Source organism: Psychrobacter sp. AOP7-B1-25 (assembly GCF_052376195.1).
Classification (GTDB): Bacteria; Pseudomonadota; Gammaproteobacteria; order Pseudomonadales; family Moraxellaceae; genus Psychrobacter.
Genome location: NZ_JBQSVK010000004.1, coordinates 1 through 198683, shown reverse-complemented (window position 1 = coordinate 198683; position 198683 = coordinate 1). Strand labels below are relative to the sequence as shown.

Genomic DNA, 198683 nt, shown 5'->3' with positions numbered 1-198683 from the left:
TGGTGTCACCCGCCAGATGGTATTAGAAAGGTCGTCAGCAACTATGAGCGCTCCTTCTGAATCCACTGTCACGCCTACTGGTCGACCAAAGGTTTTGCCATTTTCACCCTGAAATCCAGTGACAAAGTTAATTGGGTCTCCGGATGGTTTGCCATTGCTAAATGGGACGAACACTACGTCGTAACCTGCTGGGTCTGAACGATTCCAGCTGCCATGCTCACCGATGAATGCGCCTTCACTGAACTTATCGCCCATAGTTGACGTTGAGAATGCTATACCTAAAGGCGCTTTGTGTGACCCAAGGCTATAGTCTGGAGTGACTGCGGCGGCTACCATATCGGGTTTTTGCGGTTTGACCCGTGGGTCGACATTTTGCCCCCAGTAACTGTAAGGCCAACCATAAAACTTACCTTCTTGAACTGAAGTCAAATAATCAGGTACCAATCGTGGACCGAGCTCATCACGTTCATTGATCACTGCCCACAACTGGTCAGTATCAGGCTGAATGGCTAACGCCGTTGGATTACGTAGACCAGTTGCATAGGGTCGGTGAGCACCGCTTTTGGCATCTATCTCCCAGATTCTAGCGCGATCCGCCTCCACATCCAGTCCGTTTTCAGTAATGTTACTGTTGGAGCCAATACCCACGTATAAGAATTGCCCATCCGGACTAGCCGTCATCGCCTTAGTCCAGTGATGATTGACCATACTAGGCAGATCGGTGAGTTTACGTGGCGGTCCGCTAGCGGTAGTCTGGCCGGGCGTATAGTCGAACTGCACTACTGCATCCTGATTGGCGACGTACAGTTGGTCTTCGATTAGCGCAAGGCCATAAGGTGCGTTGAGATTCTCAGCAAATACAGTACGTGTCTCATAAGTGCCATCGCCATTACTGTCACGCAAAAGAGTCAGACGGTTACCCCCTTTGACAGATGTAGTGCCTTTGGCCTTGAAATAAGTAGCAATAATATCCTTAGGACGCAATTTAGGTGCTCCACCGCCCTTGCCCTCAGCAATCAATATGTCGCCATTGGGTAATACCAGCGTCTGCCGTGGAATTTTAAGGTCAGTGGCAATGGCTGTGATTTCATAGCCTGATGGCACTATGGGTCGGTGATCACCCCAACCTGCTGGCTCAGCGATTTTCAAAGTGGGTAATAAGCCGCGCTGAGCTTCGGGCAAGGTCGGGTTGGCACCTAACTGTTCTGCATCGTCTATATTGTTTTCGCCACAAGCACTTAATAGAGCAACGGCTAAAACAGATACTGATAAAATATTAAGTGGTTTCATCTTGCATCTCCAATACGACAGCTTGTGAGTCCAATCCATGTTGCAATACAGGCCAAAATAACAGTGGCAACAGATAGAATAAGACCGGCTGGCATACTGGCCCAGACGTCTTTTGCATGAACGAACGAATTGATTAGACCCAGTACAAAGGCGGCCAGTAGCAATAAAAAATACGCTACTGGTGTACCCATGCGCTTCTCAGCGCGGACGACAGATAAAATCGAGCCTAGCAATGCTAGACCATTGAACACTAGTGCACCTACAAGCATCCAGGAAGCGAAATTCTTCCATTGCAGCTCGTAGCTAGACCAATAGGCGTAATCGTTAAGTAAGACTCCGATAAACAGAGGTACTATTCCGGCCAAAAAAAACGCATGTAGCGGGTGCAGCGCGGTGCCGGAGTGTCGAACAGCAGCACTAGTCATGGCGGTTTCCTTATTAATAGTAAACAAGTATTCGATCGACCGTACTGATTGTATTGGATCGAATTATGTGTGATGGAATTTAAATTCTACGAAATAAAAGCACGGCTTGAAACATACCAAAGCCAAGATAGTTCTTCAATCTTTTTTTGGTTATTTAATGAACATAAGCTGGTTATTACTTCTTAAATGAGTATTGCCATAGTATTTTCTAAATCATAGAATTTGAAGTCTAATAATCAACGTACTTCATTAATAATATCCAAATAATAACTTCAAAATAAACAGTTGTATGTATCAACATAAGTATGCTCTACTATTACCGTCGGATTTCGTAATTAAAATGTTTTAAGTTAACATCTAATAAATTGACAGTAAGAGGTAAACTGTAATAACATCAGTTATTATCTTTACCATCAAACAATAATAACGTTCAGGAGTAATTCCATGCAGTGGACTAAACCAGCATTTCAAGACATCCGTATCGGTTTCGAAGTTACTATGTATTTCGAAGCTCGTTAGTATTTAACAGACTTATGTCTAACAAAAACCCTAGCTAATTAGGGTTTTTGTTTTTTGAAAGTATTTATTTTTCCACATTAATTTTTTAGACACTACTGCTAAAGTTGTTCTTTCGCTCTAGAGTTGGAATTGTCATAGTATCCGGCTCGAAACCATGTAATATGAGACCTACGATCAATTTTTAATAGCTAGATTAGAAGATCTTATAAATTAGGTTTTATTTGTTCTATAGTTTAATATTAGTCAACAAATATTCGAACTTAAATCGATGTAGTTAGCACGATAACTAAGAAGTTCAGCCATCACCAACGAAGGGTGTTTTTTAAGTCTGAGAGCGGCTCTGGACTTATTATGACATATGGACTTAATAATACTGACGGTCCAACGCTTAAAAAGCCTAATGGTATAGAACCTTATTTTGAAGGTAATCTGATTTATATTCCTGTTGTATGACAGCTCTTTTATTTAGAAATAAGTCCTTTTGGTGCCAATACTCATACCTATCAACCTAATTCTCCTAAAGGATATATTCTCTCTAAGCAATAAAGATGTACTATTCACATGTAATAATAAGGTACGCCTTAGCGGAACCAGCTATTTTAGCCCTTGAACTTATCAATAGACCACTTAAAACAGACTGATATAATGGAACTACTTATAACAAACTGCTGAACTAACCTACCTATTGCGTTACACATCATAGAACTATGTGATCTTTATCACAAAGCTAACTTATAGCTTTTACTAAAAATCATAAAAAACCACGGCGAATATTTATAAGCAATTGATTTAATTTAAATTAATACATATAACATATAAAAACACCGGACTCATTTGATCTAATATGTAAAGTATATGGATACTTTACATATTGTAGAATCTAAGACTTGAGAAGCTTAGGAACTCCACGATGAGTCATGTATGGAGTCTAAACCTTTTCACTAATGGTTCAGTTCGTTATATATTTGGCTCAACATAGCTTGAATAAAAGAAAACAGGATATCGACAATCTAGACAACGAGCGCTTTCATGTAGTTTTAACTATGTTGTCTGCTGTAGCATTTCTAGCTATTCAATGATCAAAGCTATTTAAACGCAATCTTCATTAAAAATAGCCTCTATTAAAAATGACCTTCATTGAAAAACGGTTTTATTGTATTAAGAAAACAATATTCTCAATACAATAAAACCGTCAGTGTTTCTAGTTATTGAGTGTACAATTTATCAATACTTAAGATCTTAAGAAAAGCTACCGCTCTTAACTTAAGTTTGATTTAAGCATAGGTAGGTTATACTTTGTGAGAGCTGCAATCTATTGAGCACTTTCTACAGGGTCTTGATTGAAACTCGTATTTTCTTCGTCTACCATCGTGGTGTCACTAGTTACTGCGCCATCAGTCATTTCGTCGGTTGTAGTACTATCCGTCATTGTATCGTTAGTGGCTGTACCAGCTGGCTCCATAGGACTGTCTGTCTCTGCCATATCCGTAGTTGTTTCACTCATAGCAGTGTCCGTACCTACTTCAGTATCCATCGGCTCTGTTCCAACAGCGGTAGCTTCAGTCGTATCCATCGTGTTATCCGGCGTCTCTTCCACTTCATTACTGCAAGCACTAAGTCCCACAACGCTAACCAGTAACGCAATCCATAGTTTACTTTGAAGTGAATGGCTAGAGGTTGTTGTCTTCATTTTAGTATCCTTAATAAAGTTAGAATAAATAGTAGCATTACGATGAGCCATTGATAATGGCGTTAAACATTGCAACTTAATTATTACTTTAAATGAATTCTAATATTAATACATATAACGACTAAGATGTTTTTGTTAAATTTTAATAGCTTTTGATAAACTTTTAATAATAATGTCAGTAATGTAAACCGTTCTATAATTAATTTTTCATAGATGAACGATGTTTTTATGTTTAAAAAATAAATCAGGCCATTTATTTTTTAATAATCTTACTGTCTATTTTTATAAATTCTATAACCTCAGTCTAATTACTCAGCTTTACCAGACAGTTTGAATTGATGTCAGCAATCGTTTTAGCGCCTGTCAAGGTCATCGCAACGCGCATCTCTTTATCTATCAGATCTAGCAAATTGCTTACCCCTGCACCGCCGTCCGCTGCTAAAGCATATATAAAAGCGCGTCCTAGCATGCAGACATCGGCACCTAAAGCCAACATGCGCACAATATCTAAGCCACTGCGTATGCCAGAGTCTGCCAAAATTTTAATCTCTCCTTTCACCGCATCAGCAATAGAAGGCAATGCGCGCGCACTTGATAAAACGCCGTCTAACTGTCGCCCACCGTGATTAGAAACAACGATACCATCTGCCCCAAAACGCACCGCGTCTTTGGCATCTTCTGGATCCAAAATACCTTTAATGACCATCGGCCCATCCCAGTATTCACGTATCCAATCCAAATCTTTCCAAGAAATAGAAGGATCAAAATTATTACCCAGCCAGCCTATATAGTCTTCTAGCCCTGTAGGCTTACCTAAATAAGTAGAAATATTGCCCAAATCATGCGGACGGCCATTCAGTCCTACGTCCCATGCCCATTGGGGATGCGTCACAGACTGCAAGTAACGGCGCATCGCTGCATTTTTACCACTCATACCCGAGTGCGCATCGCGGTAGCGTGCCCCTGGTACGGGCATATCTACGGTAAAGACCAGTGTTGAACACCCCGCAGCTTTGGCACGCTCTAGGGCATTTTGCATAAAGCCTCGGTCTTGCAATACATAAAGCTGAAACCACATCGGACGGTTGATTTTAGGCGTCACTTCCTCAATCGGACACACCGACACCGTCGACATGGTAAACGGAATGCCTTTTTGGTCAGCTGCCATCGCGGCTTGCACTTCACCGCGGCGCGCGTACATGCCTGTTAGACCCACGGGTGATAACGCTACCGGCATAGACAACGTTTCATCAAATAACTTCGTCTCTAAGCTCAGTTGTGACATGTCATTTAATACACGTTGCCTCAGAGCAATTTGTGATAAGTCTTCCACATTACGTTTTAAGGTGTATTCATCATAAGCACCGCCATCTATATAATGAAATAGAAATGGTGGTAGTCGGCGCTTGGCTGCGGCCCTATAGTCGTTTGCAGATGAGATAATCATACGCTTTCCCTTTTTTATATCTATTAGATAACTGTTAGATGTTTATGCCATATTTTTGTGTGTCATATCTTTGACTGTCTAATGGTCTATAGCCTAGCATTAGCATAGCTCAGTACTCGCATAATTACACACAGCATGAACAGTTACGTTTGGTTTTTGACATTTTTCCAATCCCTGGATTAAACGTATTCGTTGGGTCTAAGCTCTTATAAAAGTTCTGTAAGTCAGGTTCTGCTTCGTATAGGTGTCCGACATTGTGCTCAGCAGGATACTTTGCTCCGCGCTCATTCAATAGTGCTAGCATCATCTTTTTGACATGCTGGGCATCACTACCCTTTTTCAATATATAGTCTTGATGAAACACATAGCAGAAAAAGTGTCCGTAATAGAGCTTCATCTCTAAATGCTGTTCTATTGCTTCAGGTAGTACTTCAAGCCAGTCTAACTCATTACGTGGTATCGCAATATCGAGCGCTAATATTTCACCCACTTCTTTTTCATGAATGACTTCATACCTTATTGCAGCCCCTGCTGCGGCGAAACGATTCAAAAAGGCACTTTTTGACTCTTCTTGATTACATTCAAAGTATGCACCTGTTTTTGAAGCATCAAAAAACGATTTCAAAAAATCTTGTGCCTCTTCTATACCATCATCACTCATTTTCACTATGAGATGATGCTCGTATTTATCACGGTAATCTAGCATTCTAGTAGGCAAATGCTTTGGAAACATGTTGCCAATAAACTGCATAACTTTATCGGTAAAATGCTTGGGCATCCATGACCACTTATTGAGCCTTGCATCAATGGCCCCTTTGATAGAGAACAGTCGCGGCAATGCATCTGTGCCTAGATGCTTGATGCTTAAAAAGGTGTCTTTACCATATTTAGCGGACACATTAAATATGTCACGGTGCATATACTCCCCGACTTCAGGAGTGTTTTTGAAGCTGGATAATATCTGTCGTCGCAGCTGTGCAAGCTCACTTACACTGTTACTGCCTATATAAAAGGTTTTTTCTCTTGTCGCGACAGGTTAAGTATCAAGGCGTACGGCAAATACCGCCAGCTTGCCAGCGCAGCCACTGGCTTCATACAGTCTACGCTTGTCCGCATTAAAGCGACTAGGTGTATTTGCATCAACATCTTTTACTCTTGCGATGTACTCTTTATCCGATGCCAGCTTACCACTGTCAGGCAATGCTCTTTTATCAAAATCACCATTCTGCAAGTTAGTTAGTATTGCTTCTGGCGTATCACCCAGCTCTATATCTAGATGATTGACCAGTACCAGCTGACCGTGCTCATTAATTTGGGCAAACAAGGCAAGTTCAGTATAAGCAGGGCCTCTTTTAACCAAAGCCCCACCTGAGTTATTAGAGACGCCCCCGATAATAGACGCGCCTAGAGTCGATGAACCAATGATCGAATGAGGCGCTCGATTGACCGCGCTCAGCTGACTTTGCAATTGGTGCAGCGTCGCTCCTGGCAAACTAATCACCTGCTCGTTATCATTCACTAAGTACAGCTGGTCTATAGCAAGGGTGTTAATAACAATTACAGGTCTAACGTAGTCATTGCCGCTTGGTGTTGACCCTTCCGTCAACCCTGTTTTTGCCGCTTGCATGATAACAATGCAATTACCTTCAACGCACACCTCTAGGCTACGCCAAATATCTAGCAGTGTTTGGGGAAACAAAACCGCTAACGCGCTCCCGCCACCAGAGCGTCAGCCCATTCTATAGTGCTCGTTTTTCTCTGGGTCTGCCTGTATGTTACTGGCTCCTAACAAGGCGGTTAGTTTGTCTAACACCTGCTCAGAACTTAGGATATCTTGAGAAACTCGATTTGATGAGAAAAGGTTTGATGAGGCCATATGACGCTCCTTATCTTGTAATGGTGTATCACTCATGATGCTAAAGGCCCTTGAAACCCGAAAATATAAATGGCGGCCATGACGATGATTCCGCAGAACAGCACATAATATAGAGTGGGCAAAATAGTACGCCTCAACGTAGCGCCTTCCATACCAAGTAAACCTACGGTTGCTGATGCAGCCACTACATTATGTATGGCAATCATATTACCAGCTGCTGTACCCACTGCTTGAGCTGCAATGATTAAAGAAGGTGAGACCCGTAAGCTCATGGCGGCTTCGTACTGGAATTGACTGAACATCATGTTAGATACGGTATTAGAGCCCGCGATAAAAGCACCTAAGGCGCCAATGGTTGCACTGATTAAGGGAAAGGTATTGCCAAAAGTACCTGCAAATAGCTCTGCACTTGCAACTGGCATACTCGCCACATCTGATAAGTTTACGCCTGAATTGATAAAAATTCTAACCATTGGAATTGTAAAGATTAGTACAAAACCTGCTCCCAGTACGGTCTTACTTGATTCTTTAAAAGCATCGTTTAGTGCGTTGACGGGTTTTTTGGTTTGGATAGCTGCGGCAACCAAGGCGCTGATTAGCAACAAGCCGCCTGGTAAGTAAAGAGGACTAAAACTGGCGCTGATATCAGCCTCACTCAAAATCGAGGTTAGGTCTACCGTCATACTGTTAAGTAAAGACTGAAAGCCTGCAAACACTCTTGAAAACACCAATAATAAGGCTACTAGTAAATAAGGGAACCACGCCATAACAGTCGACATGTTTTTGTCACTCAAGGTTGGCGTAATATCTTCTTTACTGACTACCAATTTACCAAGCCATTCACTTGGCCAACTTTTTTGTGGTACAAAATCCCATGTGGTTTTTGGTACCAAAAACCCTCTTTTAGCAGCATTGACAACGATAGTAATACTAACCAAACCACCGACCAGTGATGGAAACTCTGGTCCTAAAAAAACACCAGTTAGAGTGTAAGGGACCGTGAATGCCAAGCCTGCAAAAATAGCAAATGGCCAAATAGCGAATCCTTCTCGCCAGCTTTTGTTTTTTCCAAAAAAGCGCGTGAGCATCATTACCATGAAAAGTGGCATAAACGTACCAATAGCGCCATGAATCATGGCAACTTGGCTAGTAATCAGTTGTAAGAAGCTGTCCCAGTCCAAGCCTTGCTGTACAAGTTGCGCGCTAATAGCGGTTGTATCTAGCCCTTTGTTTACCCCTATAACAATAGGCGTACCAACTGCACCAAACGATACATGCGCCAGTATGTTTTAATGTATTCAATAAAAAGATTGCCCCAAAGACTATCCACAATACCGAAACCGTGATGATCAAGCCCTGAATGATGGATTGCGGTCACAGCTAAAATGATTGGCATTGTTTTTTTTGGCTGACCATTGCAGCCCTATCAAAAAAACACCACAGAGAATAATGGGCAGTAATGCCAGTAGGCCATATATTGTTTGACTCAAAATCATATCCTTTTTTGTCGCTTAATCTTCCTTGAATCAAGTCATCAAAACCTTTGTTAAGACTTTGTCTTGACGGCTTAATAATGACTAAGTTGTATTAAGCATTTACGCATATAGACTGCTAACTTAGCTAAACTGTCTCTTATACAGAGCCAAACATCGCTGCAGCTGATCCATAATCTAATGCTCAAAACATCCTAAAACAGTCTACGCCTTGTCAATGGATTGATATATTGCATCAAAGGACAATGTTATTTTCTTTTTTTGCTATAATCCAAGCCGCATTACACCAATTGGAGCACAAATATGATCAAGGCTGACGATATGGTTTTATTTGTCCAAGTTGTGGATGAAGGGTCGTTTTCTAAGGTCGCTGAAAAGCTGTCACTAACAAACTCAGTCGTGAGCAAGCGCATTGCCAGATTAGAAGAAAGCTTAAACGCTCAGCTGCTGTATAGAACGACCAGAAAGTTGAGCTTAACGGATGCAGGCAAGACCCTTTATGACAAGGCTAAAATTGCTCAATCTGCCTTTCAAGAAGCCGAAAATGCGGTAACAGGTTATGGTAAGGATATGAAAGGCAACATACGTATAACCATGCCAGCGGTCTCTGCAAATCTGATATTGAGCGAATCTGTTGCTGAATTCTGTAAGCAACACCCTGAAGTATCAGTGGATTTATACATTACCAATCGATTGGTAGACTTGATAGAAGAAGGGTTTGATTTAGCGGTGAGAACGGCCGATCTTGAAGACTCTTCACTCATTGCCAAGCGTCTGATAGATAGCCATTGGGTGATATGTGCGACTCCAGATTATTTAGAACGATATGGTCTACCTCAAACCCCTGAAGAATTGGGAAATCATGAGTGCTTAATTTATAAGTTTGATACTGCTTCTAATGCTACTTCTAACAACGTGTGGCCATTACATATAGATGGCACAAAGCAGTTAATGCCTGTATCTGGTCGATTTCATAGCAACCATCTTAGTGCGATCAAACAAGCCACACTTAACGATTTAGGTATCGCTTTTTTACCACAAGCGCTGGTATATGAAGAGATACAGCAAAATACCCTCACGCAAATTTTGCAAAGCTTCACACGAAAAAAACTGGGCATGTATGCGGTTTATCCAAAGGCGCGGCAACCAGATCAGAAGCTAAAATTGCTCGTTGCACATTTGCGAGAATCATTACATAAAAAACAGGCTTACTACTGTTAAGTAATAAGCCTGTTTTTTAAAATTAATTAAATCAGAAAGATAACATGAAGCTAAAAGCGGTGAAGTAGTGGTGCGAAAAAGCAGTTCTCTATAGACGTAGTTTGTCTTTATTATAGTAAATTCTTGCTCACTTCTTTATAGTGGCATACATCATTCAGTTAACAGTTTGGCTAAGGTCAATATACCTAATACTAGGGGACTGTCTTTACGGTAAACAATGGATAGTTGAACGTGTTTTAGTCCGTCAATGAGTGGTGTCATGACCAGTGATTTTTCATATCGACTACCGATCACCATATTTTTACCTATGATAGTGTAGCCCAAACCTGCTGCGATACACCCCAAGACACCATCAGCGCTACTCATTAGCATCAGATCATCACTACCTCTACCCGCTTTTTGTTGCCACATAATTGCCTGTGTTCTGTAGCCGCATCCTTCATCACGTACCAATAAAACAGGATCATGCTCACTGTCCAATGGTGTCACCATCATCAGCTCTTCTTTGACAACAGGAATCACCACTAGATCTTTATGTTTAGGTGCATTGCCGATGGCCGCGCAGTCTACCTTATTATTCAAAACAGCCAGTACTAACCTATCGCTAGTATCTGTATAAATTTTAGCTCGAATATCAGAGTGATTTAATTTAAGTTGTTTGAGTGCCAGAGGCATATGAACGGCAGCAAATGTTTCAGGCATACCGATTATTAACTCATAACTGTCTTTGTTACGTGAAAGAGCCGATACTGCCTGATACTCTAGCTGTAAGATTTGGTCAGCATAGTCACATAGCTGTCGTCCACTCGGAGTCAATTGCAGCTTTCGTCCAATAATATTGAACAATTTTGTGTCTAACTCTCTTTCCAGTTTTTTAATGCGGTTAGTGACATTCGACTGAACGGTGTGCAGTTTTTCAGCAGCGCCTTTAATACCCTTTTCATCAACCACCGCTTTAAACGTTTTCAGCGCTAAAATCTCCATGTGAAAATCCTTATCCACTTATTACACAGTTCTTATAATGAGAAGCTTTTGTTTTATATAATTCAATTTTTAAGATTAACAGAGTCACGTATTCTTTGTGAATAACTTTCCTATATTAAGTCATAAAAATGTCTATAGAACTCACGAAAGTCCGTGTATACATTGCTGGAATTTGCAGTTTAATAGTGACCGTAGGCGTTGCTCGGTTTTCCTATAGTCTCTTATTACCAGTTATGCAAGAAGGAGCGGGGTTAACAGAGTTGGGTGGCGGGTGGTTGGCTAGCACCAACTTTATGGGATATATGTTTGGTGTTTTACTTGCTGCGAGTATGCATAATCTAAATTATCAATATAACTTACATCGTGTTTATCTTGTTTTGAGTGTGGTTACTTCTGCCGCTATGGTTATGACCACAGATATAACCACTTGGGCGATATTAAGGTTTCTCGCTGGAATTTGTGCTTCAGGTGGGTTTATCATTGCTTCGGGATTGGTATTAAAGTGGCTGGTAAAAAATAACCACCGTGCAGAATTGGGTATTCATTTTGCAGGTGCGGGTTTGAGCATTGTCATTACCTCGTTATTGTTCGAGGCAATGCAAGCCATATCAGCAGATTGGCAGCAGCAGTGGTTGGCCTTGTCTGTTTTAGCAATAGTATTTGCAGTGCCTGCGTGGTTATGGATGCCACACCCGTCCACTGAAAGTAAAAATCAAGAAGTGATTGAAGACAATCCACCAAGCAAGCTGTTTAAGTCACTCATGATGCTCGCCTATTTTTGTGCAGGTTATGGCTACGCAGTAAGCTCTACTTTCATTGTCGATATTGTAGAGAGTACAAAGGGCTTGCAAGGACAAGGAGGTATTGTTTTTCTATTAATTGGTTTAGCGGCTACACCTGCTGCACTCATATGGGATCGTATTGCTCGAAGACTTGGTTATCTTAGAACGCTAATTGCCGCTTATCTTTTACAAATAATAGGCATCATACTTCCTGCCATTAATGACAGCTTACCTATGGTCATAATCAGTGCATTGTTATTTGGCGGTACCTTCATTGCTTGTGTCAGTTTGGTATTGACGATGGCGGGTAAATTTTTCCCAAGCGATCCTGCTAAGTTTATGGGTACCATGACATTATCTTATGGTGCGGCTCAAATCATTGCGCCAGTCTTTACGGGGTATATTGTCGAAAATTATGGCAGCTATGACCTAGGCTTATATCTATCAGCAGCCGTCGTCATAATTGGTACGGTTTTCTTATATGGCTTATTAAATTTAAAGCATCCTTAATCATTTATTGAACAGCGAATAATTAATTTTTACTCACTAAACAATATATTAGGTAGAAATAACATGAGACCTCAATTAGGTTCTGTTGGACACTAGGATAAATTGATAAGCCTTAAAAATAAAATATTATCTATTTTGATCAATTGCTGCTGATTTTAGCCAAGTCGCCGCTTTACCTAAAGCGCGCTCTTTATGCCAAATAAGGACTAAAGCTACAGGCCAGTCGCGATCATCATAGCCCAATGTTGGTGCAACTATAAGACCACTGTCTAAGGCGCTAGCAACCACATGCTCAGGTACAAAAGCCCAACCTAGGTTGCGCTGTACTAGCTCCACGATGACCCATTGACTCTCAACCCACCACACATCCGATGCTATCCGTAATCGTGCTTGATCTTCACTATGGTTACGAGTAGCTACCAGTAGTTGTCGATAGCGCTTTAGCTCATCCCATCCTATTTTTGGGCTATTCAACTCATGCTCTGGGGCGCAAACCACCTTAAGCATCTCCCAACCCAAAATATGAAAATTTAGCGTAGAAGGCAGCATGTCTTGATGCCATATAATGCCCAAATCAGCACGTTTCTCTATGACCAGCTGACTCACGTCTTCCATTAAAGGAAACAGTAGCTCTAACTCCACACTAGGGAATCGACATGAAAACTCATCTAACAAAGCACCCAAGCGTTCTAAAGGGTATAGCTCATCAACCGCTAGCACCAACCTACTCTCTACGCCCTCGCCCAAACTTTTGGCAACCCCGCGAAAGTGTTCACAGCGCCCGAGTATCACTCGTGCTTCTACCAATAGACGCTCTCCAGCTGGCGTCAAAATTGGATATCGACCGTCACGCACAAATAATAAGTTATCCAAATCGATCTCTAAATTAGAAACAGCCGTGCTGATGACAGACTGCGCCTTACCCAGTTGCCGCGCCGCCGCTGAGAAAGAGCCTGTTTCTACGGTCGCCACAAAGGCTTTTAGTTGCTCTAGTGAAAAGCTCATCTATCTGTATATCCTATAGGTCCTAACTTGGTTATCCGATTTTAACAGATACAATAGCCCGATAAATCACGAATTTAATTGGAAATTTCGATGCGTACTACTAAAGATCGTATTCGCCATACATTAGGTTTTGAGGTCATCGGCCTAATGATATTTGTGCCTTTGGCAAGCTTGATATCTGGCTTTGACGGTCAATTGGTAGGTAGCATGGCTGTTGTTGGCTCAATCATTGCGATGCTATGGAACTATTTTTACAACTGGATGTTTGATCAGGTCTTGTTGAAACTGCGTGGAAAGGTAGATAAGACTGTTTTATTGAGGATATTGCATGCGTTTTTATTTGAAGCTGGTTTGCTGTCACTGTACCTACCTATGATTGCGTGGTATTTACAAATCAGCCTGTGGAGTGCGTTTGTGATGGGCGTGTCTATGGCTACTTTCTATTTAGTTTATGCCTTTTTCTACAATTGGATTTATGACAAGGTGTTTCCTGTTTTAAAAGTAGATTTTTCATCCCACTATAAAAGCAAGGCATAACAATATGATTCGAGTCTTTAGTCACATACCAGTTGAAAAAAAATCAAAATACTCACTAATACTCACTAATGCTCACTGTGGTCTGACTTTTTAAGAATACGCCCACAGGAATTAAACAGCACCATTACTGGAGTCAATCACGACACTATTTTAATGAATTGTGATGAAGGAGAACTTACCTAGCTATTAACAACTGAAGGCTGTCTTCTTCTTGTGCGAAGCAGCTAGGTAATACCGAGTATTCATAGAATCGTACCTCTGTTGCTGTACACTCTCTAGCCTATACTCCCCCAGCCCCTCTATTAGACGCTTCACTATTTTCAACCAATATAGCCGCTGCTGTTTTTTTGAGTATCGCCCACTGTTCGTCATCGACATAGATACCTTCTTTCCATGCGCGCTGATGGGTTTCAAAGAGCTCGTCTGTTGATATTTTACGATCGAAATGCTGGATATCATGTTCGATATCGAAGTTTTGAATTGCAATCTCAATAACCATATCATTGGTATTATAATTTGACTGTGCCTTATCAAAAAAGTAAAGGTCAGGATAGACAAACCCTTGATTCAATGTAAATAGCGTATGCTTAGGCACAGAGCCGTTATCCCATTTGGCCAAACAAGCATAGCCTTTGGCCGCCAACCCTACCAGCTCGCTATAAGCCAACCAGCGATTATGACAGTTCTGCAAATGAATACGAAAGTGTGCTGAATCACCCATTTTTTCAAGAGCGTAATCAATGATCGTCGGCAAATGACACGCCAAGCTACTACCGTGCAAATCTAAACGCATCGCCTTAGCATCTTGATGAACGATATCAATTGGTGTATCGCTCTCGGTTAAAATATACGGACTGGCATTGTTAAAGTGTCTGACACCATCCAAGCCTGCCATCTGTAATTCAGCAACCATCGTAGCGATTACATCAGCCTCCCCAACTTCTCGATGCATCCCAGTAAAGGCTTTATACACCATTGCTACAATTTCATTATGCGATACGATCATGAGTCAAACCTCCCTGCTCTGTCGATAAATCAGGTAATAGAGGAAACAACCATTCATCACTATGCACTTCTTCAAATAAAGGCGCACCTTGGAACAAAGTGATTCGTACCCAGCGGTCTGATCTCGGATCAAACTTGGTCGCACCAAACATCGACAACTTACACCTTAGCAGATGTATAGGTAACGCGTCTTTGTGTAAGACATTCATCTGAATATCACCCAACTGTTTATGCCCCATTGTCCAAACACGGCGCGCAATTGAGCGATACTTTGGTTGGTTTAGAATAAACTCAGATATCAGTTGTTGAGCGTTGACTTGTTTAAGCGCGAAGTACAGTTTGTTTGCTTGCCTTGCGATGTCTAGTGCAAGCTCACGATCTGCGCCTACCTCTTGCCCACGTACCCCTAAGCGCGGCTCTTCTTTATTCACCGAACGATACCAAAACCAATGACTATTATCAGGCTGACTAAAATCAATATTGATCGCCCACTGATAGTGTCGCTCCAGTACATCAATCAAATCCTGAATCACCTTGCCCTTAGGTAGCGTCAAGGTTTCATCGGCATTTACCTTCTCTTGAAACGCATCAACACGCTCAGGATAAAGCTCCATCAAGCAAGAAATGATGACCTCTTGGCTCTCAAGACTCAACTCATGGTGCGCTTGCAAGAACTCTGCCCATGTCACATAGCTATTGATAGTAGTCATCAGATTGTTTCGTAATACTATTAATTCTGTGACGACCGTTTCATTGAGTTTTATTTGCTGCTCATTGATGGTAACAATCTCGCCAAAATGTTGAATAGCACGTTTGATTAAACTGGCAAAATGCGCCGTTTCTTTAGGTTCAATCTGACAGGTTAATGTCGCTTGCAGTGCTTCCTCACGGGTGGTCAGCCATTGATCAACCACGCAAGGATGATTAATCAAATATGGCGCCATACCTAAACCAGTGGCATTACCAACCCCCAAATAACGCTTAATCTCTGGATGCAGTGCAACCGCTTTACTACCGCCCTTTTTCTGCGCCAAATAATCGACCCAGTCTAGGCTGAACTCACGCAATAAATACACGGCACACATCTGCGCGCGAAACGATTGATCAAAGTCTGCGCTATGATCTAACGGTTTAAAATCATAAATGCCGAACTTACCGTTGCCATAGACCGCCGTGGTACGCAAGATATAACCCACTTGCGCTAACACATCTAAATCTGGTTGCTGACCAGCAGCGAGTGAGCTCACAATATGGTCAAAGACTCGTACGCTCTTGTTTGCGCGTGCCAGCACCATCAGCATATTAGAGTTGCGACCTGCTTCTTGCAACGGCACATTGGCTTGTAAATTATCTAGTAACTCTCCACTTATCTCGCCAAACACAAGACCAAATGTCACATCCCATTTTTGGGCAATGACTCTATCGTTACGCTCTTCATCAGCCAGCTCGTTGCAGAACACCACCAAATGATATAAATACTCTGGCGTATGTAGACGATAGATAACTTTGCCATAGCCACTCTCATCTAAATCCCACAAGTGAGTACTGAGCGTCCATTTTTCTTTATCAATCTTGCGTAGTAATGTACGCACAAAGCTAATACGGGTTTGATGCATCGCACCCAATCTTTGGGCATCCATAATCACATCACGAGTACGAAGACCTGTACCCAGTGAAAGCGGGGTGATATCGATACTTTTATTATTCGCATTATTTGTATAAACCATATTCATAATTTCACTACCTTACCTAATATATCGAGCCAGCAGCTTCGTTAGTACTCTTAATGTTAATCTCTATCGGTAAATAAGAAATCAGCAGTATAGATAGTAGCCAATTTAGTATTTACCGTTTAATAACCTAGAACATCACACAGTTTTTTATGTCATGCTTTTTTTATAAGCTTTTTTCTGCAGAGATTTTGTTTTCTGTAGATGCTTTAACGAGCTTTTCTTCGCTGATTTTATGCCTTACCTCTACTTTATTAGGACGATACAAGTCCTGTTCTCGTGCCATTTTCTGAGCAATCTGTGGCCCATTCCATAACGAAGGTAACAATACAAAAGAGACTGGCACTGCGGTGATAACGATGAAGGACTGCAATGCTGTCACGCCACCTGAGCCAAGCGAGATTAAAACAATCGCCGTCACACCCATCATGATGCCCCAAAAGGTACGAATCATGGCGTTTGGTTCACGCTCGCCACTGATGACCACGCTGATGGTATAAGTCATCGAATCGCCCGTGGTAACGATAAACACTGTGGTCAAAATTAAGAACAATATCGAGGTAATCAAAGGAAATGGTAGTTGCTGCGTGACGGCTAATAGCGCACCTGGCAAGTTAAAACCCTCAAAGGCACTACTGACACTACCTGGATTGGCAATCTCAAAAGCCAGACCAGAGCCACCAACGACGGTGAACCAAAAGCAAGTCACGAGCGGCGCAATAATACAGACGGTGGTAATCAATTGGCGAATAGTACGGCCACGTGAAATACGAGCGATAAAGATGGCCATCATCGGACCGTAGCCCAAGAACCAACCCCAAAAGAATACCGTCCACCAGCTCAGCCATCCTTCATCACCGCGAAAAGTCGCCATTGGAACGAAGTTGTCAATCATCGTACCCACACCTTGGATATAACCATTGACAATAAAATTGGTCGGTCCGAAGAGTAAGATAAAGACCATCAATGCAAACGCCAACATAACATTAAAGCGGCTAAGTAGCTGCATACCGCGCGTCAGTCCACTGATCGCAGACAACGTATAGAGCGCGATAGCAAAGACAATGATAATGAGTTGGGTAGTGAAAGTATCAGGGATACCAAACAGGGTGTTCAGCGCATAACTGGTCTGCAAGCCTAAAAAACCAATAGGGCCGATAGTACCAGCGGCAACGGCAACGATACAGCAAGCATCGATGATTGCACCTGTTTGACCCGTCAGTACACGCTCACCAAATACTGGATACAGCAACGTACGTGGCTTCAACGGCAAGCCCTTGTCATAATGCAGATGCATAATCACAATTGCAGTCAAACTACCAACGATGGCCCACGCCAAAAACCCCCAATGCATAAATGATTGAGATAAGGCGTTAAAAGCGCGTTGTTGTAGATCGGCTGACTCACCGTATAAAGGCGGTGCTGACACGAAATGCGCAATGGGCTCGGCGGCAGCCCAAAAAACCCCACCCCCAGCCAATAGTGTGCAGAAAAGAATGGCCATCCATTTAAAACTTTCTATCTCAGGTACGGGTAAATTGCCTAAAATCACACGTCCTGTACGACCAGCACCGACGGCCAAAGCAATGATAAAGGTAGCTAATAACAATATCTGCCAAAAAGGCCCAAATATTTTGACGGACCACGAGAAGCCTACTTCGACTATTTTTGCCAAGCGCGCTTCTGCAAAAATAGCCATCAAGACAAAAGCTACAATGAAACCACCACTGTACCAAAACGCGGGGTTTTTAAGGCCTAACGTGTCGGTAGAAATAGCGGGGGCTTCGGACTCACTTATTCCTTGATTAATAGGAGCTGAGCGTCCTTGCTCACCTTGATTAAATCCCTTTAAATCGGCCATGATGTGGCTCCATATACTATGCTAACGTTGCGTTTTAGAGCAACCATTGACTGAAATGACTCTTTATAAATAGCTAGTTAAGCTAAAGGCTTTATGCCCTGCTCTAAGAAGTTAAACCAGTTTTTACCGATGACTTTTCCAGCATCACTTTCGTTAAAACCATGCTTTAGCAGCCCGTTATATATATTTTCCATACCATTTTTGCCAGCGAACCATGGCAAGGTATCTGGCCAACCTGAATTATTGGCGTTGCCTTCACCATAATCCATCGCTTTTGACCAGCGTCCATTACGCATCCACTCAAGTACAGCTTGTGGTTGATTAAGACACAGGTCACTACCAATCGCTAAATGCTCCACGCCATATTTATCAGCGCAATTGGCAATCATGGTGCAGAAGTCATTAAGCGTACAGTCACTACCATTTGGTAAATGAAACGGGTATAAACTAAACCCTAATAACCCGCCTGCTTGAGTCAAGGCACTGATGACCGTGTCTGATTTATTACGCAGCGCATCATGAGCTGTCGTTGGATTGGCATGGCTGATACATATCGGACGCGATGATAGTTCTATCGCTTCTAATGTTGAACGTTCAGCGCTGTGTGACATATCGATAATCATACCGACACGATTCATCTCAGCGATGGCCTGCTGACCGAAACGAGTAATACCGCTATCGTTTTGCTCGTAACATCCCGTCGCCAGTAAGCTCTGGTTGTTGTAAGTCAGCTGCATAATCAATAGACCCAGACGACGCATCACGCTAATCAAACCAATTTCATCGTCGATTGATGAGCAGTTTTGTGCACCAAAGAAGATGCCGACTTTGCCCTGCTCTTTTGCCATCTTGATATCAGCAACTGAGTATACTGGCAAGATAAGATCTGAGTTTTGCTCAAAGCGTGTGTGCCACTCACTAAAGCGGGTCATAGTCTGACGAGCGTCTTCATGGTAGACCAAGGTGGCGTGTACCGCATTGATACCACTGGCTTGTAGCATCTTAAAGTAGTCACGATCCCAACGGCTATACTGTAATCCGTCAATGACGACATGGTCTTGGTACATATCAATTCCTTTTAGTACTTTTATCGATAGTCGCTATCTTTAGCAGGTAAGCACTTTTTGGTACAGCATCGTTCAGATAGCGACGAGTATTCTTGTTAAGACATCCCTAGTACGCTTTTTGATAAGCGGTCTTGACGATGGTATAGAACTCTTTAGCATATTGACCTTGCTCACGCGGGCCAAAGCTTGACTGTTTACGACCACCAAATGGCACGTGATAGTCTGTACCTGCAGTTGCTAAATTGACCATGACGCAGCCTGCTTGTACTTGCTCTTTGAACATCGCACTGCTACGCAAGCTCTGGGTGATGATGCCGCCCGTCAGACCAAAGCGCGTATCATTGGTCATGGCAATCGCTTCGTCCAAATCCTTGACACGCAAGACACACGCCAGCGGAGCAAACACCTCTTCTTGGTTGATATCCCAACTGTTATCCGTCTCAGTAAATAACGTGGGCGACATATAGTAGCCGTCATGCGACATCTCTAAACGCTCACCACCAAACGCTAAATGAGCACCAGACTGCTTGGCTTTTTCGATCCAGTCCATGTTTGATGCCAGCTGCTTGTCATCGACAACAGGGCCCATAAATATGCCGTCTTCAAGCGCATGACCGACCTTCAAGGTTTTCATTTTGGCAATCACACCGTCTACAAACGCATCATGAATACCGTCCATCACGATAAGACGTGAAGAAGCCGTGCATTTCTGACCCGAACCGCCAAACGCACCAGCCACTGCTGCATCGATAGCGACTTGCAAATCGGCATCGTCAGCGATAACCAGGGCATTCTTGCTGCCCATCTCAAGCTGACAACGGATAAAGTTTGGTGCCGTCGCAGCAGCGACTTTGCGACCTGTTGGTACAGAACCGGTAAAGCTTACGGCATCGATATCTGTAGAGTTGATGAGCGCATCACCGACTGACGAGCCGCCGCCCAATAGCAAGTTAAACGTACCTTCTGGCAAGCCTTGACGATGAATGATTTCAGCCAATGCGACCGCGCTGGCAGGTGTTAAATTGGCAGGTTTCCAAATGACGCTATTACCAAATGCTAGTGCTGGGGCAATTTTCCATACAGCAGTGGCAGTTGGAAAGTTCCAAGGTGAGATAATGGCAACCACACCGACTGCTTCGCGGGTGACTTCGACCTTGACACCAGGACGCACTGAATCAGCGTTATCACCAATTTGACGCAGCACCTCAGCGGCATAGTAATGAAAGAATTGACCTGCGCGGTAAATCTCGCCGCGACCTTCGGCAAACGGCTTACCTTCTTCAAGAGACAACAGCGTACCTAGCTCATCACAGCGAGCAATCATTTCATCGCCAATGGCTTGTAGGATAGACTGCTTCTTTTCTAAAGGAGTCGCTTCCCATTTTGGTTGAGCGTGACGGGCCGCTGCGATGGCATCTTTGACTTGATCGCTACTCGCTTGTGCGAACTCACCAATAGTTTCAGTGGTATCGGACGGATTAATATTAGCAAGCGTATCCACGCCTGCTTGCCATTCACCATTGATGTAAAGTGATTTGGTTGGGTCTTGTTGCAATATCTGTTGGGCGGTGTGAGCTGACATAAGAGCTTCCTTGATAAAGTATTAAATATTTTATTTATTGACTAGAGTACATTTAAAGTTTAGGGCACAGCGGCATATACGACCAGCTCAACCAGCATCTCTTCACGAGCCAGTCCAGCTATGACTAGTGCTGCCCGATTTGGATAAGGTGCTTCAAAATATTCGGCATAAACTTGATTGACAGTTTTTAGATAGTCGCGGTCGGTTACGTAGATCATTACTTGTAGAACTGCATCCATGCCAACATTGGCACATTCTAGCGTGTGCTTAAGATTGTCTAGCGTTTGGCGAGTTTGCGCTTCAATACCGCCTGCAACCACATCACCATTTTCATCGATAGGAATTTGGGCAGTGTATAAGGTTCCATTATTAGTGATGGCCCACTCCAAAGGTGCTTTAGACGCATAAAGCGAGGTTTTAACGGCCTGTTTGTTTGAGTGAGTCATCATATTGTCATGTCCTTTGATAAGTGGTTTCAGCAGTAAGTGATTTGAAATTTATTTAATCACTGCCAATTGCTACATGACTTATCCTACTCAATTAGCAACGATAAATCTAACTAATTAAATTTGAATTTTGATAGATTTAATCTATCATTTAGGATAGATTATTAAAGAATAGTTTTGGATGGTCTGAATATGAAGTTACAGCAATTGCGTCATTTCTTATTTGTCGTGGAAGAAGGAGGATTTCGTGCGGCGGCTGATCGTGCCAATCGCTCGCAAGCTGCTTTATCAGCCTCAATAAAGGAATTAGAAAAAACCTTAGGACAGCGATTATTTGAAGTAGGAAACAAAGCTCTACTCACGCCTTTCGGTGAAACCTGCTTACCAAAGATTGAGCAGTTTCTTAGCGTTTATCAAGCGCTAGAAGACGACTTAAAAGCTTCTGCGTCTGGCGAAAAAGGTAAGATTAGGATTGCAAGCGTACCGTCGCTAGTGACTAAATTGTTACCTAGCGTATTGGTTGAATACTCAAAAAAATATCCTGATATTGAGATTGTACTGATAGATGATAACTCTGTCGGTGTGGCCAATCGATTGTTAGCCGGAGAAATTGATTTAGCACTAGGCAATTGCACCAGTATTGATCAAACGAACATCGATTTTACTTTACTCATATCAGACCCAGTTGGAGTGGTCTGTCTGAAAAGTAATGAGCTGAACAACCAGTTAAATCAAACGCAAGGGCTGACATGGCAGCAACTCATGGCGCAGCCTTTTATTTATAATGGCACTTGCAGATTGCTCGAAAACACGCCAGCCGAAGCGCTCAATCGCAGGGCCAGATATACAGTAGAAAACATCACCTCGCTATTTTCTTTATTACGTAATGATCTGGGTATCACTACCTTGCCTAAGCTTGCCTTCCCTACGAATGAGCCGGAACTAGTTTGGATAGATTTAATTGAGCCCACTTTAAACAGGCAGATTGGTATCTTTAAACTCGCTGATAAATCTATTTCTCCGCCTGCTCAGGCTTTCTATGAGCTGTGCGTTAATTATGTGCGGGAGTACTATCTGCTATAGTTATTAACAATAAAACCACTGATTACTTTATCAGTTATTGACAATCTCAATAGACACTCAAAGAAGAGGATTTGTGATGAAAACACTCTCTAAAGATAGAATAAGCTCATTAATATCATCGGTGCATTTTAATATGGGTTGTAACTGCTCAAAGTGTGACTGTAACGCGTCAGCAACTTGCAATAAATGTGATAGATGTTCGAAATGCTGTGAATGTAGTGAGATGTAAGCAGTATCATCAATCTTGGATTTTTTGTTCTATGGTTATCTCCGATATCTATAGAATATGGAGCATTTTTTAGGATTGGTTCCAATAGCAAAAAACCACCTTGAAAGGTGGTTTAAGGTGGTTTTTTGCTTATGATTATTACATTGCAACTAGGCTCAAAATATCATATGAGCACACAAGGCAATGATTGGTAATGAAATAAGTGTTCTTAATAGAAAAATGGCCAATAACTGAAAAAAGCTCACGGGGATCTTTGTCCCTAAGATTAATCCGCCGACTTCTGACATATAGATCAATTGAGAGACTGACAAGCAAGCGATGACAAAGCGAGTCAACTCTGATTCTATTGAAGAGCCTATGATGGCAGGCAAGAACATGTCTGCAAAACCTACCATGATCGTTTTTGACATTTCTGCGGCAAACGGTATGTTCAAGAGCTCTAGTAATGGAATAAACGGCATACCCAAATAATCAAATACAGGCGTCTCTTCTGCAACGATTAAGCCCATGGTCCCTATTGCCATGACGACAGGTAATATCCCAATCCACATGTCTAAGATGTTTTTTAGCCCCTCTTTTAAGAAAGTAGTAAAGCTTGGGCTCTTATCTGCTTTTTGAACGGCTTTATGTAGACTGTGGCTGAATAACGTCTTCCCTTCGGGAATGGTTTCATGATCTCTATCACTATTTTCTATCGCGTAAGTATCTTCAATTCTAGATAACGGTAATAGTCTCGGTACTATCAAGGCACAAACAATCCCGCATAAAGCAACGACCCCAATCATATTGAGAAAGTAGCTTTCTAGTTTTACCTGAGAGATGACGACCAAACAGAATGTAATCGAAACGGCTGAAAAACTTGTGGCAATAACGGCTGCTTCTTTTTTAGTATAGAATCCGCCTTCCAATTGCTTATCAGTCAATAATACGCCGATCGTGCCATCACCCAACCACGACGTTAGACAGTCTACGGATGACCTACCTGGTAAGCCGAATAAAGGACGCATCACTTTACTTAATAGAACCCCAAAAAATTCTAATAAGCCAAAATCGAGCAATAGTGGTAGTAACAACCCAGCTAAGAAAAATACAATAAACAGTATTGGCATTAGTTCATATAATATTAAGCCGCCAATATTGTCTGAATATATTGTCTCAAACCCAAATTTAAAATAAGTAACGACAACAAAGAACGCACCAAGCATTCTAATCACAAGCCAAGGCGTCGTAACGTTCAACAAATTATTTAGAAACGCATTATTCAAAATCAATGAAGGTTTCATAACTTTGGTATATAACGTAGCACACAAGGTAATCATGATTGAGGTGACAACGAACAATGGCAAGAGGTCACCGATATACCCTTGGATATAATCCTTCAACACAGATATAGGAATGGTAAATCCTTCTGCATAGGTAACAAACTTACCATCTACATAGGGAATGGGAAATACGAACAGCATCAAACCTATGATAGATGGTATAAAGAACCTTAAGAACTGTCTGATGGCGATGCTACTGGCACCTTTGCTTGAGGCATTAGTCTTAATAATGTCCATATTATTTTTTGACTCCCTGTCAATTTCAACTAATATAAATAATGTCGTTCAGATTGGTTTTTGTGAGTTATTTCAAACTCTCTATGCTAGTAATTGTTTAAAAGGGAGTGCGTTACTTCTTCTAAAATTTTAAATATTCTGGTTGAGTCATCTTTTGAGTTGTTGTACAAAGGATTTATCTCTGCCATCTCCCAACAGCATACTTTTTCGTTCTTAATCAACTCTATGTTGAGCTGCATGGCTTGTTCGTATGACAGACCATTCATTGCGGGCGTCCCTGTCCCTGGTACATATAATGGATCAACACTATCAACATCAAATGAGACATAGATATGATCGCAGTACTCTAGTTTTTTGAAGATTTCAGCTACTGTAGCACTGATGCCTTTTTTGGTTATTTCAGCTACGCTATATAAAGGGATTTTATGTCTCTTGATTAATTCTACCTCCTCTTCTTGATAATCTCTAACGGCACAAAACACGACGTTTTCTGGCTTAATAGATGGCTCATTAGAGGCCATAAATTTCAAACGCTCCCAGTATTCCTTTTCTTTTTCAGAAAGCTCATTACGCTTGCATTCTAGATTATCAATCGCGCAAGCCATTGCCAAAGGCATGCCATGCATGTTGCCTGATCCACTGGTATACGGCGAGTGAAAATCAGCATGGGCATCTATATAGACCACACCAATTTCAGCATCAGGATGCGCCATTTTGAGACCATGCATCGTACCTGCACAACTAGAATGATCGCCCGCGATAACGATAGGAAATTGATTACCCTCTCTTATCTCTTTTATTTTGTGTGCCAATTTAGAAATGACAGGCTCAATCACATCAGCGTATTTTGCATGTTTAAATGGCGATTCTTCTTCATGGATATATTCGTTTTTTATACTGTCGAGTTGCAGTTTTTCATAGTAGTCTGCATTCATCTCTTTTGATGACGCGCGCAATGCATCGATTCCTAGTGATGCGCCTTTTTTGTGCCCTGCGACATCTGAATACACTTCTACTATTCGCACGTTTTTCATTAAATCATTCATTATTTTGTCTCTATTAAATAAAGCAATTTTTCATCATTCAAATTTATAGTTGAGTTTATTTTTTTCCCTAACCACTTACGCCATAGACGCAGCTTCATTCGTCGCTATGCTACGATCTTTGACTACCGAATAGAGGTTTTTAGGATCTTGTTGATGAGGGATCAAATCAAGCAGTTCATAGGCATCTTGTTTTTTGATCAAATCACGCAAAAACACTAGAGCCGTAAAGTCTTCTGAGGCAAAACCAACACCATCAAATATCACTAAATTATTGTCATTAGTGCGCACTTCTTTTTCACCATTTACGATGCGGTGAAACTCTGTCACAGGAAAATCTTGAGAGAGCTGCTGAATGTCGCCTTCGATACGGGTTTGTGGCTCAAACTCCACAATCACATGATCGGCTCTTAGTAAAATATTGGCATCCAGCTCCGTTTTACCAGGGCAATCACCACCGATAGCATTGATATAGACGCCTTTTTTGATCATATCATCCCGCAAAATCGTGGCGTTTTTCTTATCTGCGGTACAGGTGGTGATAATATCTGCGCCTTCAACGGCTTCTTCTGCGGTGTTGCAGATAGTAATATCTAAATCTGAATCGGCAAGGTTGTGCGCTACTTTTTCAGATGCAACTGGATCAACGTCATAAAGACGTACTTTTGAGATACCCACGACTGCCTTCATACCCATCGCCTGAAACTCTCCTTGAGCACCGTTACCGATAAGCGCCAACGTCTCAGCATCTTTAGGCGCACAGTGTTTGGCAACCAGTGCCGAGGTCGCCGCCGTACGTAGTGCGGTCAAGATACACATCTCTGTCAGCAAAATTGGATAGCCTGTATCTACATCAGACAACACGCCAAAAGCGGCTACCGTTTGTAAGTCCCGTTTGGTATTGATGGGATGACCATTGACATACTTACACGCAAACATGTCACCATCGCTGACAGGCATCAACTCTATGACACCGTCTTTGGAATGAGAGGCAAAACGACTGGATTTTTCAAATTGCTCCCAGCGAGAAAAATCCTGCTCTAAAGCATCTACCAGTTCTTTCATGGTCTGCTCTATACCGTGATTACTAATTATTTCTGCCATCGCCTGTACGCTAACAAATGGCACACCCTGCTTTTGAGATACGATAAATTTAGACATTCGTTTTGCTTCCTTTCATGAATATTGTTTGTTGAATCGACAATTAATATGCTACCAACTATAAATGTCAGTTAAAATGTCAATAAGTTATTAAATATGGATATATTTTTGACATATTGATAGGTGCCACTTAGCACAATGTCAAAAAACCAATGAAGAAGGCATGTTTATGGCGTATTACACTTATGACTCTTTAGACAGCGAGCTAATATCTGAACTGCGACAAGATGGACGTGCAACCATCTCAGATCTGGCTAAAAAACTTAAAGTCTCGCGTGCCACTGTCCAAAACAGATTGGATAGACTGATTCATAATGGGGCTATTTTAGGATTTACGATTCGAGTGCATGAGGCGCTAGATAATGAAACGATCAAAGCGATGATGATGATCGAGGTAACAGGAAAATCTACATCACAAGTGATTAGGAAGCTGCGTGGTATCCCGCAATTGATTAAGCTTCATACGACCAATGGGGCGTGGGACTTGGTCGCAGAAATACATACGACAAGCTTGAGGGAGTTTGATGAAGTGCTGCGTCAAGTAAGAGAAATTGATGGTATTCTTAATAGCGAAACCAGTGTTTTGCTATCGAGTTTATGATGTGACAGCATTCAAAAATGTGTTTGGCACTGTCTAAGAATATAACTTCCTAGTGAGTATTTTGGCAGATCTCCGCCTCTAGGCTAGCTAATGTTTGCTCTATATACTTATTGATGCTACCAATCATCTTGTTAGCATCTTCTTGCCATTCAAAGCTGTGATCTGCATCAAGAGAACTCCTAAGGCTATTAGGATATTTTAAGTGGTTCCATTATAGCGGTCTATTTTAAGTGGTCTGTTAATAGGCTTGAGAAGTGAAATAGCTGGTTCCCTTGGGATATACCTCAAAGGAGCTATCTAAAAATCAATACTTCTATCAAATTCATTTTTTATAACGTCTGTTACAAAAAATACAAAAAGGACAGGTTGCTTTATAAGCTATCTGTCCTTCAAACTAAAACATAATTACTATCTGAGTACGATGCTATCTATTAAGTGATTTATTGCTTGTCATTTAATTCTTTTGGCCTTGATGCCAGAAGCACATACTTCAGCAATTTTATCAGAGGGTACATTACCAAAGTCTTTAACCATCCATTTTAACCACCCTATTATGATAATAATCATAATAAACAGAATGGGAATACCGGTGATGATTGCACTGGTTTTGATTGTATCTAAGCTGGCACCAATAAATATCATCGTCAATGGAACCAAAGCTAACATCACACACCAAAATAGACGATGTACTGGATGCGGCTCTTCGTCTCCTTGCAACTTTGGCGTTGCTGTAGAAGCCATGGTAAATGCAGCACCATCTAATGTAGTAGCCAGGAACAGAACAGATATTGCACAGAATAACACCATAAAGATGCTACTTAATGGCAGTGTTTGTAAGACAGCAATAATAGCACTATTATCCTGACCTGCTCCTAACATACCTACGACGTCAACCAGTCCTGATAGATGACGATCAATCGTTAGACTACCAAGAATACCAAAGAATAAGAAACACCCCGCACTACCACTGATTAGTGTATTGATAACTACAGAACGAAGCGTTCGTCCTTTTGAAACCTTGGCAATAAAAATTCCTGTGAATGGAGCATAAGTAATCCAGTACAACCAATAAAAGATTGTCCATGACTGAGGAAAACCAGATTTACCAATAGGGTCGGTAAATAGGCTCATTTGTACAAAATTCTGCAGCATTAAACCTAAAGAGTTCGTTGTATTTGCAATGATAAAAGACGTTGGTCCTACTACCAAAATACCAACACACAGAGCTAATGCGAGCTTTGTCGTAAAATCTGCCAAGTTCGACATGCCTTTTTGTAGGCCGATATAAGAGCTTAGCGAATATACGACAGAAATGATGAGGATCAACACTATATTCATCGTAAATGAAGGCTCAATCCCTAATACTGTGCTTAAGACATTATTAACCAATGGTACAGAAACGCCTAAAGTAATACTTAAAGCACCAAAACAGATAAAGATAAAAATAACATCAATAATACGTCCGATAATACTGTTTTGCTTAATACCTGTGATAGAGCTAACAATAGCACTGAGACTCAATCCTGAATTTTTGCGCACATATAGGTGATAGCAGATAGGAATTGCGACTAGGGCGTAGAGTGTCCATGCGCTAAAGCCCCAATGAAACATATTATAAGGCAGGGACATTTCATAAGCTCTTTGAGAGTTTGCCTCAAGACCAAGTCCTGGGGTTTCAATATAATAAGCCCATTCAATAAATGCCCAATAGACAGTCGCCGAGCCAAGTCCACAGGCAATCATCATAGAGATCCATTTGAAATTAGAGTATTCCGGCTCCTCTTCCCCAAAACGAATTCTGCCATATTTACTGGTTGCTACGAAGGTAAGCAATAAAATGCCTATGAATGTAAATAGTAGCACTCCTGAACCAAACCACACTGTCATTTTTCCAAAAATAAGGCTAGCAACCACTTGTGATTGCTCTGGCTGAAGATATAAAGCGCCAACCACTATAACTACCAGTGCAATACTGACAGAAATTAACAGTTTATCTACTTGTCTACTCATGATTATTCCCAATTCCTTTTAGGTGTTAAAGTATCTAGCTACTTTAGATTTTGTACAGATCCATTACTGTTTCATCGAGCTTTACGCCAAGACCAATAGTATCTGGCACCCTGACATGACCATCTTTTAATGGCAGTAAGTTTTTTACTAATTTGGTAAATAAAGGACTCTCGCTTTGTGAATATTCAATCAAGTCGCCATATTTTGTTGCTGCTAAAAACTGCACAGTAGCGGCTAAGAGAATCCCAGTACTAAAACCATGAGGAACCATCTTGACCCCGTTCATTTCGGCGATATTATTGATAATACGCATTTCACTGATGCCACCACAGCGAGTAATATCGGGCTGGATGATATCGGGCTGAGCTTGTTCTATAAAATCTTCGAACTCATAACGCGTCGTTAATGACTCGCCACCTGCAATTTTGGTCACTGCAAGTTTTGCAAGTTTGAGATAGCCTTTCATATCGTCAGCCAATACTGGCTCTTCGATCCAATTAAGATGTAATGGCTCAAGTTTTTTGAACATATCTGCTGAATGACTATAGGTTTGCCATTTAGAAGCTAGATCAATTTGTAGCTCGAAGTCATCGCCCAATTCTTCACGAACAGCTTTTACCAGCTCATAATCGGTAATGGGGTTATCACCCATAATGCCACCGCCGAATTTCAGGCTAGTAAAGCCTTTTTCTTTGAGTTTTCTAGCAATTGCTTTATTATCGTTAGGGATACCTGCTGGTATAAAGGTGCCATAGGCGCGAATTCTATCTCGATATTTGCCACCTAATAACGTATGAATAGGAACTTGATGATATTGTGAAGCGATGTCCCATAATGCAATATCAATAGCACTCATCGCATGAATACCTGCGCCTCGTCTGCCCAAATAGTTAGAACCCCAATACATCTTGTCCCAAAGCTTTTGAATCTCTAAAGGATTTTCACCTAGCAGTAAAGCTTTTAGACCAGAACAATAGAGGTTTGAATTTGGGGCTTCGATGATAGCCTTAGCGACCAGTGGTGAAGTATCACTTTCACCAATACCGACTAAACCTGTATCGGTAATAACGCGCACGATAAATGCATCTTCACCCCATTCGCAGGCCTGATCGAGTGCTGGCACTCTGAGAATAATAACTTCTATATCTGCTATTTTCATCTTCAAACATCCTTTTAATAAAGTTTCTTGAGTTAATGCAGTATCCTGAGATTTTGGCGGGTATCTGTATCAATAAAGAAGACCGTTTTATTCTGTCCAACTTGTTGTATCTAGAGTGAATTTATAACTACTGGACTGTTCAATGAGTGCCCAGTCCATATCAATACCTAAGCCGTTGCTGTCTGGTGCATGTACGTAGCCTTCTTTATCCGTTCTAATGGTTGTTAGTGCGCCAAACTCTAAAGGTTCTACGGGAACGGCTTGTTCAAAGTAAGTGCTGTTGTTATAAGCTAGCATCAAATGTAAGTTGGCAGCTTGCGACAAGGTATAGCCCCAAGACTGCAGCTCAACGGTCATCGAATTAGCCTCTGCAATCCCCATTATCTTTTGAGTCTGACTGACGCCTCCAGCTAGCGTGGCATCGACACGGACACTTGACCAACCCTTACTTTGGATACCTTGCTCAATTTGATTGACATGAAGTAAGGTATTGCCAGCCGCTAAGATTGGGATATCAACACGAGACTTTAGATCTCTATAGCCATCTAAGTCAGTGTCAGGTAACGGTGCTTCAAACCAAAGGTAATTATGTTTTTCTAGTATCTTTGCCGCTTTTAAGGCCTCTTCTCTGCTATAAGCACTCTCTACGTCCATCATAAACTTTAGACCAGAATCCTTAAATGCATCATCAATCGCTGCTACCAAAGCCATATCTTTTTCAAATATGCACCACGTGTGGAATTTAATAATTTTATAACCCTGATTTTTTAAGTCTTGAACTTGTTCAATATAATCTTGAATACTGGGTAAAAACGGAGTACTGGCATAAGATAGAATTTTACTCTTAGCACCACCAAGCATTTGATATAAGGGCATGTTTGCGTACTTAGCCACCAAGTCCCATAACGCAATATCTACCGGTGACAGTGCTTGAAGTTTCATTTGTACACAGCGACTGGCCATCAAAGCGTAAATCTCTTCTCGTTGTAGCGCTGACTTGCCGATCAGAAATGGCAGTAAATGACGGATTGACTCTGCCAGACTTTTATCAATGCCGCCCTCTGTCCAAGAGATTGCAGCACCAAAGCCTTCGTAGCCATCAGCTGTGCGTATTTTGACAATGGTATTAGTGATTACCAAATCAGAATAATGAGAGGAAGTTTTGTATTTGGCATCCGGTCCTGCGACGACAAACACATCTATTTTGTCAATTTTAAGTGTCATAAACATCCTTGTTTGCTTTACGGTATGAATGGTTTTCTGTACATATTTATCAAATAAACTTACTGTCAATCTAATAAATAAACGTCAGGAAGGTTTGTGTCCACAATATGACTTTTTAATGCTTCTAACGCTACTTCAAGAGAGCTATTACTAACTAAAATAGTGACCAGCTCTTCATGTTCCTGAAGCCATTTTTCCATAGTTCCTGAACGACTGTTTTGATGTAAAAAATGCAGACGAATTCTATTCACGATACTTTCCCAAATACGAATGACATTTTCTAATCCAGAAGCTTGCACTATCAGCCCATGTAGCTGAATATCTAACTCAATAAACATCGATAAATCTTTATAGGCAGTCGCTTTACGCATGCCCTCTAAAATCGTTTCAAACTGAGTTTTTGTATCCTCTCTCCAAGTTGACAGCCCTTTTTTTAGAGCAAATGTTTCAATTTGAAGTCGCATTGGAATCAAAATTTCTAATACCTCTTCTTGAGAAATAGTCGTCACTTTAGTATCTTTATAGGCTTCAGAAATAAGTAAACCTTCTTGTTCTAGGAGTAGCACCGCTTCTCTTACAGAAGTCCTGCTCACGCCCAAGCTTTGCGACACCTGTTGTTCAGTGATTTTCTCACCTTGTTTCAACTTTCCCTCAAATATCATTTTTTTTATTTCTTCTGCAATTTGCTGCTTTAAGGAACTTTTGGAAAATTTACCAGACATAAAAACTCACCTATTTTTAAAAATTGTCTAATTGTCGACAATGTATTTTTGTAAATTATACTAAATGGTCTTACTTGTAAAGACTTTCTTGAAATATTGGCTTTACCTAGTTCTAGATTGTGAAAAAGTTCTGGAAATATTTTTAGATGCTATATGTTAAACACCCAGTAATACGCATGAATATAACAGCAAGAATTTTTGATAAAATTTTAGCTATCCCTAGAGTCGCAAACATATAAAAAGCAATCATATCGATGTAATAAATTATATTGAACATTGTTATCAGTTCGATGCCTGTATAGCGCATCGATCACGATTTAATATTATTTTCAGGCTCACAAAGTTTATTAGTCAATATAAGGTTAAATAAATGGCTCATTTGGATATACATGCTAAAGCAGAGATTGGCAAATCCTTAGCAGGGTTCACACTAGGTGAAAAATTGCAAAGCTTTTTGCATTATGTCGATGAGAGTGTAGATGGAAATAAAGTTCATTGGAATGTTGATTTAGTAAACAATAATGAAGGTGTCTTACTATATAAATGGGGTTCGTCATACGGTAACGGATACGCAATATTCTTTAAAAATCCTACACTAGAGCTTAGTTTTTCTGAACAAGGTACGCTTATCTTCATTGAAGTTGGTGAAGGTTATCAAGGCGAAATCTTTGATGGTGGTATCAAAATTGGCAGTCGTATCGGAGATATAGACCATGCGTTAGTTTTGGATGATACAGAAGATGCGCACTATTTAGCGGATGATAAAGGACAATTCATTGATGGAATATTCTTTTTAGCTGGTGGCGAAGAGGTAATAGATAATCCTGATGCTACTATTGGGGTAGTACGTGTCTATAATTATAACTTCAAGTGATAAATATTTGAGTATAGATACCATCATACTTAAATAATCTTGAATAGCTCAAACAGTACACCATGAAGTACACTGCTGTTATTCCAACAACTCGAACAATCGCTACCACTAGCCTACAGCCTAATTTTCAAGTCCTCACTAGGATACCGAATCCTTAGAGCTTTCTAAATTTTTTTGGGTATGCTATTCATTCGATAAAATAACATAGCGCGTTTACCGAATTCTCTATAATCATATCTGTAAACTTTGTTATTACTTTGAACTACTAACAAACTCGCTCATTAAATCCTTATCTCCTTATCTGGTCACAGATACCGATTGGTTAACCAATTCTATGGATCCGAACGCAGTTAGGAATGCAACGCTGGATGCGTCAGAGCCAACACCGATTCGGGCCATTGTGTCAGCATCTGCCATACCAGTCGTATCAATGAGATGCCAGCCTCCATCAAGATAGACCTCGGCCACGGCATGAAAGTCTTGTGGCGTCACCTCAGGTGCATAAACACTTGCGAACCTAGCCGGTATCGAAGACGCGCGCGCTAGTGTCACGAGAACATGAGCGAAATCGCGACATACGCCCTGACGTTGAATAAAAGTGTCGAGCGCAGTGGTTTCTGCATGACTTGATCCGGGAACATAGCTAAACGCCGACTCGATCCAATCGCGCATCGCAGCAATCCGTGCGCCGCCATCGAGATCGCCGAACTCGGCTTCCACGAAGGCTTGGAACTGGTCTGACGGGCAATAGCGAGACGGCATCAAATGTTTGATCGTCTCTCCGGGCAACAGATGAAGAGGCACTTGAGGAAGTGTCGATATGTCTAATGCAGGACGGTCAACAGCAATTTCTGCAATATAAGTGCAGCTAAAACCCCCTTCTGCATTAATCCAAATCCGCTCTCCTATGCCATCATCGGCGGCGACCCGTGAAAAATGCGCAACGTCTGATGTCCAAATTTCGGTCGAATTCACCCGCTGATCCGCAAGATTGGCGACTTCGATTTGAAGTAAAAGGTCCATCGGCGTGGAGAGCCGATAATGGAGTTTGACGTTGAGTTTCAGAATCATGTTCGAACTCCTAAGGGTGTTAGTCTGGCGGCCGATGAGCGTGTGAGGACTTCTAATTGGACGAGGCGAAACCGGGATCTTTTGTAATGATCTGCTCTGACTATCTTAGAGACTGGTTGACTAGAGTTAGGTAGATGACTGACAGAGTCAGATTATCATAATACCGCTTTTCAAGCTCGAAAGGTAAGATATAATCAATTGCACTATGCAGTCGGTCTTCATGCAACCTGAGAAGATTTGAAAATCAATTAATTATCGATTTAGCTTCGTAAGGTAAGAGCTATGCTCGAAGTACTACCTATTCAAGAGTTGTCACCTCAACATCATTTAACCTATGCTACTGCTCTCCTGCTCTCCTATGTTTAGCTCAAACAGCGTCAAATTAGATTACGAGCTTTTTCTCTTAAGCCACTTTGACGGTTGTGAATTAGGTACACCTGACAGTCCGTTTAGAATTCAATTAACAACCATATTAGAAAATCAGTTAGCACTAACCAAAAAATGTTTTGCACTTCTAAGAAACGTAGCCATAACCGCTTTTGTCTTTCATCATTCAATAACTTCTAAGGCTGATAAGCGACCTAGCAATAATGTTAAATATGACTGATTATTTGATATGTATTACTTGTTAAATTGATGCCTCTCAAATTTGCACAGAACAATACCATAGCCCTGATTTTTATATTCTGTGCGAATACAGGAGCATGTATTTTGTATCATATTCTCTCAATTGCTTACCAAATAAGCGATTGAAAGCGTAATTGTGTTTTATTATCTATTAAAACAACTGGCAAAAATGACGTGTAACCCGCCCAGCGCATGGCCTACCTCCTATTTGGCCACTGTGTTATAATTATCCCCAAGTGAACCTTGGGGATAATTAAGTATTAAAACCATTTCTATATAAGGTTTTGCTAATAATATTATCTAATACCAGTGTCCATGACAGTGTCCAATCTGCTATATTTTTCTACAGAAGAGTATTTTTATAATTCATCAATCATAAACCTATCATTTACCTTACTTATCATATTACGGATATACATTATGGCTATCGACACTGCAAATGATATCAACAAGCTTGAATGCCGAGACAAAGATTATTCAGTCAGTGTCTCAGGTGTGGCTGGTTTAAGTCTTCGTATTTATCCGAATGGCAAAAAGGAATATTACTTGCGGTATTCCCATCCACATATCGAGGGCAAACGCCCTAGGATGATGTTGGGTAAGATTGAGGATATTAGTCTACATGAGGTTAAGTATAAAGCAGACACCATTCTCGATATGGTCGCAAAAGGCTCTGATCCTAAAGCTATCCAGCAAAAAGAGCAAACCAATAAATATACTCATCTAAAAAACGCACCATTTTCTGACATTGCTCAAGCATGGCGAGAACACAAAACAGCAGGTCGCAATCAAAGTAAATCTAAGAAACCATCATACAGTGAGTCAACCCTCAAGTTCTGGGACTTATGCCTAGGATATATGTGCCAAGAAATTGGTGGTTTAAGAATGGACGATATCACCAGCGAGATGATACTGAGTGTGTGTGAGTCGATTCAGAATAATGATAATCAAGCGACTTTCGTTGGTGCGAGCACTCGTTTATATACTGAAAAAGTGTTTTCATTCGCTGTTGCTCGAGGGTTATGCGATAGAAATGTGGCAATTGATACCCGTGGTGAGCTTGCACCTGCCAATTCAGGCAATCACTTGCCAGCCATTACCAAACCAGATCAATTTGCGACGCTTCTAAAAGATATGTCTGATTTTAGAGGTGCAAGTAAGATCACATTAGAGGCGATGACCTTATTACCTTATGTGTTTGTACGTAGTATCGATCTGCGCTCGATGCGCTGGGATGATATCGATTGGGATAACAATGTATGGGCGTTCTCCCCGACCAAAGGCGAAGGTCGCGATGACATGGTCTCACACTTAGTCGTACCGCTAGCCACGCAAGTGATTTCTCTATTGCGAAATATTCAGTCAATTACAGGGCATAAAGAGCATGTATTTGCGTCGATGCGCGGTTCAGGCAATGCTTATATTAGTAAAGCGACGTTGGTGCAGATATTCCATCGGCTTGGATACAAAGACGTGCAATGTGCACATGGATTTCGAGCATCGGCGAAAACTTTGCTCATGGAACAGCCTGAACTACGCTATTCTGACATCGTCACAGAGTTACAGCTGGGTCATCGTATAAAAGACACACATGGCGGGGCTTACAACAGACTTGATGAAATCGATACTAGGGTACAGATGATGCAAGATTGGGCAGATTATATAGACAATCTTCGGAGTCGTTAGAGAGTTATTTTAGAGTCAAAAACCATATTTTTTTGCTTTTATTTATGGTTCTTTAAAATGTATTTTACGAAAGTTCACAGGAGACATACCAGTAAACTGCTTAAACTGTCGACTAAAGGCACTATGATCACCGTATCCACAGTTTAAGGAGACTTGAGTTACTGTTAGCTTATGATTCGCTAATAGTCGAATGGCATGCTCTAGACGCATTTTTTGTACAAACTGAATGGGTGACATATTCAGTACAGCCTTAAATGTACGCTCCAATTGCGATTGACTAAGGTTTGCCAATTTCGCTAATTGACCAATATTAATTTTTTGATCAAGATTGTCTCGTACGTATTGATCTACGCTTGCCAACCGAGCGTGCTTGCGTAATATCCGCTCGTTATCTTCATCAATATCTACTGATATACCTACCATCGCTACAATACGATTTTCTACATCATAGACGGGGATTTTTTGCGTGATACACCATCCTAACTGTCCTGATGCATAACTATGAAGCTCTAGTTTATCAACAATCTCCCTACCTTCCCTCAATACTCTCAGATCCTGATTGAGATAATCCTTGCCTTGAGACTTCAAAAATACTTGCTCTGTAGTCAGTCCTATTAGCGATTTTTTATTTTTAAGCCCGCTACGTCTAACGAGCGTTTTACTGACTAGTCGATAGCATGCTTGGCTATCTTTAACAAAAAATACCACGTTTTTCATAGTATCAAACAGAGGCATCAATAAAGATATATTACCAACAAACTCACCAAAATTGGTTGGTTGATAAGTCTGTAGGTGTTTTGATAGTTGTTTGGTAGGTGCTTCTAATACTAACGGCCGCATTGGTATATTCTCATATAGCATCTCAAGTTCATCGTTGAGATTTTCAATTATTTTAGGGTGCTACACAATATTTATACTCCTAAATATCTATATAACCTGTGCAGAAATGCGCATTTATTCATATAAAAACATCAAGACTGCGTTTCTGAAAAACGTCATTCTATATTTACGCCTTGTTCATTTATGAATAACGCTAACAGCATATTAACTCACGGATGAATCAGGTAGGCAGTCATGTTTGATACGCTTTTCACTCTTAAGATTATTGACTCGCATACTGGCGGTGAACCTACTCGTATGGTGTATGAAGGATTTCCTGATCTTCGAGGGCAATCTATTCAAGAAAAACTTCAAGATTTCAAACAGAATTTTGATCATCTGCGTCAAAGTATTATTCTAGAACCTCGTGGTAATGATGTGCTTGTCGGAGCGCTTTTGTGTCCGCCTTCTAATCCTCGTGCCACGGCTGGCGTGATCTTCTTTAATAATCATGGCTATTTAGGTATGTGTGGCCATGGCACGATCGGCGTTATTGCATCTCTAGCTTATCAACAAAAAATATCCGCTGGTGATCACTATCTAGAAACAAGCGTAGGCCTAGTTAAAGCAACCTTGCATGATGATGGTAGTTGTAGCGTCCAGAACATCCCCTCTTATCGCTACCAAAAACAAGTAGAAGTTCAAGTACCCAATATCGGTCCTATCTATGGAGATATCGCTTGGGGTGGTAATTGGTTTTTCTTAGTCAATGATCATAAGCAGGCTATTGAAGCCAATAATGTTAAGGCACTTACTCAATTTAGCATACAGATTAAAAAAGCACTTCATAAGTCTGGAATCACGGGGGCTGACAATGGCGAAATTGATCATATAGAACTGTTTGGCAAGAGCGACCTCGCCGGCACTAACAGCAAAAACTTCGTGTTATGCCCCGGATCTGCCTACGATCGCTCTCCTTGTGGTACTGGCACCAGTGCCAAATTGGCTTGCTTAGCCGCAGACAATGCACTCGCACCTGGTGAGACTTGGTATCAGCAAAGCATCATTGGCAGTGTCTTTAGTGCCAGCTATCAGCCTATTGATGTACTTAGTAATCATCGCTCTCTTCATAACCACCCTGTCAATACTATTATCCCCATGATCCGAGGGTACGCCTACATATGTGCAGAGACCTCTCTCATCGTTCAAGACAGCGATCCGTTCAAATGGGGTATCTCCTTATAAATACCAGTTTGTACGGCTTCTAGGAAGTAACCAATCACTGCTCAGCAAGGTCAGAAAAGCGAGGCTCTCATGGACACACAAGTGTTTGATATACATATCATCGGTGGTGGCATTATCGGGCTATGTGCTGCGGTTACCCTACAATCTCGTGGGGTAAAAGTTGCGATTTTGGAAGCGGATAAAATCGCTCGCGGTGCAACTTATGGCAACGCAGGTCACATTGCCACTGAACAGGTTTTCCCTATTGCTGATGCCAGTATCTTACGGCATATTCCTGCCATGCTACTCAACCCTGAAGGGCCTCTGCGGATAGATTGGCGCTACCTTCCACGCTTAGCACCATGGGCGTTTCAGCTATTACTTAATATGCGTACCGAACCATTTGCTCGTAGTCACCAAGCGCTTTTGGCACTAAATGCACAGAGCCTTCAAACTTGGCAAAATTTTGCCCAAGAATGGCAGTTAAATTCTTGGATACAAGTACAGGGGTCTGTATTAACCGCAGAGACACCTAACAGTCTAAAGGTGCTGACTGAACATGGTCAACGCTTAAATAGTTTAGGTGTCTCTAACAGCCTATTCTCACAATCAGCACTGACAGATCTTGAGCCTGCTTTAAGAGACAATCAACTAGGCGCTTTATTTTTTCCAGAGACAGGTCATTTTACCAATATAGAAGCTATTACCCATAAATTGAGCACTAGCTTTAGATCGCTTGGTGGTCAAATTTATGAAAATTTCCGTGTTTTGAACGCGGAAGTAACAACCGATGGCGTACGTCTGATGACAACACAAAAGCAGATTCATGCTAGCAAAGTTATGCTAGCAGCAGGAGCGCACTCTAAAGATTTAGCCAAACAGCTCACAGGCATCTCAATACCAATGGATACAGAGCGAGGCTATCACCTGATGCTTCCTAACGAAAGTCAGCGTCTCAACATCCCTATCTCTAGCATGGATCGCCGCTTTATTATGACACCAATGGAAAAAGGACTGCGCTTGGCTGGCACTGTTGAGTATGCCGGACTTGAGGCGCCATCAAATATGAACCGTGCGAACATGCTGTTGAAACAAGCTCAAGCAATGCTAAAGACCCCACTAGATAGTGACAGCAATACGCAGTGGATGGGGTTTAGACCTTCTACAGCAGACTCACTACCCATCATAGATAGACGTAATTCAGTCTTTTTAAACTTTGGTCATCAGCATCTAGGTCTGACCCAAGCTGTGGTAAGCGCACAGATGATTGCGGCTTTATATTTTGGCGATACTGCAATGGTAGATCCTACTGCCTATCGTCTAAACCGCTTCAAACGTAAATCTTTTAAATAATAATCGAACATTTTATCTCTATGACAACTTATAGAGCCAACAACGTCGCTAACAGCTCATGGCTTACTAACGGCTTTTACTTCCAAATAAGGATATTTATATGAACATTCATGGCGTTTTAGTCCCTATCGTTACTCCTTTCGATGTTAATGGAGGTATCGATACTCAAAAGTTAACCGAACTGGTCAATGTATTCATAGAAAAAGGCGTCACTGGTATCGTAGCGTGCGGTACAACGGGTGAATACTACACGTTCTCGCCTGCAGAGCGTGAGCTGGTTTTGACCACTATCGCTGACGCTGCCAAAGACAAAGTCACTCTGATTGCAGGTATCAACAGTTTATCAACCAATCATTCTATCGAACTTGCTCACCAAGCCAAAAACTTGGGCTACGACGGCTTAATGTTATCAGCCAATCCGTATAGCCTACCAGACCAAGACGGTATTATTGCGCATTTTGAAACCGTCGCTAATGCCACTGACCTACCTATCATTATGTACAATTTTCCTGCACGCGTCGGTGTAAGCATTGAGTTTGAAACCGTCGCGCATTTATCCAAGCACCCCAATATTATAGGTGTCAAAGAAAGCAGCGGCGATTTTAGCCATGCATTACATATGCTACAGGCTAATTTTGAAAACTTTGAAGTGGTTTGTGGTTGTGACGACCAACCAGTAGATTTCTTCTTTTGGGGTGCTAAGAGCTGGATCGCTGGTGCGGCTAACGTATTTCCAGCAGAACAAGTCGCACTGTTTGAAGCCACACAAAAAGGTGATTGGAACCGTGCTAAGGCGCTGATGACAGCCATGTATCCTGCTATCCACTCTATGGAGTCTGGGAACTATAACCAAAAAGCCAAAGCAGGCTGCATTAACGGGAGCATCAATGTTGGGTCAGTACGACTACCTTTGACTGATATGTCAAAAGAAGAGACTCAGTCATTTTTAGCACTTCTGTCTTGATACATCACACCATTCTTATCGTTCCTACCACTGTATAGAAAAGGACAATCTAATGAGTATGACCACAGCGCAAGTCTTCGAACTCGCCAGCACCCAACAGCTTTGGGCAGGCCATTTAATAGATACCACAGCACCAGTATCTGAGGCAACACTCCCTAACTACAGCCCTATTGATAATACCTGTATAGGTAGTATTGCTAATGGGAGTCGGCAAGATATTAATACGGCGGTAACGGCAGCCCGACACGCTTTTGAGTATGGTGAGTGGCGACGGATGTCTCCTGCAGAACGCAAAGCTATCATGCAGCGCTGGTGTCAATTGATGCATGAGCATATGGATGAGTTAGCTGCCTTAGATTGCGTCGATGCAGGCAAGCCTATTACAGAATGTCTCAACACTGACCTGCCCGCTACGATTGAAACCTTTGAATGGTACGCCGAAACGGCTGATAAAGTTTTTGGCAAGGTTGCTCCTACTGGTGCTGATGCGCTAGGCCTTGTGGTACAAGAGCCTATCGGTGTAGTGGGTGCAGTACTACCATGGAACTTCCCAGCACAAATGTATGCATGGAAAGTTGCACCCGCATTAATAACTGGCAACTCAGTCATTGTTAAACCTGCTGAATTAACCTCGCTCTCAGCATATCGATTAACACAATTGGCGTACGAGGCTGGCGTGCCAAAAGCGGCGTTACAGTTAGTTTGCGGACTTGGTGAAGAAGTGGGTGCAGCACTTGGTCAACATATGGATGTTGATATGGTTTCTTTTACAGGATCAACCGAAGTCGGTCGACTGTTTCTACAGTACTCTGCACAAAGTAACCTCAAGGAAGTGGTCTTAGAGTGTGGTGGCAAAAGCCCTCAAATCATCTTTGCGGATGCCATTATTAATGAACAAACCATCGAGCACATTTTGTCCGCTGCTTTTTGGAATATGAGCGAAAACTGTAGCTGTGGCTCACGTCTACTTGTCCACTCTAGCCAAAAAGAAGCGTTGTTAACGCTATTAAAAAAAGGTCTTCAGTCTTGGAAGGTTGGTCACCCTTACGATCCCGAGGTCGCTATTGGCCCAATGATCGAAAAAGCGCATTTTGAGAAAGTAATATCACATCTCAATACTGCCAAAACGGAAGGTGCTCGTTTAATCGCAGGTGGACGTATCCACGATGAACTCGGTAGTGGCTGGTATATCGAGCCTACCATCTTTGATAATGTCAGCCCAGACATGACGCTGTTTAAAGAAGAGGTTTTTGGTCCACTTTTAGCTGTCACAAGTTTTGAAACCGAAGATGAAGCTATTCAGCTCGCCAATCAGAGTGATTATGGGCTCGCTGCCTCCTTCTATACACAGAACATCCATCGCGCCTTTCGTGTGGCATCTACTATTAAAGCTGGTACCGTCTCGATTAATGGTTTTTCTGAAGGCGATATTACGACACCTTTTGGTGGTTATAAACAATCTGGCTTCGGTGGTCGTGACAATGGCTTAGAGGCGTTGTCCCAGTATACCCAAACCAAAACTATCTGGTTGGTGAACTAAAAACTGACATTGTCCACTATCAACGCCCAATTCAGCATAACCGAAAACATTACAAGGACGTAAAGTTATGGAAAACATCATCAATACTATCGTCGGGTATATTTGGAGTGATGCCCTAGTTTATCTTGCGTTAGGGGTCGGCATCTACTTTACGATTATGACTCGTGCCGTACAAATCCGCTATTTCAAAGAAATGATCAGGTTGTTGTTCGATAAACAAAGCTCATCAGCAGGGATTAGCTCCTTCCAAGCTTTCTGTATGGCGCTATCAGGACGTATTGGTGTGGGTAATATCGCTGGGGTTGCAACAGCCATTGCAGCAGGTGGCCCTGGGGCGGTGTTTTGGATGATTTTCATGGGTGTGTTAGGCGGTGCTAGCGCTTTTATTGAGTCTACCTTAGCGCAGGTATACAAACATAAGGTCGGTGATCAATATCGTGGTGGCTCGCCGTTTTATATTGAAAGAGGATTGAAACTCAAGCCGTTTGCTATCATCGTCGCTATCGTGACCTGTCTATCTTACGGCGTATTAGTGCCTGGTGTTCAGGCCAATACCATTGCGGACTCTTTTAATACCGCATTTAATATACCGCCCGTTGTAACAGGTGTTGTCCTTGTCGTACTCTTAGGCATCATTATATTTGGCGGTGTGAAGCGTATTGCTAATTTCGCAGGAAAAGTCGTCCCTGTCATGGCAATTGGTTATATCCTCATGATGGTAATTGTATTGGCATTTAACGCTCAAAATATCCCTGCAATGTTTGCACTTATCTTTAAGAGCGCTTTTGGCATGGATGCAGTGTTTGGCGGTATGGTTGGAACCGCAATCTCTTGGGGCGTCCGCCGTGCTGTTTTCTCAAATGTTGCAGGTGCTGGTGAGGCGACCTTTAGCTCAGCGGCAGCAGAAGTATCACATCCTGCTAAACAAGGCTTAGTGCAAAGCTTTTCTATATACATCGATACGGTGCTTGTATGTACTGCAACGGCGCTGATGATCCTATCAACTGGCATGTATAACGTGGTGACCCCTGAAGGTGTAATCCTAGTTGGTAATATGCCTGGTGTTGAAGCTGGCACGGCGTTTACCCAAGCGGCTGTATCTACAGTCTTTAACCAGTATGGAAGTGGGTTTGTTGCGATTGCTATCTTCTTATTCGCCTTTACCTGTTTGGTTGCTTATTACTATATTGCCGAAACTACGTTGGTCTATTTGGATAATAAACTGCGCTACCCCATTCTCAAACATGTACTCAAACTGGTATTTTTAATCGTTTGTTTTACTGGTAGTGTCCAGTCGATCGGTATGATGTGGGCGTTAGGTGATATAGGGTTTGGAAGTATGTGCTACTTAAATTTCATTGCTATTTTACTTCTAAGTAAAGTTGCTCTAAAAGTTTTAAAAGACTACGACGAGCAGATGAAATTAGGCATCAATCCTGTCTTTGACCCTAGAAAGGCTGGAGTAGATAATGCGAACTTTTGGATAGACTATAGCAATGAGCATGGTCAGAATAAATCACTCTAATAGTAGTGCATCAGAGGTCTGCCAGTATCTACTAGCAAAAAAAATTGCTATCAACATCAAGCAGACCTCACCTATTTATGTTAAATTGCAAAAAACTATAAGGATATTACGTATAAGATAGCCATAGTATTGTATTCATTCATTTGATAGGAAGGTTGAAGATGACACTAGATAACAACGTACTACGTAAACGCACCAGCTTGTTAGGTTCATTGCTAGGCGACGCCATTTCTCGCCAGTCTGGTGAGCAAACGCTAGATACGATTGAGGCGCTGCGCAAAGGCTTTATTCAGCAGCGCCGTGAGCCTAATGAAGCAAACAAGCAGCAGCTGATTGATTTTATTGCTTCTTTAGACAATCAAACCTTAAAGAACGTTATACGCGGCTTTTCTATCTATTTTTTTCTTGCTAATTTAAGCGAAGAGAACTATTTGCGTGAACAACGCCAAGCCCAACGTCTCCAATCAGAACACAGCTGGGAAGGCTCGTTTCGCCGTACGCTACTCGAATGTCGTGAGCGTAATATTGAACCTGCACAAATGCAAGAACTGATCGATCAGCTGAAATTCATGCCTGTGTTCACCGCGCACCCTACCGAAGCGCGTCGCCGTACAACGATGAATATATTACAAAGCCTATTCACACACAGTGATGCGTTAAACAATCTAACTGAAAACAGTTTTGCCTACGAGCAAGCCAAAGAGCAAACCGCGCAAACCATTGACTTACTGTGGTCATCTGATGAAGTGCGCACTCGTAAACCTCTGGTCTATGACGAGATAAATAACGGTCTACACTATTTTAATGCCAGTTTATTTAGTGCCATTCCTAAGGTTTATCGTAATATCAAAAAAGCCATTATCGATATTTATCCAGAACTGACCGACTATCCACTGCCTGCATTTATCAGCTTTGGCTCTTGGATCGGTGGTGACCGAGATGGCAACCCATTTGTGACTTTTGAAACCACAGAACGTGCCGTATTGATGCATGCGGATACGGTACTGCGTCATTATCAAGTATTGCTCAAAAAACTGCGCCGTCAGCTTATTCATAGCGATACGATTGTGACCATCCAACCTGAGGTCTATGCCAAAATTGAGAGCTATGGCGAACTTGATAAGCGAGTATTTGATTACAACCCCGACGATTACAGCAATGAGCCTTATCGTCGATTGATCTCTATCATCCTGACCAAAGTTAAAGCGACCAATCGCCGCATCCAAAGCCAAGGCACAGATGTCGAGGCTGAAAAGGACGCTTACCGTAACCCAGAAGAGCTATTAGAAGACCTGCGTATTATTCGTCAAAGCGCAAATACGCACGATACCGCACATGCAGAAGGATTACTGCTAGATGTGATTCGTTTGGTTAAGACCTGTGGTTTTCATTTGGCAGCGCTCGATATCCGTCAAGAATCGTCTTATCATAGCGAAGTGATTACCGATATCTTTGCCAGTGCTTCCAACCTGCCTGACTATCAAACGCTCAGTGAAACAGAACGCCAAGAGTGGCTCACACGCTTGCTCGAAAAGCCCGGCACGCCGCTTATCTATACCGACAATCTGGGTGACAAAACACGCGAACAGTTAGCGCTGATGAACTCTGTGGCGACATTACGTAAATTGGTCGGACCAGACACCTTTGGTAGTTATGTCATCTCGATGACCAATAATGCCAGTCAACTGCTAGAAGTCTTACTACTAATGCGCTTTGCAGGCTTGTGTACCGTTGACGCTGATGGTCAACTGTCTGCTGACCTACCCGTCGCACCCTTGTTTGAAACTATCGAAGATCTTAAAAACATCGACCAAATATTACCTGCCGTGCTAGACAATCCTCTATATCGTGGATTACTACAGAACACCGATAACACGCAAGAGATCATGCTGGGTTATTCAGACTCATCTAAAGATGGCGGTATCATCACATCAGCATGGCAGCTTTATAGTGCGCAGCAAACGATTAATAAAATTGCTGAGCAATATGGCATCAAAACACGACTGTTCCATGGTCGCGGTGGTTCTGTAAGCCGTGGTGGTGGTTCAACACATAAGGCGATTGCTGCCCAGCCTGCCGGCACGCTGCATGGTCAGGTTAAAGTGACCGAACAAGGCGAAGTGCTCTATGCCAAGTATGCCAATACAGATACTGCTGTATTTGAGCTCACCATGGGTATCACAGGGACACTTAAAGCCTGCTCGTCAAGGTTTGTGGTACAACCGACTGAGTTACCAGATTATGAGGCACTATTTGCACGCTTAGCAGATGATGGTGAGCAGCGTTATCGCGAGCTGACTGATCGTACTGAAGGGTTTTATAAATTCTACTCACAAGTGACGCCAGTACAAGAAATTTCATTGTTAAATATTGGCTCACGCCCTGCCCACCGCAAAAAAGGCCTACCAAGTAAAACCACATTACGCGCGATCCCTTGGGTATTTGGCTGGTCATTGGCACGCTTTACCCTGCCTGCTTGGTATGGCGTCGGTAGTGCGCTGCATAGTGTCAAAAAAGATGAAGCCTTGATGAAAGAGATGAATGCTAAATGGCCGTTCTTTAGCGTGTTTATGAGTAATATCGAGATGGCCTTTACCAAAGCCAATATGAATATTGCTGAGGCCTACAGCCAGTTGTGTGATGATGAGCCGCTGCGTAAACAAATTATGACAGCGGTCACGGATGAATACGCACTGACCAATTCAGGTCTAAACTCGCTGCTGGAGCAAGACTCATTATTGTCTAGCCAAGAGAACTTGGCTGCATCTCTTCAGTGGCGTGACGCTTATCTAGACCCGATTAACTATATACAGATTGAGCTGTTAAAGCGTGCTAGACAAGCAGAGGGCTCAGATGACAGTGAAAACCTACAAGTTGAAGATCCATTAATCCGTAGTATTAATGCGCTGGCAGCGGGTCTGCGTAATACAGGTTAATGACTTACTACTAAGTATAATTATTCTATAAATGAGGCGGGCAAAATAATATTGCCCGCCTCATTTGATTTTTGATTGTGCTCAATGTAGTTATTCATAGCATCTAAGACAGTGCTTTAAAGAATACTAACCATTATTTTCACACATGCGATAGTGAATCACACGGCAATCAGTAGTTGTTTATTGAAAAGTTTTCGTAGGTTGGCGTAAGTATTTTATAAGAGCAAATACCGTTAATAAAAGTACGATAAAAAACAATAATGCAAATAGCATACACGCCATCATTCCGCCCATACCTTGCATCATTGTTCCATCCATAATACTACTGTTCATCATAATAAGTCTCCGTAAGTCAAAATGAGTGCTATTGCTATCTTATTCGATATCCGAATGCATCATCTTAAGGATATTTTTGTGTTGCTATCGGCTTTCAGCTCACTTCAAACGCATATATTTATATGCTGCTTTTACTCTAAAATATATATTCAGGCTACAGTTGCTGCTGAGGTGACTCGATGTTGGCATACACTTCTGTCGTACCATCTTTGTTCATTTGCATCACTTGATATGGTTCAAACTGATTGCCCTGCTCCATACCAGGACTACCTACTGGCATTCCAGGTACAGCAAGACCCATTGCCTGTTTAGGCGGATTCGCTAAAAACTGTGCCATATGTTTTGCTGGTACGTGGCCTTCAAACACATAACCATCTGTAGTGACTGCAGTATGACAAGTACGCATCTGCTGTGGAACATCATAACGGTCTTTAAACAAAGACAAATCATCAGGATGCTGCACGGTTGCCCGCAGACCATGCTCTTTTGTGTTTGCCACCCATTGCTCGCAGCACCCACAATTTTTTGTTGTGTACACAGTCGCTGAGACATTTTTGAGTAGTGTGGATGACTCTGTTTGAGAAAGCATCACTGGCTTTGTTTCATTTATTTGTGCAGCTTTCGAATCAATAGTTGCTGATTTTTCAGTCTGTACTGTTTGATCGACATTTGATTCTGGCTGGCTACAGGCAAAAAGCAGTGAGGTCAGCGATAGCAAACAAACATTGTTAAACATTTTACGGCCTTTGTGCCCATACATAGTACTGCTTCGCGTCATAAATTCACCTATAGATACTGTCATTGTCATACTGATATTCACTAAGTAGCACTTGCTTGGTGCTAAGTTCTATTGTTATTGGGGCAATCAAGTAACACTCGATAGCTAATACGTTTTATTGTTCGCTATCATTCTTCTCACAACACTTATCATCCATGGCTTTCATCTTATCCATCATTTTTACCATAGCAGGATCTTTCATATTCATGTCTTTATCCATTTTTGCACAGCATGTTTTGTCTTTTTCGGTATGCATATTTGGCTCGTTTGCCAGTGCTACAGTTGATATGGTCAAAGCAATGCCGGTAGCGATGATTGATTTTAGTGACAACATAATTCATTCCTATTTTTTTGATAGTCAAAGACAAGTGATTTGACTGATGTTTAATCTTATTAAATCAGCATGAATCATACGTTGTTGATTCTGACTAGTAGATGACACCAACATGACAATTTTGTCATGTTGGTGTCATCTGGTCTTAATGCGTTACACTGACCTCATAGAGAAGCATAGTGTCATACAAACGTAATGTGTTAAAAACACAACCCATTCGAAATAGAGAATATATGAAAGTATTATTGGTTGAAGATGAAGCAAAGCTTGGGGAATACATCAAAAAAGGATTGACCGAAGCGGGTTTTATTGTGGATCACTATATGACTGGTTTGGACGGTCATCATGCATTAATGACCGGCGATTTTAGCGTTATCCTGATGGATGTGATGTTGCCGGACGTTAGTGGTTTTGAATTGATCCGAAATTATAGAGCAGCTGGGAGGCACACGCCTGTACTATTTTTGACCGCAAAAGATGATTTGAGCGATAAAATAAAAGGAATTGAAATTGGTGGCGACGATTATTTGACTAAGCCTTTTGCTTTCGCTGAGTTGATTGTAAGAATGAAAAGCTTGCTGCGCCGTGCTGCTCAATCAGATTATAAAAACACCCTGATACAAATAGCAGATCTAAAAATGGATCTCTCAAAGCGAACAGTTCATCGAGGCCAGACCATGATTAAGCTTACTGCTAAAGAATTTGCTTTGCTACAGCTTTTTTTAGAGCACCGTGGCGAGGTATTGCCTCGATCTGTTATTGCCTCTCGCGTATGGGATATGAATTTTGACAGCGATACCAATGTCATTGATGTTGCCGTTCGTCGTTTACGCTTAAAAATTGATGATGAATTTGACACCAAATTAATTCATACCATACGAGGCATGGGGTATAAATTAGAGATGCTAGACACAATTTCTGAGCACACGTAGCATGAAAAGCATACTCAAAAGCAAACGCCTACCCTTGCTTTGGCGTACTATTTTTTTACTCACGATATTTGTTGTGATCTCTCAAGCGGTCATCTACATATGGGTTCAGCGTTCTGTTAGTGATCATTTTGATCAAATGGACACAGAGATGTTGACTCATGCAGCATTTAACCTGCGCAAGCGTGTGAACATCTTTGATGAACAAGCAACGTTATCCAATGCGTTGACGTTATCTTCACCAGCAGATACAGATTACCTCAACGCTTCTTGGCTCGATTACGATCTAAAAACTCTTGTATTTGATAAAAATGGCGTACTACTCTCAAGTGCTCCTAGTAGCTTTGTAAATTTTTTACCCAAAGACTTCGATATATTGCCATTATGGACAACTCACGGTGAGCAGCAATTCTCACTGACGCTGAAAGCTAGAAATTACCGTGTCTCAATTATTGAGAACAATCAAACTTTGGCACTTATCGCTTTGCCCACCGATGTTCATCGGCAGTACCTGCTCCATTTCAATCGTCAATTAAGTGTTATTTTAGCGGTCATCACACTACTACTCGTATCAATTGCTGCCATGAGCGTATATTGGGGTTTTGCGCCTATATCTACCATTATGCGAAAAATGAAAGACATTAATCCTGAACACTTGGATGAGAGAGTGGTTGTTAAGAATATGCCAAGCGAGCTGCGACCATTGGCGGAGTCTTATAATCTAATGATGGAGACACTTGAGAGCAATTTTGAATCATTGTCCCGTTTTTCAGATAACATCGCCCATGAATTACGCACCCCGATTGCCACGCTTAGCACTCATACTCAAGTCATGTTAAGTAAAGACAGAGAGCGTCGTGAGTATATCGAACAACTGCACTGTCAGCATGACACCCTCAAACAGATGTCTACGCTCATCAATAATATGCTACTACTGGCAAAAACCAAAAAAGGTCTATCCAACTCACAACTTCACCATATTGATACTGATTCTATGCTAAACAAACTGCTCTCATACTATGAGCTAATAGCTGAAGACCGTGGTGTTTTTTTGGAAAAAGTAGGACATTTTCCTGCCGTACTGGGAGATGACAGTTTGTTGCAAAGGCTGTTTTCTAACCTGATATCAAATGCTATTTATTATGCAGCGAGTGACAGCAACATATCAATTGAGGCTTTAGTCACTGAAACAGCCATATCGACTCATACTACTAGGGGTACTAATCTACAGAATTCATCGCTTTCTGTATTAAACTATCCTGTTTTTACCGTCATGATAACCAACCTCTTAGATGAACCAATGACTCAAGCAGAAGCAGACAAACTGTTTGAGCGTTTTTATCGACATCATAAGGTAGATAGTATGCAGTCAGGATCAGGTTTGGGGTTGTCGATTGCGCAAACTATCGCACATGCTCATAAAGGTAGCATCAGTATTAAAATCAAAGAGAACTACTACTTTCAGGTCAGTATTGAGCTATTAATAGATCAAGGCGTATGAACACTATATTGCCAAAATACAGTTGTTAGTTGAACGCTTTATAATGAAATAAGCCGCATCTTACTTAGTCTTTCTTACCTGGTGTTTCTTATTGGGTGATTGATAATTCATTGTTTGAATAAGTAATTTGGGCAGGATGCCGTAAAATATACGTTTACTTCATGTATATGTAGGGCCTACTTCAATGGAAATGTCCCAATCAAAACCCTCTCTAGACGTATTAGTAGCAGATAACTATCAAATAGAATCAGTGACGCTCATTGATCGGGCTATTCAAATACGCTGGAGTGATGGTATCGACAGCACTTACCACTATATCTGGCTGCGCGACAACTGTCCTTCGGCTTTTCACTCTCAAACTGGCGAGCGTAGCTTTGATTTACTGAGCGTCTCAAAAGATATCCATCCACTAGCTGTCTCTTTTGATGAGACCACGCTGACAATTGAGTGGTCAGAACAAAAACATATCAGCCACTTTGAGCAAAGCTGGTTACGTGAGTTTGGGTATTCTAGTACATTGGCCAAGGATCATAGCAGTTCTTATGAAAGCTGGGATGGCACGTTTGTTGATCATATTCCGAGGTACGATCAACCAGACATCATGACCAGCGACAGCGCTTTATACGACTGGATGAATGCGCTGGATAAATATGGGCTTACTATCATTGATAATATGCCAGATGACTCTGATGCTGGCGTACGGACAGCCATGCGAGTTGATTATCTGCGTCAGACTAACTTTGGTATGACATTCGATGTGATATCAGAAAAATCGCCGATCAATTTGGCTTATACTTCGCTCTCATTGCCTCTACATACTGACTTGCCAAATCAAGAGCTACCGCCAGGCTATCAATTCTTGCATTTTTTAAGCAATGAAAGCATAGGCGGTGAGTCTACTTTCGTAGATGGGCTAAAGGTACTAGAAGAGTTACGACAAGATCAGCCTGAGTATTTTCGCTTACTTGCCGAATATGCTATTCCCTTTCGCTTTCATGATGCTGCCCATGATATTCGTGAGCACCACTCCGTCATCAATCTAGATAACTTTGGCAATATTGTCGAAATCAAATACAACGCACATCTTGCAGATATTTTTGATTTGCCAAGCGAGATTATGTACGACTACTATCTTGCTTATCGAGAGTTGATGGCCCGTCTAAAAGACAGCCGCTATAAGATTGAATTAAAACTGTCAGCAGGTCAAATGGTCGTCTTTGATAACCGACGAGTCCTACATGGGCGTAACGCATTTGATGAAAACATCGGAGAACGTCGTCTAAAAGGCTGTTATGTTGATAGATCGGAATTTAAAAGCCGCTTACGCACGCTCAAAAAGCAACTGGCTTAAAATAATCCGCAAGCCAACTGATGCTATGATACAAAGAACAGTAGCATCAGTGCTTGGCTCAGTGTCTATCAACGATGCTGAGCTATTTCTCTTTTACAACTATAAGCGCTAACTCAGGCAGATTTGCCCCCTCTCATAAACAACACCCCACTAATAATGACGCTGCATACACTACATAGAATGAATACGTTGTGCGCGCCGCCCGGCATATATTCCATAAATGATGTGAAGAACTGACCCGAAAACACTGCCATCGTAAAATACGACAGATTACGACCACGTACTTTGGCAGCGCTTAACTCTACCGTCATGTGGTTCAATAGCGGAATACTAAAGCCAAAGCCAATGCCGATTAACAGCGCGCCTATTATTAATATCAAGGTGCTGGCTTGCGTAAAGCAAACATAGGACAAGGAAAATGCTAAAAAGGCCAGCGCCAGTACTTTGGGCTCATTCAACCATTTGATTATTTTGGGCATAAAACCTGCGGTAACCACCGCCACCAAAGAGATAAAGGCCAGCAGTTGACCGATTTGCGATTCGTTATAGCTAAGCTCATTCATAGTGATGGGCAATAATACGGTTGACGTAAAAAATATAGTCATCGCCAAGGTTGAGATAAGATACACATTTTTTAGAGTCAGACCGCTAATAATGGTTTTGCTATCGTCTTTTACTATCTGTGCATTCTCTGCTGTAGCTGCATGATTACGCGGTACAAACAGTAACAGCATGGCTAAAAACACCCACGCCACCAAATAAATCGATAGCGGTAAGGCCCAAAACTGTGACGCAAGCAAGCCACCCAAAAACAAGAAAATGACCCCGCCAAGCTCGATGGACATGCCTTGCTTAGCAATCATTTTTAGCCTCGCCTCTCCTTGATACCACGTGGAGATGAGTACCGTGCAGCTCGCCATGACGACCGCCGTGATACCACCCAATAAAAACCGATTGCTAAACACCTGCGCCGGTCCATGTAAAAGATAAGCACTGGCACCTACAAGCCCATACAGAGATAACCCGATGATCAAGAGTTTGTACGCGCCATATTTATCGATGAGCTTTCCTGCTAGTGGCGCAAACACTACCGCACCTAATGACGGTAAGGTGATTAGCAGCACGCTATTATCAGTAATACCCAAACCTGCCGAAATGCTAACCAAGCCGGGTGCCAGTAACGTGCCGACCATAATGGTCAAACTGGCAATACACAATAAGGTAAAACTACCTGCGGTTTTTAACTGGTTCATATATGTCCTTAGTCGATAAGAAGTAACATCGATTTATCAGTAATCTCGTACTAATCGATATCTATGCACTGATATAACTGTACTGATATCACTTATTTTTTTGCGAATGCATTGAATATGGCGCTAATGATGATAAAGACGATACTGACCACCACTACCCCTGGCCATTGGTACAAAGCAAATGCTTTGACACCTGCCATAGACCCCAGTGCCCCACCTGTGTAGTAGCCCAACATATAGATACCGTTGATACGGCTCTGAGCGGCGGGATCGATACTAAAGACCCGAACCTGATTGGCCACTTGCGCACTGAATACAGCAAAGTCGATTAAAATAATCCCGACAATCAGCGACACCAAATTACCTGAAAACAACCCTGTAATAGCAAAGCCTGTCGCTGCTAGTGTCAGCGCCATCATCACTAGCGCTTTAGAGCCCAATTTATTGACCCATTTGCCAGAAGACTTAGCCCCTATCACCCCTGCCAGCGCAATCACACCAAATAGCCCTGCCTGCTGCGCATTGTAATTAAAAGGTGCTTCGCTGACATAAATCGCTAGCGTCGCCCACAGCACATTGAATGAGGCAAACCAAAATGCGCCTGCCAAGGTAAATTTTTGCAGGGATTTATGTTTTACAAATAGTGATAAGCTACTTTTGATAAGTGGAAAGTAACGCAGCGTCGTATGCGGAGTATTGGTTGGCAAAAACACCCGCAACAGTACCCCAAAGACAGCAGCAAACGCCGCAGACATCACAAACACACTGCGCCAGCCAAGTTGCTCACCTACAAACCCACTTAAGGTCCTAGATAACAATATCCCAATGGTTAGTCCCATCATCAGCGTGCCGAGCGTTGCGCCCTTGTTTTCAGGTGACACCATGGACGCAGCAAATGGAATGAGCTGCTGGGTAATATTGGCACTGACACCGATCAAAAATACGGATAGTAAGAGTACAGGCAAACTTGGTGACACGGCAGCAAAGCCGCATGCGGCCACCAATAAACAGGATAAGATACCAATCAAGCGTCTACGCGCAATAGAATCGCCCAATGGTGAGATAAATAGCAAAGCAAACGCATAGCCAAACTGCGTTAATGCCGGAATACTGCCCAGTTGTGAGTCGGTCAAATCAAACTCAGCACCAATGAGCGGTAAAATGGGTTGGTTGTAATATAAGTTTGCCGCCGTTGCCGCAATGGCAGCGGTCATTAACAGCAGGATAAACCGGCTTAATGATTGGCTCGACGACTGGCTTGATGGTTGGTTTAGTACAGGCTTATCCATTATTTTCTCAGCTTAATAAATCATGCCACCAGTATAGAGCTTAGCAATCAATAACAAAAATGATAGTATATGATTGAATCCATACAAATATTGTATAGATATAAAAGTTAAGACTGAGCGATGAGCTGACAAGACAAATTGATAAAAGGTATGGCTAATATGGATATAAAAACACTCAAAAGCTTTATGGCAGTAGCCAAGCACCAGAGCTTTTCAGAAGCAGCGCGTGAGCTATATACGGTACAACCTGCCATCAGTCGTCAGATTTCATCCTTAGAGACAGAATTGGGGGTTGTCCTGTTTAACCGTACTTCTCGTGAAGTGACTATCACGCCCGCTGGCGAGCAACTACTGAAAGACGGTGCTATTATTTTAGCCTTAGCAGAACAAGCAAAGATACAAGTGAAGCGAGCACATGATGGACAAATAGGCACACTCAATATCGCGCATTTGAGCTCAGCTTGTTTGACCTTTATGACCACACTGGTACGCAGTTATAAAGAAAAATTTCCGCACGTACACGTCTCGTTGTTTGAGATGACGGTGACCGAACAGATAGAAGCATTTAATAATGACCGTATCGACATTGGGTTTTCACGGCCATTACCGAGCGCCATTACTGATGACTTTATCAGCCACAACATCTATATCGATAAATTGGTAGCGATTGTGAACCAAAGCCATGCATTAGCCGACCGACAAACCATTGATTTGGTGCAATTAAAAGACGAAAAGTTTGTTATTTTTAACCGCGATGAAGCGCTTGGTTTATTTGATGAAACCATCACGCTATGTAAACAAGCTGGGTTTTCACCCAATATCATCAGCCAACCCAAGCACATGCAGACATTGGTGACCGAAGTGGCAGCAGGATTGGGTGTGGCGATTGCACCCTATTGCGTGCGCAAACTATATAGTGATGGCTGTCATTTTATGGCGTTAAACCATGTCAGCACACAGATTCCTGTGCATATTCAATATAAAAAAAATAACAACAGCGCGACAGTTGCTGATTTTGTGGCAGTAGCATTGAGTGCGACAGATGATATACAGCAAAGCATGGCATGTTGAGAGCATAAAAAAAACCCACTCCTCTAAAGTGAGAGGAATGGGGCTTAATTCGATTCATTTACTAACTCATACCTATCAATATAGCTTTGATGGCAACACTAATAACTAGATTCACGATATAAGGTTTTATGTGCTTCTACTCTAAAATCTTCGGTACTGATAGTCGTTGTCATATAATGTTTGTTGTATTTGGCTTGTATGATCTTTTCTTCCTCACGGAATAACACATTTTGTGCTTCTTGCTTAAAGTCATGATAGCTAATGGCAGCATCATTCTCATGATTGTCAGCAACTATAGTTTTTCTAGGTTGATTTTGGCTATCCGAATGCGGCTGTACAACCTGATGAGGACTAGCCTCTTTGGTGATGTTACTCACTGTTAAACCATTATGGGTAGTCGAGGCTTGAGATAGCGTGGAAGAGATACGGTTGGACATATAAAAAGCAGATATCAGAACAATACAGATCACACTGATAATAGCAAAAACAAGACTGCGTGGTCTGATGCCTTTTGGTTCAATGTCGTTATTCACTTTTTCTGATTCATTCATAGTTACGTACCATCTAATTCAGATCATCAACGGTACACGACCGTATCCTTTACATAATGATACGTACTATCTATTGTATTACAACATTTTTCAGTATGAACGTCTCTAATAGTTTGATAAACGGTTGTCTTACTGTCTAAAACAAATCAAAACGTCAATACTTTAATCTTTGATTTCGCGGTATAAGGTCGTCTGTGATTCTTGTCTGAAGTCTTCATAAGTGATAGTCGCCTCCTCAGTAGCTATAGTAGTGTCGTCATCTTCTGGTGTAGAGCTCTGAAGGTTTAACTCTGACTCACTAGCGGCTGGCATGTCTTGCTTATTGTCATCTGAAACACTTTGTTGGGTAGTGGCTGATTGTTCACTTGCAGACCCAGCATCATTCATAGTGGTTTGACTGTCAGTAGATAGTATTGGCTCAGCGTGGACGGTCGATGCACTCTCTATTGCTACGTTGCCATTAGCACTACTCTCTGTGTGATCAACATTGGAGGTTGATAGTACCAGCACTAATACAATAGCCACAAATATTATTAAACCAACCGCCATAATAATAATGGCTGGTTTAATAATTAGTTTCTTTTTTATCGCTTCATTTTTGATGACTGGCGCTTCGACAATTGATTCAGACGTACCTTCAATATCTGAGGAGTCATCATCTGACACAGTATTTGTAGATTTACCATAATCAACCGCAGAAGCTAACTCTGCGTCGTTGTTGCTAGTTATATGTTCTGAGTATTTGGTATTTGCACTGACAGCATCTACACTACTATTGTCGCTATCATTATCTATGCTCACCACATCATTTTCAGATAATACATCTATACCTGAGGCTTCAAAGGGAATATCTGTTATTGTGGTTTCTTCTGTTTCTAGCAGCAATTCTTGCTCACTGCTTTGATCTTCAAACAGTTGCAACTCTTCTGTACTCAACGGTTCAAAAGCTGCAAGATTTTTTGAACTTTCTAATGTTTCAAAGTCAGATTGATCGTTTTCTTCAGAGCCATGGACTCGATTGATAAAACGTTCATAGATATCATTGTTGTTACGCTTACGCGACTTTTGGTTAATGATCTTGGCCAGCTGACCCTCAAAATCAATGCCATCGCCTTCTTTTTCGTCGCTCATAGAACAATACCAAACCAGTTTTTTCTACTGGTGTTAAATGACTGCTAAAATGAAAGTTATTACTATAGTGTAACCGTATTATTGGCCATCAATATAATTGCTCAATCCTTTATCTTCAAGCACAATTTATGGGATAGCGCTAATATGAATAAGAACCATTCTAAATAATACGATAAATCAACTTTAAGAACTGAACTATTTTAAGAACTAATCTATGTATAACATAGACTATGACAGGCTCAATAGTATGGATTTAAAACAGCTCAATGCATTTATTGCGGTCGCAGAATTGCGCAGCTTTAGCACTGCCGCCACTAAGACAGGATTGTCACAGCCAAGCTTGAGTCGTCTGTTGAAACAACTTGAGACTGACATGGGCGTGGTGCTGATTGATCGCTATAACAGACCGCTGAACCTAACTGAAGCAGGTAGTTTTTTTTACGATAAAATAAGCACCATACTGACCGAGATTGACACTGTAACTAGTATGACCCAGCGTCTATCAGCACCAAGTAATGTTTTAAATATAGGTTTTGTGCCATCAGTACTATACGGACTACTGCCTGAAATTATTGCCACGCTTAAGCAGTTCAGCCCTGATATCGACGTTAATTTAAAAGACATCAGCTCATATCAACAAATGGACGCACTCAAATCTGGTGAAATTGATATTGGCTTTGGACGTTTTGCGCATCGAGACCCATGGATTCAGCAAATCCTACTACGTCATGAGCGTTATGTAGTGGCATTACCAAAGTCACATCCTCTGGCTCATATACGTAAGCAACGCCTGATAGACCTAGCAAACAATCGCCTAATTTTATACCATCAGACGCATCTACCGGTATCGTCAACGGTGGCGACAGCAAACGATAAGCTGTCCTCGAGTACAGAAAACCCTAATGCCACCCGTGAATCATCATCTAGCGAGCCTATTACTGAACCGTTACTACATCTGTTTGCGCAGTATGGCATCTCACCTTTTATGACTACGACAGTTAGTGATTTGCAAGTAGCATTAGGACTGGTCGCTGCGGGCGAAGGTATTACATTGGTGCCTGCCAGCTTGCAAACCGTACGTACAGAACAGATCAGCTACCAACGTTTGATTCATGAAAACGTTACCTCCCCTATCTACTTACATACCCTCAAAGACTTTGTCCATCCAAAAATACCTGACTTGCTAACGGCTATTTATCACGTCTACGAGCAGCGAGGTATCACTTATCGACAGCAAAATTTTGTGTCGCAAGCTTAAATGAGCAGATATCTGATGAATATTGTGTTATAAAGAACCGCCAAAAATAATTGATTTTAAATATTGATATTATTTTGTAAGTATGCTAACCAATAAGAATGGTAATACAAACAAATAGTAATAATAACTAGAATAATCATTCTCCTTATTAGTACTGATATGCTAAAGTCGATTCAAGATGAATCGTTTTATTTTTATCGCTGTCTAAAGCGGTTCTCTACTGATCATTGGCAAGCTGACACAGGTAAGTGATAATTTGCCGTTTTAACCATTTCGAGGTATTCATGACCACACAACAACTCAACAACCCAGCTGCCCCTGACGATACCGTTGGCTCGCAACAAGAGGGCTTTAGCTGGCGAATCTTTGGCCCAGGTATTTTGATGGCAACTGCTGCCATCGGTGGTTCGCATCTGATTTCATCAACACAGGCGGGTGCTATCTATGGCTGGCAATTAGCCATTATGATCATCTTAGCCAATGTTTTTAAGTACCCTTTCTTTCGCTTTGGCACTGATTATGTCTATGATACTGGCGAAAGTTTGATTGCAGGCTATGCCAAACGCTCAAAAGCATACCTGTGGGTTTACTTTGTTTTGTCTATCCTATCTGCAGTGATTAGTACAGGGGCAGTGACATTACTTGCCGCAGTGATACTAGGCTTTATGCTCCCAGACTCTATGGGGGTGTCGACGATGGCACTGTCCTTAATCATCGTCGCGGTCTCATGGTTCTTTTTGATCGCTGGTCACTATAAGTTGCTAGACGGTGTAACTAAGTGGATTATGATTGCCCTTGTCTCTGCCACCGTATTAGCGGTACTGATTGCTGCTGGCAAGCCAACGGTGATGACTCCTGATTTTATTCCTACTTCTCCTTGGAATTTAGCGACGTTAGGATTTATTGTGGCACTGATGGGCTGGATGCCTGCGCCACTTGAGTTTGCAGCCATTACTTCGATGTGGACATCTGCGAAGCGAAAAACTGACCATACTACTCATAAGCAAGGCTTACTTGATTTCAATGTGGGTTTTTTGGTGTCTGCTATTTTAGCGCTATTCTTTTTATCTTTAGGTGTTTTCGTTCAGTATGGCTCTGGACAAGAAATCCAAACTGCTGGTGTTGCTTATATTGATCAGCTTATCAATATGTATACTGCCACTATCGGTGAATGGTCCAGACTACTGGTCGCTTTCGTCGCCTTTATGTGCATGTTTGGTACTACTATTACCTGTGCTGATGGTTATGGCCGTACCAATGCTGAATGTTGGCGTTTGCTCAAAGGCGGAAGCGAGATTAATAAAAAACAAATCGCTTTTTGGACAACTTACGCCATTGGTGGTGGTCTAGTGATTATTACTTTCTTCACGGGACAGTTAGGCGCTATGCTTAAATTCGCTATGATATCAGCGTTTGTTTCTGCTCCTATTTTTGGTTGGTTGAATTATTCATTGGTCAAGAATCATCAAAAATTATCATTAGGTATGAATGTATATTCGATTGTAAGCTTATTATTCTTAGGTGGTGTTGCGTTATTATTTTTAGCCAATCTTGCTGGTCTATTTGCTTAATTTAAAACTGAGCACTTAACAATCTTATTTGTGTAGAACATAAGCCCTAATAGCTCAGCTATTAGGGCTTTTTAGTGGGCATCATTGAAAATCCCTAAGGTAACAACCTTGGTAATTGTAACTAAATGTAAGTAATGCAAGTTTTTAAAAATCGAAATTTTGAGCAATATGAATACTTGCTATAAGAAATTACTGATAATTGTATAGCGCTATTTGAATTATGAATACTATTAAAAATAGTACATTTATTTGTTATTTATTTTAATCAACAGTCAGTCACCCAAGCTTTTCAGGGACAAATAATTGAGTATAATCAATGACAACAATTAGAATATCCTCCCTCTAAGTAAGGACAATCACATGACTTCATCTTCAGCAGGTGCACGCTTTCGCAGTGCCCTCACTCAAAAAAATGACAACAACCAACCACTACAGATTGCAGGCGCTATCAATGCCTACACAGCGATGATGGCGACTCAAGTTGGTCACCAAGCTATTTACCTTTCTGGTGCTGGCGTGGCCAACGCCTCGTTTGGTTTGCCTGATCTAGGCATGACTAGTCTTGATAACGTACTAGAAGATGCGCGCCGTATTACTGATGCAGTCGACACCCCTCTACTTGTCGATATCGATACTGGTTTTGGTGGCGCGTTTAACATCGCTCAAACTATCAGAAAAATGGAAAAAGCAGGCGTCGCTGCAGTACATATCGAAGATCAAGTCGCGCAAAAGCGCTGTGGTCATCGCCCTAATAAAGAAATCGTTAGTATCTCAGAGATGGTGGATCGTCTAAAAGCGGCATTGGACGCAAAAACTGATCCTGACTTTGTGGTCATGGCTCGTACAGACGCCCTATCAGTAGAAGGGCTGGATGCTGCTGTTGAACGTGCCGTCGCGTTTCAAGAAGCTGGCGCAGACATGATCTTTGCAGAAGCACTAACTGATATCGAGATGTATCGTAAATTCACTGATGTATTGGATATTCCAGTATTGGCAAACATGACAGAGTTTGGTCAGACAGATCTATATACCACTGACCAGTTGTATAGTGTGGGTGTCGAGATGGTGCTTTATCCATTATCAGCCTTCCGCGCTATGAATAAAGCCGCATTGAACGTCTATCAACATTTATTAGATGATGGCACGCAAGACAAAGTCGTCGATACCATGCAGACCCGCATGGAGCTCTATGATTTCTTGAACTATCATGAGTTTGAGCAGACACTAGACAAGCTATTTGCTGATAATAAGTAGTTAATAACTAATAATTGCTAATTAGCAACGAGAAGCGATAAATACCTGCAAGTGCTTTATCGCTTCAAAATCCGTCTTCATTTACTTTTAGGCTATTTATGTCACTTTTTACTGCCAATACAGTTTTTAAGTCTTCACTACTTAGTAGCACGCTTGCGGCGCTGTTATTGATGACAGGCTGTGATAAAACACCCGAAACCGTTGATGACACTACCAGCAATACAAGCGAAACGGTTGTTAGCGAAGCTGCACCGTCAGAGACTGATGCTCAAGATGAATTGATCATGACCACAATTACGCTGGATACTGTAGACAGCTTATTGTTTGCACCCATCATCAATAGTGGTGCGTTTAGTGAAGAGCAAGTCAGCTGCCTCAGGTCGCGTGACAAAAATCTGGGTAAAGCTGAGGTGGATCGCTTCTATAAGAGTCAGTTTACCGATGCAGAACTGAAAGAGTTGAATGACTTTTATACATCAGACGTGGGCAAAAAGATGCTTGCTTTTGGCAATGAGCAACTGCGTGTCATGAATGGTGAAGAAATGGCAACGCCAATGGCGGAGCCTACCCCAGAAGAAATGGCTGAAATTCAGACGTTTATGGAATCTCCGCTTGGTGTCAAATATATGGAGATCAACAATGCAGAAGGTGAAGGTAGCGCAATGGAAGTTTTAAATGGCCCTATTGAAGCTGAATTTGAGCGTTGTAACGTTGATTTAGGTGGTCCAAATTCTACTCAGCAATGATTAATCAGTGCTATATCAGTAATTCATCAATGCATGGATTACTGAACAAATAAATTATAAGAACTCTCTTTATAAGTAATCATTTTCTCAACTCAAAAAGCTACCAACAAAAGGAATGTAAACATGGCAGCACAGAAAGAACTTTCAGGCGCAGGTCTACGTGGACAAGTCGCTGGTAAAACCTCTCTATCTACCGTCGGTAAATCAGGCTCTGGTCTGACCTATCGCGGTTATGATGTATCAGAACTGGCGGACAAGTGTGTTTTTGAAGAAGTGGCTTATTTGCTGCTGTATGGTAACTTGCCTACTCAAAGTGAGCTTGATGCCTATCAGGCCAAGCTCAAAAAACTACGTGGTCTACCACAAGCATTAAAAGATGTGCTTGAACGTATCCCAGCCGATGCGCATCCAATGGATGTGCTACGTACGGGTTGCTCTATGCTTGGCAATCTTGAAACCGAGACTGACTTTGCCCAGCAAAACGATCAAACTGACCGTATGTTGGCAGCATTCCCATCAATCATTAACTACTGGTATCGTTTCAGTCATGACAATGTGCGTATCGAAACCGATACGGATGACGCTACCATTGGTGGGCATTTCTTACATCTGCTCAAAGGCGAAAAGCCAAACGAGCTACATGAAAAAGTCATGAACGTCTCGCTTATCCTTTATGCAGAGCATGAGTTCAACGCCTCGACCTTTACCGCTCGTGTGTGTGCCTCTACGCTATCTGACATCCACTCTTGTATCACGGGCGCAATCGGTTCACTACGCGGTCCATTGCATGGTGGCGCGAATGAAGCGGCGATGGATATGATTGAAGGCTTTAGCTCACCTGATGAAGCTGAAGAAGAGATGATGGGTATGCTAGCTCGTAAAGATAAAATCATGGGCTTTGGTCATGCGATCTATAGTGAGTCAGATCCGCGTAATGTCGTGATTAAAGGTTGGGCTGAGAAGCTAGCTGCTGACGTTGGTGACGAGGTACTATATCCTGTATCGGTACGCTGTGAAGAAGTCATGTGGCGTGAGAAAAAGCTGTTCTGTAATGCTGATTTCTTCCACGCATCTGCCTATCACTTTATGGGTATTCCAACCAAACTGTTCACACCAATTTTTGTCTGTTCGCGCCTGACTGGCTGGGCAGCCCATGTGTTTGAACAACGTGCTAACAATCGTATCATTCGCCCAAGTGCCGAATATACGGGTGAAGAGCTACGTCCAGTACCAGATATGAGTGCTCGTTAAACTTTTGATTAGCATCTAACGATATTGCTAGATGCTAGTGTTACGATAATTAAGCCTTGATCGTGTTTAGGTTTGGGCTTAATGATCATACGCTCTTTTTTATACCCATCATATAAATCTGCGCTTCTCTTTTATGGCACTTCTTTAGCAAAGCCTACAACAGCCGATGATTTTGCTAAAGGAATGAATTTTTACCTGATATCGACGATTAACAATTTATTAAAATTAGCTAACAGCCAAAGGTGACTTATGGACAACGCCCTCGTACAACCGATGAATGATGAATTTAAAAAACCACTTCCCGATACTGACCTTTATTACTTTGACACACGCGAAGCTGTCGAGAGTATTGAAGAAGGTGCTTATGACAAACTACCGTTCTGCTCAAAAGTATTGTGTGAAAACCTAGTACGCCGTTGCCCACCAGAAGAGTTGACCGATGCGTTAAAACAGCATATCGACCGCAAGCAAGACCTTGATTTTCCTTGGTACCCTGCCCGTGTGGTTTGTCATGATATTTTAGGTCAGACGGCCTTTGTTGATTTGGCAGGCTTACGTGATGCTATCGCTGAGCAAGGTGGTGATCCATCTAAAGTAAACCCTATTGTGCCAACTCAGCTTATCGTTGACCATTCACTAGCTGTTGAGCATGCAGGCTTCGAAGATGGCGCATTTGAGAAAAACCGTGCCATTGAAGAGCGCCGCAACGATGACCGTTTTCACTTTATCAACTGGTGTCAGTATGCTTTTGACAATGTAAACGTCGTGCCACCGGGTAACGGCATCATGCATCAGATTAACCTAGAAAAAATGTCGCCTGTCGTACAGGTCGTCCACAATAAATCAGGTGAGGAAGTCGCGTTTGCCGATACCTTGGTTGGTACTGACAGTCACACGCCGATGGTCGATGCGCTAGGTGTGATCTCAATCGGTGTTGGCGGTCTAGAGGCAGAAAGCGTGATGCTTGGCAATCCATCATATATGCGCCTACCAGATTACGTAGGTGTAAAACTAACAGGTAAATTGCAAAAAGGTATTACTGGTACGGATTTAGTACTGGCGATGACTGAGTTCTTGCGTGATGCAGGTGTGGTCTCTACCTATATAGAGTTCTTTGGTGATGGTGCGCGCCAGCTGACTGTCGGTGACCGCGCATCTATCTCCAATATGACACCTGAATATGGCGCAACTGCTGCGATGTTCTATATTGATGAGCAAACCACTGACTATTTACGTCTGACTGGTCGTAGTGAAGAGCAGATTAAACTGGTTGAGCAGTATGCCAAGCAAACTGGCTTATGGGCTGACGGTATGGAAAAAGCCGAGTACGCACGCGTGCTTGAGTTTGATCTGTCATCAGTAGGCCGCAACATGGCAGGCCCGTCACGCCCACATGCCCGCGTATCGACCGATGATTTGGTTGCCAAAGGTATCGCTCATGCTCCTGATGAAAAATTGCCTGAACCAAAAGACGGTTTGATGCCAGATGGTGCCGTGATTATCGCTGCTATCACCAGCTGTACGAACACCTCAAATCCACGCAACATGGTTGCCGCAGGTCTGGTGGCTCGTAACGCTAATGCCAAAGGATTATTACGTAAGCCTTGGGTGAAATCATCCTTAGCACCTGGCTCAAAAACGGTAAAAATGTACCTAGAAGAAGCAGGTCTGATGCCTGAGCTACAAGAGATCGGCTTTGACGTGGTTGGCTTTGCCTGTACGACCTGTAACGGTATGAGCGGTGCGCTAGACCCTGATATCGAAAAAGAAATCATCGACAATGATTTATTTACCACGGCAGTACTCTCAGGTAACCGTAACTTTGATGGACGTATCCATCCTTATGCCAAGCAAGCATTCTTAGCATCACCGCCACTAGTTATTGCATATGCCATCGCTGGAAACATCCGTTTTGATATCGAAAAAGACTCACTGGGCAAAGATCAAGATGGTAACGACGTCTATCTAAAAGACATCTGGTTTGATGATGATGAAGTTGATGCTATCGTCGCTGCGGCTGTTAAGCCTGAGCAGTTTGATGCGGTCTATATCCCAATGTTTGATGAAGCCAAAAAAGACACAGGCAATGCATTAAGCCCATTATATGACTGGCGTGAAATGACCACTTATATCCGCCGTCCACCTTATTGGGAAGGCAAAATGGCCAAGAAAAATAAACTATCAGGCCTGCGTCCACTTGCTGTACTTGGTGATAACATCACAACTGACCATATGTCACCATCAAACGCCATTCTGGGCTCGTCAGCAGCTGGCGAGTACCTAGATACCATGGGCTTGCCTGCTGAAGATTACAACTCATACGCCACCCATCGCGGCGACCATTTAACCGCGCAACGTGCCACCTTTGCCAATCCTAAGCTATTGAACGAAATGGTACGCGACGAAGATGGTGAAGTTGTCCAAGGCTCATTGGCCCGCGTCGAGCCAGAAGGTCAAGTTATGCGCATGTGGGAAGCAATTGAAACCTACATGAACCGTGAACAGCCGCTTATCATCATCGCAGGTGATGGTTATGGTCAAGGCTCAAGCCGTGACTGGGCTGCCAAAGGGGTGCGTCTCGCTGGCGTAGAAGCCGTCGTTGCTGAGGACTTTGAGCGTATTCATCGTCAAAACCTGGTCGGTATGGGCGCGCTGCCTTTACAGTTTGAGGAAGGCACGACTCGCCATACGTTAGATATCGATGGCACGGAAACCTTTGATGTCACAGGCGAAGTCTCGGCTGGCGGGTTGATGACTCTAGTGATTCATCGTGCCGATGGTAGTACCACTGAGACGCCTATTATCTGCCGCTTAGATACGGCTGATGAAGTGAAAATGTACAATGCTGGCGGTATGCTACAACGCTTTGCTAAAGAGTTTATCGAAGGTACGCTTGATATCGTCTAAGGCTATCCTGTAGGTTTTAGCGCGATAAACAGAAAAGCGTCAAAGTTGCCGATGTTGTATAACCTTATATGACATCGGCTTTTATTTGCTTTTGCGTTCTATACACTGAGTTTTGTCACTTACTCCTAAGTATTAGATAGTAGCTAAATATTGAGTTTACTTAATCAATGGCGTAATATGTACCATATATTGTACAAGTTATGCAAAATATCATGAAAGGAGTAAGCCATGCGAGTCGTTAGTTTTTCAGAAGCCAGAAAGCACCTAAAGTCCGTCCTAGATACGGTAAACGATGATGCCAACGCTACTATCGTAACCCGCCGTGACGCTGATGATGCGGTTGTGATGTCGCTTGATTATTACAATAGCCTGATGGAAACCGTCTATCTATTAAAATCTCCTGCCAATGCAGCGCACTTAGCGGACTCTATTGCTCAATATAAAGCTGGCAAGACCGTTACGCGTGAGCTAATTGATATGGCAGAAGACAGTGATGATAATGAGCATACGGATAGCGATATTGAAAGTGCTTGAACTCAAAGACTTTAATCAACCCAAAGGGTCTAATAATGAGTGAGCAACTAGCTTGGACAGATGCTGCGTGGAAGGACTATCTTTACTGGCAAACCCAAGACAAAAAAACACTCAAACGTATTAACAAACTCATCACCGAATGTAAGCGTAATCCGTTTGAAGGTATTGGCAAACCTGAACCTCTAAAAGAGAACCTCTCCGGATTCTGGTCAAGACGCATCGATGATGCCAATCGGTTGGTATATGCCGTCGATGATAATTATCTGACGATTATCTCTTGTCGCTATCATTATTGACGAGCGTTCTTAGTCATGTAGGTTTACTTGCTAATGGCACCATACCCAATCTTATAACGATATAAAAAGGACTTAATACAGTGGCTCAAACTAATTCTAAAATCAATTCTAAATCTAAACCCTCTTTCGCCCCGCAACTATCAGTCCCCGCTACTTATATGCGCGGTGGCACTTCAAAAGGCACTTTCTTTAAGTTATCCGACTTACCTGAGCGTTGCCAAGTCGCTGGCGAGTCACGTGATAAGTTTTTACTACGTGTGATTGGTAGCCCAGATCCTTATGGTAAGCAAATCGATGGCTTGGGTAATGGCAGCTCTAGCACCTCAAAAACGGTTATTTTATCTCCAGCAAATGATGACAGCCACGATGTCAACTATCTATTTGGACAAGTTAATATCGCCAAACCTATGATTGACTGGGCGGGTAACTGTGGCAACTTAACCGCAGCTGTTGGTGCTTGCGCCATTAATATGGGGCTAGTTGCTGCCGACAAGATTGCTAATAGCATCGATGACAATACTAAAATCGGCATTTGCGAAGTCCGTATTTGGCAAGAGAATATCGGTAAAACGATTATTGCCCATGTCCCCGTTTACAAAGATGCGAATGATAAAGTACAAGTTCAAGAGACGGGCGACTTTGAATTAGATGGTGTGACCTTCCCTGCTGCTGAAGTCAAAATTGAGTTCATCGATCCAGTCGATGCCACCAGCGACATGTTCCCTACTGGTAACTTGGTCGATGACTTCGATGTGACGGGCTGCGGTCTAAATACTGATAGCGTCAAAGCTACCTTTATTAGCGCAGGTATCCCAACCATCTTTATGAAAGCAGAAGATTTAGATTTTACTGGTACTGAGTTGCAAGGCGACATCAATAGCGACAGTGAGCTACTTGCTAAGCTTGAAAATATCCGCGCCACAGGCGGCGTTGCGATGGGGCTATTTAAAGACGTAAGCGAGGCACAGACCAGCCAACACATTCCTAAAGTCGCTTGGGTGGGCGCAGCACAGAGCTATACGGCCTCTAGTGGTAAGTCGGTTGATGCAGGCGATATTGATCTAGTGGTACGTGCCATGAGTATGGGCCAATTGCATCACGCTATGATGGGTACCGCAGCCGTCGCTATTGCCGCCGCGGCAACCACGCAGGGTACACTGGTCAATCAAGCGGCAGGTGGTGGTGAGCTGTCAGAGGTGCGCTTTGGCCACCCATCAGGTACATTGCTCGTCGGTGGAAAGACTGAACTGGTTGATGGACGCTGGCAAGCCAAAAAAGTCTCTATGAGCCGATCAGCAAGGCGTATTATGGTTGGTGAAGTTTTTGTGCCAGCAGATGATTTTTAATTAGGGGTTAATAAATGGAAAGAGATTTGTACAAAAACGGCTTCACAGAAGAATATGTACCTGACTATTTGTGCCCCCGCTGTAATAAAGGTTTGTTACAACTAAATAAGGATACCTTAAAATCGGTTGAAACAGTTGATTCAAAAATATATCAACGTAATGAATATTCTGAATTTCAGGATATGCAAATAACTTTTAATTGTATGTTTAAATGCATCAATGATAAATGTGGTGAGGTTGTTGCTTGTACTGGGCATGCAGGCGTAGATATTGATTACGATGATTTTAGTCAGTCTAATGAGTATTATACTTATTATAAACCTTTATTTTTCTATCCAAACCTCAAGTTAATCGCTATTCCAGAAGACGCTCCTGATAATATTAAAAAATTGTTAAACAAATCATTTGAATTATTTTTTACCTCTCCTTCCGCAGCAGCCAACCTAGTAAGAATATCTATTGAAAAAATACTTACAGATCAAAAAGTTAAGAAGATGAAAAATTTGTATCGGAGGATTGAAAATCTGCCAGAAAAGCATAGTGGTTTGAAAGAGAAATTTTTTGCATTAAAATGGTTAGGTAACGCTGGGAGTCATTCAGGTGAAGAATTAAGTTTAGATGACACTATGGATGCTTACGAACTGATTGAACACATTCTTTCTCAGGTGTATGCGCCTCCTACTAATAATCTAAATACATTGGCACAAAATATAAATAAATCTAGAGGTCCAATAAAAAGTAGAGGCCTTAGTAACTAATGTAATTTTAGAATAAACTTTTATGCCAACATCTCCCCAGCCACGCCGTGTACCCTTAGACAAAAAACCGCCAGTCGAAAAGAAAGAACGGCGTGCGCTGCTGTGGGATATTCTAAAGAAACTGGCAATATTTGCTAAACCTTATCGCTTGCTTATCATAGCCACCTTAGCGCTGACTGCATTAGGCTCGTTTACTGCGCAGGTCAATGCATTTGTACTGCGTTATACCGTTGATACGCTGACCGAAATTGCTACGCTTGCTGAGCCATGGCAGGCGGGTCTGCGTATGCTCGGTATTATCAGTGCTGTACTTTTGACCAAAGAGATACTCTCGATATTTATCTCTTTCGGTCAGCGTTTTTTTGGTGAAAAAATCCGTATCAACTTGTCTCGCGATTTGTCTCAAAAAATCATTGAGCGCATTCTCACCTATCGCATGGCATTTTATACCAGCAGTGAGAACGACAGTGGTAAGCTGCAAACCCGTATTGACTACGGTGTCAACAGTCTTACCAGCCTTGTGCAAAACTTCTTTATCGATATGCTACCGCTATTTGCCAATGCAATTGTGGCACTTATCATCATGTTTTCGACCAATTTTTGGGTCGGCATGGTTGGTCTTATTGTCATACCTATTTACTTTTTTATCAGTCAAAAACAAGCACGGCGTCTACAAGGTTTTCGTCGGCAGATGCGTGGGTTTCGTGAGGCCAAAAGCGGTTTGGTGATCTCTTTGATTAACTCGATCAGCGTGGTGAAATCCTTCGTCCGCGAGTCTATCGAGGCTGAAAAGCACTTAAGCATCCAAAAAGAGATGACCGACAATCAGTTGCGTATTCGCAGTATTGGTTTTGTTTATGATGCTATCAAAACCTTTATCGAGCAGATTGGTGTGGTGGTTATCATTCTTCTCACTGCTTATTTTGTGCTACAAGGTGAGATGACCATTGGTATGATTTTATTTCATGTCATGCTGTTTCAAAACGTCGCGGCCCCTATCCGTCAATTACACCGTATCTACGACCAGATCAATAATGCATTAACTTATGCCGAAGGGTTTTTTGATATTTTAGAAGATGATAAGCAAGTAGAAAATATTGACGGTATCAGTAGCGAAAACTTAAAAGGTCATATCGAGCTTAAAAACGTCGACTTGACCTATCCTAATGGCACGCAAGCGCTAAAAAACGTTAGTTTTACCATCAAGCCCAATCGTATCACCGCGCTGGTTGGTCTCTCTGGAGCTGGCAAAAGCACGATTATTAATTTATTGGTTAAGTTCTACGCGCCAGACGCTGGCACGATCTATCTAGATGAACATGATTTGGCTGACTGTGATACCCACGAGTTGCGTCAGCGCATTGGTCTGGTACTGCAGAGTAATCATATTTTTTCGGGTACGATCAGTGAAAATATCCGCTATGGCAATATGAATGCCAGCATTGACGACATCATCATTGCTGCAAAAAAAGCCTCTATACACGATCAGATCATAGGGTTAGCTGATGGTTACGAGAGTACTGCCAAATCCCTATCTGGCGGTCAGCAGCAGCGTATTGCGCTGGCACGTATGTTCTTAAAAGACCCTCCTATTGTGTTTTTGGATGAACCAACAGCCAGTCTTGATGCCATTGCCACTCAGCAGATTAAACAAAGTCTAGATCTGATTAAAAAAGACCGTACTGTCATTATCGTTTCACACAATATTTCACAAATTATCGATGCTGACGACTTGGTGGTGATTGAAAATGGCCGCGTGATGGAGACAGGAACACACGAAGCTCTGTATGCCAATCATGGTAAGTACTATGAAATATTCAATGCCATGTCCGATAGTTTGAATTTAAACAAAATCAGTCAAACCCTAAACGGTTAGGAATGGTTAATGCCAGCCTAAATCGTTATAATGCCCCTATTTTACCGCCTATTGCCAGAAGCTAGCCCATTATGACTTGTGAATTTTCTCTAAAAACCTTTGACGAGCTGACCTCAGTTGATCTTTATCATATTTTAAAGGCGCGCTCGCAAGTGTTTGTCGTCGAACAAAACTGTGCCTATCAAGATATGGATGAAGTGGATTTTGATTGTTTGCACCTAATTGCTCATCAAAACGCAGCATTGGTAGGCTATTGCCGTATCATTCCACCTGAGTTTAATAAGCTGAAATCCAACTTGTCAGTAGCTGATCCTGCCATTAAGACCAACCATACTGAGATGCCTGCCATAGGTAGAGTCCTTGTGCTATCAGAGCACAGAGGTGATGGCCTAGCACGGCAAATGATGAATCAGGCTATTGCACAGTGCCGCAAAAAGTACGGTAAAAAGCGCCCGATTATCATCTCGGCACAGGCTTACTTACTCAACTTTTACGAGTCGCTAGGTTTTGTAGCTGAAGGCGAGCATTATCTCGAGGACAATATCGAGCATGTAAAAATGGTGTTGTACGTTGCTAAGAAGAATAAAATCAAAAAAGAAAGTACAGATACCGCGTCAACCACGACCAAAGTTTTAAGTTTCCTGTTGTTTATTATGGCAGCGCTATTTATTTTAGGTCTGCTGTACTTAATGATTTAAACGGTCATTAACGTCTTAATTCTTAACACAATTCAAATTGGTTGTTCCATATTGAGTATGCTACTTTTAAATGATAATTCCTTTAAAAGGATGGCTGAGATAATCAGTCAAGGAAGTAGCACACTCAGGATGAGGAACCAACCATGTCAAATACCGATTCAGATACAGTCAATTCAAATACAAACGGTGCGACGGTAGAGAGCAACATCCGTCCACAATATGACGATGAAATTCAAAAAATCGCTGATTACGTTCTTAATTACTCAATAGATGACCAATCACCAAACCCTACTGATGCATGGAATACCGCACGCCACTGTCTAATGGACACGCTTGGCTGTGGTTTGCTGGCATTGCGCTTCCCTGAATGTACCAAACACTTAGGGCCTGATTGCCACGATCAAATCACGCCACACGGTGCTCACGTCCCTGGCACCTCCTATAGACTAGACCCTATCAAGGCCGCTTTTAATATTGGTTGCATGGTGCGCTGGCTTGATTATAACGATACGTGGCTTGCTGCCGAATGGGGTCATCCTTCCGATAACCTGGGTGGTATCTTGGCGGTCGCTGACTACATCAGTCAGAAAAATATCAGCCAAGGACAAACGCCATTGACCATGAAAGCAGTGCTTGAAGCCATGATCATGGCGCATGAAATTCAAGGTGTACTGGCACTCGAAAACTCATTCAACCGTGTGGGGCTTGATCATGTGTTTTTGGTTAAGTTGGCATCCACAGCGGTCGTCGCCAAACTATATCAACTGCCACGTGAGCGTATCATGGCAGCGATCTCACAAGCCATCGTCGATGGTCAGGCACTGCGTACCTATCGTCACGCACCCAATGCTGGTAGCCGAAAATCATGGGCAGCAGGTGATGCAACCAGTCGTGCAGTACGCCTAGTAGATATAACAGCGCGTGGTGAAATGGGTATTCCTGGCGCATTAACCGCACCGCAATGGGGTTTCTATGATGTGCTGTTCAGCCATACCAACAAGGATCTAGCCACAAAGCCTGAAGACGATCGTCGCTTTAAATTCCAGCGAGATTTTGGTAGTTATGTGATGGAAAATATCTTATTTAAAATAAGTTTTCCCGCTGAGTTTCATGCACAGACTGCTTGTGAGGCCGCGGTCATTTTACATCCGCATGTGAAAGGAAGAATTGATGATATCGAAAAAATCGTCCTGACTACCCATGACTCAGCCATTCGCATCATCTCAAAAGAAGGTGCACTTGCCAATCCAGCGGATCGAGATCATTGCTTACAGTACATGGTAGCTGTGCCACTATTGACAGGCGATCTGATGGCAGAGAACTATGAAGACGACTATCACGAACAGCATTTGTCAATCGATGAGCTACGCGGAAAAATGGTCGTAGAAGAAAACGTGCAGTATTCAAAAGACTACCATGACCCAAGCAAACGCTCTATTGCCAACGCCATTCAAGTGTTTTTTACAGATGGCAGCAGTACAGAAAAAGTGGCTGTTGAATATCCCATCGGGCATAAACGCCGACGTGCAGAGGGCATTCCTGTTCTAGAAGCAAAATTCCATGCCAGTCTGGCTACTCGCTTTATCGAAAATCGTTGTCAACAGATTATTGAGCTATGCGACGATCAGGAAAAACTGGAGCAAACACCTGTTAATGAGTTTATGTCACTGTTTGAAGCGTATTAGATTGATGGCTCACTATGCTGTCAAAATAACGACTACCAAGGTATCGACTCTCCTGCCCAATCGACAAAACTGCCTGATTGGGAAGCAGTCATACCAGACAATACTTCTAATAAGCATTCTGCGCTATACGCTGGCGAGAACAGATGTCCTTCAGCGACATTGCCTTGAAACGGCGCGGACAGCTGAGTGTCAACAGTGCCCGGTTGCATAACGACCACGCACACATCTTTAAGTGATCTACCCCATTCGATACTTAGATTTTTCATACCCATATTGAGCGCCGCCTTGCTCATTCTGTAGCTATACCAGCCGCCTAGCTGGTTGTCAGTGATACTACCGACACGAGCTGATACGGTCGCAAAAATAGCAGGTTGATTGGTGCTGCGATTAGCTTTGGCGAGCAACGGTTTGATGTGCTTAGCTATCAGCAAACTGGCTAATGCATTGATTTGCATATTTTGCAAAAAGAACTCTGTTTCCATCTGACGCAAGGCCTTTTCTGGCTGTGCCATCTCTGTATGCAATAACCCCACGCAGTTGATTACCCAATCCACATGACCGACCGTCTGTTTGATGCTCTCGGCAGCTTTTTTGATGCTCTCCTCATCACTGACGTCCATCGGTAACCAATGCAGGTTTTCCGCTTCAATATTCGGCTCATTGCGATGATAAGTAGCAAATATTTGTGTGCGATGGCTTTGATCAGATTGATTATCCGTTTGATTCACAAGCGTTGCTTGTATTAATTGCTGCACCATGGCCTGACCAATACCACCTGTTCCGCCGATGATAAGATAAGTTTTATTACTCATATAACACTTCCTTTTTTGATATGCTTTTGACATGATTTGGTTTTATGTATTCATTTTGGCTGATTTTATGAGCGTTTACTATGATAAAAATAATACAGGTCATCTTTATTCTATATACGCTACAATAATCTATAAAAATTAAAATACCTGTTTTTTCTTATATTGACGCTTTCATATGGATATTATCGCATTATGCTACCACCACAAGATCAACTGACCGAGCTGGTACGATCCTTAGAGACCGATCAGCACGTCTTTGCCACTGACCCGCTATTAATCACGGAAAAACTTCAGGGCGAGGACGGTACACCTATTCAAAAGCTGCATAGACGGGCGTCACGTATAGACAGCAATGGGGCGCTTGCGCGTGTGCTGGGAAAAATTGATGGCCGTATAAAGGGCATCATGATTGTTATGAGTGTGGTGTGGTGTATCTCGGGATTTTTGGGATTGTTTACTCTATTGCAGTCTAATGTTGTGAACTTCTTTTACGTATTGGTTTGTTTACTTGGTTTTCATACCATTATGCTTGGTGGCTGGCTTGTCATGACCTTTGTCAGTCGAGATCAGCAATCGCCCAGTTGGTTTGCAAGCTTTGTCAGTCCGAGTTATCTCATACGCGGTAAGGATGATGTGACCAAGGCTGCCGTCGATCTGTATGAGCGCCAGTTGCAGCACAGCGGTATGCGTTGGTATTTGGGGCGGTTTAGCCATCAGTTATGGCTTGCGACATTGACCGGTATGTTGCTGGCGATTATATTTTTACTGGTGGTACGTCAGTACAGCTTTAGCTGGGAATCAACCCTACTCTCTGATCAAGCCCTAGTGAGCTTGACTCAGATACTAGGATGGCTACCGAGTATGGTGGGATTTGGAGTACCAGACAGTGAGGCTATCGCGCAAAGTCGATTGGTGACAAATGCCATGCCACTGTCTGTTGCACGGCAATGGGCAGGATTGCTAGTAGGTAGCTTACTGATGTACGGCATTGTACCGCGAGCGATAGCATGGGCATTCTGTGCATTGATGTTCCGCCGCAAAAAAATGCGTTTGGATATTAAACAGCCGTATTATCAAAAAATCCTAAACTTTTGGCAGCGGCATGTGGTGGATGCTGATGACTTTACTGAGGCGCCAGCCCCTATCGCTCCAAAGGCGACGGTCAGTGCTGGCAAGAAGTTAGTTGCTCTACTTGAATACCCTGCAGATCAGGACAAATGGTGGCAGTCAGGCTTAGATAACAGCAATCATGATTTTGAAAATTCAAGCGAAATTGAGAATTTTGGTATCGTCGACGACCGTGATGATATGGCACGGCTTAAAAATTACTTAGATGCGCATCCTGTGCAAGTCTTGCTCGGCATTCATAGCAACGCCCTGCCTGACCGCGGTACGCTACGCAAACTCGATCAAATTTCTACTCATGCAAAAGATGGTCTTATCGTACAACTGCTTGGTGACAACAGTGCTTCAGGATTGTCTGACGGACGTACCAATGAAGAGCCACTGAACAAACAAGCAGTTCGATATCAGCAGTGGCAAACAGCACTCTCTGCACGAAAAATTGGATTGATTGACTCAAGCGCTCAATAAATTCTAATGCTTAATATAGTAACACCCTCTAAGCTTATTATGACAAGGATGTTTTATAGTGGCTAGGAGCCCAAGATGGCAGCAGACAATTCCCTTATGACCCTAGGTCAGTATGGTCAATTATTGGATGGTTACCGAGAGGCGTTAAACCAAAGTATATTAATGGCTGCGCCAGAGTCGTGGCAGCCAAAGCTGGCGAGTATTCTACCCACGTATTGGCAAGAGTGGCTACTACCGCTGGCGGGTGGTCCATTTTTCTTATTATTTTTAGCAGAATGGTTCTATCAGTCCAAGCGCGGCAACGGTAATCGCTTTAGCTGGCGCCGTGCGATGACCAATTTTAGCTTGGGTGGCTCTTATTTAGGGTTTGAGTTGATTGTTCAAGCGCTTATCGTCATACCTATCTGCTTATGGTTATATCAATATCGCTTATTTACTATTGAGGTAACATGGCTCACCGCTATCCCTATATTTGTCGCGGTTGAGTTCAGCTACTATTGGTTCCATCGCGCGTCACACCGTATGAATTGGTTTTGGTCAGCGCATGTCGTGCATCATTCAGATGACCATATGAATCTATCCACTGCGATGCGGCAAAGCCTGTTGTATTCAGTGACGGGTTGGTGGTTATTCTTTGTCCCGCTGATGATGTTGGGCGTACATCCTGTCTGGGTATTCTTCTTTTATGCACTAGATTTGATTTATCAATTCTTTATCCATACTGAAACCGTAGGAAAATTTCCAAAATGGGTGGAGTATGTCTTTGACACGCCATCCAATCACCGTGCCCATCATGGAACCAACGACGAATACATTGATCAAAATTACGGTGGCGTTCTCATTATTTTCGACCGCTGGTTTGGGACTTATGTAGAAGAAGATACCGTTAACAACCCTGTCAAATATGGTGCTGTTGGTGAAACCAGTCATGATAATATTGTTAGTCTGATATTTGGTGTCTTTTACCGGCTGTGGCAGCGGTTTTTTCGGGCTAAAGGGTTAAAGAAAAAGCTAAAGGTACTGCTGCGGCCACCTAGTGCAGTCTAATATAATGTGAATGTGTAGATGACAGTCTATGATATGGACAATACGCATTCATAACCGATACTCAATCAGATTTGTTTTACAATAAATAGCTACTATGTGTTTTGGCTATCAAAAAATATAAGACGTTACTATGAATAATAACAATAAAAATAATCATGAGAATAACAAGCCTGCAGGTCTCTTTGCGGACAAGGCCCATGAGCCAACCAATAATGTCTCAAATCATCCTTCAGACACCACTTTAAAGCCTACTCAAGACAATCAACCTGTATCAACAGAAGAGTTATCAACAACAAAAGAAGCAGCAGCAAGAACAACAAAGAAAACCATAGCTAGTGGCGAACCGCTCAAATTGGCCGTCGTCGGTCATACCAATACGGGTAAAACCTCTATATTGCGCACATTGTTGCGTGACGTATATTTTGGTGAAGTCAAAAACGAAGCGGCGACCACACGTCACGTCGAACAAGCACAACTGACAGACAGTCGTACTGGCGAGGTGCTAGTGGCATTATATGACACACCTGGTTTGGAAGACGCTTCAGGACTTATGGATTGGCTAGAGGACAACACTGCCAGTCGCCGTGATGGTATTGAACGTCTGCAACAGTTTTTGGCAGCGGATGTCGCTCAAGGTTCGGATAGCTATGACTTGCCCTATGATTATAGTCAAGAAGCCAAAGTCATCCGTCAGCTACTGACCAGTGATATGGCCATCTACGTGGTAGATGCTCGTGAGCCGGTATTGGGTAAATATAAAGATGAGCTGGCTATTTTATCTTGGGCTGCGATTCCTGTGATGCCTGTTTTTAATTTTACCGACAGTCAGGATGCCAATATCGACGACTGGCAGATGATGCTGGCAAGACGCAATCTGCATATTTCAACGCGTTTTGATTCGGTCGCGTTTGAGTTTGAAGATGAGATGCGGCTATGGAAAAACCTAGCAACCATGCTCACCCACTCTGAAATGCTTGAGCAGCTGATGCAACGGCGGACTGAGGATTGGGCCCAGATTTATGATGAGGCCAATATCATCATCGCTGATTTTCTATTGAATGTCGCCGCCTTTGTACACGAGATCAATGACGATGATGACCCACTGCCTGTGTTACAGCAAATGCAAGAAGTGGTTAGGCAAAGCGAGCGTGCGATGCAGCACAACCTACTCAATCTTTATAAGTTTTATGATAACGCGGTCGCTGCAACACCGCTTGAACTACAAGCCTATCAACAAGACCCATTTGATCCTGAACTTCTCAAGAGCTACGGTATTCGTACCACTTCTGGTGCAGCTGCTGGTGCGCTTTTAGGACTAGGTATCGATGCAGCAGCATTAGGTACGACACTGGGATTGGGTGCCGCAATAGGTGGTATTGCAGGCGGGTTGCTATCAAACACTAGCAGTATTGCCGATAGGCTTACTGGGGTGAAACGCCTGTATATCGATCCTGCTACGTTGACGCTATTAGCAACGCGAGCATTAGACTTACTTACAGCCTTACGTCATCGTGGCCATGCTGCTACAGATGCCACTCAGTTATTATACAAAGGCGAAAATAGCAGTCTTGGAACGTCAACAACTGACGACAGTGACAATACAGATGAAGATAATAATCCAATGACTATATGGCCAGCTCATAAATTACCAAGTGAGCTAAAAAAAGCCCGTGGTAAACCGCAATGGTCATCGCTCAGCAGTGGTAAGTCCGAACAAGCTCAGTTATTACGCACAGACATGGCGTGGTCGCTATCAGGTAAGTTACAGTCATATAAGCATGAATCATAGATTGCTATTAACTATGCATGTAACAATGCGCTTAATGCATCTGTGCCACGTATATCTGTCTGCTGTAGATAGATCGGATACAGCGGGTACTTGGTAAAGCTTTGTTTGATATCCTGCAGCAAATGCTGCTGACGCTCAGCACGGCGTCGCCAAAACTCATCCGACTGTGTGGTTGATATCAACTGATTGATAACGATTGCTGCTGGCATGAGCTTACTATCCTCTAATTGCTCGATAGCGCGCTTGGTCTCAGCCAATGGTAAAACATCAGCGGTCATCACCAACACAATCGCTGTTTGTGTACGGTCATGTAATAGTAGCCCTGCTTGACGAAATAGCTGCTTTCGCTTCTCTAATACAGATACGGCTTGTTCCCAGCGATCTGATTTTTTGGCTGCGAACGGATTGGCTACGTCGTTCTTTTGAGTGCTAGTTATTTGACTATTTTTTTGATTGTGACTGTCCAAATGGGTCGCCACTGAGCGCAGTTTGGCCTGTCGTCGCTGCTGTGCAAGTAGCCCATCTGTCCACGCACCCATCATTTCTGGTAATACCAACAATCTTAAGGTGTGACCTGTTGGTGCGGTATCAAAAATTATATGCTCATACCCAGCATCTGCCGCTTCGACTAAATGGTGACACATAGATTCGAGCATCGCAGCTTCCTGGGCACCTGGAGCTGACTTAGATAGCCTCAGATGCTCTCGAATCTTGGGCATCATATCTGGATTGGCGTAAGCTTTAATCGTACGTTCAACTTGGGTAAAATGCTCATCGACGATTACATCAGGGTTTAACTCAATGGCATCCAAATAAGGGGATACTACTGTTTTGTCGTTATTGAGCCGCACATTCAGTACATCGCCCAAACTATGTGCCGGATCGGTTGAGACTATTAAGGTCTTTTGCTGCTGACTTGCATAGTAGCTGGCTAGTGCAGCAGCAGTAGTGGTCTTCCCTACGCCGCCTTTGCCACCGATAAATATAATCGGTTGTTTCTCTAACTGCTCTAGCAATCCATGTAAAGGGTGTAATGCCATAGCTTTATCTCGTCTCTTGTCTTCTTATGCAATCAATGCTTAAATTACTTTTATAGCTACTGTTCTATCACTGCGATTTTAGCAACAGCCTACGTGGTCGAACGGACATCTATCCATCCCCATACGTGTGTGCCATTCGTGAAAGTTCTCTAAAAATAGCGGCTGTAACTCTAGTGTATAAAAGCTGGCAGGATTATCAATCCCTAAGCTCTCGGCAAACATGAGTAACATAAAAAAATCTTCTTCATCACGCGCTGCGCGTGCCATCGTCTGACGATAAGGTGCATGATAAAACTCATTTAACCCATGCTTAAATCGTTGCCACCATGGCTGGGTACTTTCTAACGGTTGAACGTTTTCTATCTCATTCGATTTGTTTTCATTTTCCATAATGTACTCGTATTCTACTTAACTTTTATTATCTATCATGCCTATATGATACAAAAAACGCCAGCAATTGCTGCTAGCGTTTTTTATTAAACAGGCATTTAATATAATTTAATATAATTTAATGTTTAAACGTCACTGCTTTTACCTTTATGCAATGACCATTCTTTACGTAGCACAGACAGACTCTCAAAAGTCACTAAAATAGTAGCGATCAAGATGATAATGTCCATAATGATAAGCAGCCAATTTCCATCCGTGAAAAAAGTTTTAAGCTGAATCAATAGTGCAAATACGGTCATTACTAATAGGAACGACAACGGTGCTAAGGTAAACCAGACAGGCTTGCCTTTACGTAACAAGATAACCGTTACAATCATCAAGGTTAATGCAGCCATTAGCTGATTGGTCGTACCAAATAGTGGCCAAATAATCATACCACCAGCCCCATCAATACCACCAGCCCCAAATGCTAGTAGTAAACAAGTACCAACGGCTAGTAATGTTGCGACAACACTCTTACTTAATATTGGTAAGTTATAAAACTCGCCAAATTCTTGGAAAATATAACGTTGTAAACGTACACCTGTATCCATCGTAGTACCAGCAAATAGCGCTGCCATTACCGTAAGCATGGTCTGTGATAGCACCATGTCGATACCAACACCTGCATTCAAGATGGTCGCACCGCCGTCGATGAATGCACCGATAGAGCCATCACCGAATTTTTGATAGACCGCCTGCCAATCACCAAGAGTTGCAAAACCTGCGGTAGCCGCAAGGATTGCTCCAAGCGCCAGCATACCCTCGCCCAATGCGCCGAAGTAACCAACGAAACGAACGTCTTCTTCTTTATCAATCTGCTTAGAAGTTGTTCCCGTTGCGACCAAACCATGGAAACCAGATATGGCACCACAAGCAATCGTCACAAACAACAATGGCAGCAATGAAGGTGTATCCATTGGCAGTGACGTGTTAACAGCCGGTGCTACAATATCAGGGGTACCAATAAAAATAGCCGTATATAACAAAATCAAACCGACAAATAACTGTAAGCCATTAATGTAATCGCGAGGTTGAAGCAGCATCCATACGGGCAACAACGACGCAATAGCCGCATAGCTAAATAAAATCAAGATCCATACCGCATTATCAGGTAAACCCATAATGGTTTCAGGTAACACAATAGGGAACATAGGGCCAAGATAGATCAACCCATACAAAGCACTGACCCCGATAATTGATACCCAGATCAAATTCATATTGTAGCGATAGATACACTGACCAATGATAAAGGCAACCACTAAGGCACCCCAAACTGGCAACACAGCAGATGGCGTCTTAATCATCATGTTAGCGATAGCCACGCCGAATACAGCATTGACCATCAGTAGTAATAAGAAGATAACAACCATCATCAAGCTGCGGACACGGGTGCCCATGACATTACCCGCAATAGAACCAATCGACTGGCCTCTATTGCGCATACTTGCCCAAATAGCTGACATATCATGTACACCAGCCATAAAAATAGTACCGAAAACCACCCAAAGGACGGCAGGTACCCAGCCCCAAATTACTGCAATTGCGGGGCCGATAATTGGCGCAGCCCCTGCCACCGATGTAAAATGATGCCCCCATAGTACATATTTATTAGTAGGAACATAGTCGATCCCATCTTTCATCGTATGTGCTGGGGTAGGACGACTGCTGTCCAATGCTAAGATTTTGGTGGCAATAAATTTTGAATAAAACACGTAACCGCAGAGCATGGCGGCAACGCCGAATAGTAGTACAATAGCACTATTCATCTTATCTCTCCCTAGACAAGTAGTCGGTAGCCTTATAAGTTCAAGCTTTTTGGATTAAAATATGGAAAATATGCTAAATTAGTGTGCGATGAGTGACTCAGCTCACCTGTCATTTGGGTAAATTTCAGCAATTCGCTAAATGTTACCAATCAACAAAGTCATATATTTTATAACTAAGGCATGTCACTAACTAGCGTCTGATGTGATGAGTCTTTGATTGTCATTTAGTATAAGATTGTCACTTTGTGCAAATAATAACCGATTTAACGATAAATGTAACGTCAGTAAAACATAAAAAACAACAAATAAAGGAAGTACAATGGCACATTATTTTGGATTCGTACCCTCGGACAAACTAAAAGATTTAATTAGCGAGGCCGAACAAGTCGTTGCTTCAAATGAAAATATAGAGTACTACCCTTATCGCGATGCCCTTACTCATCAGACAGCACGTGACCTTACCGACAACCTATTGATTGGTTTGGTAGAAATTATTCCAAATCCTGAGCGTCAAGCTTCTATGCGTAAAATCGTTGGTACGATTGAACGTGCAACGGACACTCTGCTGAATATCTTACTAGGTAAAGAAAATAATAAAGACGTATTGCCAAGTTTTAACTTTTTAAGAGATCATGCAACTTTTACAGACAATAAAGGTGTTAAACGTGTTGGCTTCAAGCTGTCAGAAACAGATGCTAAAACTATCGTTGAAGGCTTTGCTGCTATCACACCTGAACATGTAGATAGAACCAAGTTTAAAACAGCACTCGAAACCATGAACGAAGAAACATTGACCCATTTTGTTAGTCGCTATGCTGAGACTTTAAAACTCGGTATGATCAAGCGTAAATCAGTGCCAGTTGCCAAATCGGCAATTGATAAAGGCATGAGCATGGCACTGAATAAGCTATTACCAGACTTGCCTGACAGCTCATTAAATCGTTTGGCTAATTATTACCGTCCATTTATTATAGAAAAACCAGAATAACCCTAAAATTTGGAATAATTTTGTCTCAACAGTCATATGCTATTGGGAAATTTTTTTAAAATTTGCTAAAATAAGCGGCACTTTTTACCAAAGGCGCACCCGATGACCCAAATCAGTAACCAAGAAATTGAAAAAACATTACGCAACTCAGAGTGCCTTATCAGCAGTATCGAAGTAGCTGCTGCTTATGAGCGTTTGGCCGCTCAGCTAAATCTACACTATGCTGGTCTAAACCCAATCGTTATGGTCGTTATGAACGGCGGATTGATCCCAGCTGGTCAACTATTGACACACCTTACGTTCTATCATCGCATGCACTATATCCATGCAACCCGTTATCGTGATAACGAAGGTACTAACGATCTTGATTGGAAATTTAAGCCTGATGTTAGTATCGAAGGTGAACACGTATTGCTAATCGATGACATCTTTGACGAAGGTGTTACCTTGAAAGCAGTTGTTGAAGAGCTAAGTAAAGAAAAGCCTCTGTCACTTGAGTCTTGCGTTTTGCTTAATAAACAGCATGATCGCAAAGTTACTGATTTCAATGTAGACTTTGTGGGTATTGACGTTGCAGATCGCTATGTTTATGGTTGTGGTATGGATTTTCATGGTTACTTGCGTCATCTTCCAGGTATCTATGCCATCAAAGAAGATAAAGTTTAAGTATTAGATTTGATTTAACGAATCGTTAAGTCCTAAAAAAGCATCCAAATTGGATGCTTTTTTATTGGGTTGAATTATTATGCTAATAATAACCTGAGCGAATTATTAGAATTGTAATGCCAAACCAGTATGGCGTTCAGTCGGTGTTTGAACTGCTTTTTCTAGGGCATGTTTTGTACTATATATTGTTACCTGCTTCTTAGCACGAGTCACTGCCGTATAGATGAGCTCTTTACTCAGCAATCTTGCATGACTATTATCAAAAGTGATGGCAACATGATCAAATTCAGATCCTTGCGACTTATGAATCGTCATTGCATAAGCTGTGGCTATTACCTCTTCATTTAACAAATTGACAGCTATCCCTTGTGTCTTATTTTCAAAGAAAACTTCTAATTGGTTTTTTTCATCTGATGTTTGTAAACAGAAACCAATATCACCATTGAATAATCCAAGCTCATAATTATTTTGTAGCACCATAACAGGTCGACCATGAAACCATGTATTTTGACCTAATGGTAACTTTAACTCTGTAAGATGCCATTGAGTGAGATAGTTATTAATATAATGATCGCCCCACTCATCATTATGACCAGCAGTTAAGATTCTAAATTGATTAAATACGTCCATTAGCGAAGAAATAGTATTTTTAACTGACTCTGGCACGGATTTTTCTATTATATCTTCTAGTAAATTTTTAATTTTATTTACGTATGGCTGGTAACCATTCGAGATTTTTGAGATATTTTTTTCTTTGCTTAGGCTATTTTTTAGCTGGTTATTTAATATAGGTTCCGCTCGTAACGTATTAACGTATTGGAAATTTAAGGCATCGTCTTGTCTTAATAACTGCCAAATAGCTTGAAGATTTGTCTCTACTTTATTGATTTGAGTAGCAAGTTTACCGATACCTGACTCGGAGCTAAATCGGCGGCTCTCGGTTAGTTCTGCATGAATGGGTTGCAGTAGCGGAATGCGACAGAGATCAGCCAATACTGCTCCTGCATCGACGGCTGCTAACTGATTCGCATCTCCTAATAATATCAGTCTAGCACCTGGCTTTACTGCACTCACAAGATAGTTGGCCAACTCAACTCCGAGCATAGATGCTTCATCAACGATGATAATACTCTCACCCAGTGGGTTTTTAGCATCGTAACGTGGTCTACCTGTTCGACCAATACCTAGTAGACGATGGATGGTTTTTGCTTCTTGTAATTGCAGATCTACATTTGCGTCGTCTAAAGCCGCCTGCAGAGACTCTTGCATACGCTGGGCCGCCTTACCCGTTGGCGCTGCTAATGCTAGGCTAGCACTGTCCGTACTAAACTTAATATGTTCAGACTCATCTCCCCTATCCTCTGTCGCTTGCTGCAACGCGATGACTAACTGAGCAACGGTATAGGTTTTACCTGTCCCTGGGCCACCAGTAATGATACTAAATGCATTATTATTTGCCACATTGATAGCGGCTATCTGCTGGTCATTTAAGTTCTCAGGCATAACGATATCTAAAGGCACTATCTGCTGACTCAAAATATGATTGATATGCTTCGCTAAATTAAACTCTGCTTGCCATGTGCGGTGTAGCCAAAATGTGATTGTCGATTTTTTAGTTTTTTCACTTTCAGTTATCTGGAAAATAATTGGCTGTTTTTTTTTTCTTAGGCTATTTTGATAGTTATCAACATTAGTATTTGTATCAACATTAGCAAATAAAGCGTGCTCATAAATTGAATGAACGAAAGTACTTAAGTCGCTATTTTTTAAGCGCTGATATAATATAGTGATCGCGTCAAAACGTTTGATCAACGTCTCTTTTTCATGGTTACTAAGTACTAGCTGCGCCCACAGGTACTCTCGCTGACAAAATAGAGTATCTAATAATACAAATAGCGATGTCTCCGTTATCGTATCTATTTGCGTTTTTATCTGGGTATCAATCAGTGCAAAAACTGGTGTTGCTAATATCTCTAATAATTGCTGCTGCCATACATATAATGTGACGTCTTCTCCATTAATTTGACCTTGCATAGGAGCTTCATAATCGGCTGCATCAATGGTTAATACAGTATGCCCTTCTTCTAAATGAGCCGCTAAAATAACAAATAGAGCAGTAAATAAATCACTGTCTTCTGACTTACCGACTTTTTTGCTTTCATCATTTGTGTTTGCATCTGCTGCGTCATACGCTACATGTGTCTGTTGACGGCGTAGCAAAATATAATCACTCAGATTACTTGCCCAGCTCTCTTGTAGGCTAATGGCTGACTTACTTTTTTTATTATTACTCATCTTATACTGATCTCTTGGTTAATCTAATTAACTACTGTAATAACTTCTGGTTACATGATTGTTATATGAGATTTATTGATTAGGTAGGCCAAACAATGCATCTAAACCTTTGATAAAAGCGATGGGAATATCCCAAGTAACCAGTCCATAACAGCTACTATTACTCAAGTTGTCGTGATTAGACTGAACCTCATCTTGTGATATAGACGTAGTAGCTGCCTGAGCACTTGGGTCATACACACCGCGCAAAAACACATACTCTACGGCGCCTAAATACTTATCTTCGTTACCTACATAATCACTGATTCTCATCGCAAGGAACCGATGTAATGCTACTTGATAGATTGCTGCTTGTAACCAGTACCCTGCTTTGGACATTGCTTGCTTGAGTGTATTCTCATTATAATCGCTTAGGCTATTTCCTAAGAAGTTACTTTTATAATCGACCACATAATACTTGCCAGCATGCTCATACACTAAGTCAACCTCACCTCTTAGATAGCGATATAGATGTGCTTTGTTTTGTGGCACTAGAGTGACGTGCTTATCTATCTCATCAGGTAAATACTGTTGAAAAAGATTACTGATATCCTGTGCTTTAAAACTCTCTGACAGCCCCATATTGAACTCTAACTCGGCAAATCGTTTACCTTTATCAAGAGCAATCAAGGGTTGATTAGAAGCTAATAGTGGTACATGAAGCACTTCTTCGATCCAATTAATCAATGCCTCATGTTTTGTTGTGTCTATTGACTCAAGTTTGAATCCATCGCGATTTTTTGGTGTCTTACTTTGTGATCTACGATCCTGTTGTTCCGCACTACTATATATGAGCGGCAACTGATAACTATTAATCGCTCTATCAATTACCTGAGACCACTGTGCTTTGTTGGCGAAATCTATTTGTTCAAATATCTCATGCAAAAATGTACCAGCATTGGCACCTTTTACAAAAGTAAAGCGGATATCATCTTCTGGCTTGAGACTGAGTTCATCATCTTGTTCGAGAGATTCGTCGTTATCAAGTGAAGATATATTCGAAACTGAAGACGCTGTCATATCAATATTTATCGCATCATCAATACGCTCATCTACTATCGCCATTGCTTGTGTAGATTCATCTAGCTGACGCGCCAAAGCGGTAAAGCTGGTCTTGGCCCAACCATAAAAATAATTGGTTTTCATCACCTCTGCAAATGGCGCGTATTCAATAGCCTCTGTCGTGGGCTTATAAGTACCTGACTTGGCTTCGGTTAGCTGAACATTGTCATTTATACCTGCTGAGTTAGCACCATTGTTTACGTAATTATTGTCATAAAACTCATTAACTTTATGACCTCTGAGCATACCTACGATACCTTTGAGCCTATCAGGTAGTTCAAACTTTGCCTCTGCAGATTCAAACCAATAAAATACTGGCTTTAGCTCAAATCCTGTCTTGTTACTCGGATCTCGCAGCACAACATAAAGCTGCTCACTGGCCCGAGTAAATGCTACATAACCAAGCCGCCTTATCTCATCAAAACCTTCCTGTGTCTCGATATCAGTATAATAGCCCTCATCCGTAGCAGAGCCTTGCAGTGGTGAGAAGCGGCGCTGATTTCCCATTGATTGACTGTCTATCGACTGCTGTACTAGCGCTGAAGGCGCTTGTTGCGCGTTATATAAATACAGGCCATAGTCTTCTTTATTGCCAGACTTCCTACTGGCATCGCCCATCCCCAATACATAGACAATAGGAAACTCAAGCCCTTTTGACTTATGAATGGTCATTAGTTGCACGCCAGACTCTGTCGGCAGTGGATATTGCTTAGCCCAATCACTGTTGGGCGCTGTATCTATCTGCTGCCTGAACCAAGCCAGCAACTCATACTCGCCCATACCTAAACCGTATTGCGCCAAGATGTCCATCACATGACGCAAGTCCATAATATGACGGTCACCTTCTGGATGCGCAGCTAAGGCTTGCCAAACGCCTTGCGGCTGTACGGGGCTTTTATCTAGTAAATAATGCAGCGCCGACAATATGCCAAAGTGTTGCCAACGCTGTGCACCTTCTTTTAGATAGGTAATAAAGTCTTGATAGCTCTTTTTATTGTCAGTAGCGTCGTTAGCTGAGAGGCCTTTCGAGTTAGAACTGTTTGAATGGGCGCTTGGTGCACTGCTACCTTCGGTAATGCCTGACTCATGGTCTGTCATCATGGCTTTGATGTTTTTGATACTCAGTCCATATAGGTGGCTGGTCAATACCCGATTAATCATGTCATGACGATACGGGTATAACATAGCACTCAGCAATGCTGCCACATCTTCTGCCATAATAGTCTCAAAGATGCTGACATCACTGGTGGTCAAGGTCGGCACATTAAGTTTTACTAGCTCATCTTCAACTCGTTTCAAATCCTTTTTGGCACGTGCCAGTACCCCAATATCACTGGGCTGAATAGGCTTGCCTTTAAGCGTCTGGCTACTAGCAAGCAAAGTGGCTATATGGCGAGCTGTGATTTCATGCTCATCGTAATCAAACTCTTTTTCCTTGTCATAAGGCAAGTGCAATAAGCTCACTGGCTGAGCAGAGAGCACCTCTGTCACCAGTACATCATCCAAACTATTTGACGCATTAAACCAAGACAGCTCATATTCCGGTTTTGCTGCTGTGATATGTTGATAATGAATCCCAGTACCTAGCTGAGACAGCTTATTCTCAGCAGTTGTTGCATTAGCCATACCAAACCAACAGTTCAATGCGTTAATCACACCCGCATTTGAACGGCGGTTGATATCAAGCGTCCAAAGCGCGCTTTTATCAAACTGGGCTTTCATGTAGTTATAATTGGCCACATCGCCACCGCGAAACCCATAAATAGCCTGCTTAGGATCACCAACCAATAGTAGAAACTCATGATTGGTTTTCTTAGTAGTGGCCTGCTTATCACCATCCGACTGTTTGCGTTTGTTCTTTGGCAAATAAATGCTTTCAATCATAATGGCTTGCTCACCATTGATATCTTGCGACTCATCAATCAATGCCACAGGGTAATGATGGCGAATATAACGAGCCAGCTTATCTCCTTGACGACCAGTTAATGCTTGGTTTAAACGTACCATTTGCAAACTAAATGTTGTCTCGCCACGCTCTTCTAAAATAACTGGCAGCCTGTTACGCACAGCCAGCACAATATGACGGTTCAAATTGGCTAATACCAACAAAATATGCTGATTCAAACTGTCAAGCATGTCTAAGATAGCCATTAATTTACTAATGGTCTCTAGCTCAAAAAGTGTCTGATGTTCCTTTTCTTTATTCTTATTAAAGTTCTTAATTTTGCCATCTTCATTGGGGTATCTGGCATCCTGCAATGATGTCAAAATCTTATTTTCGCTCTCATTTAAATAGCTGTTAAAGGTCAGCTGATACTGCGATATCTTTCGATGTACATCGATAATGGCATTAAACTGTTTGATTAGATTAGAGCCACCACGGAATCCTTGAGACTTTCTATAATCAGGATTCAAATAAGGCTGGATATCTGCTAAATCTAACTGAGAAAACTCATTGATTAGCTTTTCGTATGCCTCAAAATCAAAGCTTTTCTCATGCCTTATCTCATCAATCGGCGCAGAAATAAAGTTAAGCGAGCGCGTCACATATTTCTTATGATCGTCCACTGCAGACAGCTTGCCTTGCTGATCCATTAGGGCGTAGAGTTTAGGCTGCTCATAATACAGACGACTCTGAAACTGACGCAGCTCATCATGGATAATGCTATCGGTGACCTGCTCAATACTGCTGTCTTCAATAATGCCCATGCCTTGCTGGTGACCAGTCTCGCTACTGTATTCTGTCAACCATTTTTGTGCCAAGCTATCGAGTGTACCTACAAATAGCTTATCTAGGGTAGTTAGTACCAGTGCCGTACGTCTGATAGCTTCTGCCATAGGGTAACTGTATACGTGATCTAGCAAATAACCGACGAGATGCAAGTTAATAGGATCTTGCATCATGCTATCTAAGCGTACATATTTGGCCTGATTAACCAGCCAGACCTCACGGTCTTTTTTTGCTTGTTTACGTTTCTCAGCCGCCACTTGCTTATCAGTAGCAAGGTCTTGATTTAACTCGTCAATGCCCGTTTCAACATTTGCGTCTGAATCACCGTCTGTTTGTATATACTCAGCATCATTTTCAGGCATGACTTGCAGTACGTTAGGGTACAGGCTCTCTTTATTGTTAGTATCAGCACTTAAGCTATTGACCCATTGTAGTAACTGATAAAAATCTACCAAACGGTCGTGGATACGCTGACGCATCTCGGCAGCGGCCGCTCGAGTAAAGGTTGTGGCGATTATTTGCTCTGGTGCACGTCGCGCTTCAATCAGTAGGCGCAGTACAATACCCGTCAGCGTCCAAGTCTTACCAGTGCCAGCTGAAGCTTCAATTAAGTGCTTGCCAGTTAGATCGACGTCAACTGCCGGTATGACATCAGCTTTATGTTTAGGCTCAGCAGACACAGGCAGCTCATCTGAATATTCATCAAATAAGTTCGGTTGTGTAGATGAGTCAATAATATTGGTAGGGTCTGTCATATGGGCGCATACTTTTAATTATTATCTATTAGAGCAAGAGAGCAAAAATACTATTCTGAACTATTGGCCATCTAAGTTAGCTAACGCATCAAACATCGGCGCGTATAGTGGCTGGGCTAATGTAGTCAACGCCGCTGATAACGCCTTAAACGCATCTTGGTCACGTAGCACATATTGCCAAATGGCATGCTGCGAGCAAGTATCGTATACCGTGTCTGAGTTATAGTTAGGTCTTAACCAGTCTGAGAAGTCGGCACGTTTTGGCCAGTAGCGATTGCCGTCACCTGCTTCAGCTGCTAGGTACTTATCAAGGTAATTCAGTGCATATTCTGGCAGTAACGTGATAGGAACTTGACTCGTTAACTTGCCAAAAACAGCCCATTTTATCAGTTCAATTACTGCGTCTTCATAGACAATTGGGCTTAGTTTAAATGCGATTATATCTTTATAGTTACCAACTTGTGAGCTGACCTTATTAAAGCGCCAAATACTCATACCGTCATTTAATGCCATTTGTTCGGCAGTTGTATGTCTGGCCACTTGCCAATACAAATGTGACAACCAAAACTTAAGTAAATGCCTAGGACTGGCAGAATTGGGCAAGATATTTAACCACTGCTTAGGTGATTGCTTAGCATAAGGCACGTCTGGCTTAATATGAGAGTGGCTGCTGTACGTATCTATCGGTATGGATGTCGGTACTGAGCCCTTTATTTTAATGACTTTTGGCAATAGCTTGAGCAGCACTTCTATATCTGTTTGGTCTTTTGAATCGCTATTAGTACTATTTAGTATATTTTTTAGCTCTATTTGAACAGGGTGCTCGGCAGTTGGCATCAATAGCTGCAATACTCTAGCGCTATCTGCTTCACTCTCGTCAAGAATATTACTTTCATCAAAGCCATTAGCAATTAATTGTTCTTTGAACTCTACGCATTGCTGTTGCAATTTTTGTTGTTGATTGGGTAATGTGGTTTGGCGAGCGACACCAGCTGGCATAATTTTTTGATACATCAAAATTGGAGTCGCAGTTCCAGCCACTGTATTAGAATCATTACTCTTACCTTCATCAGTAACCAATTGTTTAATCAAATGATCTTTGATTTGATAGCTGGTTAGGTTATCTAAAAATAGCGGCTCTTGGTGTGACAATGCTTCTTCACCTTGCACTACATGCACCTTTTGAGACCGTAAGAACGCTTTGGCAGGATGGCGCACTTGGTAAACCAATGCCCCTTCAATATCTATTTCCCCAATATCAAATACGCTATCAGATAATGCTTGGATGAGCGATTCTGTCATGCTATTGACATCGCTAGCATCAGCAGCCGTATCTAGTGCCAACAGATCAACCAATGTAGACAAAGTATGACTATCTACTTGGCCTAACTGTCCCAAGCCTTGACCAAGCACCTGCGCGATTGATTCATACTGTGCTTTTGTGGGCAGGCCAACCAGCTCCTTGTACTCACTAGACACTCTACCTTTTAATGTATCAAAAACTGCTTGCCAAATCGGTGCAGGCGGAAACTGCTTTTTCTGAGCCAGCTTAGTTTTACGCATGGCCATATTTAACAAAGCGTCTAACTCATCAATCATATCAACTGGGTTGGTATCCTGAGCACTAATATCAACGTTATCATTGTTAATAAGAGACGCTTGCTCAGAAACATCATCACTTTCAATTTCTGCCTCAAACAGACTCTCATGAAAAGGTAATGCAGGATGCTCAGTCACTAGCCACTGCTTAATTAATTTAGGCAGATAGCGCTTGAGACTCTCGGTGGTTGGATCAATACTCTCGGGCAATGCTGCTAACTCTTCAAGCGAGTTCACCTGCCATTGCACCTCTCCTTGCAGGAACTGCAACAGCTCACTCACAGGATTGGCTGGCAGATGCTCATGAGTGTCCGTCAAGCTTTGGCCGTTATAAAACATCCAGCAAGCACTACGCGCACACAGCAGCGCATCTAAAAATGCGCCATTATCATCATCTTCACTCACTCTATCACCGCGTCGGGCATTGGTCGCTTTCATCAAATCATAGCGGTTATCACGATCACGCGCAGGGAACTCTGATAGATCCATATTAAGCATCACTACCAACTCAAACGGCACATTTCTTAATGCACCGAATCGACCAAAGGTGATTACCCCAGTGGGCTCGGCACTGACCTGCTGACTCTCAAGCTCCGCTTCAATACTGTCTAGCATAAAGCTCAATTTGAGCGGTAGTTGCTCTACACCTGCCAGCCTCTGCTCTACTTCTCTATTGTCGATAGCACCACTAGAATACTGTCTATAATGACGATTGGCTCGTAGGCTTGATTTAAAACCATTCATCGCGTTATAGATGGCGCGCATGGTACGCGTTTGATCTACATCGCCAAAATAGCGATGGATAACTTGTGTCTCAATTTGATCGAGCCAATCTTCCGCCTTCATTTTTTGTGTATGGTCATCACGACGTGCCACCAAACCGGTATAAATGCGGCAAAGTGCTTCCACAATTAGCGCATCATTTAGGCTAACTTGTGGCAATGGCAAGGTCATTTCTGGTAATGCCGTACTTGGCCATTCATCGGCATTTAGAGCATATAAGCAGTTGCTTAGTTCAGCCTCTGGCATGATCAAACCTAGGGTTAGTCTGTCTAGTGCCTGTGCAAAACTAAAGCGATAGTCGTAATCATTATTGTCCAACGTTTGCTTAAGATGCAGCTCGTCAAAACCACGGATAAAACCTGCCTCCACCAACAAATCACAACCACGGCTCATTTGCTCATGAGTTAGTCCAAAGCTTTCAAATAAAGGCGGTAGCATCAACCAGTCTAATACTTCAGCCGCTTCAAAACGAGCGCTATGACTACCCAATAGTTTGTAAAAACCAATAATCGCTTCCCATAACTGGCGAATGTCCGCATCGACAACACCCGTCACCTTGGCAGGCAAAGTCAAACCATCCTGACCTTTACCATTGACAAAGATAGAGCCAATCAGAGCATGATGACGCTCAACATCCGGTAGCAAGACCACAATATCAGAGATATGACGCTTTTTTTCACCTGCTTTGATAGGCTCATTTAGCCAACGGCCAATCATGATACGCAGCACTTCAAGCTGGCGCTGCAAGCTATGACATGAATGAATGCTTAGGCTATTATCTTGTGAGGAGATTGCCCAAAAACGGTCTTTCTCAAAGCGCTTATTCTCTAACGCTTCATCTTCATACCAAGCCGTTTCTTGCTTCTCTTCATCAAAGCTTAGCTCTACTTGTTGACTTACCGCTTGTGAGACTGTAGCAGCCGTTGCTTGCTGGGTAGATTGCTCATCAAGCATCAACACATCATTTTGCAAACGCCTTAATAAGCTTGGACTATTTTGAGTGTTGCTATCATCAATATATTCAGCAGAAAATTCATCATCAAAACCAACGCTCAGCGTATCATCAAAATTATCTTGCCATTCAACCAGCGAATCATCGTACTGCTCATTACCTGATAAGTTGGCAAGCATCGCAAACGCATCACGCGACTGCTTACCCAGACGTGACAACAAACTGTGACCATAATCACGTAAAAACACACTCTCAGGATTGATAATCTGCTGGCGCTGTAGCCAAGATTTATCAACGATATCGGCCCAAAACAGCTTTGATGGGTTGTAATGCAATAACGTGATATCCATGTATTTTGACAAACTCTGCAAAAAATCAAGCTCAGTCTGTGGCAGCTGTTGAATGGTAAATATACGCAGTACTTTAGGTAACTGGTCACGCTCATTGGCCTTGTTGTCTTTTAAGGCTGACCAAAACGCACGCTCCAGTGCTACACGATGTAAGTGAACATCGGCAAATAAATGCGACCACAAAAATCGTTGGGCACCTTCTAACTCAACATAATGCTCAACCAACCACTCAGGCGTGCCGCGCGCGTATTTATCAAAGCGTAGGGATAAGGCATCTTTATCCGCTATCAACTCATCTACATTCAGCGGCTTGTTGTGCGACCATAATGCTAGCCAATCCTCACGGTGGGTCAAGTAACGGTTAAATACTCTCGCCAAATCACTTGCCAGCTGCCAAATACGCGCATCTTGTTGCGCCTTATCCTGTCGCATACTGTCTTGTTGTAAGCTGTCTTGCTGAGCAATTGCCTGCGGATCATCAATCAAAGACGCAAGTAGTGGATGAACTGGATGCTTTTCATCTGCAACGATCGACTCCTGATAATAAGTCAAATACCCAAACAATCGCCACTGCATCACTGTCGGTGATAACACCGCCACTTCGGGTACATTTAGCGTTGTCGCTTCAGAATTTTGCGCCAGTAAGTACGCATTATGGCGGGTCAATACATCTTGCATCAGCGTCCATTGATACTGACCCCAAAATTTAGTACGCACCAAGGTACTAATACCAGCACGGCTAGCAATGGTTTTATCCAACCAGTCGCCCAATACCATGGACGGTACAATGACAATAAAAGGCTCAAAAACAGGCTGATCCTTGGACTGGTATTGTACAAGCAATTGATCAACGAGGTTTTCGGTACGGTGCGACTGAATAATAGTGAACATAGACAATAATCTGATTGGAATAAAGGTTAGATACTAGGACTGATAAAAAAGGCTTCACTTATAGATGGGATGTCTGTATCCAATGTCAAAAACGCTATAAAACGTCCAGACAAAACAAAAATCGATACTCATGAATCCATGTTTGGTGGTCGTTACGATGATGCATTTCTGCTAGCATGAACGCCATAAATAAAAACAACTATAGTAGCAAATTCTACGTATTTACTGATAACGTTGACATGCCAAATTTGCTATCAGTGTGCCATCGATGGTTATCGTTTACTAGTGTAGATACCGATATTACAATAAGCTTGCGACATTTAGTGTCGTTTTATACTATCACTCATATATACTATGAAATAATTTTCATTACGGTTTTTGAATTGACCTTTACAACCTGTATCTAAATAACACTTTCTATTGACGGAATTACTTAATACTATGCCATTGCGTCCCATTGATGCTGTTTTTGTCCATTCAAAACAACGTTTATACGTCGTGTATTATCGCGGTGAGTTGTGGCAACTGCCACGTATGAAGATAGATGACAGGTCATGGCAGAATAGACGACCTTATAAGGATGACAGCAGCTCACTTTATTTGAGCATCCATCAAGCTATTAGCGACCCTGTACTTGCGCAGAAGTTGAGAACGCTAGATCTACCTGTAGCGATACGTGGTAGCACGCTGCCACGTTTTGAAGCATGGTGGGAGGCACATGGTTTTAAATGGTTAAAAGACAGACTATTAGCAGGTGAATCGCCGTTAGCAGCGCAACAAACTACTGCGTCTGCTAAGGTATTAAATGCCCAACCTAACTCTGTAATAAATCATCAAACCAATAGCTATGCTGAGAAAGATAATGAAGAACGAGTATCGATCCCTTCTGCAGACACAGATATCTTCGCCCATATGCTGGCAGAATTAACCGATGAAGTACTAGAACAAAAGTTTTGAAAACTAGATAACACTCTGTATGTAAACTTTGCCATAAATCAACTAATAAAAGAGCAGTAATATATGAAAGATTACAAACTACTGCTGGCTGGGCTAGTCTTGCTGCTGCTCACAATTTTTATCACGGTCTGCATTTGGCTATGGACCAATAATCGCAAAAACACAGACCCATTGCCCATTATGGCAAATGGAAGTGAACCAAATTCTAGTACGAAGGGTAATGAACCAAGAGAGATTGCTGACAGTGTGCTATATATTCGAGCAGAGGAGAAATTACAGATACCTCTGGATGATGTCATTGTGAGCTTTGAGGCTCGTTATCCGCATGTGCAGGTTTTAGCGAGCTATGTACCTTCTAACGACATTCTCACAGTATCAATCGGTAACCATAACGAAGACAAAAACTCTAATTTTGTTTTTAATACAGATTTGATTATTACCAATGACGATAGCCTGTCTACAGAGCGAATATCACTCCTACAGTCAGAATTGCAACATGCTCAAGATAGAAGACGTCAGAGTCAGACAAACATTGAAGGTGCTGGCATAAACGATACCTCTAACAAGAGTAATGACACCAATACACACAATGAAGATAAAAAGATACAAACTCTAAATCCCTTCAAATATGCTCTAAAAGATGGACAAGCTCTTGAAGGTGTTATTTTGACAGACGATACGACTGCTATTAGCTTCCGTAGCTTTTTGCTGTCGAGCACAGGTCAAGATATATTAAAAAAGTATGATTATGAAAATATCAGTGGTTATAGGAACAGTGTAAATGACTTATTTAAACCAACCTCACAGGCAAAAAATGCGTCAGGTGATCATGCTGTAGATGTCACTGACGCGCTTAGCAATGGTGAATAAGGATAAATTGTCTTTATTTATCTTTTGTTGATTGCTTTTATGACTGCTTTTTCCTACAATGTCACTCCATAATGCGCCTATAGCTCAACAGGATAGAGCAGTTGCCTCCTAAGCGATCGATCCGAGTTCGAGTCTTGGTGGGCGCACCAATCATGGTATTTAGACATAACCTCGCGTTACCTCAAGCCCTTCAAACACCTATCATATCTAGTAGTTAGTCTTTATTAAACACTTGTCATTACCTACTAGCACCTATATAAAGTTGTTAAATGATCTGTGAAGATTATTGGGCCTATAATCATAAAATCAGCTATGTAGATTATGTGCGTATGCTCTGTCAAAAATGCCATATTAGATCGCAAACATTATTTGAAACTGTAAGCCAATGCTATGCTTGCTTAGATGATGTTTGCTGTGAATATTCTGGGAGCGCCTGTCCAATTGAAGTACCTGCTGATATTGACTATATGCGGGCAAAAGAGAGTTGGTTTTGTGCAGTATGTGAGTATGCTATGTGGAGAAGTGACTTTATGAAAAAATAAATAATCAAAGCTACTTTCAGCTAAAAATTGATGTTTTTATCTGACCTAATCAACCCCCTCTCACTTAAAACACTAACTCTACTCGTATTCATGACGATTTAGTTTTCGTTAACTTTATTCCAGATAGTATGCGAGTAAGTCACTAGGTATCTATCGGTCAGATTTTCATTATCGAATAGCTCATTCAATCTTGCGGCTATTTTTAATAGTCAGTCCTCTTGTTTATCCTTAGCATTATCAGCTCCACCGTTATCAGTATTTAGCGGATAGAAACTACCCTCCTACAGCTTTAAATCCTGTTGACGTAGCTTAGAAAAGCGGTATCGAGCCTCTCACGTAGCATAGGGTGTAAGTGGAGAGCATAAAGACTCAGCTCCTCTATATCCTTACTATCGTAATCGATAATCTACGACATAAATTCATACTAACGGGTTTAATCATAGTGATCTTGCACTAATTCGCTTCGGCGCATTAGCCGCCCTTTTAGTATTTATCATTGTGTTTATTAGTCTTTGAACAGCTAGCTAGTTCTAAAGCTTACTGACGATTACGCTTTTGGTAAAATTATTTTATGGATTAAGTAGTAATTTTTTAGATGCTTATAGTCTTGTTAACGAGGGTTTAAGGTTATTAGCGTAATAAATAAACATCGATAATGATTAGATATAGGTAGTAGAAAAAAGATGCTAACGATATATACGGCATATTGTTAGTACCCTTTTTGGGTTCGGAAATTTACTCAGGCGAGTTTGTAAAAATTGAGGTTTGATACCTGTTTTGCTTAAAAGGCTGTATGCTAAATCCAGTAAAACCAAAAGATAATAATGAAGCATTTATATCCTGAACCGCCGTTACAGTATTAGTTGGTATCTGCGAAAGATCGTCTATCTCTTGCTCTATACCTTCGATTATTGATTTTGCAGTTTTAATCTGCTGTGTAATACCCGTTATAGCTTTAACTAGATTACTTTTTTTGGAGTGATCCCTGCCGTCAAATCCGTATAATTAAACTTGGGAGGTTTTAGTCACGTAATCTGATGATAATAATCATTCAAAACATGCATATTAGTATCCGATGTTTTCGATCTAAATTGATGCAAAATATTAAAAGCCTTTCAAGCATGATTATGGATAACTAGAATGTTCTTACTTGACACTAGAAGCTTTTGATTTTATTTTAATATTATTCACTATATTACGTACAACAGTTAATAATATTCATGTTATTAAAAAATATATTGTAAGCCAAAGATTTTTATTTCAAAGTACTTAGAATCTCGATACCTCCTCAAGATATAAAAATAATCCACCATCCTAAAAATACAAAAAAGCCTTTCAAGCTTTATAATTGATATCTTGAAAGGTTTTGAAAACCGTGAATTTTACCTAGGTGAGAGCTTTCAAATCAAAGCTTATAATGGTTTCTAAGTAAAAAATACGACATTAAGGAACAACTACAGCAGGACTAAGTTCGGAAGTTGCACCTAGGTGATTAGTTAATGTAGCTGTCACTGTTGCTACGCCAGTTATAGGCTTCCAAGACACCTTTGCTTTTCCTCTAGCATTAGTTGCTACCATTTTTGATCCAAGATACTGTTCGGCCTCTTGAAAACCTACTCGACTATTAGCAAAAAATTCTAGCTGATAACGCTGGTTTGGTTGTGCCTTAATCTCTGCCACAATTTCCCCTTTACTTACACTTAAGTTCGGTGTTTGAATTGCTTGATTGGGAATACTGTTACAATTATCCTTATCTGACTTAGCACAAGTTTTTTGAAGATTCGCATCTTCAATTACTACACCCCCACCACGAGACCCAATAAAATCAGCATGCTCCAGTCCAGGAACCTCAAAAATAATTGCGCCTAAATGTTGGTTCAGTACACAAGAACCACCCGCTTCGCAACGTTTAATATCCTTACTATTGTTCCAAATTAAATTTTTAGTTAAGGTAGTACGTGCGCTACTATCTTTCTCTGAGCGTATTGCTATACCTATACGGTTACCATGCACTTTATTACTATCAATAATATTACCATTACCCGATAAATTGAAACCAATTGAATTGTTGGTTAGTTCATTATATGCGATGTAATTACGTTTTCCCCAGTTAACTTGTAACCCATCAGAATAATTTTCAAACTTATTACCAACTACAGTGTTATCGTTGCCCCACAAAATCTCAACACCTTGCGAAGGCTCTGGATTAGATTTAGTGGAAGTAAAAATATTGTTTGCCACAAGATTAAACGCCGCACCACGTGTAAGCTCCAAACCGTCACCGTTATCGATAAACAAGTTATCCAACACTTTATTGTTATTAGTTGTCGTTGAAGTTGGATTACCTTGACCATCATCACCAGTAAGCATAACACCAGAACCACCATAATTATTACTTATGCGATTGTGTTGAATTAGATTGTTACTTGAACGATTAATTAGCACACCAATACAGAAACGATGGATATCTAAACCTTTTAACGTCACCTCATCAACATCTTGTATAACCAATCCTGGTAATGTTGTAGTACGTACATTTGTTCCATATTGTTTAGGATTAGCTCCCGGACACGCTTTCGCGCCTTCGCCCTTGATATATTGCGAACCATCAATTGCAATATACTCTCCTGTTTTAGCCCACTCCGTTCCAACAATTTTCACTGAGGATGTTATTGGTGGCAATGGTTTACTAGCTTTAATTATATAAGGTGCTCTACCAACAGCTTGGATTAAGATCTCATTTCCTTGTGTGTTGTTAGTATTAGACTGTTCAATTGCCCAGCGTAGTGTTCCTTGTGAATTATCATCAGCATAATTATTAACTATATATGTATCAGCGTGCACAAGACTGCTACAACTTAAAGCAATCATACCTAATACTGGAATAACATTCTTCATTTCTATTTCCTTATCAATAAATTATTACTTCTTAATGGCTTTAAGTTTATCCACCTAACTCAAGTAATCCAAAAAACTTTTCACACTCATATTTATATAGGTATAAGTCTAAAATTATATTTTTTTATTAAATGGAACTCACAACATTACAAATAGCCGCTAAATATTGCCAGTATCCGCATCAACAATAATTTCTAACAGATAACAGCCCGATGCATTGACCGCTTTATGGATTGCTTCGGGCAGATTTTCATGCTCTTTGATACGGGCACCTTCACACCCCATACTATTGGCCAATTGCACAAAATCGATATTGGGCAAATCAAGCCCTGGTACAGCCTGACTCCTCATAATTTTGCCAAAAGAATGCATGGCACCATACCCAAAATTGTTTAGCACAATAAATGTCACCGGCAAATTCAACTGCGCGGCCGTCCAAACAGCTTGAATGGAATACATAGAAGAACCATCACCAATTAAACATACAACCCGTTTATTGGTGGATAATGCGACTCCTACTGATGCTGGTAGTGCATAGCCAAGACCGCCACTGGACATCGTAAAAAAGCCTTGCGCTTGTGTAATGGGCAAAAAACGTTGAATGACAGACCGGTGAGAAGGCGCTTCTTCGACGATGATAGAGTCAGATGGTCGTGCATGCGATAGCAGATCAATGGCATATTCCACTGGAATAGGGGTCGCTCCAGTTACCTTAGGCGCAGCAGGACGCAAGGGCATGACAAATTTGTCACTCTGAGAGTTGGATAGAGGAAGGATTTTATCCAACATGGCACTAATACTGTGATTGATTGAACCAAATAAAGTGGTGGTTGCCGATGCAAATGCCGCATATTTTGGGTCGTCGGTAATTTGATATATTTTGACTGCTGAATCAAATATCGTCACATCTCCTGCAATGTGTAGCGTAAACACAGGGGCGCCAATCACTAGAACTACATCATACCCAGACAATTTTTCTGACAGCTGCTCAGGAAGCGCAGGCAAAAACCCTGCAAACTGAGGATGATCTTCTGGAAAACTGGCTCGACTCGAATACGGTGCTGCCCAAACGTGTGCTTGTAGCCGCTCAACCAGTTTAACAGCATTATCAAATGCGCCCTGCCTATCGACATCTGCACCAACAACTATAGCTAAATTTTGACTGTTTTTGAGTACCTCCAAGAGCTGATTAATAGCTTCGGGCGTTGGTATTGTACCCTCAATCACTTTTGAGTAGTGAGGCATACAGGTCGTTTTATCCCAATCATCAGAAGGTATCGATACAAAGGTTGGACCACGTGGATGCTGCATCGCAATATGGTACGCTTGAGCGATTGCCAATGGCACATCCTCAGGACGCGCAGGCTCGATGCTCCATTTAACATACGGTTTTGGAAAGTCGGCAGCGTGATCTGCGCCAAGATAAGGTGCAAATGGTAAAATGCTACGAGATTGCTGGCCTGCCGTTATGACCAAAGGTGTGTGATTTCGATATGCTGTGAATATATTTCCTAAGGCATGGCCAACCCCTACTGCTGAGTGCAGATTGATAAAAGCAGCATTACCAGATGCTTGAGCATAGCCATCCGCCATCGCCACAACAGATGATTCTTGTAAAGCCAATATATATTCAAAATCTTCAGGAAAGTTATTCAAGAAATTAAGCTCAGTAGAGCCGGGATTACCAAATACTGTCGTCATATTAAGTTCACGCATCAAACGAAACGTCACTTGTTGTACAGTATCTGTATGCTGGATAGAAGACATAAAAGACATCCTTGTCACTAATTACTTATTGCTTATTGCTAAGCGTTGATTGTCAAAATTGTTAATACTAAGGCCTGTTGAATATTTGACTGCTTTACAGACCTTACTATCGGAGCAAGTGACCTAGCTATTAAGACTGACAAGCGGCACTGGCTTTTATAGTTTTTTGATAAGCTGTTTGAGCGTCCAAACCCTGCTTGGCAAGATCTGTTAAATATTTTTGTGTGCCTGCTTCTAAGGGCTTTTTCCATTCAGGATTTTCTAGTGGATTGGGGATATCTATGATTGAGTCACCCTTAGCTTTGGCTTCAGCCATATATCTTGCGTCATCTTCATCGAACACCTTGCCCGCTATTTTGGCCATCGCCGCACCCGAATTATTATCGATAATTTTTTTAAGATCATCTGGCAAGCTTTCATATTTATCTTTATTCATGGTCACAACAATCGGTGAGCTATAAAATGGGATATTCGTATGAGTGTTGGTTATCTCTGTCAACTTAAAGGAACCCATAGCATCCCAAGGTAAGCTTATGCCGTCCAATACACCGCGCTGCAAAGAGGTATAAAGATCGGTCACTGGCAACCCCACTGGCGTGCCACCTGCTGCGTCAATGATATTGCCCGTTATTGCTGAAGGACCTCGAATACGCATTCCGGCTAAGTCATCTGGTGTGCGAATCGGCTTGTCTACCGTGTGAAAACCGCCAGGGCCCGTTCCCATCATGAACAACACATGAGTGTCTTCGTACTCACTTGCAATCACACCATCGTCATATAGATTATGGAGCATACAGTTTAGTTGTGTTGCCGAGTTTGAAAGCCCTGGTAGCTCAGTAATTTGAGTCAATGGAAAGCGGCCATTGGTATAGCCTTGAAGCGTAGACCCAATATCGACCACACCACTGGCAACTGCATCATAGGTTGCGTTTGGTTTGCTGAGTGTTGCAGAAGGGAATATCTCGATCTGAATCCTACCTTGTGAGTCTTCCTCTACTTTTTTTGCCCAGTATTCAAATATTCCTGTATTTGTGGTCGATGTAGCAGGCCAAAAATGTGAGAAACGCAGAGTGGTGACTTCTTGAGCATTTTGAGTGGTGCTGTCATCTGATGATGAACAAGCCGTCATACCCACTAGAGCCGCCAACATTAAGCTAACTGAAAAGGTTTTACTCATCATGAATTCCTTTTTTTGATGGTAGACAATTATTGTGATAGATAAATGGGCATAGCTTCCAATCTATGCCGCTTTCATATACCTGAGTAATTAGTAATAAGAACCTTAATACCTACATTCTTAAGTTCAAAATCACTTATTGATAAACAATTATTAAAAATCACTAAACAGGATATGGACGCTGTTCAGTTTGTACCGATACCCATTGATAAGTCGTGAACTCATCGAAGGTAATGTGACGACCAAAGCGACCCACCCCGGATGCTTTTTCACCCCCAAAGGCAACGCGCGGCTCATCGTTGACACTTTGATCATTAATGTGAACCATACCTGTGCGCCACCCAGCTGCAAACTTTTGTGCTCGGGAGATATCTGCAGAATGCACAGCACCGCTCAATCCAGCATTGGTGTCGTTTGCTAAGCGTAAGGCATCAGCATCGCCTTTATGTGAAATCAACGTAACCACAGGACCAAACATTTCTGTACGTGCAGAATAGACGTCGTTACTGCCCTTTAGGACATATGGATAAACGAGCGCACCGTCACGCTTACCTTCAAGAATTATCTCAGCACCTTCTTGCACTGCTTGTTGTACAGCCTGCTCCACCCGCACAGCTTCGCGCTCATCAATCAAAGGCCCCACCAACACATCAGGTCTTGATGGATCACCAACGTTCAGTCCTTTTGTATATTCGACAAACTTTTCTGCAAACGCATCAAAGATAGACTCATGAACAATGACACGGTTCACTGACATACAAATCTGGCCACTGTGTAAAAACCGACCAAAGACCGCTGAACGTGCCGCATAATCAATATCGGCGTCGTCTAACACTACAAACGCATTATTGCCGCCAAGCTCTAAAATAGAACGCTTAATTTCGCGGCCTATCATCTCTCCTATGCGCTGACCAACCTCAGTAGAGCCGGTGAATGAAATGACATGAGGAATAGGATGTGTATATAGCGAATCACCAATCTCAGAGGTTTTGGGTACAACAACTGATAACATACCTGGCGGTAGACCTGCCTCCTCAAAGATTTTGGCGAGTAAAATACCGCCAGTAATAGGAGTTGTGGACGCAGGTTTTAATAACACAGTATTACCACTCGCTAATGCGGTGACGACCGAGCGCATGGCCAAAAACATTGGGAAGTTGAAAGGACCAATTACTGTCACTACACCGACTGGCTTACGAATGATGTGATTTATTTTATTAGGAATGGCTGAGCGCGCAACCGTCGTTTCTAATAAAAACGGGTACTCGGCAGCCACTTTAATAACCCCAATACAGGCATCAACCTCGATATTGGCTTTCATCACGGTAGAACCAGACTCACGCACTAGCAAGTCAACCAACTCGTCTCGACGGTTACTCATTACTTTTGCCGCTTGCTCAACAATCTGGTTCACAGCATAAGGGTTAGTCTGACACCAGTCTTGTTGTGCGTGCTCTAGTGCCTCATAAGACTTGTTAATATCATCTAGGCTGGCAGCTTTAAACGTGGCGATATCTTCACCAGTGAACGGATTACTTGTTACGATGTTATGACTCGATGTACCATCACGCCATTCGCCTGCTATGTAATTATGATGTAGATTTGTGTAGTTAGACATATTAATTCCTTGTTAAAAACTATTTATCTAAGGAGTACTACTATTTTCTTACAAAACTTCTTCTGCATGATATTGCGTACATCAATACGCAATATCATGAATAATACGGTGCACTTTAACTGTAAGCCTTGTAATAATTGTGTTGTTGACTGTCTGATAGACCTACCCCAACAGCACCAGCGATATCGCAGGGAACATCACCAGGACAACCAAACGAATCACATCAGAGACAATGAATGGAGCCACCCCGCGGAACATATCACTCAGCTTAATGTGCGGTGCCATCGCCTTAATCACAAAGATATTCATCCCCATCGGCGGCGTAATAAGTCCAAGCTCCACCGTCAATACCGCAATAATGCCAAACCATACCGGATCAAACCCTAACGCTAGAATGATTGGATATACCACAGGGATTGTAATGACTAGCATTGCTAGCGCATCCATGAACAATCCCAGTAGGAAGTACATGAATAAGATACAGATAAGGACAATCATTGGACTGACTGCCAACCCACCGATCCAAGACGCCAATGAATAAGACAGGCGTGAGACTGAGATAAAATATCCCAATGCCTCAGCGCCTAATAGCATAAAGAAAACCACTGCAGAAAGTGCTAACGTCTCAATCAATGACTGCTTGAGGCCGTCTAAACGCATACCTTTAGCAAAGGCATAAGCCCAAGAGACAAATGCTCCTACTGCTGCTCCTTCTGTTGGGGTAAATAACCCAAAGAAGATACCAGCGATGATGATGATAAAGATAAAACTAAATGGTATAAGGCCCGTCAGCGACAGTAGCTTGGCTTTCCAAGTGGTTTTCTCACCGCGCTGTGCCAAGTGCGGCTTCCAGCGCACCATAATCATTACCGTGATGGAATACATCACCATACCGAGCATGCCTGGCAAGAAACCAGCGATGAACATATCACCTACCGACTGCTGGGTTAAGATGGCATAGACCAGTAAGGCAATACTGGGCGGAATCATAATACCAAGCGTACCACCAGCAGCTAAGATGCCACAGGCAAACCCTGGCTGATAACCGTACTTCTCCATTTGCGGTAGTGCAACTTTGGTCATGGTAGAGGCAGTGGCAAGTGATGAGCCTGAGATAGAGGCAAAAATACCGGACGAGCCGATACCTGCAATACCAAGACTACCCCTTACCCCACCAAATATGGTTCGAGTGGCTTCAAAGAGTTTACCTGCCATACCTGAGTGGGTGGCAAATACACCCATAAGAATAAATAAAGGAATGGCACTAAAGTCATATTTTGCTAAGACATCAACAGGAATGTCTTTAAGCATTTGTAGTGCACCGCTAGGCGCGGTAACCGCACCAAAACCTACTAAACCGACACCTAACATGGCAAGTGCAACGGGTACTCGTAAGATGACAAGCAGAATCATGACAACTAGGCCAATCGCACCGATAATTTCTGGGCTCATGCGCCTGTCTCCTCGGCGTCAAAGAATTCGCCTGTTTTAAAGATGTTGATGGATTCGATCAATGAGCGAATGGCTAGTAAGGTACTTAAAAAAGCGCTGATGGCATAGATAGGCATCATAGAGAGTCTTAAGTCTTGGGTGACTTTGCCATATTCAACAGCGTCAATAGCACTCTCATAGAGTCCCCATGAGAATACGATACCGATGACAAAGAAGCCCATCATAAAGATCCCCATGAGGTAGCCTTTGATAGACTGGGGCATTTTCTGAGTGAAGACATCGACAATGATTTGTGAGCGTTCAACGAAGGCGGCAAAGGCGGCTAATAATGCAAATAGCATAAAGTAGGAGACGATCTCTACACTACCTTTGACGGTAAAGCCAAACTCACCACCGGTGAGTTTGAATATGTAGCGTGCGCTGACATCGAGCATAGTGGTAAGCACAATGATAATGAGACTAACACCGCCGATAAATTGACATAGCCGCGAGATAGTCGCGCTGGTTTTTGTTAGGATCATCATAACGCACCTACCAAAGCAAGAACGGCCAATGCAGCAGTATCAAAGTTACTAGGTATATTAGATAGATCGGGCCAGACAGCCTCTATGGCTGACGCAGATAAATTAATACTCATCATGGAGTCCTTTCTTGATGGTTAAACATATTGCTAATAGTAAAGTGTATTAAATAATAGCTGATTATGATCTTATCAATTTAGCACCTGTTTTTTCTTGCAGTGCATCAAAACTTAGCCCCACGACCATGTCACGAACTACTAGCCCTTGATCTGTGACATCAAGCACTGCCAAATCAGTGTAAATTCTATTAACACACTGTTCTCCTGTGATCGGTAGTTTGAGATTTTTGACAATTTTGGGCTCGCCATTTTTGCTAACGTGATCCATAATGACATAGACTTTTTTAGCCCCCACTGCCAAATCCATCGCACCACCTACTGCTGGAATGTCCTTAGGACGACCCAAAAACCAGTTGGCGATGTCACCATTTTCAGCCACTTCAAATGCACCAAGAACACATAGATCAATATGTCCACCACGGATCATGGCAAAAGAGTCACCATGGTGAAAGTAACTACCGCCTTTGAGTAGCGTGATATATTGTTTGCCAGCATTGATCAGATCGCCATCTCTATCAGCTTCTTCAGGGGCTGGCCCCATGCCTAAAACACCATTCTCACTATGCAAAAAAATGTCTTTATCTTTTGGTAGGAAATCAGCGACTTTAGTAGGCTGTCCGATACCCAAATTGACATACATGCCTTCTTCAATGTCTTGAGCGACACGCTTGGCAATCTCATCAACTGAACGCGGAGTATAATTACTCATTATTTGTCTCCTTCAATACAGACAACTTCATGCACAAAAATACCTGGCGTAATGATGTGCTCAGGATCCAACGCACCCAATTCAACAACTTCACTCACTTGAGCGATAGTATGTTTCGATGCTGCCGCCATAATTGGACCAAAGTTACGAGCAGCTTTACGATAAGTTAGGTTCCCCCAACGATCGCCCTGAAAAGCTTTGATAAGAGCAAAATCTGCTTTAATTGGGTATTCTAATACGTAGTTTACGCCATCGATAGTTCGTGTCTCCTTGCCTTCAGCAAGCAGCGTACCATAAGCGGTCGGCGTATAAATCGCGCCAAGACCACTACCGCCAGCTTGCATACGAGCAGCCAACGTACCTTGTGGTACCACTTCGAGTTCAATTTTGCCTGAACGATAAAGATCATCGAAAATATATGAATCGTGCTGACGCGGAAACGAACAAATAATTTTGCGTACGCAGCCTGATTTTAGCAATAACGCCAAGCCTGTCTCGCCGTTGCCTGCATTGTTACTGACAATGGTTAAATCCTTGGCATTGCGTTCAATCAATGCGTCGATCAACTCGGCGGGCTGACCTGCCAAGCCGAACCCACCTATCAAGATGGTTGCCCCATCATTGATATGATTCATGGCGTCGATGGCAGATTCTGTCACTTTGTTTAACATGGAATCATCCTATATAAAAAGTTGAGTCGCTAGATCTAAATAATTGAAACTCAGCTATTTACTCTAATGCTTCAAATGGTAGGCCAACATAATTTTCAGCGATGGTTGCTTTACCCGCTTCAGAATGAATAAAGTAATCAAACTCAGCTTGTTGTACACGGAAATCAAAACGTCCAGCGCTTTGAAAGCGATGTAATAGCATTGTCATCCACCATGAAAAACGGACGGCTTTCCAAGTGCGCGCTAGACAAATTTCTTGATAACGAGGAATGAGATCAGTGCGATTGTCTTCATATATTTTTACGAACAAACGATAAGCCGTATCGACATCGCTAGCCGCAAGATTTAATCCTTTAGCACCCGTCGGTGGTACGATGTGCGCGGCGTCTCCCAACAAAAATACTTTGCCATACTGCATTGTCTCGCAGACATACGAGCGCAGCGGTGCAATACTCATCTCTATTGCAGGACCAGTTACCAGACGCTCTGCCATCTCTGGTGGAATACGGCGTTTGAGCTCTGCCCAAAACTTTTCTTCATTCCAGTTTTCAATCTTGTCTGTGTCAGGTACTTGAATATAGTAGCGACTGCGAGTTTCAGAACGCATTGAACATAGCGCAAAGCCGCGCTCATGAGCACAGTACACCAACTCGTCGTTGACAGGCGGTGTGTCACTCATCAGCCCAAGCCAACCAAACGGATAGATTTTTTCGTACTCTTCTAATTGATCAGATGGGATCGATTTGCGCGACACACCATGAAACCCGTCACATCCAGCAATATAGTCACAATCTAAATGAAACGACTCACCATGATGCTGATACGTCACATAAGGGCTATCTGACTCAATATCATGTAACTCAACATTATCTGCTTCATAGATAGTAGTACTACCAACTTTCTCACGCGCCTCCATCAGGTCACGAGTTACCTCAGTCTGACCATAAACAATGACATGCTTGCCACCACTATATTTTTCTATATCAATATGGTAGTGCTCACCCTGAAAACTAAAATCTGTACCTGTATGGATTAGACCTTCTTTGTCCATACGTTCGCCCGCACCTGACTCGCGAATGAGGTCTACCGTACCTTGCTCTAGTACGCCTGCGCGAATACGGCTTAAAACATACTCACCCGTTTGTCTCTCCAAAATAACATTGTCGATACCAGCTTTAGTCAGCAACTGACCAAGCAATAGTCCTGACGGACCTGCACCAATAATGGCTACTTTCGTTTTGTGTTTCATGAAATCCCTCTCATTTGTTATTTGGCAAATCCTAGTTTGCCTAAAAATATTAAATAGGAAATACTAACTATCAAACAACGCTCTTAAACTGCACAACAGTCTTTTAAAAATCAAAGAAAACTGTCTCGTTGTCACCTTGTAAATAAATATCAAAACGGTAGCGAGGCTTGTCTCCACCCTGCTCTTTTTTAGCAATTAATGTTTTACGGCGCTCCACTGAAGGCACACTGTTCAATATTGGACACTGCTCATTGGCTTCCTGCTCATCATCGAAATATGCTCTGGTTTGCAGGTGTAGGTTGATACCTCGTGCAAAAATGGCGATATTGACGTGCGGTGCCATGGGCTTACCATAAAAATCTACTTGTCCAGGTTTGACGGTATGGAAATGAAAATCCCCATCCAAGGCACAAGCACTACGACCAAACCCGCTAAACGGTTCTTTGTTATCAAAGTTGCTAATATAATTACCGTGGCTGTCTGCTTGCCATATCTCGATCAATGCATCATGGACCGCATCACCATTGCCATCGTATACATGACCCACCAATTCAATATGCTCTCCCTCAGCACCTTCTTTGGCCAAATCTTGCCAAATTTCATCTGAACGCGATTCAAAGCCTGCAATTTCTAACGCCAAACCGATATGAACAAATGGACCCGTTGTTTGAGATGCTGTTTCACGTAGCAGACCGCTATCATCTTGTAGTTTGTATTGGCTATACATGATCTACTCCTCAAAATAAGTTTGTAATGCGCCGCGCACCACAATATCAAAACGATATGCCAAACAATCCATTGGCTTGCTCTGAGACATGTCTAGACGTGCAATCATCGTTTCAACCGCCTCTGGATCCTTTAATACCTGTACGATTGGACATATCGGAATAAGGGGATCCCCTTCAAAATACATCTGAGTCACCAAACGTGTAGAAATTGACGGACCCATTACAGATACGTGAATGTGTGCAGGGCGCCATGTATTGACTCCATTTGGCCATGGGTAAGGACCGGGACGCACGGTACGAAAACGGTATCGCCCTTCAGCATCAGTAATACATCGACCCACACCACCAAAGTTAGGATCTAATGGTGCCAGATAGCCATCTCTTTTGTGACGGTATTTACCACCAGCATTTGCTTGCCACATCTCAACCAACGTATTGGGGACAGGCTTACCAAACTGATCGATTACTTGACCATGCATGATGATACGTTCACCAATAGGCAAACCTGCTTGCGTGCCTTCTGTCCGAAAGTTCATTAGTAAGTCGTTGTCATACTGACCAATCTCTAAGCCATCAAAAACAGGGCCACTACGCTCTGAATCGCTAGCTCTTTGGAGACTGACTAGGGCTTGGCGCGGTGACCTTGCTACTGTTGTTTTGTAGCCTGGCGTAAATGGCTCAGGCTGCCAAGACCGTTCACGCGGTAGAAAAGAAGGGTACTTATGGCTCATTACAGCTCTCCATTTTATTAAGCAGATTTATCTTTTAAAAGCATTTGATATCAGAGGGTAGGATTGCCCCAGCCATTGTCCTTGGCCAAAGAAAAAGCATGATTAGCTGCTGGTACGCCAGCGTAGATCGATACATGCATCAGCACCTGACGTAACTGATCTTCATTAATACCTAGACGATGCGCAGTACGTAAATGCAAGCCCAGCTCACCATCACGCCCGAGTGCGGCCAATATAGCAGTGGTAATCATGCTTCGTTGCTGTACCGTGAGACTGTGATCGCCCCACAGCTCTCCCCAAGCGTTACGCGTGATAAATTGTTGAAATGGACTGTCCAATGTGGTGGCATTTTGGGATGCTTTCTCAACATGGGCTTCTCCTAAAATGCGCTTGCGCTGGACTAGCCCCTGCTCATAGCCAATACCCGTCTGTCCGACTGTATTGCGAGCCGCATCTGACTGTATTAATTTGACCAATTGGCTCGTTGCTTCTATTGACGGTACATGGCCTACACCTTCAAAAATTTCTAATTTTGCATCAGTAAACTCAGTTTTTAGCTCCTCTAGTTTAGCAGGTGGTGTCGAGACATCTTCTCCCCCTGCCACCAAAACCACTTTATCTCTATAAGTTGTTAGCTTTTTGCGGTTGTCTACTTTAGCTATAGCTTCACAAAGTTTGGCGTAGCTCTCATCGCCATTGCGTGATAACTGTACTTGCCAGCCAAGCAGTGCACCCGGGTTTTGCTTAATATACGCAGGGGCAAACCAACGCGGGACAATCCCTTCAGCCATTTGAGCCAGGCCCAAACTACGAACGTTGGCAGCGCGTTCAGACCACGCCTCAGCTGTACCAATCACAGCACCTGTATTGGTGAGCCAAACCTGCTCTAAAGATTCTGGCGAAATTTGGCAGAGGCTTTGCCCGATCATGCCGCCAATCGAAGTACCAATGAAACTAAATCTTTCAATATCTAAAGCGTTCGCTAAGCTGAGCACATCATAAGCCAGCTGCTCTAGCGTCAAATCTGCACAAGCAGCGCCACTGCTGCCATGGCCTGGTAGGTCCCAACGTATGCAGCGATAATGACCATGTAGCTCATCACATACTTTGTCCCATACATTACGGCTCATACCTAACGGGTGCGCCATAAATAATGCTGGCAAGTAGGTTTCACCACTATCTTGGTAAGCAACGAGATGCGTGTCTGTTGTCAAAAATGCCATTATTGTTCTCCTACTCTTGAAACCACTAAAGCAATACCTTGTCCAACACCAATACACATTGTACAAAGTGCACGATCTTTGTTGGTACGTTGTAACTCATGAATAGCTGAAATCAAAATACGAGCGCCTGAAGCCCCTAGTGGATGACCCAGTGCAATAGAGCCACCTCTAGGATTAAGACGCGGATCACGGTCTTCTAGACCCATCTCTCTTGAGCAAGCCAGTGCTTGAGCAGAAAAAGCCTCATTAAGCTCAATGATATCGATATCATCCAAACTAAGATTAAGACGCTTCAAGAGCTTTTGGGTGGCAGGCACAGGGCCAATACCCATAATGGTCGGAGGCACACCCGCCGTTGCCATGCCTTCTATTTTGGCAACAGGTGTTAGACCGTATTTTTTGACAGCTGCGGCGCTAGCGATCAACATCGCAGCAGCACCATCATTGATACCAGAAGCATTACCAGCAGTAATTGTCCCTCCTTCGTAGATAGGACGCAGCTTTTCTAGAGCAGTCATATCAGTATTCGGACGTGGATGCTCATCTGTATCGACGATTAGCGCTTCTTTTTTACGTCTCTCAATCGTAATAGGAGTGATTTCGATCGCTAAAAGTCCATCATTTTGTGCCTGAGCGGCCTTTTGTTGTGACCACACTGCAAAAGAATCTTGGTCTTCACGAGAGATATTATATTTTTCCGCTAAATTTTCTGCGGTACGTGGCATCGCTTCTGTACCATACATAGCGTCCATTTTTTTATTAATAAAACGCCAGCCCATGGTCGTGTCTTGCAGCGTTTGACGACGATCATAGGCACCCTCAGGCTTACCCATTACAAATGGCGCTCGGGTCATAGACTCAACTCCACCTGCTAATGCTAGCTCCATCTCACCACTGACTATGGCACGAAAGGCCGTTCCTACTGCGTCGAGGCCTGAGCCACATAGTCGATTGATGGTTGTCGCTGGTACTTTTTCTGATAGCCCTGATAACAAGCCACTCATGCGCGCAACGTTACGATTGTCTTCACCGCTTTGGTTAGCACAGCCTATAAAGCTGTCTTCAATCGCACTATGGTCAAAATCAGGAGCGTCTTCAAGCACTGCTTTGATCACTTGTGCCAGCAAATCATCAGGACGTATATCGGCCAATGCGCCGCCATACCGACCTACTGCTGAACGTTTGGGGTGACAAATATATACTGGGGTCATGCTGCTTTCTCCCTAAAGGCAATATGGGCACATTGTCATTACGCTATACCCTCAAGATTCAATACTGATTGTTACCAATATTGTTCTATATAAGAATTATTGTTCGTATAATGAATTAAATTATACTTTTTATTGGCTTTTGTCAACAGAGTTTACTTGTTTTTCCAAAATAAAAAACCCACGCTAATTCGTGGGTTTTCATTACTAAAAATTCTACTAATCTATGTAAATAAACTGACAAAATATCAGTAAGAACAAGTAGTTCATCTTATCCAGTTAGGATCAATCCGGCTCATCAACCGATAGTATGCTGGCCATTCAGGTAGCCTAACTTGGGCACCAGCTTGCGCCTCACCACCCTCAAACTGCTCTCTGGTTTTAATCATTGCTTCATCACTAGCTTGGAGTAATTTACCACCAGAAGCCATCGCCTTTAGCTGAACCTCACAGCCTTGTATAATTTGGTACATTCGCATGAACGCCCATGACACATCAGGGCCAGTGGTAATAACACCGTGGTTGTTAAGCATGAGCGTGTGATTGTCAGTACCAATTGACTCAACAAGTCGCTCTTGTTCTGTTGCATCCAATACAATGCCTTCAAAAGGGTGATAACCAATACGATCATGAAACATATACGCTTCCTGGAATAAAGGTATAAAACCACATTCCAAAGCACTAACTGCCTGTAAATCTGTATTGTGAGTGTGCATCACACAGTGAATATCAGGACGACCCTTATGGATGGCGGTATGAATGACATTGCCCGCTTTATTGATTGGAAACGGTGAATCATCAAGCTTATTACCATCAAAATCTATTTTTACCAGATTTGAAGGGGTAATTTCACCATATAAAAGCCCGAATGCATTAATTAGTAAATGATCTGTACCCGGAATTCGATACGAGATATGGTTATAAACTTGTGTAGTCCAACCATAGTAGTCAACCATTCTATAGCATAATGCCAGCTCAATTCTCGCCTGCCACTCATCATCACTGTAGCCAGGCGGCGTTACTATTGATTCAAAAATATCTTTCATTAAGCCATCCTCTTATTCTGGTTTTTCGCCCATAACGACTGCCCGATACATCTCTCTTCTATAGCCATCATAGTCATTAAACGCCTGATGCAAGCAGATTCGGTTATCCCACATGATAACCGTATTGTTATACCACTTAAGCCTGCAAACAAAAGACTCTTGGGTCGCAAAACTTGCTAAGAAATCCAGTAGAGGACGCGACTCTTCTTCTGTCATACCTTCGATACCGCAGGCATAGGTTTTGTCTACATACAGTGATTTTTCGCCTGATACAGGATGTGTTCTAACCAGCGGGTGATAAGATCCTTCAATCATTTTTTGTGTATCGACATCAAGCTCTAAACTGCCTAATTCACCAGACTTTCTTTGCTGTGACTGTTTTTCAGCTTGCATAGAACTCACAACGTGTTTAGCACTCATCCATACTTTAAGAGGGGCTATCATCTCTTTCATTGCTGGACTTAAGCTGTTGTATGCGAGTACAGAGTTTGCAAATAAGGTATCACCACCATATGGAGGCATATCTTTGCCATAGTTGATCGCGATTGCAGGCGGGCAGTCTAAAAAGGCGGAATCTGTGTGCCAGCCACTACCAAACACCATCTTTGTTTCAACAGTTGCTTCTTTGATGACCGGTTGGATGTTCTCATGCCCTTCTACACCTTTGGTGTAGGCGTCTGTTCCAAAATCACCAAATCTGAGCGTTATATTTTCGTGGTCCGTAAAAGTGATGTCTTGATCTCTAAAAAATATAAGCTTATGCCTATACAAGGCCGCTTCTATCTCAGCAAAAGCGTCGTCGCTCACATTGCTGAGATCTACGCCTTGTATTTCTGCTCCCATAGCCGCCGCTAAAGGAATAGCGGTAATATGCTTATAGTCTTTTGCACCATTGTCAAACAGTCCGGTTGGATGTGTAATACTCTTCATAATTTTAATCCTTTAAAATTTTTGTTGATTTTTATCAACTATCAAACATAAGACAAAAAGATATTTTTTAGAGATAATCCTTTGTCGATATTGACAGTCACACTTAGGCGCAACGCTTACAGCCAATAAAAGGCTACATATTGAACAATCATTGTGACTGTCTACATGAGGCCTACCTGCCATTGACTAAGATTTACAGCCTGCACTAACCGTTTTTACCTTTTCGTAGATACCATCAGCATCTAAACCTAATGCTTTAACATCGCTCAGATATTTCTGCGTGCCTTGCAATAGAGGCCCTTTCCAATCAGGATCATTGAGCGGATCGGGGATATCAATCATGGTATGTCCAGCAGCACGCGCTTCTGCCATATACTGAGCATCTTCTCTATCTGTTACTTCGCCTACCAAATCAGACATTACTCTACCTGAGTTGTCATCTAGGACTTTTTTGAGGTTGTCAGGCAAATTCTCATACTTACTTTTGTTCATAGTCACGAGCAATGCTGAGTTATAGAAAGGTATGTTAGTGTGCGCTTTAGTTAACTCAACCAGTCTAAAGTCACCCGTTGGCTGCCAAGGAAAGCTAAGGCCATCAATCACGCCACGCTGTAATGAGGTGTAGATATCATTAGCTGGAAGACCCACTGGTGTGCCGCCAGTGGCTTCAATGATATCGCCTGCAATGGCTGATGGTCGACGAATACGCAGACCCTTCATATCAGAAGGAACACGAATGGGTTCACCAACCGTATGAATCGCAGCCGGTCCTGCGCCCATGAGAAATAACAAATGCGTGTCTTCATATTCACTGGCGATAGTGCCATCGTCGTAAAGTGTTTGTAGAATGCAGCCCATTTGGGTGGCAGAGTTTGAAAGGCCGGGAAGCTCAGCAATCTGCGTGAGTGGGAAACGACCAGCACTGTAGCCGTGTGCCTGAGAGCCAATATCAATGACGCCTTTAGCAGCAGAATCATACATCACGTCTGGCTTGCTCAGCGTTGCTGATGGATAAATCTCAACCTTTAACTGGCCATTAGATTCCGTCTCAATTTTTTTTGCCCATGGCTCAAAGATTTCAATATGCATCGCAGAGGTTGCAGGCCAAAAGTGTGAGAACCTCAAAACGGTGGTTTCAATTTCAGAGCTTTGCTCATTTGATTGACCAGAACACCCTAGCATGCCTAATGCCAAGGCTATCAGCACAGATATACCTCTCATTTTGACGTTGTCTTTGATTTTCATTTGCATACTTCCTTGTATATAAATAGCAGCTGAGTCAGCTTAAATACGGTCAATGCCAGCTGCTCCACCATCCTTGGCACTGCAGTAATGTTTTATGAGTCTATTAAAGACAACCTCTTCCTTTACAGTAGAAAGGTAGATGGCAGCAAATAATTACCTCAATTTTTTTGATAAATATGATACCATTTGTTCTTTATTAGAACTAATGTTCATATTGTGAACTTGACTATACTTTCCTTTTACCATGCTGTCAATAATTTATCTTTTAGAAAATACAATTATTTTAATCCCAATTCTTGGCTGCCTAGTTTTGGTAAAAGACAAAAAAAAGCTTCCAATGCAATTTTTTATAAAGCATTGGAAGCCTTTTTTATGATGACCATTCAATCGTGATTTTTACCTGCTCATAACGTTGTATAAACTTCAACAGGTAATAACATTTGGTTTGACTGACTAGATATAATACGTTTGGATTTTTTCAGCGCAATCACGCAATATGGGCAAAAACTCTTTGATAAGCATCTTTTTTGACACGCGCATGGCATTAGTACTGATATTGATAGCGCCGATAAGTTCATTATTTGACTTATAAACAGGCAGTGCAAGGGATCGCAGACCAGTATCAAGCTCTTGATCGACAACCACATATTGCTCGTCATGAGCGGCACTTAACATGTCTTTGAATTGTTCACGATCAGTGATACTAAAAGGTGTATGTGCGTTTAGCTCGATTTTTTCGATGTAATCTTCACGCTCATCTCCAGGCAGGTTGGCCAATATAGCACGGCCCATAGAAGTGTAAGCGACAGGCAGCCGAGTACCAATAGAGAGCGAAATGGATAGCAGACGATGCTTGGCAGCAGACCGTGCAATATAAACTACTTCGTCATCATCCAATACGGCAAAGGAACAAGATTCACCCGTTTTTTCAGTCACACGTTCGAGATAGAACTGCACGATGTCGTGATGATGCGCACTGCTTAGATAGCTAGACCCAATACTGAGCGTTTTGGGAGAGAGTTTAAATTGACGCTTGTCCTTATGAACATAGCCTAACGCATGCAACGTCAGTAGATAGCGCCGCGCCTTTGCTCTGTCCATATTGGTACATTCGGCGACTTCACTCAGCGTCATCGTTGAATGATTGTCATCAAACGCTCGCAGAACGCTTAAACCACCAGCAAGAGACGTCACGAAATCTGGACTATCAAAGGATATTTTCTTATCTTGTTTCATAGATATATTATTCATACTTACCAAAGTTAGGGATTCTAAATGAAAATCAATCGACTAATCAATCAGCCTTTTGTACATTCTGATATTGCCAATGCATTTTCTGACCAGGCTTTCACTCAAGCCATGTTAGATTTTGAGTTAGCCGTTCTAAAAGTACGAGAGAAAAATCAGCTTATCCCAAAAAACATCTTTCAACAATCCCAGCAAGCGTTAGCCTTAGAATTATTTGATATTGACGCCATTGGAAAACAAACTTATTTGGGCGGTAATGCTGCTATTCCTTTTGTAACACAAGCAAAGTCTTTACTTCCAACCGATATAAAACCGTTTTTTCATCAAACATTGACCAGTCAGGATGTGATTGATACCGCGATGATGATGATGCTCAAACCTTCATTTAGACGCATTCATCAAGATTTGATTGAAGTATTAAAAGCTTGTGAGGTACTGATTCAAACACATCGTAAAACGCCGATGGCAGGCAGAACGCTGCTACAACAGGCGCTACCTATCACTTTTGGTACCAAAGTATCCCAATGGGCATCTTCATTGATAGCTATCATGCCTAAGTTAGCACAATTAGAGCAGTCAGGGTTTTACTTACAATGGGGTGGTCCTGTTGGCGTAAGTAATGAAGAAAACGAGCATCATAATCTACCGCAACAGTTAGCGGAGTCACTGGGCTTATCAGCTCCTCTACTCCCTTGGCACACCAATAGACAACCTATTCATGCTATTGCTTCTACATTAGATGCCTGTGCTGGGGCAATGGAAAATATCGTCGAGGACATCGCTTTGATGACTCAATCTGAGCTAGGTGAAGTTGCTGAACCGTCTATTGAGGGTATGGGTGGCTCCTCATCAATGCCACATAAGCGCAACCCTGTACTATGCGCTTTGATCAGAACCGCCACGTTACGGATGCATGGACATATGAGTGTAATTAGTAATAGCACTGCCCAGCCTTTTGAGCGCGCATTAGGACAGTGGCATGCTAGCTGGGTACCTTTAACTGAAGGCACAGCTTTGATAGCAGGTGCTGTATCGTATTTAAAAGTATTATTGCATGGACTGCAGGTCTACCCTGAGCGTATGGCGACCAACCTTGATTTAAATAGCGATGCTTATTTAATCAAAGGCCTAGAAAAATATTTTGAAGCAGACAAAGACAAAATCTACCCGTTAATTAATCAAGCGAGCCAACAAGCCCACGGTCAACATCAAGGATTTACAACTACCTTTTTGGCTTTGCTATCAGAGCAGTCTGTAGGTTTAAGCAATCATGATGAGCTTAAAACAGTTTTATCACCTTTGACCTACTGCGGTGCAGCGCAAAGACAATGTCAAACCGTATTACTAGCTATTGAAGATATCACTTCATAAATTTGGTTCTACAAGCAGTAAAGCAGATTGACAGAAAAGTAAAAACAAGGTATTTTTAATTCACTATACGAACAAGAGTTCTTATTTAGAACAGAATGTCGAAAAAGGATTTTATGATGAGAAAAACGCTTCCCCTTAGTTTAACGTTAGCCGTTATGATTGGATTGACTGGTTGCTCGAAATCAAACGAAGCCGCAACGGCGAGTACCGAAGAAGTCACAACATTACGTTTTTCACATTTTTGGCCAGCAACAGCGGCCACTCATTCAGAAATTTTTGAGCCTTGGGCCAAAAAAGTCGAAGAAGAGTCTGAAGGCCGTATCAAAGTTGAAATATATCCTTCAGCAACTCTTAGCAAACCTGATGCCACTTACGATGCGACTGCCAAAGGTATCGTTGATATAGGCTCTCAGCTACAAGGCTATACCAATGGCCGCTTTCCATTGACCCAAGTGACAGAACTACCAGGGCTTTCTAACTCAGCGACTCAGATGAACTGTATGCTACAGACTCTATATGACGATGGGGTGATATCGAGTGAATACGAAGACACTCATTTATTGTTTATGATGGGTACAGGTCCAGGCGGCATGCACACCGTTGACAAAGCCATTCGCACGCCGGATGACTTAAAAGGCTTACGTATGCGTCGCCCCTCTGCTATTGCAGGCGATATTATTGAAGCGGCAGGTGGCACGCCAGTTGGCTTACCTGCGACTGATATTTATACGTCACTGCAACGCGGTGTATTAGATGGATTAAGTCTGCCGTGGGATGCGACAGGATCCTTTAGATTGATAGAGCTAACCAACACCCACACTAATATTCCTTTTTATAGTTCCGCTATTATGGTAACTATGAATAAAGACAAATATAACAGCCTACCAGATGACCTCAAAAAAGTCATTGATAACAACTCAGGCATGCAGATGGCAACAGCGGCAGGCAAAGTATTTGATGCAGAAGATGCAAAGTATATGGCAGAAGCCAAAGCCAAGGGTGACACGATGATAGATATTCCAGACCCATTAAACGATCCAAAATGGAAAGGTCCGTTAGAAGCTGGTACTCAAAAGTACCTAAAAGATGTCACAGCGCTGAATTTAGACGCACAAACAGTGTATCAAAAAGCCAAAGAAGCCAGTGCTGCTTGTCAATCTTAATCGCTTAACATTATTTTCGTCGACATTGCTATTGTTAATAAAAACTGAAAACCACATGACTCTAGCATCTTTAACCAGTCACTCAGAGGAATCGTCATGATACAGACAACTCCTACTAGCTACACGGCAGCAGTGATTCGCCAAAAAGGTGGGCCATTCCAAATTGAGCAAGTCAAAACCGCTACTATACAAGATGACGAAGTGCTGGTACGTGTCGTAGCAACCGGAATGTGCCATACCGACATGATCGCTCGTGATCAGGTGTTCCCTGTTCCGCACCCAATAGTACTGGGGCATGAAGGCTCTGGTATTATTGAGTCTATCGGCAGTAAAGTAATAGACATCGCTATTGGCGACCATGTTGTTATGACTTTTTTAAACTGCAATAAATGTGATTCTTGCCATGAAGGTCACCCTGCTTATTGCGAAAACTTTAATCAGTATAATTTTTCTGGTCAAAGAGTTGATGGTTCTCATGCCTTAATCGCAAGCAACGATACCGAACTGAACGATCGTTTCTTCGGTCAATCATCGTTTGGTCAATATGCTGTGGCAAATACGCGCAATGTTATCAAAGTTCGTAAGGATGCACCACTTGAACTACTGGGACCTTTAGGCTGTGGTATTCAAACAGGTGCGGGTACCGTCATGAATGCACTCAAAGTAACAGCTGGTTCTAGCTTCGTTGCGTGGGGCGGCGGTGCCGTTGGGCTATCAGCAGTAATGGCAGCCGCAGCGATTGGTGCTACGACGATTATTGCAGTTGATATTGTGCCTTCACGATTGGAGCTAGCGCTGAAGATTGGAGCAACACATGTAATCAACAGCAAAGAAGAAGATGCTGTTGCACGTATTCAGGAGATTACGGGCAGCGGTGCACAATTTGCTATGGATACAACTGGCATAGGGTCGCTTATCTCAAGCATGGTCACCGCATTATGCCCTCGCGGCATTGGCGCTATTGTTGGTGCCTCAAAGCCAGGTTCAACGGCAGATATTGATCTGACCGATTTTATGCAAAACTGCAAAAAATTAGTCGGTGTGGTTGAAGGTGATAGTGTGCCTATTGCATTGATTCCAACGCTAGTAGATCTCTATATGGCAGGAAAATTCCCCTTCAATAAACTCGTTAAATTCTACGATCTAAAAGATATTAATCAGGCCGCAGAGGATAGTGAAAAAGGCGTCACTCTTAAGCCTATCGTTAGAATGCAGTCAGATGATATTCTTATTACAAGTTGATGCAACAGATTAGATAATCTTTTTCTATGATTTAAACGCTTTTGCTTTGTAAAAATGTTATTCATTATGGTGAGACATATGTATTTGATATAGGACAAGGTACGGTAAAACGCGCTATTTAGGATTGGAAAACTATAACTGCACCAGAAATAGCTGCATCTAACATAGTTTATTCATTATCGGATTGGTTAGATACTTGATTAAAAACCTATTCCCACACTAAATACTTATATTTTTGATTTGTTTCTCAGCGGCTGCATGTACAATCCAGAATGTCATTGCTTAGGTAATGGTGACTTTGCTATCGAGGAACTGAAAATCTAATTATGATGAATATATACACTTATCTGTAAATATTAAAGAAATAAAAAGCTTACCAACGATTCAGCATAGTCCAAAAAACCCATAAGCTATCAGCTTATGGGTAATCTTGATTTATTTTCAAAGGCTGCAAATATTGACATGGAGTCCGACTTGGATATCTAATCCCAGATATAACTTATGCATTGTCCTCTTTAATCATATCAGCTGCCTTTTCTGCTACCATAATCGTGGGTGCATTGGTATTACCAGCCATAACAAATGGGAAAATGGAGGCGTCTACCACACGCAACCTGTTAACACCTCGGACTTTCAATCGCGGTGTCACCACTGCCAAACCATCACTTCCCATTTTACAGGTGCCATTCTGGTGATGGTAACTTACAACTGACGAACGTACATACTCTGCAATTTGTTCATCTGTTTTAACGTCTTCACCTGGATATATTTCTCGACCACGCCATTCTTTCAAAGCTGGTTGGTTTGCGATATGACGCATTTGCTTAATCGAAGTCACTAATGTATCGACATCATATTGTGTATCAAGTACATTTGGATCGATATTCATCTTATCATCAGGATTAGAACTGTTTAATGTAATTCTACCGCGTGAGGTCGGTCTAACTCCTGCAGCTACTAGAGAGAATGCATTTTCAATAGAACTATCTTGATCAGGTGCATAATAAGGAACATGAAAAAAAAGTGGCTGCATATCGGCCCCGAGTAGAGCTGTCTGGGTTTTTGCAAACATATGAGCATGCAATACTTGAATTGACATATCACTTGGTGGTGGAACTTCCTTCTTTCCTTCATATATTACAGGGCTTAAATTATGATCGTGGAGGTTTTCACCTACACCGGGTCTATCGACAATCACATTAATACCAAGCTTTTCTAACTCTGATTTTGAACCAATGCCTGATAGCATCAAAATACGAGGAGATTCAATAGCACCGCCACATACAATCACTTCTTTTTTGGCTTTAACTGTTTTGATAGCACCTTCTTGACGATATGTAACACCCGTTGCTATACCCTTTGTTGTATTTACTTTATGGACACGTGAGTTAGTTATTAATGATAAATTAGGACGATTGAGCGCTGGACGTAAGAAAGCGACCGCGGTGGAATGCCTCTTCCCATGTTTCGTATTTAAATCAGTATAACTGACCCCTTCTTGTGTTTCCCCATTGCTGTCATCATTGAAGGGGATACCAGACTCTATAGCAGCATCAACTATTGCTTTCGTGACTGGATGAGGCGTGAAGTCTGCAGTAACATGAAGCAGCCCGTCACCGCCATGATAGACACTTGGACCACGTGAGTAATTTTCTGACTTTTTGAAATATGGTAGTACATCGTTATAAGACCACCCAGCACAACCCAAGTCATTTGCCCAATGATCATAATCAGATGCATTACCTCGCACATAAATCATGGCATTTAATGAAGATGACCCACCCACTGTTTTACCACGTGGCCAATTTAAGATACGATTGTGTGCATTTTTTTGCGGTATTGTTTTATAGTCCCAATCATATTCGGTACCCCATAGCTCAATTAAACGCATGGGTGTTGATATCATTTCACTGTTATCAGGACCTCCTGCTTCAATGATAAGTACCTGACTACCGTCTTCAGTTAGACGATTTGCAAGTACACAGCCTGCCGAACCTGCGCCAATAATCACATAATCGAATTCTTTACTATGGCTATCTATAGGATTAATACTTGCACCTATAGCACCCTTAGACAACATAAGTACACCTGAGGCAACTGCGGTGTATCCTAAAAAATTGCGACGTGAAATACCTTTTGACTTATTTTTAGTAGACATTAAAACTCCTTTTTATTGTCAGCTATATTCCTTTATTTTAGATGAGCCTATTTCAATTAAAATAACTAACCATCTTCAGATAACTGATTTTTCCTACTAACAATCATATAATCTGAGGCCTTTAGCATCTCTAAAGATAAGTACTCACTACCTGTTCTACTTCGGCCATATTTTTTGCATTTAACTAGCAGTCACTAGGGTGTATCATCAATTAGATTGTGAGGCTTAAAACTTAGCCATTTTTAGGCCACTAAACGTATTAATGTGCTAATTAATGACGCGCCCTAGATACTTATTAGGTAATAAACAGCTATGTAATAAATATCTATTAAGATTTAAAAACTTGCATGGTCTGTATAGAAGTAAACTCTTTAAGACCAGCTTCTCCAAACTCAACACCAAACCCCGAGTCTTTGACACCACCAAACGGGGCATCAGGTTGCACCATGGCATGATTATTGATCCACACAGTGCCACAGTCTAAACGTGAGCCGATACTCTGTGCTTTTTCGATGTCTGTTGACCAGACTGAACCGCCAAGTCCAACAGATAAGCGGTTGGCACTAACAATCGCCTCTTCGACATCGGTAAACTTAATAATGGGAAGAATCGGTCCAAACTGTTCTTCATCAACCAATCTTGCGCCATCATTGATATCATTCACCAACGTTATGGGATAAAAATAGCCAGTCTCGTCTACCACTTCCCCGCCACATAAGAAGTTTGCACCGCGTTCTTTGGCATCTTGAGCAAGGGCTTTGACGATATTTAATTGTGCCTCATTTTGCAGAGGTCCAAAGTCAGTATCTTCATCTAGCCCATTACCTGTCTTCATGCTTTTGGCAATCGCGGTCAAGGCTGCACACAACTCATCGTGTACGGATTCATGCACATATAGTCGTTTTAGGGCAGCACACGTTTGGCCATTATTGATAAAAGAGGTCGCAAAAATCTTACCTGCGATGGCTTCAATATCAGCATCCGCCAGTACAATACCAGCGTCATTGCCACCTAGCTCAAGTGTCAAACGTTTTAAAGTCACGGCAGCGCTTTTCATAATGGCCTTGCCCGTTGGGGTTGAGCCTGTAAATACAATCTTTTGTATGTCCACGTGTGCAGACATCGCCGCACCAATATCACCTTTGCCAGTTACCACGTTCAACACACCTGCTGGCAAAATATCTTTAGCAATCTCACCAAAGCATAGTACGGTCAATGGAGTCATTTCAGATGGTTTCATGACGACGGTATTGCCAGTAAGCAAAGCAGGAATTATGTGCCAAATACCGATGAGTAATGGATAATTCCATGGGGTGATTGAGCCTACAACGCCCAGAGGCTTACGATGTAACTCTATCCGAGCCAAGTCATTATCTTGAATGGTTTCTGGCTCTAACTCCATGCTAGCAGTGGCACGTATCCAAGCCAATACACCACCCAACTCAAAGCCTGCACCCAAATCGGCAAAACCTTTAGTAGGTTTGCCTTGCTCTTTGGTCAGCATTGTCATAAGAACATCAACACGAGCTTCAACCGCATCAGCAAGCTGCATTAAGTAGTCACGGCGCTCTGCATAGGTGAGTGCTGACCAACTAGTAAACGCGGATCTAGCAGCTGCGACTGCTTCATCTAGTTGAGTCACACTGGCCTTTGGGCAGCAGGCAATAACAGATTTATCAGCAGGGTTGATGACATCGAAATAATCGGTAGTGGTAACGCTTTTACCGCCGATAATTAAATTAAATTCTTTCATTGTTTTCACTCTTATTCTCGTAAATATTATTTATAGGGCTAACTAAAAACACTTAAACTAGGCTATAGAGTCAAATTATTTACTGAGGATGTCTGTGCTTATAAATAATTAGCATGAGTGCAGCAATGGTATTGCTGCACTCATGGACTACTATTCCAAAATATTTATTTGCTCTCATCTTTACTTTGATTAAGATTTAACGAAGGGGTTTCATCAAAGAAATTCCACGGTTTAAGCAGAATATTCACCCATTCTGTCGGCATAATAGGCCATTCTTCAGCGCGGGCTATATGAGTAGTACCCGTGGTTAGCCACACCACCAAATCTTTATTATGAATATTTTCGTCATCTGCAACAAATGCGCCTAGTCCTGTATCTTTGTCCGAACGATTAGGATACGTACCTTCTGGATATAACTCATTCGTATTATATTTCGTTACCCAAATTTGCTTATCCATAAAGTTAAGACGTTTAAATAACCACTCATCATCTGCAAAGTTAGCACCTTTCGCAATGGGGTGCGTGGCACCTGCAAATGGGATCATCTGATAAGACACCGGATTACCCATACGATTCTCTTTACTGGCATTGCCAATTAAACGTACAGTAGTAGGGTCAAAATTTTCTTTCGCCTTAGTTTCTGTCAATACTGTCGTCTCACGAGTCTCCATTGCACTAGTACGTGGCCCACCTCGCACATTAGGTACAACTACTGGCTCTATACGTTTGATGTTATTGGTCTCGCCATCAACATCCATATCCAAGCGGAAATTGTAGATATGCTGATGCGTGGTGCCAACGATGTTATGGTCTATCAGTGTGCCATAACGTGTGTCTTCTTTAGCACTTGGATCATGCATGGTTTTTGCAATAACACCTTTGACCGCTTCGATACCAGTAGCGCCAGCATTGATACCAATGGTACCGTTTGGCTGAAATACCCAGTCAAAAATATAATCATAGTTACCGATTGTGCTAATCCAGCGCACGACCAACTCACGACGCTCAGTACTGACATTTTTTTGCCCCATTTCCTGGTGTTTAAACTCAGGGCCTGCGTAACGTTCAAACACGGCGATGGCATTCGGAATGGTATAAGGATTGCCTTCGTAATCTGCAAGCTCAGCATCTAGGAGTACCGCATTTTCTGGTGCGTCAACGTTTCTCTCTAGCGGAGAGGTTAAGGTGCCCATACCATATTCGCCAGAATCCAAATAAGATTTAAAGTACCACCCCATATCAGGGTCACCATAAGGGACAACCATGCCGCCTAAGTTGCCTTGATACATGATTTTACGGTCTACGCCTTTGTCATTAAAGGTAACAGTGCTGAGCTGCAAACCTGTACGACTGTCTAGACCAATATGGAATTTCCAATTGTTCCATTCAATGTTTCGACCAGTGATGGTATAGTTTTTCCCTTCTGGTTCAATAATATTCAATGGTTTATTGGTCACAACCTTTTTATCGCGACCATCGATTGGGCGCGGAGTCATAGGCACCGGAATAACACCGCCTTCTTCGATTTTAACAATTTTGTTCTTATCTAAATCAACTACTGCTACCAAATTTTCGATAGGATGTGCCCAATAGTTGCCATCCCCAACATCTAGATAAGAAACAATTTTTAGAATTCTTTGTTGCTTGTCTAAAAGACCATCTTCTCCCCCAAAATAGCCGACCGTCAACGGTGTTCCAACCACTTTTGTCACATCATCAACGCCCCGTTTTTTCAAAGCGTTTTTGTACTCTGGGCTAGTTTGAATAATGTCTTGGATTGCCATAAAATCATCGACTAATACCATGCCGAACGTATTTTCGAGCGTTTTCCAGCCGGTAAGTGATTTTGTGTTTAAATCCACCTCACCTTCAATGACCGTATTCCCCTTTAGAATTGTAAAGGTGACTACACGATCGCCAACATAAGGGTTTTTATCAATTACGTTACGCCACACGGCATCTTTGTCAGGTTGCTTTAGACGAATATCAGCAAACCTTAGGTTGGTTTCTTTTGGTTTTGCTTTACGAATAATAGCGGTCGCTTGGTTGATTTCTTTACTGCTCAAAGTATTGAGTGGATGCGGTGTGCTCTCTACTTTAAAGGTTTGATCTAAATTTGATTGCAGTATTTCATTGGCCAATGTGTCGGGTACTAAAGCTTGACCATTTTTCATGACCAACGGGTTGGTGATTTTTAGGGATTTCCCATTAACCATAGCAGTGGAGCTACTGGGTTTTATTTGTACTCGTGTAGAGTTCTTGATGATGGTATACACATCAGCATAACTGTCATAGGTGACCTCTGCACCCGCTGTGGACATTGCGTCCTCAATCGGAACCATGTGCACTTCTCCACCATGTGCCAGTGCCTGACCACTATAAATAAAAGCTAAGCTGGCGACTAGCGCCGTTAAAGTAGACTTGAATGTGATGTTGTGATGAGATTTGATGCGACTGTTGGCAGTAACATCTTCCTGGTGCTTGCGTCTGAGTTTATAACGTATCATAAATAACGTCCTTGTCATTGATGGTAGAAAGAGATTGTGTTTTCGGTGTTCATTGTTACTTTAAACTTAAGGAGCTAACAACCTAAAAATTAAGTCAAAAGTTCATAAAAATGACAACATGCAAATTAGATATAGCAGTCTTGAATGTTATCGGCAAACTCATGTAATATTGGTAGAAAATTTTCGATCAAAACATCATAAGAAATACGCATAGCATTAATGGCCTCAATCCGTTCATTATTAGACTTATAAACTAGGATTATTGATGGCCTTTGTTATTAAAGTTCTGATTTGATATGATGTTGAGCATTAAATTGCTTATGTGTTAGCCGCTCGTCTGTATCCATGGTCAAAGGCTTAACTTCCTTTAAAGAGTGCAAACAACGTTTGGTAAGCTCTATATATTGCTGAGTACCATGCGCTTTCCAAGCCAACTCTTTTTCTTCAAGTTCTCTTATCACTTTTGTAGGGCTGCCTAATGCCATGACATTTGGCGGAATGACCATCTTCGCTTTGACGGTACTATTAGCACCAATAATGCTATTTTCACCTACTTCTGCTAAATCTAAAATGACACTATTCATTCCGACTAGTGCATTCTTTCTCACAATACAGCCGTGCAGAATGGCTGCATGTCCAATATGTCCATATTCTTCAACCACTACTACGTGGTTGGGAAAGCCATGTATAATGCAATTATCTTGGATATTGGCATTTTTTTTGATACGAATGCCGCCGAAATCAGCACGTAATGAAGCGAACGGGCCGATATACACACCTGCTTCAATCATAACATCGCCAATGATCACGGCAGTTGGATGAACATAAGCAGCTGGGCTAATAACCGGTATTACCCCGTCAATGGCATAGCAAGGCATAGTCGTTTCCTTATCAATAAATGTCAAACAAGGTTTAAAGTCATCATTCGCCTAAGCGTCTTCAGCAAACTTTAACCCGCCGAAGCGTTTATAAAACTGTGGCCGTGCTGGTGGCATGGTACCCTCAGCTGTGCGGGCAATGTTAAGAAAAAAATCTTCAGATGAGCTAACAAGCACTTGGTATATATTGCTGGTTAAATTACGCGCGGTCATTGCTAGCCAATCCGATGGCAGTAGTTCTAGAGGTAAATTCGGATCTTTTAATAAGATACGTCGGTACTGGTGAATCAGTAGAATACGAATTTGAAACGCTTGTAGTTCATTGAACTCACCATCTTCGATGAGGCTCAAAACATTACGAAAGTCGTTAATAAATTTATCATAGCGTTGATGCAGCTGCTCGATAGGCCAGTTCACCTCAACCATACGCTTGAGTGTTGGATATGACTCTTGCCATAAGTGCAAGGCTTCGGCACGAAACACCACCACTTGTTCAGTCATATTGAGATTAAATAGTAAGTTTTGCAGCTGCAACTCATCACAGCTAGGATAGGCCATGAGATTGGTGGTAACATTGGCAAACCCTAACCACTCCAATTCTTTTTTGAGGAGGGTTTTGTTTCCAAGGTCAACCGAGCTTAATAACACCAAATCCCATTTTTGATCCCACTCACCCTGATGTAAACCATAAATTTTTTCATGGGCGGCAGCAAAGCGCTCACGGCTGACTTCAGTAATGCGGTAGTAACTGGTACGTCCGATTTTTTCTGAGCTTAACCAGTCATTTTGCACCAAGCGAAATACCGCTGTACGCACCGAGCGTTCGTTGAAACCGAACACATCCATGAGTTGAATCAGACTGGCTAAACTAATGACCCCTCCTCGTTGAAAGATACAATCACCAAAGATTGACATAATTAACGAGGTGCCACTTAATACGTCTTCACTGGTAAGCTCATCAATACATTGTTTTAATTTAGCATTCATATCATTTATTCATCGTCTAAAAGACCCGCGATAATACCCAAGGGACTATCGCGCGGGGTTAAATTACATTAGGCAGGTACAGCAGTATTGCGTAGGTCAATAACACGTTGAGCTTTACCCTCAGAACGAGGTAACATACCTTGTGGTGAGACTTCTACATGAACGCTGATACCCACCATGGTTTTTATCTTTTGTTTAAGTGTATTTGCAAACTGCATCACTTCGATATCATTGGCATCACTACGTGACTCAACATGGATACATAGGGTGTCTAAGTGACCGTGCTTGAGGATATGGATCTGATAGTTTGGCAGTAATTTTGGTATTTGTAAAATCTGTTCTTCGATCTGCGACGGAAAGACATTAACGCCACGAATGATCATCATATCATCACTACGGCCAACAATTTTTTCCATACGACGCATAGTACGTACAGAACCTGGTAATAAGCGGGTCAGATCTCGGGTACGGTAACGAATGATGGGCATACCCTCCTTAGTAATAGTGGTAAACACCAATTCGCCAAGCTCGCCGTCTGGTAGTACTTCTCCGGTCTGAGGGTTAATAATTTCTGGGTAAAAATGGTCTTCCCAAATGGTTGCGCCATCTTTAGATTCTAAGCACTCCATGGCGACACCTGGGCCCATGACTTCTGACAGGCCGTATATATCTAACGCATCGATACCTAAACGCGTTTCGATTTCTTGGCGCATGGCGTTAGTCCACGGTTCAGCCCCGAAGATACCGGTTTTGATAGAACAATCTTTGGCAGTACCAAATTTTTGCTCCAATGCTTCAATAATATTCAAGCAGTAAGAAGGGGTGACCATCAATGCGGTTGGTTTAAAGTCTTGGATTAGCTGGGCTTGACGGTCAGTTTGGCCACCTGACATTGGGATAACCGTTGCACCTAATCGTTCAACACCATAGTGCGCACCCAAGCCACCAGTGAATAGGCCATAACCGTAGGATACTTGAATGGTATCTTTGCTAGTCAGGCCAGCCGCACGCAGTGAGCGTGCTACGACATCCGACCAAGTCACGATATCTTGTTTGGTATAACCGACAACGGTAGGTTGGCCAGTAGTACCTGATGATGCATGAACACGGACGATTTGTTCACGTGGGACGCTAAACATACCGAACGGGTAATTGTCGCGCAAGTCTGATTTGGTGGTGAATGGAAATTTAGCTAAATCTTCTAATGATTGGCAGTCTTCTGGGTGAACACCGACTTTGTCAAATTTCTTCTTATAAACAGGGTTATTTTCGTATGCGTTTTTGAGTGTTTCTTTCAAACGTTTCAACTGTACGCTACGTAATTCGTCTACTGACGCGGTTTCGATGTGTTCCATAACATTATGATTCATGTAAAACTCCTTTTCGTAGTCATCCTGACTACATTTCCAATTAAAAAACTCTGTTAAAGACGTGATTAGACGTTTTCTACCACCATTGCCACGCCTTGACCCACACCCACACACATGGTGCATAACGCATACTTACCGTTACGACGTTTTAATTCTTTCATTGCGGTGATGACCAAACGTGTACCACTCATTCCTAGAGGATGACCTAGTGCAATAGCCCCACCATTTGGATTGATACGTGTGTCATTATCGGTAAGACCCAGTTCACGAATTACGGCAAGGGATTGCGCGGCGAATGCTTCGTTAAGCTCGATAACATCCATCTGGCTTAATGTTAATCCGGTTTGCTCAAGCACTTTTAGTACTGCAGGCACAGGGCCAATACCCATATAGCGCGGCTCGACACCAGCACTCGCCATACCAATAATACGCGCTTGCGGCGTTAGATTGTGTGCTTGACCAAAGCGTTCGCTACCCATTAGTACACAAGCAGCACCATCATTGACACCTGATGCGTTACCCGCAGTCACTGAACCGCCCTCCTTACGAAATGGGGTTTTGAGGCTAGTAAGGGCTTCTAAGCCAGAATCCGCACGTGGGTGTTCGTCTTGGTCAACAATCACGCTGCCTTTTTTCGTTTTAACTTCAACTGGTAAGATCTCTTCGTTAAAGAGACCTGCCTGTTGGGCAGCGGCAGTTTTCTGTTGGCTACGTAGCGCGAATAGGTCTTGGTCTTCGCGGCTGATTTGATATTTCTCAGCCACGTTTTCGGCAGTTTCTGGCATACTATCAACACCATACGCGGCTTTCATTAATGGGTTAATGAAGCGCCAACCGATGGAGGTGTCAAAAATTTCTGGTGCGCGGTGAAAGGCACTGGTCGGTTTCGATTGGACATAGGGTGCGCGGCTCATGCTCTCGACACCACCAGCCAATACAAACTCGGCCTCACCCGTTTTTACCAAACGTGAGGCGATGCCAATCGAGTCCATACCAGAAGCACAGAGACGATTAACAGTGATAGCAGGTACCTTATCAGGCAAGCCTGCAAGTAAAGTTGCCATACGCGCTACATTACGGTTGTCTTCGCCGGCTTGGTTAGCACAGCCAATGATTACTTCATCAACTTTATCCCATGGCAAGTTTGGGTTTTGATCTTTTAGATGTTGAATAGGCAAAGCTGCCAAATCATCCGTACGAACACTACTTAAGCCACCGGCATAGCGCCCGATTGGGGTGCGAATAGCGTCATAAATATACACTTGTTGCATTATAGTTTCCCTTACAATAAATCAATGAGTTTAAGCGCTTGCCGTGTGACAGGTGACGGCTTTTTTTACCAAATACAGGCTGGCACGATAACGTTCTTCACCATAAATACGTTGTAAGTTATTTAGCGTCTTAAGCACGGTGTCGTAGCCAAGCATTTGTGCCCATTCAAACGGACCTTTGGGGTAATTTACGCCATACTTCATGGCCGCATCGATGTCTGCTTCAGAAGCGATGTTATGTAACACTGCTTCACAGCCTTCATTGATGAGCATAGCAATGGTGCGTAAAACATATAAACCAGGATGGTCGGCAGTCCAAATAACATGCACGTCAAGTCGGGCAAAGGCTTGCGTTACCAGCTCACGCTCATCATTATTACAGGCCATCGAGGCAGCCAATACAACAGCGCGGGCTTGTGACCAGTCCGCGTGCCAGTCCATCAGCATGACTTTGGCATCACCATGGTCAATCTCCACGGATTCACCCAGTGATAAACGGATGCTAACATCACCAATTCCGATACTGTTCTGGTCTGCATCTTCAAGAGTCACTGTGAGGCTATCAGCAACTTGTAAGCGTTCAACCAACCCTTTGGCATAAAGCCAATCACCGCGTACGATAATGTTAGGCAGCGCGGCATCGGTTGCTTCAACGGTGGGTAACGTATAGGCAGGGATTGCTGGCGTTTGGCTATAGTCATAAAACCCTTGGCCAGATTTACGGCCAAAGCACCCGGCATCGACCAATTCTTTTTGTACCAACGATGGGCGGTAACATGGCTCATAGAAGAAAGCCTGGTAGACGCTTTGGGTCACCGAGAAGTTAATATCTTGGCCAATTAAGTCTGTTAGCTCGCATGGCCCCATGGCAAAACGACCTGATTCACGCATGATAAAGTCAAGCTGCGCAGGTGTGGTCGCGTTTTCTTGCAGTGCGCGAAAGCCTTCAGCGTAGTATGGACGCGCCACACGGTTGACGATAAAGCCTGGGGTAGACTTGACGATTACCGGTACCTTTTTCCAAGCACTCATCAAGTCAAACAGGCCATCTGTAATCTCAGTCGCTGTTTGTAAACCGCGAACAATCTCAACAAGTTTCATCACTGGGGCTGGATTAAAGAAGTGTAAGCCTACTACACGCTCAGGGTTTGATACTGCTGAGGCAATCGCTGTAATCGATATTGACGACGTGTTTGATGCAAAAATTGTATCATTAGCACAAATATCAGCCAATTGGACAAAAAGCTGCTGTTTAATGTCTTGACGCTCAACAATCGCCTCAACAATTAACTGCACCGCTGCCATCTCATTAATATCTGTAACAATAGATAAGTTCTCTAGGGTGCTATCAAGTAGCACTTGAGACATCTTGCCTTTTTGGACTCGTTTGGCAAGTTGGCTTTCTAGTCCCGCTAAGGCGGCTTGACTTTTGGCAACATCTAGGTCAAAGAGATAGGTCGTGTGACCGTGCATAGCGGCCAACTGTGCAATGCCAATCCCCATCGTGCCTGCCCCAATAACGGCAATGGCTGCTTTTGATAAATCCATCGTTTCCATGATTAACGTCCTTGATAAATTGGGGTGCGTTTTTGCATAAAAGCTTGGACACCTTCTTTATAGTCAGCTGAGCGACCAGCAAGTCGCTGCAAGTCTCGCTCTAAGATTAGCTGATCTTCTAGGCTATTGTCCGCGGAGACATTGATGGCTTTTTTAATGAGACTTAGGCCGTAGGTCGGTTGGCTGGCCAAGTTTTCGGCCAATTTACTGGCTTCGCTACGTAGCGCTCCATCTTCGACCACTTGCCAAATCATGCCCCACGCCATCGCTTGTTCAGCAGATAGCTTATCGCCTAGCATGGCTAAGCCCATCGCACGAGCGCGTCCGACAACGCGTGGTAAGAACCATGTACCGCCTGAATCTGGTACAAGCCCAAGACGGCAAAACACTTGGATAAATGAGGCTGATTTGTCTGCCAATACCAAGTCACACGCCAAAGCGATATTCGCACCGGCACCAGCAGCCACGCCATTTACCGCACAGATCACAGGCTTTGGCATATCAGTAATCAGCTTAATCAGTGGATTGTAATAAGTCTCGATAGATAGGCCTAAATCTGGCGCATCAGCATTCGGGGCAACTGCGCGATCGCCTAAATCTTGACCTGCGCAAAAACCACGACCTTCAGCAGAGAACACTACAGCGCGAATGGTGCTGTCTTTTGACCATGCTTTTAGCACGCTGGACACTTCTTTGTGCATGACTTCATTAAAGCTATTAAGCTGTTTTGGGCGGTTTAAGGTAAGATAGCCGACAGCATTTTTTTCTTCGACGATAATCGTTTGATAGTCCATTACATACCTCTAAAAATTGGTTGACGTTTTTCTAAAAATGCACGGATGCCTTCTTGGCGATCTTGGGTGGCAGCAAGCCAAACAAATAGCTGACGTTCTTGCTTGAGGCCTTGGCTTAAGTTCACGTCGTGGATGGTTTTAAGTGACTGTTTGATAGCGCGAATGGCCAAAGGGGCTTGTTTGGCGATTTTGGCAGCCAAATCAATGGTGTATTGTACGGTCAACTCGGTTGGGCAGATTTGGGTGGTAATTCCATGTTGTTGCGCGCTTAATGCATTAATCCTCTCACCTGTCATCGCCCAACGCATAGCAAGCTGCTGACCAACTAAGCGTGCGAGGCGCTGTGTCCCCCCTGCCCCTGGTAGCATACCCAAGCCAATTTCAGGTAGCGCAAATTGGGCATTTTCGCCCGTAACCACGATGTCACCATGCAATACCAGCTCAAAGCCGGCACCGAGTGCATAACCATTGACCGCGATTAATAGCGGCTTGCTAAATTCATCGATTCGCTTCCATAAGGTTGGACGAATATCGGTTTGTAAGCTAACGGTATCGAGTTGAATAAGTTCATTAAGATCTGCACCCGCAGCGAAGCATTGGGTGTTGCCAGTAATAACGACCGCTTTTACATCGGTGTCAGCGTCATAGGCTTGAAGCTGTTCAACGACTTCTTGCAAAGTAGCGTTATTTAAGGCGTTGCGTTTTTCTGGGCGATTAAGCTCAATCAATGCAACGCCTTCTTTTGGGCTGGAGGTTTCAATGTAATTCATCCCTGAATCCTAATAAAAACAATGAAATAAGGAGTTTTTGCTAAACCCTACTTTGAATATAAAAACGATAAATAGCTAGGTTACTAACGTCTAACTATTACGCGTCAAAGCTCAATCTTATGTTGGCTGATACAGGTAATGCTTGGCAGCTGAGTACGTAGCCTTTATCTAACTCTTCTTGCTCAAGGCTATAGTTAACGGCCATTTCGACCTCACCTTCGATCACCTTACATTTGCAAGTGGCACACACACCGCCTTTACAGGCATAGGGTAAGTCAGCACCCGCACGTAATGCCGCATCTAAGATGCTGTCATCTTGTTTTGACACTTCAACGATCAGTTCACGTCCGTCCAAAATGATATTGACGCGTTCTTCGCTACGTTTTTCGATTTGCTGAGCAGTTGGTTTATTGACAGTCCCCGTATGGAAACGTTCGGTATGGATGTTGTTGCGATCGATACCAAGGTTTGGCAATACGGTCTCAATGGCTTCCATCATCTCTTCTGGGCCACAGGCAAAACAGTGGTCGACATCAGCACTGATAAGTTGGGCGTCAAACAACTGTTGTAATTTGTTCGCATCGATACGGCCATTAAAAATCTCGCTGTCACTCATCTCACGTGAGAAAATATTGACCAGCTGTAGGCGCGTTTTAAAACGGTCTTTAAGATCCATGATTTGCTCAGAAAACATGGTTTGTTTCCATGACCGATTGCCGTATACCAAGGTAAAATTGGCATCTGGTTGGGTGCTTAACACCGTTTTGACGATAGATAAAATTGGGGTAATACCACTACCAGCAGCAAAGCTTAGATAGTTTTGACCACCAGCTTTAGCGGCTTTTTGAAAGAAAACTCCTTGGGGTGGCATAACTTCTAGAGTATGGCCTACTTCTAGGTGTTCGTTTGCCCAAGTAGAAAATTGTCCTTGATCAATCTTCTTGATGGCAATGCTCATGTCTTCTTGCACATCACTACAGATTGAGTAGCAACGACGGATTTCGCCATTGTCTGTCATGTGACGGATGGTCAAATGTTGACCTGGTTGGTACTTAAAGGTTGCCGCGTCTTCCGAAGCAAGGTCAAATGCAATGCAAATCGCTTGCTCAGTTTGTGGCTGGATAGACTTGATAGTTAGTGGCAAAAATTGACTCATGCGAAAATCCTTCTTTCATTTTGCTTAGTTAGTGAGCTGACTGTCACGTGCGATCTCGCGACTACCCCTATCTTAGATACATTTAAAATAATCAAACGGTTCAAGGCAGTCGAGGCACTTATACAGCGCCTTGCACGCAGTTGAACCAAATTCGCTAATCAGTTGGGTTTTTTGACTGCGACAATGGGGACAGGTCACACCATCGGTTAGCGCCACGTGAGTACCACAGCTGTGTGAATCGCCTTGCGGCGGTGCAATGCCATATTCTTGCAGCTTTTGCTTACCTGCCTCGCTCATCCAGTCGGTCGTCCAAGCTTCAGACAAGTCAACCACCACCTTTACAGGGGTCAGCCCACGTTCGGTAAACGTGTTGGTAATCTCATCTTTTAGCATATCGGTTGCTGGACAGCCGCTATAGGTTGGTGTTAAACGCACCACGATTTCGTTATCTGCGTTGAGATCAACACCCCGAATCATGCCTAAGTCAAGCACGGTCAAAACAGGCACTTCTGGGTCATGAACTTCATTAAGAGCTTTCCAGCAGGCATCTGTGACTTGTGGAATTAACTGCATACTGTGACTCCCTGTCGTGTATGTTTACCAATTCATATTTGGGTAAGTACGTTGAATGTACTGTAATTCTGCCAAAATATAACCCAAGTGTTCGGTATGAGCGCCTTGCTTCGCACCACGGCGGTATGCGCCAATCTCAGGCAACGTTAAGTTCAAATGTGCCAATCCACTTTCAACCTCCGCTAACCATTCAGCTTTTAGAAGATCAAGTTTCGGTAAGACGCCATTATCAACCAAGGCTTGTTCGTCAGCGGTGAGTTCAAACAATTCAGCAGTAAAGCGCCATAGGTTGTTCAGCGCTTGTTGCGTTTTGTGGTGTGCCTCATCGGTGCCTAGGCTTAAGCGTTCCATCCAGGCATGTGAGAAACGTAGGTGATATTTTGCTTCTTTTAACGACTTTACACCAAAGGCTGCAATATCTACGTGGCTGCTTTGGCTTAACGCGTCAAGTAACAATACATGGTAATGATCCATCAACCATTGCCGCACCATCGTTTGGGCAAAATCTACATTGGGCTGTTCACATAGCAATAGGTTGCGATATTCACGTTCGGTACGTAAAAAAGCCAAGTTGTCTTCATCACGACCCAAGCCTTCGATTTGTCCAGCCAGACTAAGCACCGTACGTGACTGGCCCAATAAGTCTAAACCGATATTTGACAAAGCAATATCAAGCTCAAGCTCAGGGGCATGTCCACACCATTCAGACAAGCGGTGCGATAGGATCAATTGGCTATCACCAACATGAAGTAGAAATTGTGTTAACGCTTGGTTATTCATCGATTGTCTCCTACCTTAAATATGCTCAATACCATCTGGAATTTGATAGAAGGTAGGATGACGATATACCTTGTCGAGTGATGGCTCAAAAAACTCTGGTTTTTCCTCAGGTTGCGATGAGGTGATCAGCTCTGATTGCACTACCCAAATGCTCACACCTTCATTACGACGGGTGTAGACATCACGTGCGTTTTGCAGAGCAATTTCATCATCTGGCGCGCGCAAGCTACCAACATGACGATGACTTAAACCTTGTTTACTACGGATAAAAACTTCGTAAAGTGACCAGTTGTTTTTGCTTTCCATGGCTAATTTTCCTTTAAAAAATATTAAGCGGCTTTTTGAGTATTGGCGTGTTGTTTCTGTGCATAGACAGCAGCAGAGTCACGAACCCATTTGCCCTCTTCCCAAGCTTTACGTCGGGCTTCGATACGCTCATGGTTACACGGGCCTTTACCAGCAATCACGGCAAAGAGTTCGTCCCAATTGATTTCACCGAATTCATAGTTGCCGGTTTCTTCGTTAAACGTTAAATCTTTGTCAGGAATGGTTAAACCAAGTTGTAACACCTGTGAGACGGTGTTATTCACGAATTTTTGGCGCAACTCATCGTTACTGAATAGTTTGATTTTCCAATCCATGCTAAGAGCACTGTTGGGTGAATTATCATCATTTGGACCGAACATCATCAGCACAGGCCACCAGAAGCGATCGACTGCATCTTGTGCCATGGCTTTTTGTTCAGGTGTACCATTCGCCAATACCATCATGGCTTCGAAGCCTTGACGTTGGTGGAAGCTTTCTTCTTTACAGATACGAACCATGGCGCGAGCATATGGACCATATGACGTCCGGCAAAGCGCCACTTGGTTAACGATAGCGGCGCCGTCAACTAACCAGCCGATAGCAGCGATGTCAGCCCACGTTAGAGTTGGGTAGTTAAATATTGATGAGTATTTCATGCGGCCAGCAACGAGTTTGTCCATCATATCGTCACGATCTGCGCCTAAGGTTTCAGCGGCGCTGTATAGATACAATCCATGACCTGCTTCATCTTGGACTTTAGCCAACAATACGGCTTTACGCTTGAGTGTTGGTGCACGTGTAATCCAATTACCCTCAGGTAACATACCAACTACTTCTGAATGTGCATGCTGACCAATCTGGCGAATGAGCGTTTTACGATAAGCATCTGGCATCCAATCTTTTGGCTCAATTGAAATGTCCTTTTCAATCTTGTTGTCAAATAATTCTACTTGCATGTTCATGTGATACCTCGTCCTTAACAAGTGTTTGTGTTATCTAATTTAAAGCGATACTGTTTTAAAATCAACATCTATTTTTATGTATCGTTTTATTTTTTAGCTATTTTATTCATAAGTTATTGTTTTAAAACAATATTTATAGCAGTAAATTCTTAAAAAAATATTAATAATATTAAATATGCTTGACTTTTTGGTGATTTGAATACAGATTATGACACGTTAAGTTTATATTTTTATCTATAATGTATCGTAAAAGGAGTTATTATATGTCAGACATTAAAACGTTAAGCTCACTCGTCCTCGGTGAAGCCTACGTTGCACAAAGCGATTTTCGCACCGTGCATCATGCGGTCACCGGCGAACCAATTTATCAAGTCAGTAGCGCTGGTATCGATACCAAAAAAGTGGTTGAATACGCCAAAGAATATGGCTCAGCGCTTGCTAACTGGACATTCCACCAACGCGCTAATGCACTGAAACTGGTCGCACAATATCTACTTCAACGTAAAGAAGACTTTTATGCGTTGGCCACGGCAACGGGTGCGACACGCAAAGATGCCTGGGTCGATGTTGAAGGGGGCATCGGTACTTTATTTGCATATTCGAGCCTCGTGCGCCGTGAGCTAAGCGATGAGACCGCCTTAGTTGAAGATGTTTGGATTCCTCTATCAAAAAATGGTACGTTTGGCGCTCAGCATATCTTGAGCCCGAAAACGGGCGTGGCCATTCATATTGATGCGTTTAACTTCCCTATCTGGGGCATGTTAGAAAAAGTCGCACCGACTCTATTAGCCGGTGTCCCTTGTATCGTCAAGCCTGCAACCGAAGGCGCTGAGCTGACTCATGCAGTGGTAGCCGCGATTCATGAAAGTGGTCTATTGCCAGAGGGTTCATTGCAGCTGATATGTGGACAAACCTATGACTTGTTTGACCATCTAAATCCCCAAGACACCATTACCTTTACAGGTTCTGCAGTAACGGGTCAAAAACTACGAGCCCATCCACACTTGAACGCCCATTCAATTCCTTTCACCATGGAAGCCGATTCGGTGAACAGTGCCATTTTAAGCCCAGCTGCCAACGATGAAACTATCGATTTGTTTGTACGCGAAGTTTTCCGCGAAATTACTATCAAAGCTGGTCAAAAATGTACTGCGATTCGTCGCGCGTTTGTTCCTGCAGCCTTGCTAGAAACAGCGCAAAATCGCCTAGTTGAAAAACTACAAAAAGTCGTGGTCGGTGACCCAAGCCGTGAAGACGTGACCATGGGTACATTAGCTAGCGTGAAGCAAAAACTTGACGTCACAGAAAAAGTCGAGCAACTAAGCCAAGAAGCCGAAGTAGTATTCGGTAGTCACTTACGTGAAGACTTCACTTTACAAGTAGACGACGCAGAAAAATCAGCCTGTTACCCACCAACCGTGTTGGTCTGTAATAACCCAGTCCAAGCCGAAAACATTCATCGCATCGAAGCATTTGGTCCAGTTGTCACCCTAATGCCATACGGCGACCTAGAAGAACTCGGTGCACTGGTGGCACGTGGTGAAGGTAGCTTAGTTGCCTCTATCGTGCGTAATGCAGACGAAAACATCGAAGCCTTATTGAAAAAAATTGCCCCTTGGCATGGCCGTGTACATATCTTAGATAGCGAAAGTGCTCGTGAAAGTACGGGTCATGGTTCACCTCTCCCATTACTTGTACACGGCGGCCCAGGCCGTGCCGGTGGCGGCGAAGAACTTGGTGGTCTGCGAGCCGTTAAACACTACATGCAACGTACTGCCATCCAAGGCTCACCCAATGCTTTGACACAAGTCGGTCACAGCTGGACAGCTGGGGCGCAAGTGTTTGAAGATCGTGTCCATCCGTTCAAAAAATCATTCGATGAACTTCGTATTGGAGAGCGTCTATTGACCGCACGTCGTACAGTGACTGAGGCAGATATCGTTAACTTTGGCTGCTTGAGTGGTGACCACTTTTACGCTCATATGGACAAAATTGCGGCGGCAGATTCGTTCTTTGGCGAGCGTGTCGCCCATGGTTACTTTATCGTATCAGCGGCCGCCGGCTTGTTTGTTGACGCACCAGCTGGTCCAGTTATCGCTAACTACGGTATGGAAAACCTACGCTTCGTTGAGCCTGTCAAGATTGGTGACACCATTCAAGTTGAATTAACTTGTAAACAAAAGACGCCAAAGGCACAACGCGACCCAGCGGAAAAAGCTCATGGCGTTGTAGTATGGGATATCAAAGTTAAGAACCAACGCAACGAATTGGTCGCAACTTATGACATCTTGACCTTAGTTGAGCGTAAGGCTTGATACCTATATGGATCTGCAAAAAAGGAGTCGTCATGACTCCTTTTTTTTCAACTAAAGCAAACTTTATTAATAAAACATATTGACGTCAGGTTGTAGAATGGCTAAATTATAAAACATATGATACATAATTTTATTTTTAATAAATAAAAAGTATCATTAATTTATATTAGGTAATGCTTTGCTAGGATAGCTAAGCTGTCGAGTCGTTTCTAGGACAATACATAGACAAGGAGTCACTAATGACCACTACCACCGCAATGGCTGAAAACGCCTCGCTTGCTATACATCAGGATAAAAAAGTACTCACTGCCACCCTAGTTGGTACTGCGATTGAATGGTATGATTTTTTCATCTATGCACAAGCCGCAAGTCTCATATTTGCTCCCCTGTTTTTCGCTGAAGTCAGCAAATCAAACCCTATGCTCGCCCAAATCATCGCTTTTGCGACCGTTGGTATCTCATTTCTATTTCGCCCATTAGGCGCAATCGTATGTGGTCGCTTGGGTGACAAGTACGGTCGCAAGATGGTATTGGTAACGACCCTGATTTTGATGGGTGCGTCAACGACGTTAATAGGCTTCTTGCCGACTTATGCGCAAATTGGTGTATTAGCACCTTTGGCTTTGGTATTTTTACGTATTATCCAAGGCTTTTCTGCAGGTGGTGAATGGGGCGGTGCAGCATTGTTATCTGTCGAGCATGCACCCCTTAACAAACGCTCACTATTTGGGGCTTACCCACAGATTGGCGTACCCATCGGTATGATTTTAGCGACTGGTGTCCTGCTACTCTTAAATTTGATTTTGGGTAAAGAAGCCTACCTCGAGTGGGGTTGGCGCATTCCATTTATATTATCAATTGCATTGATCATCGTGGGCACCTTTATCCGTCGTTCGGTTAAAGAATCACCAGTGTTTGAAGCCATGCATCGACGTAAAGCAGAAGCCTCTGCACCATTATCATTGTTATTCAAAAATCACACGCCAACAGTTCTTAAAGCGGCTTTAATCTTTATGGGAGTCAATGCAGGTGGTTATATCCTTATCGCTTTTATGGTGGGTTATGGTCAAAAAGCCTTAGGGCTTAGCCCTACTTTGACCATGCTAATCGTAGTTGCGGCTGCTTTTTCTTGGTTAGTATCAACCCTTTGGGGCGGCATATTAGGTGATAAAATTGGTCGTCTAAGGATTTTTAAATTAGGCTATATCTTATTGTCGTTATGGTCGATTCCAATGTGGTTTTTGATTGATACCAAATCTCCGTTTTTATTTATGCTAGCATTGGTGATTTGGGCTATTCCCCTAGGTTTTACTTATGGTCCATTGTCAGCTTTATTTGCTGAAATGTTCCCTGCTAAAGTACGTTTTTCAGGGGTATCCATCAGCTATGCATTAGGTTCTATTATTGGTGGTGCGTTCGCTCCGATGATTGCCCAATGGATTATGGCAACTTATCAACAGTCATGGATGATTGGTTTGTATATTACTATCGTCTCATTAATTTCACTATTCACGCTTTACACGATTAAAAAAGACCCACAAGGCGTTGATCTATCTCTCTAAATAAATTTAGAGAGATGCTGAAAAATATCACCATGTAAATGTTATAAATATTTTCTCAGCACATGACAGAAAACTTGCCCTACCTCACCTTTAACGGTTAAACAGCTGATTAACTGTCGAAATAACGAAGTATCGTGATTGAAAAATACCAAACACAAGGCCTCAACCAGCAGGTCTAGGCCTAAAATGAACAAACTGGCTTGAGGGCTTGTGTTTGACTTTAGCTTGCGCTTTAGGGGTTTATTTTTAGTAGCTTAAAGACCTGTTACCAATAAATTATTGGCAACAGTCTTTACACTGATAGTTCTGCTTGCCATAGCTTTTGAGCTATTTTTCCTTAAACTACAACTTTGACATTTGGTACAATTAATATCTATTAGTGTTTTTATAACCTCAAATATATTATCTTACTTTGTCTATTACCCTCCTTTATTTCCTCAACATACTCTCTGACACACTACCTTAAATCAAGCTATAACTTATTAGATAGCACAAACCGACGCTATGGCATTCAAAATATCAGGCCACATTCCCATATGCTATGGATTTATTTTGCTGTGATGAGTTAAAAAATCCATACATGCTATTATTCGTATAGCATAGAAGGTTAAAGCATGAAATCCAGTTTTCTCAGTTGTTATTAGGGTTTGTGCTATGGTGTCATTGATATGAACAATTAAGTTTAGCGCTGCAGCATTATCAATAGTATTACCATTTTTTTGAGCATAGATCAGCGCACGCAATGTACGAGCCAGAATATAATTGCTCAGGTGATGAAGACTCCGCCATCGAGGGACTGTAAATCTTATTATAATAAACACACATACTTATCTGTAAATATTAAAAGCTTAGAAAGAGGTTTCCAACGATATACTAAATATAGCCTCGGTAACCTTTTTTAATTTGGCATTTTATTTAGGTGATATTGTTAACATTGGGTTTTGATCAGGTAGCATCAGTTGCCAAGGATTTTTTGACTGCTATTGACTACTAAACATTGGAAAAAATTTATCCAATCAGATCATTCGTGATATAAAAGCCAATATTAATCGGATAGCAAGTCAATAAACCTTAAGAAGTTGTTAAAAATAAATACCTAACAACCTTAACCCTAATAATAAAGGATTTCGCTAATTTAGTCGTTGCGTGGTGGACGCACCATCAAATAAACCCATAACTATTAAAGCACAAACAACCCCACATAAAACAGCTATTCTAATCATATTAATAAAGCAGCTGTCAAGTTTATAATACGGCCACATCCCGTGAGATATATTCAACACCGTCTAAGAGTACGATTTTCCGGTGAAGACTTGAATGTTTAATGGGGTGCTATTAGCGTCGGTACTTCGCCAAGGCTTATATCGACGATTAGGATAATATTGGAAGTTGATAAATTTTTGCGTAAATCAATGTGCTGACAAGTACTCCAAACCCACTTAACCAAACCATATATATATGAAAATTTGACCACTCGATATTCCATGTAATTTTATTTTTTGAGCTCAACCCTTCTGTAATACTGATGCCAAGCGTCAACCAAAATCCACCTACTAGATAACCGCCTAGTACATCGCTTAAATAATGTTGGTTCAATACAACCCTGCTTAAACCAATCAACATGATAAAAAGAATAGCCATTGTAAATATACGAATTTTTTGAGTAAAATTTTGGCTAAATCGAATCAGCAGGTAAGCTATAAATCCATATAACGCCATAGCAGTAGTCGCATGGCCACTTGGAAACGAATAAGTTTGCACAGACAATATGTTATTAGCAGGTCTTTCACGCTGAAATAAATATTTCATCAAAGAAGTAAATGTCGTACTGCCTAAAGTAGCAATCAACAACCCTACAATTACATAGCGTTGTCGCTTTACCCAGCAATTCACAGCAGCGAAAAAGACCATCAAAACGTAGATAGGCGTAGACGCCAAGCTGGTTATCAGAACAAAAAATCTAACGACATTGGAGTCCTGTAGAGAATTCATCTGCATCGACACAAAATGGTCTATAGTTATAATATGATTCGGTATAGCCATAGTTTTGGTTAGTCCTACGAACAACACTAATATGCAACCCATTACTACGCATAAAAGCATCAAGGGTAAACCGTAAAAACTCCGTATGCTGAACCGTTGGGAAATTGTCGCATACAACTTAGGATGCTTATCTTTAAAATTAATGACACATTTATTTTGTCCAAAATTTCGTTGAATCTTCAAAATATAGTAAAAAAATTGAGTAAAGAACCTATGACCATAATGAATGACTATATGATGTAAAATCAACAAGACTGTGACAACCAAAAAAACTAGAAAGCCTAACGCAAATAATGGCTGATTTTCTGGTGCAAATGATATCATCATCAAACCTCTTGTTTGTTGGCAACAGTAGATTATATCTATAGAGAACCAATCAGGTAATTCCACTGGTTCAATTTCTCAGTGAGGACTTCTACTTTTAGCCATCTGCTATTTACTTTAGGAGATCTGGTTATTAAGATTACGACAATTTATGTCGTGGTATATACTGTAATAACTAATCCTCTCATCACTGTAGAAAATAGGCTAGACCCTAGCCTATTTTTTGGTCTTCAAAATATGTATTTAATACTATCACTGACTGAATAGTCTGTCGGTTCAAATCCGGTTACGCTTACCAGATTCAAAAAGCCCCAATCTTAGATTGGGGCTTTTTTGGCTGTGGAATATAGGATGTAGCAAAAAACCTCTATTTTCATCGATTTATAATTATGATTATTCGCTCAACTCGAAGTTACTTGAAAAAGCAACGGTGACCAAATGGTAAGTAGTTTTTCAAAGCGCTTAACCTAAACAACAGTTAAACATAATATGAGATCTTTCTCCAAATTAAAAAAGCCATAAAAATAATTACTCTTATGGCTTTACTATTTTTTATATATTGAAGCTTTGAGTTAAATAAGCTCCTTTAAATCAGTCAGCTTGTCTAAAACCGCATCAGGTGAATATTTCACTAGCTGCTGCTCATTTTGCGCACCAGATAGCACACCTAAAACTAGCCCGCACCCTGCATTCTTACCTTCTTCAATATCGATACCACTATCCCCCGCTTTTAACACTTGCTGGAAGCTATCAATACCAAATTGCTTCATTGCAAGAGTAATCATATCGGGGCTTGGACGGCCATTAACGACATCATCGGCTGTTATTAATGCATCTACTTGATCCCCCACAGACCAACCTAAGATAGTCAAAATTTTATTAGCAGTTTTAGCATCATATCCTGTATTTAACACCACTTTACGACCGCTCGCCTTCAACTGCTCGAACAACTCTGACATGCCTTCAAACTCAGACAAGGTGTCTTTGCTATAAGCAGTTGCAAGATTGACTTTAAATGCTGCAAACGCCTTATCTGTTAATGATTCAATATCAGCATCAGATAAATCTAACCTGTTTAAAATATCGCGGATGGCGTTGCGTTTTTCTTTACCTGCACCATATTCTAAACATAACTCAAGACTCACTTGCTTGTCTGACTTGCCAGCGCTATTCAGTGCTTCATTGATGGCATTACATACGGTTTTATAGACTAGGTTACCTTCCTCTACTGTTGTGCCAGCCATATCAAATACACAGAGCTTAATATCAAAAAATTTGTTTTTAATACTGTTTAAACTATCACCATGTGAGCTGCTACTTATTATATTATTATTTGCTGTATTCATTACTTTGATTCCAATACCAGTTCAATTAACTCTTCGCCAAATGCGAAACCTGTTGATGCCCCTGTACCACTGGTGACTGAACCGACCACCACGCCCTTTTCAGGTGATGTCTTAAATACCACGTCATCTGCACTTGGATATACACCCAACCAGTGCTGAGTAATATCTATCTCACCAATATCCATCACCTGCTTAAATTCATTAATGATTAGGTCATCAATTTGAGTGTCTCTAAACGGCAGCTCTCTATCACTATAGTCATGACTATCGCCAATGATTAGTGAGCCATCTTCAGACTGAACCACAATTAGGTGGACACCTGCTTGACGCTCTACACTTTGAATATCATCAAGTAAGGTTTTTAGTACCGTAGCTTCAGGTAATTGAGCAAATCCATCATAACGGGCAAAGCTTAAATCTGACATAACGGCGGCATTTAATTTAAATGCTCTTTTAGGCATGACTCGCATCATATTTAACGTACACATTTTAGCTTTGGTCTTAGCGAGTACTTCTGGATATAAGCCAGTAAAGTCAGCTCCTGGGCAGACCACACAGTGCTCAGCGTTAAGGACACCACGGCTGGTATACACTTTTGGTAATTCCACCGAAGTCACCGTGGTATGATTATAAAAGTCCACACTTTGTGTTTCTTGTAACCAATGAGCCAGCTTAGCGATTGCGGTATTGGACTCTACTCTAAGCTCATGTGGACTATATAACACACCCTCACCCTTGTTCAGATAAGGCGCGGCTTCATTAATTTCAGACGGTGTCAGCAGTCGGCACCCCTCACCCATTTCCGTCTTTAAAAAAGCGTGTGCAACATCTACCGCTTCAGGTCTCTGCATTAACATATGCAGACCGACATGCTCTACCTGAATACCTGCTTTTGGGGCAATCTCGGCCCAAACATTACGCGAGTGCATGGCGCGTTGCCAATGCTCACCTCGACGCTGACCACTAACCGTCACAAATCCAAAATTACGAACAGAGGCATCTTTGTTCTGAGATTGGCGTTCTACAACTGCGACACTCAGCCCTTTTTTAACGGCGGCATAGGCGCTTGCCAGTCCAACGATACCCCCACCTACGACGACGACATCATATGTTTTATCAGAAAGTATTTTGCTCATTGTCATATCTTCTCTTCCCATACACCTTTATTGATTAGCCCTCTACTTGCTTAACCTATGAACTAATATAGCTAAGCATGAATGGGCATTATTTTGTTTGAACTAAAATTACTCACCATGGAAAAAAGCACGATGCTTATCTAACAGCTCAGCAGTTAATGGCTCTGGATAGGTCTTAGAATTATCAATCTGATTCTCAGCGGCTACTGTCTCGCCGTCATACACAATATTTGGATAAATCTCTAATAAACCTGGGCGAGCTTTAGTGACAATTAACTCAGCCATTTTCATTGCTTTAGGATTGGTCTTCTCTCCCTTATCAATAACAGCAACCGATTCAGTCAATGTGTAATTACCTTCACTGGGATCTACAAAATCAATTGGTAAACCTTTTGCTTTATTAGCGACTGCCTGATGACGTAGTCCGAAACCGATAGGCACCTCACCTGCCATTACCTTTTTAAGAGGACCAGAGCCAGATAGCTCTAAATTAGGTCCTGCATTTTCACGAATAGCATTCATGATTTGTTGACCTTCAGCATCGGTACCATATTCAGCAGCAATATCCTGTACAAACAACCAACCAGTTGATGAACCATTTGGATCAACCATAGAAATTTGATTTTTATAAATAGGATTTGCTAAGTCTTTGGCACTGATAGGTATGGGAATATTATTGGCTTCCATCTCTTTGGTGTTGAGTAAGATGGCACCCGTAAAGCTGAGAATCGGTGCATAGTAATTAGGCGTCGTAATCTGCGGGTTTGCCGTAAATGCTAACGCTTTAAACATTGGGTTCTTTGCTTGAGCACTTTCGATATAAAACGAGCTCATTGTCACCATATCAGCTTCAATATTTTTTCCTTCTGCTAATAGCCGTCCACCAAGCTCACCTGTTCCGAATGATTGAAATATGTATTGACCTTCAAAGCCTGCCTCATCAAGCACCTCTTGAATAATCTCGACTGCCTCTTCATCAGCATTACTATAAATAATCACCTCCTCACCAGCCGTATCTCCTGAGCTTTTCGCTCCACAGCCTGCCACTAAAACTCCACAAGTTAATCCCGTTATTATCGTTTTAAATAAATTCATTGTTTTTCCTGATTATTTGAGTGATTAAAGGTTAAATTAGTTCTCGTAACATCAACACCTAAACTGTGTTGAAATACTTAAGCGACCGTCGTCACTGTGATTTTTTTCACTTTTATTTTTATTGTGCCGTTGATGCTTCTGGTATAAAGGTATCGAACTACTGCGAAGAATATTAATACCGTGATATTTGTGAGTAGCGCCATCAGCGACAAGATAAAAATCTCATCAAAGCGGGCGAAGTGCTGTAATTCAACAATTTTTGTAGTCAGCACCATCGTCTTCGCACCTGAAATGAATATCACTGCACTGATGCTGACCATCGCACTAATAAAGAAGTACGAGGCCACTTCGATAAGCGTAAGTATTGAGTTGGGTACAACGATTCGGCGTAAAGACTGCAGCCATGAGTCTCCAAGCAAAGAAGCTGTGGTCTCCCAGCCTAAGTTCATTTTTGACAGCGCATTTTTGCTCAAGAGATAAGGTGTCGAGAAGTAATGAATGATATTACTAATCACAATAATGAAGATGGTGTTCGATATCGATGACCCTGAAAAAACCATCAGATAAGCAATACCAATAACCATACCTGGCACTGTATTGGTTACTAAAGCTGAGCTTTCTATCGTCAGCTTTCCTATCTTGAATAACCCTGAGCGCTCGTATATCAACGCGGCAACATAGGTAATAATAGTTCCAAAAACAGCTGTTAGTGTGGCGACAATAAGTGAGTTCTTATACACTCGCATCAGGTTCGAGGACTCGATCACCTTAGTAAACGTGTCTGTACTAAACGCCATCTCGTAAGGCCATGTCTTAATCCATGGAATGATGAATATCACAGCAAATACGAATAACAGCGAAATCAAAATACCACTGGACAAAACACCCAGAATTCTGTCTTTGACTTTAGAGGTAGGCAAGTCAAAATGCTCTACTGAATCATACCTGACATTAAATCGAGCCACATACCAAAGCAGTAGAATGCTCAAAACAGAGGGGATTAGCATAAACAAGGCAACCACAGAGCCCTTTTCAAACGAGGGAGATGCACCCAGTATTTGGGTATAAAGCTCAGTGGCGATAACCTTGTACTGACCACCAATAGAGGCTGGAATACCAAAGTCAGTAAAGGCCAAAAAGAAGCATTGAATGATAGCGGCTGCAAACGTACCAATTAAGGGACGAATGACCGTCATATCTATCTGGCGTAAGCGTGAATCGCCCATCAGTTCTGATACGATTACGAACTTCTTATCCAAATATTGAAAAGTATTGTTAAGCAGTAAAAAGGCTATTGGCAAGGTATAGATGGTGTAGCCAAGCCACATACCATAGAAACCATATATATCTTCAAACAGCTGAAAGCCAATCATCTTAGTGAGTAGACCTTGCTTACCAAAGGTGTAAATAATGGCGAATCCATAAGTCACTGTTGGCAATAGCATTGGGAACAGTGATGCAAGTTTAATTGTTTGTTTAAAACCCTTTGGCAAGTTAGTCCAGTGCACAGTATAAGCAAGAATAAATGCCAAAAAGGTGGCACTCATCGCACTAACAATGGCGACAAAAAAACTATTTAACATCACTTGTCTGAAGTCATTACTGCTGATGATATCGACGTAATGGCTTAGACCTAATCCATCAGCCACATTAAATGACAGCATCAACATTTTGCCCAAAGGCACAAACATAAAGACAAGAAATAGCGCACCAATGAAAAGCCACGAAGCTTTCATTAGCGGTGAGTTATTAAGTTTCATAATGACCTACGCGCGAAATAAGTAAATTTTAAGAGACCAGGGTTAGCCTAGTGCGATTAACCTGTGGAAGTGTCTTTAATGGATTTAGTAGCTGTACGCTGGATTATGGCGTTGATATCTTCAGTGACTGAGCTACCGTTTAGTGTAGGTCTCATTTGAGTGTATTTTTCTAATGGATCAGCTGGCGCACTGTCTGCCTCAAATAGGCTCAAGATATTACGACGTTTGATGTTTAGCTGATTTAAGATAAAGCTCTTAACAAAATCATTGGCAGGGTTTTTGATGATTTCTGATGGTTTAGCATATTGAGCCACTTTGCCGTCTGATAACAACAAAATGCGATCAGAGAGTGTCATCGCTTCTTCAGGATCATGTGTCACAATCAAAGTGGTTAGCTCGTAACGCTCTGCAATCTCACGAATACGTGCCTTAATGGTCTCTTTAATGACCCCGTCTAAGGCAGACAATGGTTCATCTAGTAGTAAAATTTTAGGTTTCATCACTAAAGTACGCGCTAATGCAACACGCTGCTTTTGTCCACCAGAGAGTTGGCTGATTCGCTTGTTCAAATGCGGCTTAATTTCCAAAAGGTCAACCAGATCATCAACCTCCGCTTGTGTGCTGACATTAGGTCTATTACGTAGCCCATACTCAATATTCTGTTTTACATTCAAGTTAGGAAACAAAGCATAGTCTTGAAATACAATATTAAAACCTCTGTGCTTCATAGGCACACGTGTGATGTCTTCCTTATCATAAGCAAGCCGACCAGAACTAATATCAGTTAGACCTAAAATAATATGCAGCAACGTGGTTTTCCCGCAGCCAGATGGGCCCAATATTGAAACAATCTCGCCCTTATTCACTTTTAGGGAGATATCCTCAAAAATAACTTTGCCATCATACTTCTTAGTCACATTTCTTAGTTCTAACATAATTCAAGCCCAAACTTATATTTTGGTATTAGCAGTGAGTGATAGCTCAAGCAAATACACTTAGGTAAATTTCTCAATGCTTTAATCGTTTACACGTAACTAATATAGAAGATAAATATGACAGTTTGGCGTCAAATATAAGGTTAACTTATACATTTAATCATTCAGTCTTATTTATCGTGTATAACTTCCCGTACTTCTCAGAGATAAGCCTGACAATCTCTGCAACTGAAACCTATATGAAAGACGGGGGTCATATGATGAAAAAACCTTATACCTATAATCAGCTAAATATCTTGAATTCTGTGCTTGAAGAAGGCAATTACACGCAGGCAGCTAAACGTTTGGGCGTTTCTCAATCCGCCATTAGCCAAGCATTATCTACGCTTGAAAACAACCTTGGGTTTAAGCTATTTATACAGCGTGGCAGGCACTTTGTGCCAACAGATTACTGTTTAGAGCTTGGATCGATAACGAGTAAAGTGCAAGCAGTTGAAGATGAACTAGATCAGCTGATTCAAAGAAGTAAAGTTTTTGAATCAGCTATATTGAAGGTAGGTCTATGCAGCCCGCTGCCGGGCACTGAAATTATTAAGCAGTTTAGTCAGCGCTATCCCAAGCTACAGACTGAAATCTATTTTGGTAATTTCCATGAAACGTTTAGTAGAGTGGTTAACGGTCAGGTAGATGTTGGTATTCTTGCAAATGTCCCGAAAAGTGACAAGTTACAGTTTAAGAAATGTGCTACCCAAAGGCTTGTTGCTTTGTGCTCACCGAACCATGCTTTTGCATCAAGAGAATCTATAAGCTTAACTGAATTAGCGACTGAAACTGTTATATTCCGCACACACGGCTCCACCACTCAAAAGCTTATAAATGAGGCACTAGCAAAAATTAATTTAGAGATAACCCCTACGTATATCGTAAACACCCAAGAGAGTGTTTACGATGCGGTTTACCAGAACTTAGGTGTGGGATTTGCATGGAGCGAAAGCGCGATCAGAAAAGGTGGTTTTGTGAAGGTACCCATTGCGGAGCTACTTTCAGACTATGATGAGGTGGTCTTTTCACTTAAAAATGTCAATAACTTAGTGGTGACTGCTTTGATGAACTCTTTGGATAACGATGGCTAGACCATATCAAAAAAATATTTTAGTGTTTTCAATATATACGCATCTTACGAATTAAGTGTTTTTGCCTCGAACCCTTCTACCATAAGACTCGTTGTAGGAATATGTTCTGTTTGCCATACAGGTAGCAAAGTATTGGCTATATAATTAGCATTCTTTCGTCTATCATCCTAAATTATACGAAATTAACTGACCACAGACCTTGATCATAGGAAAGAAAATGTCGTTCTTTTATCCTAAAGATGTAGATTTTATGGAGATGTTTGGGTGCGAGAGCCATGTAGATAAGGATGGTTTGCTAGAATCCACATTCATTGATACACAAAATAAAAAAATGGTTTTTTCTATCAGTGATATGCAGAACTCAATATCTGCTTATGTATATCAAGATGAAGCAGTAATATTTAAGATATATGAAGAAGGAGCGATGAGGGTCATGATATATGAAAATCAGATCATTATAGAATATCTGAATTATCAGGATTTATACGCTAAAAGACTGACTATTATTGATGTTTATCCAATATTTAAAATTGACCACTCTACTCTGGTAGACAAGGATATGAACCAGCTAAACTAAATATTTTAAAGGTATTATCATATTAAGATGTACCTACACCGAACCAATCAGGTACTTTTACCAGTTCGGTACCCTAGTGAGGACTTGAACACTAAGCTGTGGGCTAATGATAGTAATGATTCGAGTTACCGAAATAATTGCAGTGTACTTCACAGTGTACATATTGAGATATTTAATATGATTTGATTGTCTCACTCTTTTAACTAAAATAAACGCCTAATCACTAATGAATCATTTGATTTATCAAAATCCCTGAAAAATAATTTCCTTTTTTCTATCTAAACAAGCAGTCACAAGCGTTCTAGGGCAACCGGTGTATGACCCTACCTTGATAATAGGCAAATTATAAAATGCATCATCCACGTCATCTAATTCAATTTTCCAAATATTTGGATGTCTATCGGTCTTATCTTTTAACACCTTTCTAAACGTTTCTCCGACATAGATACTATAGCCGTTAAGTATGTCAGCTGACTCCCGTATAATTTCATTATTGTGCGAATACTGACTTAATAAATAGTTTTCTATAATATCTAGAGATATCAATAGAGTAGTCAAGCTAATCCCTTATATACAAAGGTTTTGAATCTATAAATCTATTCAAAGCATTTGATAAATCTATTAGCCAATATTGGAATAGATCGAAGCGTTCTTCTCTTGTTTTTTCAGTCATCATTTTTAACCTATTTTTGACAGTTTTAAAAGGTATACCTATTTTCAATCATTTTTCTTACAATTTTTTTACTCACCTGAATAATATTCAAGCATTTGTATTAATTCTTGAAAATCAGGATGATCACCTCGAAAGCCTTTAATTGCTTCAAGTAAGTAATCTTTTCCATTATAGTAGTTAACATCCCCACCATTTTTTAACATCAATTCTAGTACATCTAACCTATCAGGCATCAGCAAAGTCATTCTCAGAGGTATAAGGTTATCTCTATTAGTAATGTTTGGATCTGCCCCTGCTTCTAATAAGGCAATAGCGGCTTCTGCATTTTCTCCTCGCATTGCATAGTGCAATGGTGTCATGCCATAACTGTCTTGAGCATTGATTGGGACACCTTTTTCTATAAAAAACTCAATAGTTTTTTTCGGTGGTTCTTTTGGGTTAAATCCCATTGAGAGCTGATGTAGCCAGTTCCATTTATCAGTTGGAGATGTTTCAAAGTAATCCATATTGTTACTTTCGAATAATTCAGAAGCTTCTTTTATCAGGCCTTCTTTAAAAAGCCTAAAAACTTTCATTCGTAGTTTTTTGTATTCATTCATAATTATTTTTCTTTGCTTCTATTGCTATTAAGAAATTCTTGCATTTCATCTGTTAGTTCTTGTGGAATATCTTTGCCTTCCATCTCATCAGTATGACTAATATTAAGCTATGCTATCAATTCCTTAGTCATTGAAGTCATTTTTAGCACTAGAAGTTAGATTCCTGTATAGCGCATCGAACTATCGGCTATCTCTTTATCAGCCCATTATTATCATCGGTTTTTAATGCTGGTACACGTTCTTGTATTGCATGATAGAACCTATCTTTGTCTTTTGGTGATATCACTATGCTACCACCTTCATATCTTATCTCAATCCTATCTAAAGACAGTGCTGGAGCAGATAAAGTATTGCTGGTAGGAGTGATATGGGTAATGTCTTCTAACGAGATACTCTGAGTAGAAAAACCATTTTTCACTAACAATGTGTCAGCTGTCAAAGTGTACTTTTAAGCTGCTAGCATTAGAACCTGAAAATGAAAAAGCTTTAGTTATCATCAATTCGTGATCGGTGCGCTATACAGGTATCGAACTCTAAGCTGCTTTCTCATTACTGTAGTAGGTCACTTGGCATCTAATTTAAATAACATTTACGCAGAGTTTGGATGCTCTTTGGAGATAATATTACTTAAAAGTCTAAACGTCATTTGTTCATAGATATCCTCTGAAAAACTATCAGAAGATATGAACTCAATTTCTGTTATGTAAAACTCTAATTTATGCTTATGTTGGATTCTAACCAACGCTTTTTCTACTTGATTGAGGATCATGTCTGAATTGACATTGCAATTAATAACCTTACTTTCTAAGTCTCTAAATATAGTTTTACTTTTTCTATCGCTAAGCTTTATTGATAGATAATTATTTTCATTCCCTGTCATATTAACTAAAATATACCTATCATTTTTTCTGAAAATCCTCATCAATGTACTCAGTTTTGAAATTTATATATTTATTTGAAGGTGTTTAACTGTTTCAGTTAAGGTATATCCCAAGGGAACCAGCAAAACAGACCTCTTAATCAATTAATAGGCCACTTAAAACAGACTGATATAATGGAACCACTCATATTAGGTCACTGAATGGGTTATCTCTATTACGGCTTATTTGAATACTTTATTGCTGTCATAGCGGAATTAAAAAAATATGACTTTCATCATAAAACCAACTCATAACTCGTACTGCGCCCTGATTCTACAGATTTTTGCATCATACCCTTCTCTATTAAATCATTAATCCCTCGTAGTGCCGTGTCTATAGAGCATTTAGTCATGATCGCCCATTTGTTAGTAGTGAGCTTTCCATAAAAATTAGTCAGCAAAGTATTTAGCATTTTCACTTGCCTATCATTCAAAGCGTGCTGTCGATGCATTTGCCAAAAGCCTGATTTACTGATGATTTTTCCGTGGTTTTGTGAGCTGCAACAAGTGATTACTCCAGCGTTTGTAAAAAATACAAACCAAAATATGAACACACGTTATTAGTAATTCATATAAGCTTTATACTACAAAGTTATAATAGTAAAATTTGTCAGGTGTCTTTACAAAAATCAGGGCTTGAACCTACACTCAGCTATTTTGTTAGATCATATTATATTTATAAGTTTCTACTAAAAAGACATATCAAATTCTGTAATTTCTTCAATAAATTTGGCTTCGATAGCGGACAAAGCACGGTGCTTATGCCAAAAAATGTATACAGGTATATCAGCAATCCCATCTCTCGGGGGCAATCGTCTAAGTTTAGATGCTAGGTGAGTCGCAGCAACAAACTGATCTGGCAAGGCACCTATGCCATACCCCGTGTAAATCAGTCGAACCAGCTCATCTAAATTATTTGTGTAGGCACTAACATGACCCGTAAAATCATGGGCTTCTTTAAATAACGTTATTGGTGAAAGAACATTACCGATAGCCTCACTATTAAAAGTAATAAAACTTTCTTCTAATATATTACTAATACTCAAATTTTTTGCTGAGAACAAAGGATGGTGATATCCACAATATAGGTAATAACGTTGGTTGAAAAGTATCTCTTGGTTGAGAGTATCGGATGTATGCTTTGCTAAACAAATACCAATAGCAGGATTTTTTTGCTTTAAATCATTTAAAATATCCATGCTTGATTTGACCGTCAAATCTAACGTAATATTTGGATATTTTTTTTTGAAATATACTAAAAAATCATTGTATTTAGGATTATGGATTCGGCTAACAACTAATAGTTTAATATTGCCTTCTAGAAGGTGTAGGTTACTGCCTTGCATCGCTTCAATAGAAGTAATTTCTGTAAATATCGTTTGAGCAACTTGAAGACAATAACGACCGATCGGTGTGAGTTCTAGTGGCTTGGTATTACGAATAACAAGCTGGTTTTCGAGTTGTTCCTCAAGCTTCTTTAGATTTTGGCTAACTGCAGATTGGGTGATATTTAGACGATCAGCCGCCGCACTAATACTCCCCTCTTCATATATAGCAATTAGTACGTGAAGTAATGTCCAATTTAAACTGTCTGCTAACTTCCGTTGTATCATGGTAATTTCAGTACTCACATTCTAAAGGTATTGATAATCAACTGATATAAAAGGCTAAATCTTCGTGATGCATATGCAGCCTCTGATTTCTCGGCTCACCTTTCATTATTGTCCTTAGTCTATAATACAATATAGCTAAAGATTGTGGGAGAATATAAAAGCTCATTTGTTGTATGATTTGTTATGTCCCTCTTTTTATCATTGGTATTGGTAAATGATGCCAAACTGTTGATTATCCACATAAATAATTAAAGTCAACTCAGCTTTATTCATCATCAATTCTCTATTGTCATTAACCGTAATAGATAACCGCTCAACAGTAAGGGGTGTCCTTAGGAACACTTAAAACTACTAAGCTTTTAACCTGTGAACTGATTTATGATAGACCTTAGATGGATTTATAAGACGATTTTTTAGTAAAGAAAGGCCTAACGCGTGATGTTAAGCCTTTTTTTGACAAAATTGCACAGTATTACTAACCTACCTTTATAGATTTAACAACCTGCAATGAACATGGTTCTGAAATAGTTGCCCGATAAATAAATATATCAAGGGTTTAACTCAGCAGGATCAGTAATCACGTGCATTACCACAGTTTTTCGATCTTTACTAACGATTTGCATGGCCTCTGCCACTTGCTCTTCGACTCGCTCATCACTATTTACTGTAAGACCATGAGCACCAAAAGACTGCGCCATCAAAGCAAAATCAGGGTTTTGAAGCTGTGTACCTGACACACGATCAGGATAGTGAGCCTCTTGATGCTGACGAATAGTACCAAATTGACCATTATCCATAACAACAATTAGCATAGGCGCTTTATAGCGTACCGAAGTCGCTAATTCTGCTTCGTTCATCATAAACTCACCATCGCCAGTAACAACAATGGATAAACGCTCAGGAGACTCTAAAGCAGCAGCGATACCCGCTGGCACACTATAGCCCATTGCCCCGTTCCTACTGCTCAACTGACTTGGAAACCTCTTCGTTGGTAGGAATTTCTGCGCCCACAAACAATGGTTACCTGCACCGAAACTATATACAGCATCTTCTGGAATAATTTTGACCAACTCTTTCATCACCAAGGTCATACTGGCATACTTTTCATGACCATTAGAAGAAATCGTAACTTCTGGAAAGGCACTGTCTTGACGCTGTTGTTTATGACAGTGATGGAACCATGAAAGACGTGACTTAGCCTCAATTTTTTCGAATTTATATTCAGCAATTGCCTTTATAAAACTGATAGGACTTGCGGCGATATGAGAAGTGGTAGCACCACTATGACCGCGTAAGCTGGTATCTAGATTAACAATATAATTGATTTGATCGAATGATTGACGCAAGGTGTAACCATCACTAGCCACATCACCAAGTACCGTACCTATAGTTAACAACACATCCGCTGAATCTAGTAAGTCTGCACACCCATCTGATCGACCATACCCTAGGTAACCTGCATGAGCGGGCGAATCAAATGGGATCCTGTCAGAGGCTCGCCAATCATGTATGATGGGAATATGGTTATCTTCGGCAAACTTAGTGAGTTTTTGACATGTTTGAGCGTCCCAGTTTTGACCACCAACAAATATCAAAGGTTTTTTAGCCATAGATAGTGCATCAATTATTGACTGTAACTCTGTTTGTGTAACTGCGCCTTTAGCAACAGGAATAACAGGATGTCTCTTATTTTCGAATGGCTGCTTAATAATATCTTCAGGCAACCCAACTACAACAGGTCCTGGTCGACCTTCTAAAGCAGCATGAAATGCTTTGGCAACAATTTCTGATGCCCTAGAGACTTCGTCAAGAATGAAGACACGTTTACATTGACTAGCGAACCACTGTGTCGGATCAAACTCTTGAAAGGATTCACGCTGCCTATCAGCAATTGGGATAAGTCCGACAAATAGTATCGAGGGTACGCCGTCTTGCCAAGCCGTATGGATACCAGTATAAGCTTGCGCAGCGCCTGGACCTCGGGTCACCATTGCAATACCTGGCTTACCCGTAAATTTACCATGTGCATCAGCCATATAAGTACATGCAGCTTCATGACGACACACGACAGTTTGAATATCAGAGTTATAAAGACCATCAAGTACTGCTAAATAACTTTCACCCGGCACTATAAAAGCTCGATCTACTCCGTGTTGTTTAAGGCTATCCACGATTGCTTGACCGCCATGTTTCAAATCACTCATTTTTTGCCCCCAATTTACTTCAAATAGTGTTAGCCATAACGTCATTATTTAAATTATGAATTGTCCTACAATCTCCCTTGGTAGGACAACTCATAGGATGGTCACTTTAAATAACAGTTATTGTTTTTGAGTATAAAACTCTACTTGAGCCAATAATTTGTCAGTTATTAAATATTACTACTGTTATCACTAGTCATTAGTGACACAAAAATAACCAATAAAACTGAAATTGGAAAACCTATAAATATTGGATGTAAACCAAATGGATGTCCAAGTATTTGCCAAGTTACTGCTACGATTAAACCAACCCACATGGCCACTATTCCACCTAATCGAGTCGCTTTTTTCCAAAATAATCCAGCAATGACTGGTGCTAATAAACTTGACACTAACATAGCCGCCCCTGTCACCCATAAACCAACCAATTTCGGGATAGATAGCGCTAGTAGTAAAGAAAAGATGGAAACGAGCAGAACTGACAGGCGGCTATACTTTAACAAGCGACTATCGAGATCAGTACTCTCCTTTAGTCTTGGTTTAATGATATCGTTTATAATTGAAGAGGCACCAGCCATACAGAAAGAGTCAGCTGTTGATATAACAGTTGCAAGCAGGGCAATAATCATCACTACAATCATTGGAAAACTAAATACGTTTCCAATTACTATATAATAAGTGAGACTAGAATCTATCTCTCCTAAGTTCAACCCAAAGCGGGCCATAACACCGATAGTAATAATCATAAAAGCGGTTAAAGCACCTAATACAACAGCTATCCAATATCCGTTTCTAGCTATTTTAGCGCTGCCAGCAGCCCAAAATCTTTGCCATAAATCCTGTCTAAGGAATTGATAAGCCCCAATAGTTAATAGATAAACGAACACTTCTGAAGGTGAAATGCCGAGAATACTTAAAAACTCACTTTGGTTAGCAAGTGCGGCCTGTTTAGATACTTCTTGCAAACCACCAGAAGCCAAGATTACGGTTACAAATAAAATAAAAATACCGATTGTCTGTATCGTTCCATGAAAAGCGTCTTGCCAAATTACGGACTTCATTCCACCGTAATAGGTCTTTAACGTCAGTAGAACCCAACTAATCAAAATACCAGTTGTTATATTTAATCCCATTGTCAGATTAAGTATCGTAGCAATGGCTGCAAATTGCATTCCTGTCAACGCACAGTTTGCAACCAAAACACTTACAACTGTAGGGATTCTAGCGCCCTCACCAAACCTCAAAACAGTGTAATCTGCAATCGTCACCATTTGATACTTTTCGCCAATTGCCCGAATTTTTTTCAAGAAAAATGCCAACATCAGCACACCTGAAATGAAAATTGCGAAATTTAGCCATTGTTGTCCCATTCCATATAAAAAGCCATTTTGCATAAAACCTAATAACGTCGCACCACCAACCGCAGTGCCTACAAATGTTAGAATAAGTGGAAAGATCGATACAGATCTTCCTGCGACGTTATAATCGTCATATGTTTTAATACTTTTTTTATTAATATAAAACGATACACCGAATAAAAATAAGAAATATATAACTACCAAAGAACCTAAAATCAAACTTTCATTTGAACTATACATAATCAGCTTCCCTATAGATTGTTGCATACCCTGCAATAACAATTACTCCAATATAAATACTGAAACAACTGGCCACTTTTAGAATGGAAGTTCTTATATTGAACATCCTAGTTATATTATTAAATCGAGCAACCCTCCTAATAAATCTGTTATATAAGTGATACCTAAGCATTCATTAACAGTTGATTGCTGCTACGTTTTTTCTGAGGTAAACTCTGACAAAAGGCTCGAAAACTGTCATTCTTTCTCTATGATGGCTGTCTCTAAAACAGCGTGTAACAACACATTAGTGCCTGCAATAGCCCATTCAGAGGAAATCTCTTCATTTTCGTTATGCGATATACCATCTACGCAAGGGCACATAATCATCGCAGAAGGCGCTACATCTGCTATCCAAAAAGCATCATGTCCAGCACCAGAGCAGATATCAATATTCGAGTAACCTAACTTACTGGTTGCATCACGAATTATGTTCACTAGTTTTGGATCAAAAGCGACAGGATCTTTATGCCCTACTATCTCTATTGAACAGCCCACATCAAATTCTGATGATATCTGGTGCACCCTAGCTTTTATCTGATTGCATAACTCATCGAACTTATCTGACGAAGCTGCCCTGATATCTATAGTAAATACCACTTTACTCGGAAGGACATTGCGGGAGTTTGGAGAAACGTCAATCTTACCTACTGAAACTGCAGTATTAGGTTGATTATCCATGACCAAATCATGAGTAGTGTGAATTATTTTAGCCATTGCTAAAGAAGCGTTTGACCTCATTGTCATAGGTGTCGATCCAGTATGTGCAGCCTTACCTGTCAATGTCACTTCGAGGGCTGCCAGACCTTGACCATGCGTCACGACTCCTATTAATTTATCTTTTGCCTCTAAGATGGGACCTTGTTCAATATGATATTCATAATAAGCATGTATTTTAGGTTCCCCTACTGGCATATCGCCTAGCCAACTTGTACGTGTTAACTCATCTTTTATACTAATACCGTCTGGATCTGTGCAACTGTATGCGTATTCGAGATCGTATTTACCAGCATAAACACCTGATGCAATCATGGATGGGGCAAAGCGTGAACCTTCTTCATTCGTCCAGTTTGCGACAACGATTGGATGTTTAGTTTTGATGTTATGTTCATTAAGTGAACGCACAACCTCCAAACCGGCTAAAACGCCTAAAATACCATCATATTTGCCGCCCGTAGGTTGCGTATCGAGATGAGAACCTATCATGATAGGTAGTGCATTTGGATCAGTACCTTCTCTAAAGGCAAACATAGAACCAAGTTCATCAATCTTTACGACCATATTTTCAGTTTCACACCAGTTTTTGAAAAGAGTGCGGCCTTCATCATCTTCATCTGTTAGTGCCTGTCTATTACTACCACCAGCAATACCTGGACCAACCTTCGCTATATCCATCAAAGATGTCCATAAACGGCTCTCGTTAGCCGTAATCTCAGTGCTTTTAATCATTTTAGTTTGGCCTTTAATTAGTTTCTAATTTCACTAAGTAGCTTAATGCACAATCAGTCATTAACCACAGCTATTCATTTATTTACTATTGATGGTTTTTTCTGCGGCAAACCCAGAGATGAAAGCTTGTAAGTTTTCGTTGAGCTTTTCTATGCAGTACCCTCCTTCAACCAGTACAATAGTGGGTTTATTTAACGCTTTAAGCTTCTGTGCTAAGGTTTTAAAGCCTTGAGTACTGACTTCGCACTTCGCTTGTGGATCGTCCTTATAAACATCAAAACCTAAAACATGGACAACAACATCTGGATTAAATAGTTTTACAGTTTCGATGGATTGATCCACATGATTAAAAAACCCTACTTCATCGGTACCATGAGGCATGGGGAAATTGAGATTATAGCCATAACCTTCTCCTTCACCTCTTTCATGCTCATGACCCGCGACTACTGGATAAAAATTAATAGGGCTGCCGTGTACAGAGGTGTATAGCACATCTTTACGGTCGTAAAATATTTCCTGAATACCTTGACCATGGTGCATATCAGTATCTATGACGACAATTTTTTTAAATTTTTGACGAAGGTGCTCAGCGATGATTGCAGCATTATTTAGATAGCAAAAACCACCTGCTGCATTTTTACGTGCATGATGACCTGCAGGTCTGGTTAGACATATTTGAATGTCATTTTGATTAAGGTTTTGACTGTCTTCATCATTTAACAAAGCGTCAGCTGCGTTTAGTGCTGTTTGAGCCGACCAATAAATAGAGGTCCATGAGTGCTTGCCAATTGGTGCACTACCATCGGCTTGATATTTAGCCGCTTTGGCCAAAATACCAAGACCTTCATTGTTATTTGGTATATAGATAGTAGTTTGAACTTCCTCGCCCATTTCTTCATCGACCGCCATCCATTCACTATAGGCGTTCTTCAAAAAATCCACGTATCCTAAATCATGCACCGCTAAAATCGGATCAATGCCTATATCTTTAGCGGTCGTTACTTTCAAGTCTAAGGCTTTTGGTGCTTTTAAAAGCTCAGTCAAACGCTCAGGCTTTTCCTGAGGCTCACGCATTTTCCCTCGAGAAAAGTAGCTTTGTGGATGATGAAGCATTTGGTTTTCATGGCTATAAATTTTCATTTTGAACACTCTTTTGTTTCTAAAAAGCTTACTTTTCTAGTCAATAAGCATGCTAATTAGATATAGAAGAAATAAAAATTCTAAATTTTATATTAAAAAATCTAATATAAGATTCAAGAACTATCTGGCTACATTAATAAGAACGGTTGTTTATTAACATTAACTTAATATATGTTGCCGAAAAATTACAGTCAAACGTTATAAATTAATACAACCTATAAGTATAGCTAATACCTATAGCGTTAATTTCGTAAAAAATCGTTTAACTAAAACTACAGAGGGAGTTACAATTAAAGGTCAAGGAAGGAATATATAAGGAAGTGCTCAAACATCATTATTGTGTTGTATGAAAAGATACTGTTTGAGCTATGCAGAAGAAACTGCACAATTAAAATTGTGCAAACTAAACGTATTGACTGGAGTTTGCCATGACAGAAAAAATCAGAACGTAAAGTGACAAATTTAAAGGCAAGGCTGTCAAATAGATAGCCATATTAAGGAATGAACGTTGGTTTAGAATGTTCGAAAAGGAACAAGAAATATTAGAGGATAGAGCGAAGCACTTTTTCCCTCCGATGCGGGATAAAAGCTATGCTCGTAGGTAGAACTGGGATTAAAAAAGTTTGGACTATAGGAAAATTAACGTACTAATTTTAATTCTGGTAGCCGCATCATCAATTAATATCAGAAGTAACTAAGTAGCCCCCTGGTCTATAAGCTATGGGGGCTTTTATTCTCTTCCAAAAGCTATATTTTAGTTAATATCTAAACAAATATACTTAGTCTCAACATACTCTTCGAGACCATATTTTGAGCCTTCACGTCCCAAGCCAGATTCTTTGATACCACCAAACGGTGCCAACTCTGTCGTCAGCATGCCAGTATTGACTCCGACCATACCAACTTCGAGTGCTTCAGCAATACGCCATACACGACCAATATCTCGGCTATAGAAATAACCTGCCAAACCATATTCAGTGCGATTTGCGAGAGCAACGCCCTCTTCGTCTGTCTCAAATTTGAAGATTGGCGCAATAGGACTAAAAATTTCTTCATCTGCGACGCGCATATCGTTATTAACGTCGGTCAAGATAGTTGGCTCAAAAAAGTTACTATTAGCCTCAACTCTTTGACCGCCACATAATACCGTTGCGCCTTTACTTTTTGCATCAGCAACCAGCGCCTCTGCATTATCTACCGCAGCCTGAGAAATCAAAGGTCCTTGTGTTATACCAGCTTCTAAACCGTTACCAATTTTTATAGCTCTTACTTGCTCTGCTAATTTTTTGGTAAACTCATCATAAACACCTGCCTGTACGAAAAGACGATTGGCACATACACAGGTTTGACCGCTATTGCGGTACTTACTCATCATTGCGCCTATCACAGCGGCATCTATATCTGCATCATCAAAAACGATGAAAGGTGCATTACCTCCCAATTCTAATGACATTTTTTTGACAGTGTCAGCACACTGCTTCATTAGGATTTTCCCCACCCGAGTGGACCCAGTAAAGCTTATTTTCTTGACTAAAGCGTTTGTCGTCATCTCCTCTCCGATCGCTATCGGATCACCTGTGACTACGCTATATATACCGTCAGGAATACCCGCTTTCTGAGCCAGATAAGCCATTGCTAACGCAGAATAAGGCGTTTCCATTGCAGGCTTGACAATCATCGGGCATCCCGCTGCTAGCGCAGGACCTGCTTTTCGGCTAATCATAGAGTGCGGAAAATTCCATGGAGTAATGGCTGCAGTGACGCCAATAGGCTGTTTAATCACGACTAAACGCTTATCTGGCATGTGCCCAGGGATAAAATCACCATAGATACGTTTCGCTTCTTCAGCAAACCATTCTAAGTAATTCAGCCCACTTTGTATTTCGCCCTTCGCTTCAGCGATGGGCTTGCCTTGTTCATGGGTCATTAAGACAGCCAAGTCTTCCATATTTTCAACAATCAGCGTATGCCAACGACGCAAGATGCTACTACGTTCCTTACCTGTTTTTTTCGACCAAGTTGATTGAGCGATATCTGCAGCTTCAATGGCGCGTCGAGTCTCGGTACTTCCCATCATTGGCACAGTACCAATCAATTCTCCCGTTGCAGGGTTTAGTACTTCATGGGTTGCTTTGTTATCAGCATCACACCACACGCCATTAATAAAGGCTTGTTGTCTAAACAACGCATTATTTTTTAATTGCATTTCTCACTCCAACTGGTTTTTTAAAACTACAATAATCCGCGTGTGGTCAGCACTTCACGTGCAATTCGAAAGCACTCTACACCTTGTGGTACACCACAATAAATCGCAATAGCATGTATAGCAGCGCGTATCTCTTCAACAGAACAACCGTTGTTAATTGCTCCATTTAGATGCAACTCCCATTCATGCATTTTCCCTAAGGCAGCAATCATAGTTAAATTCATTAACGAACGGGTTTTGGCATCAATCGTCTTATCGCCCCACCCAAATCCCCAGCACCATTCGGTCATGGCTTCTTGAAATGGACGATTAAAATCATCAGCAGCTTGTAGGTTTTTTTCGACGTACTCAGCTCCCAAAGTGGCTTTGCGTTGAGTAAGCCCCAATTCAAATCGTTGTTTGTCCATTATTACTTCCTTTTACTGTTTATTAAGATACAACCCCATATGGCAGGCTTCATCAATGTGTTTTCGACAAGCTTCAATTGCCGACTTACTGTCACCTTTAGCAATACTATTAACAATATCTTGCAAGTTATTAGGGCCTTTAGTGGCACGCTCTTGCGTAGATAAAGTCATAAAACGCAAACGTCCAATACGTCCATTCAATCTCTCTGTCAACTCCCATGCGACCGTCATACCGGCCGTCAAAAATAAATGCTCGTAAAATGAATAAGAATACCCAAGCGCCTCCACCACATCTCCTGCATGCAAGTTTTCTCGGATCTGGACTAAGTGGCTTTGTAATTTATCTACTAGTTCAGGTGTCGCTTGTTCAGCGCAGTAGCGAACTGCTTCGCTCTCTAGCATCGTACGTAAATGATAAATTTGACGAATCTCATCACTTTCTAAAACAGCAACTGAAGACCCTCCTGCAGAAAACGTCACCAAGTGCTCGCTTTCTAAATGTCTTATACATTCACGTACAACAGTGCGGCTGACACCCAGCTGCTCACAGATAGTGCGTTCAACCAAACGCTTACCTGGTTCAAGTTGTCCGATCATGATCGCTAAGCGTAGCTGTTCTAGTGTTGTCTCTTTCAACGTTTTTGGTTTTTCCACTTTCTCTAACATACGACCTCTATTTTGTAAGATGTAAATGCAGAGTATAACGACTGTGAATCAAAGAAGACAGTACTCTTTAATATAGTATTACGGTATACCATAATATTTTTTTTCAAAAAAAGCTAGCAATTAATTAAATACCGTATTATGGTATACCAACATTGTTAGAGATTACTCACCACTGTAGGGAACAGATAATGCTAAAACCAGAAATTAGAAAAATCGTAACTTTTGAAGAAGAAACATTCATTGAAGGATTCAAAGCTGCTGATACACCGCTTCGAATGTTTGCTGTTGCGGCGGTGATTACTAACCCATGGGCAGGACGTTATGTCGAAGACCTAAAACCTGAGATTCAAGCATTTGGTCCTGTGTTGGGTAAGCTTATGACCGATAAAATCATTGCTTTAGCTGGCGGTGCAGACAAAATACAAGCGTATGGCAAAGCGGCTGTCGTTGGACTTGATGGTGAAATCGAACACGCCTCAGGCCTGATTCACACACTACGTTTTGGCAACTTCTATCGTGAAGCTTTATCTGCCAGTAGTTATTTATCGTTTACGAACATGCGCGGCGGCGCAAACTCCCCCATTATGGTGCCGTTGATGGATAAAGATGATGTCGGTCGACGCTCACATTATCTGACCATTCAATTCGCTATTCCAGATGCCCCTCGTGATGATGAAGTAGTCATCGTCTTAGGAGGTGCTACTGGTGGCCGTCCGCATCATCGCATTGGTGATCGTTATCAAGACTTAAAAGATTTGGGCCGCAATCTAGATAATCCAGCAGCCGTATAAGGAGCAGATATTAATGAAGTGGTCACGTAAAACCTCCGATGGAATCGCTTATCACTATGGTGATAACAATGGCGGAAACATTGATAAAAAAGCCACTCCTATCGTCTTTATTCACGGTGTGGGCTTACGAGCAGAGAGCTGGAACCAGCAGTTGTCTGCATTTACTGAACACTATCGCTGTTATGCGATTGATATGCCAGGACATGGAGAGAGCGACTTATTATCGAGCCCAGTAGTCACGCTACAGGACTTTTCTGACGTACTAACAAACTTCATTAATAACGTTGTGGGCCAACCAGCCATCATTGTCGGTCACTCATTAGGTGCGATGACGGCTTTACAGACTGCAGTATCCTCTCCCAAAGTAGTACTTGGTATCGCTGCATTAAATGCAATTTACAATCGTCCAGATGAAGCGGCTCAAGATGTACAAGCTAGAGCTGAATCACTGATAAATGACCTCAATCAAAATGTTACTGATCAACCAATAGCCAGATGGTTTGATGGCAATCCTGAATACCGCTCAGAAGCCAAGCTGTGTCAAAAATGGTTAGATAATGGCAGTCGTTTGGGATATGCACGAGCTTATCAAATGTTTGCATATTTACGTGGTATTGCAGAAGCTGACTTACGAGCTATCACAGTGCCTGCGTTATTTCTAACAGGCGAATTGGATGTTAACTCCAAGCCCGAAATGTCATTGGCGATGGCAAGCATATTACCCAAGGCTGATGCCGTTATCGTACCTGAAGCACGTCATATGACTCAAATGACTCATTCGGATACGGTTAACGCTGCATTGGCAACATTTTTTACTCAGTGTGACTCACACAATATGACGCTTGCTTAATCTAAAAGCATGCCTATTTTTAAAAAGAGGTTCTCATGAAACAACTTGATCCTAAAACTCTACGTAATGCCTTTGGCAGCTATATGACTGGCGTTACTGTCATAACTGCCATGTCTAATGACGGTAAACCTGTCGGTTTTACTGCTAATTCCTTTACATCGGTATCACTTGATCCACCGCTCCTACTGGTATGCCCAGCAAAATCGTTGTCCAGTTTTGATGTGTTTGCTAACTGTGAGTATTTTGCTGTCAATATTCTCAGCGAAGATCAACAAGCTATATCCAATATATTCGCAGGTTCTAAAGAAGACCGTTTTAGTCAAATAGAGTGGCATAAAGATGAATACGGCAATCCAATTATAGAAGGTGCCTTGACGCATTTTTCTTGTAAAACAGACCGCAATCTCGATGCTGGTGATCATCACCTCTTGGTTGGTGAAGTGCTTGATTTTTCCTCTCGTGAAGGATATGGCTTAGGCTACGCATCTGGAGGTTATTTCAGCTTAGCACTAGAGCGTGAAGCTGCAGAAATCAGCACCCAAGAAAAGCATGTCAATGTAGGTGTAATCATAGAGCACAATGGAAAAGTCCTACTCAGTCAAAAAGATGGTAAAACCACCTTGCCTAGTACGACTACCGATGACAATACCAATGCCGTTAGCACGATCCAACAGTTTTTAGCAGACAATAATATTGACGCTCAGTTGGGCGCTGTCTTCTCTATTTATGAGAATACTAAAACAAATACCAATTACATTTTTTATAGAGCTACCGCTCAATCGGCTAATCCTAAAGGGCTAGGTGAATATATCTCAATCGATAGTATTTCCGAACAGCATTTTATTACACCAGCCATGAGTTCGATGATGACACGCTACGCAACTGAAAGTAAAAATGGCCTTTATGGCGTCTATGTTGGTCAAGAAGAACACGGTAACGTCCACTAAAATTCACATTTAATTAAAAATACACAGCAAAGGATTTGCCTCATGAAATTTTCACTATTTTTACACATGGAACGCCTCGACGAGTCACAAACCTATCAACAGCTACATGATGATTTCATTGAGTTGGCAAAAATAGCCGACCAAGGCGGCATGCATGCTATTTGGACTGGCGAACACCATGGTATGGATTTTACCATCGCCCCAAACCCATTTTTAAATCTGATCGACCTATCCCATCACACCAAAAATGTACGTCTAGGTACTGGTACGGTGATTGCGCCGTTTTGGCATCCGATTAAATTGGCTGGAGAAGCGGCCATGACTGACATTATCACCAACGGCAGATTGGATTTGGGAATTGCTCGCGGTGCGTATAATTTTGAGTATGAGCGCTTGATGCCTGGTATGGATGCAATGGAAGCAGGAGGTCGCATGCGTGAGCTGGTTCCTGCAGTACAACAACTATGGAAAGGTGACTACGCTCATGATGGCAAGTATACCCAATTCCCATCGACCACTTCAGCGCCAAAACCTTTACAAAAAAATGGCGTACCCATGTGGATTGCGGCACGTGACCCTCACAGCCACAACTTTGCGGTAGAGCATGGCTGCAACGTACAAGTCACTCCGCTATGGCAAGGCATGGCAGAAATTCAAAATTTAATGACAGCCTTCAAAAACGCCAAAGCTGAGCATGGCGAAGGTAAAAATCCGAAAATCATGCTTTTGCAACATGCTTACGTTGGTAGTGATGCGAATGACGTTGCTGAAGCGGCTAAATGTATCAGCCGTTTCTACTGCTATTTTGGTGCATGGTTCAAAAATGAACGTCCTATTCGTCAAGGACTGCTTGAGCCATTGAGCGAAGAAGAAATGGCAAAAATCGACATGTATGCTCCTGAAAAAATGTTAGAAAACATGCCTATTGGTACATCTGATCAGGTCATTGAAAAACTCAAAGTATATGAAGAATTAGGTTACAACGAGTTTGCATTTTGGATTGACTCTAGTATGACTTTTGAGCAGAAACGGGCATCTTTGCGCCGTTTTATTGATGACGTCATGCCAGCATTTGCATAACCATACTTAGTTTCTAGTAAATGATAAACAGATAACCCAATAAGAAATTTGGAGAACCACTATGGCTAAACCTCATTACAAGCTTTATATCAATGGCGAGTGGTGCGAAGGGAGCACTAACCAAGTCCTAGACAGCTATAACCCCGCAACGAATGAAGCATGGGCAACATTTGCTTGTGCTAGCCCTGCTGATGTCGAACGCGCTGTCGATAGTGCTAAGACTGCACTGAATAATCCTGAGTGGGCAAAAATGACTGCCACCCAACGCGGTAAGTTATTGTACCGCTTAGCAGATCTGATTGAGCAAAATGCCGAAACACTAGGGAAAATTGAAACAACGGATAGTGGCAAACTGGCTCATGAAACTGTGGCTCAAACACGTTATGTCAGCGACTATTATCGTTACTTTGCAGGACTTGCTGACAAAGTAGAAGGAGCTACACTGCCAATTGATAAATCAGACATGCACGTTTTTACTACACGTGAACCTATTGGCGTAGTCGCTGCTGTTGTGCCATGGAATGCGCAAATGTTTTTAACAGCGACTAAGCTAGGTCCAGCATTAGCAGCAGGCTGTACTATTATTTTAAAAGCTTCCGAGATAGCACCCTGCCCTATGTTTGCTTTTGCTGAATTAGTAGAACAAGCAGGCTTCCCTAAAGGTGTTGTATCTATCATTACAGGGGACGCTGAAAACTGCGCTATTCCATTGACCAGTCACCCTGATGTAGACAAAATTGCATTTACTGGTGGGCCTGATGCAGCGAGGCACGTAGTCAGAAACTCTGCCAATAGCTTTGCGGTAACGAGCCTAGAGTTGGGCGGTAAGTCACCCATCATCGTCTTTGAAGATGCGGACTTAGAAAGTGCAGCCAATGGTCTAATTGCTGGTAATTTTGGCGCTTCTGGTCAATCCTGTGTGGCAGGATCTCGTGGTTTTATTCACCGTTCTATCTTGCCTGAAATTATCAAACGTGTAGAAGAAAAAGCAAAAAATATTGTTATCGGCAATCCTCTTGATACCAGTACACACGTAGGCCCTTTATGCACTAAGGCTCAAGTCGATCGTATAAAAGATACGCTTGAGAAGGCAGTTTCACAAGGCGCGACTATTCGTTTCGGTGGCCAGCCGCCTACTGATTCTGCTTTAGCTAGCGGCAATTACTTTACGCCTACCTTAGTAGAATGTCCTAATACTGATATTGAAACACAAAGTGTGGAGATGTTTGGCCCTGTCATGTCTTTAGCTGCTTTCGACACTGAAGACGAAGCTATTGCTATGGCAAATGATAGTGTCTATGGCTTAGGGTCTGGTGTCTTCACTCAAAATTTGGCCAGAGCGCACCGTGTCTCACAACAAATTCGCTCAGGTATTTGCTGGGTAAATACCTATCGAGCTATCTCTCCTACCGCACCCTTCGGTGGCTACAATCAATCAGGTTATGGCCGTGAAGCAGGTAGTGAATCTGTACTTCAATATACACGTACAAAAACGACATGGATCAATATCTCAGCGGAGCCGATGGCTAATCCTTTTGTCATGAGGTAACCACTCGATGTAACTTACTACATTAGTTTTAAGGAAGAAACTATGCCTATTCGCCCCCCATTGACAGAGCTCAATATAAAAACCCATGACAAGGGTTTTTATAAGGGTTTCAATCGTATTGTCACTATAACTTCGAAGATTTTGGTGACAATAGTGGTTATCTGGATCTTAAGTGACATCGATCGTTCTGGTGCGATCTTAGATAATATGAAAAACTGGTCTTATACTAATCTGAATAGCTACTATACCTATTCTGTCGCATTTTATATATTGGTTTGTCTTACTGCTATCTTATGGCCATCTTTTGGACGCACCAAACTTGGCTCCGATCCTAGTGGAAAACCTGAATTTTCAAACTTTTCATGGTTTTCTATGATTTTTGGGGCAGGTATTGGGATTGGTGTACTGACTTATAGTGCTGCCGAACCTATCTGGCATTTGGCAAACAACCCTGACACTATTATGTCAAAAGAAATCATAATGTCAGCGTTGAATGCTAACGGCCTGAAACTGCCTCAAGGTGCTGATGTATTCAGTTTTTATCAAGACCAAGTGGCAGCCAGTACTTTAACTGCTATCGATGGTGTGGTATTACCCAAAACTGAAACAGCGCTAGACGCGGCCTTTCGCTACTCCTTTCTCCACTGGGGTATCAGTGCTTGGGCAACTTATTGCCTAGTCGGTATTTGTTTGGCGTACTTTAGTTATTCTCGTGGATTACCATTAACTATGCGCTCAGCACTATCACCTTTGTTTGGTAGACACTTAGAAGGGTTATTGGGTCATATCATTGATATATCTGCCGTAATCGCTACGATATTTGGTATTGCACAAACGATTGGTATTGGCTTAAGCTCATTTGCTTCTGGGCTATACAGTATTACTGGTATTACTTGGTTGGTGACCAATACTAATAACCCTGAGCCCACCACCGGAGCATTATTACTATCGTTGTTTGTGGTCATGTGCCTAGCGATGATTTCTGCTTTGTCAGGTGTTGGACGGGGCGTCAAGTGGCTAAGTAATATTAATATGGTATTGTCGTTTTCCCTTTTAGGTTTTTTCTTGATTTTTGGGGCCTCTATGTTTGCCCTAGAAATGCTGGGCAAAGGGATCTTTACCTACGTCGTACACTTACCTGCAATGGTCTTCACGGTCTGGGATCCCAATACCGAACTGGGCAGCTGGCAAACCAGTTGGTCTATTTTTTACTGGGCGTGGTGGATTGCTTTTGCACCATTCGTTGGTATGTTTTTAGCACGTATTTCCAAAAACCGTACCATTCGTGAATTTGGATTGATTGGTATCGTAGCGCCTAGTCTGACACTGTTTGTCTGGTTCTCTTTCATTGGTGGTACTGGCATCGATTTAGAGTTAAGTGGTATTGCTGGTGGTAAAATATTTGAGTCAGGGTTAACCGCTCAGCTATTCGAAATTATTGGTTTCATGTTAGAGCCAATGATGGCAAAAATATTATCAGCTATGGTGGTTTTATTGCTATTAACCTATTTGGTTACTTCTGCCGACTCTGCGCTGCTAGTTGTCAATATGCTCAACGCTGGTGGTGAGGTCACAGTTGAAAATGGTCAAAAACACATTGTCGTATGGGGACTTGCTCTGGCTTCCGTTATTGCAGCACTGTTATTAGCTGGTGGATTGAGTGCTATTACCTCGGCTATGATTATTGCTGCAATACCCTTTTCACTCATCATTATTTTGATGGCAGTCAGTTTGCTGAAGGCTCTTATTTTAGATGGCGTACGAAAAAGAGAAAAGTGATTGATGTGTATGTATAAGTATCACTTGTGTCAGAACCTTTGTAATTGGGCTAGTGTTTCATAGGATATTTCTCTATAATAAATAAAATTAACTTATATCACTACATAGACAAAAAATCACCCTAGCTATTCAAGTTAGGGTGATTTTTTTATGCAAGCTACGCCTGATTAAGAATCATATCGGCTGCTCTATCTGCAATCATAATCGTCGGCGCATTCGTATTACCATTCATCAAAGAAGGCATTACGGAAGCATCAACAACACGCAGTCCCTCAACGCCTTTTACTCTCAATTGAGGGTCAACGACCGCCTCATCATCGCTACCCATTCTACAAGTGCCGATTGGGTGATATGCAATGACGGTTTCGTTTGTTGGGGCTATAGAAATTTCGTGTATTAGCATGTGTTGTGTCACTAACCGCACTCGTGATACTTTTTCTTGATAGCAATACGTCTAGCATCATGCTCCCCCCCCAAATAAAGGCCGATCCCTGCCCTGATAAGAAAGGTAGGCCAACGAAATAAATACCAGTTGCTGACGTGACACCTCGGTATGCAGTGGGCGACCGACATCGTCCAGTACATCAACTTCTAACCAGCTGTAGTCATACTTAAAACCAGTGGCCAACGCTAGTGATGTTATTTTCACTAAAGTCTATTGATAAAGTTGGGTCGCTAATAGGTTCAGGTAACTCTAAAAACGCTCGTACTTCTGGATATTCAGGTAAATCTAGACCATTGTCTTCAACGTATTTATCTGCCCCATCCAAAGGCGCCAAATAGTTTTGTTCTGCTTCATTGACGTTGTCGAATAGATCATCCTTGAATGTTAAGGTGCCATTAGAAAATGACTTTGTTAGGCCTAATGAGTGAAACAATATGCCAAGCCAGTCAGCAGAAATTGTCTATCCCGCTGCATGTATGTTTGTCTTCCGATGAAGAGATTGGCTGCTTGGGCGTTAGAAATATCTTACCTAAGTTACCAGATTTGATTAAGACACTAAGTTTTGCGTGATTGGTGAACCGACTTCTATGCAAATAGCATTAGGACATAAAGGCAAGGCAGTTTATCAAGCGCGTTGTAGTGGAGAGAATGGTCATTCTTCTATGGCACCCAATTACCGCAATGCGATTCATGTTGGCAAACATCCAAGATGGCACAGCGTTAAATGTGGTTTCAGACAGCTGTACCATAAATTATGAGATACGCCACAGAGAATTTACTCAAACAGTTAAAATAATGTACAACCCTGCCAGTGAGAGTAGTAGGTGTGGCTGTTAAGGCATATTGATCAGTGCATATATCATTGTCTTACTTTGACCTTAAGACCTGACTAATTCTCAAAAGTTAGCCGAAGAAATCAAAAGCGTTGTTTTACTAGCAACCAACATAAGTGCTGAACAATAGAACTGCTCAACATACTTTTTATCGATATAAGCAACTTCAAATCCCAACCTCTACCAAACAGAGAAAGCAGATTTAATCTACCAATGTAAAAAAACCTTTCAACGCGACAAAGTAAAAACCTTTAACCTTATAGGTCTCGTAAACCCTTCAACAAACGACCAACGGCTGAGATACAAACCTATAACGGCCAAGACCATAATCTTTTTCCTATTGGTGTATGATTAATATCACTTTCGTCAAGTTAGCTTATCTAACTCTAAGGATGTTGCCTGACGAACTTCTCACAACACAATATTATTATAACGTTAGGGTCAATTGTTGGCTTATCTTAGCCAAAAAACTGTCTCCCTTTTTCATAGAATGATTTCATAATTATTAATATTGTCTCTTAGGAGGATACTATGAGTACTCAAATAACAGAAAATTATACATACATTGATGGCCATAAAATTGCATTTTTGGAACAAGGTTCAGGTAGTCCAGTAATCCTGCTGCATGGGATTCCGACTAATAGTCTCATGTGGCGAAATATTATTCCACAACTTGCAAAAACACATCGGGTCATCGCTCCCGACCTTCTCAATTATGGAAAATCTGAAAAACCAGAGAGCGCAGATGTGTCTATTAATGCCCAAAGTAATATGATTGTAAAGTTAATGGACGCCCTAGGTGCGCGGCAAGCAGATATTGTTGGACATGATATTGGTGGCGGTGTTGCCCAGCTAATAGCAGTTAATTATCCAGAGAAAGTTAGTAAATTGACTTTGATAGATAGCATTTGCTTTGATTCATGGCCTATCCCAGATTTTGAGCCGCTACAGGAACCTGGTGCTGAGTCGGAGATGAGTCTAGAGGACTTTTTAAGTATGATGCGAGGCTTCTTACCAAAAGGTGTATATGATAAGAGTGTCATGACGGATGAGCTTATTGAAATGTATCTTGAGCCTTGGTCAACTGAAAATGGTAAACATGCTTTTTTTCGCAACCTTAGACGGTTGAATAAGGAATATACTCAAGCCATTACTGACGAACTTAATAACCTTCCACATCAGACATTGATTATGTGGGGTGATCAAGACCCTTTCCAGAAACCGGAATATGCACCAAAGCTAGAAGAAGCTATTCCAAACGCAAAGCTTGTCTGGATCAAAGATGTCGCTCATTGGTTAATTGACGAGAAACCTGATGAAATTAGTGAGCATATCAATCAGTTTCTAAGCTAAAGTAAAAATAGTATTGAGACGCATAGCATGCCATTATTCTGAATAGCAAGCTTGAGCTACGCTGAAGTAATACTAGAAGTAATCTTGATAAACTAATTGGTTTTGTTAGAAACAACAAAGGTTGCCAGCACTATACAATATAGTGTCGGCAACCTTTTTTTATTTAGTACGTTACTTGGTTAATATACTTGATACTCAGAATTTTTATATCTAATGTACGACCTAGAACGAAGTGCGACGATAGTTACGATATTCAGGTAACCAAAAATTTGCTTTTAATCGGCGTTGTAAGTTTTCCGCTGTGATAGGTAGCGCCAGCTTATCTTGAGCCGCTTGCAATGCCACAGCATACGCTATTTTTTCACTAATCTCTCTGATAAAGTTGATAGAAGGTAGAATGGCACCAGGCACTTTTTCATATTCCATTGATATATCTGCAAGTGCTTGGCTTGCTGCCATTAGCATATTATCGCTGATACCAGTCGCTCGTGCTGCTAAAACACCTAGACCAATACCAGGGAAAATATAGCTGTTATTACACTGAGAAACCTCAAAGGATTGACCGTTAAAAGTAGTGTTAGGAAACGGGCTACCCGTCGCAATGATTGCTTTACCCTTGCTCCAATTAGTCACTTCTTGCGGCGTTGCTTCTACACGAGAGGTTGGATTTGAAAGTGGTAATACAATTGGGTGTTCAGTGTTCACGCACAACGATTCGATTACTTCTTGGGTAAACAGCCCTTTTTGTCCACTAACACCAAACAATACGGTGATTTTTGCTTGTTTAACCACTTGCGCTAAGCCAAGTTTCTTACTTTTATCCCAGCTTGCAATAGTTGATTCCTTTTGTACTAGCGGTTCTTGGAATGTTTGCAGTTCTGTCATGCCATCTGTCAATAAGCCATAGCGATCAACCATGAATACTTGACTACGAGCTTGCTCTTCAGTCAATCCTTCACGCTGCATTTGGCGAATAATATGCTCAGCAATACCGCAACCCGCTGATCCTGCGCCTAAAAATGCGATATTCTGTTGACTGAGTTTTTGACCTTTATTTAAGCACGCGGCAATCAAGGTACCGACCGAAACAGCAGCAGTGCCTTGAATATCATCATTGAAGCAACATAATTGGTCACGATATCTGTTCAATAGCGGTGTGGCGTTTTCTTGAGCAAAATCTTCAAATTGCAATAACACTTCTGGCCAACGGCGTTTAACGGCTTGAATGAACAAATCGACAAATTCATTATATTCATCGCCAGAGATGCGCGGATTTCTCCAGCCCATATACATCGGATCATCGAGTAGCTGTTGGTTGTTGGTACCGACATCCAGCAAAATTGGTAGGCAATAAGCAGGGCTAATACCACCACAAGCCGTGTACAAAGACAATTTACCGATTGGAATGCCCATACCACCAATACCCTGATCTCCTAGACCTAGGATACGTTCACCGTCAGTAACAACGATCACTTTGACATTTTGTTTGGTGGCATTTTGCAGCATATCATCGATTTTATGACGCTCAGGATATGAGATAAACAAACCCCGTTTACGGCGATAAATTTGCGAGAATTTTTCACACGCCTGACCAACAGTTGGGGTATAAATGAGCGGCATCACTTCCTCAATATGCTGCTCAATTAGATGATAAAATAAGGTTTCATTAGTATCTTGTATATTACGCAAATAAATATGCTTATCCATAGCGTCAGTGAATGAGCTCAGCTGATGATAAGCACGTAATGATTGCTCTTCAATCGTCTCAATGTTATGAGGTAATAATCCAGTTAAATTAAAGCTACTACGTTCTTCTGATGAGAAAGCACTGCCTTTATTCAGTAAAGGAGTTTCTAAAAGAGCGGGTCCAGCAACAGGAATATATAAAGGACGCTTGTTTGACATAATGTAATCTTCTTATTAAAGGCCTATGAGTAAGGGTCATACTGAGTGAAAGCTATGCTAGTGCTGCATTATACATAGCATCGACTGGTATTTAACAATAGATAACAAAATCCTTTTGAATAAATGTGCTTCTGAACTCGAGGCTACTGATACATTCACCAAGAAATAATAAAAAAGCACTACCAATCGGCAGTGCTTTTGGGTGTTAATGAGCATTTATTATAAAAAATACTGAACTATTTAGTTACTTAGCAACTCATAAAAAATCCGCCCAATACTAGTTTTAACGGTCATTTACAAACAACACGAGCAATTGCGTTTGGTTTTAGACATTTTCCCAATACCAGGGTTAAAGCTGTTGGTTGGGTCTAAGCTTTTATAAAAGTTCTGTAAATCGGGTTCAGCTTCATATAAATGACCGACATTATGCTCAGCAGGATATTTTGCCCCTCGCTCATTTAAAAGCTTCAACATCATTTTTTTGACATGCTTTGCATCACTACCTTTTTTCAAGATATAGTCTTGATGGAACACATAACAAAAGAAATGTCCGTAATAGAGTTTCTTGTCCAAATGCTGTTCAATTTCTTCGGGTAAGTTTTCTAGCCACTCTAACTCGTTACGTGGTATAGCGATATCAAGCGCTAAAATCTCACCGACTTCTTTTTCGTGTATGACTTCATATCGTATCGCGGCACCTGCTGCAGCAAAACGATTCAAGAAGGCGCTTTCTGACTCTTTTTTATCGCATTCAAAATAAGCGCCTGTTTCTGAGGTCGCAAAAAACGATTTCAAAAATGCTTGCGCCTCTTCGATACCGTCATCACTCATTTTTAAGATGAGGTGATGTTCGTATTTATCACGATATTCTATCATTCGCTCAGGCAAATGCTTTGGAAATATATTACCTACAAACTGCATAACTTTATCGGTAAAGTGCTTGGGCATCCACGACCATTTACTAAATTTTGCATCAATCGCGCCCTTAATAGCAAACAAGCGTGGTAAGGCATCTGTCCCTAAATGCTTGATACTCAAGAAAGTGTCTTTGCCGTATTTGGCAGATACATCGAATATATCACGGTGCATATACTCACCCACTTCAGGAATGTTTTTGAAAGTTGATAGTACCTGCCTTCTCAACTGTGCAAGCTCGCTCACACTGTTGCTACCTATATAAAAAGCCTGCTCTTTTACAGCCGTTGGGTAGGTATCAAGCCGTACTGCAAATACAGCAAGCTTACCTGCACAACCACTGGCTTCATATAGTCTCCGCTTATCCGCATTAAAGCGACTAGGCGTGCTTGCATCAACATCTTTTACTCTAGCGATATACTCTTTGTCTGATGCCATCTTGCCACTGTCAGGTAATTTATTTTTATCAAAATCCCCATTCTGCAAGTTCGTCAGTATTGCTTCTGGCGTGTCACCTAACTCTACGTCTAGGTGATTCACCAACACCAGCTGACCTTGTTCGTTTATTTGTGCAAACAAAGCAAGCTCAGTATAAGCAGGGCCTCTTTTAACCAAGGCCCCTCCTGAGTTATTAGAAACCCCACCAATGATAGACGCCCCTAAAGTCGATGAACCAATGACTGAGTGAGGGGCTCGATTGACCGTATTAAGCTGACTTTGTAGTTGGTGCAAAGTCGCTCCAGGTAAGCTAATTACCTGCTCATTATTGTTGACCAAGTACAACTGGTCTATGGCAAGGGTATTAATAACGACCACAGGTCTATCATAGTCATTACCGCTTGGCGTCGAGCCTTCTGTTAGTCCTGTTTTTGCTGCTTGCATAATAATGATGCAATTGCCTTCAACACACACTTCTAGACTGCGCCAAATATCCAGTAATGTTTGCGGAAACAAAACAGCCAATGCAGTTCCGCCGCCAGAACGCCACCCCATTCTATAGTGCTCGTTTTTCTCTGGATCTGCCTGTACATTACTAGCACCTAATACATTCGTTAGTTTGTCTAACACTTGATCGGGGCTAATGATGTCTTGAGAAGGCATATTTGATGAGAAAAGGTTTGATGAATGCATATCAATCTCTTTATCTTGGGGGGTTACATGTACCTTATGGTGCTAAAGGACCTTGAAAACCGAAAATGTAAATGACAGCCATAACGATTATTCCGCAGAATAATACATAGTATAAAGTAGGTAGAATCGTGCGCCTGAGGGTCGCGCCTTCCATACCAAGCAAACCTACGGTTGCTGAAGCCGCCACCACATTATGTATCGCAATCATATTACCAGCTGCTGCACCAACGGCTTGTGCTGCTATGATTATAGAAGGTGAAATACGCAAGCTAATTGCGGCTTCATACTGAAATTGGCTAAACATCATATTAGAAACGGTATTAGAACCTGCGATGAAGGCCCCAAGTGCTCCAATCGTTGCACTAATTAAGGGGAAAACATTACCAAAAGTACCTGCAAATAATTCTGCACTCGCAACTGGCATACTTGCCACATCTGATAGATTGACGCCTGAATTGATAAAAATCCTGACCATTGGGATCGTAAAGATAAGAACAAAACCAGCACTCAATACAGTCTTGCTTGACTCTTTGAGCGCACTATTTAGTGCACTACCTGGCTTTTTGGTTTGGAAAAAAGCAGCAACCAAAGCACTGATTAACAACAATCCACCAGGTAAATATAAAGGACTAAAACCAGCGCTAATATCCGCTTCGCCCAATACTGATGTAAAGTCTAACGTCACACTATTAAGAAAATCTTTGAAGCCCGCAAACACTCTTGAAAAAACCAACAACAGCGCAACTAGTAAGTAAGGGAACCATGCCATGAAAATAGACATTTTCTTGCCATCTTCATTCGGCGTCAAATCTTCTTTACTAACGACTAACTTACCAAGCCATTCACTTGGCCAGTTTTTTTGCGGTTCAAAATCCCATGTGGTTTTTGGAACTAAGAATCCACGTTTTGCCGCATTAGCAACGATGGCGACACTAACCAAACCACCGACCAGTGATGGAAACTCTGGTCCTAAAAAGATACCAGTTAAAGTATAAGGAAGCGTAAATGCCAAACCTGCAAAAATAGCAAACGGCCAAATCTCAAAGCCTTCCTTCCAGCTTTTGTTTTTACCAAAAAATCGAGTCAGCATCATTACCATAAAGAGTGGCATAAACGTACCAATGACACCGTGAAGAATAGCCACTTGACTAGTAATCAGTTGTAAAAAGTCACCCCACTCTAGCCCTTGCTGAGCCAGCTGAGTGCTGATAGCAGCTGTATCCAAACCTTTGTTTACGCCTATCACAATAGGTGTTCCGACCGCACCAAACGATACAGGTGTACTTTGTATCATCATTCCCATTAGCACGGCACCTAGCGCAGGAAAGCCTATTGCTACCAGTAAAGGTGCAGCAATAGCAGCGGCTGTACCAAAACCTGCGGCACCCTCAAGGAAGCAGCCAAAGCACCATGCAATAATAATGGCTTGTACACGTCTATCTGGCGATACATTGGTAAAGCCCGATCGAATAGCGGCAATAGCGCCCGTGTGTTTTAAGGTATTCAGTAAGAAAATAGCGCCAAAAACGATCCACAATACTGAGACGGTGATGATCGTTCCTTGAATGATCGATGAAGACACTCGGGTGAGCGTCATATCCCATACGAAAAGAGCAAGAGTGGCTGTAACAGCCAAGATAATTGGCATGGTTTTTTTGGCTGACCATTGCAAGCCTATCAAAAAAATACCACAGAGAACGATTGGCAGTAGTGCCAGTAGTCCATATATTGTTTGATTCAAAATCATAATCCTTTTTTATTGTTTAGTCTTCCTTGAGTACTAACTATCTAAGCATTTATCTTGTGACTTTATGCTGTGTATCAGATGAAGTCGAAAACAATCTTTACCAGTGGCAAGGCCAAATGCTCGAAATTTCCTAAAATATTCTACGCTGTGTCAATACATTGGTATATTGCATCAAAGGATAATGTTATTTTCTTTTTTTGCTATAATCAAAAATGTATTGCGCCAATTGGGGAACAAGTATGACTAAAGCTGACGATATGGTCTTATTCGTTCAGGTTGTTGAGGAAGGGTCGTTTTCGAGAGTCGCTGAAAAACTATCATTAACCAACTCAGTAGTGAGTAAACGTATAGCAAGACTAGAAGAAAGCCTAAATGCACAGCTACTTTATAGAACAACCAGAAAATTAAGCTTAACCGATGCAGGAAGGACGCTTTATAACAAAGCTAAGATTGTTGAACTTGCTTTTCAAGAAGCTGAAAATGCCATCACAGGCTATGGTGAAAATATGAAAGGCAACATACGTGTCACCATGCCAGCGGTCTCCGCTAATTTGGTATTAAGTGAGTCTATTACTGAATTTTGCAAAAAGCATTCAGAAATATCGGTGGATTTATACATTACCAATCGACTGGTTGATTTGATAGAAGAAGGGTTTGATTTGGCCATAAGAACAGCAGAGCTTGAAGACTCCTCACTCATTGCCAGACGCCTTATAGATAGCCATTGGATCATATGTGCAACGCCAGACTATTTAGAGCGACACGGTACACTTCATACCCCCGACCAACTACAGAGCCATGAGTGTTTGGTCTATAAGTTTGATAATTTATCTAATGGTATATGGCCACTATACATAGATGGTACAGAGCAATTAATTACAGTACAGGGTCGGTTTCATAGCAACCATCTTAATGCGATTAAGCAAGCCACGCTTAGCGACCTAGGTATCGCCTTTTTACCAAAAGCACTTGTTTATGAAGAACTACAGAAAAATACGCTCACCCAGATTTTGCAACGCTTTACACGAAAGAAAATGGGAATGTATGCGGTTTACCCCAAAGCAAGGCAACCAGATCAAAGGTTGAAGTTGCTTGTCGAGCATCTACGAGAATCATTACACCAAAAACAGACTTACTACTGCTAAGTAACAAGTCTGTTTTTAACATGAATAAGTAGAGACGGATTAAAATGTTCGATAGTAATAGTCGTCTATATTGATGTCGCTTTAACTAAAACAGAAAGTTTCTGAACACTAATAGCTATGAATATAGAATGTTCAGACATGACGTTCAATTGTACTAGATAATATTATTAGTATAGGCGTTTAATATCTGCAACTTTATTACTCAATAGCTTTCATAAAGGTTGACCGATCTAAATAAGGTTTTAAAAACCATTTACTGTGTAGCGTACGATAACTTCATTATCGAGCACTACATTGGTTGACCAAATGAATTCAGCATTTGCTTTTTCATTATCGAAAATATCTGTGAAATTAGTATAAGCTGACTTGTTATCTACCCCAATGGTTTGGTTACTATAGGTGGTAGCGTTCGGCCAACTAGAGTCATCAAAGTCTGCTTGTTGCCAGTTGGTAGGCAATTCCCAGTGCAAGCCATAATCTGCCGAACCGTCTTGTACATTGGCGGTGGTAATACAATTGCTGGATAGGCGCTCGCTACCTGACTCACTAACACAGGATAAGTTTCTAATCGGCGCGGTATAAAAGGTCTGTGCTTTCCAGTTTTCATCGGTCTTGGCAATGATGTTGTTATTTTCATCTTTGATCACAGCGACCAGACCACCGTCTCCTGCATGGAATTCCGAGCCTCGATTACTTTCTGAACCAATGCCTAAGTTTTCTTCCCAATCCACCAAATGCATAGCAACGGTAAACGGTGCTTTTGCCTTGAAACGTACAATGTTTGAATTGAACTGAGTAAACGGTACATTATCACGTCCGACAGCTACGCCATTGACATACATCTCAAAATAATTATCGGCAAAGACATAAGCAGTATACACCTCACCATCTGCATCTACTTCAATGATGTCTGAGCCATCAAGTTGAGCGAACGCTTCACTGGCAGTGCGATAGTCGTTGCCCGTACAGGGGTTGTTTAAGTCAGACGCCACTGGAAAATCTGTATTGAGCAAATTGGTCGCTGCTGGTACTGTCCATATTTTACCGTCAGTTGACTGAATACTACCGATGTTGGTTTGGCGACCGCGGTCGCATTCATAGGCATTTGTCACGTCAGTCTGGGCAAGACCTTGAGTTAAGCTAGCGGTGCCAGTATAACTGCTGGCATCTGCACTACTGTTTATTGATGCTATCGTTTGCCCATTGGCATCGGTAGCTGCTGAGTCTATTTGAGTTTGGCTACACGCCGCCAGCAATAGAGAAGATGCAGTCGTGGTTAGCAAAGCAGGTGTTAAAATAGGTTTCATTATGCTTCCTTAGTATTATATAAGATGGTCTAAAACTCCGCTTATTTGTCTCTATAACTGAGTGTTATCATTAAGTGCACATTATTTTTTTCTGTATACCATCAGTGCGTTTATAAGTCTGTATGGTCGTGCCCTCTGGATCAATAAACTCAAAAGTATAAGTATCTTTAGTCGCTTCAGTAGCATCCCAACTATAATCCAGCTTATGCTCTTGACCGTGATGGGTATAGATTAGACTATATTCGGTCGGGCTAATAATCTTGTAACCTGTGATCTCGGCTCCGCGCAAACCTACCGTTAAATATGGGAGCTCTGAAGTAGCATAGTATTCATAGCTACTGTCTTCATTGAATTTGCCTAAATATTCATCAAGACCGTCATCGGTTTCATCATAGACAGGAAAGCCATCTAGTGCATAAGCACTGGGCTTACTTTCACCAACTTATGACTGTAGGTAGGTGCACGATGATATTGGTAATCATCAGCGCGTCCAGAATGCCCGCCCCCATTGTCTAATTATCCGAATGCTCTGGCGTCCTCACCACGATTGTTTAACGGTTTGGACTTTAAATAGCCATTAATTGATTACTACTTACTAGATTTTCAATCACTGCTAGCTGGTTGATCGCTTGAATATGGGCGTTTTTTCTAGAATATAGGTTTGATCATTGGCTGAAGAGTCCGAAAAATTAAAAGAGAGTAGCTGATGGTGACTGTTGGTCAAATAAATCTTGTCGTCTTTTAATTCGATAAAATTAGCAGCGACACTACTCTAGCCGGTGATATGGCATTCTTTGGCAGGCAGAGTATGTGCACTAGGGTTATGGGCATAAGTCAGTGATGTAACTTGTATGGCAGTAACAATAGCCAGCAAGCTAAAAGCTCGAGCCACTTTTATGAAGGTCATAACACGCTATCGTTTGAATTGATATTTGAAAGTTAGTCATAGTCAGACTAATATGCGTATACGCACCTGTATAACCATCGCGGCTACTTGGTATTATGCACCCAAAAAATTATAGTGACCAAATAATAAATCCATTATATTGCAAAGATAATATCAATTTCTGCTTTAGAAAAACTTTAAGAAGTGTTAAGCCCTATTGCGTCTTCTACTAAAAAACCATGTATATCACCTTTAAAATCAGCCATAGAGATAGCTTTATATTCATTCTAAAATAATATTTTCGTTCTTAATATTGCCTCATATGCGTACGCTATTTTTAAGAATAGAGCTAATATTTTCTGTCTTTTATTCGATCATACTTTCCGTTAAACATACTTTTGAACTACCTAACCTTGCGACTTATCATTCAGACGTATTAAAAATACAATGAGCATTTACGAGGTATATAAAACGCATTATTATATTTCTACTGGCAATAAACAAAGCGACAAAGAACCACCAACTTTTTGCATTACCTAACAGGTATGACATGGCGGTCATGTGAAATTTTAGTATTTATCTACCTTCTCGCCAACAGTTCATTGAAACGCAAGGTCGACTTTCTTCATTTGCCAAGTTCACCTAAACTCCTCTTTCTCACCCACTTCAGTCTCGTTAGAATTATTAAAGGCATTTGATTACTTACTGATTTCCATTGCTTCTTTTTGCTGAATCCTTGAGGGTGCAACATCATTAGTATTCATCATCGAAGTCTCATAGATACGTGAGTTTTGAGTACTAACGTCTTCAATAATACCTGTATCCATGCCTTTCTCTCTTACTGAAAATAAAACCATTACTATTTGCTGCTTAAATAATACCATTTACAAAATGTAGGTTTTCTAATGAATAATCAGAATAGCTTTACTCAATAAAATAGATTGGTATTGTAGCGATAACGTTAAGACTGGAATTTTGTTTTGCAATTATGCATGGCTTTAACTATGATTGTTTTCTTACGGAAAGCTAACAATAGGTAACAATATGAAAATTAATAAATTATATACAGGTCTCGCATTGGCCAGCGCCTTAGTACTTACAGGATGTGGCGGAGATGATGATGGTCAATACGTCGTAAGTAATGGAGACGATGATGGTCCTATCGTTAATAACGAACTAAGCTATACAGTATTTGACCCTTTGACCGATGTGAACGATGGAGAGTACAAAACAGCATGGGGTAAGCTTGCTTATAGACTTAGCAATAGCGGCTTAATGCAGACAATATCTACTATTGTAGGAAGTTCACCTACTGCATATCAGGACAGCCTAGGTGATGTCTCTGAATTAGAGTTTTACGCTGGCCAAAATTTGTTCATTGCGGTACCTGAAGACTTTGATAGTCAATTTTATAATATTAGCTTTGTTGATAGTGATACGTTCAAGCTAAATATTCGTTCAGGCAATGCTTCCGTCAATTCAACTTATGACATTACAACCTTTGACCTTGCTGGCGTCGGCAAACAGCCATTCGATGCTGAAACCGGTATTGACACTGATTTATCTTATTTTCCCAGCAGTGTTAACCCAGTTTTTCCTAATGGCTCTCAGTGCTATATATTCCTAGAGACACCTAATCAAAATTTCTATACTTTTTCGGAAGACGAAGATGAAGGTAGCATGACTATAGATGAGTGGATTGCTAACGAGAAAACGTATAAAACTGTTACCAACCTTGTCAAAGAAAACATCGGAATCGACAATGAGCTACCAGCTGCTCGGTATACTGATGAAGATGGCGAGATCGTGGCAGCTGTTAGATACAACGGCTTAATATATGATGCTTTCTATAATCAAAGCGGAGTCCAAGAAAATTTCAATACTAACCCTGATATCTCAAAAGTTTATTGTGATTTGTATAATGACGTTGCGGCTGATTTCTTAGAAACACAAATTAAAGCCAACTACTAAAAATAGTTTTTGCCAAAAAGCTCTCATGAGTCTTGCTTATAAAATGGAATAAAAAATAGCGCCTGTAATGGGCGCTATTTTTATATTTGATTACTAATATCAAACTCAAGCAAAAGAAAATTCACTGGCAAAGCGTCTGCTACTACTTAATAGTAAAAGACCGTATTGGTTTTTCTTGACCTAAATCTACGTACTATCAAAAGATACGATACGGTTGGTAAATCAGGGCTGCTCATGGCGAAACTTTGAGGTCACGTTTCAGACGTTTATTCTCTTCTATAATACATATGAGTTCAGGACCGTATTGCTTAGCACGAATAAACTTGCCTTCATCAGCTTTGCTTTGCTAGTTAAATAAGGTCTGCATGACTACTATAGCTGCTTTGCAGTCGCTGAAACATTACCGTAGTGTTGGCTATCTTTTTAATGGCTTCAGCTTTAACAACTGTACTATAAGCTCTAGTTTTCTCAATCATAATAAATTCACTATTGAGTCGTTAGTTTGCTAAGTTTGGCCCTACAATTCTTTTCAGCATAGCTTAGTACATTAATCAACCTACAAGGTTGATATCTCTAAACAACGAACAGCCATAATAAATTAGGGCTGTTCGTTGTTTAACGAGTAAATAGAAAAGCAATTAACCTAAAAACATCGATTCCAAACCATCCTGCTTATAGTATGGTGATATCGTTATGGACATACAAGCTAACTGTTGGATCTATTGTACTTTGATACTGAGTATAGTCTGCTTGATCGGATACTTGTTGCTCCACGAAATCTGCGGTCACAGATACTTCATCATCATTATCACCATTAATAAATAACTCATTATTGCTGTCGGTCATGGTAATCACATCGTTGGTACCGATGTTAATCAATGACTGCGTATCGTTCCCAGTCAGGTCGATCACCTCAATGTTACTAATCACGCTACTATCAAAGTCACCAGAAATGTCACCAAAATCGATAGTGTTACTAGCCATATTGATCAATAAGGTATCGATACCGTCTCCACCATCCATTAAAGTATTATCAGCAGAGAATACTAATTCATCATTGCCAGCACCACCTACGAGTGTATTGACACCGGTACCACCATCGAGGAGGTCATCACCAGCACCGCCAGTGACTCTATCATCACCTGCGCCAGAATTTACGGTAGTGCTACTATTTGTGGTAGTGATAGTGTCGTTTTGAGCTCCTGTTTCGATAGCGACAGACTCACTCAAGTTCAAATCAGCAGTTTCGGTTACTTCGTTGGAGACTTGCCCAGGGTCTGAGGTCTCAACAGTTTTGCCTGTATAAGTGATGGTACCATTATACGCCTGATACAGAATCTGTATATCATTGATACTATTGTTAGGCACGCCACTCAATACATAGCTACCTGCTACAAATTCAACAGATATCCCGTCCAAGCTTTCAGAGATACCATCGCCATCGTCATCAGCATTACGTAAGCCGATAACCTCTCCTGTGTCGCCAATCCTAAATAGCATGGATTCATCAAAGGGTTTGCCATCTTCGGGGCTAATCGTCAATGTTAGTGTTTCACTACCTCCTTCATCAACACCATCGGTATCTTCCATCTTAGCATTGGTATTTAATCCAACCCATGTATAGGCTTCACCAGCTGAGTTCTGCGGGGTTAACTCAACACCATCAGCTATTGGCTTAAACATAAGATCCACGGTCGTGACATCGCCCTGTAGTCCATCTGTACTTAATACTGAAATATCAGCGCTGCTCGTACCGCTATAGTTCTCTGGGGCTTGGATAAGTATTTCAGGCGTAGGGTTTGTGTCGGTACTTGGCAAACTCCACGACCCTATCCCTGTTTTATTGGCTATGATGATATCTCCACTATCATTAACAAAGGAGACGGTAAAGTCATCATTGACATTGTCCAGTATGAAGGTTGCTGGCTGATCGTCTTCATCTGTCTGTACAGCCTCATAGATGATACTGACCGCATTGACATTGTTCTCGCCCTGATCTTCATCCACGGTTAAGCTTGAAGCGTCCATATCGACGACTAATAGCAAGATATCAGCGCCCTTTTCAACAGTAATTTCAAAGTCCTTACGCGATACTAGCGTAGTCGTATCGTGATTTAGGATATCTGTCGCCTCTTTATGTACTACATACGTTTCAATCACAGTTGTACCATCTTCGTTCGCATCAGGAACGAAGTTAAAACTTACAGACGCTGGATTATCTGCGCCCACTGGTAAGGCAAAATACGTTCCTTCAGGTAATCCCATAGGATTAACAACTGGCTCTAAAAGCTCACCATTGGTATCCGTAAGCGTACCGTTGATGGAAGCATCATTAGCGAACTGAAAATAGACATTGCCATTGATAATTTCAACATTACCTGCATCAGCAGTTGCAGTCAGATCTAATGTCAATGTTCTTTCTTCATCTTCCTCTATCACGATATTATCGTCATTCTGTACTGCGGTAGGATCGTCTTCGTGAAAACCGAAGTAATCGGTAATGGGCAGCACAATCAATGTACTGTCATTAGTACCTGGATCACTTATTGGAAACGCTGGATTGTCGGCTGACACAGTCTCAGAGTCGCCATTACTATCCGTACCTGTAAATAAGACATCTAAGGTAATCGCTTCGTTGTCAGCACTAGATTTATCAGTGATATTGGTACTAAAATCACCTGTAGGTACAAACGTAATATCATCTAATATAGTAGTAATATCAGTATTTTCAGTCGCATTGCCGCTGATCAACCACGTATCGCCCTGTTTGCTTACTGACACTTGTGGATCAGAGCCATTGTAGCTCAACAGCACATCATCAGGTAGATTGTCTAAGGTAAAGGAGAAAGGTGCGGCAGCTTGATTAGCATACGCCACACCATTTAACGTAGCAGTAATATAGCTACTCAAAGGTTCAGCTGCACCATCCTCAATTAAAGTTATGGGCTGCACGATGAGATCTGCTACTAACTCAGGAGGCTCTTCTCCACCATCCGTCGTACCTGTGATAAGCGTTAAGTTGAAGTTTGCCTCTACCGAGCGCTCAACATCAGGTGCATCTTGGTTATAAGCAGTTACGGTAATAGGTAAGTTCTCTGCACTATCCACATCATAGCCTGCCTTGATACTGAATTTGATATCTACGCTCGCCGTAATAGATGTGTCTATGGTTTCATCGGCAAAGTCGACGTACCATGTGTCGCCCGCTTTAACTGCTTCTACGAAGTTGCTACTGCCATCAGCATCAACGGCCACTAAAATACCATCGGGCACACCGTCTACTTGCACTCGTGTAAACACCTCTGAACCATCTAAATCTGGTGAGGTGAGAGTGATCGTTTTAATCACCTCATTATCAACCGTATCGGTGTTAACAATATCAATAGTTTCTGAAGTCCCAATCTCATCAAGATTGTCCAATGTTGGCGAATCAGTATCAGGTAAAACATCTACAACGAAGTCCGTCTCACGGGTTAGCGTCGTCTGATAGACGATATCTGCTGCCTCATTACTAGTGGATCTGACGGTATCCGTCACTGTGTATTTAATACCAAATTGATAGACATCATTGCCTGATTTATGGTTGACGAAATCAGGCTCATCACTGGCAGGCTCAGCTGCAATAGCAATGATACTAGTCTCAGGTAACGCACCGTCTGAATCGCGTTCGATGGTATAAAACCCAGCATCAACTTCGGGGTTAGCACTTGTGATAACAACGCCACCGACGGTGAGTTGAACACCCAGATCCTCAAGGTCAGTCAAGCTAATAGCCACATTCTTTAACTCTTCAACGCCTGATGTCCAATCATCTGGATTATCCGTACGTCTAAAGGCGCGCTCAAAGTCTAACGTGACAGAATCGTTTTCATTCTGCTCAGCAATAGGATTGACCACATCATTATCAAGCGCATCTGGCTTGACAAATATCTGTACAGGCTGGAGGTTTTGACTTGCCTCACTACCGCCTTTTAGTTCCGTACTGACGCCTTTGATATTAAAGTTAATTTCGCCTGCGAAATTGTCTTCGGTTTTGAGTATTATCTCGCCATTATTGATCGCTTCATCCGTCACAACCCACTGCCTAGCAGTGCCTTCACCACCGATAAAGGTCACGTCGGCTCCTTGCATCATAAACCTATCATCAAGACCTGTGATGACATAGGTCACGATTTCAGAGTCATCATCATCGTAAGATCGGATATCTCCTGGCGTCTTAAAAATAGACCTAAAGGCTATCTCACTGTTAGCGGCATCCAATGCGCTTTCTTCAAGGATGACCGCGTAGTTATCAGAGGTTTGCCCACCATAATCAAAGGTAACTTCATTCAATTCATCATTGAGGATTTTATCCGCGATCGTGTCAATCTTGATAGGCAATGCCAATGACGCACTAGGATCACTGGTATCCATGCCATCTACTGATACACCAGTGACTTGTAGCGTATAGTTGTCATTACTATTCAGTGGCGGTATAAAGGATGGCACTTTATCACTTTGGTAATCAGTCAACGTGACCGACCATGTATCATCAGCATTATCTACCGTGGTAACATCATTGACTGCACCATAGTTTTGGTCAATCAAAACATAGCCACCATTTGCGCCTTTATCAGCATCCCACACATAAAGGTAGGCACCATCCGGTATCACATCAATAGTGACATTGAAGGTTTCAGAACCGTCTTTATCTTTAGACTGTGCCTTTATCTTAAGCGCAATACCTCCCTCAGGGTTGTCAATAGTGTCATCTGGTGTATAGCTATCTTCATCGGTTGGATTACCATTAGATCTACCTGCATCTTCCTCTCCTTGAGCAGGTTGCACGCTAAGCAGCACATCATCAGCAACAGGCGTCACAGTTAGGTAAAGAAAAGACTCGCCAGATACGACTTTATCTGTTGCCGTATCGTCATTTTCATCATAGTCAATAGTAACCGCTTGCTCCTGAATACGCAGTTCGCCTGAGTAATTATTAGGCGGAATAAATGACAAGCTGCTAAGCCCAGCTACAGGTACGTCTACACCATTTTTACCTGCTGTGACAGTCTGCGTCTCACCTACGCTATCATAACGGAACTGAGCACCAGCAGCATTGACCCATTCACCATTGTCATCTTTAATCTGAACGATCAGACGGGCAAAGGTCTCTTCTGAATCAGTACGAGCATTGCTATGGCTCGGTCCACCAAAGTCGTTAGTATCATCTTCGTTCGACCAACCATCCAGTAAATTAAAGCCGATATCAGTCGATAAGTCGTACCAGACGGGTGCAGAACTGCTCACACCATCATCATCACCATCTTCAAATACTAGTGTGCTATAAGTATGGTCTGGGTTGAGAGCTACATCATTGCTATTGTCGCCATCGCTATCGGTATCCGCACTCTCAGCCACTGGAGTGACCTTAATGATGACATCAAAGGTTTCATTACCAGTAATAGGGTTGTCACTATCAACCGAACCATCGGTAGTCTCGACAAAATAAGTGAGCGCAATATCGGCACTGCTATGCGCTGGCGGTATAATAGTATAGCCATTCAAATCATCGACATTAAAGCCATAATAAAGCCCTTCATCTGTCAGATCTGTTGTTGTGATAGGCACACCGTTTAGAGAAATTTCGGCACCTGCAGTAATCAAATCATCAATTTGATCTTTCAAAATACCCACTATTGACAATGCCTCACTACCATCTTGATCAGTGATGGTAAAGACTGAATCGCCAGCATCATTTATTGTAAATAGAGCAATCGCTGTATCCTCAGTCCCTGCCTGTGGATCCACTGCCGTCACATCGATGGTAGGATTTACCGTTATATTTAATTTTACAGATGTTTTCTCGGTCTGAATGGTCGGAGCAATATTTGCAGAATCTAAATCCCTATCTCGAGTATTTAGCGTAAGCGTTGCCTCAATCACACCCGCAAAATCTGCTGGGGGTGCAAAAGTAAAGCTTGGGTCTAGATCATCACTCGTTACTTTCACTTTTGGAAGTATGACTGTGCCATTCTTACCTACGGTATAGCTGGTGCCATTGACTGTCACTACCTGACCATTGAGATCTTCTAATCCTTTAATAGAATACCAATACCGTTCTGAGCCATCGACATCTATAAACGTTTCATTCAATACAGATTGCAAATCTAGACTGCTGTCTTCGTCAATAACCGCATTGATCGTATCGTTTTTATCAATGCCATTATTAGGGTCGTTTGCCAGAGTAATAGAAGTCGTGCCAGGTGGGAGCGGCGTATTAGGCTCTACTAGATCAATAATCGACGCATCTGTCACTGCTTGCACATCAATCAGTACATCCACTGATGTGGTTTCTGCTATCAAGCTACCATCAGGATCTGCACTATTGGAGTCGTTAGGCTCTAGCGGATAAGGGACGCCATTTTCATCGACTTCATACTCAGTGACACTCATAGTTACTGTAAAGTTAGTGGCATCTTGATCTGGGTGAGAGACGATTAATGATTCAAACTGGTCACTTGTCATCTCAACATCAGCCGTAAACTCACTATCGGCAATATGAGTGCCATCGGTGAGTTTAATCGTGACAGTACCATCATCTCCTGTGGGAGCAATAATGACCTGCTGAACGCCATTGCCATCAATATAAAATAGCTGGGCGCCCTCAGGTAATCCGCTTAATGTGATCGCCCCAAACCGTTCGCTACGATCGACTGACCCACCATTGATATCATCATCGTTATCGCTTATAGCGCCACTCACGTAGTCTGAATCATAGTCACTCAGATCCGTACTGGCCTCACCCCCATTATCACCAATGATTGGGGCTATAAAACCAAGCTGCGTCGATGACTCTTCTTCAACATAGTTGGTATAAATACCATCAACGATATCAACTTCATTATCATCAATAACGATAATAGGCGCATCAGCAACAGGATCTACTTCAATATTAATTCTACTGGTCGAGATCCTTCCTCCATCTTGTATACGGAGATTGAACATCACACTATAAAAATCGTTAAATTCATTAGGGGTTTGCTCATAACTGTTCGGTATGTCTGGTAAATCTGCTCTATTATTTGGTGTCGCGATAGACGAATAGTTCTCTTCTGGATTAAACTCAATTTGTCCATTGCCGATATTTCTCAAACTACCAACGACGGCTGGGTTTTCAGACGTATACAGACCGTTGGCATCACTGGCATTACCATTGACATCAATATAAACCAAATCGCCACTTAGCAAATCTATCGATGACGATAGATCATAATTCAATATGGTGACCACACCGCCATCAAAGTTTTCAGCAGCATTGATTAACAAGGCATCCTTACCATTTGGAGCAATGTTTTCATCCTCAGTGATATCCCCAAAATCCCCCTCATTAATAGTGAAATCAAGATCTTTATTAAACAGTCTATTTTCTACTTCAACATCGAACTGATCTTCCGCTATCGAACCATCTTCATCGACCACTGCATAATCAAGGTCAAATATAATATTGTCTAATCTACCATCATTATCAGCATCAATATTATCGTGTCTGATCGTATCATAGAGGGTGGCGGTATAAGTTAGAGCATCTTCACTAGTGTATGGCAAACCCTCAGGGTTAATCTCCACTTTGAATACGACATTATTGTTAGGATTATCGACCGTATCTGCAATCAGCTCACCATTCCGAGTAGTCGACACATATAGAGTACTATAATCGGTTACGCCATCGACCTCAGCATAGCGATAATAAAGCGGTAGGCCACTACTCTGGAAACGGCCGTTTATTAGGCTACCGTCGGCAACGGTAAAGTAAATATCAGAGATATTATCCTTATTACCTGTGACCGTAAATGCGGAATCGACTTTGGCCACATAAGTGCTAGCAGTACCCGAATCAGGGAACAATTCGTCTTCTTTTAAAACAACACTTTCGTCACTTTCGATAACGGGTGCGGTGTCTGTCACGCTTATAGGCTGATTAGCAACATCTGACACGTCACCATCTGCATCGATTAGTGTGTAACTGAATGAGCCATCATCTTGTAAGTTAGGTACAGAGTCACGATTATCAATCGATTTATTAGCAGCAAACGTCCAGCTGCCATCTTCATTGACTTTTAAAGTACCTGTTGGCGTTTCAAGATTTACTCCAAATTCGGTAGAATCTTCAACCGTATTGCCATCTATATCTAAATAAGTAAAGGTATTGATTCTTAAATCTGCGTCCGCACCTCGATCGTTATCAATCACATTGCCGGTAAGTAATGTACTATCATCACCATCAACGTACGAATCTTCTACCGCACTTACAGGTGTATCATCTTTAGCCAGTACCTTATCATCTTCGATATTGACATTAAATTTTTGTACCCTGGCACTGTCCGTGTCTTGAATTTCATATTTGACAGGTAAGGTGATGGTAACTCCATCAGTGTGATCTAGCTGACCTTGTAGCTCAAATACAAACGCTTGCGCATCTCCAGTGCTATCCGTAGGATTGGTCAAAGTAATGGTAAACACTTCACTACCTACGGCACTAGCAACCACCGTATGACCGTTATTACTCACCTCGTAAGTCAACGGCTCGCCATTGGACTCAAGTGATAAGGCTTCTAACCCTGCTGTGGTAACACCAGTGAATACTATATCGCTTATATCATCTGCAGCTTTAGTGATGCCAAGGTTACGCATCGCTCGTAGCGCATCAGGCGTCGTATCGGTGCCACCAGTTAGGTCATCTTCATTCAATATAACTTCAGGAATAAGTGCCGTGGGCTGTGTGTCATCCACTGTGATATTAAAGTCAGCAGTACTGATATCACCATTGGCATCTGTAATCGTATAAGAGATACTATCGATAATGCCGTCTAGATTATCCGATGTATCATCCGACATGTATGACCACGTGCCATCTGCGTTAATAGTTAATGATCCATATTGAGTATCGACTACAGTGCCTGTTGTTACTGTTTGACTATCACTATTTTCATCTAAGTACGTGAATGACGTAATGGTTGTATTTGGCGTACCCAAATCATCGTTAGATAATAGATTTAGATTTTCAGTGACACTGTTAATGCTTAGCTCACCTTCTTCAACCCTTGCATTATCAGATACTGCTTTCGGCGTCGCATCCACACTGATAACCGTCGTCGTTGTATTACTATCAGCATTATCTGTATCAGTGACCGTCACTTCAATGATACGGTCTATTTCGCTAGGCGTAGCAGAGGTATTGGCAAAAGTAATGGCATCAATGGCGGACTGATAGTCAGCTAAGCTTGCACTGCCGCTCAACTCAATACGACTATTTCCTAACAAGGTGGCTGAAATACCTGTTGGTAGATCACCTTCATCAATGGCAATTAAATCGCCTGTTTGTGAGTTGCTCAAGACAATAAGTGCACTGCCAATCGTATCGTTATTATCAATATCAGCAATGGCACTACTGTCACTGATAGCAACAGGGACGTCACCCTCTTGGTAAACCGTTGCATAATTGATAGTGGTATTACTATTACCAGAGATATCCAAGGTTGGCGCGTCGTTAGCACCATTAATAGTAATAGTTAGAGTTTGAGTAATCCCACCTACCTGATAAATAAATACTTGGTCGATTGCTTCCCCTTTAGCAATGGCTTGTACCTTAGAGTTGTTATTGTTTACAACATACGTATACGAGCCATCTTCGTTTAAGGTTAACGTACCATAATCATTTGCATCGCTAGGCTGACTCTGCAAGCTGACGGATGTTTCGGTACCGACTTCATCATTAGCTAATACATTGCCTGTCGCGGTTAAAACGCCATCTTCTTGTACAGTATTTACATCAGGCTTGAGGTCAACGTCATCGACAATCTGGCCTGTGACACTGTTTTCGGTATCAATTTGAACAGATTCAAAGCCACTATTGGTACCATCAACAGAGCTTATTGCTAGCTGATAATTCTCGATGCCTTCTTTTAATGGATCATTTAATACCGTATTGGTCAGGATAATTTGATTACCAGTGCTAGCATTAAACGTCACCGCAGTCAGCTTGCTACTCGCATCAAAATCGGCCGCAGCGGTCTCATCATTAAGATAAGATAAGTTAACCACTATGCTGCCGCTTGCAGGTAATTCGACGGGCTGACCATCAGCATCTACAAGCGATAAAGTATGTGTCAGCGAGGCATTATCTACTTCTATAGTGCTATCATCGCCTGTTAGTTGAACATACACAATATCATTACTATCAAGTCCGCCTTCATTAGAGCTATTGCCTAAATTGTTAGTATTGATAGTAGTAGTGATACTGTTAGTTGTCGTGTCACTAAAGTCGACAGCTTCAAATTCGTTAGTGCCAATATCCGTGATAGTGAGACTATAATTTTCACCTTTGTCAGCAAGATAGTCATCGATGGTGTCGATGTTAAGCGCAGCACTTGATTGTCCTGCAGGTATGGTGACAGTGATGGTTTGGGCATTATTATATTCGGTGTCTGTATCTTGAGTACTGACATTGTTAAAGGTGACGGTGACATCGGTGTTTTGAGTAACGATAACAGGACTACCGCTTTCATCTAAAAATTTGACTGTATATTCAGCCTCTTCACCTTCAATAACATTCTCGTCTCCCGTGATAACAACATAAGTGATGTCAACGACAGG

At 41.7% G+C, this 198683-nt stretch carries 147 protein-coding genes, 1 tRNA gene and 3 pseudogenes; 56 read left to right on the top strand and 95 right to left on the bottom strand.

Annotated features, from left to right (window positions below; genetic code table 11):
- Together ACT3QR_RS06110 and ACT3QR_RS06105 are read right to left on the bottom strand one after the other, a co-directional pair.
- A partial coding sequence (locus ACT3QR_RS06110) for a PQQ-dependent sugar dehydrogenase (RefSeq protein WP_444520496.1) occupies positions 1-1290 on the bottom strand: 1290 nt, incomplete at its 3' end.
- Entirely contained in the window at positions 1287-1715 is a 429-nt protein-coding gene (locus ACT3QR_RS06105) for a DUF2231 domain-containing protein (protein WP_444520495.1), read from the bottom strand. The genes ACT3QR_RS06110 and ACT3QR_RS06105, both read right to left, overlap by 4 nt.
- 444 nt (positions 1716-2159) lie before the next feature.
- Between ACT3QR_RS06105 and pqqA the strand changes: the two genes are divergently transcribed.
- Positions 2160-2234 carry a pyrroloquinoline quinone precursor peptide PqqA gene (pqqA, locus tag ACT3QR_RS06100; protein ID WP_082894360.1) on the top strand — a complete coding sequence of 25 codons (75 nt, stop codon included), beginning with the start codon at positions 2160-2162 and terminating at the stop codon, positions 2232-2234.
- A gap of 1312 nt (positions 2235-3546) precedes the next feature.
- Here pqqA and ACT3QR_RS06095 read toward each other — a convergent pair.
- The 4 genes and pseudogenes from ACT3QR_RS06095 to ACT3QR_RS06080 form a co-directional block, all read right to left on the bottom strand.
- Positions 3547-3924, bottom strand: coding sequence for a hypothetical protein (locus tag ACT3QR_RS06095; RefSeq protein ID WP_444520494.1), 378 nt, complete (start codon positions 3922-3924; stop codon positions 3547-3549).
- 304 nt (positions 3925-4228) lie between these two features.
- The gene (lldD, locus tag ACT3QR_RS06090) at positions 4229-5371 is read right to left on the bottom strand and encodes an FMN-dependent L-lactate dehydrogenase LldD (RefSeq protein ID WP_444520493.1); all 1143 of its coding nucleotides are present in this window, start codon (positions 5369-5371) and stop codon (positions 4229-4231) included.
- A 124-nt stretch (positions 5372-5495) separates the two neighbouring features.
- Positions 5496-7247: pseudogene (dld, locus tag ACT3QR_RS06085) on the bottom strand (D-lactate dehydrogenase).
- A 32-nt stretch (positions 7248-7279) separates the two neighbouring features.
- On the bottom strand, positions 7280-8530 hold the full coding sequence (locus tag ACT3QR_RS06080; RefSeq protein WP_444520501.1) for an L-lactate permease: 1251 nt from the start codon (positions 8528-8530) through the stop codon (positions 7280-7282).
- Between the two features lie 513 nt (positions 8531-9043).
- Here ACT3QR_RS06080 and ACT3QR_RS06075 point away from each other — a divergent pair.
- Positions 9044-9961, top strand: coding sequence for a LysR family transcriptional regulator (locus ACT3QR_RS06075; protein WP_444520492.1), 918 nt, complete (start codon positions 9044-9046; stop codon positions 9959-9961).
- Positions 9962-10111: 150 nt separating this feature from the next.
- On the opposite strand, the gene ACT3QR_RS06070 is transcribed toward ACT3QR_RS06075, so the two are convergent.
- The gene (locus ACT3QR_RS06070; RefSeq protein WP_444520491.1) at positions 10112-10945 is read right to left on the bottom strand and encodes a LysR family transcriptional regulator; all 834 of its coding nucleotides are present in this window, start codon (positions 10943-10945) and stop codon (positions 10112-10114) included.
- A gap of 128 nt (positions 10946-11073) precedes the next feature.
- Between ACT3QR_RS06070 and ACT3QR_RS06065 the strand changes: the two genes are divergently transcribed.
- On the top strand, positions 11074-12237 hold the full coding sequence (locus ACT3QR_RS06065; protein ID WP_444520490.1) for a YbfB/YjiJ family MFS transporter: 1164 nt from the start codon (positions 11074-11076) through the stop codon (positions 12235-12237).
- Positions 12238-12363: 126 nt separating this feature from the next.
- On the opposite strand, the gene ACT3QR_RS06060 is transcribed toward ACT3QR_RS06065, so the two are convergent.
- Positions 12364-13242: a LysR family transcriptional regulator gene (locus ACT3QR_RS06060; RefSeq protein WP_444520489.1), complete on the bottom strand. Its 879-nt coding sequence runs from the start codon at positions 13240-13242 to the stop codon at positions 12364-12366.
- 90 nt (positions 13243-13332) lie between these two features.
- Here ACT3QR_RS06060 and ACT3QR_RS06055 point away from each other — a divergent pair, with 90 nt between their 5' ends.
- Positions 13333-13779 (top strand): PACE efflux transporter, encoded by a 447-nt coding sequence (locus ACT3QR_RS06055; protein WP_444520488.1) that lies wholly within the window; start codon positions 13333-13335, stop codon positions 13777-13779.
- A gap of 280 nt (positions 13780-14059) precedes the next feature.
- On the opposite strand, the gene ACT3QR_RS06050 is transcribed toward ACT3QR_RS06055, so the two are convergent.
- The 6 genes from ACT3QR_RS06050 to ACT3QR_RS06025 form a co-directional block, all read right to left on the bottom strand.
- Positions 14060-14785, bottom strand: coding sequence for a DUF3726 domain-containing protein (locus ACT3QR_RS06050; RefSeq protein WP_444520487.1), 726 nt, complete (start codon positions 14783-14785; stop codon positions 14060-14062).
- Entirely contained in the window at positions 14769-16517 is a 1749-nt protein-coding gene (locus tag ACT3QR_RS06045) for a hypothetical protein (protein WP_444520486.1), read from the bottom strand. The genes ACT3QR_RS06050 and ACT3QR_RS06045 overlap by 17 nt, the downstream gene beginning before the upstream one ends.
- A gap of 163 nt (positions 16518-16680) precedes the next feature.
- Complete coding sequence (locus ACT3QR_RS06040) at positions 16681-18375, bottom strand: BCCT family transporter (protein ID WP_444520485.1); 1695 nt, start codon at positions 18373-18375, stop codon at positions 16681-16683.
- A gap of 77 nt (positions 18376-18452) precedes the next feature.
- Positions 18453-19442: a membrane dipeptidase gene (locus ACT3QR_RS06035; protein WP_444520484.1), complete on the bottom strand. Its 990-nt coding sequence runs from the start codon at positions 19440-19442 to the stop codon at positions 18453-18455.
- A 106-nt stretch (positions 19443-19548) separates the two neighbouring features.
- A complete protein-coding gene (locus ACT3QR_RS06030) occupies positions 19549-21024 on the bottom strand; it encodes an aldehyde dehydrogenase family protein (RefSeq protein WP_444520483.1) in 1476 nt (491 codons plus the stop codon).
- A 59-nt stretch (positions 21025-21083) separates the two neighbouring features.
- Positions 21084-21473 carry a RidA family protein gene (locus ACT3QR_RS06025; RefSeq protein WP_394124004.1) on the bottom strand — a complete coding sequence of 130 codons (390 nt, stop codon included), beginning with the start codon at positions 21471-21473 and terminating at the stop codon, positions 21084-21086.
- Positions 21474-21662: 189 nt separating this feature from the next.
- Here ACT3QR_RS06025 and ACT3QR_RS06020 point away from each other — a divergent pair, with 189 nt between their 5' ends.
- Positions 21663-22553 (top strand): LysR family transcriptional regulator, encoded by an 891-nt coding sequence (locus ACT3QR_RS06020; RefSeq protein WP_444520482.1) that lies wholly within the window; start codon positions 21663-21665, stop codon positions 22551-22553.
- A gap of 384 nt (positions 22554-22937) precedes the next feature.
- Here the strand turns inward: ACT3QR_RS06020 and ACT3QR_RS06015 are convergent, their stop codons facing one another.
- From ACT3QR_RS06015 to ACT3QR_RS06005, 3 genes are all read right to left on the bottom strand, one after another.
- Complete coding sequence (locus ACT3QR_RS06015; protein ID WP_444520481.1) at positions 22938-24341, bottom strand: YjiH family protein; 1404 nt, start codon at positions 24339-24341, stop codon at positions 22938-22940.
- 86 nt (positions 24342-24427) lie between these two features.
- Positions 24428-25387 carry an arginase gene (locus ACT3QR_RS06010; RefSeq protein ID WP_444520480.1) on the bottom strand — a complete coding sequence of 320 codons (960 nt, stop codon included), beginning with the start codon at positions 25385-25387 and terminating at the stop codon, positions 24428-24430.
- Positions 25388-25462: 75 nt separating this feature from the next.
- Positions 25463-26545 (bottom strand): ornithine cyclodeaminase, encoded by a 1083-nt coding sequence (locus tag ACT3QR_RS06005; RefSeq protein WP_444520479.1) that lies wholly within the window; start codon positions 26543-26545, stop codon positions 25463-25465.
- A gap of 169 nt (positions 26546-26714) precedes the next feature.
- Here ACT3QR_RS06005 and ACT3QR_RS06000 point away from each other — a divergent pair, with 169 nt between their 5' ends.
- The gene (locus ACT3QR_RS06000) at positions 26715-27146 is read left to right on the top strand and encodes an Lrp/AsnC family transcriptional regulator (RefSeq protein WP_444520478.1); all 432 of its coding nucleotides are present in this window, start codon (positions 26715-26717) and stop codon (positions 27144-27146) included.
- 450 nt (positions 27147-27596) lie between these two features.
- On the opposite strand, the gene ACT3QR_RS05995 is transcribed toward ACT3QR_RS06000, so the two are convergent.
- From ACT3QR_RS05995 to ACT3QR_RS05980, 4 genes are all read right to left on the bottom strand, one after another.
- Entirely contained in the window at positions 27597-29156 is a 1560-nt protein-coding gene (locus tag ACT3QR_RS05995; RefSeq protein ID WP_444520477.1) for a BCCT family transporter, read from the bottom strand.
- Between the two features lie 43 nt (positions 29157-29199).
- Positions 29200-30315: a mandelate racemase/muconate lactonizing enzyme family protein gene (locus ACT3QR_RS05990; protein ID WP_444520476.1), complete on the bottom strand. Its 1116-nt coding sequence runs from the start codon at positions 30313-30315 to the stop codon at positions 29200-29202.
- 87 nt (positions 30316-30402) lie between these two features.
- On the bottom strand, positions 30403-31539 hold the full coding sequence (locus tag ACT3QR_RS05985; RefSeq protein WP_444520475.1) for a mandelate racemase/muconate lactonizing enzyme family protein: 1137 nt from the start codon (positions 31537-31539) through the stop codon (positions 30403-30405).
- Positions 31540-31604: 65 nt separating this feature from the next.
- Entirely contained in the window at positions 31605-32261 is a 657-nt protein-coding gene (locus ACT3QR_RS05980) for a GntR family transcriptional regulator (RefSeq protein ID WP_444520474.1), read from the bottom strand.
- Between the two features lie 370 nt (positions 32262-32631).
- Here ACT3QR_RS05980 and ACT3QR_RS05975 point away from each other — a divergent pair, with 370 nt between their 5' ends.
- A complete protein-coding gene (locus ACT3QR_RS05975; RefSeq protein WP_444520473.1) occupies positions 32632-33135 on the top strand; it encodes a hypothetical protein in 504 nt (167 codons plus the stop codon).
- Between the two features lie 297 nt (positions 33136-33432).
- On the opposite strand, the gene ACT3QR_RS05970 is transcribed toward ACT3QR_RS05975, so the two are convergent.
- A complete protein-coding gene (locus ACT3QR_RS05970; protein ID WP_444520472.1) occupies positions 33433-34206 on the bottom strand; it encodes a transglutaminase-like domain-containing protein in 774 nt (257 codons plus the stop codon).
- A 1047-nt stretch (positions 34207-35253) separates the two neighbouring features.
- Between ACT3QR_RS05970 and ACT3QR_RS05965 the strand changes: the two genes are divergently transcribed.
- Positions 35254-36519 carry a tyrosine-type recombinase/integrase gene (locus ACT3QR_RS05965; protein WP_444520471.1) on the top strand — a complete coding sequence of 422 codons (1266 nt, stop codon included), beginning with the start codon at positions 35254-35256 and terminating at the stop codon, positions 36517-36519.
- 42 nt (positions 36520-36561) lie between these two features.
- Here the strand turns inward: ACT3QR_RS05965 and ACT3QR_RS05960 are convergent, their stop codons facing one another.
- A complete protein-coding gene (locus ACT3QR_RS05960) occupies positions 36562-37359 on the bottom strand; it encodes a helix-turn-helix domain-containing protein (protein ID WP_444520470.1) in 798 nt (265 codons plus the stop codon).
- Between the two features lie 234 nt (positions 37360-37593).
- Between ACT3QR_RS05960 and ACT3QR_RS05955 the strand changes: the two genes are divergently transcribed.
- The 6 genes from ACT3QR_RS05955 to ppc all read left to right on the top strand — a co-directional run bounded on the left by ACT3QR_RS05955 (position 37594) and on the right by ppc (position 46880).
- Entirely contained in the window at positions 37594-38583 is a 990-nt protein-coding gene (locus ACT3QR_RS05955; protein ID WP_444520469.1) for a proline racemase family protein, read from the top strand.
- Positions 38584-38652: 69 nt separating this feature from the next.
- Positions 38653-39915 (top strand): NAD(P)/FAD-dependent oxidoreductase, encoded by a 1263-nt coding sequence (locus ACT3QR_RS05950; protein ID WP_444520468.1) that lies wholly within the window; start codon positions 38653-38655, stop codon positions 39913-39915.
- 100 nt (positions 39916-40015) lie between these two features.
- On the top strand, positions 40016-40879 hold the full coding sequence (gene dapA, locus ACT3QR_RS05945) for a 4-hydroxy-tetrahydrodipicolinate synthase (RefSeq protein WP_444520467.1): 864 nt from the start codon (positions 40016-40018) through the stop codon (positions 40877-40879).
- A 52-nt stretch (positions 40880-40931) separates the two neighbouring features.
- The gene (locus ACT3QR_RS05940; RefSeq protein ID WP_444520466.1) at positions 40932-42419 is read left to right on the top strand and encodes an aldehyde dehydrogenase; all 1488 of its coding nucleotides are present in this window, start codon (positions 40932-40934) and stop codon (positions 42417-42419) included.
- A 67-nt stretch (positions 42420-42486) separates the two neighbouring features.
- Positions 42487-43944 carry an alanine/glycine:cation symporter family protein gene (locus tag ACT3QR_RS05935; RefSeq protein ID WP_444520465.1) on the top strand — a complete coding sequence of 486 codons (1458 nt, stop codon included), beginning with the start codon at positions 42487-42489 and terminating at the stop codon, positions 43942-43944.
- 161 nt (positions 43945-44105) lie between these two features.
- Entirely contained in the window at positions 44106-46880 is a 2775-nt protein-coding gene (gene ppc, locus ACT3QR_RS05930) for a phosphoenolpyruvate carboxylase (RefSeq protein WP_444520464.1), read from the top strand.
- Between the two features lie 180 nt (positions 46881-47060).
- Here the strand turns inward: ppc and ACT3QR_RS05925 are convergent, their stop codons facing one another.
- The 3 genes from ACT3QR_RS05925 to ACT3QR_RS05915 all read right to left on the bottom strand — a co-directional run bounded on the left by ACT3QR_RS05925 (position 47061) and on the right by ACT3QR_RS05915 (position 48328).
- Positions 47061-47216: a hypothetical protein gene (locus ACT3QR_RS05925; protein ID WP_444520463.1), complete on the bottom strand. Its 156-nt coding sequence runs from the start codon at positions 47214-47216 to the stop codon at positions 47061-47063.
- 154 nt (positions 47217-47370) lie between these two features.
- Positions 47371-47994, bottom strand: a complete 624-nt coding sequence (locus ACT3QR_RS05920) for a DUF411 domain-containing protein (RefSeq protein ID WP_444520462.1) — start codon at positions 47992-47994, stop codon at positions 47371-47373.
- A gap of 115 nt (positions 47995-48109) precedes the next feature.
- Positions 48110-48328, bottom strand: coding sequence for a hypothetical protein (locus ACT3QR_RS05915; RefSeq protein ID WP_444520461.1), 219 nt, complete (start codon positions 48326-48328; stop codon positions 48110-48112).
- Between the two features lie 233 nt (positions 48329-48561).
- Between ACT3QR_RS05915 and ACT3QR_RS05910 the strand changes: the two genes are divergently transcribed.
- The 3 genes from ACT3QR_RS05910 to ACT3QR_RS05900 all read left to right on the top strand — a co-directional run bounded on the left by ACT3QR_RS05910 (position 48562) and on the right by ACT3QR_RS05900 (position 52109).
- Complete coding sequence (locus ACT3QR_RS05910; protein WP_444520460.1) at positions 48562-49260, top strand: heavy metal response regulator transcription factor; 699 nt, start codon at positions 48562-48564, stop codon at positions 49258-49260.
- A gap of 1 nt (position 49261) precedes the next feature.
- Positions 49262-50758 (top strand): ATP-binding protein, encoded by a 1497-nt coding sequence (locus ACT3QR_RS05905; RefSeq protein ID WP_444520459.1) that lies wholly within the window; start codon positions 49262-49264, stop codon positions 50756-50758.
- Between the two features lie 184 nt (positions 50759-50942).
- Entirely contained in the window at positions 50943-52109 is a 1167-nt protein-coding gene (locus ACT3QR_RS05900) for a TauD/TfdA family dioxygenase (protein ID WP_444520458.1), read from the top strand.
- A 113-nt stretch (positions 52110-52222) separates the two neighbouring features.
- On the opposite strand, the gene ACT3QR_RS05895 is transcribed toward ACT3QR_RS05900, so the two are convergent.
- Both ACT3QR_RS05895 and ACT3QR_RS05890 read right to left on the bottom strand, forming a co-directional pair.
- Positions 52223-53362 (bottom strand): MFS transporter, encoded by a 1140-nt coding sequence (locus tag ACT3QR_RS05895; RefSeq protein WP_444520457.1) that lies wholly within the window; start codon positions 53360-53362, stop codon positions 52223-52225.
- A gap of 92 nt (positions 53363-53454) precedes the next feature.
- Positions 53455-54651 (bottom strand): MFS transporter, encoded by a 1197-nt coding sequence (locus tag ACT3QR_RS05890; RefSeq protein ID WP_444520456.1) that lies wholly within the window; start codon positions 54649-54651, stop codon positions 53455-53457.
- Between the two features lie 159 nt (positions 54652-54810).
- On the opposite strand from ACT3QR_RS05890, the gene ACT3QR_RS05885 reads away from it, so the two are divergent.
- Positions 54811-55722 carry a LysR family transcriptional regulator gene (locus ACT3QR_RS05885; RefSeq protein ID WP_444520455.1) on the top strand — a complete coding sequence of 304 codons (912 nt, stop codon included), beginning with the start codon at positions 54811-54813 and terminating at the stop codon, positions 55720-55722.
- Between the two features lie 98 nt (positions 55723-55820).
- On the opposite strand, the gene ACT3QR_RS05880 is transcribed toward ACT3QR_RS05885, so the two are convergent.
- Positions 55821-56273 carry a hypothetical protein gene (locus ACT3QR_RS05880; protein ID WP_444520454.1) on the bottom strand — a complete coding sequence of 151 codons (453 nt, stop codon included), beginning with the start codon at positions 56271-56273 and terminating at the stop codon, positions 55821-55823.
- Between the two features lie 162 nt (positions 56274-56435).
- The gene (locus tag ACT3QR_RS05875; RefSeq protein ID WP_444520453.1) at positions 56436-57404 is read right to left on the bottom strand and encodes a hypothetical protein; all 969 of its coding nucleotides are present in this window, start codon (positions 57402-57404) and stop codon (positions 56436-56438) included.
- A gap of 247 nt (positions 57405-57651) precedes the next feature.
- Between ACT3QR_RS05875 and ACT3QR_RS05870 the strand changes: the two genes are divergently transcribed.
- The 13 genes from ACT3QR_RS05870 (at position 57652) to ACT3QR_RS05810 (ending at position 73584) form a co-directional block, all read left to right on the top strand.
- Positions 57652-58662, top strand: a complete 1011-nt coding sequence (locus ACT3QR_RS05870; protein ID WP_444520500.1) for a LysR family transcriptional regulator — start codon at positions 57652-57654, stop codon at positions 58660-58662.
- A 284-nt stretch (positions 58663-58946) separates the two neighbouring features.
- Positions 58947-60233: an NRAMP family divalent metal transporter gene (locus ACT3QR_RS05865; protein ID WP_444520452.1), complete on the top strand. Its 1287-nt coding sequence runs from the start codon at positions 58947-58949 to the stop codon at positions 60231-60233.
- Between the two features lie 360 nt (positions 60234-60593).
- Complete coding sequence (gene prpB / locus ACT3QR_RS05860; RefSeq protein ID WP_444520451.1) at positions 60594-61487, top strand: methylisocitrate lyase; 894 nt, start codon at positions 60594-60596, stop codon at positions 61485-61487.
- A gap of 98 nt (positions 61488-61585) precedes the next feature.
- Positions 61586-62233 (top strand): DUF2059 domain-containing protein, encoded by a 648-nt coding sequence (locus ACT3QR_RS05855; protein ID WP_444520450.1) that lies wholly within the window; start codon positions 61586-61588, stop codon positions 62231-62233.
- 123 nt (positions 62234-62356) lie between these two features.
- A complete protein-coding gene (gene prpC / locus ACT3QR_RS05850; protein ID WP_444520449.1) occupies positions 62357-63484 on the top strand; it encodes a bifunctional 2-methylcitrate synthase/citrate synthase in 1128 nt (375 codons plus the stop codon).
- A 249-nt stretch (positions 63485-63733) separates the two neighbouring features.
- Positions 63734-66391 carry a Fe/S-dependent 2-methylisocitrate dehydratase AcnD gene (gene acnD / locus ACT3QR_RS05845; RefSeq protein WP_444520448.1) on the top strand — a complete coding sequence of 886 codons (2658 nt, stop codon included), beginning with the start codon at positions 63734-63736 and terminating at the stop codon, positions 66389-66391.
- 228 nt (positions 66392-66619) lie between these two features.
- On the top strand, positions 66620-66925 hold the full coding sequence (locus ACT3QR_RS05840; protein ID WP_444520447.1) for a type II toxin-antitoxin system Phd/YefM family antitoxin: 306 nt from the start codon (positions 66620-66622) through the stop codon (positions 66923-66925).
- A 35-nt stretch (positions 66926-66960) separates the two neighbouring features.
- Positions 66961-67221, top strand: coding sequence for a Txe/YoeB family addiction module toxin (locus ACT3QR_RS05835; protein WP_037025847.1), 261 nt, complete (start codon positions 66961-66963; stop codon positions 67219-67221).
- 80 nt (positions 67222-67301) lie between these two features.
- Entirely contained in the window at positions 67302-68567 is a 1266-nt protein-coding gene (gene prpF, locus ACT3QR_RS05830) for a 2-methylaconitate cis-trans isomerase PrpF (RefSeq protein ID WP_444520446.1), read from the top strand.
- Between the two features lie 14 nt (positions 68568-68581).
- Positions 68582-69325, top strand: coding sequence for a DUF4145 domain-containing protein (locus ACT3QR_RS05825; RefSeq protein ID WP_444520445.1), 744 nt, complete (start codon positions 68582-68584; stop codon positions 69323-69325).
- A 22-nt stretch (positions 69326-69347) separates the two neighbouring features.
- A complete protein-coding gene (locus ACT3QR_RS05820; protein ID WP_444520444.1) occupies positions 69348-71201 on the top strand; it encodes an ABC transporter ATP-binding protein in 1854 nt (617 codons plus the stop codon).
- A gap of 71 nt (positions 71202-71272) precedes the next feature.
- Positions 71273-71899 carry a GNAT family N-acetyltransferase gene (locus ACT3QR_RS05815; RefSeq protein WP_444520443.1) on the top strand — a complete coding sequence of 209 codons (627 nt, stop codon included), beginning with the start codon at positions 71273-71275 and terminating at the stop codon, positions 71897-71899.
- A gap of 143 nt (positions 71900-72042) precedes the next feature.
- Positions 72043-73584 (top strand): bifunctional 2-methylcitrate dehydratase/aconitate hydratase, encoded by a 1542-nt coding sequence (locus tag ACT3QR_RS05810; protein ID WP_444520442.1) that lies wholly within the window; start codon positions 72043-72045, stop codon positions 73582-73584.
- 32 nt (positions 73585-73616) lie between these two features.
- On the opposite strand, the gene ACT3QR_RS05805 is transcribed toward ACT3QR_RS05810, so the two are convergent.
- Positions 73617-74396 (bottom strand): SDR family oxidoreductase, encoded by a 780-nt coding sequence (locus ACT3QR_RS05805; protein ID WP_444520441.1) that lies wholly within the window; start codon positions 74394-74396, stop codon positions 73617-73619.
- A gap of 192 nt (positions 74397-74588) precedes the next feature.
- Here ACT3QR_RS05805 and ACT3QR_RS05800 point away from each other — a divergent pair, with 192 nt between their 5' ends.
- From ACT3QR_RS05800 to ACT3QR_RS05790, 3 genes are all read left to right on the top strand, one after another.
- Positions 74589-75989, top strand: a complete 1401-nt coding sequence (locus tag ACT3QR_RS05800) for a DUF2868 domain-containing protein (RefSeq protein WP_444520440.1) — start codon at positions 74589-74591, stop codon at positions 75987-75989.
- Between the two features lie 75 nt (positions 75990-76064).
- The gene (locus tag ACT3QR_RS05795) at positions 76065-77036 is read left to right on the top strand and encodes a sterol desaturase family protein (protein ID WP_444520439.1); all 972 of its coding nucleotides are present in this window, start codon (positions 76065-76067) and stop codon (positions 77034-77036) included.
- 130 nt (positions 77037-77166) lie between these two features.
- Positions 77167-78825 (top strand): DUF3482 domain-containing protein, encoded by a 1659-nt coding sequence (locus ACT3QR_RS05790; protein WP_444520438.1) that lies wholly within the window; start codon positions 77167-77169, stop codon positions 78823-78825.
- An 11-nt stretch (positions 78826-78836) separates the two neighbouring features.
- On the opposite strand, the gene ACT3QR_RS05785 is transcribed toward ACT3QR_RS05790, so the two are convergent.
- The 3 genes from ACT3QR_RS05785 to ACT3QR_RS05775 all read right to left on the bottom strand — a co-directional run bounded on the left by ACT3QR_RS05785 (position 78837) and on the right by ACT3QR_RS05775 (position 82063).
- Complete coding sequence (locus ACT3QR_RS05785) at positions 78837-79865, bottom strand: ArsA family ATPase (protein WP_444520437.1); 1029 nt, start codon at positions 79863-79865, stop codon at positions 78837-78839.
- A 78-nt stretch (positions 79866-79943) separates the two neighbouring features.
- The gene (locus ACT3QR_RS05780; RefSeq protein WP_444520436.1) at positions 79944-80255 is read right to left on the bottom strand and encodes a cory-CC-star protein; all 312 of its coding nucleotides are present in this window, start codon (positions 80253-80255) and stop codon (positions 79944-79946) included.
- Between the two features lie 125 nt (positions 80256-80380).
- Entirely contained in the window at positions 80381-82063 is a 1683-nt protein-coding gene (locus tag ACT3QR_RS05775) for a carbon starvation CstA family protein (RefSeq protein ID WP_444520435.1), read from the bottom strand.
- Between the two features lie 319 nt (positions 82064-82382).
- Here ACT3QR_RS05775 and ACT3QR_RS05770 point away from each other — a divergent pair, with 319 nt between their 5' ends.
- A complete protein-coding gene (locus tag ACT3QR_RS05770) occupies positions 82383-83051 on the top strand; it encodes a hypothetical protein (protein WP_444520434.1) in 669 nt (222 codons plus the stop codon).
- Positions 83052-83153: 102 nt separating this feature from the next.
- A complete protein-coding gene (locus ACT3QR_RS05765; protein ID WP_444520433.1) occupies positions 83154-83717 on the top strand; it encodes a hypoxanthine-guanine phosphoribosyltransferase in 564 nt (187 codons plus the stop codon).
- 105 nt (positions 83718-83822) lie between these two features.
- On the opposite strand, the gene recD is transcribed toward ACT3QR_RS05765, so the two are convergent.
- The 3 genes from recD to ACT3QR_RS05750 all read right to left on the bottom strand — a co-directional run bounded on the left by recD (position 83823) and on the right by ACT3QR_RS05750 (position 95174).
- Positions 83823-86012, bottom strand: coding sequence for an exodeoxyribonuclease V subunit alpha (gene recD / locus ACT3QR_RS05760; RefSeq protein WP_444520432.1), 2190 nt, complete (start codon positions 86010-86012; stop codon positions 83823-83825).
- A 72-nt stretch (positions 86013-86084) separates the two neighbouring features.
- Positions 86085-90599 carry a UvrD-helicase domain-containing protein gene (locus ACT3QR_RS05755; protein ID WP_444520431.1) on the bottom strand — a complete coding sequence of 1505 codons (4515 nt, stop codon included), beginning with the start codon at positions 90597-90599 and terminating at the stop codon, positions 86085-86087.
- 60 nt (positions 90600-90659) lie between these two features.
- Complete coding sequence (locus ACT3QR_RS05750) at positions 90660-95174, bottom strand: exodeoxyribonuclease V subunit gamma (protein WP_444520430.1); 4515 nt, start codon at positions 95172-95174, stop codon at positions 90660-90662.
- A gap of 441 nt (positions 95175-95615) precedes the next feature.
- Between ACT3QR_RS05750 and ACT3QR_RS05745 the strand changes: the two genes are divergently transcribed.
- The 3 genes from ACT3QR_RS05745 to ACT3QR_RS05735 all read left to right on the top strand — a co-directional run bounded on the left by ACT3QR_RS05745 (position 95616) and on the right by ACT3QR_RS05735 (position 97150).
- Positions 95616-96131, top strand: coding sequence for a hypothetical protein (locus ACT3QR_RS05745; RefSeq protein WP_444520429.1), 516 nt, complete (start codon positions 95616-95618; stop codon positions 96129-96131).
- 63 nt (positions 96132-96194) lie between these two features.
- A complete protein-coding gene (locus ACT3QR_RS05740; RefSeq protein WP_444520428.1) occupies positions 96195-97001 on the top strand; it encodes a hypothetical protein in 807 nt (268 codons plus the stop codon).
- A 73-nt stretch (positions 97002-97074) separates the two neighbouring features.
- A tRNA-Arg gene (locus ACT3QR_RS05735) sits at positions 97075-97150 on the top strand.
- Between the two features lie 1836 nt (positions 97151-98986).
- Here the strand turns inward: ACT3QR_RS05735 and ACT3QR_RS05730 are convergent.
- The 17 genes from ACT3QR_RS05730 to ACT3QR_RS05650 form a co-directional block, all read right to left on the bottom strand.
- On the bottom strand, positions 98987-100441 hold the full coding sequence (locus ACT3QR_RS05730; protein WP_444520427.1) for a NosD domain-containing protein: 1455 nt from the start codon (positions 100439-100441) through the stop codon (positions 98987-98989).
- Positions 100442-100600: 159 nt separating this feature from the next.
- The gene (gene mdlC, locus ACT3QR_RS05725; protein WP_444520426.1) at positions 100601-102208 is read right to left on the bottom strand and encodes a benzoylformate decarboxylase; all 1608 of its coding nucleotides are present in this window, start codon (positions 102206-102208) and stop codon (positions 100601-100603) included.
- 130 nt (positions 102209-102338) lie between these two features.
- Entirely contained in the window at positions 102339-103385 is a 1047-nt protein-coding gene (locus ACT3QR_RS05720; RefSeq protein ID WP_444520499.1) for a TRAP transporter substrate-binding protein, read from the bottom strand.
- A gap of 163 nt (positions 103386-103548) precedes the next feature.
- On the bottom strand, positions 103549-105003 hold the full coding sequence (locus ACT3QR_RS05715) for an aldehyde dehydrogenase family protein (RefSeq protein WP_444520425.1): 1455 nt from the start codon (positions 105001-105003) through the stop codon (positions 103549-103551).
- 162 nt (positions 105004-105165) lie between these two features.
- The gene (locus tag ACT3QR_RS05710) at positions 105166-106455 is read right to left on the bottom strand and encodes a TRAP transporter large permease (protein ID WP_444520424.1); all 1290 of its coding nucleotides are present in this window, start codon (positions 106453-106455) and stop codon (positions 105166-105168) included.
- On the bottom strand, positions 106452-106979 hold the full coding sequence (locus ACT3QR_RS05705; RefSeq protein ID WP_444520423.1) for a TRAP transporter small permease: 528 nt from the start codon (positions 106977-106979) through the stop codon (positions 106452-106454). The genes ACT3QR_RS05710 and ACT3QR_RS05705 overlap by 4 nt, the downstream gene beginning before the upstream one ends.
- A 177-nt stretch (positions 106980-107156) precedes the next feature.
- On the bottom strand, positions 107157-107804 hold the full coding sequence (locus ACT3QR_RS05700; protein WP_444520422.1) for a 3-oxoacid CoA-transferase subunit B: 648 nt from the start codon (positions 107802-107804) through the stop codon (positions 107157-107159).
- Positions 107804-108475 (bottom strand): 3-oxoacid CoA-transferase subunit A, encoded by a 672-nt coding sequence (locus ACT3QR_RS05695; protein ID WP_201569010.1) that lies wholly within the window; start codon positions 108473-108475, stop codon positions 107804-107806. Before ACT3QR_RS05695 ends, ACT3QR_RS05700 begins: the two co-directional genes overlap by 1 nt.
- 58 nt (positions 108476-108533) lie before the next feature.
- Complete coding sequence (pobA, locus tag ACT3QR_RS05690) at positions 108534-109724, bottom strand: 4-hydroxybenzoate 3-monooxygenase (RefSeq protein WP_444520421.1); 1191 nt, start codon at positions 109722-109724, stop codon at positions 108534-108536.
- A 103-nt stretch (positions 109725-109827) separates the two neighbouring features.
- Complete coding sequence (pcaG, locus tag ACT3QR_RS05685) at positions 109828-110451, bottom strand: protocatechuate 3,4-dioxygenase subunit alpha (RefSeq protein WP_444520420.1); 624 nt, start codon at positions 110449-110451, stop codon at positions 109828-109830.
- Positions 110452-110454: 3 nt separating this feature from the next.
- The gene (gene pcaH, locus ACT3QR_RS05680; protein ID WP_444520419.1) at positions 110455-111183 is read right to left on the bottom strand and encodes a protocatechuate 3,4-dioxygenase subunit beta; all 729 of its coding nucleotides are present in this window, start codon (positions 111181-111183) and stop codon (positions 110455-110457) included.
- Positions 111184-111233: 50 nt separating this feature from the next.
- Positions 111234-112406: an alpha/beta fold hydrolase gene (locus tag ACT3QR_RS05675; RefSeq protein ID WP_444520418.1), complete on the bottom strand. Its 1173-nt coding sequence runs from the start codon at positions 112404-112406 to the stop codon at positions 111234-111236.
- The gene (pcaF, locus tag ACT3QR_RS05670) at positions 112406-113617 is read right to left on the bottom strand and encodes a 3-oxoadipyl-CoA thiolase (protein ID WP_444520417.1); all 1212 of its coding nucleotides are present in this window, start codon (positions 113615-113617) and stop codon (positions 112406-112408) included. The genes ACT3QR_RS05675 and pcaF (ACT3QR_RS05670) overlap by 1 nt, the downstream gene beginning before the upstream one ends.
- 263 nt (positions 113618-113880) lie before the next feature.
- A complete protein-coding gene (locus tag ACT3QR_RS05665) occupies positions 113881-114660 on the bottom strand; it encodes a class II aldolase/adducin family protein (protein ID WP_444520416.1) in 780 nt (259 codons plus the stop codon).
- A gap of 12 nt (positions 114661-114672) precedes the next feature.
- Positions 114673-115590 (bottom strand): TauD/TfdA dioxygenase family protein, encoded by a 918-nt coding sequence (locus ACT3QR_RS05660; RefSeq protein WP_444520415.1) that lies wholly within the window; start codon positions 115588-115590, stop codon positions 114673-114675.
- 186 nt (positions 115591-115776) lie between these two features.
- On the bottom strand, positions 115777-116835 hold the full coding sequence (locus ACT3QR_RS05655; RefSeq protein ID WP_444520498.1) for a TRAP transporter substrate-binding protein: 1059 nt from the start codon (positions 116833-116835) through the stop codon (positions 115777-115779).
- A 453-nt stretch (positions 116836-117288) separates the two neighbouring features.
- Positions 117289-118086, bottom strand: a complete 798-nt coding sequence (locus tag ACT3QR_RS05650) for an IclR family transcriptional regulator domain-containing protein (protein ID WP_444520414.1) — start codon at positions 118084-118086, stop codon at positions 117289-117291.
- Between the two features lie 24 nt (positions 118087-118110).
- On the opposite strand from ACT3QR_RS05650, the gene ACT3QR_RS05645 reads away from it, so the two are divergent.
- From ACT3QR_RS05645 to ACT3QR_RS05635, 3 genes are all read left to right on the top strand, one after another.
- The gene (locus tag ACT3QR_RS05645) at positions 118111-119454 is read left to right on the top strand and encodes a lyase family protein (RefSeq protein WP_444520413.1); all 1344 of its coding nucleotides are present in this window, start codon (positions 118111-118113) and stop codon (positions 119452-119454) included.
- A gap of 116 nt (positions 119455-119570) precedes the next feature.
- Complete coding sequence (gene dctP, locus ACT3QR_RS05640) at positions 119571-120617, top strand: TRAP transporter substrate-binding protein DctP (RefSeq protein ID WP_444520497.1); 1047 nt, start codon at positions 119571-119573, stop codon at positions 120615-120617.
- A 96-nt stretch (positions 120618-120713) separates the two neighbouring features.
- Positions 120714-121859: an NAD(P)-dependent alcohol dehydrogenase gene (locus tag ACT3QR_RS05635; protein WP_444520412.1), complete on the top strand. Its 1146-nt coding sequence runs from the start codon at positions 120714-120716 to the stop codon at positions 121857-121859.
- A 499-nt stretch (positions 121860-122358) separates the two neighbouring features.
- Here ACT3QR_RS05635 and ACT3QR_RS05630 read toward each other — a convergent pair whose 3' ends face one another.
- The 15 genes from ACT3QR_RS05630 to paaA all read right to left on the bottom strand — a co-directional run bounded on the left by ACT3QR_RS05630 (position 122359) and on the right by paaA (position 139681).
- Positions 122359-123939, bottom strand: a complete 1581-nt coding sequence (locus ACT3QR_RS05630; RefSeq protein WP_444520411.1) for a GMC family oxidoreductase — start codon at positions 123937-123939, stop codon at positions 122359-122361.
- Between the two features lie 406 nt (positions 123940-124345).
- On the bottom strand, positions 124346-125770 hold the full coding sequence (locus ACT3QR_RS05625) for an aldehyde dehydrogenase family protein (protein WP_444520410.1): 1425 nt from the start codon (positions 125768-125770) through the stop codon (positions 124346-124348).
- A 164-nt stretch (positions 125771-125934) separates the two neighbouring features.
- Positions 125935-128277 carry a primary-amine oxidase gene (gene tynA, locus ACT3QR_RS05620; RefSeq protein ID WP_444520409.1) on the bottom strand — a complete coding sequence of 781 codons (2343 nt, stop codon included), beginning with the start codon at positions 128275-128277 and terminating at the stop codon, positions 125935-125937.
- Between the two features lie 278 nt (positions 128278-128555).
- Positions 128556-129155, bottom strand: a complete 600-nt coding sequence (locus tag ACT3QR_RS05615) for an acyltransferase (protein ID WP_444520408.1) — start codon at positions 129153-129155, stop codon at positions 128556-128558.
- A 51-nt stretch (positions 129156-129206) separates the two neighbouring features.
- On the bottom strand, positions 129207-130142 hold the full coding sequence (locus tag ACT3QR_RS05610; protein WP_444520407.1) for a PaaX family transcriptional regulator: 936 nt from the start codon (positions 130140-130142) through the stop codon (positions 129207-129209).
- 68 nt (positions 130143-130210) lie between these two features.
- Positions 130211-131512, bottom strand: a complete 1302-nt coding sequence (paaK, locus tag ACT3QR_RS05605; RefSeq protein WP_444520406.1) for a phenylacetate--CoA ligase PaaK — start codon at positions 131510-131512, stop codon at positions 130211-130213.
- A 65-nt stretch (positions 131513-131577) separates the two neighbouring features.
- Complete coding sequence (pcaF, locus tag ACT3QR_RS05600) at positions 131578-132783, bottom strand: 3-oxoadipyl-CoA thiolase (protein ID WP_444520405.1); 1206 nt, start codon at positions 132781-132783, stop codon at positions 131578-131580.
- A gap of 30 nt (positions 132784-132813) precedes the next feature.
- On the bottom strand, positions 132814-134340 hold the full coding sequence (locus tag ACT3QR_RS05595) for a 3-hydroxyacyl-CoA dehydrogenase (RefSeq protein ID WP_444520404.1): 1527 nt from the start codon (positions 134338-134340) through the stop codon (positions 132814-132816).
- A gap of 2 nt (positions 134341-134342) precedes the next feature.
- Entirely contained in the window at positions 134343-135134 is a 792-nt protein-coding gene (paaG, locus tag ACT3QR_RS05590) for a 2-(1,2-epoxy-1,2-dihydrophenyl)acetyl-CoA isomerase PaaG (protein ID WP_444520403.1), read from the bottom strand.
- Positions 135134-135904: an enoyl-CoA hydratase-related protein gene (locus tag ACT3QR_RS05585; RefSeq protein ID WP_444520402.1), complete on the bottom strand. Its 771-nt coding sequence runs from the start codon at positions 135902-135904 to the stop codon at positions 135134-135136. Before ACT3QR_RS05585 ends, paaG begins: the two co-directional genes overlap by 1 nt.
- A 97-nt stretch (positions 135905-136001) precedes the next feature.
- A complete protein-coding gene (gene paaE, locus ACT3QR_RS05580) occupies positions 136002-137060 on the bottom strand; it encodes a 1,2-phenylacetyl-CoA epoxidase subunit PaaE (protein ID WP_444520401.1) in 1059 nt (352 codons plus the stop codon).
- Positions 137061-137132: 72 nt separating this feature from the next.
- Positions 137133-137633, bottom strand: a complete 501-nt coding sequence (gene paaD / locus ACT3QR_RS05575; protein WP_444520400.1) for a 1,2-phenylacetyl-CoA epoxidase subunit PaaD — start codon at positions 137631-137633, stop codon at positions 137133-137135.
- 24 nt (positions 137634-137657) lie between these two features.
- Complete coding sequence (gene paaC / locus ACT3QR_RS05570; RefSeq protein ID WP_444520399.1) at positions 137658-138413, bottom strand: 1,2-phenylacetyl-CoA epoxidase subunit PaaC; 756 nt, start codon at positions 138411-138413, stop codon at positions 137658-137660.
- Between the two features lie 15 nt (positions 138414-138428).
- Positions 138429-138719, bottom strand: a complete 291-nt coding sequence (gene paaB / locus ACT3QR_RS05565; protein ID WP_444520398.1) for a 1,2-phenylacetyl-CoA epoxidase subunit PaaB — start codon at positions 138717-138719, stop codon at positions 138429-138431.
- A gap of 23 nt (positions 138720-138742) precedes the next feature.
- Positions 138743-139681, bottom strand: a complete 939-nt coding sequence (paaA, locus tag ACT3QR_RS05560; protein WP_298810679.1) for a 1,2-phenylacetyl-CoA epoxidase subunit PaaA — start codon at positions 139679-139681, stop codon at positions 138743-138745.
- A 263-nt stretch (positions 139682-139944) separates the two neighbouring features.
- Here paaA and paaZ point away from each other — a divergent pair, with 263 nt between their 5' ends.
- Entirely contained in the window at positions 139945-141996 is a 2052-nt protein-coding gene (gene paaZ / locus ACT3QR_RS05555) for a phenylacetic acid degradation bifunctional protein PaaZ (RefSeq protein ID WP_444520397.1), read from the top strand.
- A 239-nt stretch (positions 141997-142235) separates the two neighbouring features.
- Positions 142236-143558, top strand: a complete 1323-nt coding sequence (locus ACT3QR_RS05550; protein ID WP_444520396.1) for an MFS transporter — start codon at positions 142236-142238, stop codon at positions 143556-143558.
- A 1371-nt stretch (positions 143559-144929) separates the two neighbouring features.
- On the opposite strand, the gene ACT3QR_RS05545 is transcribed toward ACT3QR_RS05550, so the two are convergent.
- The 6 genes from ACT3QR_RS05545 to ACT3QR_RS05520 form a co-directional block, all read right to left on the bottom strand.
- Positions 144930-145601, bottom strand: coding sequence for a phosphatase PAP2 family protein (locus ACT3QR_RS05545; protein WP_444520395.1), 672 nt, complete (start codon positions 145599-145601; stop codon positions 144930-144932).
- An 896-nt stretch (positions 145602-146497) separates the two neighbouring features.
- On the bottom strand, positions 146498-147271 hold the full coding sequence (locus tag ACT3QR_RS05540; RefSeq protein ID WP_444520394.1) for a phosphonatase-like hydrolase: 774 nt from the start codon (positions 147269-147271) through the stop codon (positions 146498-146500).
- Positions 147271-148407, bottom strand: coding sequence for a TIGR03364 family FAD-dependent oxidoreductase (locus ACT3QR_RS05535; RefSeq protein WP_444520393.1), 1137 nt, complete (start codon positions 148405-148407; stop codon positions 147271-147273). Before ACT3QR_RS05535 ends, ACT3QR_RS05540 begins: the two co-directional genes overlap by 1 nt.
- Positions 148408-148515: 108 nt before the next feature.
- The gene (locus tag ACT3QR_RS05530) at positions 148516-149502 is read right to left on the bottom strand and encodes an ABC transporter substrate-binding protein (RefSeq protein ID WP_444520392.1); all 987 of its coding nucleotides are present in this window, start codon (positions 149500-149502) and stop codon (positions 148516-148518) included.
- Between the two features lie 77 nt (positions 149503-149579).
- A complete protein-coding gene (locus ACT3QR_RS05525; protein ID WP_444520391.1) occupies positions 149580-151262 on the bottom strand; it encodes an ABC transporter permease subunit in 1683 nt (560 codons plus the stop codon).
- A gap of 56 nt (positions 151263-151318) precedes the next feature.
- Positions 151319-152197, bottom strand: coding sequence for an ABC transporter ATP-binding protein (locus tag ACT3QR_RS05520; protein WP_444520390.1), 879 nt, complete (start codon positions 152195-152197; stop codon positions 151319-151321).
- Positions 152198-152454: 257 nt separating this feature from the next.
- On the opposite strand from ACT3QR_RS05520, the gene ACT3QR_RS05515 reads away from it, so the two are divergent.
- Both ACT3QR_RS05515 and ACT3QR_RS05510 read left to right on the top strand, forming a co-directional pair.
- Positions 152455-153330 (top strand): LysR family transcriptional regulator, encoded by an 876-nt coding sequence (locus tag ACT3QR_RS05515; RefSeq protein WP_444520389.1) that lies wholly within the window; start codon positions 152455-152457, stop codon positions 153328-153330.
- 217 nt (positions 153331-153547) lie between these two features.
- Positions 153548-153907 (top strand): hypothetical protein, encoded by a 360-nt coding sequence (locus ACT3QR_RS05510; RefSeq protein ID WP_444520388.1) that lies wholly within the window; start codon positions 153548-153550, stop codon positions 153905-153907.
- A gap of 741 nt (positions 153908-154648) precedes the next feature.
- Here ACT3QR_RS05510 and ACT3QR_RS05505 read toward each other — a convergent pair.
- From ACT3QR_RS05505 to ACT3QR_RS05455, 11 genes are all read right to left on the bottom strand, one after another.
- Positions 154649-155179, bottom strand: a complete 531-nt coding sequence (locus ACT3QR_RS05505) for an ankyrin repeat domain-containing protein (protein ID WP_444520387.1) — start codon at positions 155177-155179, stop codon at positions 154649-154651.
- A gap of 187 nt (positions 155180-155366) precedes the next feature.
- On the bottom strand, positions 155367-155618 hold the full coding sequence (locus ACT3QR_RS05500) for a PH domain-containing protein (protein WP_444520386.1): 252 nt from the start codon (positions 155616-155618) through the stop codon (positions 155367-155369).
- A gap of 150 nt (positions 155619-155768) precedes the next feature.
- Positions 155769-156059 (bottom strand): hypothetical protein, encoded by a 291-nt coding sequence (locus tag ACT3QR_RS05495; RefSeq protein ID WP_444520385.1) that lies wholly within the window; start codon positions 156057-156059, stop codon positions 155769-155771.
- Positions 156060-156787: 728 nt separating this feature from the next.
- Entirely contained in the window at positions 156788-157711 is a 924-nt protein-coding gene (locus ACT3QR_RS05490) for a LysR family transcriptional regulator (RefSeq protein ID WP_444520384.1), read from the bottom strand.
- A gap of 548 nt (positions 157712-158259) precedes the next feature.
- On the bottom strand, positions 158260-159915 hold the full coding sequence (locus ACT3QR_RS05485) for a thiamine pyrophosphate-dependent enzyme (protein WP_444520383.1): 1656 nt from the start codon (positions 159913-159915) through the stop codon (positions 158260-158262).
- A gap of 167 nt (positions 159916-160082) precedes the next feature.
- Positions 160083-161510 carry a sodium:solute symporter family protein gene (locus ACT3QR_RS05480; RefSeq protein ID WP_444520382.1) on the bottom strand — a complete coding sequence of 476 codons (1428 nt, stop codon included), beginning with the start codon at positions 161508-161510 and terminating at the stop codon, positions 160083-160085.
- 237 nt (positions 161511-161747) lie between these two features.
- The gene (locus ACT3QR_RS05475) at positions 161748-162998 is read right to left on the bottom strand and encodes a Zn-dependent hydrolase (protein WP_444520381.1); all 1251 of its coding nucleotides are present in this window, start codon (positions 162996-162998) and stop codon (positions 161748-161750) included.
- 78 nt (positions 162999-163076) lie between these two features.
- The gene (locus ACT3QR_RS05470; protein ID WP_444520380.1) at positions 163077-164138 is read right to left on the bottom strand and encodes a histone deacetylase family protein; all 1062 of its coding nucleotides are present in this window, start codon (positions 164136-164138) and stop codon (positions 163077-163079) included.
- 754 nt (positions 164139-164892) lie between these two features.
- Complete coding sequence (locus ACT3QR_RS05465) at positions 164893-166344, bottom strand: NAD-dependent succinate-semialdehyde dehydrogenase (protein WP_444520379.1); 1452 nt, start codon at positions 166342-166344, stop codon at positions 164893-164895.
- A gap of 26 nt (positions 166345-166370) precedes the next feature.
- Complete coding sequence (locus ACT3QR_RS05460; protein WP_444520378.1) at positions 166371-166751, bottom strand: carboxymuconolactone decarboxylase family protein; 381 nt, start codon at positions 166749-166751, stop codon at positions 166371-166373.
- Positions 166752-166763: 12 nt separating this feature from the next.
- Positions 166764-167417, bottom strand: a complete 654-nt coding sequence (locus ACT3QR_RS05455; RefSeq protein ID WP_444520377.1) for a GntR family transcriptional regulator — start codon at positions 167415-167417, stop codon at positions 166764-166766.
- Between the two features lie 188 nt (positions 167418-167605).
- On the opposite strand from ACT3QR_RS05455, the gene ACT3QR_RS05450 reads away from it, so the two are divergent.
- From ACT3QR_RS05450 to ACT3QR_RS05425, 6 genes are all read left to right on the top strand, one after another.
- Positions 167606-168208, top strand: coding sequence for an amino acid synthesis family protein (locus tag ACT3QR_RS05450; RefSeq protein ID WP_444520376.1), 603 nt, complete (start codon positions 167606-167608; stop codon positions 168206-168208).
- Positions 168209-168221: 13 nt separating this feature from the next.
- Entirely contained in the window at positions 168222-169058 is an 837-nt protein-coding gene (locus ACT3QR_RS05445; RefSeq protein WP_444520375.1) for an alpha/beta fold hydrolase, read from the top strand.
- A gap of 35 nt (positions 169059-169093) precedes the next feature.
- The gene (locus ACT3QR_RS05440; protein WP_444520374.1) at positions 169094-170005 is read left to right on the top strand and encodes a flavin reductase; all 912 of its coding nucleotides are present in this window, start codon (positions 169094-169096) and stop codon (positions 170003-170005) included.
- A gap of 42 nt (positions 170006-170047) precedes the next feature.
- Positions 170048-171085: an LLM class flavin-dependent oxidoreductase gene (locus ACT3QR_RS05435; protein ID WP_444520373.1), complete on the top strand. Its 1038-nt coding sequence runs from the start codon at positions 170048-170050 to the stop codon at positions 171083-171085.
- A 61-nt stretch (positions 171086-171146) separates the two neighbouring features.
- Positions 171147-172634 carry an aldehyde dehydrogenase gene (locus tag ACT3QR_RS05430; RefSeq protein ID WP_444520372.1) on the top strand — a complete coding sequence of 496 codons (1488 nt, stop codon included), beginning with the start codon at positions 171147-171149 and terminating at the stop codon, positions 172632-172634.
- A gap of 42 nt (positions 172635-172676) precedes the next feature.
- On the top strand, positions 172677-174413 hold the full coding sequence (locus ACT3QR_RS05425; protein ID WP_444520371.1) for a BCCT family transporter: 1737 nt from the start codon (positions 172677-172679) through the stop codon (positions 174411-174413).
- 157 nt (positions 174414-174570) lie between these two features.
- Here the strand turns inward: ACT3QR_RS05425 and ACT3QR_RS05420 are convergent.
- Together ACT3QR_RS05420 and ACT3QR_RS05415 are read right to left on the bottom strand one after the other, a co-directional pair.
- Positions 174571-174768 (bottom strand): annotated as a pseudogene (locus ACT3QR_RS05420) (GMC oxidoreductase); the annotation flags it as partial.
- Positions 174769-175024: 256 nt separating this feature from the next.
- Positions 175025-175192 (bottom strand): hypothetical protein, encoded by a 168-nt coding sequence (locus ACT3QR_RS05415; RefSeq protein WP_444520370.1) that lies wholly within the window; start codon positions 175190-175192, stop codon positions 175025-175027.
- A gap of 68 nt (positions 175193-175260) precedes the next feature.
- Here ACT3QR_RS05415 and ACT3QR_RS05410 point away from each other — a divergent pair, with 68 nt between their 5' ends.
- Together ACT3QR_RS05410 and ACT3QR_RS05405 are read left to right on the top strand one after the other, a co-directional pair.
- On the top strand, positions 175261-175428 hold the full coding sequence (locus ACT3QR_RS05410; protein WP_444520369.1) for a hypothetical protein: 168 nt from the start codon (positions 175261-175263) through the stop codon (positions 175426-175428).
- A gap of 794 nt (positions 175429-176222) precedes the next feature.
- Complete coding sequence (locus tag ACT3QR_RS05405; protein ID WP_444520368.1) at positions 176223-177044, top strand: alpha/beta fold hydrolase; 822 nt, start codon at positions 176223-176225, stop codon at positions 177042-177044.
- A gap of 222 nt (positions 177045-177266) precedes the next feature.
- Here the strand turns inward: ACT3QR_RS05405 and ACT3QR_RS05400 are convergent, their stop codons facing one another.
- The 3 genes from ACT3QR_RS05400 to ACT3QR_RS05390 all read right to left on the bottom strand — a co-directional run bounded on the left by ACT3QR_RS05400 (position 177267) and on the right by ACT3QR_RS05390 (position 182736).
- Positions 177267-178949: an NAD-dependent malic enzyme gene (locus ACT3QR_RS05400; RefSeq protein WP_444520367.1), complete on the bottom strand. Its 1683-nt coding sequence runs from the start codon at positions 178947-178949 to the stop codon at positions 177267-177269.
- Positions 178950-179243: 294 nt separating this feature from the next.
- A complete protein-coding gene (dld, locus tag ACT3QR_RS05395) occupies positions 179244-180995 on the bottom strand; it encodes a D-lactate dehydrogenase (RefSeq protein WP_444520366.1) in 1752 nt (583 codons plus the stop codon).
- A gap of 34 nt (positions 180996-181029) precedes the next feature.
- Entirely contained in the window at positions 181030-182736 is a 1707-nt protein-coding gene (locus ACT3QR_RS05390) for an L-lactate permease (RefSeq protein ID WP_444520365.1), read from the bottom strand.
- A 245-nt stretch (positions 182737-182981) separates the two neighbouring features.
- On the opposite strand from ACT3QR_RS05390, the gene ACT3QR_RS05385 reads away from it, so the two are divergent.
- On the top strand, positions 182982-183887 hold the full coding sequence (locus tag ACT3QR_RS05385; RefSeq protein ID WP_444520364.1) for a LysR family transcriptional regulator: 906 nt from the start codon (positions 182982-182984) through the stop codon (positions 183885-183887).
- 242 nt (positions 183888-184129) lie between these two features.
- Here ACT3QR_RS05385 and ACT3QR_RS05380 read toward each other — a convergent pair whose 3' ends face one another.
- A complete protein-coding gene (locus tag ACT3QR_RS05380; RefSeq protein ID WP_444520363.1) occupies positions 184130-185194 on the bottom strand; it encodes a hypothetical protein in 1065 nt (354 codons plus the stop codon).
- Positions 185195-186778: 1584 nt separating this feature from the next.
- A complete protein-coding gene (locus tag ACT3QR_RS05375; protein WP_444520362.1) occupies positions 186779-186907 on the bottom strand; it encodes a hypothetical protein in 129 nt (42 codons plus the stop codon).
- A 217-nt stretch (positions 186908-187124) separates the two neighbouring features.
- Between ACT3QR_RS05375 and ACT3QR_RS05370 the strand changes: the two genes are divergently transcribed.
- Complete coding sequence (locus tag ACT3QR_RS05370) at positions 187125-188051, top strand: hypothetical protein (RefSeq protein WP_444520361.1); 927 nt, start codon at positions 187125-187127, stop codon at positions 188049-188051.
- A gap of 238 nt (positions 188052-188289) precedes the next feature.
- Here ACT3QR_RS05370 and ACT3QR_RS05365 read toward each other — a convergent pair.
- Together ACT3QR_RS05365 and ACT3QR_RS05360 are read right to left on the bottom strand one after the other, a co-directional pair.
- Positions 188290-188527, bottom strand: a pseudogene (locus ACT3QR_RS05365) (transposase); the annotation flags it as partial.
- Positions 188528-188723: 196 nt separating this feature from the next.
- The coding region (locus ACT3QR_RS05360; protein WP_444520360.1) for a VCBS domain-containing protein at positions 188724-198683 on the bottom strand (9960 nt) is incomplete at its 5' end.

Coding starts and splice junctions, on each gene's coding strand:
- ACT3QR_RS06075 (WP_444520492.1), top strand. CDS start 9,044: ATGATCAAGGCTGACGATATGGTTTTATTTGTCCAAGTTGTGGATGAA.
- ACT3QR_RS05795 (WP_444520439.1), top strand. CDS start 76,065: ATGGCAGCAGACAATTCCCTTATGACCCTAGGTCAGTATGGTCAATTA.
- ACT3QR_RS05780 (WP_444520436.1), bottom strand. CDS start 80,255: ATGGAAAATGAAAACAAATCGAATGAGATAGAAAACGTTCAACCGTTA.
- ACT3QR_RS05470 (WP_444520380.1), bottom strand. CDS start 164,138: ATGAAAATTTATAGCCATGAAAACCAAATGCTTCATCATCCACAAAGC.
- ACT3QR_RS06045 (WP_444520486.1), bottom strand. CDS start 16,517: ATGAATATGGTTTATACAAATAATGCGAATAATAAAAGTATCGATATC.
- ACT3QR_RS06040 (WP_444520485.1), bottom strand. CDS start 18,375: ATGGCCGATTTAAAGGGATTTAATCAAGGTGAGCAAGGACGCTCAGCT.
- ACT3QR_RS05490 (WP_444520384.1), bottom strand. CDS start 157,711: ATGATACAACGGAAGTTAGCAGACAGTTTAAATTGGACATTACTTCAC.
- ACT3QR_RS05920 (WP_444520462.1), bottom strand. CDS start 47,994: ATGACGCGAAGCAGTACTATGTATGGGCACAAAGGCCGTAAAATGTTT.
- ACT3QR_RS05960 (WP_444520470.1), bottom strand. CDS start 37,359: ATGCGGCCGTTAGTATTAGAAGCACCTACCAAACAACTATCAAAACAC.
- ACT3QR_RS05785 (WP_444520437.1), bottom strand. CDS start 79,865: ATGGCATTACACCCTTTACATGGATTGCTAGAGCAGTTAGAGAAACAA.
- ACT3QR_RS05855 (WP_444520450.1), top strand. CDS start 61,586: ATGTCACTTTTTACTGCCAATACAGTTTTTAAGTCTTCACTACTTAGT.
- ACT3QR_RS05425 (WP_444520371.1), top strand. CDS start 172,677: ATGCCTATTCGCCCCCCATTGACAGAGCTCAATATAAAAACCCATGAC.
- pcaH (WP_444520419.1), bottom strand. CDS start 111,183: ATGAGCCATAAGTACCCTTCTTTTCTACCGCGTGAACGGTCTTGGCAG.
- ACT3QR_RS05705 (WP_444520423.1), bottom strand. CDS start 106,979: ATGATGATCCTAACAAAAACCAGCGCGACTATCTCGCGGCTATGTCAA.
- recD (WP_444520432.1), bottom strand. CDS start 86,012: ATGAGTAATAATAAAAAAAGTAAGTCAGCCATTAGCCTACAAGAGAGC.
- ACT3QR_RS05505 (WP_444520387.1), bottom strand. CDS start 155,179: ATGAATGAATACAAAAAACTACGAATGAAAGTTTTTAGGCTTTTTAAA.
- ACT3QR_RS05770 (WP_444520434.1), top strand. CDS start 82,383: ATGGCACATTATTTTGGATTCGTACCCTCGGACAAACTAAAAGATTTA.
- mdlC (WP_444520426.1), bottom strand. CDS start 102,208: ATGTCTTCTATCCAGCATACAGATACTGTACAACAAGTGACGTTTCGT.
- ACT3QR_RS05530 (WP_444520392.1), bottom strand. CDS start 149,502: ATGAATTTATTTAAAACGATAATAACGGGATTAACTTGTGGAGTTTTA.
- ACT3QR_RS05750 (WP_444520430.1), bottom strand. CDS start 95,174: ATGTTCACTATTATTCAGTCGCACCGTACCGAAAACCTCGTTGATCAA.
- ACT3QR_RS05995 (WP_444520477.1), bottom strand. CDS start 29,156: ATGAGTAGACAAGTAGATAAACTGTTAATTTCTGTCAGTATTGCACTG.
- ACT3QR_RS05435 (WP_444520373.1), top strand. CDS start 170,048: ATGAAATTTTCACTATTTTTACACATGGAACGCCTCGACGAGTCACAA.
- ACT3QR_RS05370 (WP_444520361.1), top strand. CDS start 187,125: ATGAAAATTAATAAATTATATACAGGTCTCGCATTGGCCAGCGCCTTA.
- paaK (WP_444520406.1), bottom strand. CDS start 131,512: ATGAATCATAATGTTATGGAACACATCGAAACCGCGTCAGTAGACGAA.
- pcaF (WP_444520405.1), bottom strand. CDS start 132,783: ATGCAACAAGTGTATATTTATGACGCTATTCGCACCCCAATCGGGCGC.
- ACT3QR_RS05430 (WP_444520372.1), top strand. CDS start 171,147: ATGGCTAAACCTCATTACAAGCTTTATATCAATGGCGAGTGGTGCGAA.
- ACT3QR_RS05635 (WP_444520412.1), top strand. CDS start 120,714: ATGATACAGACAACTCCTACTAGCTACACGGCAGCAGTGATTCGCCAA.
- ACT3QR_RS05610 (WP_444520407.1), bottom strand. CDS start 130,142: ATGAATGCTAAATTAAAACAATGTATTGATGAGCTTACCAGTGAAGAC.
- ACT3QR_RS05835 (WP_037025847.1), top strand. CDS start 66,961: ATGAGTGAGCAACTAGCTTGGACAGATGCTGCGTGGAAGGACTATCTT.
- ACT3QR_RS05890 (WP_444520456.1), bottom strand. CDS start 54,651: ATGGATAAGCCTGTACTAAACCAACCATCAAGCCAGTCGTCGAGCCAA.
- ACT3QR_RS05880 (WP_444520454.1), bottom strand. CDS start 56,273: ATGAATGAATCAGAAAAAGTGAATAACGACATTGAACCAAAAGGCATC.
- ppc (WP_444520464.1), top strand. CDS start 44,106: ATGACACTAGATAACAACGTACTACGTAAACGCACCAGCTTGTTAGGT.
- ACT3QR_RS05710 (WP_444520424.1), bottom strand. CDS start 106,455: ATGAGCCCAGAAATTATCGGTGCGATTGGCCTAGTTGTCATGATTCTG.
- ACT3QR_RS05865 (WP_444520452.1), top strand. CDS start 58,947: ATGACCACACAACAACTCAACAACCCAGCTGCCCCTGACGATACCGTT.
- ACT3QR_RS05460 (WP_444520378.1), bottom strand. CDS start 166,751: ATGGACAAACAACGATTTGAATTGGGGCTTACTCAACGCAAAGCCACT.
- ACT3QR_RS06070 (WP_444520491.1), bottom strand. CDS start 10,945: ATGGAGATTTTAGCGCTGAAAACGTTTAAAGCGGTGGTTGATGAAAAG.
- ACT3QR_RS06065 (WP_444520490.1), top strand. CDS start 11,074: ATGTCTATAGAACTCACGAAAGTCCGTGTATACATTGCTGGAATTTGC.
- ACT3QR_RS05700 (WP_444520422.1), bottom strand. CDS start 107,804: ATGAGTAATTATACTCCGCGTTCAGTTGATGAGATTGCCAAGCGTGTC.
- dctP (WP_444520497.1), top strand. CDS start 119,571: ATGAGAAAAACGCTTCCCCTTAGTTTAACGTTAGCCGTTATGATTGGA.
- ACT3QR_RS06035 (WP_444520484.1), bottom strand. CDS start 19,442: ATGTACCAAGACCATGTCGTCATTGACGGATTACAGTATAGCCGTTGG.
- pcaF (WP_444520417.1), bottom strand. CDS start 113,617: ATGACCCCAGTATATATTTGTCACCCCAAACGTTCAGCAGTAGGTCGG.
- ACT3QR_RS05650 (WP_444520414.1), bottom strand. CDS start 118,086: ATGAATAATATATCTATGAAACAAGATAAGAAAATATCCTTTGATAGT.
- paaA (WP_298810679.1), bottom strand. CDS start 139,681: ATGAACATGCAAGTAGAATTATTTGACAACAAGATTGAAAAGGACATT.
- ACT3QR_RS05405 (WP_444520368.1), top strand. CDS start 176,223: ATGAGTACTCAAATAACAGAAAATTATACATACATTGATGGCCATAAA.
- ACT3QR_RS05720 (WP_444520499.1), bottom strand. CDS start 103,385: ATGAGTAAAACCTTTTCAGTTAGCTTAATGTTGGCGGCTCTAGTGGGT.
- ACT3QR_RS05440 (WP_444520374.1), top strand. CDS start 169,094: ATGAAACAACTTGATCCTAAAACTCTACGTAATGCCTTTGGCAGCTAT.
- ACT3QR_RS05455 (WP_444520377.1), bottom strand. CDS start 167,417: ATGTTAGAGAAAGTGGAAAAACCAAAAACGTTGAAAGAGACAACACTA.
- ACT3QR_RS05985 (WP_444520475.1), bottom strand. CDS start 31,539: ATGACACTTAAAATTGACAAAATAGATGTGTTTGTCGTCGCAGGACCG.
- ACT3QR_RS05990 (WP_444520476.1), bottom strand. CDS start 30,315: ATGAAAATAGCAGATATAGAAGTTATTATTCTCAGAGTGCCAGCACTC.
- ACT3QR_RS05655 (WP_444520498.1), bottom strand. CDS start 116,835: ATGAAAATCAAAGACAACGTCAAAATGAGAGGTATATCTGTGCTGATA.
- ACT3QR_RS05820 (WP_444520444.1), top strand. CDS start 69,348: ATGCCAACATCTCCCCAGCCACGCCGTGTACCCTTAGACAAAAAACCG.
- ACT3QR_RS05975 (WP_444520473.1), top strand. CDS start 32,632: ATGGCTCATTTGGATATACATGCTAAAGCAGAGATTGGCAAATCCTTA.
- paaD (WP_444520400.1), bottom strand. CDS start 137,633: ATGCAGTTAATTCCACAAGTCACAGATGCCTGCTGGAAAGCTCTTAAT.
- ACT3QR_RS05495 (WP_444520385.1), bottom strand. CDS start 156,059: ATGACAGGGAATGAAAATAATTATCTATCAATAAAGCTTAGCGATAGA.
- ACT3QR_RS05925 (WP_444520463.1), bottom strand. CDS start 47,216: ATGATGAACAGTAGTATTATGGATGGAACAATGATGCAAGGTATGGGC.
- ACT3QR_RS05745 (WP_444520429.1), top strand. CDS start 95,616: ATGCCATTGCGTCCCATTGATGCTGTTTTTGTCCATTCAAAACAACGT.
- ACT3QR_RS05675 (WP_444520418.1), bottom strand. CDS start 112,406: ATGGCATTTTTGACAACAGACACGCATCTCGTTGCTTACCAAGATAGT.
- ACT3QR_RS05625 (WP_444520410.1), bottom strand. CDS start 125,770: ATGAAAGAATTTAATTTAATTATCGGCGGTAAAAGCGTTACCACTACC.
- paaB (WP_444520398.1), bottom strand. CDS start 138,719: ATGGAAAGCAAAAACAACTGGTCACTTTACGAAGTTTTTATCCGTAGT.
- ACT3QR_RS05740 (WP_444520428.1), top strand. CDS start 96,195: ATGAAAGATTACAAACTACTGCTGGCTGGGCTAGTCTTGCTGCTGCTC.
- paaG (WP_444520403.1), bottom strand. CDS start 135,134: ATGGACTATCAAACGATTATCGTCGAAGAAAAAAATGCTGTCGGCTAT.
- ACT3QR_RS06050 (WP_444520487.1), bottom strand. CDS start 14,785: ATGATCGTATCGCATAATGAAATTGTAGCAATGGTGTATAAAGCCTTT.
- ACT3QR_RS06105 (WP_444520495.1), bottom strand. CDS start 1,715: ATGACTAGTGCTGCTGTTCGACACTCCGGCACCGCGCTGCACCCGCTA.
- pcaG (WP_444520420.1), bottom strand. CDS start 110,451: ATGTATAGCCAATACAAACTACAAGATGATAGCGGTCTGCTACGTGAA.
- paaE (WP_444520401.1), bottom strand. CDS start 137,060: ATGAGTCAATTTTTGCCACTAACTATCAAGTCTATCCAGCCACAAACT.
- ACT3QR_RS05875 (WP_444520453.1), bottom strand. CDS start 57,404: ATGAGCGACGAAAAAGAAGGCGATGGCATTGATTTTGAGGGTCAGCTG.
- paaZ (WP_444520397.1), top strand. CDS start 139,945: ATGTCAGACATTAAAACGTTAAGCTCACTCGTCCTCGGTGAAGCCTAC.
- ACT3QR_RS05630 (WP_444520411.1), bottom strand. CDS start 123,939: ATGTTGTCTAAGGGTGCTATAGGTGCAAGTATTAATCCTATAGATAGC.
- ACT3QR_RS05765 (WP_444520433.1), top strand. CDS start 83,154: ATGACCCAAATCAGTAACCAAGAAATTGAAAAAACATTACGCAACTCA.
- ACT3QR_RS05615 (WP_444520408.1), bottom strand. CDS start 129,155: ATGCCTTGCTATGCCATTGACGGGGTAATACCGGTTATTAGCCCAGCT.
- dapA (WP_444520467.1), top strand. CDS start 40,016: ATGAACATTCATGGCGTTTTAGTCCCTATCGTTACTCCTTTCGATGTT.
- prpC (WP_444520449.1), top strand. CDS start 62,357: ATGGCAGCACAGAAAGAACTTTCAGGCGCAGGTCTACGTGGACAAGTC.
- ACT3QR_RS05525 (WP_444520391.1), bottom strand. CDS start 151,262: ATGAAACTTAATAACTCACCGCTAATGAAAGCTTCGTGGCTTTTCATT.
- ACT3QR_RS05465 (WP_444520379.1), bottom strand. CDS start 166,344: ATGCAATTAAAAAATAATGCGTTGTTTAGACAACAAGCCTTTATTAAT.
- ACT3QR_RS05410 (WP_444520369.1), top strand. CDS start 175,261: ATGACTTTGTTAGGCCTAATGAGTGAAACAATATGCCAAGCCAGTCAG.
- ACT3QR_RS05485 (WP_444520383.1), bottom strand. CDS start 159,915: ATGAGTGATTTGAAACATGGCGGTCAAGCAATCGTGGATAGCCTTAAA.
- ACT3QR_RS06055 (WP_444520488.1), top strand. CDS start 13,333: ATGCGTACTACTAAAGATCGTATTCGCCATACATTAGGTTTTGAGGTC.
- ACT3QR_RS05515 (WP_444520389.1), top strand. CDS start 152,455: ATGATGAAAAAACCTTATACCTATAATCAGCTAAATATCTTGAATTCT.
- lldD (WP_444520493.1), bottom strand. CDS start 5,371: ATGATTATCTCATCTGCAAACGACTATAGGGCCGCAGCCAAGCGCCGA.
- ACT3QR_RS05545 (WP_444520395.1), bottom strand. CDS start 145,601: ATGGCTATACCGAATCATATTATAACTATAGACCATTTTGTGTCGATG.
- ACT3QR_RS05965 (WP_444520471.1), top strand. CDS start 35,254: ATGGCTATCGACACTGCAAATGATATCAACAAGCTTGAATGCCGAGAC.
- ACT3QR_RS05950 (WP_444520468.1), top strand. CDS start 38,653: ATGGACACACAAGTGTTTGATATACATATCATCGGTGGTGGCATTATC.
- ACT3QR_RS05535 (WP_444520393.1), bottom strand. CDS start 148,407: ATGAGCAAAATACTTTCTGATAAAACATATGATGTCGTCGTCGTAGGT.
- ACT3QR_RS05445 (WP_444520375.1), top strand. CDS start 168,222: ATGAAGTGGTCACGTAAAACCTCCGATGGAATCGCTTATCACTATGGT.
- ACT3QR_RS05980 (WP_444520474.1), bottom strand. CDS start 32,261: ATGTCTGGTAAATTTTCCAAAAGTTCCTTAAAGCAGCAAATTGCAGAA.
- ACT3QR_RS05900 (WP_444520458.1), top strand. CDS start 50,943: ATGGAAATGTCCCAATCAAAACCCTCTCTAGACGTATTAGTAGCAGAT.
- ACT3QR_RS05885 (WP_444520455.1), top strand. CDS start 54,811: ATGGATATAAAAACACTCAAAAGCTTTATGGCAGTAGCCAAGCACCAG.
- ACT3QR_RS05790 (WP_444520438.1), top strand. CDS start 77,167: ATGAATAATAACAATAAAAATAATCATGAGAATAACAAGCCTGCAGGT.
- ACT3QR_RS05870 (WP_444520500.1), top strand. CDS start 57,652: ATGGATTTAAAACAGCTCAATGCATTTATTGCGGTCGCAGAATTGCGC.
- ACT3QR_RS06010 (WP_444520480.1), bottom strand. CDS start 25,387: ATGAATGATTTAATGAAAAACGTGCGAATAGTAGAAGTGTATTCAGAT.
- ACT3QR_RS06060 (WP_444520489.1), bottom strand. CDS start 13,242: ATGAGCTTTTCACTAGAGCAACTAAAAGCCTTTGTGGCGACCGTAGAA.
- ACT3QR_RS05385 (WP_444520364.1), top strand. CDS start 182,982: ATGACTAAAGCTGACGATATGGTCTTATTCGTTCAGGTTGTTGAGGAA.
- ACT3QR_RS05715 (WP_444520425.1), bottom strand. CDS start 105,003: ATGTCTAACTACACAAATCTACATCATAATTACATAGCAGGCGAATGG.
- ACT3QR_RS05695 (WP_201569010.1), bottom strand. CDS start 108,475: ATGTTAAACAAAGTGACAGAATCTGCCATCGACGCCATGAATCATATC.
- ACT3QR_RS05510 (WP_444520388.1), top strand. CDS start 153,548: ATGTCGTTCTTTTATCCTAAAGATGTAGATTTTATGGAGATGTTTGGG.
- ACT3QR_RS06025 (WP_394124004.1), bottom strand. CDS start 21,473: ATGATGACTCACTCAAACAAACAGGCCGTTAAAACCTCGCTTTATGCG.
- ACT3QR_RS06095 (WP_444520494.1), bottom strand. CDS start 3,924: ATGAAGACAACAACCTCTAGCCATTCACTTCAAAGTAAACTATGGATT.
- ACT3QR_RS05810 (WP_444520442.1), top strand. CDS start 72,043: ATGTCAAATACCGATTCAGATACAGTCAATTCAAATACAAACGGTGCG.
- ACT3QR_RS05910 (WP_444520460.1), top strand. CDS start 48,562: ATGAAAGTATTATTGGTTGAAGATGAAGCAAAGCTTGGGGAATACATC.
- ACT3QR_RS05940 (WP_444520466.1), top strand. CDS start 40,932: ATGAGTATGACCACAGCGCAAGTCTTCGAACTCGCCAGCACCCAACAG.
- tynA (WP_444520409.1), bottom strand. CDS start 128,277: ATGATACGTTATAAACTCAGACGCAAGCACCAGGAAGATGTTACTGCC.
- ACT3QR_RS05895 (WP_444520457.1), bottom strand. CDS start 53,362: ATGAACCAGTTAAAAACCGCAGGTAGTTTTACCTTATTGTGTATTGCC.
- ACT3QR_RS05665 (WP_444520416.1), bottom strand. CDS start 114,660: ATGAAAGATATTTTTGAATCAATAGTAACGCCGCCTGGCTACAGTGAT.
- ACT3QR_RS05815 (WP_444520443.1), top strand. CDS start 71,273: ATGACTTGTGAATTTTCTCTAAAAACCTTTGACGAGCTGACCTCAGTT.
- ACT3QR_RS05375 (WP_444520362.1), bottom strand. CDS start 186,907: ATGGATACAGGTATTATTGAAGACGTTAGTACTCAAAACTCACGTATC.
- ACT3QR_RS06020 (WP_444520482.1), top strand. CDS start 21,663: ATGAAGTTACAGCAATTGCGTCATTTCTTATTTGTCGTGGAAGAAGGA.
- ACT3QR_RS05400 (WP_444520367.1), bottom strand. CDS start 178,949: ATGTCAAACAAGCGTCCTTTATATATTCCTGTTGCTGGACCCGCTCTT.
- ACT3QR_RS05775 (WP_444520435.1), bottom strand. CDS start 82,063: ATGAATAGTGCTATTGTACTACTATTCGGCGTTGCCGCCATGCTCTGC.
- ACT3QR_RS06000 (WP_444520478.1), top strand. CDS start 26,715: ATGGCGTATTACACTTATGACTCTTTAGACAGCGAGCTAATATCTGAA.
- ACT3QR_RS05825 (WP_444520445.1), top strand. CDS start 68,582: ATGGAAAGAGATTTGTACAAAAACGGCTTCACAGAAGAATATGTACCT.
- ACT3QR_RS05645 (WP_444520413.1), top strand. CDS start 118,111: ATGAAAATCAATCGACTAATCAATCAGCCTTTTGTACATTCTGATATT.
- paaC (WP_444520399.1), bottom strand. CDS start 138,413: ATGAATAACCAAGCGTTAACACAATTTCTACTTCATGTTGGTGATAGC.
- ACT3QR_RS05450 (WP_444520376.1), top strand. CDS start 167,606: ATGCTAAAACCAGAAATTAGAAAAATCGTAACTTTTGAAGAAGAAACA.
- ACT3QR_RS05915 (WP_444520461.1), bottom strand. CDS start 48,328: ATGTTGTCACTAAAATCAATCATCGCTACCGGCATTGCTTTGACCATA.
- ACT3QR_RS06005 (WP_444520479.1), bottom strand. CDS start 26,545: ATGTCTAAATTTATCGTATCTCAAAAGCAGGGTGTGCCATTTGTTAGC.
- ACT3QR_RS05905 (WP_444520459.1), top strand. CDS start 49,262: ATGAAAAGCATACTCAAAAGCAAACGCCTACCCTTGCTTTGGCGTACT.
- ACT3QR_RS05660 (WP_444520415.1), bottom strand. CDS start 115,590: ATGAAGAGTATTACACATCCAACCGGACTGTTTGACAATGGTGCAAAA.
- ACT3QR_RS05480 (WP_444520382.1), bottom strand. CDS start 161,510: ATGTATAGTTCAAATGAAAGTTTGATTTTAGGTTCTTTGGTAGTTATA.
- ACT3QR_RS05840 (WP_444520447.1), top strand. CDS start 66,620: ATGCGAGTCGTTAGTTTTTCAGAAGCCAGAAAGCACCTAAAGTCCGTC.
- ACT3QR_RS06030 (WP_444520483.1), bottom strand. CDS start 21,024: ATGTCAGCTCACACCGCCCAACAGATATTGCAACAAGACCCAACCAAA.
- ACT3QR_RS05800 (WP_444520440.1), top strand. CDS start 74,589: ATGCTACCACCACAAGATCAACTGACCGAGCTGGTACGATCCTTAGAG.
- ACT3QR_RS05955 (WP_444520469.1), top strand. CDS start 37,594: ATGTTTGATACGCTTTTCACTCTTAAGATTATTGACTCGCATACTGGC.
- ACT3QR_RS05475 (WP_444520381.1), bottom strand. CDS start 162,998: ATGATTAAAAGCACTGAGATTACGGCTAACGAGAGCCGTTTATGGACA.
- ACT3QR_RS05805 (WP_444520441.1), bottom strand. CDS start 74,396: ATGAGTAATAAAACTTATCTTATCATCGGCGGAACAGGTGGTATTGGT.
- ACT3QR_RS05585 (WP_444520402.1), bottom strand. CDS start 135,904: ATGAATTACATTGAAACCTCCAGCCCAAAAGAAGGCGTTGCATTGATT.
- ACT3QR_RS05755 (WP_444520431.1), bottom strand. CDS start 90,599: ATGACAGACCCTACCAATATTATTGACTCATCTACACAACCGAACTTA.
- ACT3QR_RS05935 (WP_444520465.1), top strand. CDS start 42,487: ATGGAAAACATCATCAATACTATCGTCGGGTATATTTGGAGTGATGCC.
- ACT3QR_RS06015 (WP_444520481.1), bottom strand. CDS start 24,341: ATGGACATTATTAAGACTAATGCCTCAAGCAAAGGTGCCAGTAGCATC.
- ACT3QR_RS05540 (WP_444520394.1), bottom strand. CDS start 147,271: ATGAATACAGCAAATAATAATATAATAAGTAGCAGCTCACATGGTGAT.
- dld (WP_444520366.1), bottom strand. CDS start 180,995: ATGCATTCATCAAACCTTTTCTCATCAAATATGCCTTCTCAAGACATC.
- pobA (WP_444520421.1), bottom strand. CDS start 109,724: ATGAAACACAAAACGAAAGTAGCCATTATTGGTGCAGGTCCGTCAGGA.
- acnD (WP_444520448.1), top strand. CDS start 63,734: ATGGACAACGCCCTCGTACAACCGATGAATGATGAATTTAAAAAACCA.
- ACT3QR_RS05520 (WP_444520390.1), bottom strand. CDS start 152,197: ATGTTAGAACTAAGAAATGTGACTAAGAAGTATGATGGCAAAGTTATT.
- ACT3QR_RS05595 (WP_444520404.1), bottom strand. CDS start 134,340: ATGGAAACGATGGATTTATCAAAAGCAGCCATTGCCGTTATTGGGGCA.
- ACT3QR_RS05970 (WP_444520472.1), bottom strand. CDS start 34,206: ATGATTCTGAAACTCAACGTCAAACTCCATTATCGGCTCTCCACGCCG.
- ACT3QR_RS05550 (WP_444520396.1), top strand. CDS start 142,236: ATGACCACTACCACCGCAATGGCTGAAAACGCCTCGCTTGCTATACAT.
- ACT3QR_RS05730 (WP_444520427.1), bottom strand. CDS start 100,441: ATGAAGAATGTTATTCCAGTATTAGGTATGATTGCTTTAAGTTGTAGC.
- ACT3QR_RS05380 (WP_444520363.1), bottom strand. CDS start 185,194: ATGAAACCTATTTTAACACCTGCTTTGCTAACCACGACTGCATCTTCT.
- prpB (WP_444520451.1), top strand. CDS start 60,594: ATGACTTCATCTTCAGCAGGTGCACGCTTTCGCAGTGCCCTCACTCAA.